This window comes from Bradyrhizobium sp. B117 (genome assembly GCF_038969555.1).
Taxonomy (GTDB): domain Bacteria; phylum Pseudomonadota; class Alphaproteobacteria; order Rhizobiales; family Xanthobacteraceae; genus Bradyrhizobium.
On record NZ_CP152414.1, the window covers coordinates 5,573,954 to 5,796,452 of the forward strand.

The following is a 222,499-nucleotide window of genomic DNA, read 5'->3' on the forward strand; positions in this document are numbered from 1 at the left end:
CGCGACCGTCGCCGTGCACTCCACCGCCGACGCCGATGCGATGCATGTGCGACTGTCGGACGAGAGCGTCTGCATCGGACCGCCGCCGTCCAAGGACAGCTATCTCAACGTGCCCGCCCTGCTCGCGGCCTGCGAGATCACCGGCGCCGATGCCGTGCATCCCGGCTACGGCTTCCTGTCGGAGAACGCGCGGTTTGCGGAAATCCTCGCCGAGCACAATCTGCAATTCATCGGCCCCAAGGCCGAGCACATCCGCCTGATGGGCGACAAGATCGAGGCCAAGAAAACCGCCAAGCGGCTCGGCATTCCCGTGGTGCCCGGCTCCGACGGCGCGGTCGGCCCTGATGACGACGCGATGGCGATCGCGAGGAAGATCGGCTTCCCGGTGCTGGTCAAGGCCGCGGCCGGCGGCGGCGGGCGCGGCATGAAGGTCGCGCAGAGCGAGGCCGACCTCCAGGTCGCACTCTCCACGGCAGCCAATGAGGCCAAATCCGCCTTCGGCGATGCCTCCGTCTATCTCGAAAAATACCTCCAGAAGCCGCGCCACATCGAGATCCAGATCCTCGGCGACGGCCGCGGCGGCGCGATCCATCTCGGCGAGCGCGACTGCTCTCTGCAGCGCCGCCACCAGAAGGTCTGGGAAGAAGGCCCCTCGCCGGTGCTGGCCGCCGCTGCGCGCGCCAAGATCGGCGAGACCTGCGCCAAGGCGATGCGCGAGATGAAATATCTCGGCGTCGGCACCATCGAGTTCCTGTTCGAGGACGGCGAGTTCTACTTCATCGAGATGAACACCCGCATTCAGGTCGAGCATCCCGTCACCGAGAGCATCACCGACATCGACCTCGTGCTGGAGCAGATCCGCATCGCCGCCGGCGGCGATCTGCCCGCGAAGCAGGAAGAGGTGCAGATCATCGGCCACGCCATCGAGTGCCGCATCAACGCCGAGAATCCGCAGACCTTCCGGCCCTCACCGGGCCGGATCACGCAATATCACCCGCCCGGTGGGCTAGGCGTGCGGATCGATTCCGCGGTCTATCAGGGCTACCAGATCCCGCCTTATTACGACTCCCTGGTCGGCAAGCTGATCGTCCACGGCAAGACCCGGACCGAGTGCCTGATGCGCTTACGCCGGGCGCTGGACGAGATGGTCGTGGAGGGCATCGAGACGACGCTGCCGCTGTTCCGCGACCTGGTGCGCCAGGACGATATCATCGACGGCGACTATCACATCCACTGGCTGGAACAGTACCTCGCCGGCAAGGCGGAACCCGGCGCGAAATAATCCCTTCTCCTCTTGGAACCCATTGGCCCCAATCGAGTTCTCGACGGTGGGGCCAGTTCCCGAGGGGCGTTTTGAATTCCGTTGAACCTGAGCGAGTGAAACCGTCGTGACGGCCGAGGGCCAACGACGGCGCGCATTCTGGCAGATCCTGCTGTTCGCGGCGGGCCTTTTGGTGCTGACCGTGATCAGCGCCGGCTCGGTCTACCTCGTCAACAAGGCGCGCGACGACGCCAAATGGGTGCTTCACACCATCGAGGCGGAGAACCAGATCAACGCCCTCCTGCTCGAAGTCCGGCGCGCCGAAAGCGGCGCCCGCGGTTTCCTCCTGACGCAGGGACCGGATTTCCTGTCGGATCACCAGAAGGCCGTCGCGGCGATCATTCCCGCGCTCGACAAGCTCACGCGCCAGATCGGCGACAATCCGGCGCAACGGGAGAGCCTCGAGAAGCTGAGCGCGGCGATCGAGACCCGGCTCGACCAGTTCTCGCGCGAGATGAATTTCGTGAAGCAAGGCCGACCCGACGATGCCACCGCGCTCGTCCGCGAGGCCGCTGCCGGCAATACCACGACCACGATCAGCAACCTCGCCAACGCGATGATCCGCGAGGAGGAACGGCTGTTCCGGATCCGCAGCGCCAACTCCGACCGGAGCCAGACGCTGGCCGCGTCGATGACCGGCATCGGCTCCGGCCTCGTCGTGCTGCTGACCCTGATCTCGATCTGGCTGGTGCGGCGCTCGGCCCGTGCCCGTGACGAGGCCGAAACGCGGCTGCGCGATGCGAACGTCAACCTGGAGGCCGTGGTCGACGAACGCACGGCCGACTTGCGCGAAGCCAATGACGAGATCCAGCGCTTTGCCTATATCGTGAGCCACGATCTGCGCTCGCCCCTCGTCAACATCATGGGCTTCACCAGCGAGCTCGAAGAGCTCGGCGGCGACATTTTCCGCCGTATCAGCGGCCTCGCCCATATCCCCGCCGACGGGCCGCCGCTGCCGGCCGGCGAGATCGCGCTCGAAGGCCCCGACAAGCAATTATCGGCGGATTTTTCCGAGGCGCTCGGATTCATCAAATCGTCGATTGCCAAGATGGACCGGCTGATCTCGGCCATCCTCAACCTGACCCGCGAGGGTCGCCGCGAATTCCAGCCGGAGAAGATCGACACGCGCGAGCTGATCGAGGCCATCGTGTCGACGCTGGCGCACCAGGCCGCCGAGGCGCATGCCGAGATCCATGTCGAGCCCCTGCCGAATCTCGTCAGCGACCGCCTTGCGCTGGAGCAGATCTTCTCCAATCTGATCGACAACGCGATCAAATATCTCAAAACTGGCGTTCCCGGCGAGATCAGAATCCGCGGGCGCACCAAGCTCGGCTACGCTATCTTCGAAATCAGCGATAACGGCCGCGGCATCGACCCCAGGGATCACCAGCGGATCTTCGACCTGTTCCGCCGTGCGGGAACCCAGGACAAGCCCGGCCAGGGCATAGGTCTTGCACATGTGCGTGCACTTGTGCGCCGCCTCGGGGGCACGATGTCGGTATCATCGGAACTGAATGCGGGCAGCACCTTCACGATCACGCTGCCCATCACCTGGAACGTCACCAACCGGAACGCAGATCGATGACCCAGCCTGTCACCATCATCATGATCGAGGACGACGAGGGACACGCCCGGCTGATCGAGCGCAATATCCGCCGCTCAGGGGTCAACAACGAGATCGTCTCGTTCCCGAATGGCACCGACGCGATGAAGCACCTGTTCGGCGCGGACGGAAGCGGTCTCGTGCAGAAGGGCAACGCGCTTCTGATCCTGCTCGATCTCAACCTGCCCGACATGACCGGTATCGACATCCTGAGGCAGATCAAGGAGAACAAATATCTGAAGGCCTCCCCCGTGGTGGTGCTGACCACCACCGACGACAGCCAGGAAATCAAGCGCTGCTACGAGCTCGGCTGCAACGTCTACATCACCAAGCCCGTCAACTACGAGAATTTCGCCAATGCCATCCGGCAGCTCGGCCTGTTCTTCTCGGTCATCCAGGTCCCGCCCGCCGCCTCATGAACCAGCGCACGCCAACACTACTCTATATCGACGACGACGACGCGCTGGCGCGCCTGGTCGATCGCGGCCTGACGCGGCGCGGCTACAAGGTCGTTCATGCCGCAAGCGGCGAGGAAGGCCTCGAGCGCATCCGCCGCGCGGAGACCGAGGGCGGCATCGACGTCGTGGCGCTCGACCAGTACATGCCGGGCCTCGATGGCCTGGAGACGCTCGAGCAGATCATGGCGATAGCGGGCGCGCCGCCGGTGGTGTTCGTCACGGCGTCGCAGGACTCCACCATCGCGGTGACCGCGCTGAAGGCGGGCGCGGCCGATTACCTCGTCAAGGACGTCAAGGGCGACTTCATCCCCCTGCTTCACGTCGCGGCCGAGGGCGCGCTGCGCCAGGCCGAGATGCAGCGGGCGCGCGAGGAAGCCGAAGCCGAGATCCACGCCTCGCGCGACCGCTACGCCGCGCTCGCCGCCGAGCGCGAGCTGCTGCTCCGCGAGGTCAACCATCGCGTCGGCAATTCGCTCCAGATCATCGCTTCGCTCTTGCACCTCCAGGCGAGCTCCGCCGCGCAGGAAGAGGTCAAGGCGGCGCTGACCAATGCGATGGGCCGCGTCGCCGCGGTCGCGCAGGTGCACCGCCGCCTCTACACCTCGCAGGATCTCAAGAGCGTGGTGCTGAACCAGTATCTGGACTCGCTGCTCGAGGACCTCCGCCGCTCGGCCGAAGGCAACCGGATGTCGCGCCTGACGCTGAAGGCCGAGCCGATCGAGATCGACCCGGACCGTGCGGTCGCCGTCGGCATCATCGTCAACGAGCTGGTGATGAACGCGGTGAAATACGCCTACCCCGATGGCGCCGGCCCGATCCATGTCGAGCTGACCTCGCAGGGCGACGACGTGCTGCTCTCGATCAGCGATGACGGCGTCGGCGACAAGGCCGAGGCCGATCCGCGCTCGACCGGCATGGGCCAGCGCATCGTCGCGGCGATGGCCTCCAAGCTGGATGCCTCCGTCGAGCGCGACCCTGCGCATTCCGGAACCCGCATCGTGCTGCGGTTCCGCCGCGTGCCTGACGCGCCCGGCAAATCCAGCAGCGCCGCCGCGAGCTGACCTGCCCGCCACCCATCGCAACCGAATTGCGATCCTGCTATTGTTGCCTCATGACTTCGCGCGACTCCGCCTCGTCTGAAATCACGCCGGCCGTGCTGCTGCGCGCCTATGCCTGCGGCATCTTCCCGATGGCGGAAAGCGCCGACGATCCGACCCTGTTCTGGGTCGAGCCGGAATTGCGCGGCGTCATCCCGCTCGATGGTTTTCGCGTCGCCTCGCGCCTTGCCCGCACCGTGCGCTCGGACGGGTTACGCGTTACCGTCAACACGGCGTTCAAGGCGACGATCGCCGGCTGCGCCGCGCCGCAGGCGGGCCGCGAAGACACCTGGATCAACAAGCGCATCCGCGACCTCTATGGCGGCCTCTACGAGCTCGGCCATTGCCACAGCGTCGAGGCCTGGCAGGGCGACGACCTCGTCGGCGGTCTCTACGGCGTGAGCCTCGGGCGCGCCTTCTTCGGCGAGAGCATGTTCCACACCGCGCGCGATGCCTCGAAGGTAGCGCTGGTGCATCTTGTCGCGCGGCTGATCCATGGCGGCTTCGAGCTGCTCGACACGCAATATGTCACCGACCATCTGAAGAGCTTTGGCGCGGTCGAGATCTCACGGCGGCGCTACACCGGCCTGCTCGACAAGGCGCTCGCCGGCGAGCCCGGCGACTTCTTGAGGCTGTCCCCGGGTGAGGCGATCCCGGGCGCACGTGCGCTCGAGATCATCGCCTCACGGCAATAATCAGACGATGGACTAGCGGCCGAAGCCCGGCAAACCGAACAGGCCTGGCCGCTGCTCCGGCGGCGGAGGCGGCGGTGCCGGTTGCTGCACCGGCGGCAGAGGCTGCGGCGGACGCTGCTGCACCTGCTTGGGCGCGGCCTTCTTCTGCGCGGGCGGCGGCGGTGGCGGGGCCGGCTTGCTCGCGGGATCGGGCGCCGCCGTTGCGATGGTCTGTTGCGGCTCTTTGCAGTCGGTCAGCCAGATGTCGTAGATCGGGTGCTCGACGCCGTGCAGGCCGGGGCTTGCCGCGTACATCCAGCCCGAGAAGATACGCTTCACCTCGCCCTGCAAGGTGATCTCGTCGACCTCGACGAAGGCGTCGGTGTTGGCGGCTTCCGTCGCCGGCCGCGTGTAGCAGGCGTTGGTCTTGACCCTGAGCGCGCCGAACTGGACGGTCTCGCCGATATCCTCGTCGAAATTGATGATGCGTCCGGTGATCTTGTCGAGGCCGGAGAAGGTCGCCTTCTTGTTCACGATCTTCTGGGCGGGCGGCTCGGTCACGACCTCGTCGCCCGGCTGGAGGCTCGCCGGCGTCTGCGGCACCGCACCGCCTGGCGCGCCCTTCTGCTGCGGTTGGCGCTGACCGGGCGCACCCGGGGCGGCTCCCGGCGCATTGGGCGGCGCGACCGCCACGGACGGCGGCTGGTTCGGCGGGGCAACGGTGGAGCCCGGTGGCGGCGCCAGCGGCTGGCTCTCGACCGGCCCCGGCATCACGTTCCCCTGCCGGCCCGGCGGCGGCGGCATCGGACGCGACGGCAGAACGCGGCCCTGCGGCGGCAGCGCGGGGACCTCTTCATCGTCGTCTTCGGGCATCGGAGGCTGCGGCTGGCCGCGCGGAATCGCCCCCGGCGGCCGCGGCGGCGGATCGGAGAAGATCGTGCCGATCTGCGCCTTAGCGGGCGTCGCAACCGTCAGCGCGGTGGCAGCCAGCAGCGCCGCAAGGCCTGTCAGGGTAAAGGTTTTGAACATCTCGCGCGGCTTCAACAGCGAATCGGGCTTGTTGGACATTCTACAGGTGATACCGCCGCTCGCAGGCTACCGGGTTAACACGCCGAATACGGCGGGGAAAGGGCGGCAACCCTGCCCTGCCCGCCGCCCGCTGGCCAGACCCGCCACCGGATGGGATAGTTCGGTCGCCTCTCCCGGGGCCGAGCGGGCACCCCCCGATACCCGACGTCCGACCATAACCAGAACCTCCCGAGGTCCACTCCCCATGCCCGTCGTGCTCGATCCCGATGCCGCCGCCGTCTACAGGGCTTTTCGGGAGGCCGGGCGCCCCGCCTACGAGACCCTGACCGCGCCGCAGGCTCGCGCCTATTACGCGCAGGCCCGCTTTGCCACCAACCCCGAGCCGCCCGAGCTTGCCCACATCACGCAGCTCGCGATCCCGGCGCCGCACGGCGCGATCCCGGCCCGCCTCTACGTGCCGCCGCAACGACGGGCTGTCGCCGGCCCTTGTGTTCTTCCATGGCGGCGGCTGGGTGATCGGCGACCTCGAGTCCCACGACGTCGTCTGCCGCCAGCTTGCTGAGGCCGGCGCCCTCATCGTGATCTCGGTCGACTATCGCCTTGCGCCCGAGCACAAGTTTCCCGCCGCGGCCGAGGACGCGATCGCCGCGACCCAATGGATTGCCGCGAATGCGCGCGAGCTCGGCGTCGACGCCTCGCGCCTCGCGATCGGCGGCGACAGCGCCGGCGGCAACCTCGCCGCGGTCGTCGCGCTCGCCGCGCGCGAGGCCGGCGGCCTGGCGATCGCAGGCCAGGTCTTGATCTACCCCGCGACCGATTTCGCCATGACGCACGGCTCGCACAGCGAGCCCGAGACCAGCGTTCTGCTGACCCATTCGGTGATCCGCTGGTTCCGCGATCATTATCTGAATGGCGCCGCCGACATCCACGATTGGCGCGCTTCGCCCGCACGCGCGCAAAATCTTGCCGGCCTGCCGCCCGCTTTTGTGCTGACCGCCGGCGCCGATCCCTTACGCGACGAGGGCGATGAATATGCTGCGCGGCTGAAACAAGCCGGCGTGCCCGTCACCACCAAGCACTATGCCGGCCAGTTCCACGGCTTCTTCACCATGGGCAAACTGCTGCCGCAGGCCAATGTCGCCGTGAGCGAGATCGGCGCGTGGCTCAAGGCTTTGGGGTAGAGCGAATGCCGTAGGCCCGTAGCACGACGCACCAACGACGCCGATGTCCTCGCTCCTCAAATCTCTCCTCGCCGTCCCCCTGCACGCCCTCACCTGGCTTGGCAGCCAGGGCACGCGTGCGGTGGCTGCCGTCGTCTTCATCGCGGCCGCGGTGCCGCCGCTCGGAGCGCTGCTGCGGCCCTACGTCACCGAGGCGATCTTCGTTCTGCTCTGCATCTCCTTCATGCGGGTCGACCTTGCCGCGCTGTACGGCCATCTGCGACGGCCAGCGCTGGTCGCGACCGCCACCGCCTGGACCACGATCGGCGTGCCATTGATCGTCGGGCTGATTGCCCATGCAACCGGGCTGACCGCGCGCGTCCCCGGCCTTTCGCTCGCCTTGATGCTCCAGAGCATGGCCTCGCCGATGATGGCTTCGCCTGCCCTCGCCGCGCTGATGGGTCTCGATGCCACGCTCGTGCTGATCACGCTGGTGACCTCCACCGCGCTCGTGCCCTTCACGGCGTCATTGTTCGCCGGCCTCTTCCTCGGCGACATGCTCACCATCTCGCCGCTCACACTGGGCCTGAAGCTGCTCGGCATCCTCACGGCATCGCTGCTGGCCGCCACCGTCATCCGATGGGGCTTCGGCGTGGAGGCGATCCAGCGTCACAAGAAGCCGATCGACGGCTTCAACATCATCATCCTCTGGATCTTCGCAACAGCGGTCATGAGCGATGTCGTCAGCGACCTCCTGGCGCAGCCCGTGTTCACGATCGGCCTTGCAGCTCTGTCCTTCGCGATCTACTTCACGCTGCTCGCCGTCACCACGCTGCTGTTCCGCCGCGTCGGCTATGAGCGCGCGCTGGCGCTCGGGCTGATGGTGTCACAGCGCAACCTCGGCCTGATGCTGGCGGCGACCGCCGGCGCCCTGCCGCCCGCCACCTGGCTCTATTTCGCGATGACGCAGTTTCCGATTCATCTGGCGCCGTACATGCTGACGCCGATCGCGCGGCGATTGACGGCGCGCGGACGCACGTCCGGGGCGACGGCGGCCGGCAGCACGAGCTAGCACGCGCTCATGTCGCCGTCGCAGCCGGCTTCGAGGCCCTGAAGAGATAGCGGTTGGTGCTGAAGAAGTAGTGTCCCGCAGCGCCGAGACGCTCGAACTCGCTGTGCCATGCTGAGAGATCATCGGCAGGAACGTCGCTCCTGCCGGCGACGAAATCCCGAATGCCTTGGGCCAGCCCCTTGCTGTAGCTGTCGTCGTCGTATCGCAAATTCAGGATGGGAAAGATCGACGCGCCGTCGAGGTGAAATCCGGCCTCAACCAGTCTGCGGGCCATCGATCTCGGCAGACGCGGGTGGGCGCAGTGCGCTTCCCATGACGTCATGACCGCGGCCATTCGTTCCGGGCATTCGGAATGCCACACCACTGCGTCCCAATCGGTTGCGACAAAAATCGTGCGGCCACCCGGCTTGAGGACGCGAAACGTCTCGGCAAGGACGCGGTCGACATCGGGCACGTACTCGGCAACCTGGGTGCACACGACGACATCGAACGATGCATCGGCTTGATCCAATGCCGTCGCGTTGCCGATGGCATATGAAATCCAGGCGGAAGCCTTCTGCCGGTTGCAGGCCGCGATCAGGTCGGTGGACACATCGATACCGACGACGGCGCCACCGGGCCCGACGATCTGCGCCATGCTTTCGCAGAGATAGCCGGGACCGCATCCGATATCGAGAACGCGCTCGCCGGCAGACAGATCGAGCTGCCGGATTGTCTCCGCACGCTGGGCGGTCACATCAGGCTTGAGATAGATTCTTTGCAGTCGCCTCGCGTTCTCGTTGCTGTACTCCATCCCGCTCATCGTCGCCTCCACGCTCGAGTGCCAGGTGAGTTTCCCTACCCCGCCCGCGCCGCGCGGCGCAGCGCCTGCGGCGGCTGGCCGAAGGCCCGGATGAAGGCGCGCCGCATCCGCTCGGGATCGCGGAAGCCGGTCACCTCCGCGACGAGCTCGATCGCCTCGCGCGAGGACTGCACGCGCTCGCGCGCGACCTCGAGCCGCAACCGCTCGATCGCTTTCGACGGCGTCGTGCCGGTCTCCGCGGCAAAGGCGCGGGCAAAATGCCGCGCGCTCATGCCGGCGCGATCGGCGAGGTCTTCCACCGTCAATGGCGCGTCGAGGTTTTCCCGAGCCCAGGACAGCAGCGCGCCGAAGCGGCCGTTCGGCGTCTTCAATTCCAGCAGCGAGGAGAATTGCGACTGGCCGCCGCTGCGACGATGATAGAGCACGAGCTGCCGCGCGGTCGCTTGCGCGATCTCCTCGCCATGGTCCTCGGTGACCATCGCGAGCGCGAGATCGATGCCGGCGCTGATGCCCGCCGAGGTCCAGACATTGCCGTCGCGGGTGAAGATCTGGTCCGGCTCGAACTTGACCTTGGGATAGCGCGCGACGAATTCGCGGGTGCGGCCCCAATGCGTGGTGGCGCGGCGGTTGTCGAGCAGGCCGGCCTCCGCAAGCACATAGGCGCCGGAGCAGACGCTGGCGACCCGAACGCCGCGCTTGGCGAGCCGCCGCACGAAAGCGAGCGTCGCTGGACAGCCCGCCGGAGCCGACACGCCCGCGCCGCCCGCCACGACTAGCGTCGTGATCGCATTCGCCGATTTGAAATCGCGCGCCATCATCTCGACGCCCGATGAGCTGCGCACCGGCCCAGCATTCAGCGCCAGCACCCGAAGCGCGAGCGGCTTGCCGGTGGCACGTGCGGCGATCTCGAACACCGAGATCGGGCCGGCCGCATCGAGCAGTTGGAAGTCGGGGAAGATCAGGATGCCGATCATGGTTCATGTCCGAAAGCGAGGGAAATACGCCATTTTGGACGGAAGGGCATCATGAGAGGCTGCGTCCGTCAAGCTTATCTTTGGAGGACCTGCCCATGTCGTCTCCGCTCCAGATCGGTCTGCTGGTGTTTCCGCACGTCACCCAGCTCGACTTCACCGGTCCGCTGCAGGTGTTTTCGTCCGTCCCCGGCGCGACCGTGCACCTGATCTGGAAGACGCTGGCCCCGGTGCCGAGCGATTCCGTGCTGATGCTGACCCCGACCATCACCTTCGCCGACTGCCCGCAACTGGATGTGATCTGCATTCCCGGCGGCTTCGGCACCGACGCGCTCCTCAACGACGAGGAGACTCTCGACTTCGTGCGCAAGCAGGCCGCCAGCGCCAAATTCGTCACCTCGGTCTGCACGGGATCGCTGGTGCTGGGCGCGGCCGGGCTCCTGAAGGGCTACAACGCCGCGACCCATTGGAGTGCGATGGAGATGCTGGCGCTGTTCGGCGCGACGCCCACCAAGACGCGCGTCTGCGTCGATCGCAACCGCGTCACCGGCGGCGGCGTCACCGCAGGAATTGATTTCGCCTTGAAGCTGGTATCGCTGCTGGTCGATCGCACCACCGCGGAAGCCGTGCAGCTCCGCCTCGAATACAATCCCGCGCCCCCCTTCAACGCCGGCTCGCCGGATACGGCTCCGGCCGAGGTGCTCGCGCTCATGAAGGAGCGGGTCGCACCATGGCAGGCGCGGCGGCTCGAAGCCGCGAAGCGCGCAGCCGAAAGGGTGATGTAGCCCTTGGTCTTGCGTCCCGGACATTGTGCAGCACGTTCGAGCGATGCGAAGCATCGCCCGAACTGACGCTGCTGACACGACGCTGTCAGGAGCCTGTCGCGACACTCCGGCTGCGGCCGCCACGCCCTTTGGCAGTTTCCGGTCGGTGCGCACAGGAGGACCTGACCATGGCGCGATACCGGCTGCACTGTGTGGGAGCTTCGGGCAATTCGTTCAAGGTCGCGCTATTCCTCAACTGCGCCGGGCTCGACTGGGAGCCGGTCGGCGTCGATTTCGCCGGCGGTGAGACCCGCAGCCCCGACTGGCGGGCCGCAACCAACGTCATGGGCGAAGTCCCGGTGCTGGAGATCGACGGCCGGCAGATGAGCCAGTCGGGTGCGATCCTGCTGTGGCTCGCCGAAACTCACGGCGTGTTCGCTCCGACGCACGAAGAGAGGTTCGAGACGGCGCGCTGGCTGCTGTTCGACAACCACAAATTCACGGGGAATTTTGCGCCGCACCGGTATCAGCGCTGCTTCATGCCGGAGCCGGCCCATCCGGCCGTGCTCGCTTTTCTGCGCGCGCGGACCGAGAGCGCGTTCTCGATTGTCGACAGACATCTCTCAGACCGCCGCTTCATGCTGGGCGACCGGCCCACGATCGTCGATTTCTCGCTGCTCGGCTATTTGTACTATCCGAGGGAGGAGACAGGTTTCGATCTCGCCGCGGCCTTCCCGGCCATTGATGCCTGGCGCCGACGCATCGCCGAACTGCCAGGCTGGAAGCCGCCTTACGAGATGATGCCCGTCGGCAACTCACCACCCCTGCATCTCCATTTCTGAGAAGCGAGCAACGAACAGGAAATCAGATCAAAGAAAAAAGCCGCTCGATTTCCCGAGCGGCCTTTCCTGTTTCACGGCGGCGACACATCCACATGGGGCGCAGGCGTTCCACCTTCGGTGGTGGAACTGAGGTTTTGGGGGGCGAGTTATGTCCTCACGAAACTTACAGCATCCGGAGCGCAATCATGGAGCATCTCGACTACCCCAACGAAAGCACCGAGTATCGTGCCGCGCGAAACGCGTTGCTGGATGAGGAGATTGCCCTCCGGGCTCAGATTGAGGCCGTTTCCGCCAGGCGTCGCGCGCTGCCGCTCGGCGGCGAGGTGCCCCAAGATTACGTCTTCGAACGCATCGGCAAAACGAGCATGCCGGAACAGGTCAGGATGTCGGAGTTGTTCGGCCCGCATGACACGCTGATCCTGTACAGCTTCATGTATGGGCCGGAGCGCGAGCTGCCCTGCCCCGGCTGCACCCATTTGCTTGACGGGCTCGACGGCGCCGCACGGCATGTCGGGGAGCGCGCCGCGCTTCACATCGTTGCGAAATCACCGATCGCGCGCCTCGCCGCCTGGGCCCACGAACGCGGTTGGGAACATCTGTCGCTGCTGTCCACTGCCGGCAACAGCTTTGATGCGGACTACTTCGGCGACACCTCGAAATTCCCCAAGGGCATGCGCGCGCAGCACAACGTTCCCGAGGGGCAGAATTGGGATGAGACGATCTTCAATGTCTTCAGGAAAGCGAATGGCAAGATTAGGCACTTCTGGGGCTCGGAGATGAGCTTCGCGCCGTCCGCGCCAAAGCAGCATCATCGCGCCGGTGATCTGGTCGATCCGCTCTGGGGCCTGCTCGACATGACGCCTGAAGGCCGCGGCGACTTCTTCCCGAAGGTGCGTTACGACTGAGGCGCACAAACCGGCTGAAGAATTGCCATCAAAGAAAAAGGCCGCCCGGTTTCCCAGGCGGCCTTTCCTTTCTTACGGCGGCGCACATTCACATCGGGCGATTTCGGAACTTCCAGACCGGGGGCCTATCTCCCGATCGAGTCCTTACTCGGCGGCCGCTGCATCTCGGGACAGTCGCGAACTGTTGCCCGAACCGAACGCGATGGTTTCCCATCTCCGTAAGATGGGACCATTGAGCCGCATCGCTCGCGCCGGTGCAACGACGGCGCAACCACCATCCCCGCTGTTCCCGTTGTCCACAGCGGCGTGAGGCGGATGCTGATGCATCCACCCTTGATGATGAAGATTCGCGTCGGGGCGGACGACTAGCCGGGGGTCCAGGGCTGGTAGTCGCCGGTCGCCTTCGGCCGGCGGCCGCTGGCAAGCGTCGAACCCGAGGGCCGGTAGGCCTTGGCCGTGCCGGTGAGATTCGGCTGGTGCGGCTTCTCCCACTCGCGCGGCTGGTAATTGGTCGCGGTCGGCGGGGTGTCGACGACGTGATGGATCCAGCCGTGCCAGGACGGCGGGATGCGGCTCGCCTCGGCATAGCCGTTATAGATCACCCAGCGCCGCTCGAAGCCCAGTGTCGGATCGATCGCCCCGCCGCGGGTGCGATAGTAGCGGTTGCCCTGCTCGTCCTCACCGACCAGCTCGCCGTACCGGCTGGTCCAGAGCTGGGTGCCAAAGGTCTGGCCATTCCACCAGGTAAAGAACTTCAGAAGGAATTGTTTCATGCGGCAAGGGCCCTGCTTCGTGGGGCCCTGATGCCATCCGGACGCCGAAATGTCCAGTTCGGCCGGCGGGGGCCGTCCCCTCCACAAATGCGGGGTGCTCCGGCCCGCCGGCCCCGCCGCAAATCGGTCGTGATCCGTTCATGCCGGGTACAGCGCCGAGGTGAGAGGCTCGCTGCACACACGCACACCAGCGTGATCCCTGGAACCAGCGCTGTTTCATCGGGTTGGCTTTTCCGGGAAAGGAGTTTGATCATGAACAGTCTGAAGGTTTTGAGTGCCGCTGCGGCAGTGGCGTTGATGCTTCCGTTGGCGAGCCCGAGCTTCGCCCAGGGCCGCCCGGCCGCGGGTGGGGGCGGAGGAGCCCATTTCGGCGGTGGTGGCGGTGCTCACTTCGGTGGTGGTGGTGGCCCCCGCATGGGCGGCGGCTTCGCCGCTGGTCCACGGGTCGCCGGCGGTGGCGCCGGTTTCGCGGCTGGCGCAGCCATGCGCCCGAGCGCCGGCGTCGCCATGCGTCCAGGCGCAGGAGCCACGTTTGGCGGCGGCCGTCCGGTCGCAGCTGCGGGCGGCAATTGGCACGGCGGCGGCGGCAATTGGAGCGGTAACCGCTGGCATCATCGTGGCGGCGGCTTCTGGCCGGGGTTCGCGGCCGGCGCCGCGATCGGCGGCCTAGGCTCCTACGCCTATTACGGCGGCGGCTATTACGATGACCCCTATTACTACGGCGACTCCTACTATGATGAGCCGTCAGTCGCGGTGGTGCCCGACACCGGCGGCGACTCCTCCGCTTATTGCGCGCAGCGCTACAAGTCTTACGATCCGGCCTCGGGCACGTATCTTGGCTATGATGGCCAGCGTCATCCCTGCCCGTAAGGCGACCTGAACGACGCGATGAGTGGGCGGTGCCGGTGAACGACCGGCGCCGCCCACGCTTTTCCGAGCCGGTCGGACTCCGCAAGCTCATCCGGCGCCGAAGCCGTCACTGTCCGTGGTCCGTTTCCCCGATCCGCACGCTGCCGATTGCCGCGATCAAGCCGGCAAGCTCAGCCTGGCGGCCGGTGCCCGTCTTGGCGAAGACGCGACGCAGATGCGTCTTGATGGTGTTGGGCGACAGCTTCAGCGATTGCGCGGTCTCCAGGACCGTATTCCCTGACGAGGCCGCAAGGGCCACCCGCGCCTCGGCATGCGTCAGGCCATAGGCGTCCATGATCTGCCCGAGCGGGATCGATCGCCGGTTGGCGGGATCGATGACGAACAGCAGTACGGCGGCATCCTTCACACCGGCATCCGATAGCCGACCGAGATCCTTGCTCCGGATCGCGGAGACCAGAATGGTCAGCAGGCGGCCGTCGAGAGGGCGCGGCAGGCTCATGGTGCCGCCGGCCCCGCCCTGGAGCGCGGCGCGGATCAGCTCGCTCAGCCGCTGCGAAGGTGCGGGCGAATGCGTCCCGACTGATTGATGCAGACGCAGCACGCCCTCCTCCGCCATGCGGCGGGCGGCACCGTTGGCAAACAGCACCCGCGCCCTGCGGTCGAGCACGGCGACGCCGTCGGCAAGCCGGTCGAGGACATTGAATGCAGCTTGCTGCATGGCCAGATAGCCGTCGATCCGGAATCCGAGCGTCACCGACCGGCACAGATGCGGAGCCAGCCATTCCAGCAGCCGCTGCTCGTCGGGATCGAACGGCCCCAGCCGCGCGCTGCGACACATATTGAAGGCGGCACGAAAATCGTCGCGCGCCGCAAGCGCCATCATTCCGTTGTGGCCGATCTCCTGCGGCCGCAGGACCTCGTCATAGAACGCGGACGACTGCAGCTCTCCTAGCGAGATGGCTTCGTCGGACAGCACCAGCCGGCCAACGGGCTGGTTTTCCATGTATTGGGACCACGGATTCTGCATATGCCGCTCCTGATAGGTGCGGTTGCATTCCTCGTTGAGGCGGCCGTTGAAATCGAAATAGACCCGCTCTGCGGTGAGGGACTGACCGAACAGAATGCCGCCCTCGCTGCGCGTCAGATCGGCGATCGCCGTGAGCACATGCGGCCAGAGCGCGTTCTCCGCCGCAGCGTCGTAAATGAGGTCGAGGATCTTCTCGATCTTGCCACTGGAGAAATTCACAGTACCCCCCGCCCGAGGGCCGCCGGGTGCCAACAACTGCTCGTGCAATCTAAGGAAGCAATATGATGATATGGCGACTCGCGGCAGGATGCCTCACCCAATGAGGTGAGCGACGCTCGACGTCGGTCAAATCTCCGTTTTCAAACGGATATCGAAGTCGCTGCCTACTAATCAGGCGAAGAGCTGCTCCATGGGTACAAGCTCAACCAAGGTTGCTTGCACCTCCTCTGCAAATCCATATCGCGGGCGGATCATTCGCCAACATTGAACGCGGAGGTCGCGAAGGAAGGCCTCGGAGTGCGCCTCGAGGCGGGCTTGAATGGAATCTGCGGTTTGTACGCGGCGTGACAGGTCCCGACACCTTGCCTCAAGCTTTCGTCGAACCTTGTCACAATTCGCGTCCCGAATTGCCTCCGGTCGACGGACGTCAGTGAAACGCCGATGCCCGGTGTCGACCCGATGGAACCCGCTGGACTGCCTATGCACCACGCCGTGCATATCTACATCGCTCCAATCCAAAATTGACCCGACCCACGATTCGCGGATATCACAAATACCGATGGGGACTTCGATTTGCTGGGAAGTGTCATGCCGCGTATCCTCGTGGTAGATGACGATCCGATGGTCGGCGCGACCATCGAGGTCCTCCTCCAACGTCAGGGCTTCGACGTCACGCTGGCCGACGGCGGCGAAACGGGACTGGCCGCGCTGGAAGCGCAGGCCTATGACGTGATGCTGGTCGACATCTTCATGCCGCATATGCGCGGCTTCGAGTCCATCCGCATCTTTCACGAGCGCGCGCCGTCCGTGCCGCTGATCGCGATGTCCGGCTACGCCTTCGCATCGTCCGCCTCGCCCTCGCCCGATTTCCTCCGCATGGCGCTGGAGCTCGGTGCGACGCGCTGCCTGCGCAAGCCGTTCACGCCCGACGCGCTGCTGACCACGATCCGGGAATGCCTCGGCGCGGCGGCCTTGCCGAAGGATCAGAAAGAAGCACCTTGATCCCAACGCAACGCGTCATTCTCGGTGCTGGACTCGCCATCCTCCTGATCATCACCGCCGCCTCGATCGCCCTCGACGTCAAGTCGCGGTCCGATACCATCTGGGTCAGTCACACCGTCCAGGTCCTGAAGAAGATCTCCGACCTGCGCGTGCTGCTGCGCCGCGCCGAGAGCGCCGCGCGCGGCTACGAAATCTATCGCAACCAGGCCTTCAGCGACGAGTTCGAGGCCGCCCACGCCCAGATCGCGCCGGCGCTCGCGAGCCTCAAGCGCGACGTGCGCGACAACCCGGACCAGGTCGCGCTGCTGGAGGGCACCGAGCCGCTGGCGCTGCGCCGGATGGAGGTCGCCGCCGCGGCGATGCGGCTGCGCGCAGCGAACGACGAGGCCGGCATTGCCGCGCTCCAGGGCAAGGGTGAGGGCCGCGGCCTCATGGACACGGTGATGGGCAATCTCGACCAGCTGAGCGCGGAAGAAGAACGGCTGCTGACCGCGCGCTCCCAGGATTCGCGCCGCACCGGCATCGTGCTGCTCGGCATCGACGTCGCCGGTGCGCTGGTGATCCTGCTCCTCGTGCTGATGGTGATGCGCGAGAGCCACCGCGCCCAGAGCGCGCTCAAGAGCACGCTCGACGAAGCCACCGCCGCCAACGAACAGCTCGAGGCGGCGGTCGCCGAGCGCACCGAGCATCTGGTCACCGCGCATGACGAGCTGCGCCTGTCGGTCAACGTGCTCCAGAGCACCTTTCGCAGCATGGCGGAGGCGGTGCTGGTCATAGACACCGAGGGCAATGTCCTGTTGTCCAATCCGGCGGCCGAGCACATGCTGCTGCACCGGGCCGGCATGAACCTGCGCAATCTACGCGCGCTGTCGGATGTGTTTCACGGCGACGGCATCACGCCGCTGCAGGCCGACGAGCTGCCGTCGAGGCGCGTGCTGCGCGGCGAGCATTTCGAGGCCATCGAGATGATCGTCCGCCCGCACAACGGCAGTCCATCGCGCCACCTCATGATCAGCGGCCGGCCGATGCTGGACGGGCAAGGCGACATTTCCGGCGCGGTGCTGGTCTATCACGACGCGACCACCACGCGCGACACCGAACGGCAGCTGCACCAGTCGCAGAAGCTGGACGCCATCGGCAAGCTGACCGGCGGCGTCGCGCACGACTTCAACAACATGCTGACCGTGATCTCCGGCAACACCGAGACGTTGGTGGCGAGCCTGAAGCAACAGCCGGAGCTCCAGCGCGTGGCGCGCCTGATCGACGATGCCGCCGAGCGCTGCGCCGAGCTGATCCAGCACCTGCTCGCCTTCGCGCGCAAGCAGCCGCTCCAGCCGCGCAACGTCGAGATCAACGCGGCGATCACCGACATCGCCAAGCTCTTGCGCCCCACCCTCGGCGAGCAAATCCAGATCGAGACCGTGCTGGAACAGGGACAGATGACCGCACATATCGATCCGTCCCGGCTCACCAACGCCGTGCTCAACATGGCGATCAACGCCCGCGACGCCATGCCGAACGGCGGCAAATTGCTGCTGGAGACCCATCGCGTCGTGCTGGACGAGGCCTATGCGCAGGCCAATGCCGAGGTCGTGCCCGGCCCTTACGTGATGCTCGCGGTCAGCGACACCGGCACCGGCATGTCATCCGACATCCAGCAGAAGGCATTCGAGCCGTTCTTCACCACCAAGGAGGTCGGCAAAGGCTCTGGCCTCGGCCTCTCCATGGTCTATGGCTTCGTCAAGCAGTCCGGCGGCCACATCAAGATCTACAGCGAGCCGGGCCACGGCACCACGATCAAGCTCTATCTACCGCCGGGTGACGGCACGAGCGATGCGGCCGCCGCCGCGGTGCCGCAAGCCGAAGGCGGCGCCGAGACCATTTTCGTGGTCGAGGACGATCCGCTGGTGCGCAACTTCGTCACCGCGCAATTGCAGAGCCTCGGCTACAAGACCGTCGCCGCTGCGGACAGCAAGGCCGCACTGGAATTGATCGAGGCCGGCCAGGCCTTCGACCTCCTTTTCACCGACGTCGTCATCCCCGGCGGCATCAGCGGGCGCGAGCTCGCCGAGAAGGTGGCAACGCTACGCCCTGGCGTGAAAGTGCTCTACACCTCCGGCTACACCGACAACGCCATCGTCCACCACGGCAAGCTCGACGACGGCGTGCTGCTGCTGACAAAACCCTATCGGCGAAACACGCTCGCCGAGATGATCCGGAAGGCACTGAACGGCGGGATGACGGCGAGTTGATTTGTAGGATGGGTAGAGCGAAGCGAAACCCATCAATGAATGTAACGGCGACGATGATGGGTTTCGCTTCGCTCTACCCATCCTACATGCCACGGCGCCCTAGCGCGTCGCCAGTAGCACCGCGGCCAGCGTGAAGATCAACCCGGCGATCTGCCCTGCCCCGAGCGGCTCGTGCAGCGCGATCGCAGAGGCGACGACGCCGATCACCGGCACCGCCATCGTCCCGATCGCGGCGACCGACGCCGGCAATCGTGCGAGCGCGGCGAACCAGCTGACATAGGCGATGCAGAACTGCACCACGGTCGAATAGAGCAGCAGCCACCAGCCGACCGGCGTCACCTTGTCCAGATGCGAGGTCTCGACCAGGAGGCCGATGACCGAGATCGGCAGGCAGCCGATCCCGATCTGCCAGGCCGCAGCCGTGATCGGCGGCAGATGGATCGGATACTTCTTCGAGAATACCGTGCCGACGGCAAAGCCGAACGCGCCGGCGAGCGCCATGACGATGCCGGGCAGCTTCTCCGCGCTCGCGGCGATGCCGTTGCCGCCCATGATCGAGGCAAGGCCGGCAAAGGCCATCACCAGCCCCAGCGTGCGCAGCACCGTCGGCCGCTCGCCCAGCACCGGCCAGGCGATGATCGAGGCCCACACCGGCATGGTGTAGGCGATCAGCGCCGCCTCGCTCGCCGGCAGCCAGAGCAGCGCGAGGCCCATCAGCACCATCCAGCCGGTGACGTTGAGCACGGCGGCCGTGAGCAGGCGCGGCCAGATCGCGGGCTCGACCTTCAGGCGCTGCCGGCGGATCAGCGCCAGCGCCGCGAGCAGCAGCGCGCCCAGCACGCCGGTCACCCCGCGCAGGGTCAGTGGCGGCAGCTCGGCGAGGAGGAATTTCGTCACCGGCCAATTGAAGCCCCAGCCGATCGAGGTGATCGCGAGGAACATCAGGCCGGCCGGGGCGATACGCGGCCGCGTATCCCGGCGAGTCGAATCAAGCATGTGGGCAATCCGGCAAAATCGAGGTCAGCTTGGCCCGGATTCGCCCCCTCCACCACCACCTCGGCGGGCATGCCTGCCCTCACCTTCCGTAACGATACGTGAGTCCTGCTGACGCAATCCCGGTCCCGAAAAATATACCTGCCCTGTGAACAGCGGGATGAAGGGTCCGTATCGCCACGGAAGACAAATTTTTTCGGTTGGGAATCCCTGAGGACTCACTGATACTTGGCTCAACAACAGGCGCGGGCTTGCCCCCTGTTATCCCCCGCAATCCACCATATTTAGTATTTGATTCAGGAACTCGCACTAGTTCTTGACGGGCGCAACGGAGAGTCCTAGCTTTCGGCCCGTTCGGCGCGAGTGAGTTTGCGTCCCGCCGGCACTCCCCCAAAGGGTCTCGCAAATCTTAGCTCCGCCAGCCGGCCAAAGGCTGCGGAATGAGGGCTTGTCTGCCCTCAAGAAGCGGACTTTTCGGGCGCCAGAACGGGCCGGCAAAAGGCTCGGATGGCATCGGTTGAAGAAGTGACGTTGTGGGGCGTTGAACGCATGTCGGGCTCATCCCGTTGGGGCGGATGGGCCTGGACATGCCGGCGGGATGATCGATGCACGCATCGAGCCATCGCGCCGGGAGAAACTGGGCCGGACTCCACCGGCTGAACTGCGAAGCCTTTGGGCCGGTGGCCCTGTGAGGAAGCGCGAGAGAGAAATGACGACCCGGCACGCTTCCAACGAGGAGCGGATCCGGTCAAAGATAAGGACGGGGCAAGACAATGCGGATTGAGCGGCGCCACACCACTTCGGGACAGTCACCTTACGCCGGGATCGAGTTCCGGCTGACCACGTCGGAGATTCGCAATCCCGACGGCTCGGTCGTGTTCAAGCTGGATAACGTCGAGATCCCGACCGAATGGTCGCAGGTCGCCTCCGACGTGCTGGCCCAGAAATATTTCCGGAAAGCGGGCGTCGCCGCGCGCCTGAAGAAGGTCGAGGAGGAGTCCGTCCCCTCCTTCCTGTGGCGCTCCGTGCCCGACACTGAGGCCCTTAGCCAGCTGCCCGAGAAAGAGCGCTTCGTCAGCGAGCTCAGCGCCAAGCAGGTGTTCGACCGCCTCGCCGGCTGCTGGACCTATTGGGGCTGGAAGGGCGGCTACTTCACCTCGGACGAGGACGCTCAGGCCTTCTACGACGAGCTCCGCTACATGCTCGCCATGCAGATGGTCGCGCCGAACTCGCCGCAATGGTTCAACACCGGTCTGCATTGGGCCTATGGCATCGACGGCCCCGGCCAGGGCCACTATTACGTCGACCCCTTCACCGGCAAGCTGACCAAGTCCAAGTCGGCCTATGAGCACCCGCAGCCGCATGCCTGCTTCATCCAGGGCGTCGGTGACGACCTCGTCAACGAGGGCGGCATCATGGACCTCTGGGTCCGCGAAGCCCGCCTGTTCAAATACGGCTCCGGCACCGGCTCCAACTTCTCGCGCCTGCGCGGCGAGGGTGAGAAGCTGTCGGGCGGCGGCCGCTCGTCCGGCCTGATGAGCTTCCTCAAGATCGGCGACCGCGCCGCCGGCGCGATCAAGTCGGGCGGCACCACGCGCCGCGCGGCCAAGATGGTCGTCGTCGACGTCGATCACCCCGATATCGAGACCTATATCGACTGGAAGGTGAAGGAGGAGCAGAAGGTCGCAGCGCTCGTCACGGGATCCAAGATCAACCAGAAGCACCTCAAGGCGGTGCTGAAGGCCTGCGTGAACTGCGAAGGCTCGGGCGACGATTGCTTCGACCCCGAGAAGAACCCGGCGCTCCGCCGCGAGATCAAGCTCGCGCGCCGCAGCCTCGTGCCCGACAATTACATCAAGCGCGTCATCCAGTTTGCCAAGCAAGGCTACAAGGACATCCAGTTCGACACCTACGACACCGACTGGGATAGCGAAGCCTACCTCACCGTCTCCGGCCAGAACTCCAACAACTCGGTCTCGCTGAAGGACGACTTCCTGCGCGCCGTGGAAACGGATGGCGACTGGAATCTCAATGCCCGCACCTCGAAGAAGGTGACGAAGACGCTGAAGGCGCGCGACCTCTGGGAGAAGATCGGCTACGCCGCCTGGGCGTCGGCCGACCCGGGCCTGCACTTCAACACCACCATGAACGACTGGCACACCTGCAAGGCATCCGGCGACATCCGCGCGTCCAATCCGTGCTCGGAATACATGTTCCTGGACGACACGGCGTGCAACCTCGCCTCGGCGAACCTGCTCACCTTCTACAATACCACGACCAAGCAGTTCGACGTCGCCGGCTACGAGCACCTCTGCCAGCTCTGGACCATCGTGCTCGAAATCTCCGTCATGATGGCGCAGTTCCCCTCGCGCGCGATCGCCGAGCTCTCCTACGAGTTCCGCACGCTTGGCCTCGGCTACGCCAATATCGGCGGCCTCCTGATGACCATGGGTCTGTCTTATGACTCCAAGGAAGGCCGTGCCCTCTGCGGCGCGCTGACCGCTGTGATGACCGGCATCACCTACAAGACCTCCGCCGAGATCGCGGCTGAGCTCGGCACCTTCCCGGGCTACAAGAAGAACGCCGCGCACATGCTACGCGTCATCCGCAACCACCGCCGTGCCGCCCATGGCGAAGCCTCCGGCTACGAGGCGCTCAGCGTCAACCCGGTGCCGCTCGACCACGCCTCGTGCCCGCAAGCCGACATCGTCACACGTGCGATGGCGGCCTGGGATGCGGCGCTCGAACTCGGCGAGAAGCACGGCTATCGCAACGCCCAGACCACGGTGATCGCGCCCACGGGTACGATCGGCCTGGTGATGGATTGCGACACCACCGGCATCGAGCCCGACTTCGCGCTGGTGAAGTTCAAGAAGCTGGCCGGCGGCGGCTACTTCAAGATCATCAACCGTGCGGTGCCGTCCGCGCTGCGCGCGCTCGGCTATCGCGAGAGCGAGATCGCGGAGATCGAGGCCTACGCCGTCGGCCACGGCTCGCTCTCCAACGCGCCCGGCATCAACGCCTCGACGCTGAAGGCCAAGGGCTTCACCGATGAAGCCATCGCCAAGGTCGAGAAGGCCCTGCCGACCGCCTTCGACATCAAGTTCGCCTTCAACAAGTGGACCTTTGGCGAAGATTTCATCCGCGACCAGCTCGGCATCGGCGCTGAAGCCATTGCCGCCCCCGGCTTCGACCTGCTCCAGGCCGTCGGCTTCACCAAGCGCGAGATCGAGGCGGCCAACGTCCACATCTGCGGCGCGATGACGGTCGAAGGTGCCCCGCACCTCAAGGCCGAGCACTATCCGGTGTTCGATTGCGCCAACCCCTGCGGCAAGATCGGCAAGCGCTACCTGTCGGTCGAGAGCCACATCCGCATGATGGCGGCGGCGCAGCCCTTCATCTCGGGTGCGATCTCCAAGACCATCAACATGCCGAACGACGCCACGGTGGAGGACTGCAAGTCCGCCTACATGCTGTCGTGGAAGCTGGCGCTGAAGGCCAACGCGCTCTATCGCGACGGCTCGAAGCTGTCCCAGCCGCTCAACTCGCAGCTCATCAGCGACGATGAGGACGAGGACGATGCGGTCGAGACGCTCTACGAGAAGCCGATGGCCGCACGCGCGACCCAGGTCTCGGAGAAGATCGTCGAGAAGCTGGTCGAGCGCATCATCGTGATGCGCGAGCGCGAGAAGATGCCTGACCGACGCAAGGGCTACACCCAGAAGGCGGTCGTCGGCGGCCACAAGGTCTACCTGCGCACCGGCGAGTATGACGACGGCCGTCTCGGCGAGATCTTCATCGACATGCACAAGGAAGGCGCAGCGCTCCGCTCCTTCATCAACAATTTTGCGATCGCGGTCTCCCTCGGTCTGCAATACGGCGTGCCGCTGGACGAGTATGTCGACGCCTTCACCTTCACCCGCTTCGAGCCGGCGGGCCCCGTGCAGGGCAACGACAGCATCAAGTACGCGACCTCGATCCTCGACTACGTCTTCCGCGAGCTGGCGGTGAGCTACATGTCGCGCTTCGATCTCGCCCACGTCGATCCGACCGAGTCGAACTTCGACGCGCTCGGCAAGGGCGTCGAGGAAGGCAAGGAGCCAGACGAGACCCAGCACGCGACCAAGCTGGTCTCGCGCGGCCTCACCCGCTCGCGGACCGACAACCTCGTCGTGATGCGCGGCGGCAGCGCCGCAGTCGCCCAAGGCAACGACAGCGCGCCATCCGGCGGCAGCAAGGTCACCGCCCTCGCCGCTCACGGCGCAAGCGCCCGCGCCGGCGACGCCATCGAAGGCGCCGTCGCCCTGAAGCAGGAAGCCAGCCACGACCTCTCGCCAACCGAGAAGCTCGAGGCACTGCAGTGGAGCAAGGCCGGCAGCGCCGCGACGATCGCGGCTCCTAGCAAGGCCGAGCGCCGCGCGGAAGCCAAGGCCAAGGGCTACGAGGGCGAGATGTGCTCGGAATGCGGCAACTTCACGCTGGTGCGGAATGGCACCTGCATGAAGTGCGATACTTGCGGGTCCACGACGGGGTGTTCGTGAGCGTGACAAACTAGGATCACCACACAAACAACTGACATTTCGATGGGCGGAGGGTTAAATCCTCCGCCCACAATATTTTCGGTGTTAGCTTCAGGTCTGCCAACCAGATGCAGCCGGAAGAGCTGGCGGCGGAACCAATCGCCCACCATTGTTTTGAGATACGCTGACTCAGGTAGTGGGCGGCATTGACGAGTTGAGAGGCGAAAATGTTCCTGACGGGACTTGGCGCACTGCTCATCTTTGGCGGACTTCTGTACATGGCACGCGCCACGATTTGGCGGGGACCACTGAGCGGTCGGGATTCGCCTCGGAAGGTTCGCGACACGCTGGAACCGCCGCGCCGGGGCTTGGGATTCCTTGGAATCGGATCGAACTGGCCGGGGATTCTTCTGATGGCCAGCGGCGCAATACTGATTGCGTCAGGCGCCAGCTTCTAGGCTTAGTCCGATGGCCAACATGCAACTCGCAGAATGGGTGAAGCGACCTGTCCGCCGTAGCTCGACGAGAAGGCGGAAGCCCGTAGGCTGGGTTGAGCCCTTGCGAAACCCATCATGACACCACAACTGTTGACGAATTTTGCTCCGCTCTACCCATCCTACGCGCTCATCGCTCTTTGGTTGAGCTTTGACTAGCCCTCGATCTGGGTCGACGACGAGGCGATGACGGATCATCGACAGCAGTATGGACGTACGTTTTATCGGCTCCATCTCCCTGAGGTCCCAGCAAGCGTAGCCCGGATGTCGCTCACACTCCATCCGGGCCACTCGCTTCTCACCCCTCATCATTCGCCACCGCATCTCGACGCGCTTGTCGTGCAGCTCGCCTCGCCGCTTTCCTCGCAACCCAGCGCGCGCGAAACTGCTTTGCGGCACGAAAGGTCCGCGGTGCGACGACCTGAAATGCCAACGAGGCGATTCCAGCGACCACCCCCTTGACCACGTCGAAAGCGAAATCGGGTCCAAAATACTCCCACACGACCCTGCCTCCTTCTCGCGAAGGCGCCGCCGGGCGGAATGGGTAGCTTGCGAACATGAAAAAGCCCCGTCTGTCACCGGCGGGGCCTCGGGAAAATCTCTGTGCGCCCAGTTCAACGCACACGAAATCTCTCGGTACACCCGCTCATGGTGGACTCGATGAACCAGCTGCAAAGCATGGCGGTGCGATGAAAAACGCCCATAGCGATCACCCAGAAATTTCGAAATGCGAAGGCGCCAGATGCGCAATGCCAAACGCGCGCACGAGAGGCCGGTTAGCGGCAGATAAACAGACTGAACGGCCGCCGTCTGTGGCGTAATTCACATCTGCGATATGACATTTTTTGGGCGCAGTGCGGTTAGCCCTGCCGCTGCGCCAGCCCAGAACCCGCACAGTCAGCCAGAATGTCCGCTTCCAATCGTCCACTCCTCCCTCGCCTGCGCAGGGTTAGGCGACGCGCCCGGTGGGCACGAAAGACGTTCTCGCGCGCACCACGGATGGTTCGGATCGCAGCCGGCCTGGCTATCCTGCTCGCGTCTCTCGCCCTCCTAAACATCGCCTACCACATCATCCGCAAGCCCACCGAACTCTTCGTCTTCGTCGGCAATTCCCTCGACAAGGATCCATCCGAGACCTGGCGTCACTACGGCCCCCTCTTCCGCACCTACTCCACGGCAACGATCACGCCGGAATTACTGGCCGCGCTGGCGCAAGTCGAGAGCTCCGGCAATCCGGTGGCGCGCACCTACTGGCGCTGGCGGTGGAGTTTCAATCCGCTGGCGATCTACCGGCCCGCCTCCAGCGCGGTCGGCCTCTTCCAGATGACCGATCCGGCCCTCGGCGAAGCCGCACGGTTCTGTGTCCGCGGCAACGCGGTCATGGAGACCGGTTGCGGGTCCGCGTCCCTCTACATTCGCGCGATCCCGAGCCACGCCATCGAGCTGGCGTCGGTGTATCTGGACCGCAATGTTGCGCTGGTTCTCGCCCTCGCGGGCGATGTGAAGGCAAGCGCCCGGCAGAAGCAGGATCTGGCCGCCTTCATTCATCTTTGCGGCGCAGGACCCGCCACGGCCTATGCGCGCCGCAGGTTTCAGATTCTGCCCGGCGAGCGGTGCGGCGATCACCTCGCCGCAAGCTATGTCGCCAGGGTCAGCGCGATGAGGCGGCAGTTTTTGCGGCTTGCGGCGGATGACGGCGGTTAGTGCCGTAGGATGGGTAGAGCGAAGCGAAACCCATCAGTCCACGGACGGCTATCGATGGGTTTCAGGCTGTTGCTTCCGTATCCGGCATCGAACTCTTTCCGCCGTCCGAACCTCGCGTCTTGCTTCCCGCTGAAAAAATATCCTGCACCAGCCCAAGCTTCCCCAGCCCCAAAATGATCAACCCGTTGATGTCCACCTCGTACCACGCGTGCGACAGGTACGCGTCACGCGGGAAGCGGTGGTGGTTGTTGTGCAGGCCTTCGCCGAAGGTGAGGATCGTGGTGACTAGCTCGTTCGTGGTGCCGTCATTGGTGTCGAAGCGGCGGTAGCCCCAGCGGCCGTCGCTGTGGCAGACCGAGTTGACCAGCGAGGTGGCCATGGTCATGACGTAGCTGCGGAACAGGCCGGAGAACAGGATGCAGCCGATCATCGTGCGCACGCCGCCAAAGGCGTAGCCGAGGGCGGCGGGGATGATCAGCGCGGAGAGCGCGTACCAGTACCAGCGCGTCCTTGTGAAGAACATCGCGATCGGGTCGGCCAGGATGTCCTTGGCGTAGTATTCGGCGTCGGTGGTCTCCTTGTCCCACACCCAGCCGCCCTGCGCGTGGCCCATCCCCTTTGCAAAACTCTCGATGCGATTGCCGGAGCCGTCATAATAAGGGCTGTGGACGTCGCCGGGCCGGTCGGAGTGGAGATGGTGACGGCGATGGTTGCTCACCCATTTCAGGATCGAGCCCTGCACCGCCATCGTGGCGATCGCGGCGAGGATCGTCCGCATCACCGGACCGCAGCGGTAGCTGCGGTGGACGAAGTAGCGATGCATGAAGCCGATCCCCATCGTGGTCAGCACGAACATGCCGGCGAAGACCGCGATCTCCACCCAACCGATGCCGTAGGTGAAGGCCCAGATCAGCGCCCCGATCGTGCCTCCGATCATCAGGGCGAACGAGATGTAGGAATCCCGAAATTTGGCGTCGACCACCGGGCCTTCGAACAGCAGGCCCGGCGGCATTTTCGCCTCCGCGCCCTGCTCCGGCGCCACGCCCTCGATTACGGTCATTTCAAACGGCCCACTTCCAAAGCACTTCTGCAACGTAGGGTACAGACGCGGATAATTTCTAGCAAGAACCCCATCGGCCGCTCGACTACCGAGGGAACCTGTCGGGTGGGTCAGCCCTGCGGACTGCGCGTAGCGCAGACCGCTTGGCGTAACCCACCCCACCCACTGCCGGCATCCGGCCAAATCTCATCACATGGCCGCCACGCAAGTGACAACCCACAATCGCGATTTCAGCGCAAACGCGACGGAGGTTGGCGGCTTCAGCGATATTCAGGAGCCATTTGCAATGTTGAGTTCGGTAGAAAATAAGCCAACGGGAAAATCCGGCCGGCGCGGCGGCAAGAAGAAGGCCGGGCAACGGACCAAAGCCGGCGAGCACCACGCAACTGCAGCGCATCCATCGCCGGATGCCTCGGCGGAGATCAGCCAAGAGAATAAGCAAGAGAACGAGCAAGAGAACAGGCAAGAAAACAGGCAAGAGACCGAGCAAGAGACCAAGCAAGAGGCAGAGACGAGCCGACTGATCGGTGCGCAGGTTCCCTCGGCTGTAACCTTGCCGTCCGGGATAGAGATCGCTGCAAGCGCGCCCGTCGCACCAAGGGAACCCTCCCAGGTCAGCCCGCAGGCGATTGCCGATGCCTATGGCGACTACATCAGGACGTCGCTTGAGCAAGCCTGGGCCTTCCTGGGACGGCTCGCGACGGCGCGCTCACCCGTCGAGGCCGTTGAGCTTCAGATGGCGTACGCGAAACAGGCGTGCGAATCCTTCGTCGCCAAATCCCAAGAGATCGCCGAGCTGCATGAACAAATGACCAGACAAAGGGTCATGCATTTTGAGGGGTTCGTGGCCAGGCTCACCCAGACGACGCTCGAAATCCGCGCAACACATCACTAAAGCTGAATGGCGTTAGGTTGAATCGAGTGCCGCAGGCTCGGTTCACCTCGCCCGCTTGCGGGAGGGGTCGGCGCGAAGCGCCGGGTGAGGGCTTTCTCCTCTAGGAGAGTGTCCCATTGCGGATGCACCCTCACCCCAACCCTCTCCCGCAAGCGGGAGAGGGAGCGCACCTCCCGTTGCAGCGATCAAGCCTGATCTCATCGCGCTTTAGCAGCGGCTGCGCATTTCGAGCCGCGTGGCCGGAAGCCCTCAGGGGTAGAACCCTTGCGAAACCCATCATACGATCTTCGACGTTGATGGGCTTCGCTCCGCTCGGCCCATCCTACGAACCGCGCTTGCGCAGTCGCGGAGCCAACCCACCTTACGCTCATTCCGCCCCGCTCCCGCGCTCGCCATAATTTTACCTTTGCACACGCGTTGTGTCGGACAACGGCGAGACCTATCCTTCCAGCGATCGGACTGCCTCCCATTGACGCCCGACCGGATGGAGAGCGCATCGGTGCCTGAGACGAACGACCCCAAACCTGAGACCGACAGGCCGGATAACGCCAAGCCTGATAACGCCAAACCTGACGCCGCCAAGCCGGACGAGGCGCGCGTCGACGGCGGGCTGGCGCGGGCCTATGACCGGATCAAGAGCGCCGAGGAAGACCTTGCTCGGTTGGACCGGCTGGTTTCCGGAATGGAACGCGACAGCGAAAGCCCTGGGGCCTCGCACGCAAGCGCCGCTGCGACGGCAGCCGCGACCTCCGCAAACAAGGCGCCGACGCCGGATGCCAACGTTCCGAATGCCAGGGGCCTGAAGGGAGACCGGACCATGATGCGCGCCCTGGCCGGCCTCGTGCTGGCTATCGGCCTTCTCGGTGCGGCCTTCGCTTCGCAATATCGCGATGAGGCCAAATCGATCAGCAAGTCGATCATGGCACGATGGAGTCCGCCGGCCGCGAGCACACCCTCGCAAGCCTCCGCTGTGGCAAGTCCGGCGCAGCCGCCCGCCATGCTGCTGGCTGCGGCCGATGAGACGAGCCCGGTGCCCGCGCCGCCGGTCGCCAAGGACACCCAAGCCAAGGACACGCCAGCCAAGGACACGCAAGCCAAGGACACGGAAAGCGTCCCCAAGCCCGGCGCTACGGCGCCTGAGGCGTCATCGGCCGATCTCGCGCAATCGCTCAAGGCCATCACGAGCGAGCTTGCGAGCATCAACGGCAAGCTCGAGCAACTGAAAAGCCGCAACGAGCAGACCCTGCGCGAGCAGGCCGACACCATTCAACAGCTCAAGGCGGCGCAGGAGAAGGATGCGGCGGAGACTGCGCGCCTCGCCGCGCAGGTCCAGACGTTGCAAACGCCGCCGACCGCGTCATCGGCGTCCACAGCCGCAAAGCCCGTCGTGCGCAGTGTGAACAGCGATATGGCTGCGCGTGCCCGGCCGCACGTACCAGACGCCGCGCCCCGGCGGCCCAGGCCGCCGCCGCGAGGCCGCTGGATGCCTCCGCCCTATATGGATCCCTATTACGGCGATCCGGATTGGTGAGCTCGCAAGGCAGGCTGCAGTGCCGTAGGGTGGGCAAAGGCGCACTTGCGCCGTGCCCACGAGCAAGTTCTACGGACGGGAATGGTGGGCACGCTTCCGCCTTCGCTCTTCGAGCTACGGCGGACAAGTCGCTTTGCCCACCCTACGAGAGCCGGGCGCTACCACCAATACGGCCAGCGCCATCCCTCATAACGAACATATGACGACACGAACGGCGGGCCATAGGGATCGACGCGGTCGTCTTCAGGCCGATAACGATAGCGCGGAACGATATAGTAGTCCCACGGCGTCGGCCGGAGCACGGGCGCCGTCACGATGAGCCTCTCCTGTGGTGCGCGGACGACGACAGCCTTTCGCGTCCTGGCTTCAACACCTGTCGTTGCCAGGCTGCACAGCGCCACGGCCGTTCCGAGCGCACACGCGAGGGTCATTTTCTTCATGCGTTGATCTCCTTCGCGGGAAGAGTGCTCAAGGTTGCAAAGCAAGGCAAGCCAATTCGCTGTCAACTTGGTTGAATGAACGCTGTCGGCTCTGGCTCGCCGCCCGCTCCACGCACCCATCCGGGCCGCAACCTCGCGGGCATCGGCAGCGCGCCAGCGCTAGGCTCAACCGGCGCACCCCCTTGGATTGCAGGGGCCAATTAGACACGCTAGACGTTTGGCCATTGGTCAAAACGATTCGTATCTTTGGGGGATAGATGAACAAGTTGATGACCGCTTTCGTCGTGACGGTCTTGTCGGTGGGCATCTCGGCGGCCGGGGCTGCTCCCCTTTACGAGTGCGGCGGCAACCCCGCCTGCCAGGCCAAGCGCGATCGCATGTCCCGCGAGACCTATGATCGCAACATCAATCGGTGCCTCGCCGCTGCCGGGGCCACGCGCGAGCAGTGGCGCGCCCATGCCGTCCCACGCCCGCAGGCGGACAAGGTCCGCGCCTGCCTGGAGGCGCACGGCTAATTCACCAAGTCGTGCGGCGGGCGAAGCCCTACGCCGCGTCGGCGTCCTCGGGCTCAGGCCCATAGGATGGGTAGAGCGTAGCGAAACCCATCCTATGCAGTCGCACTTGCCAAGCCGCGCTTCAGGCTGCCTGGCCGGTGCTTTGGGGCAGGTCGATATCCTTCCAGCTCGCATCGCTCTGATGGACGGCGAGAATGTTGATGCCGAGCGCCACCGCGTGATAGCCGTTGTCCTTCAGCCATTGCTCGAGTTGCCGGGTGTCCGTCTTGATCTTTTCGATCAGCAGGATCGGACGATACTTCCTGATCGTCGCCTGGGCACCGCTGAGGGCTTCCATCTCCATGCCCTCGATGTCGATCTTGATGAAATCGACCCGCGGCAAATCGAGTTCGTCCAGAGTCATTTTCCGGACCATGACGGTGTTCTCGGCGTAGTCGATCGCCTGACCGATGAATTCGGTGCTCGGGCGTGGCCGCAGCTCCAGGCTGCCGAAGCTGGACGGCGTGAAATAGTTGGGATTCGGAATTTGCATCGTGCCGGATTCGGACGACACGGCCGCATGCACCGCATGCGCATTGAAGCAGTTGTTGATGGCGATGTTGCCGGCCAGCGCGTAGAAGATCCGCTCCTGGGCCTCGACCGCAAGCACCGTGCCCCATCCCGTCATCGACGAGGCCCATTCGATCGTGTGCACGCCGATATTCGCGCCGCAGTCGATCGCGATCACTCCGTCACCGTGGTACTTTCGTCGCAGGGCTAGCAGTTCGAGCGCGACCTTGACTTCGAGCGGATCGAAGGCCGCCCCCTCCAGGATCTGATACCCCACGCCGTAGCCGCGGTCAGGCGCGAGCATGCGATAGTCGAAGCGATTGACGATCATCGTGCCGTGGTTGGACGAGGCCATGACAAAGGCCAGTTTTTGCCCCGCGATAGGCATAGCAGAATCTCCCCTTCACCCAGAGTAGACACCACTATCCCAGTGCGTGCTTATGCGAAGCTTGCCCGGAATCGGCGACCGGACGAGCACGCCTCCCCCGGATGAGCGCAGCGATGTCCGGGGAAATGTTCCACGGCAAAGGTCCCGGATGTCGCGGAGCCTGTCATCGGGCGACGCGTTGCGCCGACCCGGTGGCTCATGCGGGCTACGGCTCCCTCACGCCGCGTCGGCGTCCTCGGGCGCAGGCCCTGTCACGAGCCCGTCGAGACTGACCATCAGCAAATCGGCGATGTGCATCAGCTGGTAGAGCGGAATGTCCGCCTCGCCCGCCTCGGCCTGCAACACGAACGCGGGCGACACGCCGATGCGCTCCGCGAGCTGGGTTTCGGTGTAGCCGCGGCTCTCGCGTGCGGCTTTCACACGCGCGCCGATGCCGAGCCGGTGCCGGGACTGCTCGTCCGCGGTCATCATGGCGGCCTGCTCCTCCGGGCTCGCATAACCGTCCGCGAACGCGGTGCCGATCAGCCGCTCCTTCCGCCAGGCGAGCCGGCAGGCCTTGCGCAGTCCGCTCGAGAAGATCACCGAAAACTGCTCCGGCACCCATGCCGAGCTGTTGAGCTGCAGGCGCGCGCCGGTGCCGGAGACATCGCGGATCGTGCAGGGCACGCTGATGACGCTGCCGGCGCCGTTGTCGAACTCGACAATGCCGGTCCGCAGCGTGTGATGCCTGACGGCGGCGCGATGATCGCTCATGACAGCTCCCGTAAGCTCGCGGCAGCGCCGGACGAGGCATCTGACGCGGCCGCAAATTCCGGACCGGAACCTAGCGCAGAGTTTTTCGCAAAACTCCTAATGTTCCACCGCCGCGCCCGCGACCGGCCGCGATGGTAAAGGATTTGCTCCCAAGCCGCGGCGGGCGGGTCGCACAAGAACATTGACGAGAAGACCGACATGCCCGGGACAAGCCCGGCCATGACGATGTGGAAGCGACCGCGTCTCTCTCCGCCGTCATTCCGGGGCGCGACGAAGTCGCGAGCCCGGAATCCATAGCCACGAGCGGAAGGGATGACCCGTCACTATCGGCGTGCCCGTCTCGACGTCCTGTGGTTATGGATTCCGGGCTCGGCGCTGCGCGCCGCCCCGGAATGACGGCGGGGAGAGTTCGGTGCACAGAGATACAATCTGTCCGTCATGCCCGGGCTTGTCCCGGGCATCCACGTTCTTTGTGCCGGCTTTGTGCCGGCAAGGCGTGGATGGCCGGGACGAGCCCGGCCATGACGCTGTGGAACCTTCGGTGCCCAAATCGTTGGGCCACATACGCCCCACCATCCGTGCCCGCCTACTCGCGCGCGCGGCGCAGCGCGTCCTCCAGCTTCCGCCTTTGCTTGTCCCAGCGGGTCTGCTCGGCCTCAGCGCGCTCGTCGATTGCGGCGCGCTCGGCCTCGATCGCCTCGATGCGCGCTGCGTGCACCCGCCTCGCCTCCTCCAGTGCCGCTTCGGCCGCGGCGACGGCCTTGTCCCGGCGCGCACGCGCCTTGGCGTGGGCCGCCTCCTCCTTGCGGCGCTCGGCTTCGCGCCGCCGCTCCTCTTTCTCAAACGCCGCGGCGGCCTTGCGCGCGGCCTCGTCGTCGGCCTTGCGCGATATCTTGTGTGCGGTCCTGACGGGACGCTTCTTCGACTCCGCCTTGGGCTTGCGTTTGGGCCTGCGTTTGGGCTTGGCCTCGTCGTCGGCGAGATCGGTCGGCAGCTGCGCGTTCTCGGTGAACGGATCGTCCGAGCCGACCGGGCGTCTCAGCACGACGCCGGGACTTGCCATCGTCGCCGCGACGACATCGGGGTCGTCGGTCTCCTTCGCAACGCCCTGATGGAAGAGATTGGAGCTCGCGCCCCAGGCCTGAAGCGCCGCCTTCATCGAGGGTGCGGCGACCGCCTGGTCGTAGAAGCCGAGCGAGGTCTGGTACGTCCTCAGTTTTCTCTGCGGTTTTGTCTTCTGCTTGTCTGGCATGTCGCTCCGCGGCCCTGGCGAGGCTCCCGTCGCACCGGCGCCACCCTGGCATCATGCCCCTGTTTTGCCCGACGGGTCAAACCATATTTCGGTATCGCCGAAGTCGGTCCGCTCTCAATGCCGCGACCCAGTCAATCGCATATGACATCGGAGCTTTGGGCAGCCTGTCCCCCACGCCGTCATGGCCGGGCTCGTCCCGGCCATCCACGCCTTGCTCGGCGTTGAAATCCCTGTTGTTTTCTACTGTGCATGGGGTTGTTTTCGAACTTTTGCCGGACTGGCCTCGCGACGACGCTACGATCCCGCATCGAGCAGCGCGTCATATCCCTTGGCGCTGAACGCCAAGAGACAAAACCCGTGCCCGAACGGATCGGCCAGCATCGCGATCCGCCCATAGGGCGCATCGCGCGCAGGCACCTCCAGCACCGCGCCGGCTGCGAGCGCACGCGCGACCGCGGCATCGACATCGTCGACGACGACGTCGACATGCAGCGGCGTCCAGTGCCGCTCGTAGCGGCGGCGGTCACCGCCCGCGCCGATCGTGCCGGCCGCTTTGCTGAGCAGATACACCGGCGCCGGCCAGCCGTTGAGCTCGACGAAGTCGGTGCCGAAGCGGCGGCCAACCGTCAGGCCGAAGGCTGAGGTGTAGAAGGTCGTGGCGGCGGCGACGTCGGGAACGTCGATGTTGAGGAGGATACTCATCGGGGCAGCGTAGCCCGGATGGCGCAACGCGCAATCCAGGATGGTGCCGCACCTGTCCCGGGATTACGCTTGCGCTCCATCCGGGCTACGTCGGCCTTTATGGAATCTCGTACACCGACACCCGCTCCGCGATGCCGCTCAGCGCGACGCTGCGGCGGGTCGGGACGAGGCCGCCGGCCTCAAGCAGGCTGCGCGCCTCGGCATTCTCCACCACCTGCTCCGTCACCACGATTGAGCGCGAGGCGGCGAGGCCCTGGACGCGCGAGGCGATGTTGACGGTCTGGCCGAAATAATCCTGCTGGCCGTTGAGCGTGACCGCAAGGCACGATCCCTCGTGGATGCCCATCTTCAAGAGCAGGCCCTGCTGCTGGCGCTGCGCCCCGAGCTCGCTCATGGCCTCGCGCATGCGGATCGCGGCAGCGATCGCCCGGTCGGGAGTCTCGAACGTCGCCATCACGGCATCGCCGATGGTCTTGACCACGGCGCCGCGCTCGGCGGCGATGATCTCCTGGAGCAGCCGGAAATGCTCGTTGACCAGATCGAAGGCGACGAGGTCGCCGACATGCTCGTAGAGGCCGGTGGAATCCTTGAGGTCGGAGAACAGGAAGGTCAGGCTCAAAATCTTCAGGCGCTGGCCGATGGCGAGCGTCTCGGTGCGGTAGAGATCGCGGAAGGTCTGGTTGGTGAGCAGCCGCTTTGCGGTGAGGCTGGGCCTCCGCCGCGTCAGGACGGCATCGAGTCGCCCGTCCGCGACCCACACCGCCGGCAGCACGCGCGTATCGGTGCGGTTCTCCAAGGTGAGCCTGAGCGCGCCGGGCCGCAGCGTGACCGCGTCGACGGGCACGTCGGCCTTGCTGAAGATCAGCGCGAGGTTCTGGCGCTCGCTGGTCTCCTCGCCCTTGACCTCGATGAACTGCGCCGTGTGCGTCACCGGATCGAACAGGATCAGCATGCCCGCTCGAATCTGGAGCGACAGGATCGCCCGCTCGCCCGGCGGCAGGTCGACGGCTTCGAGCGTGAGCTCACGCATGAGCGCATCGACATCCGTGGGCAGGTCGATCGCCGAGCTCCAGAACACTTGGCGATAATATTCGGCGAGCGACAGCTCGTCGGCATTGTGGGCGGCGATCTTGCGCACGCGCGGGCTGACCGTGAAGGTCACCTCGACCAGATTGTCCAGCGTCGTCTCATAGCCCGCCGCGCAGAACGCGCAGTGATACTGCGCGCTGTTGACGGTCTTCAGACTCTTGTTGGCGGAGAGCACGCCGGCGCAGCTCGGGCACATCACGCTCCAGGTCATCTCGAGGATGCCGAGGTTGACCGCGCGCAAGAGGCCGCCGATCACCTCTTCCTCGTCGAGGCTGGCCTCGCTGGCCAGATGCAGCGGGTTGATCTTGGAGAGTGCATGGTCCGGCGCCTCCCGCACTACGCGCTCGATGAGGTCGACGACGTCCTCGTCGACCGACTGGCGCAGCACACCGAACAGCGTTTCGATCTCGCTCATGCAATGATTTTACCTGAAAGGGGGCGGCGCGGAAATCCGCGTTCCCCATAGCTATGCCGGCGGTGGCGGGGCACAAGCACTAGCAGCCAATTGCCGCCTCACGATGACGGGAGGTTGATCCCTCGACGGGAATCAGCGCTGCCGTTGCGCCAGGTAAAATCCGCACAGCACCGTGCCAAGTCCCGCCAGTTGCAACGTGGTCGGGGCCTCGCCGAGCAGCAGCCAGCCGACCAGCAGCGTCAGGGCCGGCACGATCGCCGGGAACACGGCAGCGCGGGCAACGCCGAGACGCTGGACCGAGACCGCGTAGAGATAGAGCGCGGCGGGCCCGGCGAGCACGCCCTGCGCCAGCGCCTGGATCGCGTTCTCGCTGATGCCAATTGCTGCCAGCCTGGCGAGGCCCCCGGTGGCGAGGTAGACCGGCAGCAGCAGCAGCGACAGCACGTTGATGACCAGCGCGGCGGAGACCGCGGAGACGCGCCAGTGCCGTAGCAGCGCGCCGAAGCCGGCGAACATCAGCCCGGTCAGCACGAAGATCAGATCGCCCTGCACCCCGTCGGCCCCGATATGGCCGATCGATTCGGCGCCGATCACGCCGAGCCCGCCGACGATGACCAGCGCGCCAACGAGGCGTGAGGCGGAGATCCTCTCTTTGAGGAACAATGCCGCCAGCAGCAGGCCGCCGAGCGTCGCGCAGGAGGGCTGGATCACGCTGCCATGGCCGAGCGGCACGAACATGAAACCGGCATAGGAGATCAGCGCCATCACGGGGCCGCCGAGCACCATCAGCGCAAGGCCCCTGCCCCAGCCGATGCCGCAGAGATCGGAGATTCCGGCGCGCAGCACCAGCGGGAGGAACGCGATGCCCGACCAGACATAGCGATGCACGAGCAGATCGACCGGCGTGAAGCCGACCTTCAGCCCATGCCGCGTGCCGGCAAAGCCCAGCGCCCAGAACAGCGCTGCCGACAGGCCGCAGACGACGCCGAGCAGCGCCGGTGTCGCATCATTGTTGTGAGTGAGAGCGTCAGCGCCGCTCGTCCGCTGATCCATGGCGCATGCCTTATGTCAGGGTGCCGCGATGCTCAACCCACGTGGCTGCAGGGCTGGCACGCAGCCATGATGCGATGCTTCGCAGCCCGGATCAGCGCGCTTCTAGGCTGTCACGCGCCGCGGCGCGCTCGACGAGGACTCGGTGGTGACGCTCGCAATGCGGCTCGGAATCTCCTCGCGCCATCTGGCGCGGTTGTTCGAGCGCCATATCGGCGCGACGCCGCTTCAACGCCGACTTCGCCGAGCTCTACGGGAGATCGCCATCGAGCCTGCGTTCATCGAACAATGCGCAGCAGGCTTTAGAAAAACCCGGGGCTGAGATCGAGCCCGTAGGTCAGGCTCAGCACGAACACGAACAGAGCGGCGGCTGCGAACAAGGCGAGATGCTTGAGAATGAACGCACGCGGCGAAGCGGTGGCAATAACGGCTTTCTGCGCAACAGGCATGACAAACTCCATTATGAAAACGATTCTTGGCCGCCAATGAGCAGCGCCCGCATCAAGCACCGCGACCTGCAAAGCAACTATTAAAGAGATCACACTCGTTTTGAACGGCGGTACACAACGCGCATGTTGCGAAGAACTTTTCCGCCGACGAATTCTCAGTGAGCGCATCGACACGCAACGTGCGATGGATCACGCGCGCAAAAAAATAATGGCCGGGACGAGCCCGGCCATGATGTCGTGGAAAGTTTCGGAACCAAGCTCTCGGCTCGGTGTGACGTCGACTTAACGGGCCGAACCCGTCGTCACGGTCGCGGTCTTCACCTTGCGCGGGGTCAGGACGCTGACCTGGAGCGCCGTCACGCTCGTGGCGGGCGCCGCGACCTGCTGCTCGACATTCTTGGCGCCGAGCACGCTCACCTGCACCGGCGACGCCGGAATGCCATTGGCCTCATAGGCCGGCAGTTCGCCGGCGAAGGTGGCAGTCGAGCCCGCGATGGCGAGGGCGGCAACTGCGATCGACAAAGTCTTCTTGTTCATGGTGATGCTCCTGGAAGAAGTGCGGAGCACATGTAAGCCTGATTTGCTGCATTGCGATATGCATTGCTGCAACGCAATATCGCGCACCATGCATGGCGATATGCCTAACGCGCCCAACTCCCTGGACGCGTTCCCTTTCTAGCCGAAGGCTCAACCGCCCATCACGTTGCCCCAGCCGTCAAAAACATAGGCCTTCCAGACCACCGTTCCATCGCCGCGCAACCGGCTGGCCCGGCGATAATCGTCGGCCTGATCGGCGGTCCAGGTGATGATCGCGCCGGAAACGCGATCGTGCAGGATGGCGGGCTCGGTGGGATCGAAGGCGTCCATGGGACGAAGCGAGGAATGCGTCATGACCGATCAACGCACCTGCGACAACAAGGTTGCCGCAAGGCGCCCGGGCAAAACGCCGCGCATCCTCCGCTTCGTCATTTGCGAGCGCAATGACGAAGGGAGTCCGCGTAACGCCCTATTTCAAGGCCGTTGCCAGCGCTTGCAGCTTTGCGACGAGATTGGTCCCGAGTGCATAAATCACTTCGATGATGGCGAGCGCGATGCCCGCTGCGATCAGGCCGTATTCGATTGCGGTGGCGCCGGATTCATCGGCGGCGAAAGCGGCCAGCGTGGATCTCAATTTCACTATTGCATCCTTCCCAACTCTACCGGACGTTGCCGGCGTGGGAGAGATGCACGTGATCAATCCAAGATTGAGTAAATCCAGCCCCTTCAATTTGTCGACAAAGAACCTTGAATTTGCGGACCTTTTCCGGTGTCCCAGCCCTGGAACCGCGATGGAACCCGCGTTGCTGTTGTGCAACACCCACGCGAAAAGCCCAAACTAGGCCATTTGCGCCATTGCGCCGCCACATCGTCCCCCGAACAATCGACGCTGCTACATGCCTTTCCGTGCAAGACTGTTTGCATCAAGACTGTTCGGACAAGACGGGTTTTGAACAGAACCGTTTGGAGGCAGGGATCATGAACGATCGGCGGTCTCTTCTTGTGGCTGTCGCGTGCCCTTCGGCCGTGATGGTCGGCTGGCTGGCGCTCTCCCTCTCCGCCTACGCTCCGGCGCTCATCGAGAACAGCGGCGCCGACGCGGCCTCGGTGTCCCGTACGAAAGATCTTACTCGTCTCGAACTCGCCGATGTTCCGCGCGCAGCCACCATTGAGGATGGCATCGCGCTGACGGCCGACATCGCAGCGGCCGCCGCGGTGGCCCCACAAATCGCGGAAGCAGCGGCGCCCGCGGAGCCCGCCCCCGCCGTCAAGCTCGCTTCGGCTGATCCGGCGCTGATCCTGCCGGCGGAACCGCCGCCCACCCCGCAGATTTCGCCTGAACCGGAGCCCGTGGTCAGCGAGGCTCCGCCTGCACCGGCGCCGGAGCCCGTCAAGATTGCATCCGCCGATCCCACCGAGATCGTGACCACCGACGAACCGTCGCCCGCGGAAATTGCGGGCGGTCCCGCCCCGGCGCCAAGCAAGGCATCGCCGCCGGCCGACACCGTCGCCGTGCTCGACGAATGCTTCGTCATCGATGTCTGCATCGACCGCTATCTCTGGACCCTCTACCAGCGCACGCCCAAGGAAGACTCCATCAAGGTGCAGGAGCGCCGCGCCGTCACCATCAAGCGCAGGGGGAAGACGGTCACCGTGATGCGCAGCTTCACCAAGCTGGTCGACGAGGATTTCGGCTGGAAGGACCCGAAGGCGGCCGAGCACGCCGGCATGTCGATGATGGACTATGTCATCGGCGGCATGGACAAGAGCTTCAAGCGAAAACTGTTCCGCGCGCTGCTCGCCGCCGAAGCCGCCGGCCTCTCCCCCGGCATCACCAGTGCGTTCCGCGACGACTATCGCCAGTCGATCGCGAGCGGCCTGAAGGCCGCCTCCGACCGCTCCTACCACGGCGGCAGCACGCGCGGCGGCTACGGCCACGGCATGGCGGCCGACATCGTCAGCACCCAGGGCAACAATCGCGCGCAGCGCTGGGTCTCCACTGAAATCCTGTGGAAGTGGGTCGACGCCAACGGCAAGGCGCTCGGCATCGGCCGGCCCTATCTCGACCGCGATCCGCCGCATGTCGGCCCGATCGACGGCAAGGAGTACATCTCGAAGCGTGGCGGCGCGAGCGACCGCAAGGAAGCCGCGAACACCAGGTCCAAGAAGGCGCGGGCTGTGGCCAGCACCAAGCCGTCGAAGTCGAAGGCGCATGCTGCGCGCGAGCAGAAGAGCCCGGCCAAGCCGCAGAAGTCGGCGCAATCCGCCGGCAAGCGCACGACCTGATCCGTTACGATTTGGGCTCCGGAATCGGCAGCGGCACGAGACGCATCTCGGCAGTGCCGGATTCCTGCGTGCGCACCAGCACCGCAAAGATGGTGTCGACGGCGAGCCGCACCGCTGCCTCCATCGCTTGGCCCTTGGCCAGATGCGCCGCGATCAGGCCGGTGAGGAGATCGCCGGTGCCGTAGGGACGGATCGGCAGACGCGGCGTCGCAAAGCGCGACAATTGCCCGTCCGCGCACAAGATCGTCTCTACCTGCCCCGCCGGCGTGTCGGCGAGCGCGCAGCCGGTGGCGACGACGTCGATGCGGCCGGTCCCTGCGAGCGCCGCACATGCCGCGCGCAGGCCTTTCGCATCCGCAATCGTGATGCCCGACAGCAGTTCGAGCTCGAACTGGTTCGGCGTGGCGATCTTCGCGGCCGGCAGCAGCCGGTGTTGCACCACATCCAGAATGCCGTCGGCGACATAGACGCGGCCATCGTCGCCGATCACGGGATCGCAGAGATAGACCAGCTTCGAATTGCGCGTGAGCGCCCGCTCGACAAAATCGGCGATCACAGCGGCATTGCCGACCGAGCCGAGATAGCCGGTGACGAGCACGGCCGCCTCATCGACGAGACCGCGCTCCTCGACGCCCATCAGGAGATCGGCGACGAGCTCGGTCTCCAGCACACGTCCGCGCAGGGTCGGATAGCGCGGATGGTTCGACAGCAGCGTCGTCGGCACCGCCGCGACGTTCACGCCCTCCGCCTGCATGGCATAGGCGGCCGCGCTGTTGCCGACATGGCCGTGGACCACCTGACTTTGAATGGAGATCACGAGCATGCGGAGGTCCGTACGGTCAAAAGCTGGATGTGGCAAGCTATGGGACCTCATACCCGAGCTCCGGCCGCAGCGCCCGCATCTTCCGTGCCAGCCGCCGGTGTCCGCTCTCCTCCGACCGCGCCAGCCGGTTTGCCACCGCGACATGGTCCGCATCGGGTTTGTGCTGATTGAGCTTGGCCTGTCCCTCGATCTGGTCCACCACGAGATCGACGACGCGGATCGTAGCCAGCATGCTCTCGCGCTTGCCACCTTCCATCTGAGCGAGGTCCCAGGGCTGTTTCGGAAGCCGCGCCTCGGAGACCGCCAGCAGCGCATCGCCATGTCCGCGGTTCTCATCGAGCCCGCGCAACTGCGCCACGCCCGACAGGTGCACGGCCTCGTAGAGCCAGGTCGAGACGTTGTCGCGCGAAGCATACCAGTCGTTCGAGATGTAGGCGTCGTCGCCGGCAACGATCAGCAGGAAGCGCCGCGAGCCATCCGCCAGCGCGACCAGCGGATTCTTCGCCGTAAAGTGAATCTGTACGATCGCGCGCCCCTCGCGCCGATGCAGCACGAACGGCACGTGCGAGGCGCGTGGTCCGCGCTCATCCGCCGCCACGATCATACCGAAGCCGCGCTCCCCGGCAAATTCCAGCGCGCGCTGCTCCTCGATGCGGAATTGGGGACGGAGGACATGCATGGCGGCGCTCGGACTGGACGAAGGACGATGCGAGGCTAACCCATCATGCCCCGGACTCCGAAACGATATTGGTCCGCAAATGCGGATGTCAGGAATGATCCCGGCCGCGTGCGAGCTCCGCGAGATAGGCGCAGAACATGTCGGCCAGCCCGTCGGCATGATGCGCGATCTCCGCCTCGCTGCGCAGTGTCTCCGAAAACCGCTTGCCGACCTCGCTCAATGTCGTCTTGATCAGCGCGCCAGCGAGGATACGCGTCGCATCCGAGGCCTTGGGCAGCGCCTCCCGCATGAAGGCCGCGACGATGCCCTCGCCCGCGGCCCGCGCGTCCTGCGCCTCGGGCGCGTCGCGATAGAGCGGCGCGGCATCGCTGAGCGCCGTGCGGATCGCAGCCTCCTCGCACTCGGAGCGGATGAAGGCATGGACCAGCGCACGCAGCCGCGCCAGAGGTGGCCTCGCCCGGTCTTCGAGAATGCCGCGCAGCATTTCGCTCGTGCGCCGCCACTCGTCGCTCTGAAGGCGAAACAGGATCGCCGCCTTGTTCGGAAAGTATTGGTAGAGCGACCCGACGCTCACCCCGGCCCGCTCCGCCACCCGCGCCGTGGTGAAACGCTGCGCCCCTTCCTTCGCCAGGACCTGAACAGCGGCATCCAGAATGGCCGCCACGAGCTCGTTGGAACGGGCCTGTTGTGGCTGTTTTCGTGAGGAAACTGAACGGCTTCGACGATCGGCCATGACATGCCCGGGCAATGCGAATAGGAAATGCGACGAATTAGTCGTATTTCAGGCGCCGCGCAAGCATGCGCTTTCCCACCGATCCCGGAGACCTCGAATGACCACCCCGATCATCACATCGCTTGCGCCGCTGCTGGACCGCCTGTTCCTCGAGGCCGACGCCGCAAGCGGCACGACGCAAGCCGCTTTCGCCGACCTGTCTGATGCCGACCGGGCGCGGATGATGCGGAGCAAGACCGATTACGCCGAGCTCTATGGCCGGCTGAAGGACGCACCGCTCGCGGTGTCGCGCGAGACCGGCATGCTGCTCTACATGCTGACGCGCAGCTCCCGCGCCAAGGCGATCGTCGAGTTCGGCACCTCGTTCGGACTCTCGACCCTGCACCTTGCCGCGGGCTTGCGCGACAATGGCGGCGGCCGCCTCATCACCAGCGAGTTCGAGCCCTCCAAGGCTGCGCGGGCACGGGAGAACCTGTCGGCCGGCGGGCTGATCGATCTCGTCGAAATCCGCGAGGGCGATGCGCTGAAGACGCTTCGCACGGATCTGCCCGAGACGATCGATCTCGTGCTGCTCGACGGCGCCAAGGCGCTCTACCCGGAGATCCTGGATCTGGTCGAAGGCCATCTCAGGCCGGGCGCGATCGTCGTCGCCGACAATGCCGACTTCAGCCCCGACTACCTCGCACGCGTGCGCAGGTCCGGCAGCGGCTACATGTCCACGGCCTTTGCCGACGACGTCGAACTCTCCGTGCGGATCAACTAGCGCGAGCCGGAGCCGCTACGACCATCCGAAGCCGCCGCACGATCACCGTGCGGCGGCTTCGTGCCGTGATCCACGCCTGTCGCAGGCGCGTCACTCACACGTGATAAGTCGTGCAGCCAAAAGCTACGTCCCGCGTGCTAAACATACCTACCGCGCGGTATCTTTCGACCGGAAACCACCCGATTGCCCATGACCTCCGCCTTCAATGCCTACGCAGCGCTTGCCCTCGCCATCGTGTTCGAGGTCACGGCGTCCGCCTTCCTCCAGCAGTCCGCGCAGTTCACGCGACCCTGGCCGACGCTGGCCATGGTGCTGTTCTACGTGGCCTCGTTCTACGCGCTGTCGGTGGCGATCCGGGTCATTCCCCTCAGCATCGCCTATGCGATCTGGGGCGGCGTCGGCATCATCCTGACCGCCACCGTCTCGTTCGTGCTGTTCCGCCAGATGCTGGATGCCGCGGCCTTTGTCGGCATCGCGCTGATCGTATCGGGGGTCGTGGTCATCAACCTGTTCTCGGAGACCACGGTGCATTGATGGCGGAAAGCGCCTACACCCGCGCCAAGCAGCCCGAGCAGGTGCGGCGCGCCCTGCTCGACTGCGCTGCGGCGATCGCCATGGACCATGGCGTGCCGGGCGTCACTGTGCAGGCGGTGGCGGCGGCGGCCGGCGTCACCAAGGGCGGGCTGTTTCATCATTTCGGCAGCAAGCAGGCGCTGATCGAGGGGCTGTTCGCCGACCTCCTCTCCCGCGTCGATGCCGAGATCGACGCCGCCATCGAGGCCGATCCCAAGGCGCGCGGCAGCTTCACGCGGGCCTATGTCAATGCGGTGTTCACCGGCAAGGCGTTCGGCTTCGCAACGCCCTGGGCCGCGCTGAGCATGGTCGTCGTCACCGATCCGTCATTGCGCCGGCTCTGGAACGACTGGATGAAGGCGCGCCTGAGGCGCCATCGCGCGACTGACGCAACACCCGAGCTCCATGTCGTCCGCCTCGCCGCCGACGGCGCCTGGCTGTCCTATGTCACGACGGGACAAACGCGGATGAACGCCGACCTTCGCGCCGTGCACGATCGTCTGATCGCGCAGACCTATCGGCGCATCTAGCGCACTCCAGCCGGGCTACGGGCTCTGAACCGGCTTTGGCGGACGCGACACCAACCTGGAAGGCTTTGCGCGATGCTTGCCCGCGGCGCTTGGCGGCGGTTCATCGACGGACTGCAGATAGGCAGCGAGCGCCTTGGCGGAGTCCGGGCTGGTTGCGTAATGGTCCTTCAGGAACCAGGCGAGAGTCACGCTGAAGCGTCCCTTCGCCAATCCCCGCGGGCTGCGGTGACAGGTCGCGCAGCCGTCCGCGAAGAGTTTTGCGGGCGGTTTGCCGGCGTCGAGATTCTGTGCGGACGCGACTGTCGCCGTCAGTGCCGCAGCGGCTGCGAGAGTCATCAAGGGCGCGATCATCTCGCGCCCCAGTCGGAATAGCGAAATCAAGACTGGTCCCCTAGCCCCGTCGCGCGGTCACGCCGCCAACAACTGATCGAATTCGGGCGGAGTATACGACTTGCCGTCCTGGTCGGTGATGACAACCTGCCATCCCTCGCTCGCCCACACCTTCGCCTTCGCCACGATCAACAACCGGCTCTCGCGGGCAAAACTGCACTTTTCGTTGTCGCGTTCTGCGACCATCTTATAGGCCAATGCGCATCCCCTTGCGTTGCCCTGCCACCCGTTCCCCTCGTGGCAGCGGGCTTTGGCGGCAATTCGCCGGGAGCGTGGCAATTTGGTGCCAACCACGGCAGCATTGTGCCTGGGTCCTGCCTGAACGAAGAAGGTTGATCATGTCAGGCGTCAAAAACGCGATTCTGCTTGTCGCGAGCTTGCTTGTCGTGAGCCTGCTTGGCGCGGGATTGCCGGCCGAGGCGCAGACCTACGATCCGCGTTATCCGGTCTGCATCGAGGTCTATACCCTCGACGGCAGTTCCATCGCTTGCAGTTTCATGTCGATGGCACAATGCGCGGCGACCGCATCCGGGCAGTCCGCCCAGTGCTACGCCAATCCCTATGCTATGCAAAATCGCCAGCCGGGCCCGGGCCCATCGCCGCCGCGACGGAACCGCTAAGCGCCTGCAATCCGCTCAGTGCACGCGGATCACGTGAGGGCGGCCGAGATCGATCAGCCCCTGCACCGCCGAGAGGCGATCATCCAGGGCTGCGATGGTGAGCAGCAGATTGTTGCGACGCTCGTCGAGCATGCCGATTTCGGCGCCAGTGAGCTTGGAGCTCGCCCGCTCCTTGTGAATCCCGTCAAGGGATTTGCGCAGTCCGGCGATCAGGCCGGCCAGCTGCTTGGCCTCCTTGGTCATCGAACGCTTCGCGACATTTTGGCGGCGCGTTTCCGCCTGGCTCTGTCTCATCGTCATCCTCCCGTGCCCCGCTGCCCCGAGTGGATGCCGACATCTTTGGGTACACATCTTACGATCGATGAAATCTGCCCGCGAAGAACTTTCTTAAATTGTACGCGCAGGGAACTCGCCCCAATCCAAACGGAAAGCCCGGCGCGAGGGCCGGGCTTTCGTCGCAATGCTAATGCTTTTGATGACCGCCACCGGGGCCGCCGGCCGGCGCGCCACCGCCATGCGGAGCAGGAGCAGCATTGATGTGCGGGGCACCGCCGCCGCCGGCATGCGGCATCGCAGGCGCTGCCGCGCGCGGCGCCGGCATCTGCGCATGGGCATTCATCGGCGCGCCATGACTGACGTTCGGCTGAGCCACGTGCGGCATCGCCGGCCGGGCCGACGGCGCCGCCGACACGCGCGGCGCTTCATGCGCGCGTGCCATCGGCTGCGCATGCACCGCGGCGCGGCCCGCCGCCTGCTCATGCATCATGCGCGCCTGCGCATCGCGCGGATTGCGGCTCGGCATATTGGCCCGCTCATGCGCGAAGCGCTCGCTTCGCCCGGCGCGAGCCCGGTCCGTCGTCACCGCCGCGTCGCGTCTGCCGATGGCGGCATCATGGCGTGTGGTTGCGGCGTCGCGCCCGGAGACCGCGGCATCGCTCCTGGCACTAGCCCTGGCGTGCACACCCTCACGTCCCAGCGCGACCGCGGTATCGCGCGTCGCCGCGCGGCCGATGCGGGCCGCACGCGGATCGATCGTCATCCGTGTCGCGAGGCGCTGGTGCGAGGTCCAGTAACTATTCCAGTAGGCGTGGCGGCGATACCACGGCCGCCCCTCATAATAGCTCGACCAGTACGAGGTCAGCACGAAGGGGACGACGGGCACGTCGATCTCGTCGACATAATCGGGGAGATAGACGTAATGATTGCGGTAGAGATATTCGAGATATTGCGACGACACCCAGCCGCGATCGTCCGAGAAGCTCACGTCGCACCAGGCATTGCCGCGCAGGCAGCCATGGATGTTGACGCGGGCACCCTCGGGGATGCGATCGACCAGGGGAAAGCCCGAACCCGGACCGGCGCGCAGGCCGGTCGAGACGGTGACGATGCCCGGTGCGGCCAGCGCGGCCGTCGGGGCGAGCAGCAATGCTGCAACCAAAACGCTTTTCAGTCTCATGGCGTGTTCCTCCTCCCAAGGCCGAACGCGCCATCGAAACGAGCGTTCCGCGCGCGGTCGCTGCATCATCGAAAAGATTGAGATGCACGCCGCGCACGGTTCAATATTCATTCGCCGTTCATCGGCACGGCGCTGAAAGCGCTGTTTGCCCTCAGCTCGCCTGCAGCATGAAGCCGTCGAAGTACGACGCAAGCGCAGCAAAATCGTCGAGCGGCAGCACGGTCGCGACGTACTGGTCCGGTCGCACCACCACCGTGCAGCCGGCCTTCCGGTCGATGCCACGCATGGCGAACACGTCCTGGCCACTCTTGAGGTCCGGACAGAACATCTTCTCGTAGTCGATCAGACCATAGCGGCCTTTGCGCGGGAGCAGCAGCGGCGGCATCGCTTCGATCGCGAGCGCGCGATGATCTTGCTGAAACACCGCGCGCAGATCGATCACGCTGTCGATGTCGGCGCCAGCAGGCGTATAGCGCCGCACTGGCGACTCTTTCGCGCTGGTGAGGAAATTGCACAGCGCGCGGATGGCTGAGCCCGCGGCCGCCGGATCTTCCGCGGGAGAAAACGCGTAGATTCGGAAGCGGCCATCCGCCTGCCCGGCATGGCCGAGATGCACCGGCTTGGCGTCTCCCAGCCGGATCACCGGCGCAGAGTGAAAACGCTTGCCGATGACGAGGCCTTCGGCGAGACGCTGATGCGACGCCGCGCCGGTGAGGATCGATGGTTTGTAATGCGTCGCCGTGCCCGCGGTGTAGCGGCCGTGCCGGACAAAATAGTCCTGCGTCTTGGCTGCATCGGCTCCGCCGGCTTTCGCAGCGGACGCCAGGATCCCCGCCCATTCGCGGTCGAAGTCGATCAGCTCCTTCGCAACGGCTTGCCGTTCCGCCGAATAGGAATGTAGCAGGTGTGGCGCACATTGCTTCCGCAGCACGGCGGCGAGCTTCCAGCCGAGATTGAAGGCGTCCTGCATCGAGACGTTCATGCCCTGCCCGGCCTTCGGGCTGTGGGTGTGGCAGGCATCGCCGGCGATGAAGATGCGCGGCAGGCGGCTCTCGATCTCTGCCTCCGGCACGTCGTCGAACTTGTCGGTGAGGCGCTGGCCGATCTCGTAGACCGACCACCACGCGATCTCCTTCACCTCGAGCGTATGCGGCTTCAGGATCCGCTGCGCTTTCGCGATCACGTCATCGGCGGTGATATTGCGGTTGGCGACACGTTCGCCGATGTCGAGCTTGGCAAGCTCGACATAGAGGCGCACCATGTAACCGCCCTCGCGCGGAATGATCAGCAGGCTGCCGTCCTTCGCCGACTGGATCAGCGCCTTGAAGCGGATATCGGGAAAGTCGGTCACCGCCAGCACATCCATCACGCCCCAGGCGTGATTGGCGGAATCGCCATGCAGCTCGCGACCGATCGACTTGCGCACCGTGCTGCGCGCGCCGTCGCAGCCGACGACGTAGCGCGCCTTGATGGTCTCGATCGTCCCTTCGTTCGCGGCATCGACGCGTTCGAGGCGCACGGTCACGGCATGATCGGCCGGGCCCGCGGCCAGATCGACCGCGAGATCGAGCAGGCGGCGGCTGTAGTGCGGCTCGAGCTTGGCCGGCGATCTGCGCATGACGTCGAGAAAGCCGTCATGGATGCGCGCCTGGTTGAGGATGACGTGCGGGAATTCGGACAGGCCGTCCTCGACGTCCTGGACCCTGCCGCTGCGGACGATCTTTTCCGGCGCCCGCTTGTCGGGCTTCCAGAACGTGGTCTCGTTGACCCAATAGGCCTCCTTCAGCACGCGCTCGCTAAAGCCGTAGGCATGGAACATCTCCATGGTGCGGCAGGCGACGCCGTCGGCCTGCCCGACCAGCAGGCGTCCCGGCTTCTGCTCGACGATGCAGGTCTTGATGTCAGGGAATTGCGCGAGCTGCGCGGCGAGCGTGAGGCCCGCAGGGCCGCAGCCGACGATGAGCACATCGACCTCGTCAGGCACAGCGCCCAGCGCGCCCGAAGCCTGAATGCGCTCGGCGGGATCGGCGATCTCAGGATCGCCCGGCCGAAATCCATTGAGATGGAATTGCATGAGCACCTCTCCCGTCAACGTCTTCTTCGATATTGATCAGTATACTGACTATCAGTATACTCGTCAACGATCCTGCTCCTCCCTGCGCTCAAGGAGAATACGGTGAAAGACCACAACGACATGCCCGGGCATCTGGCGCGCCGGTTCCAGCAGATCGCGGTGGCGGTGTTCCTGGCGGAGGTCGGCGATGCCGGCTTCGACCTCACGCCGGTGCAATACGCCGCACTCGCGACCATCAAGGCCAATCCGGGGCTCGACCAGGTGACGCTCGCCGGCCTCATCGCCTACGACCGCACCACCATCACCGGCGTGATCGACCGCTTGGTGCAGAAGGGTCTTGCCGAGCGCCGCGCCAGTCCGCGCGATCGCCGCGCCCGCGAGCTCGAGATCACGGACGAGGGCCGGCGCACGCTGCGCAGGATCACGCCGGCGGTGGAGGAGGCCCAGCGCATCATGCTGCGGGGCCTCACCGCGAAAGAAGGCGACGAGCTGGTGCGACTGCTGCGCAAGGCCATCGCGGCCGGCAACGAGCTCAGCCGCGCCCCGCTGCGCGAGACCCACGCATAATCCGGGGTTTTTGGTCCCGTCGTTTGTCCGTAATTGCCGCAGGCGTGCGAAACCTGGAACTAACCTTCGGCTGCTACCGTCGGCAACATTCGGCGCTTTACGCGCGATTAACTTTGCCGGTTGGGAGCTTGGAATGCGCAGATTGGTCATTTTTGCCGCGGCGGTTGCGCTCTCGACCGTCCCTGCGCTCGCGAACGGCCATGGCGGCGGCGATGCCCCTTCTCCGCCGAAGCCCGAGGCGACCAGCGCACCAGCGAAGGTGGTCCTGACCAAGCAGGGTCCCAAGCTCGTCGATCTCAAGGGCATGACGCTCTACACGTACGAGCGCGACACCACCGGGAAGACCTCGAACTGCAACGGCAAGTGCACCGAGAGCTGGGTGCCGCTGCAGGCAACGGCCGACGCCAAGGCCGTCGGGGACTTCACCGTGATCAGCCGCAACGACGGCAGCAAGATGTGGGCGTACCGCTATCGCCCGCTCTATACGTCACCCGCCGACAAGGCGCCGGGCGATGCCAACGGCAACGCCACGACGCTGCAATGGCGCATCGCGCGGCCTGACGAGTAAGGAGCGGCGGCAGACGGATCAGCGCCCCGGCGTGCTGACCGTTTTCGCGTGCACGCTGGAATCGACCGAGGCGTAATTCACCTCCGCATTCCAATGCATGGCCACAAAGAGCGCCATGCCGGCCAGGAGCGATCCATAAAAGCCGAGTGTCGCGAGCCGCCACTTCCGGACAACACGGCGGTCAGTCTCATTCAATGGATGAAAGAATTTCTGCATGATGCCTCCGATGGCAACGAGCCATCGGGGCATAACGCAACCGCAGCAAAAAGACTGTGAGGTATTTCACTCTGGACGAAGCGCCGATCGCGCGCGCCTTCACGCTTGAGTGAGCGCCGCGACCGCTACGCGCAGAATCCCGCGCCTTACCCGTGCCAGCTGGGCCCCGCCTCGACCCTCGCGTTCTGGCCCGGCGGCAACACCACGACGGTCGAATTGAGCTTCACCCGGTCGTAGAGATCGATCACGTCCTCATTGCGCATCCGGATGCAGCCGGACGAGATCGCCTGCCCGATATATTCGGGCTGGTTGGTGCCGTGGATTCGGTAGAGCGTGTCCTTGTTGCCGACATAGAGATAGATGCCGCGCGCGCCCAGCGGATTGGCGGGCCCGCCGCGAACGCGCGCCGGATACGGCCCGAGCCGCGCCTGGATTTCTGCGGTCGGCACCCAGTCCGGCCATTCCGCGAGACGCCCGACGCGCGCGACGCCGGAGAAGGCCATCGCCTCCTCGCCGACCGCGACGCCGTAGCGGATCGCCTTGCCGTCGGGCAGCACGTAATAGAGATAGCGCGCGTCGGTATCGACCAGGATCGTGCCCGGCTGCTCCTTGCGTGGATAGTCGACGATGTGACGCAGATATTGCTCAGGCACGCTCGCCTGCGCGTAAGGCGTATGCGCGAGCAACTGCCGGTCGCGCAACGTCATGCTCGCATCCGTCGATGGCGAGAGCGTCGTCTGCACGCAGCCGCCAAGCGGCAGCAAGGCAACGATGAGCAAAGTGATCAGAGATTTTGGCACCACCGGCCCCCCGATAGCAGATAGCAGCAGCGCCCCCAGCCCCTCCAGATGCTGCCCAAATCGTGCTGAAAACAAGGCAGACCGGGAACAATTGCGCGTGTTCAATCGACCGGGTTCCATCACCACAAACGGCGGAAGAGCGCCGCATCATCTCCACCGCCTCGCCTTGCTTTGGTCAAACCCGGCTGGACTCGTGCGTCATGGGACTTGGGAATGGGCTCACCTCAACGAATCGGCTCGCGCCAATGCGGACGAAGAGCGCTTCAAAGGAGCTGCGATGCTCGCGACGCTGAACAGCAAGCAAATCGTCGATGAGATCGTGAAGGACACGATCAAGGACAACGATCCGCACGATGCGGTTCAGATTTCGCCGGATATGGTGCTGGCTTCACGCCCCATCAGCGTTTCTCCGGCGCTGGCGCCTGACATCGCGACTCGCCCGGAGCCGAAGTTCGCGCCGGAGCAAAAGATCAGCATCGTCTACGGGCCCCCAGCTGCGGCCCCGTCGGTCGACGCCACGGTGCGAGTCGAGGCCGGCGATGGTCACGGCCGGCGGAAGCGATCCGCAGTCGGCACGTGGCTGCGCGGCGCATCTGTCGCATTTCTGTTTGCGGGCGGCAGCGCGGCGGCCGCGATCGCCTGGGAGCAGCACGGCGACACCGCAAGGCAGATGCTCGCGCAATGGACGCCGGTATTGGCCTCGCTGCTGCCTGCGACATCACAGCTGCTGCCTTCGACACCGCAGACGGCGCCGGTCGCCGCTGCACAGGCCGCCCCGCCCGCGGCAGCTGATGCCCCGCCTGCGGCGATCGATCAAACCGCCGATCAATCTGCCTCGCCGCCTCCGGCTCAACCTGCGGCCGCCACCGCAGCAACGCAGCCCGATGCGACGCAATCGATGGAGTCGATGACGCGCGACATGGCCGCGATGGCGCAGCAGATCGAGCAGCTCAAGACGACCATCGCCGAGTTGAAGGCCGGCCAGGAGCAGCTGGCCCGCGAGATGACCAAGCCGCCAGTGCCGAAGCCCGTGGCCGAGGTCAAGCCAGTCGATCCGCGCGCGCGCGTGTCTGCGATTCCGCCGCGACCCGCACCGCCGCCGGTTCGCAAACCGAAGCCGGTCGTGTCGCGCACCTACATGCCGGCCTACTCGCCCGCACCGCTCGCGCCACCGCCGCCGCCATCACAGGCAGCCGCGGCACCGCCGCCGGTCGCGCCCGTGACGACGACGCAGGCTGTTGCCGATGACGACGGACCAGTCGTGCGTCCGCCGATGCCGGTGCACTAGACGAACACCAGTCAGCGTCTCTGCACGCTGTCCGAGTCGATGCGATGCGTTGAGTCCGGGTGATTACGGGAAGCGATGCTGACTCGTCTTCGCCAAGGACGCTCTCGTGAAGCAAGTTCGCGACGAAAGCTTCAAGAGAAAAGGCCGTCGGGATCTATGCCGCCGGCCTTCTCTTGCAGCTGCCGGTTCCCGGAGCCCGGTTCTGCTGCAATTCCATGCTTCATGATCACGCGGACATATTTAATAAAATCTTAACGATGCCGTTCATTGCTCATCATTTCTGCGCCTTAGGCACAGAGATTGTGCGGCTTGTTCATCCGATAAATATCGACTCAGTGGTACGATCCAGCATGTTGTGAAGACTTCCGTCGAAGGCTTCCTTTTGGGAATTTGGGTCGTCACACCGGAGAATTCGGATGCCATACTACTCCTTCGATCTCGTGGTTGGTGAAGAGTTCAAGAACCAGGGCGGAATCATCCTCGAAGACATCGAGGTCGCTTCGGATCGCGCCGTTCAGCTCGCATGCGAGCTGTCGCAGGTGAAGCCGGAGCTGCAGCAGAGGGGCTGCGCGGTGCGCGTCACCGATCGCGACCACAACGAGGTCTATCGCACGCCGCTCGATCCTGTGCCGGCCTGGCAGCGCTAATCTTCCAGCACCGGCGCTTCGAACCAGTTCGTCAGCGACAATCCGCCGTCGACGACGAACGCTGCGCCGGTGACATAGGCTGACAGCTTGTTCGGGAGCACTGTGAGCGCCATCGGCGCGAGGTCGTTTGCTTCGCCGAGGCGCCCAAGCGGAATGTGTTTCGCCAGCGAGGCATCGGCAACGAACCCGCCTGCCGCGATCGCGCCGGGCACCAGCGCGTTGACGCGGATGTTGTGACGACCAAAGGTCTTCGCGAGCTCCTTCACCAGCATCGCCATCCCCGCCTTCGTCGTCGAATAATGCGGCAGGTTGCGCGGCGTGCCTGCATGCAGCGAGGTGAGGAACAGGAACGAGCCGGGCCGCTTCGCCGCGATCAGCCGTTTTGCAAGTTCGCGCGCCAGATGAAAGCCGGCGTCGAGATTGACGGCGTGCATCTCCTGCCACGTCCTGCGGTCGACCGCGAGCGCATGATCGGCCTCGCGCCGCGGCGGCGAGGCGCTGTGCACGAAATGCGTGACATCGCCCAGCGCGGCATGCGCTGAGGCCAGCAGCTCGTCGCAAGCCTCGAGCTTCGCGAGATCGCCGACCCAGGGCACCGCCAGCTCAGGCGAGCTGCTCGCGCCGATCGCGGCACTCACCCGCTCCGCGCTCACATCGGCGAATATGGTCCGGACGCCCTCGCCGACCAGGGCCAGCGCGATCGCGCGGCCGATGCCGTTACCGGCGCCGGTGACGAGCGCGATATCGTGGGCGGGATCGAACGGGGTGCTGAACAGGCTCATGTCGCTCTCCGTGGCCGGGATATCCGCTACGATAGCGCACCACATCGGGGCGCCACAATTACGTCCCGGCACCATTGCGAAGCGGCCCGCCTGACGCTAGCCTCCCAAAAAAATCGAGGAGGATACCCAAGAATGCGCACCGGTTTTCTGATCGCAGGCCTGTTGTTGATCGCCGCGCCGGCCCAAGCGGGCGATGCGCCAGTCCGCTCGACCTATGTGACGATGGTCCTGCAGGCCTTCGCCGCCAAGGTCGAATGCCCAGGCACGGATCTCGTTTATCAGGACCTCGTGCAGAAGGCACAGCAGATGCAGCTGCCCGACGGCACCACCGAGAAGGTGCGCAAGGCGATCGCCTGGATGCACACTGGCGGCAAGATGGGCGAGAAGCAGGACGACGATCTAATGGCCGAGGTCGCGGTGGCGACGCAGGCAACCGACATGGATCAGCGCCGCCTCGGCATGCCCGGCTGGTGCGAGGCACAGAAGACCAATCTCGCCGGCCTGATCCGCAGCAAGGGCGGCTAGCCGCCCTCGGCGGCCCGGCTTTGCCGGTGAACCTTGGCGCGCCCCTCCGAGTCCAATGCTTCGAGCTGAGGACAATGCGAGAGGGGCCATGTCTGCCGATATGCTTTGGACGCGCCGGATGGCGGCGCTTGCGCTGATCGTCGCCGCCAATTTGGCCCTCCCCGCTTTTGCCGCGACCGCGGACAATCCGGTCGCCGGCAAGCAAGTGCGCTTTCCGCAAGGGGTATGGAGCGCCCTGCCCCAGGTCGGCCCTGACGGCAAGGTGAGGCAATGCGTGCTGATTGCGCCGAGGCAACGCAGCAAGGCGGGCGGCAAGGTCGACACCGCCTTCGCCCTCAACATCAGCCGCGGCTTGGGCCTCTCCCTCATGTTGATGGATGACGGCATGCCGAGCGAACGCGTGCTGGACGACCAGGCCGAGATCGTCATCGACGGCCGCAGCTTCCCCGCGATCGGCTTCCCGGTCGGCAACGCCTTCGCGCTGCATCCGGGCGATGCCGAGGGCATGCTGGCGGCACTCGGCAAGGCGCGGGACGTCACGCTGCGCTCGGACGGGGCCGGCGTCGATTCCGGACCGATCGCACTCAATCTGCCGGCGGATGCGCTGAGCTGGCTGAAGCAATGCGGCAAGACCTTTGACATCGCGATCGACAAGCCGACCGATCCCGATGCGCCGGAGCTGCCGGCGGCGCGCCCGCGCTCGCCGAAGATCTCGGTGACCCCGCCGACGCCGGCCGGCCCGCCCGGGATCGAGGACAAGCAGAAGATCGAAGGCTGGGATGCATCCGAGCTGCGCAACGGCGACGGGGCGATCGTCGCCTGCTTCATCCGCCGGCGCTATCTCATCGGCACGGACGCGCCCGCGCCGCAGCGCCGTCTCGGAATTTTCCTGATCGTCAGCCGCGCGAAGGGGCTGACCATGATGCTGAAGGATTCCAAGCTCAACCGGCCGGAAGGCCAGGCCATCGAGGCGACGCTGAGAATCGGCAATGCGCCGTTCGAGGCGTTCTCCGCGCAGGTCGAGGGCCCCGACGAGATCGGTCTATTCCCGCAGCATGGGGCCGCGTTGGCCGAAGCGATCGAGACGGGTTCGGTCCTGGCGATCAAGGCCAAGACGATCGAGGACAATTACGAGTTCTCGGTGCACCCGGGCGTGATCGGCTGGCTGCGCGCCTGCGCCAGACGCAACGCCATTGCCATCGAGCCCGCCGGACGATGAGGCGCCGTTAAGCATCGCGGCGTGGAACCGCCGCGTTGGCAAATATTCGTCACAATCATCACCAGCATGCGGCCTGCTTCGAACAGGAGACCCCCCATGCGAATTGCCAACCTCGTTTTCGCCGGAGCTCTCATGGCCGGCTCCGTGCTGACTGCCCCGGCACCGGCGAAGAATTCCGAAGCCCAGAAAGGCGAGGACAAATCGGCCCCGTCGTCATCGTGCAGCGCCTATCAGCAGGCAGCGGACGGATCGTGGGAGCAGCTGCCCTGCAAGGAAACCGGCGAGCGCGCCCAGCCGCAGACGCAACACCGCGCCCCGGCACAAGGACCGGATCACGAGGAGCGCTGACCGGACATTTCCGCGGTCAGCCCTGGGTAGGGCCGCGCATGATCTTCATGGCTGCCTCGATGTGGCGCCATTCGTTGGCCTCATCGGCCTCGCCGCGGCCCTCGCAGGCCTGGGCCTGCTCGGCGGCCTTCGCAATCGCAGCGAAGCCGTGCTTTTCCAGCATCTGGCGCGCGATGGTGTGGACCTGGACCTCGGACATCATGGGCGCTCTCCTATTTCAGGAAACCGCGGCGCCCGGCTCGGCGCTCCGCGGTCTCTGACAACGATCGAGCCGCCGCCCTCGTTCCGCGCCGGTCCACATCCACACAACAACAAAGGCGGCCCGCCATGCCCGGCGGACCGCCTGTTCACCCACCCCAAGTACGCCAAGGTTGGCAGCCTTCGTCAGGTCCCCTACCCGACGGCGACCCTCTTGCGCTCGATATCGTTGGGCACCTCGATATCGACCTCCAGGGTCGAGACCTCGTCGCCGCGCTCGAGCCGGACGATGACCTTGGTCGGATCCAGCGTGACATGCCTGGAAACGACGGCGAGGATTTCCTCACGCAGCACACCGAGCAGATCGGGCTGGCCGCGCAGTCCGCGTTCATGCGCAAGCAGGATCTGCAACCGTTCGCGGGCGACCGGTGCGGAGGCTTTCTTGCCGCGAAGAAGTCGAAGCAGACCCATGCTCATGCAGCCCTCCGTCGCAGCAGGCGATCCATCAGACGCCTGCGCTCGGCGGGAACATGCATCGTCACGCTCTCACCGCAGAGGCGCTTGGCCGCGTCCATATAGGCCCGCGCCGGCGCACCATCCGCGTTCGAGAGCGTCACCGGCGTGCCGACGTTGGAGGCCTTCAACACGTCCTGGCTCTCGGGGATGATGCCGAGCAAGGGCGTTGCGAGGATTTCCAGGATGTCGTCGATCGTCAGCATCTCGCCGCGCGCGGCGCGGGAGGCATCGTAGCGCGTGATGAGAATGTGCTTCTCGACGCGCTCGCCCTTCTCGGCCCGCACGGTCTTGGAATCGAGCATGCCGATGATGCGGTCGGAATCGCGCACCGAGGAGACTTCCGGATTGGTCACGATCACGGCCTCGTCCGCGAAGCGCATCGCCATGGAGGCGCCGCGCTCGATGCCGGCCGGGCTGTCGCAGATCACCCAGTCGAAGCGGCTGCGCAGCTCGGCGATGACCTTGCCCACCCCCTCTTCCGTCAGCGCGTCCTTGTCGCGCGTCTGCGAGGCCGGCAGCAGCCAGAGGTTATCGAGCCGCTTGTCCTTGATCAGCGCCTGGGGGAGTTTCGCGACGCCCTGCACCACGTTGATGAGGTCGAACACCACGCGGCGTTCGGCGCCCATCACAAGGTCGAGGTTGCGCAGGCCGACGTCGAAATCGACGACGACGACCTTGTCGCCCCGTTGCGCGAGCGCAGCCCCTAGCGCGGCGGTCGTCGTAGTCTTGCCGACCCCGCCCTTGCCTGACGTCACGACCAGTACCTTACTCATCTGAAATGTCTCCTTTGCTGGTCAGTTCAGTGCTGTAATTCGCATGGTATTCCCCTGCAGCCAGGCCTGCGCCGGCTTGCCGCGCAAGGCGGCATCGATGTCGTCCGCAGTCTGGTAAAACCCATCAATTGCAAGCAGTTCGGCCTCGATCTTCTGACAATAAATCCGCGCGCTCTTGTGCCCATTGACGCCCGCCATGGCGCGGCCGCGCAGCGCGCCATAGACGTGAATGGAGCCGCCGGCGACGACCTCGGCACCGGAACCGACCGAGCCGAGAATGGTGACGTCGCCTTCGGGAAAGATCACGGTCTGGCCGGAGCGCACGGGCGCCTCGAGCAGCAGCGAGGTCGGCTTGGCATCGGCCTTCGCCTCAGGCTTCTTCGGCGCGCTCGGCTCGACCACGCAGCTTCGCCCGCCCGAGAGCAGCGGCGGCATCGCCGGTGTCAGCCGCGATTCGTCCACGCCCTCGATGCCGAGCACGCGGATGTTGCGGTCCTGAAGGCTGGTGAGCAGATGACCGATGCCGGACTGGCTAAGGTCGACCGAGGACAGGTCCACCACCACGGGCCGGCCGACGAAGAAGCCCGGCGAGCGGGCGATCGTGGTATCGATCTCCTGGAGCCAGTCCTGAATCGGAACCGTCGGCACGAATACGAAGGCCACATAGGAGCGCCCGCGCAGGCGCACCATTTGGCGTTGGACTTTTGCTGCAGCCTCCATGACGGCCGACTCGATCCCCGTTATTGAATAGTTAACGATGCGGCCGATTTGGTTAATGGCTGGTTAATTCCGCTGTGGGGTTACGTGGGGGCGAGCTGCGCTGCGATGACCGGCAGGGCCCCGGGCGAGCGTTGGACGGACGCCCTCGCCCAGCACGCCACTGTCATCGCCCGGCTCGACCGGGCGATCCAGTACTCCGAGACGGTTGTGGGTCAGTTGAGAAGCCGCGGCGTATTGGATGCCTCGGTCAAGCCGGGGCATGACACCGGTGTGTGGGGCGGGCGCTGCCCCCTCTTCCTTCACCTTTGCTCGCGTCCATTTTGATCGCAACGTCAATCATCCCGCATTGACATGCCAATGGCATCTGGCTTCGATCCGCCTCCCCCCGGATATGGAGCCCGAGCATGTCAGTTCAGTCGTCCATCAGGCGGAAGACCGCGCCGGACATTCGGGCCCGCAAGCGTGGCGAGCCGATCGTCATGCTGACGTCCTACCATGCGCATACGGCAGCGCTGGTGGACCGGCATTGCGACGTCATTCTGGTCGGAGACTCCCTTGGCAACGTCATGCACGGCTTCGAGACCACGGTGCCTGTTACGCTCGACATGATGATCCTCCAGGGCGCAGCCGTGATGCGCGGGTCCAGGCAGGCGCTGGTCGTGGTCGATATGCCGTTCGGATCGTATGAGGCCTCCAAAGAGCAGGCGTTCAACTCCGCGGTCCGGATCATGAAGGAAACCCAATGCGGCGCGGTGAAGCTCGAAGGCGGCGTCCGCATGGCCGAGACGATCGCATTCCTGTCCGGGCGCGGCATCCCGGTGATGGGACATATTGGCCTCACCCCGCAATCCATCAACACGCTCGGCTCGTTCCGGGCTCAGGGGCGCAGCGAAACGGATTGGGGGCCGATCGAGGACGATGCCAAGGCGGTCACCGATGCCGGTGCATTCTCGGTCGTCGTCGAGGCCGTGGCCGAACCGCTGGCGCGCAAGATCACCGAGGCGATTGCAATCCCGACGGTCGGCATCGGCGCGAGCGCGGCGTGCGACGGCCAGGTGCTCGTGCTCGAGGACATGCTGGGGCTATCGCCGCGAACGCCGAAATTCGTCCGGCGCTACGGCAATCTCGGTCCGGCCATCGAAGCCGCGATCGAGGCGTATGCCGCCGACGTGCGCTCGCGCGCCTTTCCCGGGCCCGAACACGTGTACGACATGAAAAAAAGTTGACGACGCGCGGCCGCCATCAGGCCGCGTGCCCTACTTCTTCACCTTGCTCGCATCCATCTTGATGCTCGGATCCAGCATCTTGGTCGAAAACGCCGTCGTCACGTCGAACGGCTTCTCCATGCCGAGATAGGTCTGGACCAGCTCGTAGTCCTTCTTCATCCTTTCGCCGTCGATCCAGCCGAGGCCCTTGGTGGTGGTGAACTCGTCGGTCATCAGGAACTTGATGCGCTCCCACTGGCGCTCCTGGTTCTCCTTGTCGAGGCCGGAGACCTGATCGAGCAGCGCCTTCAGGCACGGCGTCACGTCGGCGACGCAGGCCGCAAAGGCCTTCTGCGAGATGCGCACGAAATCTTCGACGAGCTTGGGATTCTTCTGAAGATAGGCGCCGTTGACGATCAGCGAATTGCCGTACGGGTTGAGCCCGATGTCCTTCCAGTTGACGTAGCCGAGGTCCTGTCCGAACTCGATCACCTTCAGATCGTGCTCGTTGTAGAAGTCGCTGATGATGTCGACGGTGTGGCTCTTGAGCCCGGCGATCTTCGCGGTCGGCCCGATATTGACGAAGCTGACGGAGTCAGGGGCGATGCCCGCGGCCTTGGCAAAGGCCGGCCACATCACGCGCGAGGCATCGCCGGGCGGATTGCCGATCTTGTGGTTCGGAAAGTCCTTCACGCCGTTCACGCCATAGCTCTTCAGCCAGTAGAAGGTCTGCCCGGTGTTGGCGTAGATGCTCATCAGCGCGACGTCGTCGGCGCCCTTGCTCTTGGCGACCAGCATGGTGGCGAGATCGGCGATGCCGAAGGGCGAGCCGCCGGAGCCGACCTTGGCGGCGGAGACGCCGGAGCCCTTGCCGACCTCGATGGTGAGGTCAATGCCGGCCTTCTCGTACCAGCCCTGCGCCTTGGCGTAATAGAACGGCGAGTGGTCGGCCGTCGGCGTCCAGTTCAGGATCAGATTGACCGCTTCGCCCGCGCTGGCCGGCACCGCCGGCAGACCGAGCACCAGCGCCACAACAGCCGCCTGCAAACGCTTCATCGCATCTCTCCCTGTGCCCGCGACCCGGCTTGTCGCTCTCCCCATGTGAGGATACCAATGCAACAAGGCCGCCCTCAACTTGTCAACTGTTTGGTTGGAAATGCCCGCAAAACGTTCAGGCGACACCGTGCCGCAGCGGCGCGACCCCGTCGCCACCCGCAACAAGCTGCTCACGGCGGCCCGCCTGGAGTTCGCCAAGCACGGCTTTGCGGGCGCCCGCGTCGACGAGATCGCCGAGCGCGCCGGCGTCAACAAGCAGCTGGTCTACCACTATTTCGGCGACAAGGACGCGCTATATCTCGCCGTGCTCGAATGGGTTTACGCTGATATCCGCGAGCAGGAGCGCCAGCTCAATCTCGAAGGCCTGCCGCCGGAAAAGGCGATCCGGAAGCTGATCGAAGCCTCGTTCGATTACCTCGCCACCAACCCTGATTTCATCGTACTGCTGAACGACGAGAACCGCGGCGGCGCCCGCCACGTCCGCGGCTCGACGCGGCTCGAGGCGATGCACTCGCCGCTGGTCCGGAGCGTGTCCCACATCCTGCACGAGGGCGTCCGCGCCGGGGTGTTCCGCAAAGGGATCGACCCGATCCAGCTCTACATCTCCATCGCCGGCCTCAGCTATTTCTATCTCTCCAACACGCCGACGCTGTCGGCGATCTTCGGCAAGGACCTGTCGAGCCGGGCTGCGCGGCGCGCCCGCCGCCGCCACGTCGCCGACCTCGTGCTGCATTCGCTCCGGCCGTAATCAACCAACTGGTTGAAACTTACCCCAGGGACGTTTAAGCTCACCACCAGCGGCATCGTCGCTGCTAGCAACAGGGAGCAAACGGTGGCAGGAGACGCAGCCCGCACCTCGCGCAGCTTTGCGGTCATCCTGATCGTGCACCTCGCCGTGCTCGTGCTGTGGCAGGTTGCGGTCGACGCTTTCCACGTGCCGAAATTCATCCTGCCGTCCCCGCTGGCGACGGTTCAGACGCTGGGAACCGCAAGCTATGCCTGGGGCGCCAACACGCTGGTCACGGCGATCGAGATCCTCGGCGGCTTCGTGCTCGGCGCTTTCGTCGGCGTCGCGCTCGCGGTGATCTTCAGCTGGGCGCCGCTGGTCAGCCTCGTGCTGCTGCCGCTGTTCGTGACGCTGAACATGATCCCGAAGGTCGCGCTCGGCCCGCTCTTCATCGTCTGGTTCTCCTACGGCATCGTGCCGAACATCCTGATCGCCTTCAGCATCTGCTTCTTCCCGATCCTGCTCACCACCGCGCGTGGGCTGCGCGAGGTCGAGCCTGATCTGCTCGATCTCGTCAAATCGCTGCGCGGCTCGCGCTGGACGCTGTTCCGCAAGATCCAGCTGCCGGGATCGCTGCCTTACGTGTTCTCCGGCATGAAGGTCGGCGCCATCCTCGCGGTCGCCGGCGCCATCGTCGGCGAGTTCATCGCCTCCGAGCGCGGGCTCGGCTACCTCATGATCCAGGTGCAGTCCTCACTCGACACGCCCGCGATGGTGATGGCGGTCGTGCTGCTGACCCTGCTCGGCGTCGCCCTCTACGGCCTAGTCCTCGCCCTCGAACGCGCGTTCGTGGTCGGCGACGCCAGGCAAGCCTAACTGAAGGACCGCCCCCATGCTGCTCACCCGCGAGAACCTGCCGAAGACCATCCCTGATATCGCCGCACTGGACGATCTCCTGTGCCGGCCGACGCAGGCGCTGATCGACGATCTCAGGAAGGTCCAGGGCGATATCATGGTCCTCGGCGTCGGCGGCAAGATGGGCCCGACACTGGCGGGGCTCGCGAAGGCCGCTGCCCCGGATCGCCGCGTCATCGGCGTCGCCCGCTTCAGCGAAGCCGGTGTGAAGGACTGGCTGCACGCGCGCGGCGTCGAGACCATCAATTGCGATCTGATGAACGAGAAGGCGATTCATTCGCTGCCGAAGGCGCCGAACATCATCTTCATGGCCGGCCGCAAATTCGGCGCCGAGGGCGATCTGTCGCTGACCTGGGCGATGAACGCGCATGTGCCGGCGCTGGTCGCGCAGGCGTTTCCCTCGTCGCGTATCGTGGCGTTCTCGACCGGCTGCATCTATCCCTTCGTCCCCGTCGACGGCCAAGGCTCGACCGAGGAGATGGCGCCGAACCCGCCCGGCGAATACGCCCAATCCTGCGTCGGCCGCGAGCGCATGTTCGAGTATTTTTCCCGCAAATTTTCGACGCCCGGCCGGCTGTTCCGCCTCAACTACGCGATCGACATGCGCTACGGCGTGCTGCACGACATCGCCACGAAAGTCCTGAGCGGCACCCCGATCGACGTCAGCCTCGGTCACGTCAATTTCATCTGGCAGGGCGATGCGTCCGCGCAGGCGCTGCGGTGCCTTGCGCATTGCACGGCGCCGACCTCGCCGATCAATGTCAGCGGCCACGAAATTCTGGCCGTGCGCGATCTCGCGCAAAAGTTCGGCGCGCGCTTCGGCCGCGCGCCGGTGCTGACGGGCAAGGAAGAGCCGACGGCCTGGCTCACCGACACGTCCAAGGCGGTCGAGCTGTTCGGCCTGCCGGTTGTCGATACCGAGCAGCTGATCGCATGGACCGCGGACTGGGTGTCCCGCGCCATGCCGAGCCTCGGCAAGCCGACCAAATACGAGGTGCGCGATGGACGCTACTGACGCTCCGCCCATCCTCAAGCTCGGCGTCGCCGACGCGATCGCCGGGCTCGCGCTGTCGACGGAGGCGCACTGGAACCAGACCGAGGAGGACTGGCGCATCTTCCTGCGCGACGGCATCGTGTTCGGCATTCGCGACGGCATGCGGCTGGTCGCAACCGCAGCCCTGCTGCCCTATTCCAGCAACAACGCCTGGATCAGCATGGTGCTGGTATCAGCCACGCACCGCCGCCGCGGTCTCGCAACGCGCCTCGTCGATGCTTGCCTCCAGACCGCGCGCAAGAACGGCCTGACCAGCTGGCTCGACGCCACCCCCGACGGTGCGGCCGTCTATGGCCCGCTCGGCTTCACGCCGACGCTGCAATTGCGCCGGCTGAAGCTGGTGAAGCCGACGCAGGCCTCCGTGCCGTCGCTGTCGGCCGCCACGCTCGAGGCGTTTTGCGTGCGCGACCGGCGGGTCACCGGGTTCGACCGGACCGCGCTCCTCACCGCCTTTGCCCAACGCTCCGGTTCGCGCATCGTCGCAGCGAATGGATGCATCGCGCTGGTCCGCGACGGCCGAACCGCGCGCCACATCGGCCCATTATTCGCTGACAATGCCGCTGACGCGCTGGCCCTTGTCCACGCGATCGCCAGCTCCGAACCCCGCCCCCTCCTGATCGACGCCGTCGCCTCGCAAGCTGCGTTCCTGGAAGGATTGACCGCCTCTAGCTGGACCATCGAGCGGCCGTTCCAGCGCATGCGGTTCGGCCCTGCCACATCAGCGGGCGACGAAATGCCATTCGCCGTCGCCGGCCCCGAATTCGGATAGGACATCATGCACCACAGCCAGATCAACGCAGACGTCCGCAAGCTGATCGCCGAGGGCACCGTGCTGCCGGCGCATCCGCTCGCCCTCACCGCCGAGCGCCAGCTCGACAAGCAGCATCAGCGCGCGCTGACGCGCTATTACATCGACGCCGGCTCCGGCGGCCTTGCCGTCGGCGTGCACACCACGCAGTTCGCGATCCGCGATGTCGGCCTCTACCGCCCCGTGCTCGAGCTCGCCGCCGAGACTGCCGCCAACTGGACCAAGCGTCCGCTGGCGATGGTCGCGGGCCTTGCTGGCCCCACCACGCAGGCCGTCACGGAGGCCCGCACCGCCCGCGACATCGGCTATCACGCCGGCCTGCTCAGCCTCGCCGCGATGAAGAGCGCCTCCGAGGACGAGATCATCGCGCACTGCACCGCCGTCGCGGCGGAAATCCCGCTGGTCGGCTTCTACCTCCAGCCCGCCGTCGGCGGTGTTGTCCTGTCGAGCCGGTTCTGGCAGCGCTTTGCCTCGATCGACAATGTCATCGCCATCAAGATCGCGCCGTTCAATCGCTACCGCACGCTCGACGTGCTGCGCGGCGTCGCAGCGGCCGGCGCGCTCGACCGCGTCGCGCTCTACACCGGCAATGACGATCACATCCTGCTCGACTTGATGCTGCCGTTCGATCTCCGCGACAAGGGCGTCACCACGCGCACCTACTTCAAAGGCGGCCTGCTCGGCCATTGGTCGGTCTGGACCGCGAGCGCGATAAAACAGTTCGAGCGCTGCAAGGCGGCGCGGCACAAGGACAGCGTGCCAGCCGACCTGCTCGCGCTCGATGCCCGCGTCACCGATTGCAACAGCGCCTTCTTCGACGTCGCCAACAATTTCCACGGCTGCATCGCCGGCTGCCACGAGATCCTGCGCCGTCAGGGCCTGATGCAGGGCCTGTGGTGCCTCGATCCGAACGAGGGCCTCAGCCCCGGCCAGAAGGACGAGATCGACCGCGTCTGCCGCGAGCATGCCGACCTCAGCGACGATGCTTTCGTTGCGGCAAACCTCAGCAAATGGCTGGCATGAGCTCCGAGGCCTTCATCAGCCTGCAAGGCGTCCGAAAAGTCTATCGGACCGGCGGCGCCGAGTTTTTGGCGGTGTCCGACGTCACCATGGACGTGCAGGAAGGTGAGCTGGTCTCGCTGGTCGGCCCCTCCGGCTGCGGCAAGACCACGGTGATGAAGATTCTTGCGGGCCTGCACAGCGCCGACGGCGGCCGCGTCAGCATCGGCAACGCCAAAACCCCGTTCGATCCCACGTGCGACATCGGCATGGTGTTCCAGCAGGCGTTGCTCCTGAAGTGGCGCACCATCCTGGACAACGTGCTCTTGCCGGCCGAGATCGTCGGCCTGCCCATGAAGGCTGCGCGCGAGCGGGCGCGCGACCTGCTCGACCTCGTGGGCCTTGCCGGCTACGAGCAGAAATATCCGCAGCAGCTGTCCGGCGGCATGCAGCAGCGCACCGCGATTGCACGCGCGTTCATCCACGATCCAAAACTGATCCTGATGGACGAGCCGTTCGGCGCGCTGGATGCGCTGACGCGCGAGCAGATGAACCTGGAGATGCTGCGGATCTGGCGCGAGAGCGGCAAGACCATCATCTTCGTCACGCACTCGATCCAGGAAGCGGTGTTCCTGTCCTCGCACTGCGCGGTGCTGACCGCGGGCCCGGCCAGGATGGCCGATTACTTCCCGATCGACCTGCCCTTCCCCCGCGACCTGCCGCTGAAGACCACGGACGCGTTCGGCGCCTATGCAAGGCGGATTTACGCGAAGCTGGGACTGGGCGCGGCTTAGACCGCTCGCTCGGACCTCGTAGGGTGGGCAAAGCGAAGCGTGCCCACCACCTCGATCGCACTCGCGGACAGATGGTGGGCACGGCGCAAGGACGCCTTTGCCCACCCTACGGGAGCGCGGTGCAATCGCGGCGCCGCACTCGCCTGACGATCACGTCTTGTTGCGCATCTTGCTGAGCAGATAGTTGTCGTAAAAATTCTCAGCGATCTGCGTGTAGAACAGCAGTTCCTTCTGATACGCGTCGTGGCTGTCCTTGGTGCGCTTGAACAGGTCGCTCTTGGCGGCGAGCTCGTTCAGGTGCTCCTGGGTGGCGTTGTAGCAGGCCTCCAGCACCGGCTGCGGGAATGCCTTCAGCTCCGCGCCGTTGGCGATCAGCCGCTTCAAGGCCGCCGGATTCACGCTGTCGTACTTCTCGAGCATCCAGGCACCGGCCGCCGAGGCGGCCTGGTTGACGATCGCCTGATAGTGCTTCGGCAGGCTCGCCCATTTCTCGTCGTTGACGATCATGTGCAGCATGGCGCCGCCTTCCCACCAGCCGGGGAAGTAGTAGTATTTTGCGACCTTCTGGAAGCCGAGCTTCTCGTCGTCATAGGGACCGACGAATTCGGCCGCATCGATCGAGCCCTTCTCCAGCGCCGCGTAGACGTCGCCGCCGGCGAGCTGCTGCGGCACGATGCCGAGCCTGGCCAGCACATGGCCGCCCATGCCGGCGATGCGGAATTTGAGGCCCTTGAGATCGTCGACGGTCTTGATCTCCTTGCGGAACCAGCCGCCCATCTGGGTGCCGGAATTGCCGCAGAGGATGGCGTGGGCCTTGAAGGGCTTGAGCGCCTCGTTGGCGAGATCGGCGCCGCCGCCGAAAAACCACCAGGACTCCTGATGGCGATGGTTCATGCCGAACGGTGCGCCCGTGGCGTAAGCCAGCGCCGGCTCCTTGCCGATGTAGAAATAGAGCGGCGTCTGCGCCATCTCGACCGAGGCGACGCTGACGGCGTCAAGCGCCTGCAGGCCGGGCACGAGCTCGCCGGCCGCAAAGGTCTGGATTTGGAATTTGTTGTCGGTGGCGTCGGCCACGTATTTCGCAAAGGTCTGTGCCGTGCCGTAGATGGTGTCGAGCGACTTCGGAAAGCTCGAGGTCAGGCGCCATTTGATCTCGGGCGCGCTCTGCGCAATCGCAGGTGCAGCCACCAGCGTCGTCGCGCCGGCGACTGCGCCGCCCTTGAGAAATGTACGGCGTTTCATGATGAGCTTTCTCCCTGAATCAAGGTTTGAAATGGATGGCTCCGGTCAGCCCAGGGCTGCGGTCTTGGCGGACCGTTTGCCTGTTCCTGAGGCAGAGTTCAAGCCGCGAGAACGCATGGCGCCGCACCGGCCGCCAAAACAGCGCACCGAACCAAGGGCTTGCCGCGAACGCCTCAGGCGTCCCTGGATCAGGTCTCCTGGAGGAAGACCGATAGCGCCCGCTGCAGTTCCTTGAACGCGCGGCACCCGGCCGCTCTGCGTCTACCCGAAGATCGCGTCCTACAAGGGCAGCGGCACGAGCAACGACGCCGGCAACTTCGCCTGCATCGACCCCGGCTTCAGGCACGGCGGCGACCACGACTTCCACGATGACGACGACGGTCGCGGCGACGACAGGCATTGAGGCGCTGTCCACGTCCTGACCAGCGAAACGAGCACGGCGCGCGGTTCGACCGCGCGCCGTATGCGTAAGACGGCGTACGGTCGCGCCGCAATTTGTGGAATGAGCATACCGCTCAGAGCAGCTTCGCGCTCACGAACAGCGCCCGCACGGCGTTGGTTGCCTGCACCGCGAGCATGGCGTTCTCGGCGGCGCCTTCGAGGGCCGCGACCGCGTCTTCGTGCAGCGCGCGGAATTCCATCCACTCGACAGATTTGAAGTTGGTGAGGAACTGATAGGCTTGGCCGACGGTCGCGATCGCCAGCGTGTCACCGTTCAGGCGGATCTTGAACGTCGTACGCAACGGGGTTTCGGACTTTGATGGATCACTCATGGGCTGCTTCTGGACGATGACGGCTTAACGAAGGGAAAACGGCAGCCCCGCCGTCCGGCGAATATCAGGAAGCGGTGCTGGCGCGTTGCGACGCCGTCGCCGATCCGCCCAGGCTCGGCACCACGACGAGGCGGTTGAACTCGCCATTGTCCCAGGCCTTGAGGAAGCGGTCATAGTCCCTGATCGAGACGCAGCCGTTGGAATCGCCGCGCGGCCCCAGCATGTAGCTGTGGGTGAGCAGGCCCACGCGGCCGAGCGCGCTTGTGCCCTCGGTCGGCGTCAGGCGCAGCGCGCGGATGCCGTGGAACAGCTTTTCACGCGGCTTGAGATCGTAGATCGCGGGCGGGGTCGCGCCCACCATGCGCTGGTCGACATGGTCGGGGTCGTCCATCAGCGCGCCCATGCCCGAATGCGCTTCCAGCGCGACGCCGCTCGGCAGGTAAAGCGCCTTGGCCTTGATGTCGTAGACCGCGGTGCGCGAATCGTAGCCGAGGGCGGCGAGATCAGGCCCCTTGGCGAACAGACCATCGCCGGGGGTCAGCGAGGCGAGCTTGATCTTGTCGGTGAATTTTTCGAAGAAGCTCCGGTTATCGACCTTGGGACTGGTGTCGGCATAGGACTGGCTGGAGGCGACCTGGGAGGCGAAATCGGCCTGCACCGGACGCGAGCGCGGCATCGGGACGGCGTCGGCGCGCTGCGCGGGTCTCTGCTCCTCGACGGCATGCCGGTCGTCATCGGTCAGCGTCGAGCGCCACTCGTCGCCCTGAAGCTTCTGGGCGAGCATCGCCTTGGCGTCGCGGAGCTTGAGCTGGACCGCGTTCAGGGCGGAGCGCTCGATCGTCCGCAGGCCCAGATCACGAGCAGGCGGGTTGCCCGACAGCGATGCGAAGCGGTCGTCAAACGAAGGGGTATTGGCGGGCGGCAAGGACGCGGTGACCAACGGGGCCGAGTCGCCGATATCCGCAACCCAGGCGGCGGCACCCAGCGCCAGCGCGACGGCGGCCAGAGACAGCAGTATCGTTTCGGTCCGCCCAATACGGCGGCGCGACGACAACAGCCTCTCGGCGCGTACGCGGTCGGAAACCATCAGATCCCCAAATCGACCCCCGGGGGACCCACCCCCACCCGGAGATTCTCTATACCAGCTACCACATTGGGAGCCAAAAGTTAGGCATAATCGCGGCCGGCAACGGCCCGTCTAGGCGTCCCAAGGTATCCTATGACCGATCCTTTCGATCTAGATCGCTTCATCCGGGCCCAGGACCCGGTTTTTCACGCCGTCCGGGAGGAGCTGGCCCGGGGACGGAAGCAGAGCCACTGGATGTGGTTCGTCTTCCCGCAAATCACCGGCCTCGGCTTCAGCGCCATGTCGCAGCGCTACGCCATCGGCTCGCGGGCGGAGGCTGAGGCCTATCTCGCCCACCCCACGCTCGGCCCGCGCCTGACCGACTGCACGCGCCTCGTCCTCGCCGTCGAGGGGCGTACCATCAACGCCATCCTCGGCGCGCCGGATGACGCCAAATTCCGCTCCTCGATGACGCTGTTCGGCGCGGTGTCCGACCAGCCCGTCTTCGGCGAGGCGCTCACCCGGTATTTCGCAGGCGAGCGCGACGGCGCGACGCTGGAGATCCTGTCGAAGCTCGACCGGCCGGCGTAGCCGCCTGCGATCAGCGGCCCTGGAAGAGCGCCGCGCGACGCTCGATGAAGGACTGGATGCCCTCCATCGCGTCGGCGCTGCCGAGCACGCGATCGCGGATTTTCGGGATGTAGGCGATCGCAGCCGCCTCGCCGCCTTCGATGTATTTCGCCGCCGCTTCCTTGGTCACCTGAATGCCGAGCGGCGCGTTGCGCGCGATGATGGCGGCGAGCGCCATCGCCCGCTCGACCTGCTCTCCCGGCGCCACGATCTCCTGGACGAGGCCGATCGCATGGGCGCGCTCGGCCGAAAACTCGTCGCACAGGAACAGGTGATACATCGCATCACCCCAGCCGGCGCGCGAGAGAAAGCGGAAATGCGCGCCGCCGAGCGGCGCGATGCCGCGCTTCGCCTCCATCTGGCAGAAGCGCGCATCGTCGGCCGCAACCACAATGTCGCCGGCGAGCATCAGCTCGATGCCGATGGTGAAGACGATGCCCTGCACGGCTGTGACGATCGGCTTGCGGCAGCGCTTGCTAAGCCCGAACGGATCGACGTTGCCGTCCTTGATGTTGCGCTTCTCCGCGGTGGGACCGAAGAACTTCGGCATATCCAGTCCCGCAGTAAAATCCCTGCCGTCGGCGCAGATCACGCCGACGCGGTAGGCCTCGTTGTCGTGCAGCTCGGTGAGCGCATCGGACAATTGCTCCATCATCACCGGGGTGAACGCGTTCTTCTTCGCGGCGTTGTCGATGATGATCTTGAAGACGTGGCCGTGCACCTCGGTGCGGATCTGACCTTCGCTCATGTGCTTCTCTCCAGATTGTTGGTGTTGGCAGCAGATCAGGCCGGCGCCTGAATCGCCGCGCAGATCGCCTCGATCCGCGCCGGCGTGAACACGCCGGAGTCGAGGAGCTGGAGGATCGAGAGCACCCCGCCCCGCGATCCCCAGCTGCCCTCGTCGATGATCTCGAAATTGACCCACCATGTCGGCGACGGCGCCGGCATCCCGCAGGCTTCCGCAAGCCGCGCCAGCATGTTGCGGATCACCTCCGCGCGCACCGCCGCAGGCCAGGCCGCGTTCATCACCGCGATATTGACGGTGATGATGTCGCGCGGTGCGTCCTGGTCGGACAGCAGCCGTCCGCCGATCGCCATGCTGTCGGGCGGCAGGTCGTGGAAATGCACCTGAAAACCCATTCGCGCCGCTGGCGCGTGCTGACCGACTTCGGGCTCAAGCACGGCGTCGGTCAGACTTTCCGCAAGAAGCCGGCGCTGCGGTAGGCCAAGCCGTCCGGCCGGCGCAGTCACGGTGATGATGGTCAAGCTGGCACCTCCGCATGACTATGACACGCGTCATATTTCAGCATAGCTTGCCTATGTCAAGCGTCATAGTCTAGATGGAGGGCAGCCAATTGTGGAACTCCCGATGACCACCGCCACCACACGCGACAAGATGATCGCCGGCGCCGCCGACCTGATGAGCCGCCGCGGCGTCAATGCCACCAGCATGCGTGACGTCGTCCGCCATACCGCGACGCCGCGCGGCTCGATCAGCCACCACTTCCCGGATGGCAAACGGCAATTGATCGCCGAGGCCGTGACCTTCGCCGGCAAGCAGGTGGCCGTTCCCCTGGAGAAATCCATGAACCAGCACGGCGTGATCGGCGGCCTCGAGGCTTTCGTCGCTTCGTGGCGTCGCAGGCTGGAAGCGACTGGCTTCGAGGCCGGCTGTCCGGTGCTGGCCGTCGCCGTCGACCGCTATGTCGGTGAAGGCTCCGACAAGGACGACGAGACGGCGCAGCAGCATCTGCTCGATCTCGCCGACGGAGTGTTCGCCGATTGGCGGCAGATCATGCGCGCTGCCTTGCTGCGCGAAGGGCTGGCTGCGGAGCGCGCGGAGCGGCTTGCCACGCTCGTCGTGGCCTCGATCGAAGGCACGGTCGCGATGTGCCGCGCCAATCGCAGCGCTGATGCGCTCGATCAGGTTCAGGACGAACTGGAGGCGGTGCTGTCCACCGCCCTCGCCCGCACGGCCGGATAGAATGGGAGACGCTCCGATGGACCTGTCCCGACAACGCGAGCTCGCCCGCCATCTCGCCAGTCTGCGGCGCGAGAGCCGCCAGCAAAGCGGCCTCGATGCGCATCTTGTGCCGCCGGACCCCGACACGGCGTACCGCGTCGCGCAGATGGTGGAAGAGGAATTGGGCTGGGCCGTCGTCGGCTGGAAGATTGCCGGCATGAAGCCCGGGCTGCAGCGCCAGCTTCGCACCTCCTCGCCGATCTACGGGCGGGTGTTCGCGCCGCTGATCAAGACCTCGCCCGCGAGCGTCGAGCATGCGAGGCAATGCAGCCCGATCCCGGAGGTCGAGTATCAGGCACGCCTCGGCGCGGACCTGCCGCCACGCGCCAAGCCGTACACCGTCGAAGAGATTGGCGATGCTGTCGCCTCGCTGCATCCCGGCATCGAGCTTGCCGAATGCCGCTTCGTCCACGACGCGGCGTTTCCACCGATGCCGGCCATCCTGGCCGACGGCGCAGGATCGGGGACGATCGTCCTTGGCGAGGCGATCGCCGACTGGCGCAGCCGCGACATCGCGAATCAGGAGGTCGTGCTGAATTGCAATGGTGTGGAAAGGCGCCGCGGCAGCGCGGCGGAGGCGATCGATCATCCGCTGGTGCCGCTGACCTGGCTCGCCAACGAGCTGTGGCGAACCGGAATTGGTCTCAAGGGCGGACAGACCATCAGCACCGGCACGCTCACCGGCATGCTGCGGCCGAAGGCGGGCGAGACGTACATTGCCGACTTCGGCCCGTTCGGGACCGTGAGCGCGACCTACGCCTAGTTTCATCGGAACGGCGTCTTGGACGAATGGACGCATGCGGACCAAGCATAGCGGCCGCCAGCGTAAACCGGCGATTAAGATGGTCCGCCTATTTTTACGAGAATATCTTTCTCCTCTCCCGCGCCAATTGCCGGACTGCACATGAAAATCGGTACTCTGCTGACCACTGCGATCGTCTCGCTCTCGACCGTCGGCGGCGGCCTCGCCGTCTACGTTGCGGTGACCAAATACCAGACGATGGAGCGGATCACCGAGGCGCAAGGCCGGCTTGCGATCGTCCGGGCCGTCAGCGACATCCCGCGCTATCTCAACCCCGAACGGGGCTATTCCACCAACATCCTCTACGGACCCGCTAGCATCGATCCCGCGCTGCTGGCCGAGCAGGACAAGCTGCGCAAGCAGACCGATGGGGCGCGCGACAAGATGAACGCGCTGCGCAAGGAGCTGCCCGGCCCGTTCGACGACGGCACCACCATCGGCAGCAATATCGACGGCATCGATGCAAAGTTCACGGCGCTGCGCGAGGCCATCAACAAGGCGCTGGCCGGGCCGGCCGAGGCGCGCAAGGACGCTGCCAAGAAGATCGTCGCCGACAACGCCGTGCTCAACGGCGGCGTGACCGCGCTGCTCAACGAACAGGTCCGCCGCATGGCGATCCTCAACGGCGACGCCTACCGGCAGGCCAGCTACGCCAACATCGCCATGACGCTGCGCGACGTCGGCGGCTTCAATTCCAGCCTGCACAAGAATCTCGTCGGCGGCAAGAAGCCGGCGACCGATGCCGAGAAGGCAGATATCAGCCGCTCGCAAGGGCGCAACGACCAGATCGTGATGTCGCTGCTGGAACTGCGCGGCAATCCGGCAACGCCGGCGAACGTCGCCGCTGCGCTGGAGAAGTTCAACACGATCTATGTCGAGGAGTTCGGCCGCGAGCTCAAGCTGGCCAAGGACGGTGCGGTCACCGGCAAGTACGAACACGACGTGGACACCTATTACACCGCCACGCAGCGCGGCCTCAGCACCATCATCGAGGTCCGCGATGCCTTCTACGACAATGCCGAGCAGATCCTCGCCGGCGCCTCCTCCGCGGCGCGCACCAGCTTCACGATCGCACTCGTCGGCCTCCTCGCCGTACTGATCGCCAGCGCCGGCCTCATCGTGATCGTCCACCGCCGCGTCTGCGCGCCGATCGTGAGCCTGACGAATCGGATGTCGCGGCTCGCCGATGGCGAGGTTGCCGAAGAGATCCCGGGCGCCGCGCGTTCCGACGAGGTCGGGGCGATGGCCGCGGCCGTCCAGGTCTTCAAGGACAACATGATCCGCGCCGACCGCCTCGCCGCCGAGAAACAGGCCGAGAACGACGGCAAGATGCGCCGCGCGCAGGCGCTCGACGAGCTCACCCGCGCCTTCGAGGCCAAGGTCACCGAGCTCGTCGGCGGCCTGTCCCGGGCCTCCTCCACCATGGAAAGCACGGCGCAGTCGATGACCTCGACCGCAGCCCAGACCAACAGCCAGGCCGCCGTCGTCGCCGCCGCGTCGCAGCAGACCTCGACCAACGTGCAGACGGTCGCCAGCGCCACCGAAGAGCTGACCTCCTCGATCACCGAGATCGGCCGCCAGGTCGCGCAGAGCACGGAGATCGCGGCTCGCGCCGTCGACAATGCCCGCCGCACCGGCGACACCGCGCGTGCACTCGCCGAGGGTGCGCAGAAGATCGGCGACGTCGTCACTCTGATCCAGAGCATTGCCGAGCAGACCAATCTTCTCGCTCTCAACGCCACGATCGAGGCCGCCCGCGCCGGCGATGCGGGCCGCGGCTTTGCCGTGGTGGCGTCCGAGGTGAAATCGCTGGCCGGCCAGACCGCCAAGGCGACGACCGAGATCTCCGAGCAGATCACGGCGATCCAGACCGCGAGCGACGAGACCGTGGCCGCGATCCGCAACGTCGCCGACGTCATCGCCGAGATCGACCAGATCGGCACCGCGATTGCGGCGGCGATCGAGGAACAGGGCTCTGCGACCAAGGAGATCGCCCGCAGCGTCCAGGAGGCCGCCCGCGGCACCCAGGAGGTCAACACCAACATTTCAGGCGTGCAGCGCGCCGCCGACGACACGGGCGCGGCCGCCAGCGAGGTGCTGGGCGCAGCCGAGCAGCTCTCGACCCAGTCGCGCGACCTCGCCGGCCAGTTCGACCGCTTCCTCAGCGAAGTCAGGGCGGCTTAGTAAGGCGGCGCCTTGCGCGCCCGCTGCGCTTTCGCCGCCTCGATCCACCAGGCGAGATCGTCGGCAAAGCGCGGGAACGACCGTTCCAGCGCCTTGCCGCCCTCGCCGATCGGCTCGCTCTCGGCCGACAATGTCTGCGCGATCGGGCCGACGCCGATGGTGCTCGAGATCACCACCATGCCCATCTCCGACAGCGTGCCGTGCCAGGCGGTCGATGCGCGCGCGCCGGACAATCGGCCGGCGGAGTAGCTCACGATCGCGGCCGGCCGCCAGAACCACTCCTCCAGGAAATGGTCGGTGAGGTTCTTCAGCCCGGGCTGGATGCCCCAATTATACTCGCCGGTGACGAAGACGAAGCCGTCGGCGCCGCGGATCTGCCCGGCCAGCTTCTCCAGCGCCTCGGGCGCCGAGCCCTTGGGATATTCCTTGTACATGCGGTCGAGCATCGGCAGGCCGATCGCCTTGGCGTCGATGAACTCGACCTCCTCGCCGCGCCCGCGCAGCCGCTCGATGACGAAATTCGCAAGGCGGATGCCCATGCGGTCGGAACGGTAGGAACCGTAGAGGACGAGGATGCGATTGCTCATAGCCGGCACGTTAGCACGAAACGGCGGGCTGGCCGCACTAACGTTTTCGTCTGAGCTCCAGCGTCTGTGACGGCGTCTCGCCGAACTGGTCGCGATAGCTTCTGGAGAAGTCGCTGAGATGCCAGAAGCCGAAGGCGAGCGCGACGGCCTTGACGCTGTCCGCTCCTCCGCCCAGCAGCCGCTGGCGCACCAGCCACAGCCGGCGCAGGCGCAAATAACGGTGCAGGCTCATGCCGCGATAGCGGCGGACGACGTCATGCATGGTGCGGACCGGCACGCCGAGCTTGCGTGCGAGGTCCTCGCTGTAGATGGGCTGAGACAGATCGCCGGAGAGCAGCGCGCGGATGTCCTGGAAGATCTTGAAGTTGCGCGCGTCATTCGGCCACACCGTCCATCGTGCCGGAACGATGTCGGCGATGGCCGCATCGACGACAGCGAGCAGGGACTCCCGCATCGCGGCCGCCTTCATCGGCACCTCGGCGGCCTCGACGGGCTCCGATGCGGCGGCGACCACCTCCGTGACGGTTCGCCGCAACCGATGCAGGGCGTGGTCGCTGGTCTCGAACAGCTTGAAGTTCGACTTCGCTTCCGGCCAGCCACGATCCTTCACCTCCGGCCTGAACACGACGGAGCCGACCTGACGCTGAACCTCCTCGATCGCGTTGTAGGCCGCACCGCTGCTGCCGACGACGATGACCGAGCGATCCCGCTGCGCGCCGTTGAAACGAACGGGCACCTCGAGATCGTCCATCGCGAAACCGATCGCGGTGCAATCGTCAACAAGCTGCCCATCCACGACGCGCGGGAATGCGCGCGTGACGTTCACGTCGCAGCCGGGCAGATGCAGGATGATCTGCTCGGTCGCAATCCTACGCACGAACGGCGTGAACTCGATGTTCAGCCCGCGTATCGAACTGCGAAACTCGTCGACGTCGAAAAACCGAAATCTCTTTGGCGCCAGCAATGGCGCACCATCAATGCTGCTCATGACAAATGAAAAATCGCGTCCTGAACGACGCGCGTACGGCAATACCGCCGATCTGAACTCCCCCCTTTCGGTGCCCCCGATAGAGCGAAAGAATCATCCTACCCGTTACGCATCAATTGGCGAGTGTCCCATCTCAAAGGACAAGTCGTCGCAACTCGCCTCGCCGAATTTCGATAGCGATTCCGGTTGTATCGGCGGTGCATTAATACCCCAGCGTTCAATACCTAAATTTCAAATTAACCGCGGTGCGGCGCAATCAGGGGCGTTGAATAGTCGATATATATTTTGAGCACAGGCCACTGCCATGATGGCAAATTCGCCTGCAGATATTCTGGTTGAATTGGAACAGGCGGCCGCAACGTGTCCGCTTGACCGCTGCGACCGCATCCTCGCCGGCATTGTGCAGTTGCTCACTGGCAGCCGCGACCGGTCACAGGAACTGCTTGCCAGCGTGGTCGACGGCGTTCTGCTCCGATTGACGGAGCGGGTCGAGGCCCGCGCACTGGCTCAGCTCAGCACCACGCTCGCCGAGCTGAAGGTGGCTCCGCCGCAGACGTTGCGGCGTCTCGCAGCGCACGATGATCCGGACGTCGCATGTCCCGTCCTGCTCAAATCACAGATACTCGGCGCGGCCGACCTTGCGGCCGTCGCGGCTTCCAGCGGCGAGCGGCAGCAACGCGCGATCGCCGCCCGGGACGACATCGAGCCGGTCGTGACCGAGGCGCTTGTGCAGTGCGGCAGCCCGATCTGCCTCGCGCTGATCAAGAACCCCGGAACCAAATTCTCCGATGCGGCCTACGCCGCGCTGATCGCGAAGGCTGACGAGGACGGCGAAATTGCAAAGGCGCTGGTGCTGCGGCCCGGCACGCCCGACCTCGTCGTGCGGAAGCTGCTCTCCGCCCCACCCGGCCAGAAGGCGTCGGCCAAGCCCAACGCCTCCGCCGTGCCGCCCGCCCAAACAGCCGCGCCAGCGCGCCCTTGCCCGGCCGACTATGCCGGCGCACGGCCGGAGATCGTCGCGCTCAATCGCGTCGGCAAGCTCAACGATTCCACGGTGAACCGCTTCGCGATCCGCGGCGAGACCGCCAGCCTGTTCACGGCGCTGTCGGTGCTGTCAGGCGCTCCGATCGAGGTCGTCGAGCAGATCATGGCCGACGGCGATTGCGAGGGCCTGGTGATGGCCTGCCGGGCGTCGCGGCTGAACTGGACGACCACGCTCGCGATCCTGAGCAACCGCCGCGGCACGCGGCTCTCCTTCGCCGAGCGCGAGCGCGCACACCACATCTACGAGACCCTGCTTCTGTCGACCAGCCAATGGACGGTGCGCTGGGGGGAAATTGCGGCAAGCGCCAAAACGAACGATCGGTGACATCGCGGCGCGACAATGGGGGATAGAAAATGAGGTTCGACGGTCGAAAGGCGGCTCGCGTAAGGATGGATCACAAGCAACCCGTCAACCTGATGGGCTCGGACGGCACGTGGCGGCGCAGCTGCGTCCTGCTCGACGTCTCGCAAACCGGCGCGAAGCTCGAGGTCGAAGGCACGCTCGACGTGCTCCAGGCCAAGGAGTTCTTCATGCTGCTGTCGTCGACCGGATTGGCTTACCGGCGCTGCGAGCTGGTCTGGATCGACGGCACTACGGCCGGCGTTCACTTCATCACCTCAGATGGCAAGAAGAAGCCGAAGGCCAAGGCCGAGAGCGCGGCCCAGAGCAAGTAACCCGATCATGCATCCAGCGAATTGAACGCAAGTGCGGTAACATCCAGGTCAGACCGTGCAGAACGCGGGAACCATACAAGACCCCGTCAATCGAGACGGCGGTATCCGGGAGACGGAGGCCGCGCGCCCTCTCGTGCAAGTGCTGGCCGACACGTCCGACAAACTGTCGCGCATTCACTCGATCCTCGAAGAGAGATTTACCGTTGCCGGCGAACGGCTCGATGCCGATGCCAAGCTGGCGCAGGTACCGTCCGCCGTCATCATCCGCGCGGAGCTGCGCGACGTCGACAATATCGCCGCCATCAAGAAGCGCGCCGGCAAGCTCGCCAAGGCGAAGAAGCGCATCTTCCTGCTCGAGCACACCTCTCACGTCGGCATTTCACAAGCCTACGCGCTCGGCGCGACTCTCGTGCTTCCGGCGATGCTCACCCGGACCAGACTGCTGGCGGCGCTGTCCGATCCTGCCGACCCGGCGTCGGCCTCGTCGAATGATCCGGCCGAGCCCGACAACGCGGTCGAGACCGCGGCGACCGCCATCGCCTCGATGTTCACCGCCGTCATGCTTGGCGAGCCGCTCGACGTGGACGGCACCAGGCGAGCCGGTCGCCAGATCGCCGATCGCATCACCCAGCACGGCCTGTCCGAATGGCTCTCGACGGTACGGCGCCACCACGAGGGAACCTACCAGCATTGCCTGCTGGTCACCGGCGTCGCCATCGACTTCGGCTTGAGCCTCGGCGTCCGACCCGCAGACCTGGAGCGCCTGTACACGGCGGCGATGTTCCACGACATCGGCAAGGCCCAGATCCCCCTTGCCATCCTCGACAAGCCCGGCCGGCTCGATCCGCAGGAGCGCGCAATGATCGAGACCCATCCGGCCGCTGGCTACGATTTTCTGAAAAACCACGACAAGATTACGCCGGAGATCCTCGATGCCGTCAGGCACCATCACGAATATCTCGACGGCAGCGGCTATCCGGACGCGCTCTGCGCCGAGAACATCAGCGACATCGTTCGCATCCTCACCATCTCCGACATCTTTGCGGCGTTGATCGAGCACCGTCACTACAAGCCGACCATGCCACGCACGGAGGCCTACAACATTCTCTGCGGAATGAATGGAAAGCTGGAGAAGGTGCTGGTGAGATCATTCAAGCAGGTCGCGCTCACGCGGTGAGCACGTCGACCTCGTCTTCGCGATGGCGCTTCATCGCGCTCTAGTGCGTGGCCCGGAATTTGGCCCGCTGCGGCATCGATCGGCGAGCCAGGCCTTCCGCAAGCAGCCTCATGTCCTCGCGTCTTCCGCTGCGTATGAGCCTGCCGAACTCTTCAGGTGTGAAGGGAAGACTTGGATCCTCATCGATCGGGCGCCGCAATCGCGGACCGAAGAACCACCGAACCAGGCTAGCCAGCCGCCGCATATCAATTCCCTCGCGCCAGCAACAAACCTTTTAGCCCGCATATTGTTCCTCCTGCACGATCGAGATTGCAAGAGGCCGTAACAACTCCGCACCAAAAATTTCCGCGAGAGAATATTCTCCTCCTCATGAATCGTCGTGCTAATCGGCAAAACCGACGTAGCGCACGAACTCCGCATTGTGCTCGCGATCCGAGCGCACCGCGTTCGCGGCAAAGTTGTCGTCGGGATAGCCCATCGCCACACAGGTGATGATGACCTCGTCCTCTGGAATTCTGGCGACTTCGCGCACGATGTCGGAACGCATGATGCCCTGCCCGTTGATGACGGAGCCGAGACCGCGGTCCCAGGCCGCGAGCACGATGCCGTAGCAGAGCGCGCCGAGATCGAAATGGCAGACCGCGCCGGGGTCGAGCACGCGGTCATAGGTGAGGACCAGCGAGACTGGCGCGTCGAACTGGCGGAAGCCGCGCAGCACCCAGTCCTGGCGCATCGGCTTGTCGTCGCGCGCTATTCCCATCGCCCCGAACAGCTTCTTGGCGATGTCGACCTGCCGGCTGCGGTGCACGCCCTGGTACTCTCCATGGCTGACGATGTCGCGCTTGACCTTGGCGCCGCCGACCATCTCCTCCATGTTGCGGCGGCGCACTTCTTCCAGCGGCGCGCCTGTCAGCACGTGGACGTGCCAGGGCTGGGTATTCATCGACGACGGCGCGCGCTTGGCGCTCTCGATGATCGCCTCGATCACGGCCCGATCTACCTGCTGCTGCTTGAAACCGCGCACGCTGCGGCGCGACTGGATCAGCGTCTCGAATTCCACCCTAGAACCTCCCTACCCGTATATTCGCGCGCATTGCAATCGTAACGCCTCTCCGGTTGCCGATGCGGCGCGCCAAATCTATGCTAGGCCGCAAGCAAGACCAAGAACCAAGACCAAGAACCCTTGTGAGGATCATCATGCCTGCACCGCTCGATCCCGTCATCGCCCAGATCATTCCGCTGCTGCCGCTGCGCGATCCCACCACGATGACGCCACAGAGCGCTCGCGATTCCTTGCGCGAACTGGCTGCCTCGCGCTCGGCGGTGCCGCCGCCGCCTGTCGACAGCGTGCAGGATATCAAGGTGAAGGGCGGCGCCGGGCCGCTCGATGCGCGTGTCTACCGGGCCGGCACCAATCCTGCGCCGACGGTGGTGTTCTTCCATGGCGGCGGCTGGGTCGCGGGCGATCTCGAAACGCATGACCGCCAGGCGCGCAATCTCGCGATCGACACCGGCGCGGTCGTCGTCTCCGTCGATTATCGCCGTCCGCCGGAAACCCGCTTTCCCGGCGCCTTCGAGGACGCCTTCGCGGCCATCAGCGACGTGTTTGGCCGCCTCGCGGAATTCGGCGGCGATGCCAAGCGCTTCGGCGTTGCCGGCGACAGCGCCGGCGGCAATCTCGCGGCCAGCACCGCGATCGCCTGCCGCGATGCCGGCATCAGGCTTGCCGCGCAACTGCTGGTCTATCCCGTGACCGACGCCGTCGGCCTCTACGGCAACGCCACCGAGAACGCGCGCTTTCCCTCGCGCGCGGAGAATGCCGAAGGCTACTTCCTCACGCGCGCCACCATGCAATGGTTTTGCGGCCACTACCTCGCCGATCCCGCTCACGCCGCCGACTGGCGCGTCTCCCCGCTCCGCGCTGCCTCGCTCAAAGGCCTCGCGCCGGCGGTCGTGACCACCGCCTGGTTCGATCCGCTGCGTGACGAAGGCACCGCCTATGCGCGGGCGCTGGAAGCTGCCGGCGTGCCCGTCAGGCATCATGAGGGTGCCGGCCTGATCCACGGCTATTTCGGCCTCGGTGATGCCTCCGAGGTGGCGCGCGCCGAGGCGCAGCGCTCGCGGGCCGATTTCAAGGCGTTGCTGGCGCGCGGAATCTGAACCACAGATGAATGGAAACAGCTGCGATTGAGCATGTTGCGCGCGATCCTGCTTGATTGCGCCACGATTCGCGGCTCCAATCCGCTCGCCATGTCTGGTTTAGGGAGACACCCATGATGAAGCGGATTTTCCTCGCAGCGATCGTTGCCACCTTTGCGGCCGGCTCGGCCTTCGCGGATGACACCTGCGAGAGCAAGGCCGTCGGCAAGGACGGCAAGCCCCTGGCCGGCGCCGCCAAGACCTCGTTCCTGAAGAAGTGCAAGGCGGACGCCTGCGCGCCCAAGGCCCTCAGCGCCGATGGCAAGCCGCTCGCCGGCGCCGCCAAGAGCAGCTTCATGAAGAAGTGCGAAGTCAGCGCGTAACGCCTGCGCAGCCGGGGCTTCCTTGAATTTGCTGCTGCCTTAGCGAGCAATCGCCCGCTCCCCCGAACTCACGATGCCCGGGCTTGTCCCGCCTGCGAGGCTGAAGCCTCTTCGGCGAGGCGAAGGCCCGGGCATTCGCGTTCTTGTACCCGACTATAGAGCGGGAGAGCCTTCGCCGCCTCCCCGCGGGCGCCGCGCATCCGAACCAACCCATCCGACGCTATCACAACCCTAGACAGAAAGCTCCGGCTGACGGATCATGCAGTGCTGAGCGAAACGGGGCGCATCGACGAGGCTTTCCAGGAAGGGGACGTCAAGATGTGGCAACTGCGAGTGCGTCATCAGATCATGGCGACAGTGAGTGTGCTGTTCGCGCTGCTCATCAGTCTCGAGGCTGCGAACGCGAGGGGCCCCGGTCTGCCCAACGTCATGGTTCTGGCCACCGGCGGCACGATCGCCGGCAGCGGCGCGAGCAGCACCACCGTGGTCGGCTACACCGCAGCCACGGTGGGCATAGAGACCCTCCTGAACGCCGTCCCCGAACTGAAAACGGTGGCTAACGTCAAGGGCGAGCAGGTCTTCCAGATCGCCAGCGAGAACATGAACAATGACTACTGGCTCAAGCTTGCGAAGCGCGTCAACGCGCTCCTCGCGCAGGATGACGTGGACGGGATCGTGATCACGCACGGGACCGATACGATCGAGGAGACCAGCTATTTCCTGAACCTGGTCGTCAAGAGCAAAAAACCCGTCGTCATCGTCGGCGCGATGCGGCCATCGACGGCGATCAGCGCCGACGGGCCGATCAACCTCTTCAATGCGGTGATCCTCGCAGGCAGTGACGAGGCCGTCGGCAAGGGCGTGCTCGTGGCTCTCAACGATCAGATCAACGCGGCGCGCGACGTCACCAAGAACAACACATCGACGGCAGACACCTTCCGCACCCCGGAACTCGGCTTCCTCGGCTACATGCAGGGCAACAAGCCGTACTTCTATCGTCAATCGACGCGCCGGCACACGGCGGACTCCGAATTCGACGTTTCCAGCCTCGATGCTCTGCCGCAAGTCGATATCGTCTACGGCTACGCCAACATGAACCGGGTTGCGATTGACGCTTTCATCGCCGCCGGGGCCAAGGGGATCGTGCATGCCGGCGTCGGTGACGGCAGTCTCGCCCGGCCCGCGGTCGAGCCGGCGCTCGACGAGGCCCGTAAGAAGAATGTCGTCATCGTGCGGAGCAGCCGCGTCGGCAACGGCATTGTCGCGCGCAACGGGGAAGCCAAGGACGACGAACACGACTTCGTCGTCTCGGATACGCTCAATCCGCAGAAGGCGCGGATCCTCCTGATGCTGGCGCTGACCAAGACGACCGACACCAAGGAAATCCAGCGGATGTTCTATACGTATTAGACTGCCGGACACACGGCACGACCGTCCGTACGGCATGAACCCGGATTGCGCTTTGCTCCATCCGGGCTACCTCTACGACTACGACCGCAACCCCGGCGCGCCTCCTGCCCCGCCCTCGCGACATATTCCGTGTAGCCGAGCACGTCGAGGTAAGTAAGCCGCATCAGTATGGAGCGGAAGAACGCAGCCGGCCCCCTGACAACCTCGGCTGCGGTCGCCGCCAGTAAGGGTTCTCCAGGCACATCGCTGCAAGGCCGATCGCCGCCACCCGGCACTGATCCCATGTTGTATAGGCGCATTCGAAATAGGTGCTGCCACCCCACTCCCATTTCTGAAGGCAGACAGGGTTCCTGGGATCGTAAGTTTGAGCAGTAGCTGAGGTGATCACCAGGATCGTCGCACTGCTCAGGATTAGCCAACGGAGCATCCGCATCGCCACCTCCTCGAATGGGTCATCCAAGTTATCCGGTTCGACCGCCGCTCGTGTGGACACAGGGGACGCTTTGCCGCGTTTCCATCCTCCTGCATTGCTCGCAAAATCACGTGAGAGCATCACGATGGCCGGGTTTTGGCTCATCAGCGAATTAGCGATGCCTCTCAATTAGATGCGCCGGATGGGGAACTCGTCACAGTTGACCCGCACCGCAAGACCATTGATCTGGATCAAAGTGTCGGGCGATCAGTGCAATCTCAGCTTGCGTGATAGGCGAGGTTCGGAACCATCGAAGTCTGTCACATCAAATTATGGGGGCATCAACACACCTGCAACGTAGTGGAGAGACCGCCATGGCCGTCAATCTCATTTCAGCTGCACAACAGCTCTTGACCCCTGAAGTCATCGCGAAGATCGCCTCCTTTCTCGGCATGGACCAAAGCGCGGTGCAGAAGGCCGCGCTAGCGACCATCCCGGCGATACTCGCCGGCCTGTCCGATCTGGTCGGAACCCCGGCTGGCGCCAATCAACTGTCAAAACTGCTGTCCCAACAGCAAAGCAGCAATCCCATCGATCTGCTGCACAGCTCCGGCGCTCCGGGCCTTGCTCAGATGGGTTCGAGCATGTTGTCCGGACTGCTTGGAGGCCGAACCATGGATACTATGGGCCAAGCGATCGGCAACTTCGCGGGAATGGGCGATGCCGGCGGCAAGTCGTTGCTCGCCGTGGTGGGCCCGTTGGTCCTTGGCATGCTCGGCCGGCAGCAGCATGAGGCCGGAGTAGATGCAAACGGACTGGCATCACTTCTGCGCTCGCAGAAAGATCAATTCATGGCGGCGATCCCTAGGGGACTCGGTGATCAACTCAGCGCCTCGGGCCTGATCGACCAAACGCGCAGCGGAATGGCGACGGCTGCCGCCGCAGGGAGCCGGATCGCCGGCGCTTCCGGCGCCACTGCCGCGAGCCAGGCCGCCATCGCCGCCGGCCGGACGCAATGGCCGTATTGGCTTGTCGCGCTGGTTATCCTTGGCGGTTTTCTCTTCTATGCGCTTCAACGTCCGACCGAGCAGACGGTCGCTCAGAGTACAACTGCCACGCGGCCCTCAACCGCAACTGTGGGCATGGCGCCCGCGGATTTGACCGTTGACGGGGTGAACCTCGCGAACCAGGTCAATTCGTCCCTTGGTACGCTGAAGGCCCAACTGCCAACCATCACCGATGAAGCCAGCGCGCAGGCGGCCATGCCGAAGATCAACGACGCCATCTCACAACTGGATGGCATCACGGCGCGGGCGGCCAAACTTTCTCCAGAGGCACGACGCACGCTTGCCAAGCTGATCGTCGCGGCGGCACCGGCCATCAACGAGATGTGCGACAAGGTCTCGGCGACGCCGGCCGGCACGATCGCAAAGCCTGTGATCGACAATCTTCGTGCCAAGCTCGACGAGCTGGCGAAAGTCTGAGACGCCACACGCCGCAAAACTCGCCACACCTCAAGCGACGGGAGGTGTTTCGCAGCCTCCCGTCCGGCAGGTGGAAAGGAGAAGACTCATGGCCGACAAGACCAATTTCACCAAGGATGAATGGGCGCTGCTCTTGAGAAGCCCGATGAATGCGGGCATGGCGATCACGGCTGCCGCACCGAGCGGATTGTTTGGCCTTCTGAAGGAATCGTTTGCTGGCGGCACCGCGCTCGCCCAGGCGGCCACCGATCCCAATGCCAACCCTTTGGTAAAGGCGGTGGTCGCCGACTTCCAGACGAGCGACGGCCGGGCCGCCGCTCATGACGGGTTGAAAGCAGAACTCGGCCAGAGCGCACCGGCCGAGATCAAGAGCAAGACGATCAACTCGTTGCGCGAAGTTGCCACGCTGCTGGCTGCAAAAGCGCCGGATGATGCCGCGGCCTTCAAGGGCTGGCTGCAGCAAATCAGTCAGAAGACGGCTGAGGCCGCTTCGGAAGGCGGAGGCTTGTTCGGTGGAGGCGTTCAGGTCAGCGACGCGGAGAAAGCAACCCTCGGCGAAATCTCCAGCGCGCTTGGCATCTGATCTCGGCGGACCGCACGGCCTACCCCTCCGCGCTCTGCGCGGTGGGGTAGCTGGATGACGGACCGATCGAGTTCCGGACCAGCAACTACGACCGCAAGCCCGGCGCTTCCTGCCCGGTCCGCGCGACATATTCCGTGTAGCCGCCGCCGTACTGGTGGATGCCCTCCGGCGTCAGCTCCAGCACGCGGTTCGACAGCGTCGCCAGGAAATGCCGGTCGTGCGAGACGAACAGCATGGTGCCCTCGAAATCCGACAGCGCCGTGATCAGCATTTCCTTGGTGGCGAGGTCGAGATGGTTGGTCGGCTCGTCCAGCACCAGGAAGTTGGGCGGATCGAACAGCATCTTGGCCATCACGAGCCGCGCCTTCTCGCCGCCCGATAGCACGCGGCAGCGCTTCTCGACGTCGTCGCCGGAGAAACCGAAGCAGCCGGCGAGCGCGCGCAAGCTCCCCTGCCCCGCGGTCGGAAACTGGTCTTCCAGCGACTGGAACACGGTGCGCTCGCCATCGAGCAGGTCCATCGCATGCTGGGCGAAATAGCCCATCTTGACGCTGCCGCCGAGCGCCACGGTGCCCTGGTCCGGTTCGCTCGCACCGGCGACGAGCTTGAGCAGCGTCGACTTGCCGGCGCCGTTGACGCCCATCACGCACCAGCGCTCCCTGCGGCGGATCATGAAATCGAGTCCGTCATAGATGCGCCTGGCGCCATAGCCCTTGTGGACGTTCTTCAAGGCGACGACGTCCTCGCCCGAGCGCGGCGCCGGCGGGAAGTCGAAGGCGACGCTCTGGCGGCGGCGCGGCGGCTCGACCCGCTCGATCTTGTCGAGCTTCTTCACCCGGCTCTGCACCTGCGCGGCATGCGATGCGCGCGCCTTGAAGCGCTCGATGAACTTAATCTCCTTGGCAAGCATCGCCTGCTGGCGCTCGAACTGGGCCTGCTGCTGCTTCTCGTTCTGCGCGCGCTGCTGCTCGTAGAACTCGTAATCGCCGGTGTAGGTGGTGAGCGAGCCGGAGTCGATCTCGATCACCTTGGAGATCACGCGATTGATGAACTCGCGGTCATGCGAGGTCATCAGCAGCGTGCCTTCGTAATCGTGCAGGAACTTCTCCAGCCAGATCAGGCTTTCGAGGTCGAGATGGTTGCTCGGCTCGTCGAGCAGCATGACGTCGGGACGCATCAGGAGAATACGCGCCAGCGCCACGCGCATCTTCCAGCCGCCGGAGAGTTTTCCGACGTCGCCGTCCATCATCTCCTGACTGAAGCCGAGACCGGACAGCGCTTCGCGCGCACGGCCGTCCAGCGCATAGCCGTCGAGCTCCTCGAAGCGGTGCTGCACCTCGCCGTAGCGCGCGATGATCTCCTCCATCTGATCGGCCTTGTCAGGATCGGCCATGTCGGCCTCGAGCTCGCGCAGCTCGGCTGCGACCTCACTGACGGGACCCGCGCCATTCATGACCTCGGCCACGGCGCTATGGCCGCTCATCTCGCCGACGTCCTGGTTGAAATAGCCGATGGTGATGCCGCGATCGGTCGAGACCTGCCCCTCATCGGGCAGTTCCTCGCCCGCAATCATGCGGAACAGGGTGGTCTTGCCGGCGCCGTTGGGGCCGACGAGGCCGATCTTCTCGCCCTTGTTGAGGGCGGCGGAGGCTTCGATGAACAGGATCTGGTGGCCGGCTTGCTTGCTGACGTTGTCGAGGCGGATCATGGGGTCTTTTGGAGGGATTTTTGCGTTGCAGCGTGATAGTCCATGCTGGGCCCCAGGGGAAGCCCGGCGGGGTACGGATTTTCGCGCTTGCCAGACACCAACCTCCGGCAAACGGTCCCGACGCTGCCAGGCGCCGCTCTCGCCGGGCTGACTGTCAGCCCGGCGTCCGCTTCAGCCCTGAAGCGTGCCGTCGTCCCTGTCGCCACCAGCAAACATCAGCGTCGAGCGCTGCAATCAAGATCGCTCGATCATCGCGCGATATGGCCGCCACGACGGCGGCGGGAATTCATCACGGGCATCGTTTCAGGGTTGCAGCAGCGAGAGGAGACGTTGCCGGTCCTGATCGCGGCATCGTTGCTCTGTCCGCATGCGTTCGAGTTCGGCTTCTGCTTTGGCCGTCTCCTCATTCTGCTGCTTCATCTCGACAATGAGCGCCTCTTGCTCTGCGAGCCGCCGTTCGCCTTCGACGACTTCGCGCTCCACCTGCTGCAGTTCATCGTATATCGCAGTCCTGTACATCATGATCCCCGAGCGGCTGCGCTGCGAATCCGCCGCAGAGTGGTTTCCGTCAGGCCATCAGCCGTGCCGCAACGTGCATGATTTTCAACTCAATCATCTTCGCGAACGTTCCGGCTGATGCCACTTTTTCCCGTTCATGGCGGAGCGCAGGGAGCAATCAGCTCGCGGATAACCGCTCCAGCCGATCGCTCGCTCCCTGATGGGCTTCGGGCGGATAATACTTCCGGTCCTGCTCCTCATGCGGCAATCGGAAGCCCTTGACCAACCCGAAGATCGCCGGGATCACGATCAGAGTGAGCAAGGTCGACGAGATCATCCCGCCGATCATGGGAACGGCGATGCGCTGCATGATCTCGGAGCCGGTGCCGGTGCTCCACATGATCGGCAGCAATCCCGCCATGATGGCGACGACCGTCATCATCTTCGGCCGGACCCGTTCAACCGCACCCACCATGATCGCCTCCCGCAGGTCGGCCCGGCTCACGCTCCGCGCCTCGGCGGCGCGGCGCTGTTCGATCTCCGCGAGCGCGTGATTGAGGTAGATCAGCATCACGACGCCGGTCTCGGCGGCGACGCCGGCGAGCGCGATGAATCCGACGGCAACCGCGACCGAGAGATTGAACCCCAGCCACCACATCAGCCAGAGCCCGCCCACCAGCGCGAATGGCAGCGACAGCATGACGATCAGCGTCTCGGTGACCGACCTGAAATTCAGGTACAGCAGCAGGAAGATGATCAGCAGCGTCACCGGCACGACGATCTTCAGACGTGCGGCGGCCCGCTCCAGATATTCGTACTGACCGCTCCAGACCAGATAGTAGCCCGGCGGAAATTGGATGCTGGCCTGGACGACGCGCTGCGCGTCGGCAACATAGCCGCCGAGGTCGCGATCGCGGATGTCGACGTAGACATAGGTGGCGAGCTGGGCGTTCTCGGTCCGGATCGACGTCGGGCCGCGGGCGATCTGCACGGTGGCGACCTCCGCGAGCGGTACGGCACCGCCTGCCGGCATGGGAACGAGGATGTCGCCGGCGATCTTGTTCGGGTTGTCCCTGAGATCGCGCGGGTAGCGCATGTTGACGGTGAAGCGCTGCCGACCCTCGACGGTCGTGGTGACGGTCTGACCGCCGAGCGCGGCGGCGATGGTGTCCTGAACGTCCTGGACCATGATCCCGTAGCGCGCGAGCGCCGATCGGTCGGGCGTGATCTCCAGGTAATAGCCGCCGATGCCACGTTCCGCGTAGGCGGACGAGGTCCCGGGCACCGCCCGCAGCACCTGCTCGACCTGTTTGGCGAGCCTGTCGATCTCGACAAGGTCGGTGCCGATGACCTTGACGCCCACCGGCGTCCGGATGCCGGTCGACAGCATGTCGATGCGCGCCTTGATCGGCATCGTCCAGGCGTTCGACACGCCGGGAAACTGCAGCGCCCTGTCCATCTCGGCGATCAGTCCGTCGATGGTGATCCCTGCCCGCCACTGCTCCTTCGGTTTGAGATTGACCACGGTCTCGAACATCTCGGTCGGCGCCGGATCGGTCGACGTCGAGGCGCGGCCGGCCTTGCCATAGACCGACGCCACTTCCGGAAACGACTTGATGATCCGGTCCTGCGTCTGTATCAGCTCGGCCGCCTTGGTGACCGAGATGCCCGGCAGCGTCGTCGGCATGTAGAGCAACGTGCCCTCGTTGAGATTAGGCATGAATTCGGTGCCGAGCTGGCGCGCGGGCCAGATCGTCACCGCGAGCGCCGCAATGGCGAGCAGCACGACGAGTGTTTTCGCCCGCAGCACGCCCTTGATGACGGGGCGATAGATCCAAATCAGGACGCGGTTGATCGGGTTTCGGTGCTCCGGAACGATCCGCCCCCGCACGAAGATCACCATTAGCGCCGGCACCAGGGTCACCGAGAGCAGCGCGGCGGCCGCCATGGCGAAGGTCTTGGTGAAGGCAAGCGGGCTGAACAGCCGCCCTTCCTGCGATTCCAGCGTGAAGATCGGCATGAACGACACGGTGATGATCAACAGGCTGAAGAACAGTGCCGGTCCCACCTCCGAGGCCGCCTCGACCAGGATGGCGATGCGAGACTTGCCCAGCCCCGCGCGTTCGAGGTGCTTGTGGGCGTTCTCGATCATCACGATCGCCGCGTCCACCATGGCACCGATCGCGATGGCGATGCCGCCGAGGCTCATGATGTTGGAGCCGATCCCGAGCAGCTTCATCGCCCCGAACGCCATCAGCACGCCGACCGGCAGCATCAGGATGGCGACGAGCGCGCTGCGGACATGCAGCAGGAACACGACGCACACCAGCGCGACGACGAGACTTTCCTCGACCAACGTGTGCTTGAGCGTGTCGATGGCCGCGTAGATCAGGTTCGACCGGTCGTAGACCGGAACGATCTCGACCGACTTCGGCAGGCTGGTCGCGATCTCCTTGAACCGCTTCTTGACATTCTCGATGACGTCGAGCGCATTCATGCCGAAGCGTTGGAGCACGATGCCGCTGGCGACCTCTCCCTCGCCGTTCAGCTCGGTGATGCCGCGCCGCTCGTCGGGGCCCAGCTCGACCCGTGAGACGTCCCGCAACAGCACGGGCGTGCCCTTGTCCGTCTTCAGGACGATGTTGCCGAGATCGTCGATGCTTTTGAGATAGCCGCGCCCCCTGATCACGTATTCGAACTCGGACAGCTCGACGGTCCGCCCGCCGACGTCGGCATTGCTGGCGCGGATCGCATCCCGCACCTTCTGCATGGTGATGCCAAGGTCGCGCATCCGCTGCGCATCGAGAACGACGTTGTACTGCTTCACGAAACCGCCGACGCTCGCCACCTCCGCGACGCCCTCCGCCTTGGCGAGCGCGAATTTGAGATTCCAGTCCTGAATGGTCCGCGTGTCGGCGAGATTGAGCTCCTTGGAGATCACCGCGTATTGGTAGACCCATCCCACGCCGGTCGCATCCGGACCGATGCCGGGGGTCACGCCTGCCGGCAGCCGCGACGCCGCGCCGTTCAGGAACTCGAGCACCCGCGACCGCGCCCAGTAGATGTCGGTGCCGTCCTCGAAGATCACGTAGACGAACGAGACCCCGAAGAAGGAGAAGCCGCGGACGACCTTGGATTTCGGGACCGTCAGCATCGCGGTCGCGAGCGGATATGTGACCTGGTCTTCGATCACCTGCGGCGCCTGCCCCGGATATTCGGTGTAGACGATCACCTGTGTGTCGGAGAGGTCCGGAACGGCATCGAGCGGCAGGTGGACCAGCGCGTAGAGTCCGGCCGCAGCCGCGAAGCCCGTGCCGAACAGCACCAGCAGCAGGTTGCGCGCCGACCAGGCGATGATGCGGGCGATCATGGGCGCGCTCCCATGCCGCCGGCCGCCGGCTCGGTCGATTGCGACCCCTGAGCCTCGGCAAAACCCTTCAAAGCCGCTTTCAAGTTGCTTTCGGCATCGATCAGGAAGTTGGCGGAGGTCACGACCGCGTCGCCTTCCGCAAGGCCGTCCCTGATCTCGACGTAGCCGGCACCACGGCGGCCGAGCTTCACTTGCCGCGGCTCGTAGCGGCCGTCGCCCCTATCGATCAGGACCGCCTGCCGGCTGCCGGTGTCGAGCACGGAGCTGTCGGGAACGGCGAGCACGGCAGCGGAACCGCCCGTGTCGATTTCGGCATCGACATACATGTCCGGCAGTAGCGCCAGATCGGGATTGGCAAGTTCGACGCGGACGCGCGCGGTGCGCGTCTCGCGGTTCACCTGCGGATAGATCACGGCAATGACGCCCGTGAAGCTGCGGCCCGGAAAACCGCGGGCACGGATGGTGACGCTCTGGCCCAGCGCGATATTGCCGAGGTCGCGCTCGGCGACATCGACCAGCGCCCAGACCAGCGATATGTCAGCGATGCGGAACAAGACGTCGCCGGGATTGGCGCGCATGCCTTCGATGGCATTGCGCTCGAGCACGATGCCGTCGCGCGGCGCCGACCACTGCACCGTAACGGGCGCGATGCGCGAGCTCTCCATCGCCGCGATCACGCCTTCCGGCACGGCGAGGTTGACGAGCCGCTGGCGCGAGCCGCGGCCGTAGACCTCGTTGCTGCCGATCGTCTTCGAGCTGATGGTCGCGAGATAGTCCGCCGCCGCGGATGCGATCGCGGAGCTGTAGATCTCCATCAGCGGCTGACCGGCCTTCACGCGCGTGCCGGTTGTGACGTCGGCGACCTTCTGCACGAAGCTTTCGGCGCGCATCGCGATCACCGAGACGCGGCGCTCGTCGAGCTGGATCGTGCCCGGCGCCTTCACGGTCACACTAATGGCGCGGCGTTCGGCCGGCTCGGACCTGACACCGGTACGCTGGATCTTGCCCGGCGACAGTTTGATGCTGCCGTCGTCGCTGTCCTCACCCTCGTAGACTGGGATGTAGTCCATCCCCATGGAGTCTTTCTTCGGCACAGGCGAGGTGTCTGGCAGTCCCATCGGGTTGCGGTAGTATTTGATCTTGCGGTCGGCCTTCGCGTCGGCAGCCCTGGTTTCCGCCGGCGCGTCCTCGGGATCGTCGAAGCTGACGTCCGCTCCCGCCGGCACAGCGCGCCAGGCGCGGCCGTCGGCCGTCGTCTTCGGCGTGAGCGAGTAGAATGGTTTCCCGTCCGGATCCTGGTAATAGATCGGCTCGCCGCGCTCGGCGGCTGCCACGGCTGATACGACTGGCTGGGCGGCGAACGAGCCCCCTCGCGGCATTCCGCCGACGAGAAAGGCGGCGCCGGCCGCTGCGCAAATCGCAGCGGCCGCGCCCGTCGCGATGGCGCGGTTCATTTCTGCGCCGTGACGACGAGCTTGCTTTCGACCGTGCCGGTCTCGCCCTGCACCTTGGCGCCAAGCGAGAGCTGCCAGCGACCCGCCATGCCAAAGGTGGCCTTGAAGCGGTACGTCCCCGGCTCCGTGCCCGGCATGGCGGTCACCTTGGTGGCCATCTCCTGCATGCCGTCCGGCGCCATGTCGAGGCGGGAGGCAAAGATGACGGCGTCCGGCACCGCCTTCCCCGTCGTCTTGTTCACCAGCCTGACCGTGACGATCCTGTCGGCGCCGGCCTGGACGGACGGCTCAACGAGCTGGAATTCGTAGTCCTTGATGTTGGCAAAGGCGAGCTGCGGCGCTCCCATGATGGTGAGGCCGAGCAGCGCGGCGGCAAACGCACGCGCAGCACTGGTAGTCTTCATGATGTCATGTCCTCGAAACGTCTGATGGACCGCCGAAGCGGCGAGCTTCGTCGCGCGCCCTCAACGGGCGCGCGTCAACACTCCGGCGCCGGGGCGCCGGTCAGACGTTGGTTCGAGGTGGGTGATCCGGCGGATGTTCGCCGAGCCCATCGATCAGCAGATCGTCGGGCAGAGTGAAAGTGCCTCGCGAGACCATGCGGTCGACCAGCGCGCCGGCTTCGCGAGGCGGCATGGTGATCGTCAGCATGCAAAGGGCGAGGAAGGGACAGGACCCGCAGTCCTTCGCCTTCTGGTCCTGCTGGTCGGCGCAGCACGGCATATCGTCCGCCATCGCCTGCATCTCGTCGGCGACGGCCGCCATCTGCGATGCGGCCATCGCCGGCGCCGACAGGGGCGCCACAAGGAGCCCTGCCGCCACGGCGAATGCGATCAGCCAGTTGAAGACCTTCCTCGGATGCATAGCCCCTTTTCTCACAGCAACAGCAACCGTGCAAATCGTCCGGCCATCACGATTGCGCCAGATTCGAAGGGGGATGTCGGCAATTTATTTCCACGGCAGGCCGTGGGCGCGGGTTTCCGCAAGTGCACGGTCCCGGATGACCTGATCTGCACCCCGAACTCGCCCTCACCTCGCGCGGGTAGCGAGGTGCTGCTGAAGCAAGACCACAACCGCCGACATTCTCTCCAACTCCCCGCATCCCGGATTGGGGCCCGACTGGAGCATCCCATCAGGCCGCACGACCAACTCGGAATGTGGTGACACGGCAGATCGCTCGAGCAGCTCGCGCAGCTTCGGATCCAGGCCATCGCCCCGCGCGGCCGCAATCGCATTGAAATCTCTCAGCGACATCGGTCCTCGACTCCTTTGCTGGATGTCATGAGGTTCATGGTGTCGCTCCTTATCTGTCCTCATGATCGACGCTACGCGCACGCGCTCCTGCTCAAACTCCGATGCTTGCTTTCAAATTGAGAAAAGCTCTGGCCGCGCGGCAGGTTCAGCTGGCGCGCGAGGCTTCCCTGTCGAGCAGGGCCTGCTTGCGCTCCACGCCCCAGGCATATCCAGAGGTCGACCCGTCGTTGCGGATCACGCGGTGGCACGGAATGGCAACCGCGATCTTGTTGGCTGCACAGGCGCCGGCAACGGCCCGCACAGCGTTGGACGCCCCGATCCGCCGTGCGAGCTCCGCATAACAGAGCGTGCCACCTGCAGGAATCTCCCGAAGCGCCTGCCAAACTCGCTGCTGGAACGCGGTGCCCCGGATGTCGAGCGGCAGATCGAGACCGATCTCCGGCGCTTCCACGAGGCCGACCACGCGCGCGACCATCGCCTCATAGTCCCGGTCGGCGCCGATCAGGCGCGCCTTGGGGAAGCGATCTTGGAGATCGCGGACCAGCTCCTCCGCGTCATGACCAAGAAGAATCGCAACGACGCCCTTCCTGCTCGACGCGACCAGGATAGGCCCGAGAGAACTCTGGCCGACCGCGAACCTGATCTCCTCGTTCGCCCCTCCGGCGCGATATTGCGACGGCGTCATGCCGAGTATCCCCGTCGACTTTTCGTAGAACCTCCCGCTCGAATTGAAGCCGGCGTCGTACATCGCCTCGGTGACGGAATTGCACGACACCAGACCGTCACGAACCTTCCGGGCGCGGAATTCAGCGGCGTAGGTCTTCGGGGTCAGTCCGGTGGCGGCCTTGAAGATTCGATGAAAATAACCAGAGCTCAAGCCGGCTGCCGCCGCATGCGGCAAACCCTGGCGACCAGCGCGGCATTCCCGGCTTCGACCGAAGGCCCGTCCGGATTGCAACGCCTGCACGGCCGAAATCCGGTCGCCTTGGCATCCGCCAGGCTGTCGTGAAGCTGGACATTCTCAGGGTTCGCCGCGCGCGAGGGGCAGGACGGCCGGCAATAGACCCCCGTCGTCGAAACCGAATACCAGAAATGACCATCTGCGGCCTTGTCTCGCGCAAGGACGCGGGCCCATCGCGGATCATCCGCGACCAGTACGGGCGACTGCTTTCGGAACTGAACGGACGCTGCGGTCATCGGCTTTAGTTTCCACGATACCGGAGACGTCGCCACCCGATTTCCGACGATGTGAAAGACATCATATGCGCCCGGCGCGTAAGAGCAGACGAGGCCCGCACAACGTGCGAGCCTCGTTCAACGACATCGGATATGCCGATGGTGCGGAAGCGTTGCGATCAGGCCGCCGCCTTGAGCAACCCAAGCTGGGTCAGTGCGGTGACGCCGTCATCGAGACCGATTTCCTCGACGATCTTGCCGTCGATGACCTTGAGCACCGTGGTACCCGTGAAGCGCATCTTGCGGCCCGTCGCAGCCGGAAGGCCACCGACGAGGAAATCGTTGAAGGCCGGGCCGGTGTGGGTACCACCGCCCTCCCATTGACCGACGACATAGTCGCCCTCGGCGATCAGCTCCGCGGTGCCCCAGAAGTTGAGATCGGGGAACGCGGCGCGGAAGTCGGTCATGAACGCCTTGATGTCGGCGCGGCCACGCCTCGGCTCATGCAGCGAATATTTGAGCAGCATGTCGGGAGCCGCGATCTCGTCGATGACGCCGAGATTGACCGACTCGCCCCAGAACTCGGTGAACCAACGGCCGACGACGGCCTTGTTATCATCTAGCTTGCTCATCGAAAAGCACCCTTCATTTGCAGGACTCATGGATCGACTGGCGATCGCCGCAATGTCTAGGCCTCGCCTCCGTGCATCGAACTCCGGTTCTTGTCCTGAAATTGGAGAAATGCTCGATCAAGCCCGCAGCATCAGCTTGAACGAGGTCACGAGGCGCAGGCTGCGCTTGCGGTTCCCCGAATGACGGCCAAAGCAGCCTTCTCCGCGTCGTAAGGAAAGATCCACTCCGCGGCCGACATCCAACCGCGCATCCTCTGCGCCTGCTCCGCGGGATCGCCGCCGGCGGATCGGTAGAATCGGCCGGCAAGGCGTGAGGCTGCCTGCACGCGGCTGGTCCGCTCCAGCCTCAGATCCTGGTAAGCTTTCAGTCGCGCCGGGATCTCGCCGCGTCCGGCGTGCTCCAGCAGGACGGCGAGTGCGAAGCCGTCCTCGATGGCTTGTCCCGCGCCTTGGCCGAAATGCGGCACCATCGGATGGGCGGCGTCACCGAGCAGCGTGACATGCCCGCGCGACCAATACGGCAATTGCGGCCGATCGTAGATGCCCCAGCGGAAGGTGTGATCGAGCGCCGTGATCAGGTCCTGGACCGGCGCATCCCAGCCCTCGTACTCACCCGCGAGCGCCCTGACATCGCCCGGCGCAAACCAGGTCTCCTCCATGTCACGCATGCTCGGGACGAACGCGACGATGTTGATCAATCGCCCTTGCGACACCGGAAAGCAGATGAAGCTGCGACCATCCCCCATCCACATGTTGAGGCCTCGCAGCTCCAGGCCCGACGCGAGTTTTTCCGCTGGCACCAGGCCGCGATACGCCACGACGCCTTCGCTGGTCGGGCGCGCCACGAGGCCGATCTGCCGCTGGACCACAGAATGGATGCCGTCAGCACCGATCACCACGTCCGCATCGCAGACCACGCCATTGGCAAAGGTCAATCGCGCTCCGCGCTGCGTGTCAGCGACGGCGATACAGCGATGTCCGAACCGGACGGGTCCTTTCACCGCACCGAGCAGCATTTCGAGCAGCTCGACGCGGTGAATCTGACAGCTCAGCGCCATGGGCGCACCCGGCCTTGACACGGGCTGTCCCTGCGACATTCGCAGCGTCAGCCCGTGGCTCCTCGTGGTGATCTGCTCGATCGCCTCGCAAAGCGAGGTACGCTTGAGCAAGGTCAGCGCGTTCGGAGGGATGGAGAGCCCTGCCCCGGCCTCACGCGGCGACTCTGCTCCCTCGAAGACGGTGACGTTCAGGCCCCGCGCGCTCAGCGCGAGCGCCGCAGACAATCCGCCGATCCCCGCGCCGACAATCGCGACATTCAGCCGGCCGGTCATGGCCGGATCCCGTCGAACAGTGTCATTTCAGGATTCGATCTGTGGTCAGTTGCCGACGAAATCATCCAGCAGCACCCATCGGGTGCCGTTGAAACGCGCCATCCTGGCCTTTGTCCAGCCGATCCGGCTCGACGGGGTGACGTTGATGGTCAGGCCGGGCAGAAATGTCGGCAGCTGGAGCCCTTGGACGCTAGTGGCCTGCCTGATGAGATTTTCCCGCGACAGGTCGTCGCCGCACCTTTTCAGGACCTCGACGATCATTTGAGCGGTCGCATACGGGAAGATCGACTCCTCGATATCGTCGTTCGGTGCCCACTGCTTCATGAAGGCCCGAAACTCCCGCATGCCGGCATCGTCATCCCACATGGGATCCTCTGACGTCTTCAGCCAGAACGCGCTGACCGCCCCCGTCGATGCTGTAAGTCCGGCCGGACGCAGGACGGCCGAAATGCTGCTGACGCCAGACAGCAGCACATGCTGGACCTTCCAGTTGAGCTCATGCGCCTTGCGGATCGCTTGCGCGGCGAAGCGTGCATTGGAGGCATGGAATAAGGTATCGGCGCCGGACGCCTTGAGGACCACCACTTGTGAATCGACCGTGGGCTCCATGATGTCGTAGGCCGCCTCTGCCACCACCATGGTCGAGGCTCTCGATCCCAGGGCAGCCTTGAAGCCAGCCAAATTGCCTTTCCCGAGATCGTCGTTCTGATAGATCACGGCGACCTTCGCGTCAGGCTTGGTCTTCAGCAAATAGTCGGCATAGATCCTGGTCTCGACCGGCTGTGGCATCATGAACGTGGTCGTCCACGGCAGGTTCTCGGGATCGTCGAGCTTCGGAGTGCTGGCGAGCACCAATATCTGCGGAACCTGCTTGCTGTTGAGATATTTCGTCACGGCGAGATTGGTCGGCGTGCCGATCGATCCAACGATCGCGAGCACATTGTCGTCCTCGACGAGCTTTCGCGTCTGCTGCACCGTCTTGGTCGGCGAAAAGGCGTCGTCGAGCGAAACGAGCGTCACCTTGCGGCCGTTGATGCCGCCAGCCGCGTTCATCATGTTGAGATACGCGGCTTCGATCCGGCCGAATCGGCTCAGCGACGAGAGCGGGCCGCTGTAGGGAGCGGTCTGCCCGATCCTGATCTCGGTGTCGCTGACGCCGGGGCCGTACTTCTTGTCGGCCGCCGTGACGGGGGAAAGGCCGACGATCGAGAAGCTTAACGCAGCAAGGATCAGAGGCCGGATCATGGGGTACCTCATACTGACGGCCGTAGGGCGTTTTGCCACCCCGAGCTGCAACATAATGCTGTACAATCATCCGAGCGTCCCGAAACTCCGCCGAAATTTTCCGAAAGCAAGTTCCACGAGGCGTTCTTGTTGAGCTCGTCGCAGCCCCCGATCCTCGTCGGCGACCGGATGGTGGATCTGGCCCGTGAAACCTTGCGCGACGGACGCGGCGACATCGTCCCCTTGCGGCCACGCGCCTGGGCGGTGCTGCGGCTGCTTGCGACACGGCCTGGGCAACTGATCAGCAAGGACGAAATCATGGACGAGGTCTGGTCGGACTGCGAGGTCACGGAGGATTCTCTCGTCCAGGCGATCGGCGACGTCAGGCGCGCTTTGGGAGACGCCGGCCGCTCGGCTCTGAAGACGATGCCTCGCCGCGGCTACATGCTGGTCGTCGATGAAAAGCCGATCACGTGTCCGGCGACACACCGCGGCCATCCGATACCGCAGAGCCGCCGGCGGCTTCGATGCCGCATTTGTCGATCGTCGTTCTGCCTTTCGCCAACATCGGCGGCGATCCCGCGCAGGACTATTTCGTCGATGGTGTGACCGAAAGCCTGACGACGGACTTGTCGCGCATCGCCGGCTCGTTCGTGATCGGCCGCAACACCGCGTTCACCTTCAAGGGAAAGGCCGTCGACGCCAGGCAAATCGGCCGCGATCTCAACGTGCGCTACGTGCTGGAAGGCTCGGTGCAGCGCGGCGGCAACCGCTTTCGGCTGAATGCGCAGCTGACCGACACCGAGACCGGAAGCCACGTCTGGGCCGACCGCTTCGACAAGCCCGCGGCCGAACTGCTGGACATGCAGGACGAGATCGTGTCGCGCCTCGCCAACACCCTGAATGCAGAGCTCATCGCCGCCGAAGCGCGACGCGCGGAAAGATCGCCCCGTCCGGACGCGATGGATCTGTATTTCCAGGGCCGAGCGCTCCAGAACAGAGGCGTCACTCGCGCACTCCTGACGGAGGCCAGGGATTTCTTCGCGCGATCCCTGGCGCTCGATCCCGGCAACATCGAAGCAGCGGTCGCTGCGGCCCAGGTCGAGGTGTCCGTGGGATCGGCGTTCATGGCCGACGACGTCAACACTCATTTTCAAGCCGCGGAGACGGCCTTGAACGGCGTGTTGCTCCATGCCCCCGATCACCCCAGAGCCCACATGCTGCTCGGCGCCGTGCAGATTCAGACGAACCGTATCGAGAACGGCATCGCCCAATGCCGCAGGTCTCTGGCGCTCGACCGGAATCTGGCCGATGCCCACGGGTTCATCGGCCTCGGCAAATATCAATCCGCCCGTTGCGAGGAAGTCGAGGGTCACATTCAGGAGGCGCTTCGGCTGTCCCCACGCGATACGCGTGCCTTTCTGTGGTACATGTTTGTCGGGCTGGCCAAGCTGGGTATCAAGCAAGACCATGAAGCCATCGGCTGGTTTCGCCGCAGCCTCGAACTCAACCGCAATCACGCGCTCTCGCACTTCCACTTTGCGACCGCCCTGGCGCTGGTGGGCGAATTGAACGAGGCGCGATCGATCGCCGAAGCGGGACTTGCCCTCGATCCCGGCTTCACGATCCGCCGCTACCGCATCAACGCCAAGGGTGACAATCCGGTCTATCTCGCCCGGCGCCAACGCTACTTCGAGGGCTTGCGCCTCGCCGGCGTGCCGGAGGGATGACTCGAAGCGCGCGACAGGATCGGCGGCGTCGTGTGCGCGCGAGGTCGGGCCAAGCGATGACTACCGGCCTTGTTTCGAAGGGCCAGTCTGGCTGCCAGAACCAGTCGTCTGCTCACTCCCCGGTTGGCCCGGGGGATGCGCAGAGGCGCCCGGCTTGTCTTGGTCGGCAACGTATCCGGACGCGCCTGAATTGCGTGTCTTGGCCCCTTTATCTGCCTCGCGCTGCATCTCCTCATTGGGCTCGCTCGTCTTGAGCCCTTTGTCTACGTCAGTGCGCATCTCGTCTTTGGTCTGCTCGCTAGGCGCGGCCTTTTGCTGTTGCGCCGTTGCTTGGAAGGCAACCGCGCTTGCGGCAACTACAATCATCGCGAGAGTTACGGTTCGCATGCTTCTTCTCCAGTGCGGTGCCCCATCCCGCTAAACGCGCCACTTTTCCCAACGTTCGTGGTCCCGATCGCTATTTTCGAAGGAGCTGGCGATCAGACAGGAATGGGCTCCTGACATGCCTGACCTAACGATTAAACGTCATCTTTTGGGCCCAAGACCGACGGATGCACGACTTCAACGTCGCCTCGTGACAGCACAGCTGACACGACGAGACTACCTCCTCTACTGGTCCGCTCGGGCTCGAAGGCGGCCTCCGCGACCGGCCGAAGCTCTCGTCAATCGTTCCTTCCCGCAGATACCTGTCGAGCGACTGACGACACCACCATCTCCCTCCGACACTGCGGGCAGCGCGCGCTCACCCCCACAATCTCGCAAGTGGCGTCACTTGAGGCGATGTTCCGGCGGCATTTGGGGCAAGAATATCCATTGGGTTGCAGCCCGAAGTCGTACTCCGGTCCGACATAGGCGCAGATCATGTGATGCATCACTGGAAAAGTCTGCAAACCTTCGGCACCACACGCCGGACACACCGTTTGGCTGCTTTCGATCTGCATGCTTTGCCGCTTTGGTTGCTGGGCGGGGTTTTCCGTTCAGTAAAGTCCAAAGACACGGACCAGCGCGCTGGCCACCCAAGCAGCGAGCCTGCTGTAATGCATGTGTACATAGACGGTGGAGTTGAGCGGCGGCGCCGAAGTGCCTGGATCAAACCGGATGCGCGCAATCTGCGTCGCAGGCCGGTCTCTTAGTTGCATTTGCGTTCCGGCGTACACGGCCGAGACCGGGAGTATCTGCGCGATCTTCCCGGGGATGCGCCGGTTCCCGAACACGACAAAGACATCTTTGCCGACCTTCGGCTCGATCAGGCGCTCGTTCGGGATGTACCAGTCGACGAAGGTGTCGGCCGGATCGAGGATTTCGGCGATCGAAACGCCTGCCGTCAAGGACTGACCGACTTGCGCGATTCCGGTCGAAACGACGCCGGCGGTGGGGGCGAAGACTTTCCCTTGGCCGAAGTGGCGCTGTACCTCGTCCAGGCGGCCGCGCAGTTGCTGAATGAAATCATCCAGCGAAGCGAGTTGCACGGCCGATTCCGCCACTTCGGCCTCATGGGAGACCACTGCTTTGCCGGCAGAAGCGCGTTCTCGCAGAACTTCCATACGGAACGTTACCGTTGCGGAGGTCATGGCGTTCACTTGCTTCGCTGCCTCTTCGGTCACTTGCAAATATGCGCGCGCTGCGGTGAGCGATTCTTGCGCAATGCGAGCCTTGATCCGCAACTCCGCCGTGCGGCCGTTGATGTCCGCCAGCGCGCGCATATAGGTTGCGACAATGCTGTCTTGTTCCGGCGAAACCACCTCCGCAATCTCCTCGCCTGCCTTCACGACCGCGCCAGGCTCCATGTCGATTTTGGTGACCTGCACGGTATAAGGCAGTGACACGAGTTGGCGCGGCGAGGTGACGGTGCCGGGCCCACCGAGATAGACAACGGGCGCGCCAAAATAGATGACGAAGAATGCGAGGACCCCGAACACGATCGCAGCATAGACGAACCGTACCACTCGTCCCGCCGCGCGCCGGCGGCTTTCGACAGGATCGGGTACGCTGGGATCGAGGCGGTTGATTTTGATGTCCATTGCGCGGTGCCCTCAAACCGGGGCTTCCAGCAGGGCTCGACGAACACGCGGTGGCACGAAGTCGTCGTGGCGCGACGTGGCGAAGATGATCTCCGACGAGTAGGAGAAGAACCGGGCGCATTTCAGATACACACCCTGATAGAAGGGGAAGATTAGCGACGCACCAAGAGCAAAGAAGCCAATAGTTCGATTGAACATGACGAACGCAAGCGCCATGTTGAAAAAAGAGATCCAGAGCAGCAACACGTAGATCGCACCGAGAAATGAGGCCGCGCTCGAGCCGAACAGCAGAACGATGTAAGCCAGGTAGAACGGCAATGCTAGCGTCGGGACGAGGTCAAAGACGATGAAGTCCAGCCTCTGTAGCGTGTCCGGCAAGCGTTCGAACGGATGAAAGAAGCTCAATTCACCGTACATCATGAATCGGATTCTCAACGCATCGCGATCCCAGCGCGCGCGCTGGCGCAACAAGCCTATGCCGCTTGCCGGGCCGTCCGTTTCCGCCCAGGCGTCGGGAACGAAGCGAATGAGATAACCGAGGCGGCGCAGCCGCAAACTGTACTCCAAGTCCTCGCCGGGCCCGACATCGAGTCCGCCGTGCCGCAGGAACGCATCGCGACGATACATTGAGCAGGCGCCAGACAGGCACGCGATCGCGCCGGCGACGTCCAATATGGAACGGCCGGCGCTGATCGACATCAGGTACTCGACGCTTTGCAGTCCGGTCCAGAGCGAGTCGCGTTCGTTGCTGAGCGCGATATTGCCACTCGCGCCTGCAACGCATGGATCACGGAACACGGCCGCAAGCCGCGCTACGGCGGTAGGCTCGAAAACCGTATCCGCATCGACGGTCAGAATGAGATCGCCGCTGGCAAATCGGGCGCCGGCATTGATCGCCGGGCTGCGGCCGCAACGCGTGCCATGACAGATGAGCATATCCACCAGGCCGAGCGCGCGTGCCCGCTCCGCTACGGCACGAGTCTGATCGGTCGAGCCATCGTCCACGACGATAATTTCGACCGGCCGCAATGTCTGCCGGTGAAGTGATGCAATTGTTGGTTCGAGACCGGCCCCGCCGTTGAAGGTCGGAATGATGACGCTGACCGTGGTGCCCTCGGCAGGCAGCCCGGCGGTCGATCGACGCATGCCGAAGAATGCCAGCGACAACAGCGACAGCGTGAAACGGGGAATGTCGAATATCAGCACCGCCAGGAAGAGCTGCAACGGGTCGGTCCGGGCGACGAGTTGCAACATCTCGAACATGGAGCCTCCCATAAGCGGCTGACCAGACGCTTGGGCGAGAGGTAGCCCGATGGACTCACCGATGTTTGAGCTGGATCAATGCCCGGTCATGTCCGGCGCATGCATGTCATCGGCGGCTTGGCTCCTTGAAGCCGACCTTGTTGTTGATTCAATTCTTATCGTTTGGCTGAACCTGTGACCGACCTGGTGAGTGTCGCCGACGACCCTCTTGACCCTTGGCAATATCCGGCCGGTTCAAACCAGTTCCGCCAAGGTCGAACGACCTGTCCAATGCACAAGGTGCATTCACGAACCGCTCAGGGTCCTTACGCCCCTCGCATCAGCGAGACAGAGGCCGCAAGGCGCAGGCTGCGCTTGTCGGCGAGCGCGCGATCAATCACGCTGAAGAGGCCGGCCCGACTTCAAGAAGGCCGTGCGCAGTATTGATCTTGATCAATGGCCTGCCAGGCGATCGCTGAACTCGATGACTTTCCAACCCATGAAGTCCTGTTGCGGCGCAGCAGGTTTGCAGCGAACGTCACAGCGGATGCAACGTGGCCTGCCGGGAGGGAGCATTGATGAAGCACTGGCTGCCCGGACTCGAGACAATTCGCCGGTATCAGGCAGCCTGGCTTCCACACGACGTCTTCGCAGGTCTCGTCCTTGCAACAATGCTGGTCCCGGTCGGCATTGCCTATGCAACCGCATCGGGCCTGCCTGGCATCTATGGCCTTTACGCAACCATCGTGCCGCTGCTCGCCTACGCGTTGTTCGGCCCAAGCCGCATTCTCGTCCTCGGACCGGACTCGGCACTGGCAGCAATCCTCCTGGGCGTCATTGCTCCGCTGGCTCAGGGCGATCCTATGCGCGCCGTGACGCTCGCCGGCATGATGGCGATCGTCTCGGGCACGGCTTGCATCCTGGCAGGCATCGCGCGTCTCGGCTTCGTCACCGAGCTTCTCTCCAAGCCGATCCGCTACGGGTACATGAACGGAATTGCGTTGACGGTATTGATCAGCCAACTGCCGAAGCTGCTCGGCTTTTCCATCGACAGCCAAGGACCGTTGCGGAGCCTGTGGGCGATCGCCAGCGCGATCCTTGCCGGAGAGATAAACTGGGTCGCGTTCGCGATCGGGTTCGCCACGTTGATCGTGATCCTGCTTCTCAAGAACAGCAAGCTGCCGGGCATCCTGATTGCGGTGGTCGGGGCCACGATCATCGTTGGAGCGCTGGATCTCGGAACGCTGCATGGCGTCAAGGTGCTGGGCCCTCTTCCTCAGGGGCTGCCGGCCTTCGTCATCCCGTGGATCACCACCAGCGACATCGTTTCAGTGGTGGTCGGTGGCTGCGCAATAGCGATGGTCTCGTTTGCCGATACCAGCGTGCTTTCACGTGCTTACGCTGCGCGATTGGGAGACCGGGTCGATTCCAACCAGGAAATGGTCGGGCTTGGTGCCGCCAATCTGGCGGCCGGATTTTTCCAGGGGTTTCCGATCAGCAGCAGCAGTTCGCGGACCCCTGTCGCCGAAGCCGCCGGCGCCCGTACGCAACTCACCAGCGTCGTAGGCGCACTTGCCATCGCCTTGCTGCTTTTGCTCGCGCCAAATCTCCTCCAGCATTTGCCGACCGCCGCATTGGCCGCCGTCGTCATTGCGGCGGCGCTTAGCCTTTTTGAGATTGCCGACCTCAGGCGGATCTATCGCATCCAACGCTGGGAATTCTGGCTGGCGGTCGTCTGCTTTGTCGGTGTCGCCGTGTTCGGAGTGATCCAGGGAATTGGTCTTGCGATCGTCCTCGCGATTATCGAATTCCTGTGGGATGGTTGGCGCCCTCATTCCGCAATATTGGGGCGCGCCCAGGGCGTGAAGGGTTATCACGACATCACGCGATATCCGGATGCACGGCGGATCCCGGGGCTCGTGCTGTTTCGCTGGGATGCGCCGTTGTTTTTCGCCAACGCCGAGTTCTTCAGGGAACGCATCCTGCATGCCGTGGCGACCTCACCGACGCCGGTGCGCTGGCTGGTTGTCGCCGCAGAACCGGTGACCAGCGTCGATGTAACCGCCTGCGACGTGGTGGCTGAACTGGACCAGACGCTACACGCGGATGGTATCGAGCTCTGCTTCGCCGAACTGAAGGATCCCGTGAAGGACAAACTGAAGAGATTTGGCTTGTTCGCACAATTGGGAGAGCATTACTTCTTCCCAACCATCGGCGTCGCCGTCTCCCGCTATCTCGAGATCAACAACGTGGAGTGGGAGGACTGGGAAGACCATGCTGTGCAAGCCTCGGAGCCAGTCGCGAGCCGAAATGCCAAATCCGGCTCTTAGCCGAGATTTGAGCCCTTTCGTGCGGCGATGTGCAGACGAATGGGTTTCGATGTCGTCCTCCAAAAACAAGGCGGACGCGACGAGTCCATCCGTACACCCCCTACGCCCGTCGCATCAGCTTGAGCGAGGGGAAGCCCGACGAGGCCCGGATTCGCCCGCCAGCCACGCTGGCCGGATGCCAGCTCGCTGTCGGCTGTTGCCTCGAAAACGCGTAACGAGGCGTAACGTTCGCCAATGCGGCCGTAGCGGACTTGCGGCTGCGGACCGTCAAGCGTCGGCTTGTGGGGCCCTTAGCGGACCAATCGAGGCAGTGTGCCCGACGGCAGCTTTTGACCCGCAACGGACGTCGTGGAGGGACGCCTAGCAAGCGGCATAGGCCCGTCACAATCGGTGTCTTGATCCAAATCAAACAACTGCGCGTTGAAGACGCTCTGGCGTAGAGCTAAAACACGACTGCGACGTAACCATCGTTTGGCACACGTGACCGACCTTTGAAATCGGAGGAAGCAGTCATGAGTATCCGAAAGAGTGTTGCGCACGGCATGTTCGCGCTGCTCGGCGCGATGGTGGTTGCGGCCCCTCAAGCGACCGCGCAGCAGCAGAAGGGGCCGAATGTCGTCGTGCTAATGACGGATGACACTGGATGGAATGATTTCGGCGCCTATAGCGGGGGTGGCGCCGCGCTCGGCCATCCAACGCCAAACATCGACCGGATCGCTAAGGAAGGCGCGACGTTCACGAACTGGTATGGGCAAGCAAGCTGCACGGCAGGCCGCGCCTCGTTTATTACCGGACGCATTCCGATCCGTTCGGCGCTCTCCATCGTGGTCGCTCCGGGCGATGAGAATGCGCTCAAAAAGGAGACGCCGACCATAGCCGAATTTTTTCAAAAGAACGGCTACTCCACCTACTTTTCCGGCAAGTGGCATCTCGGTGATAAGCCGGAGTCCTATCCGATTGAGCACGGGTTCGACGAGATGAAGGCGTTCGCCGCATACTATCCGGGCGTCTACACCTATGCCGACACGTCCAAGTGGTTTCATCCATGGTTTCCCTCGTACAACCCAGAGATCGCGAAGGCCTATTTTGAAGTCGTAAACATGTACGAGTGGGAGGGAGTTGCCGGACAACCGGCGAAGAGAGGCGAGTACATTACGTACGATTACCTCGCCAACTTTGACGTCCGGCAGGCTGATTACGCAATCGACTACATCAAGAAGCACGCCAAGGACGCTAAGCCGTTCTTCATGGACGTCAATTTCATGAAGATGCACAACCCGACCAACGCATCATCAAAATTCGCCGGGAAGTCCCGGTTGGGAGATTACTCGGATTCGGTGATGGAACTCGATGACGACATCGGCCGGATCATGGACGCGATCCGTGCCGAAGCGCCGAATACGATTGTGATCGTAACGGCAGACAACGGTGCGTGGCAGGATGCTTATCCTGATGCGGGCACCACGCCTTTCCGCGGCGAAAAGGGTTCAGCATTTGAAGGAGGCTGGCGCGTACCCGGGTTAATGTGGTGGCCCGAACACATTCCCGCCGGTGCAAACTACCATGAAATGATGTCCCATATCGACTGTTGGGCAACGCTCGCCAAGATGGTCGGCCTGACCCCGCCGCCGCACGGCGCATGGACCGACGATAATGGCAGGCCAATCTACTTCGACAGCATCGACAACAGCGAGTACATCCTCGGCCGTACGAAGCACTCGGCACGAAGGTCGTGGATCTACATCGACGGCGAAAACTTCATGGGAGCGCGGGCGGATGTCGGCGGTGATTCAACTAACGCCGATCTCAGCATCGCGTGGAAGTATCTCTGGACGGCCAAGGACACTTGGCTCGGTCCGGAACAAAATCTCGGCTCGATTGGCTCGGTCTACAATCTGACGATGGATCCATTCGAGAAATACGACATGGTTTTCAACGGCGCGATGTCGGCACGTATGCCATTACAGTCGCCGGGCAAGTACACCGGACAGGACAACGGCTGGGTCTTGGCGCTGATCTTCCCCGTCGTGATGGAGTTCAACAAATCGATCGTCGATTATCCAAGCATCAAGCGTAAGCCGGGCGGAGCCTCGAACGATTGGAGACCGGATCTGCAGCGCCCGGAAAACCCGGTCCCGATGCTGGATATGAAGCACCTGCCGAATATCAAGGGGAGCGGTGGATAATATCGCTACGTCCCGTGAAGCCATTGGATGACGGGCTGTATCAAGCGGCATACGGCGGGTCGGCCTTCAGGAGCGGCCCGCCGTCGTGCATCGAGTGCTAGCGCGGCGAGAGCCAACGTCGCCTACTGGCCCAAAGACCGACATCCGGATGCACGACTTCAACGTCGCCTTGTGACAGCACAGCGGACGCGACGAAACCACCCGTAGCCTACGCCCTTCGCATCAGCTTGAGCGAGGCTGCAAGGCGCAGGCTGCGCTTGCCGGCGAGCGCGATGCCTTCGAGCTCGCCGCTGTCGGCGGTGCAGGTCCCGGAGAAGCCGATCCCGACCTCAAGACCGCCAAACACCGGGTTGTCGTCTTTCGCCGGCGTGTGCTCCTGGTTCAGCATCTCGCCTTTCCAGCGGCCGTCCGCCGACGAGTAAGAGCCGAGATAGTAGAAGAACGCATCGCCGCCGAGGATGCGGCCGTCCATCAGCAGCATCACGCCGGAGAGCCCGGCATCGACGCCGTCGAGCGCGCGGATGTGGATGGCGTAAAGCCCGTTGACGATGCCGTCGGGACCGACCGTGCCGCGCGGCGGCAGCGCCTCGTCGTCGAGCGGCGCGAGATTGGCCCAGAACACGTTGCCCGGCATCGGTTCCGCCTCGCCCTCGAACAGGATCGTCGATCCTTCCGTCCGGCCGCGCACCTTGATCGCGGCAAAGTCGGTGCCCATCAGCGGCTTGTAATTGGGATCATCGTTGTGGCGCTCGGTGATGACCTCGCCTTCGATCACGCCGTCCCTGACCTCGTAGGAGCCGAGATGGGCGAAGGCGGAATTGCCGCCGAGCAACTTGCCCTTGTGCATGCACATGATGCTGCGGCCGAAGGCACCGCCAACGCCGTATTCAACCTTGTAGAGCCCGTCCAGCAACGTCGTCGATCCGCAAAATCAGAAAAGAATCGCAGGCTACCTAGCATCGTCGCCGGACCAAGGCCATCCGGCTTTTCCGCGCAGGGCCGCTCGCGCAACCCATCCGTGCATGGCGCCATCATGCCCTTGTTTTGCCCGACGGGTCAAGTTCTACTTCGGTAAATCAGCATCACGCGATTTCAACCACTTGGCTACTGTGCATGGGGTTGTTTTTCGACTTTTTGTTTGCGCGGCTGGTCGCGCCTCAATGACGCTTGAAATATTGCACCTCACGCTCGTGCTTCTCGGCCGCCGCGCGGCTCTTGAACGTGCCGAGGTTGCGGCGCTTGCCGGTCTTGGGATTCACCTTGCGTGAATAGAGACGATATTCGCCGGATGCGAGTTTGCGGATCATGGCTGCACCTCCCGCTCGTTGCGACGTCAACGGCCCGCACCGGTGCTGGTTCCTCCCGTTCGAGGCTCGATCGAACCGGTTGGCGCAAGCGTGCGACGAAGAGGCATGAACCGGGCAGAACCATCGGCCGAACAGCAGATCGCGGAATTCATCGACAGCGCGGCGAAGCAACCGCTGCTCGATGCCGCCTTCGAACTCTGGCGCTGGCGCTACCGGTTGAACTCGATCGAGGGGCGCCCGACCGCCGAAGAGGTCCGCATCAATCGTACCCTCACGCCGCAGCAGATGGCCGAGAAATACCGCTACGACCGCGACCACGCCCATGAAGGGCCGATGTTCGGCTATCTCAAGCGTGCCCATCCGCGCGCCGCTGACGACGGGATCCGGCAAGCCATCATCACCGCCGTGAAGTTCGAGGGCGCGACCGAAGCGCATTTCAAATGGGACGGCGATTTCTGGGACTGCGTCGTGCGCGCGGTGGCGCAGGCCGCCGCGGAGTATCCCGATTTCCTCGAGACCACCTATCGCGACGCCCGCAACAATCTCGCCTACTACATGAAGTGAGTCAGAAGCACAGGGTGGTGACGAGCTTGCCCTGCTTGTCCTTGATCGCATAGGGACAGCGCAGCCGCTCCAGCGCCTTCTTGGCGTCCTCGTCGCCGAGGGCTGCGGCGCGCTCGTAATAGGCCTTGGCGGCGTCCTTGTCCTTCGGCCCGCCACGCCCCTCCTGCGCGAAGGCGCCCATCCGCTCCAGCGCGCCGGGATGGTTTTGCGCGGCCGCCTTCTCGAACAGCGCGCGTGCCGCAACGTCGTCCTTCTCACCGCCGTTGCCGTTGGCGAGCATCAGGCCGAGCTGGTACTGCGCCTCCGCGTTAGTCTCGGCGGCCTTGCCGAGCAGCGCGCGGGCCTGGGCGGGGTCGGCCGGCGCCGCGCCACCTGCGCCGCCGAGCGCGGCAAGGTTGGAGACACCGCGAGGATTGCCTGATTGCGCCGCCTTCTCGAACAGCTTTCGTGCCTGCGCCTCGTCCTTGGCGACGCCCGAGCCGGTGCCATAGGCGACGCCAAGCTCGACCATCGCTGCACTCGATCCCTTCTCGGCCGCCTTGCGCCAGGCGGCGATCGCCTCGTTCGTCTGCCGGTTGGCCGCATAGGCGCGGCCGAGCGCGAACATCGCGCGCCGCGAGGATGACGCCGCCTGCTTGCAGAACTTGATCGCTGTCGCGACGTCGGCGGCCGCGATGTCACTCACGCCCTTCACGTCAGTCGGCTTGTCGGGATCGCTGGGATCGGCGGCGACCCTGTCGCACAGGACGAGATCGGCCGATTGCGCATGCGCCGCCAGCGGCGCGGCGAGCGTGAAGAGGATGGCAAGGAGATAGGTTCGCATGAATGCCACGTTGCGTTGTCGCCCGGGCAAATTCAAGGCTCGAGTCCCGATTGGCGCAGCACGGGCACGACCCCAGGGGAGGACAGATAGCGCAGCAGCCGATCCGCGGCCTCGGCATGCTTCGCGCTGGCGACGCGGCCGGCGGAAAACGCGGCCGGCGTTTGCAGCTCGTGCGGGATCGGGCCGACCACCTCGATGCCGTCAACTTGCGTGAGCTCGCTGATCTGCTGCACGGCGAGATCCGCCTCGCCGCTGACGAGCCGCTCCGCCGTAAAGCCCTGCTCGACGATGGTGGCCTTGCCATTGATTTCGGCCGCGATCCCCATCCGCACGATGAGCTGGGCGAAGTACACGCCGCTCGCGCCTAGCCGCGAATAGGCGACGGACCGCGCCGCGAGCAGCGTCGTGCGCAGCGCGGCTTCGGTCGCGATGTCGGGATGCGCCTGCCCTGCCCGCACCGCGATGCCGACGAAAGAGCGCGCCAGATCGGCTGCGGTCTCGGCGACCACACGGCCCTCGCCGATCATCTCGTCGAGCCCTTCGCGCGTGAGGATCACGAGATCGGCGGCCTCGCCGTCACGCAGGCGCTTGAGCAGCGCCAGCGTTGGCGCGAAGTCGGCATCGACATGGATGCCGTGAGCTGCCTCGAAGGCGGAGGACAGGCTGCGCATCGCGCCCATCAGGCCGAGCGTCGAGAGCATGCGAATTGTTTCCATGGGTACTTCCTGGGGTGTGATCAGGCGCGGTGCATCAGCTTGAGCGCGGCGGTGAGGCGCAGGCTGCGTTTGCCGGCAAGGGCGGTCGCCTCCAGCACCGCCTCTTGGCCATCATAGCGGCCGGAGAAGCCGATGCCGACCTCGTGGCCGCCGAAGATCGGATCGTCCTTCGCCGGCGTATGCTCCTGATTGAGGATCTGGCCCTTCCAGCGGCCATTCGCGGCGGTGTAGCTGCCGAGATAATAGAACGCCGCATCGCCGCCGAGGATGCGGCCCCCCTTGAGCAGCATCACGCCGGTGAGGCCGCCGTCGACGCCGTCGAGCATGCGCAGATGCACCGAATAGAGCCCGTCGATGATGCCGCCCTCCCCGACACCGCCGGCGATCGGGACCTCGTCCTCGGTGATCGGCGTCATCACCGACTGGAACGGCACGCCGGGCAGCTCCTTGAGCTCGCCCTTGAAGCGATAGAGATCGCCATCGGCCCAGCCCTTCGCGAGCAAGGTCGCATCGTCGGTGCCGGCCATGGCGCGGTAATTGGGATCGGGGTTGTGACGGACGGTCTTGATCACGACGTCGACGCCGCCTTCGGTCTTCTCGTAGGTGCCGATATGGGCGAAGGCCGAATTGCCGCCGAGCATCTTGCCGTTGCCGGCATGCATCACGCTCCGGCCGACCGAGTCGCCGAGCTGAAACCGAACCTTGTAGAAGCCTTCAAACACCAGCCGTGTCCCCGGCTCTCGCGCGCATCCCGCCGGTACTCTATCCCGGTTTCGGCGGAGGTAGACAGATTTCGAGCCGGCATGGCCGGCAGACCGCAAATGATGGACGTCATCAAAACGAAAAATCCGCCGGAGCGTACCTGCTCCGGCGGATTGAGGACCAATCCGGGCCAGCCCCTAGCCCGGGCCGGGAGGATGTTAGGCCGCGGCCTTCTTGTCGGTCGGCACGGACGCGATCGTCTTCAGGATCTGCGAAGCGATCTGGTAGGGGTCGCCTTGCGAGTTCGGACGGCGGTCTTCCAGATAGCCCTTGTAGCCGTTGTTGACGAAGGAGTGCGGAACGCGGATCGAGGCGCCGCGGTCGGCCACGCCGTAGCTGAACTTGTTCCAGGGCGCGGTCTCGTGCTTGCCGGTCAGACGCTTGTCGTTGTCCGGGCCGTAGACGGCGATGTGGTCCATCAGGTTCTTCTCGAACGCGCCCATCAGCGCCTCGAAATACTCCTTACCGCCGACTTCGCGCATATAGGCGGTCGAGAAATTGGCGTGCATGCCCGAGCCGTTCCAGTCGGTGTCACCGAGCGGCTTGCAGTGGAACTCGATGTCGATGCCGTACTTCTCGGTGAGGCGCAGCATCAGGTAGCGGGCCATCCACATCTGGTCGGCAGCGGTCTTGGAGCCCTTGCCGAAGATCTGGAATTCCCACTGGCCCTTGGCGACTTCCGCGTTGATGCCCTCATGGTTGATGCCGGCGGCCAGGCAGAGGTCGAGATGCTCCTCGACGATCTTGCGGGCGACGTCGCCGACGTTCGAAAAGCCGACGCCGGTATAGTACGGGCCCTGCGGCGCCGGATAGCCGGCGGTCGGGAAGCCGAGCGGACGGCCGTCCTTGTAGAAGAAGTACTCCTGCTCGAAGCCGAACCAGGCGCCGGCGTCATCGAGGATGGTGGCGCGCTTGTTGGACGCATGCGGGGTCTTGCCATCGGGCATCATGACTTCGCACATCACGAGCACGCCGTTGGTGCGCGCGGCATCCGGGAAGACGGCGACCGGCTTCAGCACGCAATCGGAGCTGTGGCCTTCGGCCTGCTGGGTGGAGGAGCCATCGAAGCCCCAGAGCGGAAGCTGCTCGAGCGTCGGGAACGACGCAAATTCCTTGATCTGGGTTTTGCCGCGCAAGTTCGGAGTCGGCGTATATCCGTCGAGCCAGATGTACTCGAGCTTATACTTGGTCATTGAGCCTCTCTGTAGATGATGCGAAAGGTGGGGTTGAGAGCCCCCGCACGTTTGTACCCGGCCATCATCGGCCGCCGCCTTATAAGCACGTTGCGTGCCAAATGGCCGCAGCCCTGGAGGTTATCCACCACCGTCGGGCTCGACCCGCCGGTGGTGCACTGTCCACAGCGACGTGCGTCATAGGCGCGCACCTTCGCGTGAAGCTGCACTGCAAAAATCCCGCGGAAAACGCCCGTTTCTGAAGCATGCCGGCCGTTGCCGGAGGTTGCCGATCAAACGCGCATCAACGTCCGGCAATTTTCGTAAAGCGACCGGCCCCTGCCTAGCAACCTTTGGAATGGCACAGGCGTTGGTCATCCCGACGATGCCTTAGGGGATGCAGAGGGTCGCCTGCCTATAAATTAGGCTGCAACTGATTTCCTCTTGAGCACTTTTCATTTCGGGGAGCGCGGCCGATATGGGGATTCCAGTAACCACAATCGAACGAGTCGGGCGCACCATGGAGGCCAAGGCGCTTTGACCAAGGAGAAATCGCAATGATGAACAATGGTCTGAGTCAGGGATCTGCAAAGATCTACCAGTTTCCCGTCGGGGGCCGCGCAGCTCTCGCCGGACGCCGCTATGGCGAGACCCGCCTTCCCGCCGATCAGGCTTCGCTTCCCGCGAACGTCTCGATCTGCAGCGACAGCTGGTATCACCAGGACGCGGTCGACGAAGCCAAGCCAAAATGGGACCGCTAATGCCTGTGGCAGGGTTGATACCGCCGCGCTCTCTCGAGCGGCCGGCGGCAGTTTGAAAAAGGGTCGAAACAACGGTGTTTCGGCCCTTTTTGATTCTTACCAAACTCCCGACTAGAGCGCGGGTTTCTCGACGACCACGCAGGCCGTGACTGGCCGCTTCAAATGCTTGACCGTGGTCACTCCGGTCTTGCCAATCCTCAGCGTGATCCCCGCCCCCGAATAGCGCGCGCCAGACAGCGTCAGCCGCTTCGCCAGCGTGACTGGTTCGCCGTCGATCTGGAGGAAGGCGCGCTTGTCGTGGTCATAAAACCCCACGATGAATTGCGTACCATCGGCGCAACGGTAGGTCCGGAACGTCTGCGCGTCGGCCTGCCGCGCGCCGGAAATTCCGCCCGCCAGCATGGTGATCGCCAAAACAATGGCCTTGTGCCGGTCCATGATCGCCCCCGTAATAGACTTGAAGGACGCCAGCCGTGCGTCCAGTGGAACCATAACCCAAGCCGATCTTATGCAAGACTCCTCCTTAACTGACTCCCCTGCCCGTCACCTCGCCTTGCAAGGAGCGAGCAATTTCCGCGATCTCGGCGGCTATTCGACCACCGACGGCCGCACCACGCGCTGGCGCCACATCTTCCGCTCGAACCATCTCGGCCAGCTCACGGCCGCCGACGTCGAGATCGTCCGCGCGCTGGGCGTGCGCAGCGCGTTCGACTTTCGCGGCGTCGAGGAGCGCGCAGCCGGCATCTGTGTGGTGGAGGAGATCGCCGTGCATTCGCTACCGATCGAGCCGACGGTGGTCGCCGCGCTCCGCGCCGAACTCGTCGCAGGCAGACTGACCGCGCCGGTCGCCAGCGAGATCATGCGCGACTCCTACCGCAACTATGTCCGCCACAACACGCACAGCTTCCGCACGCTGTTCGGCCATCTGCTGGAAGACCGCGCGCCGCTCGTCATCCACTGCACCGCCGGCAAGGATCGCACCGGCTTTGCCAGCGCGCTGATCCTGCATGCGCTGGGCGTGTCCGATGACGTCATTGCCGAGGACTACTTGCTGACCAACCAGCACTACAAGCGCGATGCGCTGGCTGCCATCGACCTGCCCGAGGACGTGCGCAACGCGATCGGCAGCGTCGAGGCGTCGTATCTTGCTGCGGCTTTCGAAGCCGTCGGCAAGGAATATGGCGACCTCGAAACCTATTTGCGCGAGGGGCTCAAGCTCGGCACGGCCCAGCGTGATGCGCTGAAGGAGCGCTATCTGCAAGCGTGATCCACACTAGGCGCGTCAAGCGGTCAACCCGATCGCCTTGATGATGGTGTTCTTGAGAGCCAAGGAGATCTGTTGGGTGCTCCAATCGTTCTGGTGCAGCTTGTCAGGATCACTCGTATCTATCAATTGGTCGAGCGGCACGTTGTTTTGCACGTGCCAATGCCGCATCAGCGCCCAGCGCTGAAACAGATTCACTTCGGCTTCATTGGCAGCATCGCGGATCAGCCGGACCATCTTGTCCGAGAGCTCGGCACGATCGTCCCAGAGCATCTTGGTCACATACTGGGGATCAATCACCAGAACCTCGAAGCCGCGAGCGCGCAACTGCGCCAACCCCTTCCTGACGTTTCCGGCAACGACATCCACGTCGTACTTGTCGTTGTGAAAGACTGCGTTCGTTCCAACCTGCCAGATGACCAGCGCCGGATCGTCGTGAAAAATATCTGCCTCGAAGCGCGCGAGCTCTTCGTTCGCCTCTTCTCCGCCCCTGCCCCGATTCAGCACGTCAATGCGGACGTCCGGCCGGTGGACGACGTCCTTGAAGTATTGCCGCAGATACATCTCCAAACGATAGGGATACGGCACGACATCGCCTCGCCCCGCCGTTGACGACGACCCCATGGCCACGATGCGCACCGGTCCCTTTCCGTCCAACGCCTGTCGGAGCCGCATCAATGGGTATTTCAGGTCAACGATAGCAGCGGGAAACTCGATGGTCGGCAAATTGTCGGTCATGAGACAACCTCCTCAACGATCTAGAGTTGTATCTATAAGTCAGCCTTGAAGCGGCCGCCATTGCAAGTCCAATTCGAGCGGAGCAATAGTCGGCATGACGCGAAACGACGGAGAGTCTCGTGCAGGGAAAAGTCATTGTCGTGACCGGCGCGCTCGGCGCGCTCGGCAAGGTGGTCGCCGAGACCGCGCAGTCGCGCGGCGCGCGCATTGCCGGCATCGACTATGCGCCCTCGCAAGTCCCGGCAACGCCTGAGCGCATCGAGATCGGCGGCGTCGACCTGTCCGACGCGGCCCAGGCGAAGACGGCGATCGAGGCCGCTGCGGAACATTTCGGCCGGCTGGACGCGCTGATCAACATCGCCGGCGGCTTCGCCTTCGAGACGGTCGGCGACGGCGACATCAAGACCTGGCAGCGCATGCACGCGCTCAACGTGCTGACGGCGCTGAACGCCTCGCACACGGCGCTGCCGCATCTTGCCGCCTCGAAGGCCGGCCGCATCGTCAACATCGGCGCGATGGGCGCGCTCCAGGCCGGCTCCGGCATGGGCCCCTACGCCGCGTCGAAGGCCGGCGTGCATCGCCTGACCGAGGCGCTGGCGAACGAATGGAAGGGCAAGGTCACCGTGAACGCGGTGCTGCCCTCGATCATCGACACCAAAGCAAACCGCGCCGACATGCCCAAAGCGGACTTTTCGAAATGGGTGACGCCGCAGGAACTCGCCGAGGTAATCCTGTTCCTCGCCAGCGACGCGGCGAGCGGCGTTACGGGTGCGCTGATCCCGGTCGGCGGTCGGGTCTGATCAATCCGGCACCAGCAGCCGCAGATCGCCCTTGAAGCGGATGCTTTGCTTGCCGGCGAGCGCGATGCCCTCGCCATAAGCGGTCTCATCGGTATAGGTGCCGCTGAAGCCGATGGTGACGACCTTGCGGCCCCACACCGGCCGCTCGTCAAACGAGGGTGAATGCTCCTCGTTGGTCAGCTCGCCCTTCCACTTGCCGTTGGCCGAGGTGTAGCTGCCAAAGGCGAAAAAGAATGAATCGCCGCCGCGCATGGTGCCGTCGCGCAGCACCATGACGCCCTGATTGCCGCCCTCGACGCTATCGAGGAATTTGATCCGGATGTGATAGAGCCCGTTCCTGATCGTCATGTCGCAAGCCGCCCACCTGTCCCTGTCCGCAGCATAATCGCACCTTCTGTTCCCGATCAAATGACGCGGAGGGCGAGTCTGATCCGGGCTAGACTGCCCGCAACTGATTCTCCGATCGGACGTCCTGTGGAAACCGCGCTCTATCTCCCCGTCAAACGCTTCCTCGAGGAGCTCGGCTTCACCGTGAAGGGCGAGATCGGCGGCTGCGATCTCGTGGGCCTCAGCGCCGGCGATCCGCCCGTCGTCGTGATCGGCGAGCTCAAGCTCGCGTTCAATCTCGAGCTGATCCTGCAAGCGGTCGATCGTGCATCGGCGGCCGATGAGGTCTGGATCGCCGCCAAGATGTCGATCCGTGGCAAGGGACGCGAGAGCGATGCGCGCTATCGCAATCTCTGCCGCCGGCTCGGCTTCGGCATGCTCGGGGTGACCGATCGCGGCCAGGTCGAGGTGCTGGTGAAGCCGCCGACGGCGGCGCCGCGCCGCGAACCGAAGGTACGCTCACGTCTCGTCGCCGAGCATCAGCGCCGCCAGGGCGATCCCGTGCTCGGCGGCAGCACGCGCGCGCCGATCATGACAGCCTATCGCCAGCAGGCGCTCGCCTGCGCCTCGGCGCTCGCCGATGGTCCGCGGCGCGTGCGCGAATTGCGCGAGCGCTGTCCCGACGCCGGCAAGATATTGCTTAACAATGTGTATGGCTGGTTCGAACGTGCCGACCGGGGAATCTACGGGCTGACCGAGGCCGGGCACGCAGCGCTGAAACGCTGGCCACAGCAGCGTGTTGGGGCCGACGCCGGTGCCGCGTCACCGCCCTGACACCCGAGCGGCGCATAGCTGTGATGCCACACGGATTCCATATTGCAATGCAACATCGGTGGCACTAGGTATCCCGGCATCAAGATGAGGCCGTTATGAGCGCAGACTGGAATACCAAATATGGCACGCGGCGCGTGCGCCACGATCCGCCTACCCTGGACGAGGCGATCTTCGCCGCCGTCGGCATTACCGACGACCAGGAGCAGCAGGCCGAGATCGCAGCAGCGCTGATGGGCATGCCGCTCGAAATCGTTCAGGCCGAAGTGAAGAAGCAGGCCCGCACCAACAGCCGCATCACCGCCACGCGCGTGATCGCCGGCGAACAGGGTGCGCAGCGCTCCGTCGTGGTCGAGCGCCGCGTCGTTCGCCGCTTCGGCAACGACAAGCGCACCGGCACCTAGGCGCTTATTTCACATTCCCCAAATACAAAAGCGGACCGGTTTTGCCGGTCCGCTTTTGATTCGTGTCCGCTGTTCGAGCTAGGCGGCGCGATTGCCGTACATGCTGGAGATGATCTTCCAGCAGGTCGAGTTGAAGCTGAGAAGCGCGCGCCCGGCCTTGAATGGCGCGGCGGCGAGATCGGCGAGCTCGTCTTCGGTCGTCTTGGTGAGATCGATCGTTCCGGTCGATTCGCCATGGCGGAATTGCAGATGCGCGCCGAACTTCCGGGCGAGCGCCCGCATCGCGTGATTCTCGGCGCCGGTGGTGATGCGCAGGCGCTTGAAACCCTTCCAGCGCGCTTCGGCGATCAGGCGGCTGAACAGGATGGTGCCGACGTTCTGGCGGCGCACCGATGCTTCCACGCTGAAGGCCACTTCGGGCAGCGAATCACCTTCCGGCGGATGCAGCTCGGCCGCGCCGCGCACCACGCCATCGACGATGTAGGCCACAATCACGGTGCCGTCCTCGGCGCAGCGGGCGGCGTAACGCTCGATGAAGCTGTCGTCGAGGAAACCGTTGAAGCGATCGTGCCGGCTTGCGGCATCGAGCCTGAGCAGGTGATCGCGCAGAAGCGGCAATTCTTCCTGCTGGCTCAGGGTCCGCACATAGCCCGGAACGGACGTCGTGCGGGCGGTGTCTTCAAGTACCACGTCAAAACTCCTCTTGGTGTCCCTCGAGGAGGCGTTCGAATCCCTAGGCCTCCAATATTGTGCGCCGCAACAAATTTTTCAAGGCGAGAACCTGCCCAACTTAAAGGCACCGGAAACGACTAATTCGTTAACAAAATCAAGGCCCCGTAATCTTACAGGACCAGCTGGGTCTGGGTCACGATCGCGACCAGTTTGCCGTCCTCGGTCTCCAGCCGGGTGGTCCAAACCTGGGTTCGCCGGCCCCGGTGCACGGGGGTCGCCGTGGCGATAACCGTGGTTCCCTCCTTGGCGCCACCGATGAAGTTGGTCTTGCTCTCCAGCGTGGTCGTGCCCTTGGCGTCCTCGGGCAGGTTGATCACAGTCGCGGCCGCGCCGACGGAATCGGCCAGCGCCATTACCGCGCCGCCGTGGATGGTATGGTGAAGCGTGCAGAGTTCGGGCCGGACGACCATCCGAGCGACGACGCGGTCCTTCTCGGCCTCGACGAACTCGACGCCCTTGAGCTCGGCGAACGGCATCTTCATCGCTTTAAGTTTCTCGAGCGGCGTCATCGGATCCCCTCCCAATTCATTGTTGTCCCAACGTGAATGGCTTCGCGCGGCAAAGCAATGACGTCCGAGGTAATGGCCGCCGTGACATCGGAGCCCGCATTTGCGCATATGCTCCTCCCATGCGCGACTTCCCGCCCCGCCGCATCGTCTGCCTGACCGAAGAGACGGTCGAAACGCTGTACCTGCTCGGCGAGCAGGACCGCATCGTCGGCGTCTCCGGCTACGCCGTCCGCCCGCCCAAGGTGCGGCGGGAGAAGCCGCGGGTGTCGGCCTTCATCTCCGCGGACATCCCAAAAGGTCCTCGCACTGGAACCGGACCTCGTGCTGGCATTCTCCGACCTCCAGGCCGGCATCGTCGCCGACCTCGTGCGCGCCGGCATCAATGTCCACGTCTTCAATCAGCGCGACATCGCCGGAATTCTCGCGATGATCCGCACGCTCGGCGCGCTGGTCGGCGCGGCCGCGCGCGCAGAGGACCTCGCGCAAGGTTTCGAGCGCCGCCTCGCCGCGATCGCCGCAACGCCCCGCCCTTCGCCGCGACCAAAAGTCTATTTCGAGGAGTGGGACGATCCGCTGATCTCGGGCATCGGCTGGGTCTCCGAGTTGATCGAGGTCGCCGACGGCGTGGACGTGTTTCCAGAGCTGCGGCATCGGCAGGCCGCGAAGGATCGGATCGTGACGGCCGAGGCAGTGCGCGAGGCCGCGCCCGACGTAATCCTTGCTTCTTGGTGCGGCAAGAAGGTTGTCCCTGCCCGCATCAGGCAGCGCGATGGCTGGAGCGAAATTCCAGCGGTACGAGACGACCGCATCGTCGAGATCAAGTCGACGATCATTTTGCAGCCGGGCCCGGCGGCTCTGACAGACGGACTCGATGCGATCGTGGCGGCGCTGTGGGGGGAGCGCGGATAGCACATCCGCCACCGCTATCGTGTCCCGGACGCGATGCAACGCGTCAGCGTTGCTGCGCAGGGCCGGGACCCATCTCACGCCGAATTCGGTGCAGCATAGGCCCCGGCTCTGCAGCGCACCGCCAAGAGGCGCTGCGCTGCAGAGCCGGGGCACGAGACCGTCTTCACGTCACCGCGTTGACGACCTGGTACTCCGGCCGCCGCCACACCTCGCCTGCGATCACCTCCTCGATGATCTCGGCTGCGCGGATGATCTCGCTTTCGCCGATATAGAGCGGCGTAATCCCGAACCGCATGATGTCGGGCGCGCGGAAGTCTCCGATCACACCACGGGCAATCAGGGCCTGCATCGCGGCGTAGCCTCCGTCGAAGGCAAACGACACCTGCGAGCCGCGGTGCACGTGCGCGCGCGGCGTCACCAGCTTCAGAGATGGGCAGCGGCGCTCGACTTCGGCAATCAGCAAATCACCGAGCGCCAGCGAACGCGCGCGGACCTCGTCAATATCAACCCGATCCCAGATATCGAGCGAAGCCTCCAGCGCCGCCATCGCCAGCACCGGCGGCGTGCCGACGCGCATACGCTCGACGCCGCCGGCGGCCGCATAGCCAAGCTCGAATGCGAAGGGTTTTGCGTGCCCCATCCAGCCCGACAGCGCAGCGCGTGCGTCGTCGGCATGGCGCGGCGCGACATAAAGGAAGGCCGGCGCGCCAGGCCCGGCGTTGATATATTTGTAGGTGCAGCCTGCGGCGAAATCGGCGCCGCAGCCAGCGAGATCGACCGGCAGAGCGCCGGCCGAGTGCGCGAGGTCCCACACCGTGACGATGCCGAGCGCATGCGCCTTCGCGGTCAGCCTGGCCATGTCGTGGCGGCGGCCGGTGCGATAATCGACCTCGGTGATGTAGAGCACCGCGATGTCCTCCGACAGCGCGGCCTCGATCTGCTCCGGCGTCACCAGGCGCAATTGATGGCCGCGTCCGAGCGTCGCGATCAGGCCCTCGGCCATGTAGAGATCGGTCGGAAAATTGCCGGTGTCTGACAGGACGATTTTGCGCGACGCGTTCAGATCGAGCGCGGCCGCGAGCGCCTGATAGACCTTCAGCGACAGCGTGTCGCCGACCATCACCGAGCCGGCCTCCGCGCCGATCAGCCGCGCGATGCGATCGCCAACATGGCGCGGCTGGGCATACCAGCCCGCCGTGTTCCAGGCGCGGATCAGCTCATGGCCCCACTCGTCCGTGATGACGCGATTGACGCGCTCGGCGACGCCCAGCGGCAGCGCGCCGAGCGAGTTGCCGTCGAGATAGATCACGCCGTCGGGCAGATGAAACAGGGCTTTGGTGTCGTCATAGACGCGATATCTGGTCATGGGGATTTCTACAGAATGGTACGGACACGCCAGAGTTCGGGAAACAGCTCGACCTCCAGCATGCGCTTGAGGTAGCTGACGCCGCCGGTACCGCCGGTGCCGCGCTTGAAGCCGATGACGCGCTCGACCGTCGTGACATGGTTGAAGCGCCAGCGGCGAAAGTAATCCTCGAAGTCGACTAGCTTTTCGGCGAGCTCGTAGAGCATCCAGTGCGTCTCTGGCGCCTGATAGACGATACGCCAGGCCTGCAGCACGCCTTCGTTGAAGCTGTGGGTCTCGCGGACGTCGCGGGCCAGCACGGCCACCGGCATTTTCAGCCCGTGGCGGTCGGCGAGCCGCAGCACCTCGTCATAGAGGCTGGGCGTGGCGAGCTCCGCCTCCAGGAGTTTCGTCGTCTCGGCATCGTGCGCGTGCGGCTTCAGCATGGCGTGATTGCGGTTGCCGAGCAGATATTCGATCAGCCGGTACTGGCGCGACTGAAAGCCCGAGGACTGGCCGAGCTGGGAGCGGAAGCGCGTGTACTCGCTCGGTGTCATCGTGCGCAGCACGTCCCAGGCGTTGTTGAGCTGCTCGAAGATGCGCGACATCCGCGCCAGCATCTTCATCGCGGGCTGCACCTCGTCTTTGGCGATGGCGCGGCGCGCGGCGCTGAGCTCGTGGATGGCAAGGCGCATCCACAGCTCGGTGGTCTGATGCTGGATGATGAACAGCATCTCGTCATGCGCTTCCGAGAGCGGATGCTGCGCACCGAGGATCGCATCCAGCGCCAGATAGTCGCCGTAAGACATGCGCCGGGCGAAATCGGTCTCGGCGCCTTCGTTTGTGGGATCGTAATCGCTGGACGTCATGGCAGTCCCTCCCGATCGATCATCCCTGCCCTTGCTCAGTCGAGCCCAATCAGGCGCGCGGTGATCGGCGACGACGGATCCTTCAATCCGTCGATCACGGTGAAATGGTTCAGCCCGGGATCGACGACGAGGCGGGTCGGCACGTCGAACCCGGTCCAGACATTGGCCATCAGATCGGACTGGCGGATGAACTCCGGCCGCTCGCCGCCGCCGACCCAGGCGGTCACGGGCGAATGTCCGCGCGGCAGATGCAGCGCGGCGCTTTCGAGGCTCGCCTCCTCCATGGTCATGCGCAGCGTCTCGTTCATCTTGGTCTTCAGCAGCGGACGCAGATCGTGCAGGCCGCTGATCGAGAGCGTGCCGGCGATGCGGTTGTAGATTGCGCCTTCGAGCCGGCTGTCGTCGCACAGCATGCGGGTGACGAGATGGCCGCCGGCGGAATGGCCGGCGAGCCGGATCGGGCCGGCGACAAGCGAAGCCGCTTTCGCAATCGCAGCGGTGATTTCCGCGGTGATGTCGGAGATGCGTGCCGCCGGCGTCAGCGTGTAGCTCGGCAAGCAGACCGTCCAGCCGTGGTGCCGTGCGCCTTCGGCCAGATCCGTCCAGGTCGATTTGTCGAAGCGCATCCAGTAGCCGCCATGGACGAACACGACGAGGCCCTTGCTGTCGCCGTCGGGCTGGATCAAGTCGAGGCGCTGGCGCTCGCCGGAGCCGTAAGCGATGTCAGGGCGAAAATGCTTCAGGCCGGCGCGGTAGGCCGCCGCCCGCTCCGCCCATTGTGCCGGCATTTTGTCCGAGCCCGGGATATGGGCCGAATTGGCGTAAGCGTCATCCCAATCGCGCATCGTGTCTCCCGAGGACTCGTTCAGCGAACAGGGCCGCAGTCTGCCACTGGTCAGTGCGGCATCCTAGTCTTTCTTTTAAGCTTAAAGGATTTGGTGCGCCATTGTTTCGGGCAAGTGGGCGCTCCAGCCAAGATGTCGTAGGGTGGGCAAAGCGAAGCGTGCCCACGTCCTGGTCGTGTCGGATACAACTGGTGGACACGGCGCTAGCGCGCCTTTGCCCACCCTACGAGAGCTGTGCCTGAGGCAACGCTACGCCTTCTCCACCCCGCACCATTCCGCGATGAACAGCGCCATCGCCTTGGTGGTCTTCTTCAGCGAGTCCAGATCGACGAATTCGTTGAAGCCGTGCATCTCCCCGCCGCTGGCGCCAAAGCACAGGCTGGGAATGCCGTAATTGAGGCCGTAGAAGCGCGTGTCGGTGAGCGCGGTGAAGACGAGGTCTTCGACGGCGCCGCCATAGACCTTGTTGAAGGCTTTGCCGAACGCGGCCTCCGGCGCGGCGGCGTCGGTCAGCTCATAGCCTTCCGACAGGAAGCCCGACCATTGGACCTCCGGCGGATTGTTGGCAAGGAAGCGGTGATTGCGCGCCGCGGCGGCGACGCAGGCCATGATCTCCTTCTGGTGATCGGCGACCGACCAGCCCGGCAGGATGGCGATGCGGCAGTCGACGTCGCACCAGGCCGGCACGCTGGAGGCCCAATCGCCGCCCTTGATGATGCCGGGGTTGAAGTTGATGGGATGGTTGAGCGTCTTGAAGTGCCGATCGGCCTTGGCGCGCTCGTTCCATTCGATCTCGAGCTTTTGCAGCGCCTGGACCAGGTGATAGGCCGCCATGATCGCGTTCGAGCCCGAGCCGGCAAAGGCGACATGGGTCGGATGCCCCTTCACGCGCAGGCGAAACCAGATCACGCCGACCTGGGAGCGCACCATCTTGCCGCTGGTCGGCTCCGGGATGAAGCAGGCATCGGCGCGATAGCCACGCTGCAATGTCGAGAGCGCGCCGACGCCGGTGCTCTCCTCCTCGATCACCGACTGGAAATGGATTCGCGCCGTCGGCTTGAAGCCTGCAGCCTTGATCGCATCCAGCGCATAGAGCGCGCCAATCGTGCCGGACTTCATGTCGCAAGCGCCGCGGCCGAACATCTTGCCGTCCTTGATGACCGGCGAGAATGGCGGGGTGTCCCACAGTTCTAGGGGGCCAGCCGGCACCACGTCGCAATGGCCCTGGAGGATCAGCGATTTGCCGGCCTCGGTCGTGGGACGATAGGTGCCGACCACGCTCCGCGCCTTGGAAAAATCATGCTCGATCGGGCCGAAGCCGCGCAGATCCCTGAGATCGTCGACATTGATGTGCCAATCATCGACCTCATAGCCGCGCGCGCGCAGGAGGTCGCCGATCATGTCCTGGCACGGCCCCTCCGCCCCGCGGGTTGAAGGGATCGCGACGAAATCGCGGGTGGTCGCAAGCTGGGCTTCGAAGCCGGCGTCGACGGCATCGAGAATCCTCTGCTGCGTTTCGGCATTCATCAGGCAACTCCGGGCATCCAATGGTCCATGGTGCGCGCAAGCTAGCCGATTTCAGCCGTTCGGGTACTCCACAAAATAAGCATCCCGCAATGCATCTTCGAGCAACCGGCCTTCCGAATAGCCATTGAGCGTCGCAGGCCGGCTCACGCCATCGAGGAGGCGCGGGCAAGGTTCCGGCGCGCCGAGCACGGTGCGGACCGGAATGCGCTCGGCATAGATCGGCAATTCGTAGTCCTCATCGTCATCGGCCACACCCTTGGCGCGGATCTTGGCCGAGGCTTCCTCGATCTCCATCGCGATGAAAGACGTCGCCTTGATCTCCTGGGTGTTGCTCGGCCGCAGGCTCGCGGTGCGATCGGGGAAGAAGCGATCGACCATGGCGACCACCGCCTGCTCCTTCTCATCAGGGTCGGTGACGAGATAAGCGGTGCCGAACGCCATCACCGCGCGATAGTCGGCGGAATGGTTGAAGCCGCAGCGCGCCAGCACGAGGCTGTCGAGATGGGCGACCGTGAGGCAGACGCGCTCGCCTTTGGTCTGGTTGCGCAGCATGCGGCTGGCGCTCGAGCCGTGCCAATAGAGCTTCGTGCCCTCGCGCCAGAAGAAGGTCGGCGTGCAATAGGGCTGGCCGTCGATGATGTAGGAGACGTGGCACAGCATTGAGGAATCCAGGATGCGGTGAACCGTCTCGTGATCGTAGAAGCCGCGGTCGTGACGGCGTTTGACCTGGTTGCGCGCCGACGTCGGGTAGGAATTTTGACTTTCGGTCTGGCTCACAGCCGCTCCTGTCGGGATTGGAACAATTCCAGGAGAGTTGTAGCGGCCAATTTGGTCTGCGATAGTGCCAATTCCATGCGAAAGATTCCGACCAATTCTCTGCCGCCCGCCAAGGCGGAGCTACCGCTCGACCTCACCGGGCCACACATCACGCCAGGTGCCTCCGCCGCGCACCGGCTGTATCAGGCGCTTTGCGAGATGATCGTCTCCGGTCTGGTCAAGCCCGGCGAGCCGTTGCCGCCGTCGCGGACGCTGGCCAAGCAGACCGGTTTTCGCCGCAACGCCGTCGTCACTGCCTATGAGCGCCTGATCGCCGACGGCTTTGCCGACGCGACCGTCGGCTCCGGCACCTTCGTTGCGGCGCGCATTCCCGCGCGCGCGACTGAACCGAACAAGCCGAAGATCGTGGTCGAGGCGCCCCGGCAAGGCGCGTTCGCGCTCGGCTGCACCCATATCGACGAGCGCGCGGTGCAGCGTTTTCGCGCCTTCGTCGGCCGGCGCATGCGCGCCTTCGGATCCGAGCATCTGCACTATGGCGATCCCCGCGGCAGCCGCGAGCTGCGCGCGGCGATCGCCGATCATCTGCTGTCGGCGCGCGGGCTGCGCTGCGACCCTGATCAGATCATGCTCACGTCAGGCACGCTGCATGCGCTCCGCATCGTGCTGAGCGCGATCCTGAAGGCGGGCGATCAGGTCTGGTGCGAGGACCCCGGCTACCCGGCGGCGCGAAAGACCATCGCGCATTGCGGCTATCGCGCCGTGCCCGTCCCCGTCGACGAGCATGGGATGCGTGTCGCCAAGGGCCGCACCGCGGCGCCGTCTGCGCGCGCGGCCTATGTGACGCCGTCGCACCAGTTTCCGCTGGGCGTGCAGATGTCGATGCCGCGGCGGCTAGAGCTGCTGGATTGGGCGAAGCAGGCCGGCTCCTTCGTGCTGGAGGACGATTACGACAGCGAGTTCCGGTATGACGGCGCGCCGCTGATGTCGCTCGCCGGCATCGATCACCTTCAGCGCGTGATCTACATGGGCACCTTCGCCAAGACGCTGTTTCCGGGCCTGCGCATCGGCTATTGCGCCCTGCCCGAGCGTTTGATCTCCGACGTCACCGCCGCGCGCGCGGCACTCGACCGCTTTCCCGGCACGCTGATGGAAGGCGCAGTCGCAGACATGCTCAATTCCGGCGCCTTCGCCGCGAACCTGAAGCGGGTCCGGAAACTCTATCGCGAAGCGCGCGACGCGCTGGCCGAGACGCTGGAAGCCGCATCCGAGGGCGCGCTGTCGGTGCCGGTGCCCTCGCAAGGGCTGCACCTTGTCGCCCGGTTCGATCCGGCGGTCGACCTGTCGGTCGCTGCAGAGGCCAAGCAGACCGCAAGTGCGGAAGGCTGGCTCCTCGCCGACACCTATTCTCGCGCGCGTCCCCTGCCCGGCTTCGTGCTGGGATTTTCGGGGCATGCGGTTCCTGAGCTCGTGGCCTCCGCCCGGCGGCTCGCGCGGGAATCGCGCGCAGCCCTGCGCACCAGAACCAAATCGGCCCAGCGGGCGTGACGAAGGTTCACTATCAGAATCGCCGGCCCGTCCCTACATTGCGGCTTCAATGCAGGGACCTCTCATCATGCTTCTGCGCCGTGCAGCCTGCCTCTCGCTCCTGATCTCCGCCGCGCTCGTGACGACGGCGCATGCCGTCACCGTCGGACGCGAGCAGGACATCCCCGATCTCAAGCTCGGTCAGCGCGTGCAGGTGGACGACGGAACCTGCCCCGCCGGACAGGTCAAGGAGGTGCGGGGCTCGAAGATGACCGACAAGGGCGTGGCGCGGACCGCCACCTGCGTGCCGCGCTACGGTCCGAAATCGAAATAGCGGATCAGGATTTCGCGGGATCGAACATGCACTGAAGGGTCGGCTTGGCGATCTTGGTGAAGGTCGGGCCGATCTCGCTCTGCTTGGACGCCGGCACCCAGTCGGTTTCGATGGTCGGCACGCCGGTTTCGCTGATGCCGCGCAGCAGCGCCTCACGCAAATCGCGGTCCTCGACGGCGGCGGCGGCGTGATCATGCAGGCAGCCGCACACCTCCTCCGGATGCTCCCAGCGTCCGAGCATGCGCGGCGCGCACTGGCGCACGAATTCGCTGCGAGGATCCGGTAGCCGCGAGGGAGCGCGGACCTGTGCCTGGGCGGCGCTGATCATCAGAACAGCTACGAATGCGGCGACACAGAAGCGAACGATCATGACGGCCTTCATCGGCTGATGTTCTTGAAGGCGATCAGAAGCGCGCAGCGACCACGATCGGCTGCTGCGCCGGAGTAACGGGCGAGCCGCTGTACTGGAAGGTGCCGACGCCGGGGATATTGCCATCAGGCGCGCCCGCAAACGAGGAACCCGCGAGCACGAAACCGAAAGCAAGGATGAAGCTGAGTGCGCGCATGATCGTGTGTCCCATTCCGTGGCCGGCGGTCCGCCGTCGTCGTCGTGACGCTGATAACCATGCGTCGTTTCGCGCGTGATGCGCCAAAAGCCGAAAATGGTTTCGTCTTTGTGAGAATTGTTTCGTCGCAGCCGGAGCGACGAAACATTCGGCGGAAAATCTCAATCTTTTCAGATGGCTCGCCCGGCAGCTCAAAGCCTCTTCGCAAGTGCGTCCAAGCTGGCAGGGGGGCCGCGCACGGCACTCCGTCACGCCCGTGCCTTCCATACTTCACATGCATTTTACGTTTTTCTGCTGAAGAAGAGCCCGAACGAAGGCTGGGCCCGATCGAACGCGAGACGCTTCGGCCGCGACCCAAGCCATCGAAACCAGGACGCCCGGCACACCGGGCGCAATCACGTGAGGGATGGCCATCATGATGGCGCAAGATCGCGCAGCGGCGCGCGACGCGGAGGCGGGCCGCGTCGAGCAACAATCCGTTCGCAGCCGCGTCGCCTCTGCCGGCGCGATGTCGCTACAGTCGAGCCGCGGCTATGAAGCTTCGCCACAAGCCTTCGTGCGGCTGACCGGCTCGCATCTGGCAAAGCCACGCAGTCGCGTCGTGGCTGGGTGAACACAAGTGCGTCACTGAGTGAAGAATTCGCCGCACTTCTGGATGCTGGCGTCTGCCGGTCCCCACGGCATGATCGGCACGGTCGAGGTCGAGTTCTTCGGCGAGCCCTCGATCAGCTTGTCCGAATAAACCATGTAGACCAGCACGTTGCGCTTGGCGTCGCAGCCGCGCACGATTTGCATCTTCTTGAAGAACAGCGAGCGGCGATGGCGAAACATGTCGTCGCCCTGCTCCATCTTGTTCTTGAACTTGATCGGGCCGACCTGGCGGCAGGCCAGCGAGATGTCCGAGACCTCCTCGGCAAGGCCCAGCCAACCCTTGAAGCCGCCCTTCTCCGGCACGGTAAAGTGACAGGCCACGCCCTCGACTTCGGGGTCGTCCAGGCCATAGGTCGCGAGCTTGTCGTTCGGGCTCATCCATTTGAACACGGTGGAGCGGCGGAAGATCAGATCGGGCTCGTCGGCGGCGGATGCGGAAGCTGTCGGCACAGCCAGAGCCAAGAGGAATAAAGCGAGGCCTTTCAAGCGGATGCTGGAAAGACCGGGGAAACGAGATGACATGAAGTTCTCCGGTAACAAGTCCCCGCAATGTAGAGAGGTGCAAGCCGGACAGGAAGACGACGGGCCGCCAAGCCCGGCTGCCATTTACCGCTCCGTGAGGCTTTTTTGCTACGTCCTGGACAAAAGTAGCGGACCATGGAACCGCCGTGCTGGTGAACGCATGACCCCTCTGCGAGACTAATGTCTGATTTGGATTGTGGATTCGAGGATGAACAGCGTGAACGGGTCCGGTTTCTCTACCAAGCCGGCGCGGCTGTGGCAGGTCGCCATTTTGACGGCGGCGGGTGCGATCGGCACGACCAGCCGGGCCGACGCAGCGTTTTATTATTGGACGGATTATTCCGACGGATCCTATTACGCCCGGCAGGAGCGGCATCCCGAAATCCCGCGCCAGAAGCCGCCAAAGCATGGCCTCTCCGGCAAGAAAAAAGAAGTCGTCGCCGAGAAGGAAGCCGGCACGAAGCCGCAAGGGCCGCTCGTCATCGTCGTCTCGATCGAACGGCAGAAGGTGACGATCTACGACGGCAATGGCGTGTTCGCGGAATCGCCCGTGTCGACCGGCATGAAGGGCCACTCGACGCCGATGGGTGTGTTCAGCGTCATCCAGAAGCACAAATTCCACCACTCCAACATCTATAGCGGCGCGCCGATGCCGTACATGCAGCGGATCACCTGGTCCGGTGTCGCCATGCATGCCGGCGTGCTGCCGGGTTATCCGGCCTCGCATGGCTGCATCCGCATGCCGATGGCATTTGCGGTGAAGATGTGGAACTGGACCAAGATGGGCGCGCGCGTCATCGTCGCCCCCGGCCAGATGTCGCCGCAAAGCTTCTCGCATCCGCTGCTCGCCTCCGTGCGCGTGCCGCCGCAGCCCGCCGCCAGCCTCGAGCCGCAGACCAATGTCGGCGACAAGGCCGACAAGGGCGCGGCCGATGTCAAGGCGGCTGAAGCAAAGCCGGTCGAAACGAAGACTGCGAGCGCCGATGGCGTGCTTGAGCTCCGCTCCTCGGTCGGTCACAACGTGATGTCGGACGTGACGACCGGCAATGCGCCGGCACGCGACGAGGCCACCGCGCCGGCCGACAAGATCGAAGGGCCCGCCCCATCCGAGACGAAGATGGCCGAGGCCTCTGATGCGGCCAAGCCAGCGGCTTCCGCCAACGAAAAGCCCGCCGATAAGGTCGAGGCTGCAAAGACCGAGCCGGCGAGCGCACCGAAATCCGAACCGGCGAAGTCCGAAGCGACCAAGGCCGAATCCGCCGACAGCGCCAAGAAGCCCGACGCGGCCGTGACCGCGACGGCGCCCGCGCCGGATGCCAAGAAGGACGAGACCCGGATCGCAGACCCTGCGCCGGCGGCAAAGCCGGAAGCGCCCAAGCGCGCCGGCCAGATCGCGGTCTTCATCAGCCGCAAGGATTCCAAGCTCTACGTGCGGCAGAACTTTGCGCCGCTGTTCGAGGTGCCGATCACGATCGCCGCGAGCGACCGGCCGCTCGGCACCCATGTCTTCACCGCCGAGGTCGACAAGACCGATGCCAATGCACTGCATTGGTCGGTGGTGTCGCTGCCGGTCTCGGTCCGCGCCGCCGCGCGCGAGGACGACGGACGCGTGTCGCGCCGCAAGGGTGGCGCCGTCGTGATCCCGGTCGCCGCCAAGCCCGTGGTCACACCGGACAGCCCGGCGGAAGCGCTCGACCGCATCACGATCCCCGCCGACACCATGGCGAAGATCAACGAGATGCTGACATCGGGCGGCTCGATCATCGTCTCCGACCAGGGCATCAACCAGGGCGAGACCGGCGAAGGCACCGACTTCATCGTTCGCCTGTATTAGCCCGCGCGTCGCCACGTCCGATAACGCGGTGTTGAGCGGCCCGATCGCGCCGGCGGAGTAACATCCACCCCGGATCATTTCGGGGACGCCGTCATGATGAACCGCAGGACCATGCTGATCGCGACGCTTGCAGGCACGCTCGCGCCGGCGGGCCGCGCGCTCGCCGACGGCGGCATGAGCCGGATTTCGGCCTACGCCTTTTCCTTCCCCGCCTTGTCAGGCGACGACATCCGCCTTGCCGCCTTCACCGGCAAACCGCTGCTGGTGGTCAACACCGCCTCGCTGTGCGGCTACACCCCGCAATATGCCGGCCTGCAGGAGCTCTGGAGCGAGTTTCGCGAGCGCGGACTGACCGTGATCGGTGTGCCCTCCAACGATTTCGGCGGTCAGGAGCCCGGCGGCACCAGCGAGATCACGGAGACCGCGCATCACCAATATGGCGTGACCTTCCCGATCACCGCCAAGTCCGTCGTGGTCGGGGTAAAGGCCCACCCGTTCTATAAATGGGCGGCCGAGGCTCGCCCCCGGGAAGTTCCTCGCTGGAACTTCCACAAATACCTGATCGGCCGAGACGGCTATATCGCCGAGGTATTTTCATCCGCGGTCGAGCCGGCCGACACCCGGGTCAAGACGGCCATCGCCAAGGCGCTGGCCGACAGTTGAGGCGCTCAACCGCAATCCGGCTGGGCACAATTGTGGCGGGGCGCCAAACAGCCGTTGCAATGGCGAGGGCCCACCATCTAGGCTAGGATCGTTTGGGGCAGGATGGGTTTTGCCGCAGGCGAAAAGCCGCGGCGGAACAACGGGATCAATCTCGAGGACAACACCATGCGTGTGGCGGCAGGACTGATTTTGGCAAGTGCGATGTCTCTTGCAATGACGGGCGCGGCATGGTCGCAGACCCCGGCCGCGAAGCCCGCAGCCGCGACGCAAGCCGCACCGGCGGCGGCGCCCGCTGCTGCAGCTCCGGCAGCGGCTCCCGCGGCAGCGGCTGCACCCGCGGGCTTCGTCAATCCGCCCCCGCCGCAACAGGCGCCGCAGCCGGCGCGCGCCGCCTGCAACACGCCGGGCGCGCTAGGCGTTGCCCGCACCGTCGAGATCGACACCACCGGCGGTCCCGGCTTCGGCTTCGAGCACTTCAAGGAGCTCGACTTCCTGCGCGACCACGAGGTGGTCCTGACCTTCGACGACGGCCCCTGGCCGAAGAACACGCCCGCCGTGCTGAAGGCGCTCGCCGATGAATGCACCACCGGCATCTTCTTCTCGATCGGCAAGCACGCGACCTACGAGCCGGAGATCCTCAAGCAGGTCTATGCGGCCGGCCACACCGTGGGCAGCCACACCTGGTCGCACGCCAACCTCAACAACAAGAAGCTCAACGAAGCGCAGCGCAAGGAAGAGATCGAGAAGGGCCTGTCCGCGGTCAAGTGGGCGCTCGGCGGCATCTCGCCCTCGCCCTTCTTCCGCTTCCCGGCGCTGCAGCATCCGCCGGAGATGGTCACCTATCTCGGCAACCGCAACATCGGGATCTTCTCCTGCGACATCGACTCCTTCGACTTCAAGGCATCCAAGCCCGAGAAGGTGATCGAGACCGTGATGAAAAAGCTCGAGAACAAGGGCAAGGGCATCATCCTGATGCACGACTTCCAGAAGCACACCGCGGAAGCCCTGCCCGAGCTGCTCAAGCGCCTGAAGGCCGGCGGCTACAAGGTGGTGGCGATGCGCGCCAAATTCCCGGCCTCGACGCTGCCGGAATACGACCAGGAGTTGCTCAAGGACGTTAAGCTGCCGACGGTGAGCCAGCGTCCGGTGAATTCCGTGGTGACGACAGTTTCCGAATAGAAATTGTCTTTCCGGTTCGAAGGCTACGTCATCGTCTCAGCGGACGGCATGCTCGCCGACGCTGCGCATGTGATGCCGGACAGTCTGAAGTTCGAAGGCGACAAGCTGTTCTTCGAGCAGGCGCTCGATCGCGCCGCGCTGATCGTGCACGGCCGCCACTCGCACGAGCAGCAGCCGAACTCGCCGAAGCGAAAGCGCCTGATCCTGACCCGCAAGATCAAGGCACTCACCGTCGATCCGGAGACGCCGCACGCGTCGCTGTGGAATCCGGAGCATGCCAGCTTCGAGGAGGCCTGCGCCTTCGCCGACGTCCCTTCCGGTACCGTCGCGATCATCGGCGGCCCCGTCGTGTTCGACAAGTTCATGGACCACTACGACACCTTCTGGCTGTCGGAGGCTCCGCATGTGCGGCTGCCCGGCGGCGAAGGCTGTTTTGTCGGCGTGCCGGCGCGGACGCCGCATGAGGTGCTCGCCTCGCACGGGATGAAACCCGACGCGCCGTATTTGCTCGACGCGGCCCATGAGGTGACCGTGACTCCGTGGCGGCGGGCCAGAGGCGCCAACTAAAATTCAAAAACAACCCCATGCACAGTACCGGTGTCTTGATACCGGCACCTATCGCATATTGCTGCCACGCAAATAGGGCTCCGCGCGTGGCGCTACTCGACGCTTGATCGGGTCAAATTGGATTTCTGGAGTTCAGCGCGCACGTCCTCGAGAACGCTGCCCCAATCGCCTGGCTGAGGCTGCCGGAATTGCCGCAGCGTCGGATACCAGGGGCTGTCGTCGCGGTTCAGCAGCCAGCGCCAGCACCGATCGAAGCGATTGAGCAGCCAGACAGGGCGGCCAAGCGCGCCTGCAAGATGCACCACGGCGGTGTCGACGCCGATGACCAGATCGAGTGCCTCGATCAGCGCGGCGGTTTCGCCGAAGTCGTGGAGATCATCCGTCCAATCGTGCAGGACCAGACCAGGCGGCGGCGACTGGCTCGCCGCCGGCCCCTTCTGCAGCGAGACGAAACTCACCCCCGGCAGATCTGCCAGCTCTGAAAAGCGGTCGAGCGAAACCGATCGGCGCCGGTCGCCGCTCATCGTCTGATTGCCTGCCCAGACGAGGCCGACCCTGAGGCCATCGAGCTGCCCGACCCGCTGACGCCAGGCCGCCACGTGCTGCGGGTCGGCCCGCAGATAGGGTACCTCTCGCGGAATGGTGTCCAGGGTGGTGCCAAGGGCGCGCGGCAAGCTCAACAGCGGGCAATGCAGATCGAACGGCGGCAGCGGATCGCCGAGCGCGACGATGCTTTGAAGTCCCGGCAGCTCCGCCAAGAGCGGCGCAAGGAGTGGCAGCAGCGCCCGCTGAACCTCGAGGACGACCCGCCGCCCCGCCGCGATGGCCGGCACGAAGCGAACGAACTGCAGCGTGTCGCCCATGCCCTGCTCGGCATGCAGCAGCAGGACGCGATCACCGATATCTTCTCCACCCCAGAGCGGCTGGCTGAAGCCGCGCAGATGCGGCTTCTTCTTCGCCTGCTTCCACCGCCACTCATATTCTCGCCAACCTTCATCGAACTGGCCGGCCAGCAACAGCGAGGCCGCCAGGTTGAAATGCGCGTCGGCATAGTCCGGCCTTTGCGACACCGCAGTTCGCAAGGTCTGAATGGATTCATCGGGTCGCCCAAGATCGAACAGCACGGCACCGAGATTGTTGAGCGCCTCCGGCAAGGCCGGATCGTGAGCGAGAGCGCCCCGATAGCACGGCTCTGCGTCGTGGAAACGACCGGCCTCGCGAAGGGCATTGCCGAGGGTCAGTTGCGCGGGAAAATAGTCCGGCTCCAGACGCAAAGCTTCCCTGCTGTAGGCTTCCGCCTCTTCCAGCCTCCCCTGGAGTCGCAGCAAGTCACCGAGATTGTTCAAGGCCCCAGCAAAAGCTGGCTTGAGCTTGCAGGCTTCGCGAAGATTCACCTCCGCCTCGTCGAGACGGCCCAACTTGATGAGAAGACCACCAAGATTGTTATGGACGTCCGCAAATGCCGGGTCGAGGCGCAGGGCCTCGCGATAGCAACGCTCGCATTCCTCGAAAGCGGACAGATCGAACAGCACTACCCCAAGGTTGCAATGGGCCGCCGCAAAATCCGGCCGCTGCCGCAGCACATGGCGAAACTCGCCGATCGCATCGTCGAACTGCTTCCGCCTGGCCAGCAGATTGGCGAGATTGAAACGGGCATCGACTTGAGCGCGGGCGACGTTGAGGTCGAGTCCGGCGGGACGTCGCAGCACGAGCCGATAATGGGCCTCCGCGCCCGTGAGGTCCCCGCACTCAACCATCAGGGCGCCGAGCTGATTATGCACATCCAGATTGTCGGGTTTGTGCAGCAGCGCTTGCCGGTAGCTCGCGATGGCCTCGTCCCTTCGTCCGAGAGCGCGCAGAGCGGCGGCCATGTTGCCATGATGGACGCTGTTGGAGGGCTGAAGCTTGACGACGCGGGTGATGACTTCGAGCGCCCTGTCGGGCTGGTCTGCCTGGAGCAAGGCAACTCCCAGGAGATGCAGACAGTCGGCATGATCCGGCTGGGATGTCAGTATCTGCCGATAGATCGCCTCCGCTTGCGGCAGGCGGCCTGCGCGATGGTGCGCCAGAGCGGCCTCGAATGAAAGGGAACCCGACGACGCTTCAGCATACATTGCGATGAGCCCCTCATCGATCCGACTACGAGAGGTGCGAGGCGGGATGCCCCTTCACGCATTCGAATGCTGAGGACTCCTCGAATCTGCCTCACACCTCGCTCCCCGCCATTCTGCGGCAGCGACCTTGCGCGAAGCTGGGCCCGTCCCGTGCGACGTATGAGCCTACACGTCCCCGTAGGCGGACTCGGCCGGGCGCGTGGTGCGGCCGTAGCCGATGATCATGCAGAGCGCGCCGATGATCGCGAGATTCTTCAACGCGTCGACCACCATCTTGGCGTTGTCGGGCGCTGCCAGATTCCAGAAATCGGCGAACAGGAAGGTCGAGACCGCGATGTAGATGATCATCAGCATCGCGAAGAAGCGCGCGCCGAAATTCAGCGCGATCATCAGGCCTGCGATGATCTCGAGCCCACCCACCGCGATCGCCAGCAGTTGCGGCGTGGTCATCGCGGTCGCCGTCTCGATCTGCTTGGCATAGGGCTCGATCGCTTCAGGCACCACGATCTTGCCGGCGATGAAATCCGCCGTTGCCTGGATCGCAAAGAGCTTGGTCGCGCCCGTGTAGATGAACAGCACGGCGAACAGGATCCGTCCGAAAGTCACGAACGCTGGCATGATCGGCCTCTTGGCTCAGGCTTATTGAAATCGGAATTTGGACGAAAGCGCCCGGCGATTATGAAGAGTCGTGCGCCGGTTTACAAACGGGGAAATGGAAAACTGCAAGTAATTCAAAGTTGGCGGCGCGGGCGACTTCCCCTCTCCCCTTGTGGGAGAGGGTGGCTCGCCGCGAAGCGGCGAGACGGGTGAGGGGTATCCATCGGCACGGACAACTCTCGCGATCTCGACGCGCGGAGAGATACCCCTCATCCGGCGCTTTGCGCCACCTTCTCCCACAAGGGGGGAAGGGATTGCACCTCCCGCGCAGTTACATCGCGCCCTTACGTAAACAACGTCGGCTGCTGGCGCGAGGCGCGCTCCTGCGCTTCCACCACGGCGACCGCGGTCATGTTCAGGATGCCGCGCGCCGTCACCGAGGGGGTGAGGATATGCGCGGGGCGCGCCGGGCCGATCAGGATCGGTCCGACGGGCAGCGCATCCGCCAGCGACTTGATCATCTGATAGGCGACGTTGGCGGTATCCAGGCTCGGCATGATCATGATGTTGGCCTCGCCCTCGAGCTTGGAGTGCGGCAGCACCATTTTCCGCGCCGCAGCCGAGAGTGCCGTGTCGCCCTGCATCTCGCCGTCGGCCTCAATCTCCGGGTGCTTCTCCTTCAAGAGCTGGGTCGCCCGGCGCATCTTGCGCGAGGAGTCGGTGTCGTAGCTGCCGAAATCCGAATGCGAGACGAAGGCGATCTTCGGCTTGATGTTGAAGCGCTGGACGTGGACCGCCGCAAGCGAGGCGATCTCGGCCAGCTCCTCAGCGCCCGGATTGGGACGCACCTGGGTGTCGGCGATGAAGAACGCGCCCTTGGTGGTGATCAGCAGCGCCAGCGCCGCATAGTCGCTGACCCCGGCCGAGAAGCCGACGATCTCGCGGACGTGACGCAGATGGTGCATGTAGCGGCCCTCGACGCCGCAGAGCATGGCATCGGCCTCGCCGCGCGTCACCGCGAGCGCGGCGATGACCGTGTTGTTGGTGCGCACCACCGTGCGCGCCGCATCCGGCGTCACGCCGCGGCGGCCGGCGACCTCGACATAGGATTGCACGTAGGAGCGGTAGCGCGGATCGTCCTCGGGATTGACGAGGTCGAAATCCTTGCCGGCCTTGATCGACAGGCCGAAGCGCTTGATGCGCGCCTCCACCACCGAGGGACGTCCGACCAGGATCGGCCGCGCCAGCTTCTCCTCCAGCACCACTTGCGTGGCGCGCAGCACGCGCTCGTCCTCGCCTTCGGCGTAGATCACACGCACGGGCTGGGTCTTGGCCTTGGCGAACATCGGCTTCATGACGAGGCCGGAGCGGAAAGCGAAGCGCTCGAGCAGCGCGGTGTATTCGTCGAAATTGGTGATGGGGCGCGTCGCGACGCCCGACTCCATCGCCGCCTTCGCCACCGCCGGCGCGATGCGGAGAATCAACCTGGGATCGAAGGGGCTCGGGATCAGCGAGCCCGGGCCGAACCCTTGCGTCTCGCCGGTGTCAAAGCCCTGCGCGACCGCGTCCGACGGCGCCTCGCGCGCCAGTTGCGCGATGGCTTCGACCGCGGCGTGCTTCATCTCCTCGTTGATCGCGCTGGCGCCGACGTCGAGCGCGCCGCGGAAGATGAAGGGAAAGCACAGGACGTTGTTGACCTGGTTCGGATAGTCCGAGCGGCCGGTGCAGATCATCGCGTCCGGGCGTACCTTGCGCGCCTCCTCCGGCATGATCTCCGGCGTCGGGTTGGCGAGCGCCATGATCAGCGGCTTGTCGCCCATCGCCTGCGCCATCTCCGGCTTGAGCACGCCGGGCGCCGAGAGGCCGATGAAGATGTCCGCGCCACCGATGACGTCACCCAGCGTGCGCTTGTCGGTCTTCTGGGCATAGACCGCCTTCCAGCGGTCCATCTGCGTGTTGCGGCCGTCATAGACCAGGCCGTCGATGTCGCAGACCCAGATGTTCTTGCGCTGCGCGCCCATCGACACCAGCAGGTTGAGCGTCGCGAGCGCGGCCGCCCCTGCCCCCGATGCCACGATCTTGACGTCGGACAGCTTCTTGCCGTTCAGGCGGAGACCGTTGGTGATGGCGGCGGCGACGATGATGGCGGTGCCGTGCTGGTCGTCATGGAAGACCGGGATCTTCATGCGCTCCTTCAGCCGGCTCTCGATCTCGAAGCATTCCGGTCCGCGGATGTCTTCCAGATTGATGCCGCCGAAGGTCGGCTCGAGCGCGGCCACGGTCTCGACCACGCGGTCGATGGTGTCGGCGGCGATCTCGATGTCGAACACGTCGATGCCGGCGAATTTCTTGAACAGGACCGCCTTGCCTTCCATCACCGGCTTGGAGGCCAGCGGGCCGATATTGCCGAGGCCGAGCACCGCGGTGCCGTTCGAGACCACGGCGACCAGGTTGGCGCGGGTGGTGAGCGAGGCGGCTTCGGCCGGGTTCTTGGCGATCTCGGTGCAGGCGGCAGCGACGCCCGGAGAGTAGGCGAGCGCGAGATCGCGCTGGTTGGCAAGCGGCTTACTTGCCTGGATCTCGAGCTTTCCGGGGCGCGGCAGACGATGGTAGGCGAGCGCCGCCTGGTGGAGATCATCAGAATAGGACGACATGCGGTGTCTCGCCTCGCGTTACCGGCCTCAGAATGCACGATCTGGAGCTGCCGCCCAAGCGGACGATATTTCCGGGCCGTGGAAACGGGATGAAGCACGCCGGGCGGCCCGGTGGCAACATCGGAATGCGTCCCCATCAACAGGCCCCGCTGTCAAATATTTGAAAACCATAGCTTTCCCTGGACCGGGCGACGTTTCGCGAATATGGCAGGTTGCGCGCTGCAACACGAGCAACTGGAGCTGGGAATGAAGCGAATCCTGATCGGCCTGTTCGTGGCAGCCGTGCTCGCGGCGGGCGGATGGTTCGGCTTCAACCTCTATGCCAAGCACCAGGCGACAGCCGAGATCGAGGCGGCGTTCGAGCAGATCCGCGCAAGCGGCGGCAAGGCGAGCCACGGCAAGATCGGGTTCGATCTGATGAGCCGAACGCTGACGATCGAGGACATCGCGGTCGTTCCGGGCAACGAGCCGCAGGCGCAGATCAAGATCGCCGGAATCCAGGGCACCGGCGTCCGACAGATCGACGAGACCCGGTTCTCGGCCGACGGTATCGACATCACGGGCCTCGAAGTCGCGCTGGATCGGATCGGCCCGGCCAAGCTGAAGGCTTCCTACAAGGTCCCGCAACTGACCATGCGCGACTACGCCGGTCGCATTCGCTCCGGCGAGACGCCGGTGGGCGGCTCCCTGGCGGACGTCTACCGCTACGTGCTCGGTCAATATGCGAGCATCACGGCAACCTCGCTCACCGCCCCGACCTTGACGATGGACTTCGATTCCGGCAGCGCCGCGGGCGGCAGCGGCGAGCTCACCTATTCCGGGCTGACGATGCAGAACCTGAAGCATGGCAAGGTCGATGCGATGAAGGCGGACCGCGCCGCGATCTCGATTGACGTGAAGCAGCCAGGCAGGGCGGACAAGCTGACAGGCGAGCTGTCCAACATCATCGTCAACGATTTCGATGCGACCGCGATCATCGCCGCGCTCGATCCAAAGACCAGCAGTGACGAGACCTATCATCGCGTCTACCGGCAAATCTTGGCCGGTCCCTACGCGCTCAAATCGGCGCAGGGGGTGCGTGTCGATATCGACGGCTTCGTGATGGAGGACATCGACGTGCAACCGTCGAAATTCCGGCTGGCCGAGCGATTTGACGCGCTGCCGCAGGATCAATCGGCTGTTCCGACGCCCGCACAGTCGCGCGAAATGCTGGAGAAGATCGTCGGAATCTATGAGGGTGTTCGCATCGGCAAGGCCGAGGTCAGCAAGATCTCGATCGGCACGCCGCAGGGGACCGGCAAGGTCAACACGATCAGATACCGCGAGGGCGAATTCGCGATCGAGGGCGTCGATACGCCGACCCCGCAAGGGCAGTTCAAGATGGAGCGCTTCGCGCTGAAGTCGTTCAGCGCTGCAAATCTGATGCGCTGGGGGGCGGGCCTCAGCAATCCCGGCGAGGCCCCCTCTCCCGACCAGATGCTGGGCCTGTTCCGGGTGTTCGCAGGCGCCGAGATCAAGGGCGTTGTCTCACCGTTCAAGAACACGCGGCAGTTCGTCACCATCGATACGATCAGCCTGGACTGGGGCCAGCTGATCGGATCGATCCCAAGCAAGGCCAATCTGGTCGTGAAGATGGTGACGCCCACCGATCCCACCAGTCCGTCGCAGCGTGCCCTGGTCATTGCCGGCGTCGACAAGCTCGCGATCGATCTCGATCTCGGCGCGGCCTGGACGGAATCCTCCGGCGCGTTTGCGCTGGCACCGGCCACGATCGATCTCGGCAATCTCGCCCGGGCACAGGCGCGCCTCGCGCTCGCCAACGTGCCGCGCACGGTGTTCACGGCCGATCCGGTGCAGGCCATGAGCGGGGCCCGCCAGATCGAGGCCGGCGCGATCGAGCTCACCTTGCGCGACAGCGGCGTCGTCGACCTGATCGTGGCGCAGTTCTCGCGGATCCAGAATGTCAGCCGCGACGCTGCGCGCAGCGCCATCGTCGAGATGATCAAGGCGCAGGGCGAGAAGTTCGCGGCGTCCAATCTCGATGCCAAGGCGGCGGCAGACGCGCTCGCGGATTTCGTCGCGACCTCGGGGCAGACGCTCACCATCAAGCTGACCCCGCTCGGCAAGGTGCCGCTGGTGCAACTCATGGACGCGCTGAACCATGAGCCGGTCCTCGCGCTGGCGCAGTTTCGGATCGAGGCCTCGACGGGATTGTAGGGCGCGGCGGGAACGCACGATCCCACCACCGTCATGGCCGGGCTTGTCCCGGCCATCCACGTTCTTTCCAGCGGCAGCCCAAAAACGTGGATGCCCGGGACAAGCCCGGGCATGACGAATTCGTGGCCCTCTCCCCGCGTGCGGGGAGAGGCGAAGGAGGCTCACTTCTGCGGCAAGTTCACCCGCACATGCAGCTCGCGGAGCTGCTTGGTCGTGGCTTCCGACGGCGCGCCCATCAGCAGGTCCATGGCCTGCTGGTTCATCGGGAACAGCGAGATCTCGCGCAGATTGGTGGTGCCGCAGAGCAGCATCACGATGCGGTCGACGCCGGCGGCCATGCCGCCGTGCGGCGGCGCGCCGTACTGGAAGGCGCGGTACATGCCGCCGAAGCGGTCGACCACTTCCTGCTCGCCGTAACCTGCGATCTCGAACGCCTTCACCATGGCTTCCGGCACGTGGTTGCGGATGCCGCCCGAGGCGATCTCGTAGCCGTTGCAGGTGATGTCGTACTGGAACGCCTTGATGGTCAGCGGATCCTGGCCCTTCAGCGCGTCGAGACCACCCTGCGGCATCGAGAACGGGTTGTGCGAGAAGTCGACCTTCTTGTCATCCTCGTTGTACTCGTACATCGGGAAGTCGACGATCCAGGCGAGCTCGAACCGCTCCTTGTCGGTGAGGTTCAACTCCTCGCCGACCTTATTGCGGGCAAGACCTGAGAACTTCCAGAACTTGTCGGGGTCACCGGCGACGAAGAAGGCGGCATCGCCTTCCTTGGTGCCGAGCTGGGCGCGGATCGCAGCGGTGCGCTCAGGCCCGATGTTGTTGGCAAGGGGACCTGCGCCCTCGCCGCCCTCGCGCCACATGATGTAGCCGAGGCCGGGCTGGCCCTCGCCCTGCGCCCACGAGTTCATGCGGTCGCAGAACGCGCGGCTGCCGCCGCCCGCGGCCGGGATCGCCCAGACCTGGTTCTTGGGGTCTTCGAGCATGCGCGCGAAGACTTTGAAGCCGCTTCCGCGGAAATGCTCGGAGACGTCCTGCATCTCGATGGGATTGCGCAGGTCCGGCTTGTCGCTGCCGTATTTGCGCAAGGCTTCCGCGAACGGGATGCGGCGCCAGTTCTTGCTGACCGGCTTGCCCTTGGCGAACTCCTCGAACACGCCGGTGATCACAGGCTCCATCGCCGCGAACACGTCTTCCTGCGTGACAAAGCTCATTTCGACGTCGAGCTGGTAGAACTCGCCCGGCAGACGGTCGGCGCGCGGGTCCTCATCGCGGAAGCACGGCGCGATCTGGAAGTAACGGTCGAAGCCCGACATCATCAAGAGCTGCTTGTACTGCTGCGGGGCCTGCGGCAGCGCGTAGAACTTGCCGGGATGGATGCGCGAGGGCACCAGGAAGTCGCGCGCGCCTTCCGGTGAGGACGCGGTCAGGATCGGGGTGTTGAACTCGAAGAAGCCCTGCCCCTCCATGCGCCGGCGCATCGACTTGATGATCTCGACGCGCGTCATGATGTTCTGGTGCAGCTTTTCGCGGCGCAGATCGAGGAAGCGGTACTTCAGGCGGATGTCTTCAGGATATTCCTGGTCGCCGAACACCGGCAGCGGCAGGTCACCGGCCGGGCCCAGCACCTCGATCTCGCTGACATAGACCTCGACCTTGCCGGTCGGCAGGTCGTCATTGTCGGTGCCTTCGGGGCGGCGGCGGACCTTGCCGTCCATCTTGACCACGAATTCCGAGCGCAGCTTTTCGGCCAGCGAGAACGCCGGCGAGTCCGGATCGACCACGCACTGGGTCAGGCCGTAATGGTCGCGCAGGTCGATGAACAGCACGCCGCCATGGTCGCGAACGCGATGGACCCAGCCCGAGAGGCGGATGGTCTCGCCGATGTTGCTCTCGCGGAGCGCGCCGCATGTATGTGACCGGTAGCGATGCATGGTCGTCCCAAAATCAATGTCGGAGGAAGCGAATCGGACCGCCGAAACGGCCGGTCCGAAGTTGCGGCAGGGTTTACCCGACGAGGCCCAAAGCAGCAACCCGAGCCGGCAACCAAGGGAACGGCCTGATTTGGCGCCGAAACGGCCATTTTTGACCTATCGGGGCTCGAGCCTTTGCCATCAGGCGTTCCCCGCCTATCTTTATGGCCATGACCGTCCATTTCCCCTTCCAGAACTCCTATTCGGCGCTGCCGGACAGCTTCTTTGCCCGCGTCGCGCCGACCCCGGTGGCCGCGCCCCGGCTGATCAAGCTGAACCGGCCGCTGGCGGTCCAGCTCGGGCTCGATCCCGATATGCTGGAGACGGCCGAAGGTGCCGAGATCCTGGCCGGAAAGACGGTTCCCCCCGGGGCCGATCCGATCGCCATGGCCTATGCCGGCCACCAGTTCGGGCAATTCGTGCCCCAGCTCGGCGACGGAAGGGCGATCCTGCTCGGCGAGGTCATCGACAAGGACGGCATCCGCCGCGACATCCAGCTCAAGGGATCTGGCCCCACCCCGTTCTCCCGCCGCGGCGACGGCCGCGCCGCGCTCGGGCCGGTCCTGCGCGAATACATCGTCAGCGAGGCGATGTTCGCCCTGGGCATCCCGACCACGCGCTCGCTTGCAGCCGTCGTCACCGGCGAGCATGTCATCCGCGAGACCGCACTGCCCGGCGCGGTGCTGACGCGCATTGCCGCGAGCCACATTCGCGTCGGCACCTTCCAGTTCTTCGCGGTCCGCCGCGACACCGATGCAATCCGCCGGCTCGCCGATCATGTCATCACGCGGCACTATCCGGACCTGCTTCATGCTGAGCGGCCCTATCACGCCCTGCTCGCGGCCGTCGTCGCGCGCCAGGCCGAGCTTGTCGCGCGCTGGCTGCTGGTCGGCTTCATCCATGGCGTCATGAACACCGACAACACCTCCATCTCCGGCGAGACCATCGACTACGGCCCCTGCGCCTTCATGGACGCCTACAATCCCGCACAGGTGTTCTCGTCGATCGACGAGATGGGCCGCTATGCCTATGCCAACCAGCCGCGCATCGCGTTGTGGAATCTGACGCGCCTCGCCGAATGCCTGCTGCCGTTGTTCTCGGACGAGCAGGAGAAGGCGGTCGCGGAGGCCCAGGACATTCTCGGCGCCTTTGCCGAGACGTTCAGCGCGGCCTATCAGACCGGCCTGCGCAAGAAGGTCGGCCTGTTCACGGACCGCGACGGCGACGAAGCCCTGATCCAGGACCTGCTCGAGGCCATGGCCAGGAACCAGGCCGACTTCACCCTGACCTTCCGCAAGCTCGGCGAGGCCGCAGGCGATGACGCCGCCGACGCCCGCGCGCAGTTCATGGATCCCACGGCGTTCGACGAGTGGGCCAAACGCTGGCGCGAGCGCACCGCGCTGGAGCCGCAGAGCGCCGCCGAGCGGCAAGCGGCCATGCACGCCGTCAACCCGGTCTTCATCCCGCGCAACCACCGCGTCGAGGCCGTGATCCAGGCGGCCGTGAATGACGACAACTACGCGCCGTTCGAAGAATTGGTGAAGGTGCTGGCCAAGCCGTTCGAGGACCAGCCGGAGTATGCGGCCTACGCCGATCCGCCGCTGCCGGATCAGCGGGTGTTGCAGACGTTCTGCGGGACGTAGCGAAAAGCTTCAATGGGACCGTCGTGATCACGCAACTCCCAGACGACTTTCGGTTCGGCGGCCCCGAAATGCAGCTCTGCACCCTCGCAATTCGGATCGCAGCCCTCGCCGAACGCTTCGGGTTTACGTTGATCCACTACGACGACGACGGTCTCGGTCTGGCCGCCTCGATGTTCGTGAGGCTGGAATCCGGGCGGGCCCTTTTTCTGACTGAGCACGCGCATGCAGTCGAGCACCTCGGTTCAAAGGGCCCTGTTGTCGAGGTTGACGCGCGGGATATCGCCGAGATCGATGTCGAACCGTTTGTCGACGAAGTGGTGGAGGCATTCCAGCTGTCCCGCGAGGATGTTGACTGGATCGCTCCGATCGACAAAGCCCGTGCGCTCGATTGGATCCGACATTGGGCCGACTATTTCGCGAAGCGAGATCGAGCCGGCAACGGAGAGCCACCATCGTGACGCCATACAGGGGGACCGCTTCGGTCGCTCTGCGGATTTTCCGATATTGGCAATATGCCCCTGTTTTGCCCGACGTGTCAACTTTTATCGAAAGACGCGTAAGCCATCGTTTCGGCAATCACTGGCTACTGTGCATGGGGTTGTTTTCGGATTTTTGGACGGCATGCGCCTTGGCGCCCTTGCTTCCTGTGGAATTCGGAGCGAGCGGAACCGCTGTCATCAAACTGAAACACATGCGCTCTAACGGGCTGGCAGGCCGTCTTGCCGGAGGCGACCATCCTCCAACAAGTCCCGACAAAGCGCGCCATGCCCTTCAAATTCATCCACATCACCGACACGCATCTCGCGAATCCCGGGCTGAAGCTCTATGGGCTCGATCCGCGCGCCCGGCTCGATGCCGCCGTCGCCGACATCAACAAGCATCAATCCGATGCTGCGTTTGCGGTTGTGACCGGCGACCTCACCCATTGGGGCGAGCCTGAATCCTACGCCAATTTTGCCGAGGCGATGGCCGCGCTGAAGATGCCGTACATCGCCATGGTCGGCAATCACGACAAGCGCGTCGCCTGCCTCGACGGCCTTCGGTCCGCGCCGCGCGATCCCAACGGCTTCGTGCAGGGCACGCGCACCACCGAGCACGGCCTGTTCGTTTTCCTCGACACCCTCGACGAGACCAGCCACGCCGGCGAGATGTGCGCAAAACGCTTCGACTGGCTCGCCGGCACGCTGGCGGCGGCGCCCGACGACATGCCGTTCGTCGTGTTCATGCACCATCCGCCGTTCCCGGTCGGCGTCCACGCCATGGACGAGATCGCGCTGAAGCAGAGCACCGAATTCGCCGAGGTGATCGCGCCGTATCGTTCGCGCATCCGCCACCTGTTCTTCGGCCATGTGCACCGGCCGATCTTCGGCAGCTACGGCAAGATCCCGTTCTCGACGCTGCGCGGCACCAACCACCAGGTCTGGTTCGAGCTTGATGCTGCCGCCACCGACCATCTCGCCAGCCACGAGCCGCCGGCTTACGGCGTCGTGCTGATCGACCACGAGAACCTCGTCGTGCACAGCCACGACTTCCTCGACCAGAGTCTGTGCTTCCCCTTCGAGCCGCCCGCGGGCGTGGACGGCCGCGACTATGCGCTCAACTTTCCGGCGCGGTGAGATGAGCCTCGCTGAACCCGCGGCTCTCCCGGTCGCGGCATCGGCGCCGCCGCGCCTCAACGTCCTGAAGCGGTTCTCTCACCGCTTCAAAGCCTCGCTGCCGGCCTATCTGCTGCTGCTGCCCTCGCTCGTCTTCCTCGCGCTGTTCACCTATGGCGCGATGGGCCGCGTCATCATCGACGCGCTGTATCAGCGGGCGACGCCGAAGGCGCCGGTGCGCTTCGTCGGCCTCGACAACATCCACGCGGTGCTGGCCGATCCCTCCTTCACCGGCGCCGTCGTCAACAATCTGATCTACGCCATCGGCACGGCGGTCCCGGGCATCGCGCTTGCGCTCCTGTTCGCGCTGGCGCTGGCGCGCACCAATGCCGTGACCAGCGCGCTGCGCGCTGCGCTGTTCCTCCCCGTGCTGATCCCGATGGTCGCGGCCTCCGCGCTGTTCCTGTTCATCTTCCTGCCGAACGTTGGTTTGCTCGATTACTACATCGGCCGGCTGCTGCCGGTGCTGCCGAACTGGCTCGGCGATCCCGATATCGCGCTGTACGCGATCATGATCATCACGATCTGGAAGAACGCCGGCTATTACATGCTGTTCTTCCTCGCAGGCCTGCAGTCCGTGCCCGAGGATGTCATGGAGGCCGCGCATCTCGATGGCGCGGGGCCTTGGCAGCGCTTCCGGCACATTACTCTGCCGGAGCTCAAGCCCACCTTCCTGTTCGTGATCGTGATCGCCACGCTCAACGCGGTGACGCAGGTCGACCACGTCTTCGTCATGACCAAGGGCGGACCGTCGAACGCCACCAATCTCGTGCTGTTCTACGTCTACCAGCAGGCGGTCGAGCATTACGACGTCGGCAAGGCCTCGGCAGCGACGCTGCTGACGCTCGCCGCGCTGATGGGCCTCACCGCGCTCTCGTTCCGCACCATGGCGAACCGCGAGGGCGGGCCATGAAGCTGATCGACGCGCTGTGGAAGGACGCCCCGCTCGCGACCCGCCGCGAGATCACGCCCAAGCTCGGCTTCCTGCTGACCGTGCTGCTCGCGCTGGTCTGGCTGATCCCGTTCCTGTGGATGGGCGTGGCGACGCTGCGCCCGGCCTCCGACGGCATCAACCTGATGGCCGAGCTGGTGCCGAGCCTGAAGCCCACGCTCGACAACATCAGGGATGCCTGGGAGATCGGTGATTTCCCGCGCTACTTCCTCAACACCACGATCATCTGCAGCGGCATCCTCCTGGTGCAGTTCATCACGATCACGCTGGCAGGCTTCGCCTTCGCCCGGCTCGACTTCGCCGGCAAGACGCTGATCTTCTATTTGTTCCTGATGCAGCTGATGCTGGTGCCGGTGCTGCTGATCGTGCCGAATTTGCGCATCGTCGCGCAGTTCGGCCTCTACGACACGCTCGCGGGCGTGATGATGCCGTTCTTCGCCTCCGCCTTCGGCACCTTCCTGATGCGGCAGGCCTTCGAGGCCATCCCCACCCAGCTCGAAGACGCCGCCCTGATCGACGGCGCGAGCCTGTTCCAGCGCATCCGCCACATCTACGTGCCGCTGTCGCTGCCGAGCTTCTCGGCCTTTGCGATCATCTCCGTGACCAGCCACTGGAACGACTTCCTGTGGCCACTGATGGTGATCAATTCGCCGGACAAGCGGCCGCTCACGGTTGGCCTGTCCGTCTTCACCGCGACCGCGGAAGGCACGCAGGCCTGGGGCACCATCGCCGCCGGCACGCTGATGGTGATCGCGCCCCTGCTCATCACCTTCCTGATCTTCCAGAAGCGCTTCATCAGCTCTTTCGTCACCTCAGGCATCAAATAGGAGATTTCTCGATGCTGTTTACCCGCAGGCTCATGCTGGGCCTTGCCATGGCAGGTTCTATGGCTGGCGCCCTCGCCGTCCCGGCGATGGCCGAAGGTCCGACCGAGATCGACCTGTTCTTTCCCGTGCCCGTCGACGGCAAGCTCGCCCGCGACATGGGCACCTTGATCAAGGAGTTCAACGAGACCCATCCCGCGGTCAAGGCGACCGCCGTCTACACCGGCTCCTATGACGACACGCTGATCAAGACGCGCGCCGCGATCAAGGCCGGCAAGCCGCCGGCCGCCGTGATCATGTCGGCGAACTTCCTGCTCGACATGCAGATCGAGAACGAGCTCACCAACCTCGATCCCCTGATCGCCGCCGACGGCACCACCAAGGACCAGTTCCTTGGCCAGTTCTTCCCGGCGCTGCAGGGCAACGCGGTGATCAACCGCTCGGTCTACGGCGTGCCCTTCCACAATTCGACGCCGCTGCTCTACATCAACGCCGACAAGGCCAAGGAAGCGGGCCTCGATCCGAACAAGCCGCCGCAGACCTGGGCCGAGCTCACCGACTGGGCGAAGAAGCTCACCAAGCGCGAGGGCGACAAGGTGACCCAGTGGGGCATCGCGATCCCCTGCGCCTACGACTATTGCGGCTGGATGATGGAAACGCTCACCATGACCAATGGCGGGCGCTACTACAACGAGGAGTTCGGCGGCGAAGTCTATTACGACACGCCCTCGATGCTGGGCGCACTGACCTGGTGGAACGACCTCGTCTACAAGCACAAGGTCCACGCCCCCGGCGCCACGCCCGGCCCCGCCGTCAGCACCTCCTTCATCTCCGGCAACGCCGCAATGATGATGCTCTCGACGGGCTCGCTCACCTACGTGCGCGACAACGCCAAGTTCGCCTACAAGGTCGCGTTCATCCCGCGCAACGTTCGCAACGCTGTGCCGATCGGCGGCGCTTCGCTGATCGTCCCGGCCGGCCTCGAAGCCGACAAGCAGAAGGCCGCCTGGACGCTGATCAAGTGGATGACCTCGCCCGAGAAGAGCGCCTGGTGGAGTCGCGCCACCGGCTATTTCGCGCCCAACATGGCCGCCTACAAAACGCCCGACATGGTCGACTTCCTCAACAAGAACCCGGACGCCAAGACCGCCGTCGAGCAGCTCGACGTCGCAAAACCCTGGTTCGCGACCTACAAGACCGTCCCCGTCCGCAAGAACCTCGAGGACGAGGTCATGCTGGTCCTCAACGGCAAGAAGCAGCCGAAGGAAGCCCTCGCCGCCGCCCAGAAGGCCGCGGATGAGACGCTCAAGCCGTACAATGCGGAGACCTCGCTGAAGCTGCCGTAAGGCCGCCGTTCGCAAACGAATGTCGGCGCTCCGCCCCGCGGGGCGCCGACATCATTTCGAGGCCTCGATCGCGTCAGTTACGCTTGCCGTCGAGCCTGAACACCATCTGCGTCGGACGCACGAACCGCAATGCGACCAGGAGCACGGCCATCACCGTGCACATGTAGATGACCGCCATCGCGTCGATGGAATAGACCGGCCGGACGCCGCCCGCGAAGACGTTGTAGTACAGCGCGACGACCAGGGTCTGCGAGCCGCCTCCGGCGAGCAGGAATGCCAGCTCGAAGTTCGAGATGGTGTTGACGAGAACGAGCAGGCCCGCCGTCAGAATGCCCGGCAGCATCAACGGCAGCAGAATGCGGCGGAAAATCTGCATCCGGCTCGCTCCGAGCATCTGCGCCGACCATTCCAGGTTCAAGCTGATCTGCTCGAAGAACGGCAGCAGGATGAACACGGCCAGCGGAACCATGGGGACGAGCACGGCGAGAATGACGCCCAACACGGTGCCGCCCACGCCGAACCCATAGAGCGTCGTGGCGAGCGGAATGCCGTAGGTCATCTGCGGGATCAGCAGCGGCAGGAAATAGAGCAGCAGCAGGACCGGCTTGGCGTTGAAATTCCGTCGGGCCAGGACGTAAGCCGCCGGAAAGCCGATCGCCAGCGCGATGAACACGACGGCCAGCGCGATGAACAGCGTGATGAAGAGAACGTGCGAGAGCTCGAACTCCCGCCAGGCGTAGGTGAACCAGTCGGTCGTGAAGGCCGGCGGCAGCGGCTTGCCGAACCAGCGCTTGGCGAACGAGCTCACGACGACATGCGTCACGATTCCGAGCAGGTTGAGGATGAACCCGAGCAGGAACAGGTAAATCGCCAGTTTCCACATCCGTCCACGCATTGGCGCCCCCTCAGCGTTTGCCGACGCCCATGGTCGTCGCGATGGTCATGCGACGGCGCACCAGCACGATGACCACCAGCGCCGCGAGCTGGCAGAGCCCCATGATGACCGCGATCGCGGACGCGTAGGACATGTCATATTGCTCGAACGCCTGCTGGTACGCCGCGATCGAGATCGTCCGGGTCGAACCGGCCGGCTGGCCCACCATCACCGCCGATGGAAACACGGCAAAGCTCATCACGAAGACAAGCGCGAACGCGATGATCAGGCCCGGCGCGATCAGCGGGAACATGACGCGGCGGAAGATGGTCCAGGGCCCTGCGCCCAGCATGCGGGCGGAGCTTTCCAGGCTGGGGTCGATGCCGGAGATGTAGCCGAGCAGCATCAGGAAGCAAAACGGGAAGTTCTGCATGAACAGCGAGAAGGTGACGCCGATGGAATTATGCGTCAGCTCGAGCGGATTCTGGATCAACCCGACGGCAAGCAGCAACTGGTTGAGCCAGCCATTGTGACCGTAAAAGCCGAGGATGCCTTCCGACAGGAAGACGACACCGAGCGAGATCGGCAGCACGAGGATGGTCGTGATGGTGCGCTCGAACCAGATGCCACGCCGCATCCCGTAGGCGAGGAACAGCGCGACCAGGACGACAGCGATTGTCGTCGGCAACGCCAGCATGAAGGTCGTCTTGATCGTATTGTACTGGTAGGCGTCGTTGAAGAACGCGACATAATTCGAGAACATGCCGGCATCGCGCTTCTTCGGCTGCAGGCTGATGTAGATCCCGTACAGGAACGGGTAGACGAACATCGCGAGCACATAGAGCAGCGACGGCACAAGGCAGAGGATGGCGACGAGGTCGAGCTCGCTGCGGGAATCGGAGCGGATGCGTGCCACGATCTCTCCCCCTCACTCGCGCCGCAGCAGCACGAACTTGTCCGCCGGCAAAGTCAGATCCAGCGTCTCGCCCAGGGTGAGCTTCTCCAGCGAGCGAATCCAGAGCCGCGCGCCGCCATCGAGCGCGATCTCGGCCTCCTGCTCGCGGCCGAGATATTCGACCAGCTCGACCTTGCCGCGCACGGCATTGATGCCGTCGGCAACCTTGCCGAGACGCACGTCCTCCGGCCGGATCGCCAGCACGGCGTCCCCACCTGGGCGAAAGCCGTCCCTGGCCCGGGCCTGCAAGGTCTGGCCTCTGAAACCCGCATCGATCATGCCGCCGGCTTCCGAACCGAGCGTCACATCGAAGAAGTTTCGAAACCCCATGAAGTCGGCCACGAACACATTGCTGGGATGGTCATGGATCTCTTGCGGCGTGCCCACCTGCATGAGCACGCCTTCGCGCAGCACGACGATCCGGTCGGAGAGCGACAGCGCTTCAGCCTGATCATGGGTGACGTAGATCGAGGTCAGGCCAAGCCGTGCGTGCAGCTGCTTGATCTCGGCACGCATCTCGACGCGGAGCTTTGCATCGAGGTTGGACAGCGGCTCGTCGAACAGCATCAGGCGCGGATGCAGCACCAGCGCGCGCGCGATGGCGACGCGCTGCTGCTGCCCACCGGAGAGCTGGCCGGGATAGCGGTCTTCATAGCCGGCAAGACGCACCAGACCCAGCATTTCACGCACGCGCCGGTCTATTTCCGCAGAGGGGCGCTTCTGCAACGAGAGGCCGAACGCGACGTTGCCGAACACCGTCAGATGCGGAAACAGCGCGTAATTCTGGAACACCATGCCGAAGCCGCGCTTTTCAGGCGGCACGTCATCGATCCGGCGTCCGTTAAGGTGGATCTCGCCGTCGCTTGGCGGCACGAGCCCCGCGATGATGCCGAGCGCCGTGGACTTTCCGCACCCGCTTGGCCCGAGAAAGGTGACGAATTCGCCGCCACCGATCGCCAGCGGAAAGCGGTCGAGCACGACCTTGCCGCCATAGCGCTTGGTGATCGACATCACGAGCTTATCAATGGAATCGGCCATTCCCTGCCCCGCATACGCGCGCGAGGGCCGCGCTTCGCGTGCCCCTCGCGTCCTGGTCCCGGTTCTTGTTATTTCTTGACCTGGTCGGCACCGACCTCGCGGTCCCACCGTTCCATCGCGTAGCTCAGCTCGGTCACGCCGAGCGGAGGCGACACTTTCCACTTGGTCCCGATCTGATCGTACTCGGGACGCCAAAACTCCTTCACCTCGTCCTGGATGTCCTTGGGCGCCGATGCCAGGGTCGCGGCCTTCACGACCGGCCCGATGAAAGCCTTCCAGGTGAGCGCCTGCTGCTCCGGCTTCCACATGAACTTCATGAGGTCGACGATGATGTCGACCTGCTCCTGCGGAACACCCTTCGGGATGCACCAATAATGACCGTCGACCACGAACGTGGTGTTCTCCAGGATCGCGATCTTCGAATCCGGCGGGATCACGCTCTGCGCGCGGGGCTTCATGTCCCACTCCATGATCCCCGCGATCATCCAGCGCTGTCCCTGCGCGAATTCCTTCAGGGTGATCGCGGTGCCGGTCGGATAATATTCGACGGACTTGCCGAGCTCCTTCAGGAAATCCCAGCTCTTGTCCCAGCCCTTCTCGGGATCGAGCGGCTTGGAGTCCCCGAGAATGAAGGCAAAGCCCTGCAACATCGCGCGGCCCGGCCCGCTGTTCGCCGGGCGTGCATACATGAACTTACCCGGGTTCGCCTTCACCCACGACAGCAAGTCCTGTGCGGTCTTCGGCGGGCTCGGCACCTTGGCGGGATTGTAGATCAGCACGGGACCGCCGGCATTGCCGACGGACGGAATGAGAAAACCCTTGCCCTCGTCGTAAAGCGCCTTGCCCGCATCGGTGAGACCATCGCGCGGAAAGCTCTTCTGATAGTCGGGGATGGCGATGAGCTGTCCGTTCTGGGCGAGCAGCGAGCCGCCGTCCTGCCCGGTCAGCACCAGATTGATATCGAGGCGTCCGGCATCCTGCTGCGCCTTGATCTTGGCCGGAAGCTCCGGCGCCGGCGCGCGCTGGATCTTGATCTCGCTGACCTTGTCCGGATTGGCCTTCTTGTAGTTCTCGATGATGGTCTGCACCGAGGCGAGATCGCCGCCGGTATCGATGATCGAAAGACTGATCGGAGCGGCAAGGGCTCCGCTGCAAAAAGCCGATCCCATCAAGGCGGCGGCCATCAAGGTCGCGGACCTCATCCTCATTCTCGCCTCCCACGCGCTTTATTTCTTGTTTGACTTGTTATTTATTTGTAAGGCGAGCATCGACGAAATTATTGCTGGTTGTCAAGTCGCCTGTTCCGCAGCGGCTTCGAACTGCGGCCAAGCGCCTCGATGGCGAACTGAGATGTCAAAAACTTGTCTGGCGGAGCCGGAGTTGAAAAAGCCTGCGATGAAATCCGCGGAGTTGCCGCTCTCCTCCTCGACCGGACGATTGAGCGACCGGATCTACGACCACGTGCTGGGCCAGATCGCGATCGGCATCCTTCCCGTGAACTGCCGGCTGCCGCCGGAAAACGGCCTTGCTGAACTTCTCGGCGTCTCGCGTCCCGTCGTTCGCGAGGCGCTGACGCGACTGCGCGATGACGGGCTGATCGCATCGCGCCAGGGCGCGGGCTGGTTCGTGACCCGGCGCCCGGCCGCCAATGCCTTCGAATTCGCGCCTGTGAGCAGTATTCCTGACATCCAGCGTTGTTTCGTCTTCCGCATGGCCGTCGAGGGCGATGCTGCCGCCCTCGCCGCGCGCAACCGCGACAGGCAAGGTCTCCGCCGGATCCAGCAGGTCCTGACCAAGCTCGACACCATGGTCGCGCAGGGTCGCGAGGGCGGCCTCGGCGTCGAGGAGGACCTGCTGTTCCACCGCACGATCGCCGAGGCGAGCGGCAACCGGTTCTTTGTCGAGACGCTGACCTCGCTACGGGAGCAGATCGCCATCGGCGTCAACCTGAACCGCAACCTCTCGCTCATTCAGCCGCGCGGCCGCATCCTCAGAGGCCAGCAGGAGCACCGCCGCGTGTTCGAGGCCATCGAGGCTGAAGACGAAGAAGGCGCGCGTCGTGCCATGCGCACGCATATTGAAAACGCGCGAAAGAGGATCTTCGAGGGAGGCTGATCGCCGCGCGAATTCAGATCGTCACCACGATCTCAGATCGTCACCACGATCTCAGATCGTCACTACGATCTCAGATCGTCACTACGATCTTGCCGAATTGCTCGTTCGACTCCAGGAAGCGATGCGCCTCGACGATCTCCTCGAAGCGGAACGTTCTGGCGATGATCGGGTTCAGCGAGCCATCCGACAGCCCGTCGAGAATGAACGCCTTTGCCCGCGCAAGGCGCACCGGGTCTCGGATGATCTCGTGGACGAGATAGCCGCGTAACACCAGGCTCTTGGTCAACACGTTGACGAGCGGAAACGGCGTCGGCTCGGGGCTCAGCCCGCCGTACTCGATCAGCACGCCGCCCGGCGACATCGCCGCGGTCAGCGGCTCGAACGCGGGCCCGCCGACAGCGTCAAAGACCGCGCGGACGCAGTTTGGACCGGCGATCGCCGCCAGCTGTGCTTCGATGTCCTCCTCGTCCGAGGCGATCACGTGCGCGGCGCCGGCATCGCGCAAAGCAACCCGCTTGGCCGAGGTCCGCGTCAGCGCGACCGGGATAGCGCCGATCCGGTTCGCGATCTGAATGGCCCCGAGGGCGACACTGCTCGATGCCGCCGTGATGGCGACGACGTCGCCTCGCAAGAGTCCGGCGATGTCGACCAGCGCGCCGTAAGCCGTCAGATACTGCATCCACATCGCGGCGGCCGTCTCGAAGCCGAGCTCGGGCGGATGCTTCACGACGAGCTCGGCTGGAAACGTTGCGAGCTCGGCATAGGCCGGCCATCGCACCATCGACAACGGCGGCACGATGCTGACGATGTCGCCCGGCACGAAGCCGGTGACGTCGTCCCCGATCGCCTCGACGATGCCGGCCGCCTCCAGACCAAGGCCGGACGGAAATATCGCGCTCTCGATATAGGTGCCCCTCCGCAACAGCGCTTCCGCGCGGTTGAGGCCAAGCGCCCTGACCCGGATCTGAACTTCACCCCTTGCCGGCGGCGGAACGTCGACAGTCTCGATGCGCAGCACCTCAGGGCCGCCATGATGATGAAAGCGAACGACGCGAGCCATGGGCACACTCCAAAACAGTTGAACTGAATGGAGCTATGCCGACCCCGCGGAAGCAGATAAATCGCCTGAACAAGCGAACAGTCGAAACCAGGAGTTTTCAATCATGGACCGCCTGACCAGCATGGCCGTGTTCGTTCGGGCCGTCGATCTCGGCTCGTTCGCCGCCGCGGCCGACGCCCTGGAGATATCGGGGCCGATGGTCGGCAAGCATTTGCGATTCCTCGAGGAGCGCCTCGGCACGCGCCTGCTCAACCGCACCACGCGGCGCCAGAGCCTGACCGACGCGGGCCAGGCCTATTACGAGCGCTGCCGTGCCGTGCTCAGCGAGGCGGAGGCAGCCGATGCCGCCGTTGCCGATGACTTGTCCGAGCCGCGCGGCAGGCTGCGCGTGACCATGCCTGCCCTGCTGGGACGGCACTGCATCGCGCCGCTGTTGATGAAGCTCGCGCGGAAATATCCGCGTCTCGAGCTCGACCTCTCCTTTGGCGATCCGATCGCAGATATCATCGAGGCCGGCTATGATCTTGCGATCCGGACCGGCGATCTCGACGACCAGTCCGGGCTGATCACGCGTCGCATCGGGGGCCAGCGCATGGTGGTGTGCGGCGCGCGCTCGTATTTGCGCAACAACGGCAAGCCGAAATCGATCGACGATCTCGCCGCGCACCAGGCGATCATCTACCGCCGCTCCGGACGCGTCCGGCCGTGGTTGTTTCCGCAACAGGGCCAGCCGCCACGCGAGATCATGCCGTCAGGCCGGCTGAGGCTCGATGACATGGAAGCGATTGCCGATGCCGCCGCGCAGGGCATGGGGCTCGCCTGGCTGCCCTATTGGCTGGTCCGTGAACGCCTCAACACTGGCGCGCTGGTCACTCTGTTCGCCGGCCAGGGCGAGTTTCTTTACGACTGCCACGCCGTGTGGCCCCGTTCGCCCCGCCTGTCCCCAAAAGTCCGCGTCGCCGTGGACGCGCTCGCCGCGGCCTTGCCGAAACTCATGGCGTGAAGCGAGCTGAAGGCCCCCGTTAACCTCTCGTCCACCATCCGGCCCGGCCCGCCGCCGGTAACCACGAGAATTAACAGACCGTCAACGCACCCCCGACAAATCTATCAATGTTTCTGGAGATTTCGCCGTGGATCTGTTGGTTTTCGAGTTCCTGGGGCTGGCGCTGGTCGCCATGTGCGTGGTCGTGGTGGCACTGCCCTGCGCCCGCAAATCCTCGCACCGGATCCGCTACGAATAGGAATTTTCCGCGAAAGGGCCGATTTCGGCCCGATGCAAGGCTCGAATTCGCTTAGAGCCCCTTGACATCACAGCACTTTCGGCAGAACGGCTGATGGCACGTGTCATGGGCCGTTCATGGATTTAATTACCACCACCGCTGACCTCGCGGCTGCCTGCAGCCGCCTCGCCAAGCACCCCGTTATAACCGTCGATACCGAGTTCCTGCGCGAGACCACCTATTACCCGCTGCTGTGCGTGGTGCAGATGGCCAGCGCCGAGGAGGCCGTGGTCATCGACACCCTGGCCGAGGGCATCGACCTCAAGCCGTTCTTCGAGCTGATGGCCAATGAGAGCGTGCTGAAGGTATTCCACGCCGCTCGCCAGGACATCGAGATCATCTGGCATCAGGCCAATATCATCCCGCATCCGGTGTTCGACACCCAGGTCGCCGCCATGGTGCTCGGCTACGGCGACAGCATCGCCTACGACCAGCTGGTCGAGAAGGTCACCGGTCACCGCCCGGACAAGACCCACCGCTTCACCGACTGGTCGCGCCGGCCGCTCAGCAAGGAGCAGATGCACTACGCGGTGTCCGACGTCACGCATTTGCGCGACGTCTTCGCCGCGCTCGACGCCGACCTGAAGAAGCGCCGCCGCAGCGAATGGGTCTCGATCGAGATGGAAGTCTTGACCTCGCCCCGCACCTACGACTTCCACCCCGAGCGCGCCTGGGAGCGGCTGAAGACGCGCGTGCGCAAGCCGAAGGACCTCGCCGTCCTGATGGAGGTCGCGGCCTGGCGCGAGCAGGAGGCGCAGAGCCGCGACGTGCCGCGCGGCCGCGTGCTGCGGGATGAAGCCATCAGCGACATTGCCACCCACGCGCCGAACTCGCTGGAGAAGCTCGCCCATCTGCGCTCGGTGCCGAAGGGTTTTGAGAAATCCAAATGGGGCGCGGACATCGTCGCCGCGGTCGAGCGTGGCCTGGCGCGGGATTTCTCGGCGCTGCCGAAGCTGGAGAAACCGCGCAACAACAACAACGGCGCGGCGATCGTCGAGCTGTTGAAGGTGCTGCTGCGCATGACCGCGGAGCGCCATGCGGTCGCCAGCAAGGTGATCGCCACCGTCGACGATCTCGAGGAGATCGCAGCCAGCGACGAGGCCGACGTCCCCGCCTTGCGCGGCTGGCGCCGCGAGCTGTTCGGCGAGGCCGCCTTGAAGCTCAAGCGCGGCGAGCTGGCGCTCGCGATCGAGAAGGGTCGCGTGGTCGGGGTTCAGCGGGCTTAGGCAGCCCGCCCCGCTCTCTCCATCGTCATGGCGAGGAGCTCTTGCGACGAAGCAATCCAGGCTGTTTCCGAGGAGAGATTCTGGATTGCTTCGCTGCGCTCGCAATGACGGAATTTGACGCAGCAGCGAGCCCTACGCCGGCGTCAGCTTGGCCACTTCCGCCTGCATGTCATTCAGCACGCCTGATATCGCAGCGACCAGCTCGTCGATCTGGCCCTTCGTGGTGATCAGCGGCGGGCAGATGGCGATGGCGTCGAGCATGTTGCGGGAGATCACGCCGCGCTCCTGGAGCATGCGGCTGGCAATGCCGCCGACCGCGCCGGGCGTCGCCGCTGCCGTCTTGCGGCCCTTGTCGAGCACGAGCTCGAGCGCTGCGATCATGCCGACGCCACGGACCTCGCCGACCAGCGGGTGGCTCGCGAGCTCGCGTAAGCGGCCCTGCATGTAGCCGCCGAGCTCAGCGGCATGCGCGACCAGGCCACGCTCCTCGATGATCTTGAGGTTTTCAAGCGCGATCGCCGAGCCGACCGGATGACCGCCTGCGGTGAAGCCGTGGCCGAGCACGCCGATCTTGTTGCTCTCGTCCGCGATCGGCTCGAACATGCGGTCGTTGAGGATGATCGCCGACAACGGAAAGTAGCTCGAGGTGATCTGCTTGGAGACCACGATCGCATCCGGCTTGATGCCGTAGGTCTCGCAGCCGAACATCTTGCCGGTGCGGCCGAAGCCGCAGATCACTTCATCTGCGACCAGCAGGATGTCGTACTTCTTGAGAACGGCCTGGATCTTGTCCCAATAGGTCGCCGGCGGAACGATGACGCCGCCCGCGCCCATCACCGGCTCGCCGAAGAAGGCTGCGATCGTGTCCGGCCCTTCCTTCTGGATCAGCGCGTCGAGTTCCTCGGCCCGGCGCGTGGCGAACGCTTCCTCGCTCTCGCCGGGCGCGCCGTCCTTGTAGAAATGCGGCGAGCCGGTGTGCAGGATGTTCGGCAGCGGCAGGTCGAACGAGCGGTGGTTGTTCGGCAGGCCCGTGAGACTGGCCGACGCAATGGTGACGCCGTGATAGGCGCGCATCCGGCTGATCACCTTCTTGCGCTGCGGCTGGCCGAGCGCGTTGGAGCGATAGGCGATCAGCTTCAGGACGGTGTCGTTGGCCTCCGAGCCGGAATTGGTGAAGAACACCTTGCTCATCGGCACAGGCGCGAGTGCGACCAGCTTCTCGGCGAGGTCGATCGAGGGTCCGTGCGATTTGGCGGAGAAGGTGTGGTAGAACGGCAGCGCCTGCATCTGCTTGTGCGCGGCCTCGACCAGCCGCTTCTCGTTGAAGCCGAGCCCGACGCTCCACAGGCCGGCCATCGCCTCGAAATAGCGCTTGCCCGCCGCATCGAACACGTAAGGCCCCTCGCCGCGTTCGATCACCAGGGGACCGGCCTGCTGATGGGTGCGCGCATTGGTGTAGGGATGGAGCTGGTAGGCCACATCCCGGGCCTCTTGCGAATTCGGCAGCATGGACATTTGCGTGCTTCCTCAACGGTGCGTCACTGGCGTCATGACGCAGACCAGTCCAAGCGAGCTTGTCCAAAGAAAGCGTCGACATCTTGGCTATTGCGGCAGGCCGCAACTTGCAACGTCATTTCGTTGGCAACTTGCGCACATGAGCGTTGCAGGAAAGCAGGCGCATCGGCAGCCGGCGCGCCCCTCGCCTAGCCCCGCCGCGCCAGGACGAAAGCCGCAGCTGCCGCGATCAGCGCCGGGACGGCTGCGGCGCCGAACAGCGGCTGCGGTCCCATGTCGCGGGCCAGCATCAGGCCGCCGATCAGAGGCCCCAGGATTGAACCAATGCGGCCGATGCCGAGCGCCCATCCGACGCCGGTCGATCTGATCGCCGTCGGATAGAAGGTCGCCGTGAGCGCGTTCGAGGCGATCTGTCCCCCCACGATGCAGAAGCCAGACGCGAAGATGGCGATCGTGACCAGAACGATCGAATGACTTGCCATGCCGACGGCCGCGACCGCGACCGCGGCGACCAAATAGGTCAGCGCCAACGCGCGAAACGAAAAGCGATCGATGAAATGGCCGAGCGTGAAAGTGCCGACGACGCCACCGACCTGCAGCATCGAGCCGATCGCGGCCGCCGCCGAAACCGAGACTCCGAGGTCGTTCAGCACCATGGGGAGCCAGTTCGACAGGAGGTAAAGGTCGAGCAGGCTCATGAAGAAGACGATCCAGAGCAGAAGCGTCACCGATCCACGCCCCTCTGCAAACAGATGCGCAACAGGCAGTCCCGTGAGCCTGGGCTCCTGCACGACGAAGCTGGCACTCGCCGGGAACGAGGCGCCCGGGACCACCTTCTGGAGCAGGTCGGCCACCTCCCGGTCGCGGCCGCCGATCATCGCCAGGAAGCGGATCGACTCCGGCAAAGCCTTGAACAGGAAAGGAAGCAGCAGCAGCGGCCCGAGGCCCCCGACGAGAAACACCGAACGCCAGCCGAAGGCCGGAATCAGTGCGGCCGCCAGCAACCCGCCCAGCGCCGCACCAATCGAAAAGCCTGCGAACATGATCATCACGAGCGTGGCGCGGCGGCGATGCGGGCTGAATTCGGAGGTCAGGGCAACGGCGTTGGGCATCGCACCGCCAAGCCCGAGGCCGGTCAGGACGCGCAACGCGATCAGCCAGGTCGTGTCCGTCACAAACACCGTGAGCAACGTCCCGATGCCGAACACCAGCGTACTCGCAAGGATGATGCGCCGGCGGCCGATCCTGTCGGCCATTGGCCCGAAGACGAGGGCACCGATCATGAGGCCCAAAAGCCCCGCGCTGAACACCGGTCCAAGGCTCCCGCGTGCCAGCTTCCATTCCTGCGCGACCGCAGGGGCGACGTAGCCGATGGCCTGGGTGTCGAAGCCGTCGATGAACAGCACGGCGGCGCAGACCAGCAGAACCCGGATCTGAAAGGCTCCAACCGGCTGAGCATCGACAAAGGCCGGAACGTTGATCGCGTCGATCGTGCCTGGCACGACCTCATCTGCAGCTGTCACAGCCATGCCAAACCCCTCCCCGGCAGCCCCTGCACTATTTTTCTTCTCAAAATCTCTTATAATGAGATTACTATGAAGGCAAGTCGTGCAGCTGCCGCCGTTTTGCGGCCCGCACGAATGCGCTAACACGGCGAACACGCGAAGCTGGATCTAGCCCCACTTGGTCAAAGCAAACAGTCAGGATCGAGTCCTTGCCGTGCTCGATCTCTTCACGGAGGCACGGCCGCAATGGTCGCCGGACGAGCTCATGAAGGAGCTCGGCTACTCCAGGCCGACATTGTACCGATATCTGAAGAGCCTGAAGGAGAGCGGGTTCGTCATGCCGATGCGCGGCGGGCGGTTCGCACTCGGCCCGCGCGTGGTCGAGATGGATTATCTCAGCCGCCGTTCCGATCCGCTGATCGCGGCCGCCACGCCGCATTTGGAACGCCTGTCGGCCATGCATCCCTGCACCGCCCTGGTCGTGCGGTGGTATGGCGAAAAGATGCTGTGCGTAGCCTCGATCGCGTCCGCGGTGAATCCCGTGAGCAGCTATCCGCGCGGCCGGCCGATGGCGATGGGACGCGGCGCGATCGCACGCTCGATCATGGCCTTCCTGCCCAGGCAACGCGTGATGCCGCTCGTGACACGCTACGCGGCCGATCTGCGCAGCGTCGGTGCCGGCGGCACGCCTGACGAAATTCTGGCAACCCTGAAGCGTGTGCGCCGCGCCGGCGTCGCTGTCGCCTTCGGTGAAGTGACGCCGGGCGCGATTGGGATAGCGGCTCCGATCCTCGATGCAAGTTACCCGGTCGCCAGCCTGTGCATCACGATCGCGGGCCAGGATACCAAAGGCGAGTTGATCGATCGCATCAGCGCCGAGGTCCGGGAAGCCGCCCGCCAGATATCCTCGATGACCGACAGTGACCCAGAATAATCTCATATAACGAGATTTTACTTGACGCGTTTCCTGGGGCGTCCCATGAGGACGGACGATCGCGCCTCGCGCGATGACAACCTGGGGAAACGATTGTGAGGCAGGCTTCAGCGGACAGTGATGCGCCCGTCGTAATCGTCGGCGGCGGACCAGTCGGGATGGGTCTGGCGATCGGCCTCGGCCTGCGCGGCATCAAGACCATCGTGGTCGAGCGCCACGAACAGCCGCAACCGATCCCAAAGGGTCAAAACCTCACCCAGCGAACGATGGAGCATTTCCATTTCTGGGGCGCCGAAAGCGCCCTGCGCGAAGCTCGCACCATTCCTCCCGATTACGGCATCGGCGGAATGACCAGCTATGGCACGTTGCTCAGCGGCTACAATTACGATTGGCTGCAGCGCGAACTCGTGCGCCCGTTCTATTTCACCGACAACGAACGCCTGCCGCAATACGCGACCGAAGCCGTGCTGCGGCAACGCGCGGCACAGCTCTCCTCCATCGACCTGCGATACGGCTGGACCTGCCGGGACGTCCGGCCCGACGCCGGCGGCGTAAGTCTCGACATCGAGCATCGCGACGGCGCGAAACAGAGCCTGCGCGCCGACTACGTCGTCGGCTGTGATGGCAGCCGATCGATCGTGCGCGAACGCGCAGGCATTACGCAGACCCGCTCCGACCACGATCGGCTGATGGTGCTGCTGGTGTTTCGCTCCGTCGAATTGCATCGGCTGCTCGCGGCCTTTCCCGGCAAGTCGTTTTACAGCGTGCTGCATCCGGAGCTCGAGGGCTATTGGAAGTTCTTCGGCCGGGTCGATCTCGGGAGCACCTGGTTCTTTCACGCCCCCGTTCCCGCAGAGACCACGGCCGACAATTTCGATTTCCGCCGCCTCCTGCACGAGGCCGCCGGAGCTGAATTCGACGTCGAATTCGAGCACATCGGATTCTGGGATCTACGCTTCACGCTCGCCGACAGCTATCGTGCGGGCCGCGTCTTCGTCGCGGGAGACGCAGCGCACAGCCATCCGCCCTATGGCGGCTACGGGATCAATACCGGCTTCGAAGACGCCGTGAATCTGGCGTGGAAGCTCGCCGCCATGTTGCAAGGCTGGGCGCCCGCCGGTCTGCTCGACAGCTATGATGCGGAGCGGCGGCCGGTGTTTGCGTCCACCGCGCGTGACTTCATCGAGACGCCGATCTTCCGCGACCGTGATTTTCTTCGCCGGCATGATCCGGCGCGAGATCGCAGCGATTTCGAGGTCGCCTGGCACGGGCGCCACTCCGGCGCGCGCGCCGAGGTCAACGCCTTCGAGCCGAACTACGAGGGGTCATCGATCGTCTTCGGCCCGGCTGGAGCCATCTGCAGCGCGATCGGCTCGCATGCCTATCCCGCGCGCGCAGGTCACCATCTCACCCCGCAGCCCCTGTCGTCAGGCAAGAACGTGTTCGAGGAACTGGGCAACGGGTTCACCCTGATTGACCTCGCGGACGGCACAGCTGCGACAGCATTCGAGCAAGCCGCAGGACGACTTCATATTCCGCTGAAGGTGATCAAGGACACTGCCTCTGGCGGACGGGAGAAATACGCGGCGCGGCAAATCCTGGTCCGCCCCGACCAGTTCGTCGCCTATGCGGGCGACGGCGACGGCACCGACGCGTCTTACATCCTGCAACGCGCAATCGGCGGCGCGTGAGGAGGTAAACCTCAAGCCGCGTTGTCGTCATCCCCGTCATCGGCGACAGCGGCCTCCCTCACCTCGACGACTGCCATCGAGAGCAGATAGACAGTCGTCGGCAGGCCAAGCCGGCGCGCCCGCTCGGCGGCACGCGACAGGTCGCTCGCCAGCTCCTTGAGCTCGTCTCCCCGTGACAATGTCTCACCCCATCCGCCGATCGCGGCCGCCTACACCGCGACGGCGCCGCTGGCTCTGATCAGGTCGGCGCTGGAATGAACTGTAGCAAAATTTCCGACGACATTCACCACCGCATGCTTGTAGGCGGCGGCATCGCCCGTGCCCGCCTGTCGGCAGGCCACGGCATCGCCGATCACCTGATAGCGATGGCTGCGGTGAAACCCGTCGATGGCGGTGGCCAGGATGGTTTCGTCGAACGAAAAGCCGATCAGGATGCAGCGCACATTGCGGATATTGGACATGTAGTCCACGAACCGCGAGGAGCTGTAGGCCGAGGGCAGCGGATGCTCGAACGTCATCTCGCCCGGCCGCGGCTTCGCTTCCTCGATCCAATCGGTCAGCCTCGATGCCGGATTGAACCAGGCCGCCTGCGCGATCCGCTTCAGATGCATCACCGGCTTGAGATTGTTGCGCCACAATGTGAGCAGTTCCAGGCAGCGCGCAGTGGCGGCATCGCCGTCACGGATGAGATGGCGTCGCCCGGGGGTCAGATATTCGACCTGGAGATCCGCGCAGATCAGGATCGGCGGATCATCGTCAACAGAGACCAGCATATTGTTGCGCACAGCTGCACCAGTTTCAGCGATCAGCGAGTGCGAGGTCCCGCAGCGGCGAGGTCACTGCCCGCCCCGCGGATGCATCGAGCACGCCCGGCCGGTCCCAATCGCCCTCGGGGCGGATGATCACATAGGGATCGCTGTCCAGCGTGATGGCATCCGGGCCCGGCTCGATCTCCAGCAGCATCTCCGTGTAGGAGAAATCGGAGAACGTGATCTTGCGGTTATGGCCGAGCGGCTTGGCGCCGAAATGGGCCCAGAAATCGACCAGCCGGTCCTGCGCCTGGCCGTAAATCTTGCGGAACCCCTTGCGCTTCACATAGTCCACGCTCGCCTGCACCAGCTTGAACGAGACGCGCGAGCGCCGATATTGGTGCCGCACCGCGAGCCGCTCCACCTTGGCGAAATCGCCGAAGAAGCGAACCCGCAGGCAGCCCGCAGGCTCGTTGCCGATATAGCCGATGAAATGCGCGGCAACCATGTCGTTGCCGTCGAACTCCTCCTCGAACGGACAATCCTGCTCGGCGAGATAAACCGCGGAGCGGATGGCGGTGACCAGCATGAGATCGTTCGGGTCACGCGCGAGACGGATGGTGATGGCGCGGGAGTCGGGCTTGGCGAGAGGAATCCTAGTACCGTGCATGTGCAAAACTCCTTGCGTGAACGATCGCGCCCGGCATGCGCATCGGCTGCCTGTTCCAGGGGCGCTGGTAGCACCAGAGGTCGGGTTGGAAGCTCGGGACGGGCTCGAATCCTGTCGCCCTCATGATGTCGCGGCCGGCCACGGTTGACGGCTGCGCATAGCAATCGGCGCTGCGAAACCTTAGCTGTCGCAGATGAGCCGCGGCCTTGCCGAGACCAGCGATGCCACGGCCACTCGCCGCGATCGCCCAGATGTAGATGGCAGCAACGTCTTGCCTTGGTGAGGCGAGATAGTGGGTCTCGGGCGCGGTCAGGCAAATCTCGTCGAGCAGCAGAGCATCGTGCCCGCGCTCATTGAGAAACAGGAAGGCCATGCCGCCGAGCAATTTGCCCTTGCGGCTGAACGTCAGGATGCTCTGGGGATCGAAGGTGAGATATCTCGCAAGCTCCGCCGCGCCGATCTCTACACCCGGCACCAGCCGATGCGCCATCTCCGAAAGCGTCGCAATTTCGGAAAATTGCGCGCACCGGACATCCACGTCCGGGCTTTGCGGCAGCGCATCGAAATCATGCCTTGCGGCAAACGAGCCCCTTTCCATACTCATGTCGTCCCACTATCGTTCGAAGCCTTCAGCGCCCCGCTACGACATTGAGCTTAGCGGTTGGGGATCAGGAGTATGCAGCAGTTATTGCACCGGGGTGCTGCGATGATGCAGCACCGTGAAGAAGCCCTGGATGCATCCTGGGACGATTTGAAGCTGTTTTTAGCGTGCGCGAAATATAAAAGTTTTCGCAACGCGGCCGAGGAGCTCGGCCTCACGTCCACCACCTTGATGCGCAGGATCGACCGGCTCGAGGAGAGCATCGGCTGCAAGCTGTTCCTGCGCGACCAGAGCGGACTGACGCTCAGCGACGAAGGCACCGCGATGATCGCCGACGTCGCGCACATGGAGCGCCACGCCTTCAACGTCTTCCGCCGCGCCTCGCGCTCGTCGAACGACACCGCGGGCACCGTGCGCGTCGCGGTGACGGAAGGCCCCGGCAATTTCTGGATCCTGCCGCGGCTGATCGATTTCCAGAAGACCTATCACAAGATCACGGTCGACTTGCGCTGTGCGATGGAGCAGGCCGACGTGGCGCGGCTTGAATCCGATATCGCGATCCAGCTCGAGCCGCCGACCAATCCCGATCTGATCGTCACCAAGCTCGGCCGTCTGCACATCTATCCCTTCGTCTCCAGGGAATACGAGAACCTCTACGGCGTGCCGGCAACGCTCGCCGACTTGAAGAACCATCGCATCGTCAAGCAGACCGCTCCACAAATCGACGACAGCGCTTATGCCCGCATTCTCGGACTGACCTCGCTCGAAGGCATCGTCGGCATCAAGACCAATTCATCCGTCGGCGCGCTCTATGCGGTCGAACGCGGCGCCGGCATCGGCTTCCTGCCGACCGTCTCGATCGCGCTCGGCGCACCGCTCGTTGCCGTCGATCTCGGCGTCAGCCACCACGCCGATCTCTGGCTCACCTATCACCGGGAATTCCGCAGCTCCGAGCGCCACAAGATCGTGGTCGACTGGCTGAAGAGGATCTTCGATCCGAGGACCTATCCCTGCTTCCGCGACGAGTTCATCCACCCGAACGCGCTGGTGCCGATGATGACCGCGGTGCGCGAGGGGTTTGGGTTGAGCGGTTACGTCGCGGCGACGCCGACGTAACGCCAGCGGGATCCAGCTTACCAGCGATATTCGAAGCCGGCCGTGCCCTGGTGCGACGTCAGCTCGTTGCGGAACTTGCCGTCGTAATTGACATAGAGCCGCGCCGTGTTGGTCAGGCTGAGTGAGGCCGAGGCGCCGGCGTCCATGCCGTAACGGCTCTCGCCGATACCGGGGACGACGATGCTCTGTGTGCCCAGGCTGACCTGGATCGATCCAAGGTCCTGGTGGAAATTGTCGACGAACTTGCCGTAGGCGGACAGGTCCAGGATCTTCTGGTCGAAGATGAAGTAGCGGCCGATCTCGGCGCCGACCAACACACGCGCGCGTGAGAGCGTGGTGGAACCGACACTGAGCGGATCGAGCCCGCCGGCCTCCTGGAACGACGCACTGGTCGCGCGTACATATTCGACCGCGCCCTTGGGCACGATGCGCATCTGGTCCTTGGTCCAGTAATAGCTGATCTCGGTCAGCGCGCCATCGACGGCTGCGCGATAGCCCGCGGTCGCAAAGCCGAAGCCGGTATCACGGCTGGAGTGGACCTTGCCGAAGCCGTGCACCAACGCGAAGGCCCAGGTCCATGGTCCCTTGTCGACCGAGCCGTTGAAGCCGAGTTGCGTCAGGTCCAGCGTTGCGGACTGGAGCGCGAGCGGCACGTCGATATCGGTGTGGCTCTGGTCGACGGAGAAGCCGAGATTGACGCCCGGCGCAACCCGCGCGCCGAAGCCGGCAACGCCTCCGAAGGTCTTGCGCTTGTCGCCGACGAAGTCGCCTTGCGCATCGGTGCGGACGGAAATGCCGTAGCCCTCGACCCAGGTGCGGTAGCGCGGATCTTCCGTGCTCACGGATGCGCCGCCACCACCGGGATTGGTGCGGAACGCGCGGTCAAAGCCATTGGAGGCCTGGTTGCCCAGTCGCTCCAGAAATCCCGAACCAAGATTGAGCATGCTGTTGCCGGCCGACTGATCGTAGTTGATCGAGGTGGGCATCGGGACAGGGGTCGGCGACGGCGTAGGCGTAGGCGTCGGGGTCGGAGTGGGTGTCGGACTTTGCGCGAAGACGGGCGCCGCCGACATCGTCATGACCAGCGCAACAGCCATGGCCGCAAGGGTCTTGGCTAGGATCTTGGCAAGGGCCTTGGAGACCGCCGCAGCGACCCGGCGGACACGGTTCACGCTGAGTGTCTGCCGTGTCCCGGAGGGCTGCGAGATGCAGCGCATGACGGTTCATCCCAAAAGCAAAATGACAGCGCGCAAATATGCAACACGATGTGCGGCGCATCGCACGATTTGCGCCGAACTGCCGCGGAGGGTCAACCGAAAGGCAACGTCGTCGCGAGGCATTGCTCTCAATTGTGGTTCCGCTGCCACAGGTTCGAAATAGCGGCTGCCGATAGCGGGACCGCTCTTGAAAATCGCACGCGGCTTGCTAACGGGCGATTTTCATGTTGCAATATTGGACACAATCGGAATTGGCCGCTCGGCTGTGCGTTTCGCGACATTGAGACTCAAGACTCGAACAGACTTCCGGAAGCCCGTTTGTGGCGTGGCACGCGAAACAGCGGCCGCGTCTTTTTTGTATCTAGTGGAGGAGACTGAGGATGCCGCAAAAGGGCACCGTCAAATGGTTCAACCCGACCAAGGGCTATGGGTTCATCAAGCCGAACGGCGGCGATAAGGACGTGTTCGTCCACATCTCCGCCGTCGAGCGCGCCGGACTCTCGACCCTCAACGAAAACCAGGTGGTTGAATACGACCTCGTGGAGAACCGCGGCAAGTCATCCGCGGAGAACCTCAAGGTCTCCTGATGTCTCTCAAAGCCTAGCGCGAGAGATCATGACGTTGCCCCCGGCTCTGCCGGGGGATTTTATTTGGGGCGACAAAACGCGACTCGCGCTTCAGCCCACCACCGGCGCAACCAAAAAATTCTCCGACGCAGAGCTTCCCGCGGTCTTGCAGACATCGCCCTCGATCCGGACCTTGCCGGTTGCGAGCAGCCGCAGCGCTTCGGGATAGATGCGGTGCTCGACCTCGAGGATGCGCTCCGACAGCGTGTCAGCCGTGTCGTGGTCGCTGACGGGCACCGCGCCCTGCATCACGATCGGGCCGGCATCGGTCTCGGGGATCACGAAATGCACCGTCGCGCCAGACAGTTTTACGCCGGCGCGCAGGGCCTGACCGTGCGGGTCGAGGCCCGGGAACGACGGCAGCAGCGAGGGATGGATGTTGAGCATCCGCCCGTACCAGGCCTTGGTGAACTCGGCCGTGAACAGGCGCATGAAGCCGCCGAGACAGATCAGCTCGATGCCGTGCTGGTCGAGCGCGGCCTGCATGACCTTCTCGAAGCCGGCGCGGTCCTTGCCGAACGGCTTGCTCTCGATCACCAGCGTGTTCACGCCGGCCGCCTTGGCCCGTTCGAGCCCGAGGGCGTCGGCCTTGTTCGAGATCACGAGCGCGATCTCCGCGGGGAAATCCGGCGCGCTGGCGGCCCTGATCAGCGCGGCCATGTTGGAGCCGCGGCCGGAGATCAGGATGGCGACACGGCGCTTCATCACAGTGCCAGGTCGAGATGGCCGTTATAGACGACGCGATGCTCGCCCTCGGCCGGGATCACGGTGCCGAGCTGCGCCACGGTCTCGCCGGCATCGGTGAAGACCCGCACGACCTCGTCGACCTTGTCAGGCTCGACGATCGCGATCATGCCGATGCCGCAATTGAAGGTGCGCAGCATTTCGAGCTCGGCGATGCCGGCCTGTGCGGCCAGCCATTTGAACACCGGTAGTACCGGCAGGCGCGCGAGGTCGATGCCGACGCCAAGATCCTTCGGCAGCACGCGCGGAATGTTGTCGGTGAAACCGCCGCCGGTGATGTGGGCAAGCCCCTTCACCGCGCCGGTCTCGCGGATCGCGCGCAGACAGGATTTGACGTAGAGCTTCGTTGGCGTCAGCAGCGCGCCGCCGAGCGTCATCACGGGCGCGAACGGCGCCGGCGTCTCGAAGCCGAGGCCGGATTGTTCCACGATCTTGCGCACCAGCGAAAAGCCGTTGGAGTGCACGCCCGACGAGGCAAGGCCAATCACCGCGTCCCCCGCCGTAATGTCCTTGCGCGGCAGCAGCGTGCCGCGCTCGGCGGCGCCGACGGCAAAGCCGCCGAGGTCGTAATCGCCGTCCTTGTAGAGGCCGGGCATCTCGGCGGTCTCACCGCCGATCAGGGCGCAGCCGGACTCCCGGCAGCCTTCGGCGACACCGGCGACGATCGAGGCCGTGGCCTCCGGATCGAGCTTGCCGCAGGCGAAATAGTCGAGGAAGAACAGGGGCTCGGCGCCCTGCACCACGAGGTCGTTGACGCTCATGGCGACGAGGTCGATGCCGATGCCGCCATGCAGGCCGGTCTCGATCGCGATCTTGACCTTGGTTCCGACGCCGTCGGTGGCGGCGACCAGGACCGGGTCCTTGAAACCGGCCGCCTTGAGGTCGAACAGGCCGCCGAAGCCGCCGATCTCGGCGTCGGCGCCGGGCCGCGCGGTGGCGCGCACCATCGGCTTGATCAGGTCGACCAAGCGGTTGCCCGCGTCGATATCGACGCCTGAATCGGCGTAAGTGAGGCCGTTTTTGCGGTCGGTCATGCCCGATTTCCAGTGGGTTTGCGGCTGGTTACGTCGAATTCCGGGGACGCGCAATGGCAAGCGTAGCGCCCCGCCCTATACTATGTAGAGATATCAACCGGTTCAGCCTCCCTGGGGGCCGGATTCGAGGTCAGACCGGGTGCCGGGAAGCGCCGCGTGAGTATTCCGAACATCATTACCCTGGGCCGCATCATGCTGGTCCCGATCATCGTCTGGGCCATCGTGTCGAGCCAAATGGAGGTGGCATTCGCCGTCTTCCTGATTGCCGGCATCAGCGACGCCGTCGACGGCTTCCTGGCCAAGCGCTTCAACATGACGAGCGAGCTCGGTGCCCTGCTCGACCCGCTCGCCGACAAGGCGCTGCTGGTGTCGATCTACCTCGCGCTCGGCATCTGGGGCGACATCCCGCGCTGGATCGTGATCCTGGTGGTGTCGCGCGACATCATGATCGTCGCGGCCGTGATCGTATCCTGGCTGTTCGACAAGCCCGTCGAGATGAAGCCGTCGAAAGTATCCAAGCTAAACACAGCGGCCCAGGTCTCCTACGCAGCCCTGGTGCTGGCCGCCCTTGCCTTCGGCTTCAAGCCGGCGCCCTATGACATCGTCCTGATGGGCCTCGTCACGGTCTTCACGCTCTCCTCGGTGTCGCTCTACCTCGTCGAGTGGCTGCGGCACATGAGCACGATCGAGGCCAAGTGAGTTGGGAGACGGCCCCGCAAAAGGCCAACTCCCACCCGATGAAGTCGAATCTCGTCAAACACAGCCGGCGCGCCGGCATGGAGCAAAGCAAGCGTGGCAGGCCGCGTTCATCCCCGACAATTGGCGTTTTCGCTTCCGCATGCGGAGAGCCTTAGCCGGGACAATTTCCTCGAAGGCCCTGCGAATGCCGCCGGTCTCGCCTTGATCGACAGCTGGCCGGAATGGTCAAACCGGATCATGTGGCTGGCAGGTCCCGAAGGCAGCGGCAAGAGCCACCTCGCCGCGATCTGGGCCGAGGTATCAGGCGCCCGCTCGACCACGGCCAATGCGCTGACCGCCGCGGGCGTCCCGGGCGCGCTCGCCACCGGCGCGCTGGTGGTCGAGGATCTCAAGGCCGGGGAGTTTGACGAGCGCGCCCTCTTCCATCTGATGAACCTCGCCCGCGAGGACGGCGCCTACGTCCTAATCACCGGACGCGAGGTGCCGGCATCGCTCGAGATCGAGCTGCGCGACCTGCGCTCGCGCCTGCGCGCCGTTCCCGTCATCTCGCTGTTCCCTCCCGACGACCAGCTCTTCCGCGGCCTGCTCGTCAAATTCTGCGCCGATCGCCAGCTCACCGTGGACGAGAGCGTGGTCGGCTATCTCGCCACTCGTCTGGAGCGGTCCTCGGCCGCCGCCCGGCAGGCCGTAGAGCTGCTCGACAGCGAGGCCCTGCGGCTCGGCCGTCCCGTCACAAGGGCGCTGGCCGCCGAGCTGCTGCGGGACGCCTGAGGACCGCCGGCCGCCCTTGACCGCCCTTGACCGCCCTTGGCCGCCCTTGGCCGCCCTTGGCCGCCCTTGGCCGCCCTTGGCCGCCCACCCACCCTTGGCCGCTTGACGCGGCGCGGCGGCGGAACATCAATGTCATCGAAACGTCATCGCACTAACACATGCTCCCGCCGGTTTTTGCGCATAAGTCGCAAGGTAGGGCGAACTGGATGGACCGACTTCTCATGGAATCAGCGCAAGCCGTTGAAATTAAAGAAAAAGCATCCGAGGTCGACGGCCTGCCGGCGATCGCCACCAGCCCCGAGCGGTTCATCAATCGCGAGCTGTCCTGGCTGCATTTCAACCGCCGCGTCCTGGAGGAATCGGTCAATCCCAGCCACCCCGTGCTGGAGCGGGTGCGATTCCTGTCGATATCGGCGAATAACCTCGACGAGTTCTTCATGGTCCGCGTCGCCGGCATCAAGGCCCAGGTGCGCGAGGGCATTGCCGAACGCGCTCCTGACGGCCTGACGCCGTCCGAACAGCTCGCGCTGATCAACCGCACCGTCTCCCGGCTCGCCTCCGACCAGCAGGCGATCTGGCGCGACCTGCGCGGCACGCTGGCCGATGTCGGAATCGTGCTGGTCGACGGCAAGGACGTCACCAAGGCGGAACGGACCTGGATCGAGGACTACTTCCTCAACAACGTGTTCCCGCTGTTGACGCCGCTCGCGATCGACCCGGCCCACCCCTTCCCGTTCATTCCGAGCCTCGGCTTCACCATCGCGCTCCAGCTGACGCGCGAGGCCGACGGCAAGCAGATGAACGCGCTGATCCGCATGCCCGGCAAGATCGACCGCTTCATCCGGCTGCCGGCCGAGGGCAAGATGCGGCTGATCTCGCTGGAGCAGGCGACCGGCCTGTTCATCAACCGCCTGTTCCCCGGCTACAATCTGCACGGCCAGGGCGCCTTCCGCATCATCCGCGACTCCGAGCTCGAAATCGAGGAAGAGGCCGAAGACCTCGTCCGCCTGTTCGAGACCGCGCTGAAGCGCCGCCGCCGCGGATCGGTGATCCGGCTCGAGATCGACGCCAAGATGCCCGAGGAGCTGCGCAGCTTCGTGCAGCACGCGCTGTCGGCTGCCGATGACGAGGTGTTCCTCGTCGACGGCGTGCTCGCCATGAACGAGCTCTCGCAGCTCACCCGCCTCGACCGGCCCGACCTCGAATTCACCCCTTACGTGCCGCGCCATCCCGAGCGCGTACGCGAGCATGGCGGCGACATCTTCGCGGCGATCCGCCAGAAAGACCTCATCGTCCACCACCCTTACGAATCTTTCGATGTCGTCGTGCAGTTCCTGCAGCAGGCCGCGCGCGATCCTGACGTCGTCGCGATCAAGCAGACGCTGTACCGCACCTCCAACAATTCGCCGATCGTGCGCGCGCTTGCCGAGGCCGCCGAAGCCGGCAAGTCCGTCACCGCGCTGATCGAATTGAAGGCGCGGTTCGACGAGGAAGCCAACATCCGCTGGGCGCGCGACCTCGAGCGCGCTGGCGTGCAGGTCGTCTACGGCTTCCTCGAATTGAAGACGCACGCAAAACTCTCGATGGTGGTCCGCCGCGAGGGCGGCAGCCTCACCACCTACGTCCACACCGGCACCGGCAACTACCATCCGGTCACCGCGCGTATTTACACCGACCTCTCCTACTTCACCTCCGATCCGACCATCGGCCGTGACGCCGCGCGCGTGTTCAACTTCATCACCGGCTATGCCGCGCCGAGCGATCTGGAGAAGATGGCGGTATCGCCGCTGACCTTGCGCAAGCGCATCATCGAGCACATCCAGGGCGAGACCGCGCATGCCCAGCACGGCCGTCCCGGCGCGGTCTGGATGAAGATGAATGCGCTGGTCGACCCCGACATCATCGACGCGCTCTATGAGGCGTCACAGGCCGGCGTGCAGGTCGAGCTCGTGGTGCGCGGCATCTGCTGCCTCAGGCCCGGCATCCCCGGCCTGTCCGAGAACATCCGCGTCAAGTCGATCATCGGACGCTTCCTGGAACACGGCCGAATCTACTGCTTCGGCATGGGCCAGGGCCTGCCGAGCGCCAAAGCTGCTGTGTATATCTCGTCCGCCGACATGATGCCGCGCAACCTCGACCGCCGCGTCGAGGTGCTGTGTCCGCTGCAAAATCCCACGGTGCATCAGCAGGTTCTCGAACAGATCATGGTCGCCAACCTGAAGGACAATGAGCAAAGCTGGCAGTTGTTGCCGGACGGGTCCTCAACGCGTATGAAGGCCGCGAAGGGCGAGGAGCCTTTCAACGTGCACAACTACTTCATGACAAATCCGAGTCTGTCTGGCCGTGGAAAGTCGCTCAAGGAATCCTCGCCGCGCCGCCTCACGCGCCGTAATGAACGTCATCAGTCCTGATCCGGGACCGTCGACGTGAAGCGGCCGCGCAAGCGCGGCTCGAGCGTCGCGGTCATCGACATCGGCTCCAACTCGGTCCGTCTCGTCGTCTACGAGGGGCTGACGCGGAGCCTCCTCCCGATCTTCAACGAGAAGACGCTGTGCGGCCTCGGGCGCGAGGTGCAGAGCACCGGCCTGCTCGCGCCCGACGCCGTCGACAAGGCGCTGACCTCGCTGAAGCGGTTCCGCGCTCTCTGCCGGGTGATGCAGGTCGGCCGCGTGTTCGCGATCGCGACCGCGGCCTGCCGCGACGCCTCCAACGGCCCCGACTTCATCGCGAAAGCCGAACGCATCTGCGCGGTGAAGATCGAGATCCTGTCCGGCCCGCGCGAGGCGCGGCTGTCGGCGCTCGGCGTGATCTCGGGCATCCATCATCCCGACGGCATCGTCGGCGATCTCGGCGGCGGCTCGCTCGAACTGATCGACGTGCGCCGGAACAGCGTGCGCAGCGGCGTGACACTGCCGCTCGGCGGTCTCGCGCTCCAGGACCTCGCGCACAAATCGCTCAAGCGCGCCGACCGGATCGTGCGCGAGGAGATCGACGATGTGCCGCAGCTCACCGCCGGCCGCGGCCGCACCTTCTACGCCGTCGGCGGCACCTGGCGCGCGCTCGCGCGCATCCACATCATCCAGAGCGGCTATCCGCTTCAGGTGATGCACGGCTATTCGATTCCCGCGGCTGAAGCGCTCGACTTCTCGCGCCGTCTGCGCCGCCTTGCCGCCACCGGCATGCTCGCCGACATCGAGGTCGTTGCCGACGCTCGCCGTCCGCTCCTCACCTATGCGGCGCTGGTGCTCGAGCACATCATCCGCGTTGCAAAGCCCAAGACCATCGTGTTCTCGACCTTCGGCGTGCGCGAGGGCCTGTTGCACGAGAAGCTGACGGAAACCGAGCGCAACAAGGACGGGCTGATCTGCGCGGCCGAGGAGCTGAACCAGCTGCTGTCACGTTCGGCGAAGCATGCCCGCGAGCTGATCGCCTGGACCGATATCCTGGTGCGGGTGGTGAAGCTGCGCGAGACGCCGGAGGACCGCCGCCTGCGCCACACCGCGTGCCTGCTCTCCGACATCGGCTGGCGGGTGCATCCGGACCATCGCGGCGAGCAGACGCTCAGCCTCGTCGTCAACGCCAATTTCGGCGCCGTCACCCACACCGAGCGCGCCTTCGTCGGCCTGTCCGTGTTCTATCGCTATGCGGGCCTCAGCGAAGAGAACCAGCCTCCGGCCACCATGCAGGAGCTGCTCACGCCGGCCCAGCTCGAACGCGCCCGCCTGCTCGGCGCGGCGTTCCGCGTCGCCCATCTGATCTCCGCGGCCCGGCCCGGCGTGCTGCCGGCCACGCATTTCCGCAGCCAGGGCCGCAACCTGATGCTGGTGTTCGAGCACCGGCTCGTCGACCTCGTCGCCGACCGCGTCGGCAGCCGCTTCCGCCAGCTCGCCCGCCTGATCGGCCGCAACGGCTCGATTGTGCGGCGGTGACGGACTAAAGCGCGATGTGGGGCCTCAAAAGCTCACATCCAATTTAGCCGGTCCTCATCTCCCGGAACGTCGTTTGAGCCACATGATCAAGCCGCTGACGAACAGCGCGAGAGGCGCGAATCCGGCTGCGAAAACCAGCAGGCGCCCCGCGAGTCCAAACGTCGCGCCATTGTGGAGCCAGAGCTGTTCGGCCACATAGCGGTCGCCCAGCGACATGGCATCGAACGTGCGATCGTGCACCACCGCGCCACTCCATGGATCGAGCCAGATCGCCCCTCGTGTCCGCACGGCGGGATCAGCTCCCTCCGGGCGGAACTGCACGCGCCACGTGTTGCGCGCTTCGCTCGGCGGGGACAGCATGGCGACCGCCATGCCCGGCTTGGCCTCCTGTGCGCGTCGCATGATCGCATCGGGAGAGAGCAGCGGTGTCCCGGCGGAAGGTGGCGCTGCGATCCGTGGCGAGTGATCAGGCGTCGGCTGCGACAGAACGCCGACGATGGGACGCACCACGTCCGGAAAAACGAGGCCGATGCCGGTGACCGAGAGTCCCAGGAGCACGAACAGCGCCCAAAAGCCGGCAGCGCCATGAACGTCGAAGACAAATCGCAGCAGCGACACGTCCCTGCGGACCGATATCGATCGCCAGAACCGACCCGGCTTCGGCCACCACAGGAATAAGCCCGACGCCGTCAAGCCCAGCAGCATGAATCCGGCCACGCCGACCAATTCCCTGCCCCACCACTCGTAGAGCAGCAGCGTATAGTGGAGACGATAGACCTTGAGCGCGAACGCGTTGATATAGTCACGCCGCCCCAGCACCTTCCCGTTTGATGGATCGACCATGGTCGTCCAACGATTTGGATAATGACCTCTCTGGGTTTCGTGCGCATGTATGACGATCCATACCGGCCAGGTCCGATCCGGAACGAGGATCGTGGAAATCGGCGCGGCATCCGCCGCCGCGGCAGCGCGGATCACCTCGCTCAACACAACGCTTTGTTCGGGGGTCGCGGGCGTGTAAAGCGCCGGGTTCAGAGCGGCGTCGATTTCGCGATAGAAGACGACGAAGCTTCCCGTGAGGCCGATCAGCACGACGACGATGCCGCCGGCCAGTCCGAGCCACCGATGAGTCCACAGAAGCCCCCGCCGCGCGCGTCCGGCGAGGTTCCGGCCCCGCAACATCGTCATTGTACGCGTCAAGCCGAGCCGGCTCAGAAATCGGTCGACATCGACAACAGCAGGGTTCGCGGATTGCCCTGCGACACTGCGGAGAAGCTCGCAACGCCGGCCCAGTAGTTGGTGTCGAACACGTTCTGGACCAGGGCCCGGAACGTCACCGGCCGGTCGTTGATACGCGTGCTGTAGCGAGCCCCCAGATCGAGCCTCGTCCAGGCCGGAACGACCTGCGTATTCGCCGCATCGAGATACTGGTATCCGGTATAGACGGTGTTTGCGACCAGCGTCAGACCAGGCGCGAACGGCGTATCCCATTCAGCAGACAGGTTCGCTTGCACCTGAGGCACACCGATCGGCGTCTTGCCAAGATTGACTGGCGCGCTCGTCTTCGTCAGTTCGGGGTCGATCAGCGTCACGCCGCCAAGAACGCGAATGCCCGGCTGCAGCTCTCCGAACACGGTCAATTCCAGGCCGCGATTGCGCTGCTCGGCGTCGGCGCGGAAGACCCTGTCGACGCCCAGCTGTCCCGATGGCTTGGTGATCTCGAACAGGCTGATCGTGGTGGCCAGCATGCCGAAATCGATCTTGACGCCTGCTTCCGTCTGCTTGCTGAAATAGGGCGCCAGGACCTCTCCGGAATTGCTCGCCGTCGTCGGTGCGATGTCGCCTTTGCTTAGCCCTTCGATGTAGTTGGCGTAGAGCGAAACGTTGCTCCAGGGCTTGACGATCACGCCGACCATCGGCGTGAACGCCGTCTGGTCGTAGGAGGCGGTCACGGCGCCCGTCGTGGTGTTGTAATTGTTCGACTTGACGCCCTGCTGCCGAACTCCGACGGTCAGCTGAAGACGCTCCTGGAAAACTGACAACGTGTCGGCCAGCGCAAGGCCGGTCAATTCGGTGTCCGACAGCTTCGGAACGGTCGCGGGCGCCGGAACGAGTTGCTCGGGGCGGGCGATCGGCGCATAGATATTGGACAGCACGGGCGTCCCGGACACAGAGCCCCGTCCGATCTGGTCTGTGTAATAGCTTCCCTGGAAAGTCACGGCGTGACTGATCGCGGCGGTGTCGAACCGGGCGCGCACGCCTGCGTCGGCCACGTCCCTGTCGATGTCGAATTTGAAGCGCCCCGGTGTCGACGTGGTGTTGCCGGCCGCGTTCAGGATCGTCGGCGTGCCGAACAAGCGATCGACCTGGGTCCGGCCACCACCGCCGTCGGCGAACACCGTCACGGAATCCGTCACATCGTATTCGGCGCGCGCCAGCAGCGAGTTGTCGTGAACCTTGGCCCATTCCCAGGCCTGCGTGACATTGCGCCTGCCAACTGGCGCGGTCGGGACGGCCACGCCTGTTGCGACCAGAAACGGCCTAGTGGGCGCGTCGAACTTTTCTTCCTGGTCGATGAAGTCGAGCGACGCCCTGAATCTCTCACCGCGATAGTCGAACGCGGCGGAGCCGACATGTGCCTCCCGGCTCTGATTGTCCAGTGGCGTATCGCCATTGTGATAGCTGCCGTTAACGCGAATTCCGAATTCGCGGTTCTCGCCGAACCGGCGGCTGACGTCGAGATGCGTACCGAACTGGGAGCTCGTCGCGTAGTCGGTGGTCACGCGCGTGAGATCGACATCCCCGGCACGCTTCGGAACGATGTTGATGGTGCCGCCGACGCTGCTGTTTGGAGCCATGCCATAAAGCAGCGCGGTCGGCCCCTTGATGATCTCGATCCGTTCGACGTAGTCGGTGAACACACGGTAGTTCGGCGCGACACCATAGACGCCGTTGAAGGCTATTTCTCCGACATTGCCCTCGCCGATCGGAAATCCGCGGATGAAGAAGGAATCGAGAATGCCGCCGGTCTGCCCCGTGAAGCGAACCGAGGGGTCGTTGCTGACGACGTCGGCGACCGTCGTGGCCTGTTGATCTTCGATCTTCCTGGCCGTGTAACTCGTGATGTTGAACGGTGTATCCATGAAGTCCTTGTTGCCGAGCAGGCCGACCTGGCCCCCGCGCGCGACCTGCGCGCCTGCGTAGGACTGCGGAAGTGCGCCCGGTTTCGGCGCGGCGGGATTTCCTTCCGCCTGAACCGCTGGCCGCTCAGCCGCGCGTGAACTGGCGCGAGCCGCCGTTCGGCCGCGATTGGAGCGGGGACGCGCGCGCTGCTTCTGCGCATCGCCGACAACGGTCACCGCCGGTAGCGCGGTCTCGCGCTCCGCCGCGGGCGCAGCGCCCTGAGCGTTGACGGGCTGCGGCAGGCCGGCGCTGAACAAAGCGATGGCGGCGACTGAGCCCGCGAAGGCTGTGGCTCTGGAGAGCCTCGGAAGCGTCGTGACGGTGGACGCAAGAACAGCAACGGGACGGCAAATGACTCGCGACGGCATCGCACCAGCTTCCGATTTCATGAACATGAACGACGGAGCGACGTGCCGCGGGCAGTGTTATCGAGTCAACGAAAGTGGCCTTTGATTTCAGCAGTTTATAATGAGATAAACTCTAGATCGCCCGGAGGTTGCGAACGTTGTGCGTCACGCTGCGACATGTCGAAGCGCGTCACGCGCGACCGCTTGACGGGAGAGTTTGCAGTCAGCTGCAACACTCGCCGGCGCGTGGGCCGGCAAGACTGATCAGGCTGGCTGACTACGCTTGGGGAATTATTCAGCCGACGCCTTGGCGTGGCGCTCGGAGGATTCGAGCGCGGCCTGGCCGAGGCTGCGCCGGCGCCAGATGGTGCCGACGACCAGCACGACGACGACGCCGAGCGCCGCGCAGAGATATTCACCGCCCGACCCGCCATGGCCGAATTGCAGCGGGATGCGCATGCTAGTGAGCATCTTGTCCAGAGAGGCGCCGAGCGGCCCGTCGAACAGCGTGTGCAGCCTGGGCGCGATGCCGGGATCGGTCGCGATCACCTCGCCCGCGATCCAGCCGAGCAGCGCAGCACCAGCCCACACCAGCACCGGCAGCTTGGCAAGCAGCGCCATGATCAGCGCCGCACCGGCGACGATCAAGGGAACGCTGATGGCAAGGCCGAGGATCAGCAGCGGCACGCTGCCATTGGCGGCAGCCGCGACCGCGATGACGTTGTCGAGGCTCATGACGATGTCGGCGACGACCACGATCTGCACGGCCTGCCACAGATGCGAGGCGGACTCGACGCCCTCCTCGTCCTCGTTTTCAGGCACCAGCAACTTGGCCGCGATCACGATCAGCGCGAGACCGCCGACCAGCTTGAGATAGGGCAGCTCCATCAGGCTGGCGACGATGCCCGTGAAGATGATCCGCAGCAGCACGGCCGCGCCGGCGCCGAGGATCATGCCCCACAGCCGGTGCCGCGGCTTCAGGCCGCGGCAGGCAAGCGCGATCACCAGCGCGTTGTCGCCGGAGAGCAGGATGTTGATCCAGATGATCTTGCCGACCGCAATCCAGAAGGTCGGCTCGGCCATCTCATTGCGGAACTGGGTGAAGAATGCCCCGATCGTAGCGGGATCGAAGATCTGCCAGAGCCAGTTCACAATGAGTCCTTTCGCCCCGTCGCCTTGTTAACGCGCCAGCCGAGAGATCAGCCGACGATCTCGTTGCCCGAGAAGAACTGCGCGATCTCGATCGCGGCGGTCTCCGCGGCGTCCGAGCCGTGGGCCGAGTTCTCGCCGATCGACTTTGCGTAGAGCTTGCGGATGGTGCCGTCGGCGGCCTTGGACGGATCCGTCGCACCCATCGCGTCGCGGTACTTGGCGATCGCGTTCTCGCCTTCCAGCACCTGCACGACCACCGGGCCCGAGGTCATGAACTCAACGAGCTCGCCGAAGAACGGGCGGGCCTTGTGGACGGCATAGAAGGTCTCGGCCTGTTCCTTGGTCATGCGGATGCGCTTCTGCGCGACGATGCGCAGGCCCGCTTTTTCGATCACGGCGTTGACCGCACCGGTCAGGTTACGCGCGGTCGCATCGGGCTTGATGATCGAGAAAGTGCGTTCGATGGCCATAATCTTGTCCTTGAGAAGAAAGCGGTGGTTTTCGAGTTGCGGGGCTTATATCGGCGCCTTTGCGTTACGGCAAGCGACCGCCCAAACGGCCGCACAGGCGCTTCGCCGCAGGGCCCGGCCCCCGGGATTAAGCATGGATTACAACAATTTCACCCAGATGAACCCAATCTGAAACCCCCGTCAGGATTGGGTTCAGCTTCACCGGGGTAAGGTCAGGCCCATCGAAACCGAAGCCAATCCAAAGGCAGACCGTTTCGGCGGCCCTTTCATCGACGCGATAGCCCCGCGCCGGCAGTCTTTGAGGAGATCACCATGTTGAGGAAACTTTCGCTTGCCGCCGTCGCCGCGGTCGCGCTGGGTGCCGCGCTGGCACCGACCTCCGCCTCCGCTCACTGGCATGGCGGGTGGGGCTGGCACGGCGGTGGTGGCGGCTGGCACCACGGCTACGGCTGGGGCGGCCCGCGCTTCTATGCCCCCGTCTCTTACGGTTATGGCGGCTGCTACGTGCGCCGGCTGGTCCCGACCCCCTGGGGACCCCGCTGGCGGCTGATCAACCGCTGCTACTGAGCCCGACAGCACCTTGAGCCCCAGGTACCTTCCCCCAGGTACCTTCCATGCGAAGCCCCGGCGTTCCCCCCTGCGCCGGGGCTTCGTATTTGCGCGGATATCGCGAATTCATACAATTTTTACTAGAATGTCGGGCATGCCCCGCGGCCGGCGAAACAATTTGGGGGGCCAAGGACTTGGTACCGTGTCGTTACTCTGAGAACACGGAACCTGCGCGATGGCTGGCCCTTCTGCCAATGACAGCGAACAGATCGACCGGCGCACCAGCCGCTCGATTTGTGATGCCGTGGGCGAACGGCTCCAGCAGAGCATCCGCCCCGAACCGCGACTGCCGACCCATCTCGAGCAGCTCCTCGACGAGCTGCGGCGGCGCGACCGCGATCCGCATTGATTTGATTCGGACCGCTTACGGTCACGGAAAAACGGGTTGCGTTCGCGGCGCCTTGCGGTGACAAGGCCCCATGCTTTCCATCACCGACCTTTCCATCCGCCTCGCTGGACGCCTCCTGATTGACCAGAGTTCCGTGCAGATCACGCCGGGCTCGCGCGTCGGCATGGTTGGACGCAACGGCACCGGCAAGTCGACCCTGTTCAAGGTGATCCGCGGCGAGCTCGCGGCCGAGCACGGCACCGTGACGCTACCGCCGCGCTGGCGCGTCGGCAGCCTCGCGCAGGAAGCGCCGAACGGCCCGGAGAGCCTGATCTCCGTCGTGCTCAAGGCCGATCTCGAACGCGACGCGCTGCTTCACGAAGCCGAAAGCGCGACCGACCCGCACCGCATCGCGGAGATCCAGACACGGCTCGTCGACATCGACGCCCATTCGGCGCCCGCGCGCGCCGCCGCGATCCTCTCCGGTCTCGGCTTCTCCGCCGCCGACCAGCTGCGCCCCTGCGCCGAATTCTCCGGCGGCTGGCGCATGCGCGTCGCACTTGCCGCAACGCTGTTCGCCGCCCCTGACTTGCTGCTGCTCGACGAGCCCACCAACTATCTCGACCTCGAAGGCACGTTGTGGCTGGAGGATCACCTCGCGCATTATCCGCGCACGGTGATCGTGATCAGCCATGACCGCGACCTGCTCGATAGCTCGGTCGACCAGATCCTGCATCTGGAGCGCGGCAAGCTCACGCTCTACAAGGGCACCTATTCCTCCTTCGAGGAGCAACGCGCCGCGCGCGAGCTGCTCGATGCCAAGGCCGTCAAGCGCCAGGAAGCCGAACGTGCGCGCTTGCAAGCCTTCGTCGACCGCTTCAAGGCCAAGGCCTCGAAAGCCCGGCAGGCACAGTCTCGCGTCAAGATGCTGGAGCGGCTGAAGCCGATCACGGCGCTGGTCACCGAGGACGTGCGCGAGATCACTTTCCCCGCGCCGGAGAAGATCCTGTCGCCGCCGATCATCGCGGTGGACAACGCCTCCGTCGGTTACGACCCGGCAGCGCCCGTGCTCGGCCGAGTCACCTTGCGCATCGACAACGACGACCGCATCGCCCTCCTCGGCGCCAACGGCAACGGCAAGTCGACACTTGTAAAACTGCTCGCCGGACGCCTTGCGCCCTTCTCCGGCAAGGTGACGCGCGCGGACAAGCTGTCGATCGCCTATTTCGCGCAGCACCAGCTCGACGAATTGAATGAGGATGCTTCCGCCTACGATCATGTCCGCAAGCTGATGGGCGATGCGCCCGAGGCAAAGGTGCGGGCGCGCGCCGGCGCGATCGGCTTCTCCGGCAAGGCCGCCGACACCAAGGCCGGCAAATTATCGGGCGGCGAGAAGGCGCGCCTGCTGCTGGGGCTTGCGACCTTCTTCGGCCCGAACATGATCATCCTGGACGAGCCGACCAACCATCTCGACATCGACAGCCGCGCGGCGCTCGCCGAAGCCATCAACGAATTCCCCGGCGCGGTGATCATGGTCTCGCATGACCGCTATCTGATCGAGGCCTGCGCCGAGCGGCTCTGGATCGTCGCCGACCGCACCGTCACCAATTACGACGGCGATCTCGACGAGTACCGCCGCCTGGTGCTGTCCACGCGCAACGCCGAAGCGCCGGCACGCGAGCGTGGTGCGCCGAGCGAGAAGCCGCAGCGGCCCAGATCGGACAATCGCGGCTCGCTGAAGAAGCGCATTGCCGACGCCGAATCCGAGATCGCGCGCGTCACCGACATCATCGCCAAGATCGACACCGCGCTGGCCCTGCCCGACATCTTTACGCGCGATCCCAAGCAGGCCGCGCAACTCTCAAAGGCCCGCGCCAACGCCGCCGACGCGCTCGCGCGCGCGGAGGAGCAATGGCTCGAGGCAAGCGCGCAGTTCGACGAAGCCGCCAGCTGACTTCAAGATCCGCAAAACAACCCCATGCACAGTAGCGAAGCCATTGAATAGGCTCAGCTAACCGGAAAGGCCTAGCGTTCCCGCATGATCTCGTGCCCGTAGCGCTGCAATGGCGACAAAAGGTAACTGAGTATGGTGCGTGAGCCGGTCCGGATTTCCACCGTCACGGCCATTCCCGGCGACAGGCTGACGAGGCGGTCGTCCACCTGCATCTGGGTGCGATCGAGCGAGATGCGGGCGCTATAGCTGAGCTCCTGCCCGGTGGGCTCGCTGCTGTCATGCTGCTGCCCGAGCGCGCGGTCGCCGCGCTCCGGCGGGCGGTCGCGGATGATGGCGTCCTGCGAGACACTCAGCACGCGGCCTTCCAGCAGGCCGTAGCGGGTGAAATTGAAGGTGTCGATCTTGATCGCGGCGCCCTGCCCGGCCTCGACGAAGCCGATGTCGCGATTGGAGATCATTGCCTCGACCTCTAGGCGCGTATCCGACGGCACGATCACCAGCAGCGATTGCGCTGGCGTGACCACACCGCCGACGGTGTGGACAGCTAGCTGCTGCACGACACCGTCAACCGGTGACGTCAGTTGCTGCAAGCTGGTCCGCTGCTCCGCCTTGATCAGGTCGCGCGCAACGCTATTGGCCTTCTGCTCGCTCTTGGCGAGCTCGTCGGAGATGCTCTTCCTGTACTCGGCCACAGCTTGCGTGCGGGTCTCGCGGATCGCGGCGACGGCGGACTCTGCTTCCTTCAAGCGGCTGTTCTGGACGCGAAGCTCCTCCTGCTGCTCGATCTGAAGCTGAAGCGTCTCGTAATAGGTCAACTTCGAGCCGATCTCCTTCTCCATCAGCGTCTTGCGGATATCGACGCGCTGCTGCGTGACCGGGAGCAACGCATCGAGCTTGTGGATCGTCGCCGCAATGGTCTGATGCTCGGCATCCTTCTGCGCCTCCTGGCGCGCAAGCGCCGCGAGCTTGGCACGATGCTCGCCGACCTGGCTCGCGAGCAACTGCCGCTGCGTCGTCACCAGCACGGGGTCGGCATCCGCGGGTGCAACGAGATCAACCGAAGCATCTTCGCCAGCCATCAGCGCGGCGCGGAGACGCACGATATTGAGACGCTCGGCCATGAGATCGTCATGCAGGCGATCGCGCTCGGCGGCATTCACGGTTGGATCGAGCTCGATCAGCACATCGCCGGATTTGACCGCCTGCCCGTCCTGCACGCGGATCGCACGCACCACGCCGGTCTCGAACGGCTGGACCACCTTGCTGCGCCCGCTCGACACGACCTTCCCGGTCGCGGACGCCACGATGTCGATCGTGCCCCAGGCGGACCACGCCAGCGCCGCGCAGACCAGAAGCATCAGGGCGATCGCGATGGCGCGGCCGATCGGCGACGGCGGTGTCTCGGTGATTTCCAACGCCGCCGGCAGGAACGCGATTTCCTCGGCGCGCCGGGTATTTGCGTTCCTGAAGGGAACGACGGTCTGTTCCGGCTTTCGGGCCGGCACGGTGCTAGCCGACCTCATAGAGGCCTCCCTGAAGGCGGTGCAGGGCCGCATAGCGGCCGCCGGTCTTGATCAAGGCGTCATGCGTGCCGTCCTCGACCAGACGTCCCCGCTCCAGCGTGAAGATGCGGTCGGCGCCGCGCACGGTGGACAGACGATGCGCGATGATCAGAACCGTGCGGCCCTTCGCGATCTCCTTCATGTTGTCGTGGATGATCCGCTCGCTCTCATAGTCGAGCGCGCTGGTGGCCTCATCGAAGATCAGGATGCGGGGATTGCTCACCAGTGCGCGGGCGATCGCAATGCGCTGGCGCTGCCCGCCCGACAGCGTCGAGCCGCGCTCACCCACCACGGTGTCGTAGCCTTCGGGGAGCTCCAGAATGAAATCGTGCGCGCCCGCAAGCCTTGCCGCCGCCATGATGCGCTCCATCGGCAGGGCTGGATCGGCCAGCGCGATGTTGTCGCGCACCGAACGGTTGAACAGCATGTTCTCCTGCAGCACGACGCCGATCTGCCGCCGCAGCCAGGCCGGATCGGTCATGACGAGGTCCATGCCGTCGATCAGCACGCGGCCGCCCTGCGGCACGTAGAGCCGCTGCACCAGCTTTGCGAAGGTGCTCTTGCCCGAGCCCGACGAACCGACGATGCCGACAGTCTGGCCCGCCGGAATGTCGAACGAGACGTCTTGCAGGATTTCGGGTCCATCGAGCCGGTACCGGAACGCGACGTGCTCGAAGCGGATGTTGCCCCGAAGCGGCGGGAGCCCGGCGCGGCCGGCGGAGTAAGCCGGCTCCGCCGCGCTGTTGAGGATGTCGCCGAGCCGCGCGATCGAGAGCCGCGCCTGGTGGAAATCCTGCCAGACCTGCGCCAGTCGCAGCACCGGCGCCGAGACTCTGCCTGCAAAGATGTTGAAGGCGACGAGCTCGCCGACGGTCAAGGCGTCACCGATCACGAGCCGCGCACCGACATAGAGGATGGCGGCGGTGACGACCTTGCTGACGAACTGCACGAGCTGGCTCGCGGTGTTGCCGAGGCTGCTGACGCCAAAGCTCGCGGAGACGTAAGCAGCGAGCTGCTCTTCCCAGCGCCGCTGCATCTGCGGCTCGACCGCCATCGCCTTCAACGTCTCGATGCCGCTGACGCTTTCGACCAGGAATGCCTGGTTCTCGGCGCCGCGGCGGAATTTCTCCTCCAGCCTGCGGCGGAACAACGGCGTCGCCACTGCCGAGATCGCGATGTAGAACGGGAAAGAGCCCAGCACGATGCAGGTCATGGCAGGCGAATAGGCGAACATCACCGCCAGAAACACCGAGGTGAAGACCAGGTCGATGAGCAAGGTCAGCGACGATGAGGTGATGAAGTTGCGGATATTCTCGAGCTCGCGCACCCGTGCCACGGAATCGCCGACGCGCCTTGCTTGGAACCAGGCCATCGGCAGCGCCAACAGATGGTGGAACAGCCGCGCGCCGAGCTCGACGTCGATGCGGTTGGTGGTGTGCGCGAACAGATAGTTGCGCAGGATCCCGAGCACCGTGTCGAACAGCGAGACGACGACGAGGCCGATCACCAGCACGTCGAGCGTGGACAACGAGCGGTGCACCAGCACCTTGTCGATCACGACCTGGAAGAACAGCGGCGAGACCAGCGCGAACAGCTGAAGGAAGAACGAGGCGGCCACCACCTCGCCCAGCAGCCGCCGATACTTGCCGATCGCACCGATGAACCAGGTGATGTCGAAGCGGCGTCCAAGGTCGGAGAGCCCGGCGCGCCGGGCCATCAGGATCAAGCTGCCGTCCCAGAGCGCGACAAGCTCGTCGCGCTCCATGAACACCGGCCGCTGCGCCTGCGGCGACTGCACCAGCACCTTGTCGGTCGTGGCTTTGGCGATGACCATGAAGCTGCCGTCACGCAGCATCGCGATCGCCGGCAGCGGGGTATCCGACAGACGCTTCCATTCCGTTCGATAGGTTCGTGCCTTCAGTCCGAGCGACCTGGCGCAGCGGACGATGTCCGCTGCGCCGAAACGGGTCGTGCCCAGCCGGTGCCTCAGCTGGTCGCGGTCGGCCGCGACACCCTGCAGATGCAGCAGGGTAAGCAGCGCGTCGAGACCCGTGTCAGGCAAGACCACGTTCGTCGTCATGGGTGTTCTCCGGAGCGGAGCAGCTAGAGCGGGATGTCGATCTCTCCCGCTTGCGGGAGAGGCAGCGGCCGCCGTGGGGCGGCCCTTTTTCTCGAAGGACACCGAGGCGAAGCCTCGACTTTGGTGCAGCGGCGGGTGAGCGCTTTCTCCTCTTGCTCCTCTTGGGGTTCTCGATTGCGGAGACACCCCCACCCCGGCCCTCCCCCGCAAGCGGGAGAGGGAGCGCACCTACGTCGTTGCAACGGCAGCTTTCATCAAGCTCAGGCGTGCTGCGGCGGGGCGAGCGTCTGGGTCTGCGCCGTGTGCGGATCGGCCAGCGGCATCTCGCCGTGGCCGTCGCCTGCGGGAGCGAAGCTTGCCGCCATGGCCTGGTTGAGCAGCATCGCGGCGGCGAACGCTCCGCCCTGGATCACGACGTTGCTACCGCTGCCGCCGTCGAGGACGTCAGCACCTCCGCCGCCGATCAGGACGTCATCGCCTGCCCCGCCGCTCAGCGTGTCGTTGCCGGAACCGCCGATCAGGACGTCGTCGCCGTTGCCGCCATTGGCGACGAGCTGGATGCCGCCGTGCAGGCCCGAGGCCGTGATGACATCGTCGCCATCGAGACCGTTGATGACGATCCTGTCGCCCGCGCCGGCATCGGTGATGTTGATGTCCTGGCCGAGCCCCGACACCGTGATGATGCCGTCGTGCTCGGTTACCGTGATGACATCACTGCCGCTGGTGCCGTTGATGTTCACCGTATCGGCGGCACCGTCATTGGCGCCGAGGTCGAGATTGATCTGGTTCACGCCGGTCCCGGAGAGATCGCCGACCGTGATGTTGTCGGCGCCACCCAGGGCGTTGAAGTTGATGTGCTCGACGCCGTTGAGATCCATCGCGATGGCGGCGACGTCGCGGGTGAACAGCACGCGGCCGCCATTGGCCGAGATGTTGATGTTCTCGCTGATATTGGCACCGTTGAACTGCAGGGTGTCGGTGCCCTTGCCGCCTTCGACGACGTCGCTGCCGTCGCCGGGATTCCAGACGAAGGTGTCGTCGCCGGCTCCGAGATTGGCGACATCGTTGCCGCGGCCGCCGTTCACGATGTCATTGCCGGCGCTGCCGGTGATGGTGTCGTTGCCGTCGCCGCCGTTGATGTCGAGGCTGAACGGCTGCCCTGCCTTGATCGTGGACGCGTTGATGACGTCGTTGCCGCCACCGCCGTTGACGCTGAGCACGTCACCGGCATCGGAGTGAGCGATCGTCACCTGCGCCGCAAGGCCGTTGACCACGATCGAGCTGCCGGAGGTCGTCACCGAGATGTTGTCGTCTCCGGCACTGCCGTTCACCGTGACGCGGTCCGCAGCTCCATCGCCGCTCGTGCCGCCGGGGCCGGCGCTGAGGTCGATGGCGACCTGCGTCACCCCGGCCCCGGTCAGGTCGTTGACGGTGATATTGTCGGCCCCGCCGGCAGCCGCGATCTGCACGTGCTCGACGCCATCGAGATCCATGACGATGGCACCGACGTCGCGGGTGAGCAGCGCACGGGTTCCGTTCGCCGAGATCGACATGTTCTCGGCCACATTGGAGCCGTTGAAAACCAGCGTATCCGTACCCGCGCCGCCCTCGACGGTGTCGCTGCCATCGCCAGGATTCCACGTGAAGAGATCGTCACCCGCACCGAGATCGGCGACGTCGTTGCCGCGGCCGCCGGTGACCTTGTCGTTGCCGTCACCGCCGATCAGGAGATCGGCGCCCTGACTGCCGGTGATGGTGTCGTTGCCCGCACCGCCGTCGAGGGTCAGTCCGATCACCGCGGGAAGCGCGGACGCGTCGATGACGTCGTTGCCGCCGAGCGCCTGGATCACCAGACGGTCGTTGGCCGCTTCCGCATTCGCGATCGTCACGACTTCCGGCAGGCCTGTCACCGTGGCCGTGGTGCCCACGGCCGTGACCGTGATGTGCTGGTTGCCGTTGGTGCCGTTGACGGTCACTGTATCGGCCGCGCCGTCGCCTTGCGTGCCCCCTGGCGTGGCTCCGAGATCGACCAGCACCTGCTTGACGCCGGTGCCGGTGAGATCGCCGACGTTGATGTTGTCGGCACCGCCGCGCGCATCGAATTCGATCTGCTCGACGCTGTTGAGGTCCATCGTGATGTTGGCGACGTCGCGGGTGAAACGCACCCTTCCGCCATTCGCCGAAATGTCGATCTTCTCGTTGATGTTGGCACCGTTGAACAGCAGCTTGTCGTTGCCCGATCCGCCTTCGACCGTGTCGCTGCCGTCGCCGGGATTCCAGATGAAGGTGTCGTCGCCCGATCCGAGCTGGGCGACATCGTTACCGCGTCCGCCATTGACGATGTCGTCGCCGGAGCCGCCGATCAGCAGGTCGTTGCCGTCGCCGCCGGTGATCCTGTCGTTGCCTGCGCCGCCGTCGAGCGTCAGCGAGATCAGGGGAGCGAGCCCGTTGCCCGCGGTGATGACGTCGTCGCCGCCGCCGGCGTGCAGCACCAGATTCTCCGTCGTGCCGATGTCGAGCGAAAACGGTGCAGCACCCGTGCCGTCGAATCGCACGCGCGTGCCGTTCGCCACGATCGTGAACGTCTCGGAATCATTGCTGCCGTTGACCTGCGCCGTGTCGCTGCCGTCACCACCCTCGAACAGATTGGTGCCGCCGCCGGGATTCCAGATCATGAGGTCGTTGCCAGCTTCGCCGAACAACTGGTTGTCACCGCTGCCGCCGTCGAGCGTGTCGTTGCCCGCGCCGCCGAACAGCAGATCGTTGCCGCCGCCGCCCTTGATCGTATCGTTACCGGCCTGGCCGAACAGCAGGTCGGCACCCGAGCCGCCCGTGATCTTGTCGTTGCCGTCGCCGCCGAAGACGTGCACCGCGGGCATCGGGCCGTTGGATTCGTTGACGGTGATCGTGTCGTCGCCGCCTTGACCGAAGACGTCAATCTCGTTGGTGTTGGTGACGGTGGGATCGCCGCCGACAGTTTTCACAGAGCCGTTGTTGACCAGGATGCGACCGGACTTGTCGCGGCCGATCACGACGCCGTTATTCGTAGCGTCTCCGAAGATGCTGAGCTGGCCCGTAACCGGGGAAAAAACAGAGGTAATAGACATCCAAATGATCCTTCGATCGATCTAGCCCCTCATCTCAACCCGTAGCAGCCGCGCACGTGACAATCTTGAAGCGTCGCTTGAGACGCGCGTGATTATTCTGGAGATTTCCTTCAGTTTTGCTTCGGGCTACGTTTCCACGGCGGATGCAATGACTCTCACGTGAGAGTCGCGCGATCACGCGTAACGACCGCGTGATTTTCACGAGCGCGTTCGACGAGGCTGGCGTCTCGCGCGCGAGCGCGCCGCCCGAACGAAATTGCACCTGTGGTCTCGGAGAGCGCGGAGTTGAAGCACCGATTGCAAGCGCGACTGCCGGCGAGCGCGACCGGGGAGATCACGGTTCACTCCAGCGCAACTGCGATCAAGGGACGCAAGGCCGGTTGACGGTCGAGACGAGCATGCGCGGCCGATCGCATTGATCGCCGCAAACGGCTTCAGATCAGAAAGCCGACGACGTGTTACGTCGCCGACTTTTTCTTCGGCTTCGGCTTGGCCGCCTTCGGCACGACCGGCGCTTCCGGCGTGCCCTCGATCGAGGACAGGCGGCCGGAGGTGAACGTGTAGATGCCGGCCCGCGGACCGGTGGTCCAGGTCACCGCCGCAACGCGGCGGCCGGCGGCATCGTTGGAGAGATTGACGCTGGAGGGCGCGCCGATGCCGCGCACGACGTCGCATTCGGTGTGGCCGAGCGCGACCGTGCCGCCCACGGGCGCGGGTGCCGTCGTCGACGCATTGGCATCGGCAGGTCCCGGAGGTGGCGTCATGCCGGCACAGGCGCCGTCGGCGCTGACCAGATCCTCTGCCGTCACCGGCTTGTCGGGCGTCAGCGGCGGCGATTCGATCGAGATGCTCTTGATGAAGAGGCGGCCGGGCCGTTGGAACCACTCGGCATCCTTCGACAGCAGGTCGGTCCCGCCCGAACAGCCAGCGACCAGCGGTGCGAGGACTGCGAGCGCAATTATGAGCGAGCTGGGAAGCTTTTGATGTCGCACGATAAACTAAATTCCCCGCGTGAAGGACGAGCCCTAAGCGCTTGTCCCAACATCACTTTGCGGCACGAAATTGACCAAAGCCAGCATCGCCCGAAAAGTGCAAATTATCATTAATTGCGATCGACCGCTAATTCCGGCGCTGCCACCGGCCCCGCTCGTCGGCCTGCCAATAGGTGACATCAAATCCCCGCGCCTTGCAATCCGTCCAAGTACTGCGTGCCAAAGCGAGCGCATCCGGATCGTCACCGTTGAACAGCAGCACCATGCGCTCATAGCCCTGCGCGTCCTCGGGCAATGCGGCGTTGTCGACCAGGAAGCGGACATTGGCGCCGTTCGGATTGTCCTCCGCGATCGCCAGCAGGATCGGCTGATCGGCGGCATCGTCCACGCGCCATGTCGCGTGCGGCAGGAAGGAATCGTCGCGATAGGTCCATAAATGCGCGTCGAGTGCATCGGCGCGCTCCTCCGAGGTCGACTGCACGACCACGCGCCAGCCGCGCTCGAGCGATTTCTCGAGAAGCGGCGGCAACACGTTCTCCACCGTCATGTTTTGCAGATGGTAGAACAGCACTTCAGTCATCGTGGATCATTTGCGCTCGTAGTGATCTGCCACCAGCCGATCCAGCAGGCGGACGCCATAGCCGCTTCCCCAGCTCTGGTTGATGTCGGTCTTCGGCGCGCCCATCGCGGTGCCGGCGATGTCGAGATGCGCCCACGGGGTGCCATCGACGAAGCGCTGGAGGAACTGCGCCGCGGTGATCGAGCCGCCGTGACGGCCGCCGGTGTTCTTCATGTCGGCGAACTGGGAATCGATCAGCTTGTCGTATTCCGGACCGAGCGGCATGCGCCAGACCTTCTCGCCGCTCTCGATGCCGGCCGCGAGCAGGCGCTCGGCCAGTTCGTCATTGTTGGAGAACATGCCGGCATGCTCGGTCCCGAGCGCGACCATGATCGCGCCAGTGAGTGTGGCGAGATCCACCATGAATTTCGGCTTCACCTTTTTCGCGACGTACCAGAGCACGTCGGCCAGCACGAGGCGGCCTTCGGCGTCGGTGTTGATGATCTCGATGGTCTGGCCCGACATCGAGGTCACGATGTCGCCCGGCCGCTGCGCATTGCCGTCGGGCATGTTCTCGACGAGGCCAATGGCGCCGACCACGTTGGCCTTCGCTTTACGCGCCGCCAGCGCATGCATCAGGCCGACGACGCAGGCAGCTCCCCCCATGTCGCCCTTCATGTCCTCCATGCTGCCGGCGGGCTTGATCGAGATGCCGCCGGTGTCGAAGCAGACGCCCTTGCCGACGAAGGCGACCGGCGCATCGCCCTTCTTGCCTCCGTCCCAGCGCATGATCACGGTGCGGCTCGGCCGCGCCGAGCCCTGGCCGACGCCGAGCAGCGCGCCCATGCCGAGCTTCTGCATCGCCTTGACGTCGAGCACCTCGACCTTGACGCCGAGCTTGCGGAGCTGGGCCGCGCGGCGCGCGAATTCCTCGGGGTAGAGCACGTTCGGCGGCTCGTTGACGAGGTCGCGCGCGATGACGACGCCGTCGACGACGTGGCCGGCCGAGGCGAACGCCTTCTTGGCCGCACCTGCATCGTCGACCGCGAGCGAGATTTCGGCGCGCAAGCCGCCCTCCTCGCCCTCCTTCTTCTTGGTCTTGTAGCGGTCGAACTTGTAGGCCCGCAGCCGCAGGCCCGAGGCAATCGCGACCGCCTGCTCGCTTGTCATGCCGCCACCTGGCAATTCCGCCATGATCGTCATGGCCGAGGCCTCGGCAGAGAGCTTGCTGGCGGCAACGCCGCCGAATTTGAGGAAATCGTTCGCCTTCAGGCTTGCCGCCTTGCCGCCGCCGATCACGACCAGCCGGGTGGCCTTCACCCCCTCCGGCGCCAGGATGTCGAGCGCCGCGCCGCTTTTGCCCTTGAAGCCGGCCGTGGACGCCGCCCGCTTGACCAGATCGGTCGCGCCGCCGAGCGCCTTCGCCGTGGCCGGGCCGAGCTTCAAGCCGTCGTCGCAGAACACCACCAGGATGCCACGGGGGGCGGCAGACAACGGGACAAAGCCGACCTTGATGGCATCGGACATGAGTAACTCCTTCAAAACATCAGGCTTTTCGCCCTTCCTCGGTTCCGGCAGGGGGCCGGAGCTGAACGGCGATTCACTGGACTTTGCGCACTATGGGCCAGCGGCCCGGCAGATGCCAAGCACCGCCGTGGCCGCCAGGCCACAACGAGCGAAATATTAACCATATGTGGAGGGTGCCACGGGGCAGCCATTTTGTTGACGGATCAAAGGGATGGTAGTGAGAAAGTAAGCCGACGGAAGAACTGTTGGTCCGACCTTGGGGATCCCCTTGTGGGATTGGTTGGACGGGTGGCATTCCGGGGCTGCGTCGGGGGCTTGGTGGGATTCGTGCGGTAGCGCATGGGGTCAATTGATAGGTATATTTTCCGCACGACGCTGGCGTCGTTTGCGCTGGTCCTGGTCAGCCTCACCGGCGTGATCTGGATTACGCAGGCGTTGCGCGGCATCGACCTGATGACGAGCCAGGGTCAGACCATCCTGACCTTCCTCGGCATCACCAGCCTCGTCGTGCCGGCGCTCGTGCTGATCATCTCGCCGATCTCGCTGATGATCGCGATCTCGCACACGCTGAACAAGCTCGCGACCGATTCCGAGATCATCGTGATGAATGCCGCCGGCTTCTCGCCGTTCCGGCTGTTCTTTCCGTTCTTCTACGCCACCTGCGTGGTGGCGGCGCTCGTCGCCTTCATCGCGGCCTATCTCGCCCCCGACGGCATGCGGCGGATCAAGCAGTGGGACGCCGAGATCACCGCCGACGTGCTCACCAACATCCTGCAGCCCGGCCGCTTCGCCCAGCTCGACAAGAACCTGACGATCCGGATCCGCGAGCGCCAGCCCGGCGGCATCCTCGCCGGCATCTTCATCGACGACCGCCGCGATCCGAACGAGCGCGTCTCGATCGTCGCCGAGCATGGGGAGGTCGTGAAGAACGAAAACGGCTCGTTCCTTGTGCTCAAGGACGGCAATCTCCAGCGCTTCGAGGCCGGCAAGCGCGATCCCGCGCTGGTGGCGTTCGGCCGCTACGGCTTCGACATGTCGAAATTCGGCAACCAGGGCCGCGACGTCACCCTCGGCATCCGCGAGCGCTATCTCTGGGAGCTGTTATCGCCGTCCGAGGATGACCCCGTCTACAAGCAGATTCCAGGGCAGTTCCGCTCGGCCCTGCATGACAGCCTCTTGGCTCCGATTTATCCGTTTGCCTTTGCCGTGCTGACCTTCGCCTTCCTCGGCGCACCTCGCACCACCCGCCAGAGCCGCAATTTCTCGATCGGCTCCTCGATCCTCGCGGTGTTCGGCCTGCGCATGGCGGGCTTTGCCTGTTCGGTGATGGCGGTGAAATCGCCGGGCCCGGTGCTGGTCCAATACGCGATGATTTTCGGCGCCATCGGCGTCGGGCTGTGGATGATCATTGGCGGCATCGTCGTCGAACCGCCGCCCGGCCTCATGGAAGCCATCAACAGATCGAACGCCCGCATCGCGCGGCTGTTTGGACGACCGGCCACCGCATGAGCATGCTCACCAACACGCTCGGGCGCTATTTCGCCGGACGCTTTGTCGTCGCGGCGCTCGGCGTGTTCGCGAGCATCTTTTTGCTGCTGGTGCTGGTCGACTACATCGAGATGGTGCGCAAGACCTCCGGCCTTGCCTCCGCCTCCGCGCTCATGGTGGCCGAGACATCGCTGTTCCGGGTGCCGCAGCTCCTGGAGAAGCTGACGCCGTTCTGCATGCTGATCGGCGCCATGACCTGCTATCTCGCCCTCTCCCGCCGGCTCGAGCTCGTGGTCGCGCGCGCCGCCGGCATCTCGGCCTGGCAGTTCATCTCGCCCGCGCTCGGCAGCGCGCTGCTGATCGGGGTGATCGCCACCGTCGCCTACAATCCGATGTCGGCGAATCTGCGCGAGCTCTCCAAGCGCATGGAGGCGGAGCTGTTCGGCTCGGCGCCGGGCGGCGGCATCCAGGACGCCTCCGGCTTCTGGCTCAACCAGGTGACCAGCGACGGCCAGACCATCATCAATGCGGCGCGCAGCGAGCAGCAGGGCGTGCGGCTCACCGGGCTCACGCTGTTCCGATTCGACACAGATCAGCACTTCAAGGAGCGGATCGAGGCGCGTGAAGCCACGCTCGAGTCCGGTCATTGGCTGTTCAGGGGCGTCCGCCGCTTCACGCTGGACTCACCGCCGGTCGACCAGGCCACGTTGGAGATTCCGACGACTCTGACCGAGGCGCAGGTCCGCAACAGCTTTTCCACACCCGAGACTGTGTCCTTTTGGCAACTACCGAGCTACATCCGCTCATCGGAAAGCTCGGGCTTCGCGACAGCCGGATACCGACTCCAGTATCAAAAGCTTCTGGCGCAGCCGTTTTTGCTGGCTGCCATGGTGATGCTCGCGGCCTCCGTGTCGTTGCGTTTCTTCCGGATGGGCGGCGTGCAGAAGATGGTTTTGAGTGGCGTGGGCGCAGGCTTTCTGCTCTACGTTCTATCGAAAGTGACTGAAGACTTGAGCAAGGCTGAGTTGATGCATCCGATCGCTGCGGCGTGGTTGCCCGTGGTGGTGGGCGGCCTCACCGGCTTTTTGGCCTTGTTGTACCAGGAGGACGGTTAGTGACTGCCGTCCGTCGAGGACCCGTGTCTCGTTTGACGCGGCGCACGGTGGTGCGCGCGAACGGATGCGGCTTGTCCATTCGCAGGCTCCTCCTCGCCGTCGTCACGGCTGCCTCGCTCGGCGGCCTGATCGACGTCGCCGCGGTGACGCCGGCCGCGGCCCAGAGCTTCACCTACAATCCGCTACCGCCGCGTCCGAAGCCGCCGAAGGTCGCCAACGACAACCAGATGCTGGTTCAGGCGACCGAGGTCGATTACGACTACAACAATTCGCGCGTCTCCGCGGTCGGCAACGTCCAGCTGTTCTACAACGGCACCAGCGTCGAGGCCGACAGGGTCATCTACGACCAGAAGACCAAGCGGCTGCATGCCGAAGGCAACATCCGCATGACGGATGCCGACGGCAAGATCACCTATGCCGAGATCATGGATCTCTCCGACGACTACCGCGACGGTTTCGTCGATTCGCTGCGCGTGGACACCGCCGACCAGACCCGCATGGCCGCGAGCCGCGCCGACCGCTCCAGCGGCAATTACACGGTGTTCGAGAACGGCGTCTACACGGCCTGCGCGCCGTGTAAGGACGATCCGAAGAAGCCGCCGCTCTGGCAGGTCAAGGGTGCCCGCATCATCCACGACCAGCAGGAGAAGATGCTGTATTTCGAGACGGCGCAGCTCGAATTCTTCGGCGTGCCGCTCGCCTACATGCCCTATTTCTCGACGCCCGACCCGACCGTGAAGCGCAAGACCGGCTTCCTGATGCCGGGCTTCACGTCGAACACGCCGTTCGGCTACGGCGTCGAAATCCCGTTCTACTGGGCGATCGCGCCCGACATGGACCTGACCTTCAACCCGCGCTTCACGACCAAGCAGGGCGTGCTGTTCCAGGCCGAATACCGCCAGCGCCTGATGGACGGCGCCTATCAGGTCCGCGTCTACGGCATCGACCAGCTCGACCCGGGCGCGCTTGCCGGTCAGCCCGGCGACCGCCAGTTCCGCGGCGCCGTCGACACCAAGGGCCAGTTCGCGCTGAACGACAAGTGGGTCTGGGGTTGGGACGGCGTCCTGATGTCCGACTACTATTTCTTCTCGGACTACCGGTTGTCGCAGTACCGCGACCCGCTGGGCTCGTTCCTCTATCTGCCGACCGACGCGCTGTCGCAGCTCTATCTGACCGGCGTTGGCAATCGCAGCTTCTTCGACGCGCGCACGATGTACTGGCTGAGCTACTCGGGCAACCAGAGCCAGGTGCCGATCGTCTATCCCGTGATCGACTATTCGAACGTGCTGAACTATCCGGTGTTCGGCGGCGAGTTCAGCTACAGGACCAATTTCACGAACCTGTCGCGTGACTCGGCCGTGTTCGATCCGATCACGACGTTGGCCAACACCAACAGCCTGTGCACGACGGCGTCGGCCGATCCGCTCGCCCGCACGCCGTCGCAGTGCCTGCTGCGCGGCTTCCCCGGCACCTACACGCGCCTCACGGCCGAAGCGCAGTGGCGCAAGTCCTACACCGATCCGTTCGGCGAGATCTGGACGCCGTTCGCGATTCTGCGCGCCGACGCGGTCAACTCCTCGGTCTCCAACCAGCCCGGCGTGTCGAACTTCCTGCCGGTCGGCGACACCCAGGCGTTCCGCCTGATGCCGACCGTGGGTCTCGAATACCGCTACCCCTTCATCAACGTTCAGCCCTGGGGTTCGACCACCATCGAGCCGATCGCGCAGATCATCATCCGCCCGAACGAGACCTATGCCGGCAGGTTCCCCAACGAGGATGCCCAGAGCATGGTGTTCGACGCCTCGAACCTGTTCAGCGTCGACAAGTTCTCCGGCTACGACCGCGTCGAGGGCGGCGGCCGCGCCAATGTCGGCGTGCAGGCCACCACCCAGTTCGACAGGGGCGGTGCCGTCAAGGTGCTGTTCGGGCAGTCCTACCAGCTGTTCGGCCTGAACTCCTACGCGGTCCAGGACTCCATCAACACCGGTCTTGATTCCGGCCTCGACAAGCCGCGGTCCGACTATGTGGCGAGCGCCGCCTACTCGCCCAACAGCACCTATACGTTCAGCGTCCGCTCGCGCATGGACGAGCAGACCTGGAACGTGGAGCGCTTCGAGGCCGAAGGCCGCGCCAACTTCAATCGCTGGTCGATGAGCGTGATGTACGGCAATTACGCGGCACAGCCGGAGCTCGGCTATCTGAACCGCCGCGAGGGCATCCTGACCTCGGGCTCGATCAAGGTCGCGGCCAACTGGGTGGTGACGGGCTCGGCGCGCTGGGACCTCGAGGCCAACAAGATCAACCAATATGTGCTCGGCGCCGGCTATGTCGACGATTGCTTCGTGCTGGCGGCGAACTATGTAACTTCGTATAGCTACTCCGCGGGCACCGCGCCGCCCGTGCTGAGCCACGCGTTCATGTTCCAGATCGGCCTGCGCACGCTGGCGACGTCGACAGGCAGCAGCAGCAGTTCCGCGGGCCTCCAGTGAACGGTTTGAAGTCCCGGCCGCGTTTGCCTCTTCGCAGGCTTACGACGGCGGGCATGCGAGCGACACTCATGACGACCCCATTGCCTGTCTTCCGCTTCCTCCTCGCCATCAGTGCCGGGCTGGTCCTGGCCGGCCTCCCCTCGCCGTCGCGGGCGCAGAACATCGTCGTCATGGTCAACGGCGATCCGATCACCGATTTCGACATCGAGCAGCGCTCCAAGCTCGACCAGCTGACGACGCAGAAGACCCCGAGCCGGCAGGAGGTCATCAACGAGCTGATCGACGACAAGGTGAAGATCAAGGAAGGCAAGAAGTACGGCGTCGACCCTGGTGTCTCCGACCTCAACCAGTCCTATGACGGCATGGCGCAGCGCATGCGCATCTCGCCGGAGGCGCTCACCAAGTCGCTCGAGTCCAAGGGGGTCCGCCCCGAGACGCTGAAGGGCCGCATGAAGGCCGAGATGGTCTGGACCAGCCTCGTGCGCGGCCGCTTCAAGGAGAAGCTGATGGTCGGCGAGAAGGACGTCGCCGACAAGGTGCGCGAGGGCGGCAACGAGAAGCTCCAGATCGAGGGCACCGAATACAAGATGCAGCCGATCGTGCTGATCGTGCCGCGCGGCTCCTCCCCTGCGTTCCAGGAGACGCGGATGAAGGAAGCCGAGCAATATCGCTCGCGCGTCGGAAGCTGCGAGGAAGCCAATTCGCTGTTCCGCTCGACGCCGAACGCCACCATCCGCGAGAGCGTCACCAAGACCACGGCGGACCTGCCGGAGGCGCTGCGCAAGGTGCTCGACGACACGCCGATCGGCCATCTGACCGCGCCGGAAGTGACGAGGGCCGGCATCGAGATGGTGGTGCTGTGCTCGCGCAAGCCGACCACGATCGACACGCCGAAGAAGCGCGAAATCCGCGAGAAGATGTATCAGGAGAAGTACGAGAAGACCCAGAAGGCCTATCTCGATGAGCTCCGCAAGGCGGCGATGATCGAATATCGCAACCGCTGATGGCCAGCGCTCCGATAAAGCCCCTCGCCCTGACCCTGGGAGAGCCCGCCGGCATCGGCCCCGACATCACCATTGCCGCCTGGCTCCGGCGAGCCGAGCTGAACCTGCCCCCGTTCTATCTGCTCGGCGACGAGGCCTTCCTCGCCCGCCGCGCCAAGGCGCTCGGCGTCGATCTCAGGATCGCTGCGGTAAGCCCCGCTGAGGCCGCGGCCGCCTTCACCAACGCCCTGCCCGTCGTCGCGACCGGCGAGCGCGCGAGCGCCGAGCCCGGCACGCCCGACGCATCGAGCGCGCCGGCCGCGCTCGCCTCGATCCGCCAGGCGGTCGCGGATGTCCGCGCGGGCCGCGCCGGTGCCGTCGTCACCAACCCGATCGCCAAGAGCGTGCTGTACCGCGCCGGCTTCCGTCATCCCGGCCACACCGAATTCCTCGCCGAGCTTGCCGCGGAGAACGGCCGCGTGCCGCAGCCGGTGATGATGCTGTGGTCGCCACGGCTCGCCGTGGTGCCCGTGACCATCCACGTCTCCTTGCGCGAGGCGCTCACCCAGCTGACGAGCGAGCTGATCGTCTCCACCGTGCGCATCGTCGCGAGCGAGCTGAAATCGCATTTCGGCACCGAACGGCCGCGGATCGCGATCTCCGGCCTCAATCCGCATGCCGGCGAGGACGGCTCGCTCGGCCATGAGGAGCAGACCGTGATTGCGCCGGCGCTCAAGGTTCTGCGCAACGACGGCATCGAGGCCAGGGGCCCGCTGCCCGCCGACACCATGTTCCACGACGCCGCGCGCAACACCTATGACTGCGCGGTCTGCATGTATCACGACCAGGCGCTGATCCCGATCAAGACGGTCGCGTTCGACGACGCCGTCAATGTCACGCTCGGCCTGCCCTTCATCCGCACCTCGCCCGATCACGGCACCGCCTTCGACATCGCCGGCACCGGCAAGGCCAATCCGGCCAGCCTGATCGCGGCGCTTCAGCTCGCAGGCCGCATGGCGGCTGCAAAACCCTGATGAGCGCGATCGACGACCTCCCGCCGCTGCGCGAGGTCATTCGCCGGCACGCGCTGTCGGCCCGCAAATCGCTCGGTCAGAATTTCCTGCTCGACCTCAACCTCACCGCGCGCATCGCGCGTGCGGCCGCGCCGCTCGAAGACTCCACCATCGTCGAGATCGGCCCCGGGCCCGGCGGGCTGACCCGCGCGCTGCTCGCGCTCGGCGCCCGGCGCGTCATCGCCATCGAGCATGACGAGCGCGCGATCCCGGCGCTGGAAGATATTTCCGCGCGCTATCCCGGCCGGCTCGAGATCGTGCATGGCGATGCCATGACCTTCGACCCGCGACCGCTGCTTGGAGGTGAACGCGCGAAAATCGTCGCCAATTTGCCCTACAACATCGCGACGCAGCTGCTGATCAACTGGCTCACCATCGAGCCGTGGCCGCCCTGGTACGACATGATGGTGCTGATGTTTCAGCGCGAGGTCGGCGAGCGCATCGTTGCGCGCGAGGACGAGGAGGCCTATGGCCGGCTCGGCGTGCTCGCCAACTGGCGCTGCGAGACCAAGATCCTGTTCGACATTTCGCCGTCGGCCTTCGTGCCGCCGCCGAAGGTCACCTCGTCCGTCGTGCGCCTGATACCGCGCGCCGAGCCGCTGCCCTGCGATCGCAAGCTGCTCGAACAGGTCGCGGCCGCAGCTTTCGGCCAGCGCCGCAAGATGCTGCGGCAAAGCCTGAAGTCGCTCGGCGTCGATCCGGCGCGGCTCGCACAGGCGGCCGGCGTCGATGCGACGCGGCGCGCGGAGACCATTCCGATATCGGGCTTTGTTGCCATGGCCCGTGAATTGGCCAATATACGAAACGAAGCTGAATAACAGGAATTCCGGAGGAGAGAATATGGCGTTGATGCGTCGGCAGTCGCTGGTCAAGTTCGATGCGCCCTTGTGCGAGACCATCGTCGACACGCCCAAGCCGCAAGGACGCGAGGTGCTGGTGCGCATCGAGCGCTGCGGCCTCTGCCACTCCGATCTGCATATCCAGGACGGCTATGCCGATCTCGGCGGCGGCAAGAAGCTCGACACCACGCGCGGCATGACGCTGCCCTTCACGCTCGGCCACGAGATCGCGGGCGTCGTCGATGAGGTCGGCCCTGACGTTCCGGCCGGACTCGTCGGTGCCAAGAAGGCGGTCTTCCCCTGGATCGGCTGCGGCCAGTGCCGCGACTGCAAGAATGGCGACGAGAATCTCTGCGTGAAGCAGCGCTTCCTCGGCGTCTCCATCGACGGCGGCTTCGCCACCCACGTGCTGGTACCCGACGCGAAATATCTGCTCGACTACGATCCGCTGCCCGTCAACCAGGCTGCGACGCTGATGTGCTCCGGCGTCACCGCCTATGGCGCGCTCAAGCGCCTGGTCGACCGTCCGCGCCAGCGTAACCTGTTGCTGATCGGTCTTGGCGGCGTCGGCATGATGGGCCTGTCGTTCGCGCAGGCCATGTTCAAGCAGCCGATCACGGTCGCCGATCTCTCCCCAGCCGCGCGCGAGACCGCGCTGAAGAACGGCGCAGCGGTTGCCTACGATCCGTCCGAGCCCGACGTGATCAAGCGCATCCTGAAAGAGACCGAGGGCGGCTTCGACGAGATCGTCGACTTCGCCGGCAACGAGAAGTCGATGGCGTTCGCGGTGGCGGTGGCCGCGCGCGGCGGCAAGGTCGTCGTCTCCGGCCTCATGGGCGGCCAGTTCACGCTGCCGATGGTGCAATGGGTCTACAAGCGCCTGACCGTCGAGGGCTTCATGGTCGGCACGCTTGCCGAGGCCCACGAGCTGATGGCGCTCGCCCGCGCCGGCAAGATCAGGCCGACGCCGATGCGCGAGGAGCCGATGGGCGACGTGCAGAAATGGATCGACGAATTGCGCGCCGGCAAGGTCGTCGGCCGCATCGTTCTGAAGAACTGACGGCGCAATTCGCGGCGAGGCGCAGGTCTCGCCGCCTCTCTCTTCCGCAATCAACTCGGAATTGACGCAAGGCGGGGTTCCGGGTCGGGGAACCTCGCGCGTGCGGACTATCGTCCTTCCCAGCTTGCTCCGGGAATTCTGGTGAGACCATGCAGACGAGTCCCGCGCCACCGCGATCGAATACGGCCTGATCGCTGCCGGCATCGCGTTCGCCATCATCGCGGTCATCAACAATCTCGGCACGTCGCTGAAGACGAAGTTCGACTCGATCAGCAGCTCGCTGACGTAACGGTCGACTTTTGCTCAAGGGCACGACACCGCGCGGAACGGCTCGGGCTGCTCCGCGTTGGCAGCGCATGTCCATTCGCTGCACCGTCGAAAGCGCATTCTTCATCGCCTGGAGCGCCCTCGAGAAGAGCGGCGAGCTCGGCCCGCCGGACGAGTCTGCGAACATCATTCTCGACGCCATCGAAGCGCAGCTCAGGCTAGGCGAACGCCGACAGCTGATGCTCGCCAACCGGGCGATCGATGCGTACCGCGCGCATGCAGCGCACAGCCGCTTCCTTCACGACTGCGAAGCGCGCTTCGGCTGACGGTCATCGCCCCTCGGGCCGCCGGCCCCCTGCGGCATTCGAGCAGGTACGGGCCGGCGGTCCGTTGGGCAGAGCGCACGCGGTCCGACGCCCGGCGGTGCCAACACTACACCGCTCCGCACCGCCGCTATGTTCACTCCTGCACAGAGCCCGGCGAAGCTACAGCAGCATGGCGCCATGCGGCTGACGCTTTACGAATTTCCGTAAGCTCGCCTCCCGACTTTTCAACGTTCGCAAAGGCCTTGTGTGCACTTTGGAACCGTCGGTTCCTCCGCGGAAACGTAGGGTTCTGGCCGGTGCCGATTCCCGGCCAGAGAAAAACACGTGACCGGTCGGCCCTCGAACGATCTCCTCCAGCAGCTCAGCCTTCAGGATTTCGAACTGCTCGCGTCGCACCTCCAGCCGGTCGAACTCGAGGCCAGCCACATTCTGCATCACGCCGGCGACGACGTCGCGGTGGTTCACTTCCCCTGCGGCCCGACGCTGGTGTCGTTCGCCGTGCCGGTCGAGGACGACCGCGAGGTCGAAAGCCTGCTGGTCGGCCGCGAGGGCGCGATCGGCATCTCTGCCGGCCGCAACCCTTCGCTGGCCTATTCACGCATCGTCGTGAAGCTCGGCGGCACGCTCGTGCGGCTGCCGCTGCGCGCGCTCGAGCAGGCGCAGCAGAGGTCGGCGACGCTCCAGGAGCTGCTCTCGCGCCATGCGGACTGCCAGTTCGCGCAGTTGCTCCAGACCGCGGCCTGCAACGCCGCGCATTCGATCGAGCAGCGCGCCGCCAAGTGGATCCTCTCGGCGCGAGAGCATATCGGCGGCCCCGAAATCCCCCTCACCCACGAGCAGCTCGCCGGCATGCTCGGCGTGTCCCGCAGCTATGCCAGCCGCGTGATCCAGATGTTCAAGGCCAGGCGCATCCTCGCGACCCGGCGCGGCGCCATCCTGATCCTCGATGCATTGGCACTCGAAGCCAGGGCCTGCTCCTGCAACGACTCGGTGAAGCGGCATTTTGACGAAGTGCTGGGCGGGATGGCCGCCGCGGAGGGATAGCCATTTGGTCGCTCCGCGTTCACCGCACCAACTGCTGCTTGAGATGCAGATAGGCCGGATTGAAATCCCCGAGCCGCTGCAATTCGCGCCATTTCAGCACGATCAGCTCGCCCTCGCGCAGATCCATGGCGCCGCTCCGCCTGAGTTCGGCGAGCGTCCGGTTCACGGTCGCAATCGCCATGCCCAGCGCCTCGCCGAGCTGGGTGAGGCTGATCGGCATGCGGCAGCGGTTGCCGCGGAGGAGCTGCGCGACGCGGGCGCGGTAGAACAGCTCGCAGAACAGATGCGCCATGCGCGCCTGCATCGGCCGGGCACTGTTGTTGGTGATGGCCTCGCGAAAGATCGCGGCGTCGCGCAGCGTCTCGCGCCACACCGCCATTCCAAACGTCGGCCGCCGCCGGAAGGCGATGAACAATTCGCGATGCGGGATGAAGGCGACCGTGGCGGGCCCGAGCGCACAGAGCGCATGGTCCATCTGGTCGATGAACAAGCCCTGCGAGTCCGGCAGGTCTCCGGAAAGATGGAACGCGAGATATTGTCGCCGCCCGCTGCCGAGCAGGTGGTAGCGCGCCACCGTGCCGGAGACGACCAGCGCCGAATGTTCGGGCTCGTCGCCCTGCCGGATGAAATCCTCGTTCGGCGCGAAATCGCGCTGGGTGAAGCTGAGCGCGCGGATCTCGGCGACATCCTCCCCGGCGAGCTCGGTGTGCTTGCCGAGGTTCCGGATCAGCACATCGTGGGCTTTTTCCATGGCGGCCGCCAAAATCACGCCGGTTCTATCAAATGATACGTCCGGCCTGCGTTCAGCGGACTAGAACGCGAACCGGAAGCACAGGTTGCTAACGGGGTCGCGACGACGCCGCATCGCCCCCTCCCGTCACCCGATTGCGGATCGAGCCGCCCCTCATGAGCCCTACGACCATCCTGGAGCGCGTCCGCCGCCTGTTTGCAGCGGATCCGGACGCGCACCTCGACAGCATCAGCGACGCCTTCCTGAACGGCACACTGGCTGAGCCGGTGCTCCCGATGTCGGATCAGGAACTCGCGCGTGCCATCCGCGAGTTCCGCAGCCAGCCCGTATCCGACTGGGCCGTGGCCAAGCTGTCGCGGCGCCTGCGCGAAGCGTCCGCGCCGCGCGAGCGCTGAAGCGCACCTGCTCTCATGCCACATCCGAAGTTCATCGCGCGTCTCCAGGCGATCGAAGGTCTCTCCGAACACGAACGCCACCAGATCGCCGGCCTGCCGTCGACGCTGCGCCAGGTCGCGGACGGCGAGATCGTGCTGCGCCAGGGCGAGGCCGCCTCGCGCTGCGTCTTCGTCGTCAGCGGCTTCCTCTACCAGGCCCGCATCGTCGGCGACCGCAGCCAGATCCTGGCGTTCCACGTTCCCGGCGACATGCCGTGCCTGCACACGCTGCTGGTCTCGCCGATGGACGCCGACCTCGTCGGCCTCGGGCCGACCATCGTCGGCTACGTCGCGCACGCCCAGCTCAAGCAGCTGCTCGACGGCTCCTTGCATCTGATCCGCGCCTTCTGGCGCGAGACGCTGATCGATGCGGCGATCTCGCGGCAATGGATCGCGCGCCTTGGCGCCCAGGCCGCCCTGCCCAAGGTGGCGCATCTCATCTGCGAGCTCGCCGCAAGGCTGGAGATCGTCGGCCTCGTCACCGATGGATGCTTCCAGATGCCGATGACACAGCGGCACGTTGCTGACGCCTGCGGGCTGTCGATCGTCCACGTCAACCGCACCATCCAGGAGCTGCGGCATCGCGGCCTGATCGCATGGGAAGGCAGCGAGATCGAACTGCTCCAGCCCGACGAGCTGCAAGCGCTCGCCGATTTCAGGCCGGACTATCTGACCTGAGCGCAATCGTCTGGGTATCCCGGTGCTCGGTCCGATGGATCATCAGCGGCATGTTCCCGTTCGATGAACCCACCGCGAGGATGCTTGATTTAAGTCAAATCAGACACCGGTGAGAAGCTGAGGTTCTCGCAAGGCGCCGATCCTCACGGCGCAGTATCGCGTCGGTGTTGCACGGCCCCCCAACTCACGGAGGAACGCCATGCTTCGATATATTCTCGCTGCGCTGGCAGCTCTCGTCCTGATCACCGCGAGCCTGATGCCAGATGAGGCATATGCCCGCCGTGGCGGCGGCGGATATCATGGCGGCGGAGCCATGCGCGGCGCTCACGTCCGAGGTGGAGCTGTTCATGCCGGACGTGTCGGCGGATACCGCGTGGCGGGTCGCGGCTATGGATATCGCCCGATACCTGGACGGCCGGTTGCCAGGGGTGTTTACCGCAATGCGGCCTATCGCGGCGCCTACAGAGGCGCAGCCTATGGTCTGGGAGCAGCTGCGGTAGGAGCCGCCGCAGCAGGAGCTTACGGCTACTATAACAATACCAGCGGCTGCACTTACGATACCTACGGCAATTGGGTTTGCCCGGGTCAGTACGGCTATCGCTACTGACCGAAATTGCTTCGGCGCGGACGGCCCGCGCTTCGCGCGGTGCGAGGTACGTGGATGCCCGGGACGAACCCGGGCATGACGACCTCTCGGAATGCTCGCGTGCGATTGATTGTCCTGTGACGTTCACCGGCGCCGGCCGCGTCGCGGGACGCAGCGGTTCCGGCGCCTGGCGGCGCTGCGACGGCTGCGGCGGAACCGGGAGCTCGACGGAGCAATAACGTTAAGGAAAATGCCTTAATTCGCGGTGGAACCACCACCGCGCGGGCCCAATTCAAGCCACATCCTCTCCGGATTTGCGGCTCAATGCCACCCAAGTCTTTGATGACAAAGCGGTGGTTAAGAGTTGCGTCATGCGTAATCGGGAGACCAGGATGGGCAACCGCACCGCAAAGTTCATATCCGCGCTGATTGGCAGCATCATTGCCGGCGCGCCCATAGCGGCCGTATCGCAGAACGCACCGGCTGCATCGAGCCCGGCCAGCGACGCCGCCGACTGCCTTGCCTCGCCGAAGGGCATCGCGCCGCAAGGCCAGCACTGGTACTACCGCCTCGAGCGCTCGACCAAGCGGCAATGCTGGTATCTGCGCGCCGAAGGCGGCAAGGACAATGCCAAGGATGGCGCAAAGCCGGTGCAGACCGCAGCCGAAACACCCGCAGCGGATTCAGCCGCGCCGACGCAGCACCCGGTGCAGGACGCACGCGCCGAATATCTGAAGCCGCGGACCGCGGCCGCGCCCGCACAGGTAGCTCCGACGGCGCCGGCGCCGATGCAACAGGCTGCGGACCCTGCCGCTGACAGCAGCGCGCAGCAGCCCGCCGTCGCATCGCCCTGGCCCGATGCCTCCGCGGCCACATCACCGGCGCCGCAGCCGGCGCCCGCGCCTGTCGCAGCCGTCGCGCCGCCGGGCACGAAGCCGTCAAAATCGGCTGCGCCCGTGGCGCTCGCGGCCGCAGACAGCAGCACCGACAAGCCGGCCGGCTCGATCCAGATGCTGCTGCTCGTGATCGGCGGCGCGCTGGCGCTGGCCGGCGTCCTCGCCAGCATCATCTACCGCTTCGCGGGCAGGCGCGCCCGCCAGGCCGACCGCCGCGCGCATTGGGACGATTGGGAGCCGCAGGACGAGAATCCGAGCCGCGCTCCCTGGCTCGATGACGCCTCGCGCGTGCAGAAGGCCGGCCCGGTGGATTTCGATGCCGTGCGTCCTCTGGTCATACAGCCCCAAGCCGTGCAGCCGAAAGCCGTGCAGCCGAAAGCTGCGCAGCCAAAAGCCGCACAGCTCGCCGAATTCAGCAGTGCAATCGGCAGGATCGCAGCGCACGCCGCGCCCGCTCGCAAGGTGGTGGTCGCAGATCTCGACGAGGCCGACATATTCAACGGCGAATTCAAGATCGAGGCGTCAGCGCCGCAGCTCGCGGCCAACGACGCTTCCGACGAAGCGCCGGCCGATCGCGAGGCGGATGAGGACAAAGAGGATGCGGTCGACATCGACGTGATCACGGCGATGCTGGAACGGCTGGCGCAGGAAGGGCCGCGGCTGAGGCAGCCTAGCCTTGAAGCTGACCTTGCAGACTTCGCACAAATCCCACGAGGCCAATCCGCCGCTCGCGCTTGAGGCGCTCGGCCTTCAGGATCGACTGCACCTCGGCGAAGGCCTCGTCGACGTCATGGTTGATGACGATGTAGTCGTATTCGGCCCAGTGGCTCATCTCGTGGCTGGCGCGGCTCATACGCTTGCGGATCACTTCGTCGGAATCCTGCGCGCGCGAATGCAGCCGCTTCTCGAGATCTGCCGCCGACGGCGGCAGAATGAAGACACGAACCACGTCGACGCTCGCCTTCTGGTGCAGTTGCTGCGTGCCCTGCCAGTCGATGTCGAACAGTACGTCCTGCCCGGCCGACAGGGCCGCCTCCACTGGAGCACGCGGCGTCCCGTAGAGATTGTCAAACACGGTGGCCCATTCGAGCAGCTCGCCCTGCTCCACCATCGTCTCGAACTTGGACTTGCTGACGAAGAAGTAGTCGCGCCCTTCGACCTCTCCCGGCCGCATCTGACGCGTGGTCGCCGACACTGACATTTTCAAGCCGGGCTCGCGCTCCAGCAGCATGCGCGACAGCGTCGTCTTGCCCGCGCCCGACGGCGAGGACAGCACGAACATCAAGCCGCGCCGCTCGACCCCGTCAGTTCTGTGACCGCCTGTCGTCATCGATCACTCCAGATTCTGGACCTGTTCGCGGAACTGCTCGACCACGTTCTTCATGGCGAGCCCCGTATTGGTCAGCTCGATGTCGTTCGACTTCGAGCAGCAGGTGTTGACCTCGCGGTGAAACTCCTGGGCCAGGAAGTCGAGCTTGCGCCCGATCGGGCCGCCCTTGCCGATCAGCTCGCGCGCCTGCGCGATGTGCGAGGCGATGCGGTCGAGCTCCTCGCGGATGTCGGCCCTGGTGGCGATCAGGATCGCTTCCTGCATCAGGCGGTCGGAATCGAAACGGTCGGAGGTGTCGAGCAGCGCTGCGATCTGCTCGGCGAGCCTCGCCTTGATCGCCTCGGGCTTGCGGCCCGGCGCGGCTTCTGCCTGCTTCGACAGCTGCTCGATCTCGTCGACGCGCTGGGTCAGGATCTGCCCGAGCGAGGTGCCCTCGCGCTTGCGCATCGCGGCGAGCTCGGCGAGCGCCTTGTCGAAGGCCTCGGCCGCGGCAGCACGCGCGGCCTTGTCCTCCTCCTCGTCGCCCTCGGGCTCGGCGACCTCGACGACGCCCTTGATGGCGAGCAGGCCGTCGATGCTCGGCGCCACGGCGTCGACCTTGCCGGAGATCAGCGCGGCGGCCTTGAGCACGGCGTTGAGCACGTCCTCGTTGACGCGGACCGAAGCGGCGGCGTTGGCGCGCTTGACGTTGAGATTGGCGTAGACGGTGCCGCGCGAGAGCAGTTCGCCGGCGCGCTTCTTGGCGTGGGCCTCGAGCTCCTCGAACCCCTGCGGCAGCCGCACCCTGAGGTCAAAGCCCTTGGCGTTGACCGATTTCAATTCCCATTCGAACGTATACGGCCCGCTTGCGCCGTGGCTTCGGGCAAAGCCGGTCATGGACGACAGCGCCATCAGGTCAATTTCTCCGGAAACGCAGGATTCGCGAGGCATCAAGCCACGCGAATCTTAAGACTATTTTGCAGGAAAGTGGAATCCGCAAAGTCCCGTAGCAGACCTGCAGCCAGCCTAGCGCTGGACCACCGGCGGCGAGGGCTGCACCGCGCCCTGCCGGGCCGGTGCGGGATTCGCCGGGCGGGCCGGCGGCTTCTTCTGCTGGTTGGGCCGTGCCGGCGTGGTCGCGGTCGGGGCGTCGGCCGCGGCGGGAGCGGCGCCGGCCGGCGGCGCCGCATCCTCGGCCGGCTCGACCGTGTCGTTCTGGATCTGCTTCTCCATCGCGCGGAGTTTCGCGACATTCTTCTGGTGCGCGTCGTAGGTCTCGGTGAAGGCGTGCCCGCCGGTGCCGTCGGCGACGAAATAGAGATCGCGGGTGCGGGCCGGGTTGGCGGCGGCTTCCAGCGAGGCGCGGCCGGGATTGGAGATCGGTCCCGGCGGCAGACCCTCGATCACATAGGTGTTGTAGGGCGAAGGCTGCGTGATCTCGCTGCGCTTGATCGGGCGGCCGAGCGTGCCCTTGCCGCCGACGAGACCGTAGATGATGGTCGGATCGGACTGCAGCTTGATCCGCTGCTTCAGGCGGTTGACGAACACGGCGGCGACGCGGCTGCGCTCGTCCGGCTTGCCGGTCTCCTTCTCCACGATCGAGGCCAGCGTCACCAACTGCTCGGGCGACTTGACCGGAATGTCCTGGCTACGGCGCTCCCAGATCTCGGCCAGCACGCGCTTGTGCGCCTGCTGCATGCGCTGGATCACCTGCTCGCGCGTGGTGCCGCGCGGGAACTTGTAGGTCTCGGGCAGAAGCGTGCCCTCGCGCGGCAGCTCGCGGACGCTGCCGGTGAAGATGTCGTTGTCGGACAGCCGCGCCACGATCTGCTCGGAGGTCAGGCCCTCCGGTATCGTCACGGCGTGCTGCACCACCTTGCCCTCGACGATGGTGGCGATGACGTCGCGCAAGGACGCATTCTTCTGGAACGAATACTCGCCCGGCTTGAGGTCGGAGCTCGCCTTCAGCGCAGCAACGCTCGCAATGAACACCCACGGGTTGACGTCGGTGACGCCTTCCCGGTTCAGCGTCTCGGCGATGTCGCGCTTGCCCGCACGCTGCGGGATGTTGACGATCTTGTCTTCCTTCAGCGGCCCCGCCGCCTCGAGCACCTGCCGGCCGTAATAATAGACCCCGCCGGCGCCGAGCATGGCGATCAGCAGCAGGGTGATGATGGCATTGCCGACGACCACGAAGGGATTGCGCGCGCGGTCCGATCGCTTCGGCGGCGGCGGGACCTGCTCGGGCTCAAGCGCTGTCCGCGGGCTCCGGGGCGAAATGGGCGGCCTTTCACTCATCGAAGCAACCTGAATCCTGCCGGTTCAATCGCGGCCTGGCAATCGCTTGCCCTGCCAAATGCACGCGCCCGCTTCCATGACTATCGCCGAATACGGCAAAACGGTGGATTCGTCGCAACCACAAACTAATGGACCAGGCGCCGGACAATCACCGACGCGTTGGTACCGCCAAAACCAAAAGAATTCGACAACGCGACATTGACCTCACGTTTCTTCGCCTTGTGCGGCACGAGGTCGATCGCGGTCTCGACCGACGGATTGTCGAGGTTGATCGTCGGCGGCACGACATTATCGCGAATCGCGAGAATGGCGAAGATCGCCTCGATCGCGCCGGCTGCACCGAGGAGATGGCCGGTCGACGATTTGGTCGAGGACATCGCGACCTTGGAGGCGGCGTTGCCGAGCAGGCGCTCGACCGCACCGAGCTCGATCTCGTCGCCGAGCGGTGTCGAGGTGCCGTGCGCGTTGATGTAGTCGAGATCCGACGGCGACAGGCCGGCACGCTTGAGCGCGGCCGACATGCTGCGGAAACCGCCATCGCCATCGGGCGACGGCGACGTAATGTGATAGGCGTCACCCGAAAGGCCGTAGCCGATCACCTCGGCGTAGATCCTGGCGCCGCGGCGCTGGGCATGCTCGAGCTCCTCGAGCACGAGGACGCCGGCGCCCTCGCCCATCACGAAGCCGTCGCGGTCCTTGTCGTAGGGACGCGAGGCCTTCTCGGGCGTGTCGTTGAAGCCGGTCGACAGCGCACGCGCGGCATTGAAGCCAGCAATGCCGATGCGGCTGATCGGCGATTCGGCACCGCCTGCGACCATGACGTCGGCATCGCCGAGCGCGATGAGGCGGGCGGCGTCGCCGACCGCATGCGCGCCGGTCGAGCAGGCCGTGACCACCGAATGGTTCGGTCCCTTCAGCCCGTGCGCGATCGAGACGTAGCCGGAGGCGAGATTGATCAGGCGGCCCGGAATGAAGAACGGCGACACCCGGCGCGGTCCGCGCTCCTTCAAGAGGATCGCGGTGTCGGCGATGCCGTTGAGGCCGCCGATGCCGGACCCGATCATGGTGCCGGTGGCACACTTGCCCTCTTCGGTCTCGGGATGCCAGTTGGCATCGTCGAGTGCCTGGCCGGCCGCGGCCATGCCGAAGATGATGAAGTCGTCGACCTTGCGCTGGTCCTTCGGCTCCATCCACTTGTCGGGATTGAAGGTGTCGTTGGTGCCGTCGCCGCGCACGACGGTGCAGGCGTATTTGGTCTGCAGATCGGAGACGTCGAAGCTCTCGATCGGCCGAGCACCGCTCTCACCGTTGAGGATGCGTTTCCAGGTCGGCTCGACGCCGCAGCCGAGTGGCGACACCATGCCGAGACCAGTGACGACAACCCGCCTCATATCCGAAAACTCCGCATCGAAAGATTCACGGCCAATAACAAGAAACCGGCTGACCGCTGGCTAGCGGCCCGTCCGGTTTCAATGTTGTCCCCGCGAAAAATGAAGAGCCTTAGCTCTTCGCGTTCTTCTCGAGAAACTTCGTGGCGTCGCCGACGGTGAGAATCGTCTCCGCCGCGTCGTCCGGAATCTCGCAACCAAATTCTTCTTCGAACGCCATCACCAGCTCGACGGTGTCCAGACTGTCGGCGCCGAGGTCGTCGATGAAGCTCGCGTTGTCGACAACCTTCTCGGGCTCAACACCAAGGTGTTCGACCACGATCTTCTTAACCCGCTCGCCAATGTCACTCATTGCTTAACCTCGTGTTGTTCCCTGTAGACCCGACCCCCCGGGACGATACGAGCCGTCGTGGTCGTTTGACTGCCTTCGCTTACGAACTTTGATTTGGCCCCATCCTAACGATACGGCCCGGCGAACGACGGCCAAGGCTCGGCATCGCCAATATACAGGGTTTCAAAAACCTGCAATGGCGTTCTTTGCCCATCCGTTGAAGGTCCGGTTATCATACTTCAATTGCCTTGACTACAAGCCTCATTTCGCTCCGGAAACGGCCGTTTGCCGCATCCCGCACTGCGGATATGGGCGGCGCGGGACGAGGCGTCAGATCATGGCCATGCCGCCGTTGACGTGGATGGTCTGCCCGGTGACGTAGGCCGCTTCGTTCGAACTCAGGTAGACGGCGGCGGCCGCAATGTCCTCGGGCGTCCCGAGGCGAGCAGCCGGAACCTTGGTCAGAATCGTCTCGCGCTGCTTGTCGTTGAGCGCGTCCGTCATCGGCGTCTTGATGAAGCCGGGCGCGATGCAGTTCGCGGTCACGCCGCGCTTGGCGTATTCGGCACCCAGCGTCTTGATCATGCCGATCAGGCCCGCCTTGGACGCGGTGTAGTTGCCCTGTCCGGGATTGCCGGTGACGCCGACCACCGAGGTGATGGCGATGATGCGGCCAAAGCGCTTGCGCATCATCAATTTGGTCGCGGCGCGCGCCAGGCGGAAGGTCGCGGTCAGATTGACGTTGATGACCTCCTCCCAGTCCTCATCGCGGAGTTGGACGAAGAGATTGTCGCGGGTGATGCCGGCATTGGCGATCAGGATGTCGACCTGCCCCATCGCAGCTTCGGCGGCGGGCACCAGCGCCTCGACCTCGTCGGCCTTGGAGAGGTTGCAGGGCAATACGTGGGTGCGCTCGCCGAGCTTGCCGGCAAGCTCATCCAGCACTTCCTTCCGCGTCCCCGAAATCGCAACGGTAGCGCCCTGCGCATGCAGCGCCTGCGCGATCGCGCCGCCGATGCCGCCGGTCGCGCCGGTGACGAGCGCCTTCTTGCCAGTCAGATCGAACATCGAAAACTCCTTCAAAGCACGATCCGGAAAAGTGTGTAGCGGTTTTCCGGCACGATCGTGCGTAAACTCAAGCCTGCTTCGCAGCGGCCAATGCATCCTTGGCGGCGGCAATGTCGTTGGGACCGCCGACCGCAACGCCAACCGCACCGTCCGCAATGCGCTTGACGAGCCCGGTCAGAACCTTGCCCGCGCCGATCTCGAAGAAGCGCGTGACGCCCTGCCCTGCCATATAGGCAACCGACTCGCGCCAGCGCACGGTGCCGGTAACCTGCTCGACCAGGCGGCGGCGGATCTCGTCGGGATCGGTGATGGCGCTCGCCAGCACGTTCGACACCAGCGGCGCCGCCGGCGCCTTGATCGCGACCTTGGCCAGCGCCTCGGCCATGGCGTCTGCGGCAGGCTGCATCAGCTTGCAGTGGAACGGCGCGGACACCGGCAGCAACATGGCGCGCTTGGCGCCCTTGGTCTTGGCGATCTCGACGGCGCGGTCGACCGCAGCCTTGTCGCCGGAGACCACCACCTGGCCGCCGCCATTGTCATTGGCGGCCTGGCAGACCTGCCCCTGCGCGGCCTCGCCCGCGACCTCCATGGCGGCTTCGTAGTCGAGGCCAAGCAGAGCGGCCATTGCGCCAACGCCGACAGGAACGGCTTTTTGCATTGCGAGACCGCGGGTGCGAAGCAGCCGCGCGGTGTCGGAGACCGTCAGGCTGCCGGCCGCAGCCAGCGCCGAATATTCACCGAGCGAGTGGCCGGCGACGAAGGCCGCATCCCGCCCGATGGAAAACCCGGCCTCGGCCTCGAGCACCCGCAGGGTGGCGATCGACACCGCCATCAGCGCCGGCTGGGCGTTCTCGGTGAGCTGGAGGGTCTCGGCCGGGCCATCCCAGATGGTCGCGGTCAGCTTCTCTCCCAGCGCGGCATCGACCTCGTCGAACACGGCGCGCGCCACCGGAAAGGCGTCGGCCAGGGCCTTGCCCATGCCAACCGCCTGGGACCCCTGCCCCGGAAATGTGAATGCTGCCGTCATCGGCGCTCCCTGCTTGTCGGGCGTGATCACTTGCGAGAACCGGCAGCCGATTACGCGCGGCCTTGGGCCATGGTTCCGGATCACGCTCCAAAGGGGGCCGTAGACACTGTCCGGGGCTGGAATGTCAAGCCAAGATAGGAAGTTCGGCCGGCATTCACCTGGGGATGCGGGCCCCTAGAATCCACCGTTGGTCTGGTTGGCATCGACCGCCGCTCCCGCCCGCGCGCGCCGCGCGCTGTTGACCAGCTGGCCCGGACGGTCGTCCCGGTCGGGTTTCGCGGTCGCAAGCCGCAGCACCGCGGCGTAGCCGGGCTGCACCTCCATGCGGCCGGAATGCCGGCTCGCGCTGAGCAGGCGATGCACCTTCGGCAGATTGTAGCAGGGCACATAGAACAACAGATGATGTTCGAGGTGATAGTTGACGTAGTACGGCGCGATGAACAGCCGCTCGAGAAAGTTCGCATGCGTGGTGCGGGTGTTGCGCAGGGGATCGCTGCTGTCGGGCACGACAGCGTGCTCGGCGATGTTGCGGATGCGGGTGATGACCATCATCCAGGTCAGCAGCGGCACCAGCCATAGCAGCGGATAGGCCCACCACACGCCGGCCGCCGCGCACGCTGCAAACATCGCGGCGTTGACGAGGCATTGCGGGCCGAGCTTCTCCCAGAAATGCGCGGCGCGCTGGCGCCACGGCCAATCCTTCGGCCCCAGCGCGTTCAGGAGCTGCGCCTTTCGCTGCTGATAGCCGGTCTGCCCGGTGATGTCGCGAATGAACTTGCGGCGATAGCTGAGCTTCGTGATCGGAAACGGCGCCGACAGCACGAGATCAGGATCGTCCCCCTGCTGGGTGCGCGCATGATGCTGGAGATGATAGCGGCGATAGCTGCGCGTCTCGGCAAAGAGCAGATAGGCGCAGAACCACTGGCTCAGCGCCAGATTGGTCCTCTCGTCGGCGGACAGGCAGCCATGCGCGCCGTCATGCATCAGGATCGCAAGGCCCAGCTGGCGCGAGCCGATGATGGCGACCGCGAACATGTAAGTGAGCGGATTGGGCCACCACGCGACGAGCGCAATCGCACCAATGATCAGCGCCCAGGCGTGAGCGATCAGCGCCACGCCCTTCCACGTCACGCGCTGGCGGACGTCGGCGAGTTGATCGTCGGTCAGGAAATCGCGGGCACGCATGCGAAGTGCGGTCATGGACTAGCCCTCCTCGTTGGAGTTGCCGGATGCATCGCGCTCATCGACGAGACGCAGGCGCGCGGTGTCGTTTGTCGATTTTGCCTGCTCGCCCAGCACGCGCAGCATCTCGGTACAGAGCGCCTCGGGCGAGCGGCCCATGGCGTAGCCTTCGAGAATGATGCCGATGGCGACGGCCCAGAATCGCCGCGAGCTTTCGTCGGGCGCGCGCAGGGAGCGCCAGCCGTGGCGGGCCACCTGGCCCGCATAGGCGCGCGTGCCTTCGCTGTGCAGGCGCTCGATGGTGCGCTCGACCAAAGGCGCGAGATCCTGGCGCCGCCGCGTCAGTGTCAGGGCTTCGGCGAAGAAGGCGATCGAATCGCTTGCCGTCACGGTCTCGGCGAGCGCGTAGGTGTATTCCGCCGGCGTGCGGGCCTTCTGAGCGGCCTGCTCGGTCGCGCGCGCCAGATACAGGAGGTCACGGCAGGCGCATTCGACGAACAGCGCCTCCTTGGTGCGGAAGTAATAGGTGATCTGGCTCGGAAACGCGTCCGCGGCCGCCGCGATGTCGGTGATCGAGGCTCCTGACAGCCCCCGCTCCCGGAACAGCGGGCTCGCCGCGTCCAGTAGCAGCGACCGCATCTTGCGGCCGGCCGAGCGCGTCGCGCGCACCGCATGCTTGGGATCGCCAGTCGCCTCTATTGGTTCAGGGACAGACTTTTTGGCCATGAGGACCTCTCGCTCGATTTATTTGTATGGCATACAAACAAATAATTCAAGCCGGAATGTGGTAATGGGGGATGGGTCAGACCGGACTGCACCGGAACCATCCGGGCCGAAAAGGTGGCCGGCAACCTTGCAAAGCCGGCCAAAATCCGTATAAGCGCGCCATCCGCAGACCCCGGCCGGGAGCTGAACGGACGGTCTCAGCAAATCATTCGTGATTTTGGTGTGGCAGGGCCAGTCGGCCCGTCGTCCCGTGTTTCCGCCTTCTGAGCTTCATCCCAGAGTCCTTTCCGAAGGTCTCTTAAGGGCTTGACGCCGGGCGATGCGCCAACATGAGGAAAGGACTTCCATGCCTCTTTATGAGCATGTCTTTCTCGCGCGTCAGGACGCGAGCACGCAGCAGGTCGAAGAGCTGACCGCGCAGATGACCGGCATCGTCGAAGGTCTCGGCGGCAAGATCACCAAGACCGAGAATTGGGGCGTTCGCTCCCTCACCTACCGCATGAACAAGAACCGCAAGGCGCACTTCGTGTTGCTCAACATCGACGCGCCGTCCGCGGCGATCGCCGAGATCGAGCGCCAGGAGCGCATCAGCGAAGACGTGATCCGCTATCTCAGCGTCCGCGTCGAGGAGCTCGAGGAAGGCCCGTCCGCGATGATGCGCAAGGCCGACCGCGATCGCGAGCGTGACGATCGTGGTGGCGGCTTCCGCGGCGAGCGCGAAGGCGGCTTCCGTGGCGACCGCGAGGGTGGTTTCCGTGGCGGCGATCGTGACGGTGGTGGCTTCCGCGGTGATCGCGGCCCGCGCCGTCCGCGCGAGGAAGCTGAAACCACGACGGATGGGGAGTAAGATCAATGGCTGAAGCTGGTGCACGCCGTCCGTTTTTCCGTCGTCGCAAGAGCTGCCCGTTCACGGGCGCCAATGCGCCGAAGATCGACTACAAGGACTCCAAGCTGTTGATGCGTTACGTCTCCGAGCGCGGCAAGATCGTGCCGAGCCGCATCACCGCCGTGTCCGCGAAGAAGCAGCGTGAGCTCGCCCGCGCCATCAAGCGCGCGCGGTTCCTGGGCCTCTTGCCCTACGTCATTCGCTAGGACGAATTCGACCGGCGGCGCCACCGCCGCCGGTCGCACTCTCTGATCTCATAAGGCTTCCGGGTCGTCCGGTCGCCGATGGTTGGGGCGAGACGCCTCTAACCGCTCGAAGGGAGCGGGACAGCTGATGATGGCTTTTGGACTGATAGCCCTGATCGCCGGCGCTGCGTCGGCCCTGATGTTCGCCTCGATCGTGTCGGGCGCGCTGATCTCGCTCGTCCTGGTTTGCCTTGCTCCCCTGCCGCTCATGCTGGCTGCGATCGCCTGGGGCCCGCTCTGCGGCGCGATTGGCGGCCTTGCCGCCATGCTCGTCATCGGCGGTGCGCTCAGCATGCCTCTGGCCTTGGGTTACGGTCTTGCGATCGCGTTGCCGGCCTGGTGGCTCGGGCATCTTGCTATGCTTGGACGATCCGCGACCGGCGGTGCGGCGGTCACGGATGCGACTGCCATCCATGTCGAATGGTATCCGCTTGGACGTATCCTGCTGTGGATTGCGGCGCTGGCGACGCTTCTGACCGCAGGATCTCTGCTGTCGCTGGGGACTGACGCGTCGGCAATCGGCGACGCGATGCGCCGCGGCTTCGCCAGGATCTTCTCGCTGGTGAGCGACACGACCGTCACCGAGAGCGATCCCCGCGTCAGCCTGATGGTCGCCGTGACGCCGGTTCTGGTTGCGGCCTCGCAGATGACGACGCTCACCCTCAATCTCTGGCTTGCCGCGAAAGTCGCGGCTGTTTCAGGCAAGCTGCATCGGCCCTGGCCGGACCTCAGCAGCACGAGCTTGCCACCGATGACGCTCGTCGCGCTCTGTGTCGCGCTTGCCTTCAGCTTCTCCGGCGGAATGATCGGCATTCTGGCCGTCATCGTCACGACCGTCTTGATGGTGGCCTATGCGCTGATCGGCCTTGCCGTTCTGCACACCATCACGCGCGACCTCGCCAATCGCGGGTTCTGGCTCGCTGCTGCATACGCCATCATCTTCATGTTCAGCGTGAGCCTCGTCCTGCTGACCGCCCTCGGCCTCGCGGACGCGGTGTTCGGCTTCCGCGAGCGCTACCTGCGCAGTCGCCAGCCGCCGCCTTTGCCGACCCCTTAAGTCCAACCCTGCAACCCAGAACTCAAAGACCACTTCAAAAGGAGAACGAATATGGAAGTCATTCTGCTGGAACGCGTCAACAAGCTCGGCCAGATGGGCGAAGTCGTGAAGGTTCGCGACGGCTATGCCCGCAATTTCCTGCTCAAGCGCGGCAAGGCGTTGCGCGCCACCGCCGACAACCGTGCCAAGTACGACGGCATGAAGGCCGATCTCGAGGCCCGCAACCTTGCCTCGAAGGCCGAGGCGTCCAAGGTCGCCGAGAAGATCGAGGGCAAGAACATCATCGTGATCCGTCAGGCGTCGGAAGCCGGTCAGCTGTTCGGCTCGGTCACGGTGCGTGACGTCGTCATGGCGTTCGAAGCCGACGGCGTTTCGCTGTCCCGCCCGCAGGTGCAGCTCGATGCGCCGATCAAGACCATCGGCAAGCACCCGATCACCGTCGCCGTCCATCCCGAGGTCGAGGTCGAGGTCACCGTCACGGTTGCACGCAGCCAGGACGAGGCCGAGCGCATCAACCGCGGCGAGGACATCTCGACCCGCAACGAGGACCGCGATGCGGCCGCCGAGGCGATTGCCGCCGCCGGCGAGTTCTTCGATCCGGAAGCCCAGCACGACGAGGTCGAGCCGGCCCCGGCTGCGGAAGAGAAGTAAGCGGGTTTGCCCGTCATTCCGGGGCGCTCCGCAGGACCGAACCCGGAATGACGAACACGATCAAAGAAGCCCGGCCGCCTCAAGCGGCCGGGCTTTTCGTTTTGGCGGCGACATCCTCGCTCAGCATCGCGATCGAGGCCAGTGCCGTTGCCGTATGCTTCTCGACACCGTCGCTGAGGCAGAACACGTCGGCGGCGACCACGGAGACCTGGCGGCCCGGCTTGATCACCCTCGCCCGGCAGATCAGCTTGTCGCCGACCGCAGGCGACAACAAATTGAGCTTGTATTCCGCCGTCAGCGCCGGCTGGCCGCGCGTGGTCGCCGCGGCGATGGTCGTGGCGTTGTCGACCAGGAAGGCGGTGACGCCGCCGTGAAAGAAGCCGTGCTGCTGGAGCAGCTCCGGCCGGCGGTCCACGGCGATCGTGCAGGTGCCGCGCGACAATTCGGACAGCTCGGCGCCGACCAGATTCATAAAGCCCTGCCGGCCGACACTGGCGTGGATGCGCGCGGCGATCGGCTCAAATTCGGGATCTGCTTCGGCTCGCATGAGGCCTCTCCTTAGTCCTGGTTGATGCGGTCAGGCGACACCAGCGCACGGATCGCGCAGGCGATCAGCGCATCGGCCTCGCCGCGGAGATCGCTGCGGTCGCGCCCCGACACACTCGCGCTCATCAACCCTCCTAGAGTATTACTCTAGAGTCGTACTCTAATCATGGTCAAGACGATGCGGAGGCCGCGATGACGCGACCTCCGCAGATCGATTGTGAATTTCAGGTGACTTAGCGCGAGATCGGCGGCGCTGGCGAGCCGGAGGACTCCGTCGGCGGCGGCGCCGCAGCGGGCGCGGGCGGCGCCGGCTCCTGCGACCTGGTTGCCGGTTCGGGGCTGGCGGCGGGCGCTGCGGACTTGGGAGCCGCCTCTTCCACCGGCTTGGGCGCAGCCGGTTCAGTGGGCTTCGCCGCGAACGGTGGCGGGGCCGGCGTCACCTGCGGCACCGGATCGGACCGCAGCGCCGGAGCGTCGCTGCTGCGCGGCTCGACCTTGGCGCTATCAGGCTTTGGCTCGGCGGGTTTCTCCGACGCCCTGCTGCTGTCGGACTTGGTGTCAGGCTCGACCTTGCTGCTCTCCGGCTTGGACTCGGGCCTCGGCTCGCTCTTCTTCTCTTCAGTGGTGGGCGCAGCTGCGTCGACCTTCGGTGCTTCCTCGGTCCCGGGCTTGCTGCGACGCTTGCCTTTGCGGCCCTCGGGCAAGGCCTGGCCTTCAGGGTTCGCACCCTCCTCGCTCGGCCGCGCCGCGCGCTTCTGCCGACCCTCGGCAGGCGGAGCCACGCCCTCGCCCTCCGGCTTGGCCGCTTCCTGGGAGCGCTGGCGGCGGCCCTGATGCTCTGGCGACTGGCCCGGCGCGGTGTTCGCGTCCTTCTCCTTGGCGCCGTCCTTCTTGCCATCCTTGGCCTGATAGCGGGTGTCGGTAGCGCCGTTGGAGACGAGGTAGGAGGCGAGGATGCCCGCCATGTCCGAGCTCGTGGTGTAGTGCTGGCGCAGGAAGCCCGGCAGCGAGCCGGGCGCGACGGACTTCAGCAGGCCGCGCGGGCTCTTGTGGCACGCATTGCAGGTCTGCGCGAAGATCTGGGACGGGCTTTTGCCGGCCTCGAGGTTCGTCGCCTGCGCAAGAACGGTATCGGTCGCGCCGAAGCCGATCAGAAGCAATACCGTCGCGAGGCTGAGCGCTCGGCTCGACATTCCCATCATCTCCATTGAATTCCGAGAGGTGCAGCCGGCGGCGGGCGCGGCGGCGGGTGACCTTTTAGCGGATTGAGCCGCGAATGGAAGCAGGCCGCACCCGCAAGGGTGTGGTTAAGCGGTTTTGGAATATCGGCTTTGAACCCGGCGCAATAGTGCGTCCGGAACATCCTCCCCACATTTTACATGCAAACGCATAGGAACCAGAGCGGGACCTGAGCGTCAGATGTGAAGACCGGGTTAGTCGCATCTCTTCGGGTTCGCTCGAGAGGAAGGTGTCGATGGACCGATTGTTGCGTAGATTCCTGTCTCATTTCATCCGCCGCGGGTCGCTGACGGTGACCAGCGCAAGCGGATCGAAGTTCACTTTTGGCGACGGCTCGGGCGAGCCGGTCGCGGTGCGTTTCCTCACCGCGGACGCCGAGCGGAGGATCCTCATCAACCCCGAGCTCGGGCTTGGCGAGGCCTACATGGACGGCGACTTCGTCGTCGAGCACGGCTCCCTAGCTGATGCGCTCGCGATCCTGCTCGATCAACCCGACCTATTGCCACAGTGGGCAAAACCCTGGTGGCACCTGCGCTATCTGACGCGGCACCTGAAGCAGTTCAATCCGCGCTCGCGCGCCCGCAGCAACGTCGCACATCATTACGATCTCGACGCGAGGCTCTATTCGCTCTTCCTCGATGCCGACAAGCAATATAGCTGCGCCTATTTCGAGACGCCGGAGACCACGCTCGACGATGCGCAGCTCGCCAAGAGGCGGCACATTGCCGCGAAGCTGCTCATTGGAAGCGGCCAGCGCCTCCTCGACATCGGCTCGGGCTGGGGCGGTCTCGGGCTCTACCTCGCCGAGATCGGCGGCGCCGACGTCACCGGCGTCACGCTGTCGACCGAGCAGCTGCAGATTGCCAATTCGCGTGCGGCCGAGAAGGGCCTGAGCGGATCGGCGCGCTTCCTGC

At 64.9% G+C, this 222,499-nt stretch carries 219 protein-coding genes and 4 pseudogenes (2 of these 223 cut by a window edge); 109 read left to right on the top strand and 114 right to left on the bottom strand.

Features of this window, described 5'->3' with window-relative positions; all coding sequences use genetic code 11:
• From accC to aat, 5 genes are all read left to right on the top strand, one after another.
• Window positions 1–1,282: the 3' portion of an acetyl-CoA carboxylase biotin carboxylase subunit gene (gene accC / locus AAFG16_RS27355; RefSeq protein ID WP_283079466.1), read on the top strand. Its footprint begins 77 nt before the window's first position; the window shows 1,282 of its 1,359 coding nt (coding positions 78–1,359); its start codon lies beyond the left edge, outside the window; it ends in the stop codon at window positions 1,280–1,282.
• A 106-nt stretch (window positions 1,283–1,388) separates the two neighbouring features.
• A complete protein-coding gene (locus tag AAFG16_RS27360; protein ID WP_283079467.1) occupies window positions 1,389–2,906 on the top strand; it encodes a CHASE3 domain-containing protein in 1,518 nt (505 codons plus the stop codon).
• Window positions 2,903–3,343 (top strand): response regulator, encoded by a 441-nt coding sequence (locus AAFG16_RS27365; RefSeq protein WP_283079468.1) that lies wholly within the window; start codon window positions 2,903–2,905, stop codon window positions 3,341–3,343. The genes AAFG16_RS27360 and AAFG16_RS27365 overlap by 4 nt, the downstream gene beginning before the upstream one ends.
• Complete coding sequence (locus AAFG16_RS27370) at window positions 3,340–4,443, top strand: histidine kinase dimerization/phosphoacceptor domain -containing protein (RefSeq protein ID WP_342730280.1); 1,104 nt, start codon at window positions 3,340–3,342, stop codon at window positions 4,441–4,443. Before AAFG16_RS27365 ends, AAFG16_RS27370 begins: the two co-directional genes overlap by 4 nt.
• Before the next feature lie 50 nt (window positions 4,444–4,493).
• Window positions 4,494–5,174, top strand: a complete 681-nt coding sequence (aat, locus tag AAFG16_RS27375) for a leucyl/phenylalanyl-tRNA--protein transferase (RefSeq protein WP_283079470.1) — start codon at window positions 4,494–4,496, stop codon at window positions 5,172–5,174.
• A 12-nt stretch (window positions 5,175–5,186) separates the two neighbouring features.
• Here aat and AAFG16_RS27380 read toward each other — a convergent pair whose 3' ends face one another.
• Window positions 5,187–6,221 (bottom strand): DUF2155 domain-containing protein, encoded by a 1,035-nt coding sequence (locus tag AAFG16_RS27380; RefSeq protein WP_342730283.1) that lies wholly within the window; start codon window positions 6,219–6,221, stop codon window positions 5,187–5,189.
• A 205-nt stretch (window positions 6,222–6,426) separates the two neighbouring features.
• On the opposite strand from AAFG16_RS27380, the pseudogene AAFG16_RS27385 reads away from it, so the two are divergent.
• Both AAFG16_RS27385 and AAFG16_RS27390 read left to right on the top strand, forming a co-directional pair.
• Window positions 6,427–7,363: pseudogene (locus AAFG16_RS27385) on the top strand (alpha/beta hydrolase).
• Between the two features lie 43 nt (window positions 7,364–7,406).
• Window positions 7,407–8,414 (top strand): Na+-dependent transporter, encoded by a 1,008-nt coding sequence (locus AAFG16_RS27390; protein WP_342730285.1) that lies wholly within the window; start codon window positions 7,407–7,409, stop codon window positions 8,412–8,414.
• A 7-nt stretch (window positions 8,415–8,421) separates the two neighbouring features.
• Here the strand turns inward: AAFG16_RS27390 and AAFG16_RS27395 are convergent, their stop codons facing one another.
• Both AAFG16_RS27395 and AAFG16_RS27400 read right to left on the bottom strand, forming a co-directional pair.
• A complete protein-coding gene (locus AAFG16_RS27395) occupies window positions 8,422–9,216 on the bottom strand; it encodes a methyltransferase domain-containing protein (RefSeq protein WP_342730287.1) in 795 nt (264 codons plus the stop codon).
• 35 nt (window positions 9,217–9,251) lie between these two features.
• Window positions 9,252–10,190, bottom strand: a complete 939-nt coding sequence (locus tag AAFG16_RS27400; protein ID WP_342730289.1) for a GlxA family transcriptional regulator — start codon at window positions 10,188–10,190, stop codon at window positions 9,252–9,254.
• Between the two features lie 95 nt (window positions 10,191–10,285).
• Here AAFG16_RS27400 and AAFG16_RS27405 point away from each other — a divergent pair, with 95 nt between their 5' ends.
• From AAFG16_RS27405 to AAFG16_RS27415, 3 genes are all read left to right on the top strand, one after another.
• Window positions 10,286–10,972 (top strand): DJ-1/PfpI family protein, encoded by a 687-nt coding sequence (locus tag AAFG16_RS27405; protein WP_342730291.1) that lies wholly within the window; start codon window positions 10,286–10,288, stop codon window positions 10,970–10,972.
• Window positions 10,973–11,139: 167 nt separating this feature from the next.
• On the top strand, window positions 11,140–11,793 hold the full coding sequence (locus AAFG16_RS27410; RefSeq protein ID WP_283079476.1) for a glutathione S-transferase: 654 nt from the start codon (window positions 11,140–11,142) through the stop codon (window positions 11,791–11,793).
• A gap of 185 nt (window positions 11,794–11,978) precedes the next feature.
• The gene (locus AAFG16_RS27415) at window positions 11,979–12,698 is read left to right on the top strand and encodes a DUF899 family protein (RefSeq protein ID WP_342730293.1); all 720 of its coding nucleotides are present in this window, start codon (window positions 11,979–11,981) and stop codon (window positions 12,696–12,698) included.
• A 365-nt stretch (window positions 12,699–13,063) separates the two neighbouring features.
• Here the strand turns inward: AAFG16_RS27415 and AAFG16_RS27420 are convergent, their stop codons facing one another.
• Window positions 13,064–13,471, bottom strand: coding sequence for an NADH:ubiquinone oxidoreductase subunit NDUFA12 (locus AAFG16_RS27420; RefSeq protein ID WP_027557785.1), 408 nt, complete (start codon window positions 13,469–13,471; stop codon window positions 13,064–13,066).
• Window positions 13,472–13,723: 252 nt separating this feature from the next.
• Between AAFG16_RS27420 and AAFG16_RS27425 the strand changes: the two genes are divergently transcribed.
• Window positions 13,724–14,341, top strand: a complete 618-nt coding sequence (locus AAFG16_RS27425; RefSeq protein ID WP_283079478.1) for a BA14K family protein — start codon at window positions 13,724–13,726, stop codon at window positions 14,339–14,341.
• Window positions 14,342–14,447: 106 nt separating this feature from the next.
• Here AAFG16_RS27425 and AAFG16_RS27430 read toward each other — a convergent pair whose 3' ends face one another.
• Window positions 14,448–15,587, bottom strand: coding sequence for a LuxR C-terminal-related transcriptional regulator (locus AAFG16_RS27430; protein ID WP_342730297.1), 1,140 nt, complete (start codon window positions 15,585–15,587; stop codon window positions 14,448–14,450).
• Between the two features lie 588 nt (window positions 15,588–16,175).
• Between AAFG16_RS27430 and AAFG16_RS27435 the strand changes: the two genes are divergently transcribed.
• Together AAFG16_RS27435 and AAFG16_RS27440 are read left to right on the top strand one after the other, a co-directional pair.
• The gene (locus tag AAFG16_RS27435; protein ID WP_283079480.1) at window positions 16,176–16,589 is read left to right on the top strand and encodes a response regulator; all 414 of its coding nucleotides are present in this window, start codon (window positions 16,176–16,178) and stop codon (window positions 16,587–16,589) included.
• Window positions 16,586–18,841 carry a CHASE3 domain-containing protein gene (locus tag AAFG16_RS27440; protein WP_342730299.1) on the top strand — a complete coding sequence of 752 codons (2,256 nt, stop codon included), beginning with the start codon at window positions 16,586–16,588 and terminating at the stop codon, window positions 18,839–18,841. Before AAFG16_RS27435 ends, AAFG16_RS27440 begins: the two co-directional genes overlap by 4 nt.
• Window positions 18,842–18,940: 99 nt before the next feature.
• On the opposite strand, the gene AAFG16_RS27445 is transcribed toward AAFG16_RS27440, so the two are convergent.
• Window positions 18,941–19,837 carry a DMT family transporter gene (locus tag AAFG16_RS27445; protein ID WP_342730301.1) on the bottom strand — a complete coding sequence of 299 codons (897 nt, stop codon included), beginning with the start codon at window positions 19,835–19,837 and terminating at the stop codon, window positions 18,941–18,943.
• 770 nt (window positions 19,838–20,607) lie between these two features.
• Between AAFG16_RS27445 and AAFG16_RS27450 the strand changes: the two genes are divergently transcribed.
• Entirely contained in the window at window positions 20,608–24,375 is a 3,768-nt protein-coding gene (locus tag AAFG16_RS27450) for a vitamin B12-dependent ribonucleotide reductase (protein ID WP_283079483.1), read from the top strand.
• A 1,379-nt stretch (window positions 24,376–25,754) separates the two neighbouring features.
• A complete protein-coding gene (locus AAFG16_RS27455) occupies window positions 25,755–26,552 on the top strand; it encodes a transglycosylase SLT domain-containing protein (protein WP_342730304.1) in 798 nt (265 codons plus the stop codon).
• A gap of 61 nt (window positions 26,553–26,613) precedes the next feature.
• Here AAFG16_RS27455 and AAFG16_RS27460 read toward each other — a convergent pair whose 3' ends face one another.
• Window positions 26,614–27,612, bottom strand: coding sequence for an acyl-CoA desaturase (locus tag AAFG16_RS27460; RefSeq protein WP_342730306.1), 999 nt, complete (start codon window positions 27,610–27,612; stop codon window positions 26,614–26,616).
• A gap of 193 nt (window positions 27,613–27,805) precedes the next feature.
• Between AAFG16_RS27460 and AAFG16_RS27465 the strand changes: the two genes are divergently transcribed.
• A complete protein-coding gene (locus AAFG16_RS27465; RefSeq protein ID WP_342730308.1) occupies window positions 27,806–28,507 on the top strand; it encodes a phasin family protein in 702 nt (233 codons plus the stop codon).
• A gap of 484 nt (window positions 28,508–28,991) precedes the next feature.
• The gene (locus AAFG16_RS27470; RefSeq protein WP_342740982.1) at window positions 28,992–30,038 is read left to right on the top strand and encodes a hypothetical protein; all 1,047 of its coding nucleotides are present in this window, start codon (window positions 28,992–28,994) and stop codon (window positions 30,036–30,038) included.
• 158 nt (window positions 30,039–30,196) lie between these two features.
• Here AAFG16_RS27470 and AAFG16_RS27475 read toward each other — a convergent pair whose 3' ends face one another.
• The gene (locus tag AAFG16_RS27475; RefSeq protein ID WP_283079487.1) at window positions 30,197–30,478 is read right to left on the bottom strand and encodes a hypothetical protein; all 282 of its coding nucleotides are present in this window, start codon (window positions 30,476–30,478) and stop codon (window positions 30,197–30,199) included.
• A gap of 257 nt (window positions 30,479–30,735) precedes the next feature.
• Between AAFG16_RS27475 and AAFG16_RS27480 the strand changes: the two genes are divergently transcribed.
• Window positions 30,736–30,993, top strand: a complete 258-nt coding sequence (locus AAFG16_RS27480; RefSeq protein WP_283079488.1) for a hypothetical protein — start codon at window positions 30,736–30,738, stop codon at window positions 30,991–30,993.
• 121 nt (window positions 30,994–31,114) lie between these two features.
• Here the strand turns inward: AAFG16_RS27480 and AAFG16_RS27485 are convergent, their stop codons facing one another.
• The 10 genes from AAFG16_RS27485 to AAFG16_RS27530 form a co-directional block, all read right to left on the bottom strand.
• Window positions 31,115–31,930: an FkbM family methyltransferase gene (locus tag AAFG16_RS27485; protein ID WP_283079489.1), complete on the bottom strand. Its 816-nt coding sequence runs from the start codon at window positions 31,928–31,930 to the stop codon at window positions 31,115–31,117.
• A 216-nt stretch (window positions 31,931–32,146) separates the two neighbouring features.
• Entirely contained in the window at window positions 32,147–32,683 is a 537-nt protein-coding gene (locus AAFG16_RS27490; RefSeq protein WP_342730310.1) for a helix-turn-helix transcriptional regulator, read from the bottom strand.
• A 586-nt stretch (window positions 32,684–33,269) separates the two neighbouring features.
• Window positions 33,270–33,935 (bottom strand): cell envelope biogenesis protein TolA, encoded by a 666-nt coding sequence (locus AAFG16_RS27495; RefSeq protein ID WP_342730312.1) that lies wholly within the window; start codon window positions 33,933–33,935, stop codon window positions 33,270–33,272.
• A gap of 294 nt (window positions 33,936–34,229) precedes the next feature.
• Window positions 34,230–34,637, bottom strand: a complete 408-nt coding sequence (locus AAFG16_RS27500) for a VOC family protein (protein WP_342730314.1) — start codon at window positions 34,635–34,637, stop codon at window positions 34,230–34,232.
• A 97-nt stretch (window positions 34,638–34,734) separates the two neighbouring features.
• Window positions 34,735–36,141 carry an adenylate/guanylate cyclase domain-containing protein gene (locus AAFG16_RS27505; RefSeq protein WP_342730316.1) on the bottom strand — a complete coding sequence of 469 codons (1,407 nt, stop codon included), beginning with the start codon at window positions 36,139–36,141 and terminating at the stop codon, window positions 34,735–34,737.
• Between the two features lie 132 nt (window positions 36,142–36,273).
• Window positions 36,274–37,194 (bottom strand): DMT family transporter, encoded by a 921-nt coding sequence (locus tag AAFG16_RS27510; protein WP_342730318.1) that lies wholly within the window; start codon window positions 37,192–37,194, stop codon window positions 36,274–36,276.
• Window positions 37,195–37,493: 299 nt separating this feature from the next.
• Complete coding sequence (locus tag AAFG16_RS27515) at window positions 37,494–37,640, bottom strand: hypothetical protein (protein ID WP_342730320.1); 147 nt, start codon at window positions 37,638–37,640, stop codon at window positions 37,494–37,496.
• A gap of 282 nt (window positions 37,641–37,922) precedes the next feature.
• Window positions 37,923–38,177 carry a hypothetical protein gene (locus AAFG16_RS27520; RefSeq protein WP_283079496.1) on the bottom strand — a complete coding sequence of 85 codons (255 nt, stop codon included), beginning with the start codon at window positions 38,175–38,177 and terminating at the stop codon, window positions 37,923–37,925.
• 150 nt (window positions 38,178–38,327) lie between these two features.
• Window positions 38,328–38,507, bottom strand: coding sequence for a hypothetical protein (locus tag AAFG16_RS27525; protein ID WP_342730323.1), 180 nt, complete (start codon window positions 38,505–38,507; stop codon window positions 38,328–38,330).
• Window positions 38,508–38,646: 139 nt separating this feature from the next.
• Window positions 38,647–38,817 (bottom strand): Flp family type IVb pilin, encoded by a 171-nt coding sequence (locus AAFG16_RS27530; RefSeq protein WP_283079498.1) that lies wholly within the window; start codon window positions 38,815–38,817, stop codon window positions 38,647–38,649.
• A gap of 338 nt (window positions 38,818–39,155) precedes the next feature.
• Between AAFG16_RS27530 and AAFG16_RS27535 the strand changes: the two genes are divergently transcribed.
• The gene (locus AAFG16_RS27535) at window positions 39,156–40,463 is read left to right on the top strand and encodes a hypothetical protein (RefSeq protein WP_283079499.1); all 1,308 of its coding nucleotides are present in this window, start codon (window positions 39,156–39,158) and stop codon (window positions 40,461–40,463) included.
• Window positions 40,464–40,467: 4 nt separating this feature from the next.
• Here AAFG16_RS27535 and pdxY read toward each other — a convergent pair whose 3' ends face one another.
• The 3 genes from pdxY to AAFG16_RS27550 all read right to left on the bottom strand — a co-directional run bounded on the left by pdxY (window position 40,468) and on the right by AAFG16_RS27550 (window position 42,698).
• Window positions 40,468–41,286 carry a pyridoxal kinase gene (pdxY, locus tag AAFG16_RS27540; RefSeq protein WP_342730326.1) on the bottom strand — a complete coding sequence of 273 codons (819 nt, stop codon included), beginning with the start codon at window positions 41,284–41,286 and terminating at the stop codon, window positions 40,468–40,470.
• 37 nt (window positions 41,287–41,323) lie between these two features.
• Window positions 41,324–41,965, bottom strand: coding sequence for an FMN-binding negative transcriptional regulator (locus AAFG16_RS27545; protein ID WP_342730328.1), 642 nt, complete (start codon window positions 41,963–41,965; stop codon window positions 41,324–41,326).
• An 88-nt stretch (window positions 41,966–42,053) separates the two neighbouring features.
• Window positions 42,054–42,698 (bottom strand): TetR family transcriptional regulator, encoded by a 645-nt coding sequence (locus tag AAFG16_RS27550; protein WP_342730330.1) that lies wholly within the window; start codon window positions 42,696–42,698, stop codon window positions 42,054–42,056.
• A gap of 97 nt (window positions 42,699–42,795) precedes the next feature.
• Between AAFG16_RS27550 and AAFG16_RS27555 the strand changes: the two genes are divergently transcribed.
• The 3 genes from AAFG16_RS27555 to AAFG16_RS27565 all read left to right on the top strand — a co-directional run bounded on the left by AAFG16_RS27555 (window position 42,796) and on the right by AAFG16_RS27565 (window position 44,564).
• On the top strand, window positions 42,796–43,461 hold the full coding sequence (locus tag AAFG16_RS27555; RefSeq protein ID WP_342730332.1) for a class I SAM-dependent methyltransferase: 666 nt from the start codon (window positions 42,796–42,798) through the stop codon (window positions 43,459–43,461).
• Between the two features lie 189 nt (window positions 43,462–43,650).
• Window positions 43,651–43,995 (top strand): multidrug efflux SMR transporter, encoded by a 345-nt coding sequence (locus AAFG16_RS27560; RefSeq protein WP_283079504.1) that lies wholly within the window; start codon window positions 43,651–43,653, stop codon window positions 43,993–43,995.
• The gene (locus AAFG16_RS27565) at window positions 43,995–44,564 is read left to right on the top strand and encodes a TetR family transcriptional regulator (RefSeq protein ID WP_342740983.1); all 570 of its coding nucleotides are present in this window, start codon (window positions 43,995–43,997) and stop codon (window positions 44,562–44,564) included. Before AAFG16_RS27560 ends, AAFG16_RS27565 begins: the two co-directional genes overlap by 1 nt.
• Before the next feature lie 15 nt (window positions 44,565–44,579).
• Here AAFG16_RS27565 and AAFG16_RS27570 read toward each other — a convergent pair whose 3' ends face one another.
• Together AAFG16_RS27570 and AAFG16_RS27575 are read right to left on the bottom strand one after the other, a co-directional pair.
• Entirely contained in the window at window positions 44,580–44,900 is a 321-nt protein-coding gene (locus AAFG16_RS27570) for a hypothetical protein (RefSeq protein WP_342740984.1), read from the bottom strand.
• Between the two features lie 72 nt (window positions 44,901–44,972).
• On the bottom strand, window positions 44,973–45,152 hold the full coding sequence (locus AAFG16_RS27575; RefSeq protein ID WP_283079506.1) for a hypothetical protein: 180 nt from the start codon (window positions 45,150–45,152) through the stop codon (window positions 44,973–44,975).
• A 140-nt stretch (window positions 45,153–45,292) separates the two neighbouring features.
• On the opposite strand from AAFG16_RS27575, the gene AAFG16_RS27580 reads away from it, so the two are divergent.
• Window positions 45,293–45,574, top strand: coding sequence for a DUF3551 domain-containing protein (locus AAFG16_RS27580; RefSeq protein ID WP_342730334.1), 282 nt, complete (start codon window positions 45,293–45,295; stop codon window positions 45,572–45,574).
• A gap of 15 nt (window positions 45,575–45,589) precedes the next feature.
• On the opposite strand, the gene AAFG16_RS27585 is transcribed toward AAFG16_RS27580, so the two are convergent.
• From AAFG16_RS27585 to AAFG16_RS27595, 3 genes are all read right to left on the bottom strand, one after another.
• Window positions 45,590–45,868 carry a hypothetical protein gene (locus AAFG16_RS27585; protein ID WP_342730336.1) on the bottom strand — a complete coding sequence of 93 codons (279 nt, stop codon included), beginning with the start codon at window positions 45,866–45,868 and terminating at the stop codon, window positions 45,590–45,592.
• A 169-nt stretch (window positions 45,869–46,037) separates the two neighbouring features.
• Window positions 46,038–47,030 carry an SH3 domain-containing protein gene (locus tag AAFG16_RS27590; RefSeq protein ID WP_342730338.1) on the bottom strand — a complete coding sequence of 331 codons (993 nt, stop codon included), beginning with the start codon at window positions 47,028–47,030 and terminating at the stop codon, window positions 46,038–46,040.
• 151 nt (window positions 47,031–47,181) lie between these two features.
• Window positions 47,182–49,104 (bottom strand): FAD-binding monooxygenase, encoded by a 1,923-nt coding sequence (locus tag AAFG16_RS27595; protein WP_342730340.1) that lies wholly within the window; start codon window positions 49,102–49,104, stop codon window positions 47,182–47,184.
• 102 nt (window positions 49,105–49,206) lie between these two features.
• On the opposite strand from AAFG16_RS27595, the gene AAFG16_RS27600 reads away from it, so the two are divergent.
• Together AAFG16_RS27600 and AAFG16_RS27605 are read left to right on the top strand one after the other, a co-directional pair.
• A complete protein-coding gene (locus tag AAFG16_RS27600; RefSeq protein ID WP_342730342.1) occupies window positions 49,207–49,671 on the top strand; it encodes a MarR family transcriptional regulator in 465 nt (154 codons plus the stop codon).
• Between the two features lie 133 nt (window positions 49,672–49,804).
• On the top strand, window positions 49,805–50,239 hold the full coding sequence (locus AAFG16_RS27605) for a hypothetical protein (RefSeq protein WP_283079512.1): 435 nt from the start codon (window positions 49,805–49,807) through the stop codon (window positions 50,237–50,239).
• 18 nt (window positions 50,240–50,257) lie between these two features.
• Here AAFG16_RS27605 and AAFG16_RS27610 read toward each other — a convergent pair whose 3' ends face one another.
• Together AAFG16_RS27610 and AAFG16_RS27615 are read right to left on the bottom strand one after the other, a co-directional pair.
• On the bottom strand, window positions 50,258–50,455 hold the full coding sequence (locus AAFG16_RS27610) for a hypothetical protein (protein WP_283079513.1): 198 nt from the start codon (window positions 50,453–50,455) through the stop codon (window positions 50,258–50,260).
• A 146-nt stretch (window positions 50,456–50,601) separates the two neighbouring features.
• On the bottom strand, window positions 50,602–51,255 hold the full coding sequence (locus AAFG16_RS27615) for a L,D-transpeptidase (protein WP_342730344.1): 654 nt from the start codon (window positions 51,253–51,255) through the stop codon (window positions 50,602–50,604).
• Between the two features lie 277 nt (window positions 51,256–51,532).
• Here AAFG16_RS27615 and AAFG16_RS27620 point away from each other — a divergent pair, with 277 nt between their 5' ends.
• Entirely contained in the window at window positions 51,533–52,543 is a 1,011-nt protein-coding gene (locus tag AAFG16_RS27620; RefSeq protein WP_342730346.1) for a hypothetical protein, read from the top strand.
• Window positions 52,544–52,959: 416 nt separating this feature from the next.
• Window positions 52,960–53,190 (top strand): hypothetical protein, encoded by a 231-nt coding sequence (locus tag AAFG16_RS27625; RefSeq protein ID WP_283079516.1) that lies wholly within the window; start codon window positions 52,960–52,962, stop codon window positions 53,188–53,190.
• On the opposite strand, the gene AAFG16_RS27630 is transcribed toward AAFG16_RS27625, so the two are convergent.
• A complete protein-coding gene (locus AAFG16_RS27630) occupies window positions 53,187–53,972 on the bottom strand; it encodes an SDR family oxidoreductase (protein WP_342730348.1) in 786 nt (261 codons plus the stop codon). The two genes, AAFG16_RS27625 and AAFG16_RS27630, sit on opposite strands and share 4 nt — an antisense overlap.
• 132 nt (window positions 53,973–54,104) lie before the next feature.
• On the opposite strand from AAFG16_RS27630, the gene AAFG16_RS27635 reads away from it, so the two are divergent.
• The 3 genes from AAFG16_RS27635 to AAFG16_RS27645 all read left to right on the top strand — a co-directional run bounded on the left by AAFG16_RS27635 (window position 54,105) and on the right by AAFG16_RS27645 (window position 56,064).
• Window positions 54,105–54,497 carry a hypothetical protein gene (locus AAFG16_RS27635; protein ID WP_027557742.1) on the top strand — a complete coding sequence of 131 codons (393 nt, stop codon included), beginning with the start codon at window positions 54,105–54,107 and terminating at the stop codon, window positions 54,495–54,497.
• A gap of 88 nt (window positions 54,498–54,585) precedes the next feature.
• Entirely contained in the window at window positions 54,586–55,716 is a 1,131-nt protein-coding gene (locus AAFG16_RS27640) for a hypothetical protein (protein WP_342730351.1), read from the top strand.
• Between the two features lie 96 nt (window positions 55,717–55,812).
• Window positions 55,813–56,064 carry a hypothetical protein gene (locus AAFG16_RS27645; protein ID WP_342730353.1) on the top strand — a complete coding sequence of 84 codons (252 nt, stop codon included), beginning with the start codon at window positions 55,813–55,815 and terminating at the stop codon, window positions 56,062–56,064.
• Window positions 56,065–56,080: 16 nt separating this feature from the next.
• Here AAFG16_RS27645 and AAFG16_RS27650 read toward each other — a convergent pair whose 3' ends face one another.
• From AAFG16_RS27650 to minC, 4 genes are all read right to left on the bottom strand, one after another.
• Window positions 56,081–56,266 carry a hypothetical protein gene (locus tag AAFG16_RS27650; protein WP_283079520.1) on the bottom strand — a complete coding sequence of 62 codons (186 nt, stop codon included), beginning with the start codon at window positions 56,264–56,266 and terminating at the stop codon, window positions 56,081–56,083.
• A gap of 191 nt (window positions 56,267–56,457) precedes the next feature.
• Window positions 56,458–56,739, bottom strand: coding sequence for a cell division topological specificity factor MinE (gene minE / locus AAFG16_RS27655; RefSeq protein ID WP_283079521.1), 282 nt, complete (start codon window positions 56,737–56,739; stop codon window positions 56,458–56,460).
• Window positions 56,736–57,551, bottom strand: a complete 816-nt coding sequence (gene minD / locus AAFG16_RS27660; RefSeq protein WP_283079522.1) for a septum site-determining protein MinD — start codon at window positions 57,549–57,551, stop codon at window positions 56,736–56,738. The genes minE and minD overlap by 4 nt, the downstream gene beginning before the upstream one ends.
• A gap of 21 nt (window positions 57,552–57,572) precedes the next feature.
• Window positions 57,573–58,271: a septum site-determining protein MinC gene (gene minC / locus AAFG16_RS27665; protein WP_342730356.1), complete on the bottom strand. Its 699-nt coding sequence runs from the start codon at window positions 58,269–58,271 to the stop codon at window positions 57,573–57,575.
• Window positions 58,272–58,675: 404 nt separating this feature from the next.
• Here minC and panB point away from each other — a divergent pair, with 404 nt between their 5' ends.
• Entirely contained in the window at window positions 58,676–59,497 is an 822-nt protein-coding gene (gene panB / locus AAFG16_RS27670; RefSeq protein ID WP_342730358.1) for a 3-methyl-2-oxobutanoate hydroxymethyltransferase, read from the top strand.
• Between the two features lie 30 nt (window positions 59,498–59,527).
• On the opposite strand, the gene AAFG16_RS27675 is transcribed toward panB, so the two are convergent.
• A complete protein-coding gene (locus AAFG16_RS27675) occupies window positions 59,528–60,532 on the bottom strand; it encodes an ABC transporter substrate-binding protein (RefSeq protein WP_342730360.1) in 1,005 nt (334 codons plus the stop codon).
• Window positions 60,533–60,632: 100 nt separating this feature from the next.
• Between AAFG16_RS27675 and AAFG16_RS27680 the strand changes: the two genes are divergently transcribed.
• The 6 genes from AAFG16_RS27680 to AAFG16_RS27705 all read left to right on the top strand — a co-directional run bounded on the left by AAFG16_RS27680 (window position 60,633) and on the right by AAFG16_RS27705 (window position 65,829).
• A complete protein-coding gene (locus AAFG16_RS27680) occupies window positions 60,633–61,280 on the top strand; it encodes a TetR/AcrR family transcriptional regulator (protein ID WP_342730362.1) in 648 nt (215 codons plus the stop codon).
• A gap of 84 nt (window positions 61,281–61,364) precedes the next feature.
• Window positions 61,365–62,135, top strand: a complete 771-nt coding sequence (locus AAFG16_RS27685) for an ABC transporter permease (protein WP_342730364.1) — start codon at window positions 61,365–61,367, stop codon at window positions 62,133–62,135.
• Between the two features lie 16 nt (window positions 62,136–62,151).
• Entirely contained in the window at window positions 62,152–63,189 is a 1,038-nt protein-coding gene (locus tag AAFG16_RS27690) for an NAD-dependent epimerase/dehydratase family protein (protein ID WP_342730366.1), read from the top strand.
• Window positions 63,176–63,997 carry a GNAT family N-acetyltransferase gene (locus AAFG16_RS27695; RefSeq protein WP_342730368.1) on the top strand — a complete coding sequence of 274 codons (822 nt, stop codon included), beginning with the start codon at window positions 63,176–63,178 and terminating at the stop codon, window positions 63,995–63,997. The genes AAFG16_RS27690 and AAFG16_RS27695 overlap by 14 nt, the downstream gene beginning before the upstream one ends.
• Before the next feature lie 6 nt (window positions 63,998–64,003).
• Complete coding sequence (locus tag AAFG16_RS27700; protein WP_342730370.1) at window positions 64,004–65,059, top strand: dihydrodipicolinate synthase family protein; 1,056 nt, start codon at window positions 64,004–64,006, stop codon at window positions 65,057–65,059.
• Window positions 65,047–65,829 (top strand): ABC transporter ATP-binding protein, encoded by a 783-nt coding sequence (locus tag AAFG16_RS27705; RefSeq protein ID WP_342730372.1) that lies wholly within the window; start codon window positions 65,047–65,049, stop codon window positions 65,827–65,829. The genes AAFG16_RS27700 and AAFG16_RS27705 overlap by 13 nt, the downstream gene beginning before the upstream one ends.
• A gap of 150 nt (window positions 65,830–65,979) precedes the next feature.
• On the opposite strand, the gene AAFG16_RS27710 is transcribed toward AAFG16_RS27705, so the two are convergent.
• The 3 genes from AAFG16_RS27710 to AAFG16_RS27720 form a co-directional block, all read right to left on the bottom strand.
• On the bottom strand, window positions 65,980–67,071 hold the full coding sequence (locus AAFG16_RS27710) for a TRAP transporter substrate-binding protein (protein WP_342730374.1): 1,092 nt from the start codon (window positions 67,069–67,071) through the stop codon (window positions 65,980–65,982).
• A 515-nt stretch (window positions 67,072–67,586) separates the two neighbouring features.
• Window positions 67,587–67,844 (bottom strand): hypothetical protein, encoded by a 258-nt coding sequence (locus AAFG16_RS27715; RefSeq protein ID WP_283079533.1) that lies wholly within the window; start codon window positions 67,842–67,844, stop codon window positions 67,587–67,589.
• Window positions 67,845–67,908: 64 nt separating this feature from the next.
• Window positions 67,909–68,859 (bottom strand): DUF2778 domain-containing protein, encoded by a 951-nt coding sequence (locus AAFG16_RS27720; RefSeq protein ID WP_342740985.1) that lies wholly within the window; start codon window positions 68,857–68,859, stop codon window positions 67,909–67,911.
• Between the two features lie 204 nt (window positions 68,860–69,063).
• Here AAFG16_RS27720 and AAFG16_RS27725 point away from each other — a divergent pair, with 204 nt between their 5' ends.
• Entirely contained in the window at window positions 69,064–69,501 is a 438-nt protein-coding gene (locus AAFG16_RS27725) for a DUF1810 domain-containing protein (RefSeq protein WP_342730376.1), read from the top strand.
• Window positions 69,502–69,511: 10 nt separating this feature from the next.
• On the opposite strand, the gene AAFG16_RS27730 is transcribed toward AAFG16_RS27725, so the two are convergent.
• Entirely contained in the window at window positions 69,512–70,288 is a 777-nt protein-coding gene (locus tag AAFG16_RS27730) for a crotonase/enoyl-CoA hydratase family protein (protein ID WP_342730378.1), read from the bottom strand.
• Between the two features lie 35 nt (window positions 70,289–70,323).
• Window positions 70,324–70,806 (bottom strand): tautomerase enzyme, encoded by a 483-nt coding sequence (locus tag AAFG16_RS27735; protein ID WP_342730380.1) that lies wholly within the window; start codon window positions 70,804–70,806, stop codon window positions 70,324–70,326.
• Between the two features lie 103 nt (window positions 70,807–70,909).
• Here AAFG16_RS27735 and AAFG16_RS27740 point away from each other — a divergent pair, with 103 nt between their 5' ends.
• The 3 genes from AAFG16_RS27740 (at window position 70,910) to AAFG16_RS27750 (ending at window position 74,549) form a co-directional block, all read left to right on the top strand.
• Window positions 70,910–71,524, top strand: a complete 615-nt coding sequence (locus AAFG16_RS27740) for a helix-turn-helix domain-containing protein (protein ID WP_342730382.1) — start codon at window positions 70,910–70,912, stop codon at window positions 71,522–71,524.
• Between the two features lie 16 nt (window positions 71,525–71,540).
• Window positions 71,541–72,326, top strand: a complete 786-nt coding sequence (locus AAFG16_RS27745) for a fumarylacetoacetate hydrolase family protein (protein ID WP_342730384.1) — start codon at window positions 71,541–71,543, stop codon at window positions 72,324–72,326.
• A 141-nt stretch (window positions 72,327–72,467) separates the two neighbouring features.
• Window positions 72,468–74,549 (top strand): HAMP domain-containing methyl-accepting chemotaxis protein, encoded by a 2,082-nt coding sequence (locus AAFG16_RS27750; protein ID WP_342730386.1) that lies wholly within the window; start codon window positions 72,468–72,470, stop codon window positions 74,547–74,549.
• Here AAFG16_RS27750 and AAFG16_RS27755 read toward each other — a convergent pair.
• Both AAFG16_RS27755 and AAFG16_RS27760 read right to left on the bottom strand, forming a co-directional pair.
• Window positions 74,546–75,136: an NAD(P)H-dependent oxidoreductase gene (locus AAFG16_RS27755; protein WP_342730388.1), complete on the bottom strand. Its 591-nt coding sequence runs from the start codon at window positions 75,134–75,136 to the stop codon at window positions 74,546–74,548. The genes AAFG16_RS27750 and AAFG16_RS27755 overlap by 4 nt on opposite strands.
• A gap of 37 nt (window positions 75,137–75,173) precedes the next feature.
• Window positions 75,174–76,124, bottom strand: coding sequence for an AraC family transcriptional regulator (locus tag AAFG16_RS27760; RefSeq protein WP_283079542.1), 951 nt, complete (start codon window positions 76,122–76,124; stop codon window positions 75,174–75,176).
• A 304-nt stretch (window positions 76,125–76,428) separates the two neighbouring features.
• On the opposite strand from AAFG16_RS27760, the gene AAFG16_RS27765 reads away from it, so the two are divergent.
• From AAFG16_RS27765 to AAFG16_RS27775, 3 genes are read left to right on the top strand one after another with little or no spacing between them, the layout of a single operon-like run.
• Window positions 76,429–77,493, top strand: coding sequence for a DUF2336 domain-containing protein (locus tag AAFG16_RS27765; RefSeq protein ID WP_342730392.1), 1,065 nt, complete (start codon window positions 76,429–76,431; stop codon window positions 77,491–77,493).
• 29 nt (window positions 77,494–77,522) lie between these two features.
• Window positions 77,523–77,843, top strand: coding sequence for a PilZ domain-containing protein (locus tag AAFG16_RS27770; RefSeq protein WP_342730394.1), 321 nt, complete (start codon window positions 77,523–77,525; stop codon window positions 77,841–77,843).
• A 55-nt stretch (window positions 77,844–77,898) separates the two neighbouring features.
• A complete protein-coding gene (locus AAFG16_RS27775; RefSeq protein WP_342730396.1) occupies window positions 77,899–79,020 on the top strand; it encodes an HD domain-containing phosphohydrolase in 1,122 nt (373 codons plus the stop codon).
• A 382-nt stretch (window positions 79,021–79,402) separates the two neighbouring features.
• Here the strand turns inward: AAFG16_RS27775 and AAFG16_RS27780 are convergent, their stop codons facing one another.
• Window positions 79,403–80,080 carry a nitroreductase gene (locus AAFG16_RS27780; RefSeq protein ID WP_283079546.1) on the bottom strand — a complete coding sequence of 226 codons (678 nt, stop codon included), beginning with the start codon at window positions 80,078–80,080 and terminating at the stop codon, window positions 79,403–79,405.
• Between the two features lie 137 nt (window positions 80,081–80,217).
• Here AAFG16_RS27780 and AAFG16_RS27785 point away from each other — a divergent pair, with 137 nt between their 5' ends.
• The 3 genes from AAFG16_RS27785 to AAFG16_RS27795 all read left to right on the top strand — a co-directional run bounded on the left by AAFG16_RS27785 (window position 80,218) and on the right by AAFG16_RS27795 (window position 82,952).
• Complete coding sequence (locus AAFG16_RS27785; protein ID WP_342730398.1) at window positions 80,218–81,180, top strand: alpha/beta hydrolase; 963 nt, start codon at window positions 80,218–80,220, stop codon at window positions 81,178–81,180.
• Between the two features lie 113 nt (window positions 81,181–81,293).
• Window positions 81,294–81,542 carry a hypothetical protein gene (locus AAFG16_RS27790; RefSeq protein ID WP_283079548.1) on the top strand — a complete coding sequence of 83 codons (249 nt, stop codon included), beginning with the start codon at window positions 81,294–81,296 and terminating at the stop codon, window positions 81,540–81,542.
• Between the two features lie 363 nt (window positions 81,543–81,905).
• Entirely contained in the window at window positions 81,906–82,952 is a 1,047-nt protein-coding gene (locus AAFG16_RS27795; RefSeq protein WP_342730400.1) for a type II asparaginase, read from the top strand.
• 163 nt (window positions 82,953–83,115) lie between these two features.
• Here the strand turns inward: AAFG16_RS27795 and AAFG16_RS27800 are convergent, their stop codons facing one another.
• Window positions 83,116–83,529, bottom strand: coding sequence for a DUF3551 domain-containing protein (locus AAFG16_RS27800; RefSeq protein ID WP_342740986.1), 414 nt, complete (start codon window positions 83,527–83,529; stop codon window positions 83,116–83,118).
• A 209-nt stretch (window positions 83,530–83,738) separates the two neighbouring features.
• Between AAFG16_RS27800 and AAFG16_RS27805 the strand changes: the two genes are divergently transcribed.
• Both AAFG16_RS27805 and AAFG16_RS27810 read left to right on the top strand, forming a co-directional pair.
• Window positions 83,739–84,848, top strand: a complete 1,110-nt coding sequence (locus AAFG16_RS27805; protein ID WP_342730402.1) for a DUF937 domain-containing protein — start codon at window positions 83,739–83,741, stop codon at window positions 84,846–84,848.
• 88 nt (window positions 84,849–84,936) lie between these two features.
• A complete protein-coding gene (locus AAFG16_RS27810; protein WP_283079552.1) occupies window positions 84,937–85,431 on the top strand; it encodes a hypothetical protein in 495 nt (164 codons plus the stop codon).
• 85 nt (window positions 85,432–85,516) lie between these two features.
• Here AAFG16_RS27810 and AAFG16_RS27815 read toward each other — a convergent pair whose 3' ends face one another.
• The 10 genes and pseudogenes from AAFG16_RS27815 to AAFG16_RS27860 form a co-directional block, all read right to left on the bottom strand.
• Window positions 85,517–87,139, bottom strand: a complete 1,623-nt coding sequence (locus AAFG16_RS27815; RefSeq protein ID WP_283079553.1) for an ABC-F family ATP-binding cassette domain-containing protein — start codon at window positions 87,137–87,139, stop codon at window positions 85,517–85,519.
• 303 nt (window positions 87,140–87,442) lie between these two features.
• Window positions 87,443–87,658, bottom strand: coding sequence for a hypothetical protein (locus tag AAFG16_RS27820; RefSeq protein WP_342730404.1), 216 nt, complete (start codon window positions 87,656–87,658; stop codon window positions 87,443–87,445).
• Window positions 87,659–87,815: 157 nt separating this feature from the next.
• The gene (locus tag AAFG16_RS27825; protein ID WP_342730406.1) at window positions 87,816–91,007 is read right to left on the bottom strand and encodes a CusA/CzcA family heavy metal efflux RND transporter; all 3,192 of its coding nucleotides are present in this window, start codon (window positions 91,005–91,007) and stop codon (window positions 87,816–87,818) included.
• The gene (locus AAFG16_RS27830; protein ID WP_342730408.1) at window positions 91,004–92,461 is read right to left on the bottom strand and encodes an efflux RND transporter periplasmic adaptor subunit; all 1,458 of its coding nucleotides are present in this window, start codon (window positions 92,459–92,461) and stop codon (window positions 91,004–91,006) included. Before AAFG16_RS27830 ends, AAFG16_RS27825 begins: the two co-directional genes overlap by 4 nt.
• Window positions 92,458–92,865 carry a FixH family protein gene (locus AAFG16_RS27835; RefSeq protein WP_342730410.1) on the bottom strand — a complete coding sequence of 136 codons (408 nt, stop codon included), beginning with the start codon at window positions 92,863–92,865 and terminating at the stop codon, window positions 92,458–92,460. The genes AAFG16_RS27830 and AAFG16_RS27835 overlap by 4 nt, the downstream gene beginning before the upstream one ends.
• 100 nt (window positions 92,866–92,965) lie before the next feature.
• Complete coding sequence (locus AAFG16_RS27840; RefSeq protein ID WP_342730412.1) at window positions 92,966–93,325, bottom strand: hypothetical protein; 360 nt, start codon at window positions 93,323–93,325, stop codon at window positions 92,966–92,968.
• Between the two features lie 535 nt (window positions 93,326–93,860).
• Window positions 93,861–94,912, bottom strand: a pseudogene (gene ada, locus AAFG16_RS27845) (bifunctional DNA-binding transcriptional regulator/O6-methylguanine-DNA methyltransferase Ada).
• A gap of 158 nt (window positions 94,913–95,070) precedes the next feature.
• On the bottom strand, window positions 95,071–95,523 hold the full coding sequence (locus AAFG16_RS27850; RefSeq protein ID WP_283079560.1) for an ester cyclase: 453 nt from the start codon (window positions 95,521–95,523) through the stop codon (window positions 95,071–95,073).
• A 146-nt stretch (window positions 95,524–95,669) separates the two neighbouring features.
• Window positions 95,670–96,854: an FAD-dependent oxidoreductase gene (locus AAFG16_RS27855; RefSeq protein ID WP_342730414.1), complete on the bottom strand. Its 1,185-nt coding sequence runs from the start codon at window positions 96,852–96,854 to the stop codon at window positions 95,670–95,672.
• Window positions 96,855–96,899: 45 nt separating this feature from the next.
• Entirely contained in the window at window positions 96,900–98,099 is a 1,200-nt protein-coding gene (locus tag AAFG16_RS27860) for an ABC transporter substrate-binding protein (protein ID WP_342730416.1), read from the bottom strand.
• Between the two features lie 126 nt (window positions 98,100–98,225).
• Between AAFG16_RS27860 and AAFG16_RS27865 the strand changes: the two genes are divergently transcribed.
• Together AAFG16_RS27865 and AAFG16_RS27870 are read left to right on the top strand one after the other, a co-directional pair.
• Window positions 98,226–98,687, top strand: coding sequence for a winged helix-turn-helix domain-containing protein (locus AAFG16_RS27865; protein WP_342730418.1), 462 nt, complete (start codon window positions 98,226–98,228; stop codon window positions 98,685–98,687).
• A complete protein-coding gene (locus AAFG16_RS27870) occupies window positions 98,606–99,808 on the top strand; it encodes a tetratricopeptide repeat protein (protein ID WP_342730420.1) in 1,203 nt (400 codons plus the stop codon). The genes AAFG16_RS27865 and AAFG16_RS27870 overlap by 82 nt, the downstream gene beginning before the upstream one ends.
• A gap of 977 nt (window positions 99,809–100,785) precedes the next feature.
• On the opposite strand, the gene AAFG16_RS27875 is transcribed toward AAFG16_RS27870, so the two are convergent.
• Both AAFG16_RS27875 and AAFG16_RS27880 read right to left on the bottom strand, forming a co-directional pair.
• The gene (locus tag AAFG16_RS27875) at window positions 100,786–101,829 is read right to left on the bottom strand and encodes an HlyD family efflux transporter periplasmic adaptor subunit (protein ID WP_283079565.1); all 1,044 of its coding nucleotides are present in this window, start codon (window positions 101,827–101,829) and stop codon (window positions 100,786–100,788) included.
• Window positions 101,830–101,841: 12 nt separating this feature from the next.
• Window positions 101,842–103,092: a glycosyltransferase gene (locus AAFG16_RS27880; protein WP_342730423.1), complete on the bottom strand. Its 1,251-nt coding sequence runs from the start codon at window positions 103,090–103,092 to the stop codon at window positions 101,842–101,844.
• Window positions 103,093–103,141: 49 nt separating this feature from the next.
• Between AAFG16_RS27880 and AAFG16_RS27885 the strand changes: the two genes are divergently transcribed.
• The 3 genes from AAFG16_RS27885 (at window position 103,142) to AAFG16_RS27895 (ending at window position 107,587) form a co-directional block, all read left to right on the top strand.
• Window positions 103,142–103,270: a hypothetical protein gene (locus AAFG16_RS27885; RefSeq protein ID WP_342730425.1), complete on the top strand. Its 129-nt coding sequence runs from the start codon at window positions 103,142–103,144 to the stop codon at window positions 103,268–103,270.
• A 379-nt stretch (window positions 103,271–103,649) separates the two neighbouring features.
• Complete coding sequence (gene sulP, locus AAFG16_RS27890) at window positions 103,650–105,401, top strand: sulfate permease (protein ID WP_342730427.1); 1,752 nt, start codon at window positions 103,650–103,652, stop codon at window positions 105,399–105,401.
• Between the two features lie 512 nt (window positions 105,402–105,913).
• Window positions 105,914–107,587: an arylsulfatase gene (locus AAFG16_RS27895; protein ID WP_283079569.1), complete on the top strand. Its 1,674-nt coding sequence runs from the start codon at window positions 105,914–105,916 to the stop codon at window positions 107,585–107,587.
• 208 nt (window positions 107,588–107,795) lie between these two features.
• On the opposite strand, the gene AAFG16_RS27900 is transcribed toward AAFG16_RS27895, so the two are convergent.
• Both AAFG16_RS27900 and AAFG16_RS27905 read right to left on the bottom strand, forming a co-directional pair.
• Complete coding sequence (locus AAFG16_RS27900) at window positions 107,796–108,500, bottom strand: GrlR family regulatory protein (protein ID WP_283079570.1); 705 nt, start codon at window positions 108,498–108,500, stop codon at window positions 107,796–107,798.
• A 244-nt stretch (window positions 108,501–108,744) separates the two neighbouring features.
• Entirely contained in the window at window positions 108,745–108,894 is a 150-nt protein-coding gene (locus AAFG16_RS27905) for a hypothetical protein (RefSeq protein ID WP_007609497.1), read from the bottom strand.
• A gap of 105 nt (window positions 108,895–108,999) precedes the next feature.
• Between AAFG16_RS27905 and AAFG16_RS27910 the strand changes: the two genes are divergently transcribed.
• Complete coding sequence (locus tag AAFG16_RS27910; RefSeq protein WP_342730430.1) at window positions 109,000–109,458, top strand: hypothetical protein; 459 nt, start codon at window positions 109,000–109,002, stop codon at window positions 109,456–109,458.
• Window position 109,459: 1 nt separating this feature from the next.
• On the opposite strand, the gene AAFG16_RS27915 is transcribed toward AAFG16_RS27910, so the two are convergent.
• The 4 genes from AAFG16_RS27915 to AAFG16_RS27930 all read right to left on the bottom strand — a co-directional run bounded on the left by AAFG16_RS27915 (window position 109,460) and on the right by AAFG16_RS27930 (window position 112,952).
• Window positions 109,460–110,281, bottom strand: coding sequence for a tetratricopeptide repeat protein (locus AAFG16_RS27915; RefSeq protein ID WP_342730432.1), 822 nt, complete (start codon window positions 110,279–110,281; stop codon window positions 109,460–109,462).
• A 32-nt stretch (window positions 110,282–110,313) separates the two neighbouring features.
• Window positions 110,314–110,997, bottom strand: coding sequence for a substrate-binding domain-containing protein (locus AAFG16_RS27920; RefSeq protein ID WP_342730434.1), 684 nt, complete (start codon window positions 110,995–110,997; stop codon window positions 110,314–110,316).
• A gap of 20 nt (window positions 110,998–111,017) precedes the next feature.
• Window positions 111,018–111,719 carry a GrlR family regulatory protein gene (locus tag AAFG16_RS27925; protein ID WP_283079574.1) on the bottom strand — a complete coding sequence of 234 codons (702 nt, stop codon included), beginning with the start codon at window positions 111,717–111,719 and terminating at the stop codon, window positions 111,018–111,020.
• 198 nt (window positions 111,720–111,917) lie between these two features.
• Window positions 111,918–112,952: a glutamine synthetase beta-grasp domain-containing protein gene (locus AAFG16_RS27930; RefSeq protein ID WP_342730437.1), complete on the bottom strand. Its 1,035-nt coding sequence runs from the start codon at window positions 112,950–112,952 to the stop codon at window positions 111,918–111,920.
• A gap of 536 nt (window positions 112,953–113,488) precedes the next feature.
• Here AAFG16_RS27930 and AAFG16_RS27935 point away from each other — a divergent pair.
• Entirely contained in the window at window positions 113,489–113,692 is a 204-nt protein-coding gene (locus AAFG16_RS27935) for a DUF2735 domain-containing protein (protein WP_027557666.1), read from the top strand.
• A gap of 111 nt (window positions 113,693–113,803) precedes the next feature.
• Here the strand turns inward: AAFG16_RS27935 and AAFG16_RS27940 are convergent, their stop codons facing one another.
• Window positions 113,804–114,130, bottom strand: a complete 327-nt coding sequence (locus AAFG16_RS27940; protein ID WP_342730441.1) for an MliC family protein — start codon at window positions 114,128–114,130, stop codon at window positions 113,804–113,806.
• A 70-nt stretch (window positions 114,131–114,200) separates the two neighbouring features.
• Between AAFG16_RS27940 and AAFG16_RS27945 the strand changes: the two genes are divergently transcribed.
• A complete protein-coding gene (locus AAFG16_RS27945) occupies window positions 114,201–114,959 on the top strand; it encodes a tyrosine-protein phosphatase (RefSeq protein WP_342730443.1) in 759 nt (252 codons plus the stop codon).
• Between the two features lie 15 nt (window positions 114,960–114,974).
• Here AAFG16_RS27945 and AAFG16_RS27950 read toward each other — a convergent pair whose 3' ends face one another.
• Window positions 114,975–115,694 carry an SGNH/GDSL hydrolase family protein gene (locus AAFG16_RS27950; protein WP_342730445.1) on the bottom strand — a complete coding sequence of 240 codons (720 nt, stop codon included), beginning with the start codon at window positions 115,692–115,694 and terminating at the stop codon, window positions 114,975–114,977.
• 119 nt (window positions 115,695–115,813) lie between these two features.
• Here AAFG16_RS27950 and AAFG16_RS27955 point away from each other — a divergent pair, with 119 nt between their 5' ends.
• Complete coding sequence (locus AAFG16_RS27955; RefSeq protein ID WP_342730447.1) at window positions 115,814–116,494, top strand: SDR family oxidoreductase; 681 nt, start codon at window positions 115,814–115,816, stop codon at window positions 116,492–116,494.
• On the opposite strand, the gene AAFG16_RS27960 is transcribed toward AAFG16_RS27955, so the two are convergent.
• Window positions 116,495–116,842 carry a GrlR family regulatory protein gene (locus AAFG16_RS27960; RefSeq protein ID WP_283079579.1) on the bottom strand — a complete coding sequence of 116 codons (348 nt, stop codon included), beginning with the start codon at window positions 116,840–116,842 and terminating at the stop codon, window positions 116,495–116,497.
• Window positions 116,843–116,968: 126 nt separating this feature from the next.
• On the opposite strand from AAFG16_RS27960, the gene AAFG16_RS27965 reads away from it, so the two are divergent.
• Together AAFG16_RS27965 and AAFG16_RS27970 are read left to right on the top strand one after the other, a co-directional pair.
• Window positions 116,969–117,655, top strand: a complete 687-nt coding sequence (locus AAFG16_RS27965; protein WP_342730448.1) for a DUF2161 family putative PD-(D/E)XK-type phosphodiesterase — start codon at window positions 116,969–116,971, stop codon at window positions 117,653–117,655.
• A 95-nt stretch (window positions 117,656–117,750) separates the two neighbouring features.
• On the top strand, window positions 117,751–118,056 hold the full coding sequence (locus tag AAFG16_RS27970) for a hypothetical protein (RefSeq protein WP_200468134.1): 306 nt from the start codon (window positions 117,751–117,753) through the stop codon (window positions 118,054–118,056).
• A gap of 78 nt (window positions 118,057–118,134) precedes the next feature.
• Here the strand turns inward: AAFG16_RS27970 and AAFG16_RS27975 are convergent, their stop codons facing one another.
• Both AAFG16_RS27975 and AAFG16_RS27980 read right to left on the bottom strand, forming a co-directional pair.
• A complete protein-coding gene (locus AAFG16_RS27975) occupies window positions 118,135–118,746 on the bottom strand; it encodes a GNAT family N-acetyltransferase (RefSeq protein WP_283079581.1) in 612 nt (203 codons plus the stop codon).
• A 152-nt stretch (window positions 118,747–118,898) separates the two neighbouring features.
• A complete protein-coding gene (locus AAFG16_RS27980; RefSeq protein ID WP_342730450.1) occupies window positions 118,899–119,297 on the bottom strand; it encodes a PaaI family thioesterase in 399 nt (132 codons plus the stop codon).
• Between the two features lie 119 nt (window positions 119,298–119,416).
• Between AAFG16_RS27980 and AAFG16_RS27985 the strand changes: the two are divergent.
• A pseudogene (locus tag AAFG16_RS27985) lies at window positions 119,417–120,206 on the top strand (cobalamin-binding protein).
• Between the two features lie 163 nt (window positions 120,207–120,369).
• Here the strand turns inward: AAFG16_RS27985 and kynU are convergent.
• From kynU to AAFG16_RS28010, 5 genes are all read right to left on the bottom strand, one after another.
• A complete protein-coding gene (kynU, locus tag AAFG16_RS27990; RefSeq protein ID WP_342730451.1) occupies window positions 120,370–121,572 on the bottom strand; it encodes a kynureninase in 1,203 nt (400 codons plus the stop codon).
• 8 nt (window positions 121,573–121,580) lie between these two features.
• Window positions 121,581–122,420, bottom strand: a complete 840-nt coding sequence (gene kynA, locus AAFG16_RS27995) for a tryptophan 2,3-dioxygenase (RefSeq protein WP_283079585.1) — start codon at window positions 122,418–122,420, stop codon at window positions 121,581–121,583.
• 35 nt (window positions 122,421–122,455) lie between these two features.
• Window positions 122,456–123,265, bottom strand: a complete 810-nt coding sequence (locus tag AAFG16_RS28000; RefSeq protein ID WP_342730452.1) for an alpha/beta hydrolase — start codon at window positions 123,263–123,265, stop codon at window positions 122,456–122,458.
• 249 nt (window positions 123,266–123,514) lie between these two features.
• Complete coding sequence (locus AAFG16_RS28005) at window positions 123,515–124,792, bottom strand: ArgE/DapE family deacylase (protein ID WP_342730454.1); 1,278 nt, start codon at window positions 124,790–124,792, stop codon at window positions 123,515–123,517.
• A gap of 51 nt (window positions 124,793–124,843) precedes the next feature.
• Window positions 124,844–125,569, bottom strand: a complete 726-nt coding sequence (locus AAFG16_RS28010) for a pyridoxamine 5'-phosphate oxidase family protein (protein WP_342730456.1) — start codon at window positions 125,567–125,569, stop codon at window positions 124,844–124,846.
• Window positions 125,570–125,644: 75 nt separating this feature from the next.
• On the opposite strand from AAFG16_RS28010, the gene AAFG16_RS28015 reads away from it, so the two are divergent.
• Together AAFG16_RS28015 and AAFG16_RS28020 are read left to right on the top strand one after the other, a co-directional pair.
• Window positions 125,645–127,114: a PLP-dependent aminotransferase family protein gene (locus AAFG16_RS28015; RefSeq protein ID WP_342730458.1), complete on the top strand. Its 1,470-nt coding sequence runs from the start codon at window positions 125,645–125,647 to the stop codon at window positions 127,112–127,114.
• 67 nt (window positions 127,115–127,181) lie between these two features.
• Complete coding sequence (locus AAFG16_RS28020) at window positions 127,182–127,427, top strand: DUF6719 family protein (protein WP_283079589.1); 246 nt, start codon at window positions 127,182–127,184, stop codon at window positions 127,425–127,427.
• Window positions 127,428–127,431: 4 nt separating this feature from the next.
• On the opposite strand, the gene AAFG16_RS28025 is transcribed toward AAFG16_RS28020, so the two are convergent.
• Together AAFG16_RS28025 and AAFG16_RS28030 are read right to left on the bottom strand one after the other, a co-directional pair.
• Window positions 127,432–127,797 (bottom strand): hypothetical protein, encoded by a 366-nt coding sequence (locus AAFG16_RS28025; RefSeq protein WP_283086987.1) that lies wholly within the window; start codon window positions 127,795–127,797, stop codon window positions 127,432–127,434.
• A gap of 34 nt (window positions 127,798–127,831) precedes the next feature.
• A complete protein-coding gene (locus AAFG16_RS28030; protein WP_342730461.1) occupies window positions 127,832–127,993 on the bottom strand; it encodes a hypothetical protein in 162 nt (53 codons plus the stop codon).
• Between the two features lie 415 nt (window positions 127,994–128,408).
• On the opposite strand from AAFG16_RS28030, the gene AAFG16_RS28035 reads away from it, so the two are divergent.
• Window positions 128,409–128,606 (top strand): hypothetical protein, encoded by a 198-nt coding sequence (locus tag AAFG16_RS28035; protein WP_342730463.1) that lies wholly within the window; start codon window positions 128,409–128,411, stop codon window positions 128,604–128,606.
• Between the two features lie 11 nt (window positions 128,607–128,617).
• On the opposite strand, the gene AAFG16_RS28040 is transcribed toward AAFG16_RS28035, so the two are convergent.
• On the bottom strand, window positions 128,618–129,166 hold the full coding sequence (locus AAFG16_RS28040; protein WP_283079592.1) for a CreA family protein: 549 nt from the start codon (window positions 129,164–129,166) through the stop codon (window positions 128,618–128,620).
• A gap of 208 nt (window positions 129,167–129,374) precedes the next feature.
• On the opposite strand from AAFG16_RS28040, the gene AAFG16_RS28045 reads away from it, so the two are divergent.
• From AAFG16_RS28045 to AAFG16_RS28060, 4 genes are all read left to right on the top strand, one after another.
• A complete protein-coding gene (locus AAFG16_RS28045; protein ID WP_283079593.1) occupies window positions 129,375–131,000 on the top strand; it encodes a L,D-transpeptidase family protein in 1,626 nt (541 codons plus the stop codon).
• Window positions 131,001–131,093: 93 nt separating this feature from the next.
• Complete coding sequence (locus AAFG16_RS28050; RefSeq protein WP_342730466.1) at window positions 131,094–131,663, top strand: glutathione peroxidase; 570 nt, start codon at window positions 131,094–131,096, stop codon at window positions 131,661–131,663.
• 165 nt (window positions 131,664–131,828) lie between these two features.
• Window positions 131,829–132,842 (top strand): polysaccharide deacetylase family protein, encoded by a 1,014-nt coding sequence (locus AAFG16_RS28055; protein ID WP_342740987.1) that lies wholly within the window; start codon window positions 131,829–131,831, stop codon window positions 132,840–132,842.
• A 3-nt stretch (window positions 132,843–132,845) separates the two neighbouring features.
• A complete protein-coding gene (locus AAFG16_RS28060) occupies window positions 132,846–133,409 on the top strand; it encodes a dihydrofolate reductase (RefSeq protein WP_342730468.1) in 564 nt (187 codons plus the stop codon).
• 92 nt (window positions 133,410–133,501) lie between these two features.
• Here AAFG16_RS28060 and AAFG16_RS28065 read toward each other — a convergent pair whose 3' ends face one another.
• Complete coding sequence (locus tag AAFG16_RS28065; protein ID WP_342730470.1) at window positions 133,502–135,280, bottom strand: tetratricopeptide repeat protein; 1,779 nt, start codon at window positions 135,278–135,280, stop codon at window positions 133,502–133,504.
• 6 nt (window positions 135,281–135,286) lie between these two features.
• Here AAFG16_RS28065 and AAFG16_RS28070 point away from each other — a divergent pair, with 6 nt between their 5' ends.
• A complete protein-coding gene (locus AAFG16_RS28070) occupies window positions 135,287–135,493 on the top strand; it encodes a hypothetical protein (protein ID WP_342730472.1) in 207 nt (68 codons plus the stop codon).
• A gap of 195 nt (window positions 135,494–135,688) precedes the next feature.
• On the opposite strand, the gene AAFG16_RS28075 is transcribed toward AAFG16_RS28070, so the two are convergent.
• Both AAFG16_RS28075 and AAFG16_RS28080 read right to left on the bottom strand, forming a co-directional pair.
• Window positions 135,689–136,141 carry a DoxX family membrane protein gene (locus tag AAFG16_RS28075; protein ID WP_283079596.1) on the bottom strand — a complete coding sequence of 151 codons (453 nt, stop codon included), beginning with the start codon at window positions 136,139–136,141 and terminating at the stop codon, window positions 135,689–135,691.
• A gap of 323 nt (window positions 136,142–136,464) precedes the next feature.
• On the bottom strand, window positions 136,465–138,774 hold the full coding sequence (locus AAFG16_RS28080) for an NADP-dependent malic enzyme (protein ID WP_283079597.1): 2,310 nt from the start codon (window positions 138,772–138,774) through the stop codon (window positions 136,465–136,467).
• Between the two features lie 246 nt (window positions 138,775–139,020).
• On the opposite strand from AAFG16_RS28080, the gene AAFG16_RS28085 reads away from it, so the two are divergent.
• Window positions 139,021–140,991, top strand: a complete 1,971-nt coding sequence (locus tag AAFG16_RS28085) for a hypothetical protein (protein ID WP_342730475.1) — start codon at window positions 139,021–139,023, stop codon at window positions 140,989–140,991.
• A 161-nt stretch (window positions 140,992–141,152) separates the two neighbouring features.
• Here AAFG16_RS28085 and aspS read toward each other — a convergent pair whose 3' ends face one another.
• A complete protein-coding gene (gene aspS, locus AAFG16_RS28090; protein WP_283079599.1) occupies window positions 141,153–142,925 on the bottom strand; it encodes an aspartate--tRNA ligase in 1,773 nt (590 codons plus the stop codon).
• 209 nt (window positions 142,926–143,134) lie between these two features.
• Here aspS and AAFG16_RS28095 point away from each other — a divergent pair, with 209 nt between their 5' ends.
• The 6 genes from AAFG16_RS28095 to AAFG16_RS28120 all read left to right on the top strand — a co-directional run bounded on the left by AAFG16_RS28095 (window position 143,135) and on the right by AAFG16_RS28120 (window position 149,384).
• Window positions 143,135–144,607 carry a YdiU family protein gene (locus AAFG16_RS28095; protein ID WP_342740988.1) on the top strand — a complete coding sequence of 491 codons (1,473 nt, stop codon included), beginning with the start codon at window positions 143,135–143,137 and terminating at the stop codon, window positions 144,605–144,607.
• 23 nt (window positions 144,608–144,630) lie between these two features.
• Window positions 144,631–145,065 carry a hypothetical protein gene (locus tag AAFG16_RS28100; RefSeq protein ID WP_342730477.1) on the top strand — a complete coding sequence of 145 codons (435 nt, stop codon included), beginning with the start codon at window positions 144,631–144,633 and terminating at the stop codon, window positions 145,063–145,065.
• A gap of 306 nt (window positions 145,066–145,371) precedes the next feature.
• The gene (locus AAFG16_RS28105) at window positions 145,372–146,223 is read left to right on the top strand and encodes a phosphodiesterase (RefSeq protein WP_342730479.1); all 852 of its coding nucleotides are present in this window, start codon (window positions 145,372–145,374) and stop codon (window positions 146,221–146,223) included.
• Between the two features lies 1 nt (window position 146,224).
• Entirely contained in the window at window positions 146,225–147,175 is a 951-nt protein-coding gene (locus AAFG16_RS28110) for a sugar ABC transporter permease (protein ID WP_342730481.1), read from the top strand.
• A complete protein-coding gene (locus AAFG16_RS28115) occupies window positions 147,172–148,041 on the top strand; it encodes a carbohydrate ABC transporter permease (protein ID WP_342730483.1) in 870 nt (289 codons plus the stop codon). Before AAFG16_RS28110 ends, AAFG16_RS28115 begins: the two co-directional genes overlap by 4 nt.
• Window positions 148,042–148,052: 11 nt before the next feature.
• Window positions 148,053–149,384, top strand: coding sequence for an ABC transporter substrate-binding protein (locus AAFG16_RS28120; protein WP_342730485.1), 1,332 nt, complete (start codon window positions 148,053–148,055; stop codon window positions 149,382–149,384).
• 73 nt (window positions 149,385–149,457) lie between these two features.
• On the opposite strand, the gene AAFG16_RS28125 is transcribed toward AAFG16_RS28120, so the two are convergent.
• The 4 genes from AAFG16_RS28125 to AAFG16_RS28140 form a co-directional block, all read right to left on the bottom strand.
• Window positions 149,458–150,279 (bottom strand): ABC transporter permease subunit, encoded by an 822-nt coding sequence (locus AAFG16_RS28125; RefSeq protein ID WP_283079605.1) that lies wholly within the window; start codon window positions 150,277–150,279, stop codon window positions 149,458–149,460.
• Between the two features lie 10 nt (window positions 150,280–150,289).
• Window positions 150,290–151,174 (bottom strand): sugar ABC transporter permease, encoded by an 885-nt coding sequence (locus tag AAFG16_RS28130; protein WP_342730489.1) that lies wholly within the window; start codon window positions 151,172–151,174, stop codon window positions 150,290–150,292.
• A gap of 12 nt (window positions 151,175–151,186) precedes the next feature.
• Window positions 151,187–152,251 carry an ABC transporter ATP-binding protein gene (locus tag AAFG16_RS28135; protein ID WP_283079607.1) on the bottom strand — a complete coding sequence of 355 codons (1,065 nt, stop codon included), beginning with the start codon at window positions 152,249–152,251 and terminating at the stop codon, window positions 151,187–151,189.
• A 68-nt stretch (window positions 152,252–152,319) separates the two neighbouring features.
• Window positions 152,320–153,339 carry an extracellular solute-binding protein gene (locus AAFG16_RS28140; RefSeq protein WP_342730491.1) on the bottom strand — a complete coding sequence of 340 codons (1,020 nt, stop codon included), beginning with the start codon at window positions 153,337–153,339 and terminating at the stop codon, window positions 152,320–152,322.
• On the opposite strand from AAFG16_RS28140, the gene AAFG16_RS28145 reads away from it, so the two are divergent.
• A complete protein-coding gene (locus AAFG16_RS28145; protein WP_342730493.1) occupies window positions 153,326–154,366 on the top strand; it encodes a FadR/GntR family transcriptional regulator in 1,041 nt (346 codons plus the stop codon). The two genes, AAFG16_RS28140 and AAFG16_RS28145, sit on opposite strands and share 14 nt — an antisense overlap.
• Before the next feature lie 70 nt (window positions 154,367–154,436).
• Here the strand turns inward: AAFG16_RS28145 and AAFG16_RS28150 are convergent, their stop codons facing one another.
• Window positions 154,437–155,426 carry a zinc-dependent alcohol dehydrogenase family protein gene (locus tag AAFG16_RS28150; RefSeq protein ID WP_342730495.1) on the bottom strand — a complete coding sequence of 330 codons (990 nt, stop codon included), beginning with the start codon at window positions 155,424–155,426 and terminating at the stop codon, window positions 154,437–154,439.
• Between the two features lie 103 nt (window positions 155,427–155,529).
• Between AAFG16_RS28150 and AAFG16_RS28155 the strand changes: the two genes are divergently transcribed.
• Window positions 155,530–156,429, top strand: coding sequence for a LysR family transcriptional regulator (locus tag AAFG16_RS28155; protein ID WP_342730497.1), 900 nt, complete (start codon window positions 155,530–155,532; stop codon window positions 156,427–156,429).
• Window positions 156,430–156,783: 354 nt separating this feature from the next.
• Window positions 156,784–157,932 carry a ribonuclease D gene (rnd, locus tag AAFG16_RS28160; protein ID WP_283079612.1) on the top strand — a complete coding sequence of 383 codons (1,149 nt, stop codon included), beginning with the start codon at window positions 156,784–156,786 and terminating at the stop codon, window positions 157,930–157,932.
• Window positions 157,933–158,064: 132 nt separating this feature from the next.
• Here rnd and AAFG16_RS28165 read toward each other — a convergent pair whose 3' ends face one another.
• Complete coding sequence (locus tag AAFG16_RS28165) at window positions 158,065–159,447, bottom strand: aspartate aminotransferase family protein (RefSeq protein WP_342730499.1); 1,383 nt, start codon at window positions 159,445–159,447, stop codon at window positions 158,065–158,067.
• Between the two features lie 188 nt (window positions 159,448–159,635).
• Window positions 159,636–160,976, bottom strand: a complete 1,341-nt coding sequence (locus tag AAFG16_RS28170) for an MFS transporter (RefSeq protein WP_342730501.1) — start codon at window positions 160,974–160,976, stop codon at window positions 159,636–159,638.
• Between the two features lie 190 nt (window positions 160,977–161,166).
• Between AAFG16_RS28170 and AAFG16_RS28175 the strand changes: the two genes are divergently transcribed.
• Both AAFG16_RS28175 and AAFG16_RS28180 read left to right on the top strand, forming a co-directional pair.
• On the top strand, window positions 161,167–161,886 hold the full coding sequence (locus AAFG16_RS28175) for an IclR family transcriptional regulator (protein ID WP_342730503.1): 720 nt from the start codon (window positions 161,167–161,169) through the stop codon (window positions 161,884–161,886).
• Between the two features lie 95 nt (window positions 161,887–161,981).
• Window positions 161,982–163,577 (top strand): FAD-dependent monooxygenase, encoded by a 1,596-nt coding sequence (locus AAFG16_RS28180; RefSeq protein WP_342730505.1) that lies wholly within the window; start codon window positions 161,982–161,984, stop codon window positions 163,575–163,577.
• A gap of 11 nt (window positions 163,578–163,588) precedes the next feature.
• Here the strand turns inward: AAFG16_RS28180 and AAFG16_RS28185 are convergent, their stop codons facing one another.
• From AAFG16_RS28185 to AAFG16_RS28200, 4 genes are read right to left on the bottom strand one after another with little or no spacing between them, the layout of a single operon-like run.
• Window positions 163,589–163,756 carry a hypothetical protein gene (locus AAFG16_RS28185; protein ID WP_283079616.1) on the bottom strand — a complete coding sequence of 56 codons (168 nt, stop codon included), beginning with the start codon at window positions 163,754–163,756 and terminating at the stop codon, window positions 163,589–163,591.
• A 30-nt stretch (window positions 163,757–163,786) separates the two neighbouring features.
• Complete coding sequence (locus AAFG16_RS28190) at window positions 163,787–164,350, bottom strand: isochorismatase family protein (protein WP_283079617.1); 564 nt, start codon at window positions 164,348–164,350, stop codon at window positions 163,787–163,789.
• A 25-nt stretch (window positions 164,351–164,375) separates the two neighbouring features.
• Window positions 164,376–164,996 (bottom strand): GNAT family N-acetyltransferase, encoded by a 621-nt coding sequence (locus AAFG16_RS28195; protein ID WP_342730508.1) that lies wholly within the window; start codon window positions 164,994–164,996, stop codon window positions 164,376–164,378.
• Complete coding sequence (locus AAFG16_RS28200) at window positions 164,983–165,600, bottom strand: hypothetical protein (protein WP_342730510.1); 618 nt, start codon at window positions 165,598–165,600, stop codon at window positions 164,983–164,985. The genes AAFG16_RS28195 and AAFG16_RS28200 overlap by 14 nt, the downstream gene beginning before the upstream one ends.
• Before the next feature lie 72 nt (window positions 165,601–165,672).
• On the opposite strand from AAFG16_RS28200, the gene AAFG16_RS28205 reads away from it, so the two are divergent.
• Window positions 165,673–166,713, top strand: a complete 1,041-nt coding sequence (locus tag AAFG16_RS28205) for a LysR family transcriptional regulator (protein WP_283079620.1) — start codon at window positions 165,673–165,675, stop codon at window positions 166,711–166,713.
• Window positions 166,714–166,730: 17 nt separating this feature from the next.
• Here the strand turns inward: AAFG16_RS28205 and AAFG16_RS28210 are convergent, their stop codons facing one another.
• Window positions 166,731–167,930, bottom strand: coding sequence for an autotransporter outer membrane beta-barrel domain-containing protein (locus AAFG16_RS28210; RefSeq protein ID WP_342730513.1), 1,200 nt, complete (start codon window positions 167,928–167,930; stop codon window positions 166,731–166,733).
• Window positions 167,931–168,310: 380 nt separating this feature from the next.
• Between AAFG16_RS28210 and AAFG16_RS28215 the strand changes: the two genes are divergently transcribed.
• Entirely contained in the window at window positions 168,311–168,517 is a 207-nt protein-coding gene (locus tag AAFG16_RS28215; RefSeq protein WP_008551638.1) for a cold-shock protein, read from the top strand.
• Between the two features lie 90 nt (window positions 168,518–168,607).
• Here the strand turns inward: AAFG16_RS28215 and purN are convergent, their stop codons facing one another.
• The gene (gene purN / locus AAFG16_RS28220) at window positions 168,608–169,261 is read right to left on the bottom strand and encodes a phosphoribosylglycinamide formyltransferase (RefSeq protein WP_342730516.1); all 654 of its coding nucleotides are present in this window, start codon (window positions 169,259–169,261) and stop codon (window positions 168,608–168,610) included.
• Window positions 169,261–170,334 carry a phosphoribosylformylglycinamidine cyclo-ligase gene (gene purM / locus AAFG16_RS28225; RefSeq protein WP_283079623.1) on the bottom strand — a complete coding sequence of 358 codons (1,074 nt, stop codon included), beginning with the start codon at window positions 170,332–170,334 and terminating at the stop codon, window positions 169,261–169,263. Before purM ends, purN begins: the two co-directional genes overlap by 1 nt.
• A 156-nt stretch (window positions 170,335–170,490) precedes the next feature.
• On the opposite strand from purM, the gene AAFG16_RS28230 reads away from it, so the two are divergent.
• From AAFG16_RS28230 to ppx, 4 genes are all read left to right on the top strand, one after another.
• Window positions 170,491–171,033 carry a CDP-alcohol phosphatidyltransferase family protein gene (locus AAFG16_RS28230; protein WP_283079624.1) on the top strand — a complete coding sequence of 181 codons (543 nt, stop codon included), beginning with the start codon at window positions 170,491–170,493 and terminating at the stop codon, window positions 171,031–171,033.
• 93 nt (window positions 171,034–171,126) lie between these two features.
• Entirely contained in the window at window positions 171,127–171,804 is a 678-nt protein-coding gene (locus AAFG16_RS28235; protein ID WP_342730518.1) for a DnaA/Hda family protein, read from the top strand.
• Between the two features lie 221 nt (window positions 171,805–172,025).
• Window positions 172,026–174,215 carry an RNA degradosome polyphosphate kinase gene (locus AAFG16_RS28240; RefSeq protein WP_283079626.1) on the top strand — a complete coding sequence of 730 codons (2,190 nt, stop codon included), beginning with the start codon at window positions 172,026–172,028 and terminating at the stop codon, window positions 174,213–174,215.
• A gap of 15 nt (window positions 174,216–174,230) precedes the next feature.
• The gene (gene ppx / locus AAFG16_RS28245; protein ID WP_283079627.1) at window positions 174,231–175,733 is read left to right on the top strand and encodes an exopolyphosphatase; all 1,503 of its coding nucleotides are present in this window, start codon (window positions 174,231–174,233) and stop codon (window positions 175,731–175,733) included.
• Between the two features lie 54 nt (window positions 175,734–175,787).
• Here ppx and AAFG16_RS28250 read toward each other — a convergent pair whose 3' ends face one another.
• The 4 genes from AAFG16_RS28250 to ndk all read right to left on the bottom strand — a co-directional run bounded on the left by AAFG16_RS28250 (window position 175,788) and on the right by ndk (window position 180,885).
• Complete coding sequence (locus AAFG16_RS28250) at window positions 175,788–176,825, bottom strand: PepSY-associated TM helix domain-containing protein (protein WP_342730520.1); 1,038 nt, start codon at window positions 176,823–176,825, stop codon at window positions 175,788–175,790.
• A 119-nt stretch (window positions 176,826–176,944) separates the two neighbouring features.
• Window positions 176,945–179,284, bottom strand: coding sequence for a TonB-dependent siderophore receptor (locus AAFG16_RS28255; RefSeq protein ID WP_342730522.1), 2,340 nt, complete (start codon window positions 179,282–179,284; stop codon window positions 176,945–176,947).
• 270 nt (window positions 179,285–179,554) lie between these two features.
• Window positions 179,555–180,415 carry a TerC family protein gene (locus AAFG16_RS28260; protein WP_283079630.1) on the bottom strand — a complete coding sequence of 287 codons (861 nt, stop codon included), beginning with the start codon at window positions 180,413–180,415 and terminating at the stop codon, window positions 179,555–179,557.
• A 47-nt stretch (window positions 180,416–180,462) separates the two neighbouring features.
• Complete coding sequence (ndk, locus tag AAFG16_RS28265) at window positions 180,463–180,885, bottom strand: nucleoside-diphosphate kinase (protein WP_027557606.1); 423 nt, start codon at window positions 180,883–180,885, stop codon at window positions 180,463–180,465.
• A gap of 312 nt (window positions 180,886–181,197) precedes the next feature.
• Between ndk and AAFG16_RS28270 the strand changes: the two genes are divergently transcribed.
• The 3 genes from AAFG16_RS28270 (at window position 181,198) to AAFG16_RS28280 (ending at window position 183,776) form a co-directional block, all read left to right on the top strand.
• Window positions 181,198–181,452 (top strand): hypothetical protein, encoded by a 255-nt coding sequence (locus tag AAFG16_RS28270; RefSeq protein ID WP_027557605.1) that lies wholly within the window; start codon window positions 181,198–181,200, stop codon window positions 181,450–181,452.
• A gap of 217 nt (window positions 181,453–181,669) precedes the next feature.
• Window positions 181,670–181,843, top strand: coding sequence for a hypothetical protein (locus tag AAFG16_RS28275; protein WP_283079631.1), 174 nt, complete (start codon window positions 181,670–181,672; stop codon window positions 181,841–181,843).
• A 70-nt stretch (window positions 181,844–181,913) separates the two neighbouring features.
• A complete protein-coding gene (locus AAFG16_RS28280) occupies window positions 181,914–183,776 on the top strand; it encodes an ABC-F family ATP-binding cassette domain-containing protein (RefSeq protein ID WP_342730526.1) in 1,863 nt (620 codons plus the stop codon).
• Window positions 183,777–183,847: 71 nt separating this feature from the next.
• On the opposite strand, the gene AAFG16_RS28285 is transcribed toward AAFG16_RS28280, so the two are convergent.
• The 6 genes from AAFG16_RS28285 to AAFG16_RS28310 form a co-directional block, all read right to left on the bottom strand.
• Window positions 183,848–185,299 carry an HlyD family type I secretion periplasmic adaptor subunit gene (locus AAFG16_RS28285; protein WP_342730528.1) on the bottom strand — a complete coding sequence of 484 codons (1,452 nt, stop codon included), beginning with the start codon at window positions 185,297–185,299 and terminating at the stop codon, window positions 183,848–183,850.
• Window positions 185,286–187,418 carry a type I secretion system permease/ATPase gene (locus tag AAFG16_RS28290; RefSeq protein WP_342730530.1) on the bottom strand — a complete coding sequence of 711 codons (2,133 nt, stop codon included), beginning with the start codon at window positions 187,416–187,418 and terminating at the stop codon, window positions 185,286–185,288. The genes AAFG16_RS28285 and AAFG16_RS28290 overlap by 14 nt, the downstream gene beginning before the upstream one ends.
• A gap of 260 nt (window positions 187,419–187,678) precedes the next feature.
• Window positions 187,679–190,525 carry a calcium-binding protein gene (locus AAFG16_RS28295; RefSeq protein ID WP_342730532.1) on the bottom strand — a complete coding sequence of 949 codons (2,847 nt, stop codon included), beginning with the start codon at window positions 190,523–190,525 and terminating at the stop codon, window positions 187,679–187,681.
• A gap of 458 nt (window positions 190,526–190,983) precedes the next feature.
• The gene (locus AAFG16_RS28300) at window positions 190,984–191,517 is read right to left on the bottom strand and encodes a hypothetical protein (protein ID WP_342730534.1); all 534 of its coding nucleotides are present in this window, start codon (window positions 191,515–191,517) and stop codon (window positions 190,984–190,986) included.
• A 127-nt stretch (window positions 191,518–191,644) separates the two neighbouring features.
• On the bottom strand, window positions 191,645–192,097 hold the full coding sequence (locus AAFG16_RS28305; RefSeq protein WP_342730536.1) for a DNA polymerase III subunit chi: 453 nt from the start codon (window positions 192,095–192,097) through the stop codon (window positions 191,645–191,647).
• A 6-nt stretch (window positions 192,098–192,103) separates the two neighbouring features.
• The gene (locus tag AAFG16_RS28310) at window positions 192,104–193,603 is read right to left on the bottom strand and encodes a leucyl aminopeptidase (RefSeq protein ID WP_342730538.1); all 1,500 of its coding nucleotides are present in this window, start codon (window positions 193,601–193,603) and stop codon (window positions 192,104–192,106) included.
• A 339-nt stretch (window positions 193,604–193,942) separates the two neighbouring features.
• On the opposite strand from AAFG16_RS28310, the gene lptF reads away from it, so the two are divergent.
• The 10 genes and pseudogenes from lptF to AAFG16_RS28360 all read left to right on the top strand — a co-directional run bounded on the left by lptF (window position 193,943) and on the right by AAFG16_RS28360 (window position 204,287).
• Complete coding sequence (lptF, locus tag AAFG16_RS28315; protein WP_342730540.1) at window positions 193,943–195,112, top strand: LPS export ABC transporter permease LptF; 1,170 nt, start codon at window positions 193,943–193,945, stop codon at window positions 195,110–195,112.
• Entirely contained in the window at window positions 195,109–196,206 is a 1,098-nt protein-coding gene (lptG, locus tag AAFG16_RS28320; protein ID WP_342730542.1) for an LPS export ABC transporter permease LptG, read from the top strand. Before lptF ends, lptG begins: the two co-directional genes overlap by 4 nt.
• A gap of 71 nt (window positions 196,207–196,277) precedes the next feature.
• On the top strand, window positions 196,278–198,695 hold the full coding sequence (locus AAFG16_RS28325) for an LPS-assembly protein LptD (RefSeq protein ID WP_342730544.1): 2,418 nt from the start codon (window positions 196,278–196,280) through the stop codon (window positions 198,693–198,695).
• A 68-nt stretch (window positions 198,696–198,763) separates the two neighbouring features.
• Complete coding sequence (locus AAFG16_RS28330) at window positions 198,764–199,699, top strand: SurA N-terminal domain-containing protein (RefSeq protein ID WP_283079641.1); 936 nt, start codon at window positions 198,764–198,766, stop codon at window positions 199,697–199,699.
• Window positions 199,699–200,712 carry a 4-hydroxythreonine-4-phosphate dehydrogenase PdxA gene (pdxA, locus tag AAFG16_RS28335; protein ID WP_342730548.1) on the top strand — a complete coding sequence of 338 codons (1,014 nt, stop codon included), beginning with the start codon at window positions 199,699–199,701 and terminating at the stop codon, window positions 200,710–200,712. Before AAFG16_RS28330 ends, pdxA begins: the two co-directional genes overlap by 1 nt.
• On the top strand, window positions 200,712–201,569 hold the full coding sequence (rsmA, locus tag AAFG16_RS28340; RefSeq protein WP_283079643.1) for a 16S rRNA (adenine(1518)-N(6)/adenine(1519)-N(6))-dimethyltransferase RsmA: 858 nt from the start codon (window positions 200,712–200,714) through the stop codon (window positions 201,567–201,569). The genes pdxA and rsmA overlap by 1 nt, the downstream gene beginning before the upstream one ends.
• A 22-nt stretch (window positions 201,570–201,591) precedes the next feature.
• Window positions 201,592–202,650, top strand: a complete 1,059-nt coding sequence (locus tag AAFG16_RS28345; protein ID WP_342730551.1) for an alcohol dehydrogenase — start codon at window positions 201,592–201,594, stop codon at window positions 202,648–202,650.
• A 154-nt stretch (window positions 202,651–202,804) separates the two neighbouring features.
• Window positions 202,805–202,939: pseudogene (locus AAFG16_RS28350) on the top strand (Flp family type IVb pilin); the annotation flags it as partial.
• A gap of 67 nt (window positions 202,940–203,006) precedes the next feature.
• On the top strand, window positions 203,007–203,243 hold the full coding sequence (locus AAFG16_RS28355; RefSeq protein WP_283086992.1) for a hypothetical protein: 237 nt from the start codon (window positions 203,007–203,009) through the stop codon (window positions 203,241–203,243).
• Window positions 203,244–203,567: 324 nt separating this feature from the next.
• Window positions 203,568–204,287, top strand: coding sequence for a Crp/Fnr family transcriptional regulator (locus AAFG16_RS28360; protein ID WP_342730553.1), 720 nt, complete (start codon window positions 203,568–203,570; stop codon window positions 204,285–204,287).
• A 19-nt stretch (window positions 204,288–204,306) separates the two neighbouring features.
• Here AAFG16_RS28360 and AAFG16_RS28365 read toward each other — a convergent pair whose 3' ends face one another.
• A complete protein-coding gene (locus AAFG16_RS28365; protein ID WP_342730555.1) occupies window positions 204,307–205,038 on the bottom strand; it encodes a Crp/Fnr family transcriptional regulator in 732 nt (243 codons plus the stop codon).
• 155 nt (window positions 205,039–205,193) lie between these two features.
• On the opposite strand from AAFG16_RS28365, the gene AAFG16_RS28370 reads away from it, so the two are divergent.
• The 4 genes from AAFG16_RS28370 to AAFG16_RS28385 all read left to right on the top strand — a co-directional run bounded on the left by AAFG16_RS28370 (window position 205,194) and on the right by AAFG16_RS28385 (window position 208,370).
• Window positions 205,194–205,433 carry a hypothetical protein gene (locus AAFG16_RS28370; RefSeq protein WP_283079648.1) on the top strand — a complete coding sequence of 80 codons (240 nt, stop codon included), beginning with the start codon at window positions 205,194–205,196 and terminating at the stop codon, window positions 205,431–205,433.
• Window positions 205,434–205,448: 15 nt separating this feature from the next.
• Window positions 205,449–206,150 (top strand): Crp/Fnr family transcriptional regulator, encoded by a 702-nt coding sequence (locus AAFG16_RS28375; RefSeq protein WP_283079649.1) that lies wholly within the window; start codon window positions 205,449–205,451, stop codon window positions 206,148–206,150.
• 199 nt (window positions 206,151–206,349) lie between these two features.
• Window positions 206,350–206,757, top strand: coding sequence for a hypothetical protein (locus AAFG16_RS28380; protein WP_283079650.1), 408 nt, complete (start codon window positions 206,350–206,352; stop codon window positions 206,755–206,757).
• A gap of 371 nt (window positions 206,758–207,128) precedes the next feature.
• Window positions 207,129–208,370 (top strand): hypothetical protein, encoded by a 1,242-nt coding sequence (locus AAFG16_RS28385; RefSeq protein ID WP_342730558.1) that lies wholly within the window; start codon window positions 207,129–207,131, stop codon window positions 208,368–208,370.
• Here AAFG16_RS28385 and gmk read toward each other — a convergent pair.
• From gmk to AAFG16_RS28430, 9 genes are all read right to left on the bottom strand, one after another.
• Window positions 208,303–208,962, bottom strand: a complete 660-nt coding sequence (gene gmk / locus AAFG16_RS28390) for a guanylate kinase (RefSeq protein ID WP_283079652.1) — start codon at window positions 208,960–208,962, stop codon at window positions 208,303–208,305. The genes AAFG16_RS28385 and gmk overlap by 68 nt on opposite strands.
• 3 nt (window positions 208,963–208,965) lie before the next feature.
• A complete protein-coding gene (locus AAFG16_RS28395; protein ID WP_342730560.1) occupies window positions 208,966–209,853 on the bottom strand; it encodes a YicC/YloC family endoribonuclease in 888 nt (295 codons plus the stop codon).
• A gap of 114 nt (window positions 209,854–209,967) precedes the next feature.
• Window positions 209,968–211,239, bottom strand: a complete 1,272-nt coding sequence (gene mltG, locus AAFG16_RS28400; protein WP_342730562.1) for an endolytic transglycosylase MltG — start codon at window positions 211,237–211,239, stop codon at window positions 209,968–209,970.
• A gap of 125 nt (window positions 211,240–211,364) precedes the next feature.
• Window positions 211,365–212,630, bottom strand: a complete 1,266-nt coding sequence (fabF, locus tag AAFG16_RS28405; RefSeq protein WP_342730564.1) for a beta-ketoacyl-ACP synthase II — start codon at window positions 212,628–212,630, stop codon at window positions 211,365–211,367.
• Between the two features lie 109 nt (window positions 212,631–212,739).
• Window positions 212,740–212,979: an acyl carrier protein gene (locus AAFG16_RS28410; RefSeq protein WP_008551805.1), complete on the bottom strand. Its 240-nt coding sequence runs from the start codon at window positions 212,977–212,979 to the stop codon at window positions 212,740–212,742.
• Between the two features lie 309 nt (window positions 212,980–213,288).
• Window positions 213,289–214,026: a 3-oxoacyl-[acyl-carrier-protein] reductase gene (gene fabG, locus AAFG16_RS28415; protein WP_027557576.1), complete on the bottom strand. Its 738-nt coding sequence runs from the start codon at window positions 214,024–214,026 to the stop codon at window positions 213,289–213,291.
• Window positions 214,027–214,093: 67 nt separating this feature from the next.
• The gene (gene fabD / locus AAFG16_RS28420; protein WP_342730568.1) at window positions 214,094–215,053 is read right to left on the bottom strand and encodes an ACP S-malonyltransferase; all 960 of its coding nucleotides are present in this window, start codon (window positions 215,051–215,053) and stop codon (window positions 214,094–214,096) included.
• A 174-nt stretch (window positions 215,054–215,227) separates the two neighbouring features.
• On the bottom strand, window positions 215,228–216,253 hold the full coding sequence (locus tag AAFG16_RS28425; RefSeq protein WP_342730570.1) for a fatty acid desaturase family protein: 1,026 nt from the start codon (window positions 216,251–216,253) through the stop codon (window positions 215,228–215,230).
• Window positions 216,254–216,256: 3 nt separating this feature from the next.
• Window positions 216,257–216,961 carry a TetR/AcrR family transcriptional regulator C-terminal domain-containing protein gene (locus AAFG16_RS28430; RefSeq protein WP_342730572.1) on the bottom strand — a complete coding sequence of 235 codons (705 nt, stop codon included), beginning with the start codon at window positions 216,959–216,961 and terminating at the stop codon, window positions 216,257–216,259.
• A gap of 346 nt (window positions 216,962–217,307) precedes the next feature.
• Between AAFG16_RS28430 and rpsF the strand changes: the two genes are divergently transcribed.
• The 4 genes from rpsF to rplI all read left to right on the top strand — a co-directional run bounded on the left by rpsF (window position 217,308) and on the right by rplI (window position 219,800).
• Window positions 217,308–217,808, top strand: coding sequence for a 30S ribosomal protein S6 (gene rpsF, locus AAFG16_RS28435; RefSeq protein ID WP_283079660.1), 501 nt, complete (start codon window positions 217,308–217,310; stop codon window positions 217,806–217,808).
• Between the two features lie 5 nt (window positions 217,809–217,813).
• The gene (gene rpsR, locus AAFG16_RS28440) at window positions 217,814–218,053 is read left to right on the top strand and encodes a 30S ribosomal protein S18 (protein ID WP_007592020.1); all 240 of its coding nucleotides are present in this window, start codon (window positions 217,814–217,816) and stop codon (window positions 218,051–218,053) included.
• 127 nt (window positions 218,054–218,180) lie between these two features.
• Window positions 218,181–219,149: a DUF2232 domain-containing protein gene (locus AAFG16_RS28445; protein WP_342730574.1), complete on the top strand. Its 969-nt coding sequence runs from the start codon at window positions 218,181–218,183 to the stop codon at window positions 219,147–219,149.
• A 51-nt stretch (window positions 219,150–219,200) separates the two neighbouring features.
• Window positions 219,201–219,800: a 50S ribosomal protein L9 gene (gene rplI, locus AAFG16_RS28450; protein ID WP_283079662.1), complete on the top strand. Its 600-nt coding sequence runs from the start codon at window positions 219,201–219,203 to the stop codon at window positions 219,798–219,800.
• 79 nt (window positions 219,801–219,879) lie between these two features.
• Here rplI and AAFG16_RS28455 read toward each other — a convergent pair whose 3' ends face one another.
• The gene (locus AAFG16_RS28455; RefSeq protein ID WP_342730576.1) at window positions 219,880–220,347 is read right to left on the bottom strand and encodes a PaaI family thioesterase; all 468 of its coding nucleotides are present in this window, start codon (window positions 220,345–220,347) and stop codon (window positions 219,880–219,882) included.
• 232 nt (window positions 220,348–220,579) lie between these two features.
• Window positions 220,580–221,539 (bottom strand): hypothetical protein, encoded by a 960-nt coding sequence (locus AAFG16_RS28460; RefSeq protein WP_342730578.1) that lies wholly within the window; start codon window positions 221,537–221,539, stop codon window positions 220,580–220,582.
• A gap of 281 nt (window positions 221,540–221,820) precedes the next feature.
• Between AAFG16_RS28460 and AAFG16_RS28465 the strand changes: the two genes are divergently transcribed.
• Window positions 221,821–222,499: the 5' portion of a cyclopropane-fatty-acyl-phospholipid synthase family protein gene (locus tag AAFG16_RS28465; RefSeq protein WP_342730580.1), read on the top strand. It continues 572 nt past the right edge of the window; only the first 679 of its 1,251 coding nucleotides appear in the window; its start codon is at window positions 221,821–221,823; its stop codon lies off the right edge, out of view.

Excerpts from the sequence above, each read along its gene's own strand:
- ndk (WP_027557606.1), bottom strand. The coding sequence starts at position 180,885 with ATGGCCATCGAACGCACTTTCTCGATCATCAAGCCCGATGCGACCGCG.
- AAFG16_RS27920 (WP_342730434.1), bottom strand. The coding sequence starts at position 110,997 with ATGGAAACAATTCGCATGCTCTCGACGCTCGGCCTGATGGGCGCGATG.
- AAFG16_RS28135 (WP_283079607.1), bottom strand. The coding sequence starts at position 152,251 with ATGGCCGATTCCATTGATAAGCTCGTGATGTCGATCACCAAGCGCTAT.
- lptF (WP_342730540.1), top strand. The coding sequence starts at position 193,943 with ATGGGGTCAATTGATAGGTATATTTTCCGCACGACGCTGGCGTCGTTT.
- AAFG16_RS27935 (WP_027557666.1), top strand. The coding sequence starts at position 113,489 with ATGATGAACAATGGTCTGAGTCAGGGATCTGCAAAGATCTACCAGTTT.
- AAFG16_RS28240 (WP_283079626.1), top strand. The coding sequence starts at position 172,026 with ATGGAATCAGCGCAAGCCGTTGAAATTAAAGAAAAAGCATCCGAGGTC.
- AAFG16_RS28115 (WP_342730483.1), top strand. The coding sequence starts at position 147,172 with ATGAAGCTGATCGACGCGCTGTGGAAGGACGCCCCGCTCGCGACCCGC.
- AAFG16_RS28355 (WP_283086992.1), top strand. The coding sequence starts at position 203,007 with ATGTCCATTCGCTGCACCGTCGAAAGCGCATTCTTCATCGCCTGGAGC.
- AAFG16_RS27770 (WP_342730394.1), top strand. The coding sequence starts at position 77,523 with ATGAGGTTCGACGGTCGAAAGGCGGCTCGCGTAAGGATGGATCACAAG.
- AAFG16_RS28345 (WP_342730551.1), top strand. The coding sequence starts at position 201,592 with ATGGCGTTGATGCGTCGGCAGTCGCTGGTCAAGTTCGATGCGCCCTTG.
- rpsR (WP_007592020.1), top strand. The coding sequence starts at position 217,814 with ATGGCTGAAGCTGGTGCACGCCGTCCGTTTTTCCGTCGTCGCAAGAGC.
- AAFG16_RS27650 (WP_283079520.1), bottom strand. The coding sequence starts at position 56,266 with ATGATGTCCGAGGTCCAGGTCCACACCATCGCGCGCCAGATGCTGGAA.
- AAFG16_RS28285 (WP_342730528.1), bottom strand. The coding sequence starts at position 185,299 with ATGAGGTCGGCTAGCACCGTGCCGGCCCGAAAGCCGGAACAGACCGTC.
- fabF (WP_342730564.1), bottom strand. The coding sequence starts at position 212,630 with ATGAGGCGGGTTGTCGTCACTGGTCTCGGCATGGTGTCGCCACTCGGC.
- purN (WP_342730516.1), bottom strand. The coding sequence starts at position 169,261 with ATGAAGCGCCGTGTCGCCATCCTGATCTCCGGCCGCGGCTCCAACATG.
- AAFG16_RS28375 (WP_283079649.1), top strand. The coding sequence starts at position 205,449 with ATGCCACATCCGAAGTTCATCGCGCGTCTCCAGGCGATCGAAGGTCTC.
- AAFG16_RS27815 (WP_283079553.1), bottom strand. The coding sequence starts at position 87,139 with ATGATCCGCCTCGACAACGTCAGCAAGCAAGCCGGCCACCAGATCCTG.
- AAFG16_RS28370 (WP_283079648.1), top strand. The coding sequence starts at position 205,194 with ATGAGCCCTACGACCATCCTGGAGCGCGTCCGCCGCCTGTTTGCAGCG.
- AAFG16_RS27850 (WP_283079560.1), bottom strand. The coding sequence starts at position 95,523 with ATGAGCAAGCTAGATGATAACAAGGCCGTCGTCGGCCGTTGGTTCACC.
- AAFG16_RS27970 (WP_200468134.1), top strand. The coding sequence starts at position 117,751 with ATGAGCGCAGACTGGAATACCAAATATGGCACGCGGCGCGTGCGCCAC.
- AAFG16_RS27465 (WP_342730308.1), top strand. The coding sequence starts at position 27,806 with ATGGCCGCCACGCAAGTGACAACCCACAATCGCGATTTCAGCGCAAAC.
- AAFG16_RS28365 (WP_342730555.1), bottom strand. The coding sequence starts at position 205,038 with ATGGAAAAAGCCCACGATGTGCTGATCCGGAACCTCGGCAAGCACACC.
- rplI (WP_283079662.1), top strand. The coding sequence starts at position 219,201 with ATGGAAGTCATTCTGCTGGAACGCGTCAACAAGCTCGGCCAGATGGGC.
- AAFG16_RS27460 (WP_342730306.1), bottom strand. The coding sequence starts at position 27,612 with ATGACCGTAATCGAGGGCGTGGCGCCGGAGCAGGGCGCGGAGGCGAAA.
- AAFG16_RS27790 (WP_283079548.1), top strand. The coding sequence starts at position 81,294 with ATGATGAAGCGGATTTTCCTCGCAGCGATCGTTGCCACCTTTGCGGCC.
- AAFG16_RS27480 (WP_283079488.1), top strand. The coding sequence starts at position 30,736 with ATGAACAAGTTGATGACCGCTTTCGTCGTGACGGTCTTGTCGGTGGGC.
- AAFG16_RS28050 (WP_342730466.1), top strand. The coding sequence starts at position 131,094 with ATGATGAACCGCAGGACCATGCTGATCGCGACGCTTGCAGGCACGCTC.
- AAFG16_RS27870 (WP_342730420.1), top strand. The coding sequence starts at position 98,606 with ATGCCGCATTTGTCGATCGTCGTTCTGCCTTTCGCCAACATCGGCGGC.
- AAFG16_RS27765 (WP_342730392.1), top strand. The coding sequence starts at position 76,429 with ATGATGGCAAATTCGCCTGCAGATATTCTGGTTGAATTGGAACAGGCG.
- AAFG16_RS27535 (WP_283079499.1), top strand. The coding sequence starts at position 39,156 with ATGAACGATCGGCGGTCTCTTCTTGTGGCTGTCGCGTGCCCTTCGGCC.
- AAFG16_RS27625 (WP_283079516.1), top strand. The coding sequence starts at position 52,960 with ATGCCATACTACTCCTTCGATCTCGTGGTTGGTGAAGAGTTCAAGAAC.
- AAFG16_RS28070 (WP_342730472.1), top strand. The coding sequence starts at position 135,287 with ATGATGGACGCTGTTGGAGGGCTGAAGCTTGACGACGCGGGTGATGAC.
- AAFG16_RS28460 (WP_342730578.1), bottom strand. The coding sequence starts at position 221,539 with ATGTCGAGCCGAGCGCTCAGCCTCGCGACGGTATTGCTTCTGATCGGC.
- AAFG16_RS27695 (WP_342730368.1), top strand. The coding sequence starts at position 63,176 with ATGGACGCTACTGACGCTCCGCCCATCCTCAAGCTCGGCGTCGCCGAC.
- AAFG16_RS27380 (WP_342730283.1), bottom strand. The coding sequence starts at position 6,221 with ATGTCCAACAAGCCCGATTCGCTGTTGAAGCCGCGCGAGATGTTCAAA.
- AAFG16_RS27895 (WP_283079569.1), top strand. The coding sequence starts at position 105,914 with ATGAGTATCCGAAAGAGTGTTGCGCACGGCATGTTCGCGCTGCTCGGC.
- AAFG16_RS28065 (WP_342730470.1), bottom strand. The coding sequence starts at position 135,280 with ATGGCCGCCGCTCTGCGCGCTCTCGGACGAAGGGACGAGGCCATCGCG.
- AAFG16_RS27980 (WP_342730450.1), bottom strand. The coding sequence starts at position 119,297 with ATGACGCCGCTCGAGAAACTTAAAGCGATGAAGATGCCGTTCGCCGAG.
- AAFG16_RS28190 (WP_283079617.1), bottom strand. The coding sequence starts at position 164,350 with ATGCTGGTCTCTGTTGACGATGATCCGCCGATCCTGATCTGCGCGGAT.
- AAFG16_RS27410 (WP_283079476.1), top strand. The coding sequence starts at position 11,140 with ATGGCGCGATACCGGCTGCACTGTGTGGGAGCTTCGGGCAATTCGTTC.
- AAFG16_RS27370 (WP_342730280.1), top strand. The coding sequence starts at position 3,340 with ATGAACCAGCGCACGCCAACACTACTCTATATCGACGACGACGACGCG.
- AAFG16_RS27915 (WP_342730432.1), bottom strand. The coding sequence starts at position 110,281 with ATGCGAACCTATCTCCTTGCCATCCTCTTCACGCTCGCCGCGCCGCTG.
- AAFG16_RS27940 (WP_342730441.1), bottom strand. The coding sequence starts at position 114,130 with ATGGACCGGCACAAGGCCATTGTTTTGGCGATCACCATGCTGGCGGGC.
- AAFG16_RS27750 (WP_342730386.1), top strand. The coding sequence starts at position 72,468 with ATGAAAATCGGTACTCTGCTGACCACTGCGATCGTCTCGCTCTCGACC.
- AAFG16_RS27415 (WP_342730293.1), top strand. The coding sequence starts at position 11,979 with ATGGAGCATCTCGACTACCCCAACGAAAGCACCGAGTATCGTGCCGCG.
- gmk (WP_283079652.1), bottom strand. The coding sequence starts at position 208,962 with ATGACGACAGGCGGTCACAGAACTGACGGGGTCGAGCGGCGCGGCTTG.
- AAFG16_RS27610 (WP_283079513.1), bottom strand. The coding sequence starts at position 50,455 with ATGCAGAAATTCTTTCATCCATTGAATGAGACTGACCGCCGTGTTGTC.
- AAFG16_RS27495 (WP_342730312.1), bottom strand. The coding sequence starts at position 33,935 with ATGCCAGACAAGCAGAAGACAAAACCGCAGAGAAAACTGAGGACGTAC.
- minD (WP_283079522.1), bottom strand. The coding sequence starts at position 57,551 with ATGAGTAAGGTACTGGTCGTGACGTCAGGCAAGGGCGGGGTCGGCAAG.
- AAFG16_RS28145 (WP_342730493.1), top strand. The coding sequence starts at position 153,326 with ATGATGGTCTGCACCGAGGCGAGATCGCCGCCGGTATCGATGATCGAA.
- AAFG16_RS27605 (WP_283079512.1), top strand. The coding sequence starts at position 49,805 with ATGCGCAGATTGGTCATTTTTGCCGCGGCGGTTGCGCTCTCGACCGTC.
- AAFG16_RS28425 (WP_342730570.1), bottom strand. The coding sequence starts at position 216,253 with ATGACCGCACTTCGCATGCGTGCCCGCGATTTCCTGACCGACGATCAA.
- AAFG16_RS27365 (WP_283079468.1), top strand. The coding sequence starts at position 2,903 with ATGACCCAGCCTGTCACCATCATCATGATCGAGGACGACGAGGGACAC.
- AAFG16_RS27950 (WP_342730445.1), bottom strand. The coding sequence starts at position 115,694 with ATGACCGACAATTTGCCGACCATCGAGTTTCCCGCTGCTATCGTTGAC.
- fabD (WP_342730568.1), bottom strand. The coding sequence starts at position 215,053 with ATGACGGCAGCATTCACATTTCCGGGGCAGGGGTCCCAGGCGGTTGGC.
- AAFG16_RS27880 (WP_342730423.1), bottom strand. The coding sequence starts at position 103,092 with ATGTTCGAGATGTTGCAACTCGTCGCCCGGACCGACCCGTTGCAGCTC.
- AAFG16_RS27490 (WP_342730310.1), bottom strand. The coding sequence starts at position 32,683 with ATGAGCGATCATCGCGCCGCCGTCAGGCATCACACGCTGCGGACCGGC.
- AAFG16_RS27755 (WP_342730388.1), bottom strand. The coding sequence starts at position 75,136 with ATGAGCAATCGCATCCTCGTCCTCTACGGTTCCTACCGTTCCGACCGC.
- AAFG16_RS27725 (WP_342730376.1), top strand. The coding sequence starts at position 69,064 with ATGACCGATCCTTTCGATCTAGATCGCTTCATCCGGGCCCAGGACCCG.
- AAFG16_RS27420 (WP_027557785.1), bottom strand. The coding sequence starts at position 13,471 with ATGAAACAATTCCTTCTGAAGTTCTTTACCTGGTGGAATGGCCAGACC.
- AAFG16_RS27700 (WP_342730370.1), top strand. The coding sequence starts at position 64,004 with ATGCACCACAGCCAGATCAACGCAGACGTCCGCAAGCTGATCGCCGAG.
- AAFG16_RS27930 (WP_342730437.1), bottom strand. The coding sequence starts at position 112,952 with ATGACCAAGTATAAGCTCGAGTACATCTGGCTCGACGGATATACGCCG.
- sulP (WP_342730427.1), top strand. The coding sequence starts at position 103,650 with ATGAAGCACTGGCTGCCCGGACTCGAGACAATTCGCCGGTATCAGGCA.
- AAFG16_RS28035 (WP_342730463.1), top strand. The coding sequence starts at position 128,409 with ATGATGGCGCAAGATCGCGCAGCGGCGCGCGACGCGGAGGCGGGCCGC.
- AAFG16_RS28055 (WP_342740987.1), top strand. The coding sequence starts at position 131,829 with ATGCGTGTGGCGGCAGGACTGATTTTGGCAAGTGCGATGTCTCTTGCA.
- AAFG16_RS27425 (WP_283079478.1), top strand. The coding sequence starts at position 13,724 with ATGAACAGTCTGAAGGTTTTGAGTGCCGCTGCGGCAGTGGCGTTGATG.
- AAFG16_RS28170 (WP_342730501.1), bottom strand. The coding sequence starts at position 160,976 with ATGGCTGTGACAGCTGCAGATGAGGTCGTGCCAGGCACGATCGACGCG.
- AAFG16_RS28030 (WP_342730461.1), bottom strand. The coding sequence starts at position 127,993 with ATGCGCGCACTCAGCTTCATCCTTGCTTTCGGTTTCGTGCTCGCGGGT.
- AAFG16_RS27400 (WP_342730289.1), bottom strand. The coding sequence starts at position 10,190 with ATGATCGGCATCCTGATCTTCCCCGACTTCCAACTGCTCGATGCGGCC.
- aat (WP_283079470.1), top strand. The coding sequence starts at position 4,494 with ATGACTTCGCGCGACTCCGCCTCGTCTGAAATCACGCCGGCCGTGCTG.
- pdxY (WP_342730326.1), bottom strand. The coding sequence starts at position 41,286 with ATGCTCGTGATCTCCATTCAAAGTCAGGTGGTCCACGGCCATGTCGGC.
- AAFG16_RS28005 (WP_342730454.1), bottom strand. The coding sequence starts at position 124,792 with ATGAATGCCGAAACGCAGCAGAGGATTCTCGATGCCGTCGACGCCGGC.
- AAFG16_RS28120 (WP_342730485.1), top strand. The coding sequence starts at position 148,053 with ATGCTGTTTACCCGCAGGCTCATGCTGGGCCTTGCCATGGCAGGTTCT.
- AAFG16_RS28150 (WP_342730495.1), bottom strand. The coding sequence starts at position 155,426 with ATGGCTCGCGTCGTTCGCTTTCATCATCATGGCGGCCCTGAGGTGCTG.
- AAFG16_RS28255 (WP_342730522.1), bottom strand. The coding sequence starts at position 179,284 with ATGCCGTCGCGAGTCATTTGCCGTCCCGTTGCTGTTCTTGCGTCCACC.
- AAFG16_RS27945 (WP_342730443.1), top strand. The coding sequence starts at position 114,201 with ATGCAAGACTCCTCCTTAACTGACTCCCCTGCCCGTCACCTCGCCTTG.
- panB (WP_342730358.1), top strand. The coding sequence starts at position 58,676 with ATGTCAGTTCAGTCGTCCATCAGGCGGAAGACCGCGCCGGACATTCGG.
- AAFG16_RS28125 (WP_283079605.1), bottom strand. The coding sequence starts at position 150,279 with ATGCGTGGACGGATGTGGAAACTGGCGATTTACCTGTTCCTGCTCGGG.
- AAFG16_RS28000 (WP_342730452.1), bottom strand. The coding sequence starts at position 123,265 with ATGCGCGATTGGGATGACGCTTACGCCAATTCGGCCCATATCCCGGGC.
- AAFG16_RS28045 (WP_283079593.1), top strand. The coding sequence starts at position 129,375 with ATGAACAGCGTGAACGGGTCCGGTTTCTCTACCAAGCCGGCGCGGCTG.
- AAFG16_RS28305 (WP_342730536.1), bottom strand. The coding sequence starts at position 192,097 with ATGACTGAAGTGCTGTTCTACCATCTGCAAAACATGACGGTGGAGAAC.
- fabG (WP_027557576.1), bottom strand. The coding sequence starts at position 214,026 with ATGTTCGATCTGACTGGCAAGAAGGCGCTCGTCACCGGCGCGACCGGC.
- AAFG16_RS27475 (WP_283079487.1), bottom strand. The coding sequence starts at position 30,478 with ATGAAGAAAATGACCCTCGCGTGTGCGCTCGGAACGGCCGTGGCGCTG.
- AAFG16_RS28410 (WP_008551805.1), bottom strand. The coding sequence starts at position 212,979 with ATGAGTGACATTGGCGAGCGGGTTAAGAAGATCGTGGTCGAACACCTT.
- AAFG16_RS27885 (WP_342730425.1), top strand. The coding sequence starts at position 103,142 with ATGGACTCACCGATGTTTGAGCTGGATCAATGCCCGGTCATGTCCGGC.
- AAFG16_RS27630 (WP_342730348.1), bottom strand. The coding sequence starts at position 53,972 with ATGAGCCTGTTCAGCACCCCGTTCGATCCCGCCCACGATATCGCGCTC.
- AAFG16_RS27515 (WP_342730320.1), bottom strand. The coding sequence starts at position 37,640 with ATGCCTGTTGCGCAGAAAGCCGTTATTGCCACCGCTTCGCCGCGTGCG.
- rnd (WP_283079612.1), top strand. The coding sequence starts at position 156,784 with ATGGATTTAATTACCACCACCGCTGACCTCGCGGCTGCCTGCAGCCGC.
- AAFG16_RS28445 (WP_342730574.1), top strand. The coding sequence starts at position 218,181 with ATGATGGCTTTTGGACTGATAGCCCTGATCGCCGGCGCTGCGTCGGCC.
- AAFG16_RS27675 (WP_342730360.1), bottom strand. The coding sequence starts at position 60,532 with ATGAAGCGTTTGCAGGCGGCTGTTGTGGCGCTGGTGCTCGGTCTGCCG.
- minC (WP_342730356.1), bottom strand. The coding sequence starts at position 58,271 with ATGGAGGCTGCAGCAAAAGTCCAACGCCAAATGGTGCGCCTGCGCGGG.
- AAFG16_RS28155 (WP_342730497.1), top strand. The coding sequence starts at position 155,530 with ATGGACCGCCTGACCAGCATGGCCGTGTTCGTTCGGGCCGTCGATCTC.
- AAFG16_RS28330 (WP_283079641.1), top strand. The coding sequence starts at position 198,764 with ATGACGACCCCATTGCCTGTCTTCCGCTTCCTCCTCGCCATCAGTGCC.
- mltG (WP_342730562.1), bottom strand. The coding sequence starts at position 211,239 with ATGAGTGAAAGGCCGCCCATTTCGCCCCGGAGCCCGCGGACAGCGCTT.
- AAFG16_RS27565 (WP_342740983.1), top strand. The coding sequence starts at position 43,995 with ATGGCGGAAAGCGCCTACACCCGCGCCAAGCAGCCCGAGCAGGTGCGG.
- AAFG16_RS28290 (WP_342730530.1), bottom strand. The coding sequence starts at position 187,418 with ATGACGACGAACGTGGTCTTGCCTGACACGGGTCTCGACGCGCTGCTT.
- aspS (WP_283079599.1), bottom strand. The coding sequence starts at position 142,925 with ATGCATCGCTACCGGTCACATACATGCGGCGCGCTCCGCGAGAGCAAC.
- AAFG16_RS28380 (WP_283079650.1), top strand. The coding sequence starts at position 206,350 with ATGCTTCGATATATTCTCGCTGCGCTGGCAGCTCTCGTCCTGATCACC.
- AAFG16_RS27445 (WP_342730301.1), bottom strand. The coding sequence starts at position 19,837 with ATGCTTGATTCGACTCGCCGGGATACGCGGCCGCGTATCGCCCCGGCC.
- AAFG16_RS28275 (WP_283079631.1), top strand. The coding sequence starts at position 181,670 with ATGGCTGGCCCTTCTGCCAATGACAGCGAACAGATCGACCGGCGCACC.
- AAFG16_RS27485 (WP_283079489.1), bottom strand. The coding sequence starts at position 31,930 with ATGCCTATCGCGGGGCAAAAACTGGCCTTTGTCATGGCCTCGTCCAAC.
- AAFG16_RS27690 (WP_342730366.1), top strand. The coding sequence starts at position 62,152 with ATGCTGCTCACCCGCGAGAACCTGCCGAAGACCATCCCTGATATCGCC.
- AAFG16_RS27835 (WP_342730410.1), bottom strand. The coding sequence starts at position 92,865 with ATGAAGACTACCAGTGCTGCGCGTGCGTTTGCCGCCGCGCTGCTCGGC.
- AAFG16_RS28195 (WP_342730508.1), bottom strand. The coding sequence starts at position 164,996 with ATGCACGGTACTAGGATTCCTCTCGCCAAGCCCGACTCCCGCGCCATC.
- AAFG16_RS27785 (WP_342730398.1), top strand. The coding sequence starts at position 80,218 with ATGCCTGCACCGCTCGATCCCGTCATCGCCCAGATCATTCCGCTGCTG.
- AAFG16_RS27715 (WP_283079533.1), bottom strand. The coding sequence starts at position 67,844 with ATGAGTGATCCATCAAAGTCCGAAACCCCGTTGCGTACGACGTTCAAG.
- AAFG16_RS27800 (WP_342740986.1), bottom strand. The coding sequence starts at position 83,529 with ATGAGCCAAAACCCGGCCATCGTGATGCTCTCACGTGATTTTGCGAGC.
- kynA (WP_283079585.1), bottom strand. The coding sequence starts at position 122,420 with ATGACGTCCAGCGATTACGATCCCACAAACGAAGGCGCCGAGACCGAT.
- AAFG16_RS27875 (WP_283079565.1), bottom strand. The coding sequence starts at position 101,829 with ATGGACATCAAAATCAACCGCCTCGATCCCAGCGTACCCGATCCTGTC.
- AAFG16_RS27500 (WP_342730314.1), bottom strand. The coding sequence starts at position 34,637 with ATGAGTATCCTCCTCAACATCGACGTTCCCGACGTCGCCGCCGCCACG.
- AAFG16_RS27595 (WP_342730340.1), bottom strand. The coding sequence starts at position 49,104 with ATGCAATTCCATCTCAATGGATTTCGGCCGGGCGATCCTGAGATCGCC.
- AAFG16_RS28215 (WP_008551638.1), top strand. The coding sequence starts at position 168,311 with ATGCCGCAAAAGGGCACCGTCAAATGGTTCAACCCGACCAAGGGCTAT.
- AAFG16_RS27435 (WP_283079480.1), top strand. The coding sequence starts at position 16,176 with ATGCCGCGTATCCTCGTGGTAGATGACGATCCGATGGTCGGCGCGACC.
- pdxA (WP_342730548.1), top strand. The coding sequence starts at position 199,699 with ATGGCCAGCGCTCCGATAAAGCCCCTCGCCCTGACCCTGGGAGAGCCC.
- rsmA (WP_283079643.1), top strand. The coding sequence starts at position 200,712 with ATGAGCGCGATCGACGACCTCCCGCCGCTGCGCGAGGTCATTCGCCGG.
- AAFG16_RS28110 (WP_342730481.1), top strand. The coding sequence starts at position 146,225 with ATGAGCCTCGCTGAACCCGCGGCTCTCCCGGTCGCGGCATCGGCGCCG.
- AAFG16_RS27855 (WP_342730414.1), bottom strand. The coding sequence starts at position 96,854 with ATGACCGGCCGGCTGAATGTCGCGATTGTCGGCGCGGGGATCGGCGGA.
- rpsF (WP_283079660.1), top strand. The coding sequence starts at position 217,308 with ATGCCTCTTTATGAGCATGTCTTTCTCGCGCGTCAGGACGCGAGCACG.
- AAFG16_RS27455 (WP_342730304.1), top strand. The coding sequence starts at position 25,755 with ATGTCCGCTTCCAATCGTCCACTCCTCCCTCGCCTGCGCAGGGTTAGG.
- AAFG16_RS27520 (WP_283079496.1), bottom strand. The coding sequence starts at position 38,177 with ATGAACAAGAAGACTTTGTCGATCGCAGTTGCCGCCCTCGCCATCGCG.
- AAFG16_RS27525 (WP_342730323.1), bottom strand. The coding sequence starts at position 38,507 with ATGGACGCCTTCGATCCCACCGAGCCCGCCATCCTGCACGATCGCGTT.
- AAFG16_RS27730 (WP_342730378.1), bottom strand. The coding sequence starts at position 70,288 with ATGAGCGAAGGTCAGATCCGCACCGAGGTGCACGGCCACGTCTTCAAG.
- AAFG16_RS27840 (WP_342730412.1), bottom strand. The coding sequence starts at position 93,325 with ATGCATCCGAGGAAGGTCTTCAACTGGCTGATCGCATTCGCCGTGGCG.
- AAFG16_RS27830 (WP_342730408.1), bottom strand. The coding sequence starts at position 92,461 with ATGAACCGCGCCATCGCGACGGGCGCGGCCGCTGCGATTTGCGCAGCG.
- AAFG16_RS27820 (WP_342730404.1), bottom strand. The coding sequence starts at position 87,658 with ATGTACAGGACTGCGATATACGATGAACTGCAGCAGGTGGAGCGCGAA.
- AAFG16_RS28395 (WP_342730560.1), bottom strand. The coding sequence starts at position 209,853 with ATGGCGCTGTCGTCCATGACCGGCTTTGCCCGAAGCCACGGCGCAAGC.
- AAFG16_RS27635 (WP_027557742.1), top strand. The coding sequence starts at position 54,105 with ATGCGCACCGGTTTTCTGATCGCAGGCCTGTTGTTGATCGCCGCGCCG.
- purM (WP_283079623.1), bottom strand. The coding sequence starts at position 170,334 with ATGACCGACCGCAAAAACGGCCTCACTTACGCCGATTCAGGCGTCGAT.
- AAFG16_RS28025 (WP_283086987.1), bottom strand. The coding sequence starts at position 127,797 with ATGATCGTTCGCTTCTGTGTCGCCGCATTCGTAGCTGTTCTGATGATC.
- AAFG16_RS27745 (WP_342730384.1), top strand. The coding sequence starts at position 71,541 with ATGGACCTGTCCCGACAACGCGAGCTCGCCCGCCATCTCGCCAGTCTG.
- AAFG16_RS27640 (WP_342730351.1), top strand. The coding sequence starts at position 54,586 with ATGTCTGCCGATATGCTTTGGACGCGCCGGATGGCGGCGCTTGCGCTG.
- AAFG16_RS27620 (WP_342730346.1), top strand. The coding sequence starts at position 51,533 with ATGCTCGCGACGCTGAACAGCAAGCAAATCGTCGATGAGATCGTGAAG.
- AAFG16_RS27905 (WP_007609497.1), bottom strand. The coding sequence starts at position 108,894 with ATGATCCGCAAACTCGCATCCGGCGAATATCGTCTCTATTCACGCAAG.
- AAFG16_RS27860 (WP_342730416.1), bottom strand. The coding sequence starts at position 98,099 with ATGATCCGGCCTCTGATCCTTGCTGCGTTAAGCTTCTCGATCGTCGGC.
- AAFG16_RS27910 (WP_342730430.1), top strand. The coding sequence starts at position 109,000 with ATGAACCGGGCAGAACCATCGGCCGAACAGCAGATCGCGGAATTCATC.
- AAFG16_RS28270 (WP_027557605.1), top strand. The coding sequence starts at position 181,198 with ATGTTGAGGAAACTTTCGCTTGCCGCCGTCGCCGCGGTCGCGCTGGGT.
- AAFG16_RS28280 (WP_342730526.1), top strand. The coding sequence starts at position 181,914 with ATGCTTTCCATCACCGACCTTTCCATCCGCCTCGCTGGACGCCTCCTG.
- AAFG16_RS28430 (WP_342730572.1), bottom strand. The coding sequence starts at position 216,961 with ATGGCCAAAAAGTCTGTCCCTGAACCAATAGAGGCGACTGGCGATCCC.
- AAFG16_RS27390 (WP_342730285.1), top strand. The coding sequence starts at position 7,407 with ATGTCCTCGCTCCTCAAATCTCTCCTCGCCGTCCCCCTGCACGCCCTC.
- AAFG16_RS27450 (WP_283079483.1), top strand. The coding sequence starts at position 20,608 with ATGCGGATTGAGCGGCGCCACACCACTTCGGGACAGTCACCTTACGCC.
- AAFG16_RS28105 (WP_342730479.1), top strand. The coding sequence starts at position 145,372 with ATGCCCTTCAAATTCATCCACATCACCGACACGCATCTCGCGAATCCC.
- AAFG16_RS27545 (WP_342730328.1), bottom strand. The coding sequence starts at position 41,965 with ATGCATGTCCTCCGTCCCCAATTCCGCATCGAGGAGCAGCGCGCGCTG.
- AAFG16_RS27825 (WP_342730406.1), bottom strand. The coding sequence starts at position 91,007 with ATGATCGCCCGCATCATCGCCTGGTCGGCGCGCAACCTGCTGCTGGTG.
- AAFG16_RS28455 (WP_342730576.1), bottom strand. The coding sequence starts at position 220,347 with ATGCGAGCCGAAGCAGATCCCGAATTTGAGCCGATCGCCGCGCGCATC.
- AAFG16_RS28080 (WP_283079597.1), bottom strand. The coding sequence starts at position 138,774 with ATGTCGTCCTATTCTGATGATCTCCACCAGGCGGCGCTCGCCTACCAT.
- AAFG16_RS27705 (WP_342730372.1), top strand. The coding sequence starts at position 65,047 with ATGGCTGGCATGAGCTCCGAGGCCTTCATCAGCCTGCAAGGCGTCCGA.
- minE (WP_283079521.1), bottom strand. The coding sequence starts at position 56,739 with ATGAGCATGGGTCTGCTTCGACTTCTTCGCGGCAAGAAAGCCTCCGCA.
- AAFG16_RS27550 (WP_342730330.1), bottom strand. The coding sequence starts at position 42,698 with ATGGCCGATCGTCGAAGCCGTTCAGTTTCCTCACGAAAACAGCCACAA.
- AAFG16_RS27395 (WP_342730287.1), bottom strand. The coding sequence starts at position 9,216 with ATGAGCGGGATGGAGTACAGCAACGAGAACGCGAGGCGACTGCAAAGA.
- AAFG16_RS28200 (WP_342730510.1), bottom strand. The coding sequence starts at position 165,600 with ATGAGTATGGAAAGGGGCTCGTTTGCCGCAAGGCATGATTTCGATGCG.
- lptG (WP_342730542.1), top strand. The coding sequence starts at position 195,109 with ATGAGCATGCTCACCAACACGCTCGGGCGCTATTTCGCCGGACGCTTT.
- AAFG16_RS27585 (WP_342730336.1), bottom strand. The coding sequence starts at position 45,868 with ATGAGACAGAGCCAGGCGGAAACGCGCCGCCAAAATGTCGCGAAGCGT.
- AAFG16_RS27760 (WP_283079542.1), bottom strand. The coding sequence starts at position 76,124 with ATGAGCAGCATTGATGGTGCGCCATTGCTGGCGCCAAAGAGATTTCGG.
- AAFG16_RS27740 (WP_342730382.1), top strand. The coding sequence starts at position 70,910 with ATGACCACCGCCACCACACGCGACAAGATGATCGCCGGCGCCGCCGAC.
- AAFG16_RS27470 (WP_342740982.1), top strand. The coding sequence starts at position 28,992 with ATGGAGAGCGCATCGGTGCCTGAGACGAACGACCCCAAACCTGAGACC.
- AAFG16_RS28075 (WP_283079596.1), bottom strand. The coding sequence starts at position 136,141 with ATGCCAGCGTTCGTGACTTTCGGACGGATCCTGTTCGCCGTGCTGTTC.
- AAFG16_RS28385 (WP_342730558.1), top strand. The coding sequence starts at position 207,129 with ATGGGCAACCGCACCGCAAAGTTCATATCCGCGCTGATTGGCAGCATC.
- AAFG16_RS28210 (WP_342730513.1), bottom strand. The coding sequence starts at position 167,930 with ATGCGCTGCATCTCGCAGCCCTCCGGGACACGGCAGACACTCAGCGTG.
- AAFG16_RS27505 (WP_342730316.1), bottom strand. The coding sequence starts at position 36,141 with ATGAGCGAGATCGAAACGCTGTTCGGTGTGCTGCGCCAGTCGGTCGAC.
- AAFG16_RS28085 (WP_342730475.1), top strand. The coding sequence starts at position 139,021 with ATGAAGCGAATCCTGATCGGCCTGTTCGTGGCAGCCGTGCTCGCGGCG.
- AAFG16_RS28015 (WP_342730458.1), top strand. The coding sequence starts at position 125,645 with ATGCGAAAGATTCCGACCAATTCTCTGCCGCCCGCCAAGGCGGAGCTA.
- AAFG16_RS27570 (WP_342740984.1), bottom strand. The coding sequence starts at position 44,900 with ATGACTCTCGCAGCCGCTGCGGCACTGACGGCGACAGTCGCGTCCGCA.
- AAFG16_RS27805 (WP_342730402.1), top strand. The coding sequence starts at position 83,739 with ATGGCCGTCAATCTCATTTCAGCTGCACAACAGCTCTTGACCCCTGAA.
- AAFG16_RS27555 (WP_342730332.1), top strand. The coding sequence starts at position 42,796 with ATGACCACCCCGATCATCACATCGCTTGCGCCGCTGCTGGACCGCCTG.
- AAFG16_RS27960 (WP_283079579.1), bottom strand. The coding sequence starts at position 116,842 with ATGACGATCAGGAACGGGCTCTATCACATCCGGATCAAATTCCTCGAT.
- AAFG16_RS28095 (WP_342740988.1), top strand. The coding sequence starts at position 143,135 with ATGACCGTCCATTTCCCCTTCCAGAACTCCTATTCGGCGCTGCCGGAC.
- AAFG16_RS27560 (WP_283079504.1), top strand. The coding sequence starts at position 43,651 with ATGACCTCCGCCTTCAATGCCTACGCAGCGCTTGCCCTCGCCATCGTG.
- AAFG16_RS27405 (WP_342730291.1), top strand. The coding sequence starts at position 10,286 with ATGTCGTCTCCGCTCCAGATCGGTCTGCTGGTGTTTCCGCACGTCACC.
- AAFG16_RS27645 (WP_342730353.1), top strand. The coding sequence starts at position 55,813 with ATGCGAATTGCCAACCTCGTTTTCGCCGGAGCTCTCATGGCCGGCTCC.
- AAFG16_RS28020 (WP_283079589.1), top strand. The coding sequence starts at position 127,182 with ATGCTTCTGCGCCGTGCAGCCTGCCTCTCGCTCCTGATCTCCGCCGCG.
- AAFG16_RS27710 (WP_342730374.1), bottom strand. The coding sequence starts at position 67,071 with ATGAAACGCCGTACATTTCTCAAGGGCGGCGCAGTCGCCGGCGCGACG.
- AAFG16_RS28295 (WP_342730532.1), bottom strand. The coding sequence starts at position 190,525 with ATGTCTATTACCTCTGTTTTTTCCCCGGTTACGGGCCAGCTCAGCATC.
- AAFG16_RS27810 (WP_283079552.1), top strand. The coding sequence starts at position 84,937 with ATGGCCGACAAGACCAATTTCACCAAGGATGAATGGGCGCTGCTCTTG.
- AAFG16_RS28310 (WP_342730538.1), bottom strand. The coding sequence starts at position 193,603 with ATGTCCGATGCCATCAAGGTCGGCTTTGTCCCGTTGTCTGCCGCCCCC.
- AAFG16_RS28205 (WP_283079620.1), top strand. The coding sequence starts at position 165,673 with ATGCAGCAGTTATTGCACCGGGGTGCTGCGATGATGCAGCACCGTGAA.
- AAFG16_RS27510 (WP_342730318.1), bottom strand. The coding sequence starts at position 37,194 with ATGGATCAGCGGACGAGCGGCGCTGACGCTCTCACTCACAACAATGAT.
- AAFG16_RS27580 (WP_342730334.1), top strand. The coding sequence starts at position 45,293 with ATGTCAGGCGTCAAAAACGCGATTCTGCTTGTCGCGAGCTTGCTTGTC.
- AAFG16_RS28040 (WP_283079592.1), bottom strand. The coding sequence starts at position 129,166 with ATGTCATCTCGTTTCCCCGGTCTTTCCAGCATCCGCTTGAAAGGCCTC.
- AAFG16_RS27680 (WP_342730362.1), top strand. The coding sequence starts at position 60,633 with ATGCCCGCAAAACGTTCAGGCGACACCGTGCCGCAGCGGCGCGACCCC.
- AAFG16_RS27590 (WP_342730338.1), bottom strand. The coding sequence starts at position 47,030 with ATGAGACTGAAAAGCGTTTTGGTTGCAGCATTGCTGCTCGCCCCGACG.
- AAFG16_RS28165 (WP_342730499.1), bottom strand. The coding sequence starts at position 159,447 with ATGTCCATGCTGCCGAATTCGCAAGAGGCCCGGGATGTGGCCTACCAG.
- kynU (WP_342730451.1), bottom strand. The coding sequence starts at position 121,572 with ATGACCAGATATCGCGTCTATGACGACACCAAAGCCCTGTTTCATCTG.